Raw genomic sequence first — 230686 nt, forward strand, 5'->3', positions numbered from 1 at the left:
CGCGCTGAGCCATATCGGCGCCCGCCACGCCGACCACGGCCTCAGCGCCCCCGTCCCCGGGCGCGCTGAGCCGTACCCGGGGTTCGCGGGGACCGGCGAGGGCTCCGGGGCGGGCCGGCGCGGTGATCGCGGACGGACAAGATATATCTCGCCCGGAACCCGGGGGGCGGGCCCGCTCGTTGGACGGGCGACGCAGAATGGACCAAAGGCGGGGCGCCGGCTCCGCGTTCGGAGGATGTTGAGGATGTCGCCCGTCCAGAAGTACGCCATCGGGGCCGCCGCGGTGATCGTGCTCGCCCTGATCCTGCCCCTGCCGAGCGTGGTCACCTGGTTGATCATCCTGGGCGTCGTCGCCGCCCCGGTGGTCGGCTACCTCATGCTCGACCCGTCCCAGCGCGCGCGGCTCCGCCGCGCCCGCAGGCGCGGCATCGGCCGCTGACGGCCCCCGAGCGGCCGTCTGGGCCCCGGGGACCGGGTGCTCAGGCGGCTGTGGGGGCCGCGGCGAGTTCGGTCTCCACGCGGCGGGTGACCCGGCGCTCGAACACGAACGACAGGAACGGGACCGTGCCCGCGAGCATCACGCCCAGGACGTACGGCCACGACCAGCGGGCCTTCATCCCGAGGTTCATCGCGGCGACGAGGTAGAGCATGTAGAGGAAGCCGTGGATCGGCGAGACGACCTTCGACGGCCCCGCGACGTCGAACCCGTACCGCAGCACGATGCATGTGCACAGGACGAGCAGCATGATCCCGACGATGTAGGCCAGGACGCGAAAGGGCTTGAGGGCGGATTCCACGGTCATCTACCTCGGTCTGTGAGTTTTCGGCACTGCAACGATATGCGGCTCAGGCGGTGGCCGGTTCGGCGCCGGAGTCCCGGTCCCCAGAACGGCTGCGGACCATGTCGCGCAGGAAGTGCCACCACATGAAGACGGCGAACAACCCGAAGATCCACCACTGGGCGGCGTAGGCGAGGTTGCGCCAGGTGAGCCCGCCCGGTTCGGTCGGCGGGGGCACGTTCACCGGCTTGGCCGCGACGGCCGGGGCGGGCGACTGGGCGGCGGCGACCACGAACCCGTCGCGCAGGCCGGTGCCCGGCCACAGGTTGATCAGCTCGGGCGACGACACGGTCAGCACCTGCCCCGCAGGAAGCGCCCGCGCCCTGCGCGGCACGCTGTCGGTGGGCTCCGAGGGCTGCAGCCTCCCGGTCACGGTCACCGTCCCCTCCGGCACCGCGGCGACGGCCGGGTCGTCGGCCCGGGGCACCCACCCGCGCACGACGGGGATCACGGTGCCGTCCCCGAGGTCGAGCGGGGCGAGCAGCCACAGGCCGCCGTCGCGCTCGGCCACCAGGAGCTGCCTGGACCGCTCGAACGTCCCCTGCGCCGTCACCCGGCGGCTGACCGCGTCGCTCGTCAGGTGGCTTCCCTGCCGGGCGAGGGTCTGCACGGCCACCGGGGCGGGGTCACGCGCCGCGCGGGGCTTCCCGGAGTCCTCGAAGACGCCGAGCTGCCACCGGCCGAGCAGCGCGCACGCGATGAGGGCCCCGACCGCGAGCAGGTGGAGCACCAGCGCGCGGGGCGAGAACAGGATGCGGAGCATGACACCACGCTATCCGCCCGGATCGGCGGTCCCGTCCCCAGCGTCGCGACTCACCGGTGTCCCAGGCCACCCGGGTCCCCCGGGTCACTCCGGGAACCCCGGGCGCCGGCCACGCCGGGCACCGCCGGGAACACCGAAGCGACATCGGAGAAGCATTGGGGAAGCGTCCGTGCTCTTCGCGAAAATGGCATGAGCGGTGGTGGAAGAACCCGCGATATCGCTAAAGTCATCCCATGTCTGATCCGCAGATTGACCCGGCCGGCAACACCCAGCAGTTCCGCGCGTTCGCCCAAGGGGCGGAGCCGGAGGCGGCCCCCCAGAAGAAGTCGCCGGCCGTGCCGATCGCGATAGCGGTCGCGGTGCTGGTCATCATCGCCGTGGTCGCCTACCTCATGCTCTGAAGACACCCTGTTCGCGGGCCGGGCGGCCCGCGACTCGGACGAGACACGCTAACGAAGCAGCGGCGCCGGTGGGGTTCCCCGGCGCTTTTCCGTGGCCTGTGGGCGTGCTTTGATAAGCGCGCTCTCAGGCAGCTTCCGGCTTGCGCCGGAGCGTTCCCCGTTTCCGGGGTTCCCGTTTCGCCGGTGCGCGCCCGGCGCGGACGCCGGGTCTTACCGCTCCTCCACGGGCGTTTAGCGTCTCCCCGCGACTCTGGGCGACGTCGGCCGCGAGCGCGGCCAGGTTGAGCGCGGCGTTGTGGTCGCGGTCGGCGACCAGGCCACACTCGGTGCATGCGTAGGTGCGTTCGGACAGGGCGAGCTTGGCTTTCACCGCGCCGCAACCCGAACAAGTCTTGCTGGAGGGAAACCACCGGTCGGCGACGATGAGCCTGCCGCCACTCCAGGTGGTCTTGTAGGTGAGCTGGCGCCGCGCTTCGGCCATGCCGACATCGGCGACCGCCCGGGCCAGACGCCGGTTGGCGAGCATCCCGGACACCGGTTGGCGAGCATCCCGGACACGTTGAGGTCTTCGACCACGACCGTGCCCCAGGTGGCCGCCAAGCGGCTGGTGAGCTTGTGCAGGCCGTCGCGCCGCTGGTTGGCCACGCGGGCGTGCGCCTTGCCCAGGGCGGCTCTGGTCTTGGCCCAGCGGGCCGACGGCTGACGCCTGGCGCCGTCGGGGGAGCGCGGCCCGATACGGCGGTCGAGTTGCTTGTTCAACCGGCGCAGCCGCCTGAGCGCCGCCCGGTGGTGTTTGGGGCTGGCGATGACCTCGCCGGTGGACAGCACCGCGAGGTCCTTGACACCGAGATCCACCCCGACCACGGCATCCGGTCTGGCCGGGACGCGGTCGGCATGGTCGATCTCGCAGGTGAACGCGACGAACCAGCGGCCCCCTTCAAAGCGGACGGTGGCCGACAGGATTCGGCCGGTGCCGCGCTGCAGGTGCCGGGCCAGTTTCCGCGTCGACTCGGCGGTGCGGATCGTTCCCAGCCGGGGCAGCGTCACGTGATGGCGGTCGGCCTCGACGCGGATGGCGCCGGTGGTGAACCGGCACGACGATGCGGCGCGGTGTTTGGACCTGAACCGGGGAAAGCCCATCGCGCGGCCTTTGCGGGTGCCTTTGCGCGAGGAGTTCCAGTTCTTCAGCGCCCGCGCGAGGTTGTCCAGGCCGCTGTTGTAGGCCTCCTTGGAGTTGTCGGCCCACCACGGCGCGAGGCGGTCCTTGGCGGCGTTCCACGCCCGGCGCAGGCTGTACAGCGACCACGGCGCCTGAGTCAGGTGCTCCCCGGGAACGCCGTAGGACTCCTCGGCCTCGCGCTGCGACAGGGCGGCCTTGACCAGCGCCAGACCCCAGTTGAACGCGAACCGGGCCGCGCCGCAGTGCGAGGCGAGCGCGGCGGCCTGCCCGGGAGTGGGGTCGAGGGCGTAGCGATACGCCTGCGTCACCTTCACCGGGCGGCCTCGTCTTCAGTGGCGGCGGCCACCGCGCGGCGGGCCCGGTTCGCCGCCGCGCGGCGGCCGTACAAGCGGGTGCACAGCGAGGTGAGGATCTCCGTGACGTCCCACACCAGGTCGTCGTCGACCCCGGCAGGGTCAGCGACCAGCAGGCGGCGGCCTTGGGCCGACAACGCGGCCTCGACGTATTCGGCGCCGAACCGGGCGAAGCGGTCGCGGTGCTCCACCACGACCGTGGCCACCCCGGGGTCGGCCAGCAGCGCGAGGAACTTCTTGCGGCGTCCGTTGAGAGCGGAGCCGACCTCGGTCACGACGCGGTCCACGCTCATGCCGCGCCCGGTCGCCCACGCCGTCACCCGCGCGACCTGGCCATCCAGGTCGGTTTTCTGGTCGGCGGAAGAGACGCAGGCGTACACCACCGTGATTCCGTCGCCCGGAGCGGCGGGATCGATGTCTCCGACCAGGATCAGCCGTCCGACCTTGCGAGCCGGTACGGGCAAAGTGCCCTCCCGATACCAGCGGTAAGCGGTGATCGGGTGGACGCCTTGCGCCTTCGCCCACTCTTTCAAGTTCACTCATGCATAGTAAAAAATACTCAAGTACGAACAGCTACTAACCCTGTCCGCGAGCGGTCGCGCCGATACGCGCCGCCCGCCGTACCGGTGCCCGGGACGGAGGCGGTCCGGCCGTGGAAGCGGCGGCGCCGCGCGGAACCACCCCTGTCCCGTGGGTCCCCGTCGCGGCGGGGACCCACGGGACAGGACTCGAACGACCCGCTAGCGGCGCTCGCGCAGCACCAGGGCGCTGCCGCCGCCTCGCCGTACGGGCTCGGCGACCGCCTGGAGCCTGCCGTCACGCAGGAACTCCACGGCCGTGGCCGCGCCGATCTCGGGGGTCGGCGCGAAAACGTGCCCCCTGGCCGTCAGCTCGGCACCGTGGCGCTCGATGAACGCGGGCTCGGCCTGGGTCTGGGCGGTGTTGCGCTGGCTGGCGCGCGGCGCGGCCAGCGCCTCCGGCATCGTCATGCCGAGTTCCCAGCGGTTGACGAGGATCTGCAGGACGGTGGTGATGATCGTCGCGCCGCCCGGTGAGCCCACGGCGAGCAGCGGCCTGCCGTTCTTCAGGACGATGGTCGGCGCCATCGACGAGCGCGGGCGCTTGCCGGGGCCGGGGAGGTTGGGGTCGCCGGCCGCGGGGCCGAAGGTGAAGTCGGTCAGCTCGTTGTTGAGCAGGAAGCCCCGGCCCGGGACGACGATGCCGTTGCCCCCGGTGGACTCGATGGTGATGTTGTAGGCGACCACGCCGCCCCACCTGTCGGTGATGACCATGTGGGTCGTCTCCGGCCCCTGCGGAGCCTCCTCGGCGGCCTCGCCGGCCGGGGCGGCGGGACGGCACGGCTCGTAGGAGCCGTCGGGGCTGCCGGCGGGGGCCGGGTTGCCCATCGCCCGGTCGCCGACCAGGCAGGCGCGCTCCTTTGCGAAACCGTCCGACAGCAGCTGCTCCAGCGGCACGCCCGGGACGTCGCCGACGTACTTGTTGCGGTCGGCGAAGGCGAGCCGGGACGTCTCCAGGTACTCGTGCAGGCCCACGCCCGGCAGGGCCTCCAGGATGTTGAGCGCCTCGCCCACCGTCGAGCCGCCCGAGGACGGCGGCGCCATGCCGTACACGTCCATGCCGCGGTAGGTGACCTTCGTGGGCGGCCGTTCGAGCGCCCGGTAGGCCGCCAGGTCGGACGGCTCCATCAGGCCGGGCCGCACGTTCCGGGTGGACCCGGGGGTGACCGGGGGTTTCTTCACGGTGGCCACGATCTCCGCGCCGAGCCGCCCGCGGTACAGCCAGTCGCCGCCCTCCCTGCCGAGGGTGCGGTAGGTGGCGGCCAGCTCGGGGTTGCGGAAGGTGGTGCCGACCCGCGGCGGCGCGCCGCCCGGGAGGTACAGCCGGGCGGTGGAGGTGAAGTCCGCGAAGCGGGCGGCGTTGGCGGCGACCTGGTCGTGGAAGGTCTGGTCGACGGTGAAGCCCCGGGAGGCGACCTCGATCGCGGGCTGGAGCGCCTGCCGGAACGAGAGGGTGCCGAAGCGGCGCAGGGCCAGCTCCCACTGGGCCACGCTGCCCGGCACCCCGGCCGACAGCCCGCTGGTGACGGCCTCGTCGAACGGGATGCCCTCCAGGGAGGAGGCGGTCATCGCCTTCGGCGCGGTCTCCCGGCCGTCGATCGTGTGGACCTTCCCGTTCCGGGCGTCGTAGTAGACGATGAACCCGCCCCCGGCCAGGCCCGCCGAGAACGGCTCGGTCACCCCCAGCGTGGCGGCCGCCGCGACCGCCGCGTCCACGGCGTTGCCGCCGCGGCGCAGCACGTCCAGCGCGGCCTGGCTGGCGTCCAGGTCGACGGTCGCGACCGCTCCGCCGTATCCCTCCGCGACGGGTTTCTTCTCCACCCGGTGGCCGGACGCCGCCGGGTGGCCGGGTGACATCGGGTGGCCCGCCGGCGAGGCGAGCGCGGGCTGGGTGAAAAGAACGGATCCCCCGGCCAGCACCACGGCGAGGGGCAGGGCGAGACGGCGATCGATCATCTTTGTCCTCCCACAGTCAGCTCGACCCAGCCTTTCGCGGTTCGCTCGTTCTGTCAGCCCTTCGCATGAGCTCGGTCGAATTCCCGCCCGCCGCCGGTCGAACCCGGGCGGCCTTCGTCGATTCCCCGTCCGCCGCCGGCCGGGTTCTCCCCGCCCGGCCGCCCGGAGCCCGGCCTCCCGCAGCCCGGCCTCCCGGAACTCGGCATCCCGGGGGCCGGCGGCTACCGCGGACGGCGTAGCCGGCCCTGCCCCGCCGGGCGGACGAACCGGACGGCGGGCGGGCGTAAAGTTCGGGCGTGCGCGCCGGAACCCGATGGATAGACCCGCTGCTCCCCCTGCTCATGGCGGCCCTCCAGGTCCTGACGACCCAGGGCGCGCAGTGGAACCAGCCCGACCGCCTTCCGGTCGACCTCCTCGGCAACGCGCTGCTGATCGCCGGGCCGGCGGCCCTGGCCGTACGGCGCCGCCACCCGGCCTTCGCGCTGGCCGTCAACATCGTCGCCACCTGGGTCTTCATCCTCCGCGGCCACGCCTACGGGCCCATCTTCTTCAGCCCGGCCATAGCCCTGTACATCGCCGTCACCCTGGGCCACCGGCGCGCCGCCTGGATCTCCTCGACGGTGACCTACGTGTTCTTCGTCGTCTACACCACCTGGCTGGCCCCCGTCCCCAGCCCGGGCCTGTGGCACGTCCTGGCCATCGCCGCCGCCATGGGGACGGTCCTCGCGACGGGCGAGTTCGTCCGCGCCCGGCGGGAGCGGCTCGCCGAGCAGCGGCGGGTGGCGCGGGAGGAGGCCCGGCGGCAGGCCAGCGAGGAGCGGCTGACCATGGCCCAGGAGCTGCACGACGTGCTCGCGCACAACATCTCCCTCATCCACGTGCAGGCGTCCACCGCGCTGCACCTCATCGACGACCACCCCGAGCAGGCCCGCACCGCGCTCACCACGATCAAACACGCCTCCAAGGACGTGCTGACCGAGATGCGCTCGGTCCTCGGCGTGCTGCGCGACGGCGCCCCCCGCTCCCCCACCGCCGGGCTGGACCGGCTGGAGGAGCTGGCCGGGCGCAGCGGCCTGCCGGTCGTCACCGAGGTCACCGGCGCGGTGAGGGACCTGCCGCCGGGCGTCGACCGGGCCGGCTACCGCATCGTCCAGGAGGCCCTCACCAACGTCACCCGGCACGCCCCCGGCGCCTCCGTCGCCGTCCGCCTGGAGTACGGCCCGCGGGAGCTGGTGGTGCTGGTGACCGACACCGGCGGTGACGCCCCCGCGGACGGGCCGGGCAGCGGCCTGGGCGGCGGCAACGGCATTCCCGGCATGCGGGAGCGGGCCGCGGCCCTCGGCGGCGCGCTGACCGCCGGGCCGTACGGACGGGGCTTCCGCGTCGAGGCGCGGCTGCCGATCCCCGAGGAGAGCACGCCGTCCCCCGGGGAGACCGCATGATCCACCAGGAGACCGCATGATAAAGATCGTCATCGCCGACGACCAGGCGCTGGTCCGGGCCGGGTTCCGCGCCCTGCTCGACGCCCAGCCAGGGATGACCGTGGTGGCCGAGGCCGCCGACGGGGCGCAGGCCCTGCGGCTGGCCGCCGAGCACGACCCCGACGTGGTGCTGATGGACATCCGCATGCCGGGCATGGACGGCCTGACCGCCACCCGCCGGATGCCACCCGGCCCGAAGATCATCATCTTGACGACCTTCGAGCTGGACGAGTACGTCTTCGAGGCCCTGCGGGGCGGCGCCAGCGGCTTCCTGGTCAAGGACACCGAGCCGGCCGAGCTGATCCAGGCGGTCCGCGTCGTGGCCGCCGGCGACGCGCTGCTCTCCCCCGGCGTGACCCGCCGCCTGATCGCCGAGTACGCCAGCCGCGCCAAGCAGCCCCACCCGGCCCGCGAACTCACCCTGCTCACCGACCGTGAGCGCGAGGTGCTCGCCCTCGTCGGCACCGGCATGACCAACGACGAGATCGCGGCCAAGCTGTTCATGAGCCCCGCCACCGCCAAGACCCACGTCAGCCGGGCCATGGTCAAACTGCACGCTCGTGATCGCGCCCAGCTCGTCGTCATCGCCTACGAGACCGGCCTGGTCAGGCCCGGCTGGACCTGACCAGGCCGAACCGCGTTCGACTACTCTCCGTGTTCGTCAGATGACCCGGAACGGGCGGCCCGGGAGGCGAAAGGCGCGACGGCGCACCGGCCGCCCCCGTGAAGGGAGGTCATCTTTCGGCCTGCCCGGGGAAAATTTCAATTACACTCCGTGCCCACTCGGTCACATGGCAATCTGTCGGATGTCCTGACGAGGAGGGTGGCATGGGGTGGTGGCCCGATGGTCCGGAGACGGTTTCGACCCAGGCGGCCCCCCGGAGTACGGCGGTGCCGCCTCCCCGCGGCGCCCGGCACGGCACCGGCCCCGGTCCGGGTCTCGATCCGGGCCTCGATCCGGGTCCCGGCCCGGCTCTCGATCCGGCTCTCGATCCGGCTCTCGATCCGGACGAGGAGGCGGCGCTGCGGTCGGCCGCGCACGGCGGCGACACGCGGGCCGCGCACCTGCTGGGCCGGCACTGCGCCCGGCGCGGCGACCGGGCGGCGGCGCGCCACTGGTGGGAGCGGGCGGCCACCGGGGGGAACATGGACAGCGCCTACAACCTGGGCCTCTGGCACGAGACGCACGGCAGTCCCGACGACGCCGCGCGGTGGTACGAGCTGGCGGCGGACGCCGGTGACGCGGAGGCGGCGGCCGGCCTGGCGAGGCTCCTGCTGGAGCAGCGCGGCGACGTGCCCGGCGCGCGACGCTGGTTCGAGGCGGCGGCGCGCGGCGGGTGCCGGTCGGCGGCCCGGCGCCTGGCGCTGATCTGCGAGGACGCCGGGGAGACGAGGGCCGCCGGGGAGTGGCACCGCAGGGCGGCGGTGGCGGGCGACCTGGCCTCGGCCCACGACCTGGGGTTCATCGCCTACACCCGCAGCGAGGACGACGAGACGCTGCGCTGGTGGGAGCTGGCGGCCCGGGGCGGCCACGCCGACGCCGCCTACCACCTGGGGCTGTTCCTGCGGGCCGACCGCGACCCCGAGGGGGCCGAGGCGTTCTACCGGCTCGCGGCCAAGAGCGAGCATCCCGGGGCCGCGTCCCAGCTCGGCGGGATCGCGCTGTCCCGCGGCGACCTGCGCACCGCCCGCGCCTGGTTCGAGCGGGCCGCCCGCGCCGGGCGGATCGACGACCAGCGGATGGCCGGGTTCGTGTGCGTGGAGCTGGGCGATCCGCGGGCGGCCGGCCACTGGCTGGGCCGGGCCGCGGCCGGGGGCGACCCGGAGGCGGCCTTCACCTTCGGCCTGCTGCTGATCGCCGAGCGCGGCGACGTGCGGGGCGGGCGGCGCTGGTTCCGGGAGGCGGCGCGGGCCGGGCACCGCGGCGCCGCCGCCGAGCTGGCCTCACCGACGGCGGAGGCCGGACGTCACGGCGAGGGCATCGCGTCCCGGGCGGGACGTCAGGACGAGGGCGGACGCCACGCGGCGAAGGATCCCGGGGCGGGCCCGCGGCGGCCGGCGGTCGTGCTCCCGCCGTTCTGGGACCGTCCCGCCTCGCCGGAGCTGGTGGCCCGCGCCGAGCTGACGGCCGCCGCCGTGGCGCGGCGGGGCGGCACCCCGCTGAAGGTGGCCGACCTGACCGAGATCCTGGGCACCTGGGATCTCGTGACCCGGCCGCCGCGCGACCGCGCCGGCGCGCTGGCCTGGCTGGCCGGGCGGAGCGACGTCCCGCGGGACGCGCTCGCGTATCTGGCCTCGGTGCGGGACACACTGCTGCGCCCGGGCGGCGCTCCGTGGCCGACCCCCGCGGAGGTCGAGCGGGTCCTGGCGGTCGCCCGCGACCTGCGGTCGGCCTGGCCGCCCTGACGCCGCCCCGCGTGGCCGTACGGCCCGCCCCCGTACAGCCGTACGGCCCGCCCCGCGCGGCAGGAGCGCGGGAAGCGGGCCGTACGGGATCTGGATCGGGCGGCGACGGCCTCGGAGACCCGCGTGTACGGCAGGCCGGGGGCGAGCGCCACCCGATTGCGGTTCCCTTCGGTTCCGGCGGGACGCCGGAGGAACGGGGGACGAAGGGGCGGGGCGGCGCCGCGCGCCGGTGCGGGGACGTACGGCGCGCGGCACGCGGCGCGGCTAGAGCAGGCTCCACGCCTCCGTCAGCACGGAGCGCAGAATCGACTCGATCTCGTCGAACTCCTTGGGGCCGCAGATGAGCGGCGGGGCGAGCTGGATGACCGGGTCGCCCCGGTCGTCGGCGCGGCAGTACAGCCCGGCGTCGAAGAGGGCCTTGGACAGGAAGCCGCGGAGCAGGCGCTCGGACTCGTCGGCGTCGAAGGTCTGCTTGGTGGTCCTGTCCTTGACGAGCTCGATGCCCCAGAAGTATCCGGAGCCGCGGACGTCCCCGACGATGGGCAGGTCGAGCAGGCGCTCCAGGGTGGCGCGGAAGACCGGCTCGTTGCGGGTGACGTGGCCCAGGAGGTCCTCCCGCTCGAACAGGTCGAGGTTGGCCAGGGCGACGGCGGAGGAGACGGGGTGGCCGCCGAAGGTGTAGCCGTGGGCGAACATCTCGGTGCCGCTCTTGAACGGCTCGAACAGGCGCTCAGAGGCGATCATGGCGCCGATCGGGGAGTAACCGCTGGTCATGCCCTTGGCGCAGGTGATGATGTCGGGGACGTAGTCGAACTTCTGCCCGCCGAACATGGTGCCGAGACGGCCGAAGGCGCAGATGACCTCGTCGGAGACCAGCAGGACGTCGTACTCGTCGCAGATCTCGCGCAGGCGCTGGAAGTATCCGGGGGGCGGCGGGAAGCAGCCGCCGGCGTTCTGCACCGGCTCGACGAAGACGGCGGCCACGGTGTCGGGGCCCTCCATCTCGATGGCGCGGGCCACGCGCTCGGCGGCCCAGTAGCCGTACTGCTCGGGGGTCATGCCGGGCACGCCGGTGATCTCGTCGGCGCGGTAGTGGTTGGTGTTCGGCACCCGCACCGAGCCCGGGACCAGCGGCTCGAACATCTGCTTGAAGGCGGGGATGCCGGTGATCGACAGGGCGCCCTGCGGGGTGCCGTGGTAGGCGATCTGGCGGCTGATGACCTTGTGCTTGAGGGGACGGCCGGTCATCTTGAAGTACTGCTTGGCGAGCTTCCAGGCGGTCTCGACGGCCTCACCGCCGCCGGTGGTGAAGAAGACCCGGTTGAGGTCGCCGGGGGCCTGCTCGGCCAGGCGCTGGGCGAGCTCGGCCGCCTTGGGGTGGGCGTAGGACCACAGGGGGAAGAACGCCAGCTCCTGGGCCTGCTTGGCGGCGGCCTCGGCCAGCTCGCTGCGGCCGTGCCCGGCCTGGACCACGAACAGCCCGGCGAGACCGTCGAGGTAGCGCTTGCCGTGGACGTCGTAGATGTACGAGCCCTCACCACGGACGATCATCGGCACCTCGGAGTCCTGATAGGCGCCGTGCCGGGTGAAGTGCATCCAGAGGTTGTCCTGGGCGGCCTGCATGATCGAAGCCACGTCGGTGTTTTCGGGGTGCGTCATTACCATCTTCCCTCGCTGTGCTGGGCTACCAACCAGTGTGCCCGGCAAATACGGACATTGACAAGTGAAAACGTGGCGTCGCCGTAGGATCGCGTCGAAATCCGTTGTCACATCAGGCCCAAGCAACGGAATCCGCGAGTCGATAATGGGGCGGAACGGGCGGCGCGCGACCCTCGGGCCGCAGGTCGGAGGTGGGATGTGCTGGAATCGGTCGTTGGAGCGGCCCACCCCACCGGCCGCGCCGCAACGGAAACGATCAGATATTGAGATGCGGGGTAAAGTTCGTGACTCCTGACGAGATCGAGGGCGCCGTCGCCGCCGGCCTGCCCCAGGCGGTCGAAGACCTCAAGCGGCTCGTCGCCATCCCCTCGGTGGCCTTCCCCGGCCACCCGGAGGAGCCGGTGCACGCGGCGGCCGCCGCCACCGAGGAGCTGCTGCGCAGCGCGGGGCTGCCGCACGTACGCCAGATCCCGGTGGACGGCAGCTTCCCCGCCGTCTACGCCGAGGCCCCGGCGCCTCCCGGCGCGCCGACCGTCCTGCTCTACGCCCACTACGACGTCCAGCCCGCCGGGGACCCGCTGCTGTGGCGCACCCCGGCCTTCGAGCCGACGGAGATCGACGGCGCCCTCTATGGCCGCGGCGCCGCCGACGACAAGTCGGGTGTCATCTCCCACGTCGCCGCCCTCCGCGTCTTCCAGGGCCGCTTCCCGGTCGGCGTCAAGGTCATCATCGAGGGCCAGGAGGAGTACGCCGGGGAGCGCCTGGAGGCGTTCGTCGAGCGCAACCCCGAGCTGCTCCGCGCCGACGCGATCATCGTCGCCGACACCGGCAACCCGCACGTCGACGACCCGGCGGTGACCACCTCCCTGCGCGGGATGGGCGCGTTCACCGTCGAGGTGCGCACCCTCAGCGAGTCGCTGCACAGCGGCACGTTCGGCGGCGCCGCCCCGGACGCCCTCGCCGCGCTGATCCGCATGCTCGCCGCCCTGCACGACGACAACGGCGACATCCGCGTCCCCGGCCTGCCGCGCGGCGTCTTCCTGGGGGCGGGCCCCTCGGAGGAGGAGTTCCGCAAGGGCGCGGGCGTGCTCGACGGCGTCTCGCTGGTCGGCTCGGGGTCGCTGGCCGACCGGCTGTGGGCCTCCTACGCCATCACGGTCACCGGCCTGGACGTGCCGACCGTCTCCGGGGCCATCAACGCGGTCCAGCCGGTCGCGCGCGCCCGGGTGACCGTGCGGGTCCCCCCGGCCGCCGACCCGAGGACGGCCGTCGAGTCCGTGGTCGACTTCCTCAACCAGGTCGCCCCCTGGGGCGTCAAGGTGGGCTTCAGCGACTACGTCGCCGGTTCCGGCTTCCTCGCCGACTCCGGCGGCGCGGCCCGCACCGCGCTGAACGAGGCGATGGAGCGCGCCTACGGCCGCCCGCCGCGCGACGTCGGCACGGGCGGCTCGATCCCGCTGGTCTCCACGCTGGCCAAGCAGTTCCCGGCGGCCTCGATCCTGCTGTTCGGCGCCGAGGACGACGACGCCTCGATCCACGCGCCCAACGAGCGCGTGGACCTCGCCGAGCTCCGCCGCAACATCCTGGCCGAGGCGCTCTTCCTGCAGCGGTACGGCGCCGCGACGGCCTGAGGCCCGCCCGGGACCGGAACGGGTCCGCCGGGGACCGGAACCGTCCGGCATCCCGGCGGGTCCGGGGCCGCCCCGCGGAGGACCGGCCGGTAAGAGCCCTGCCCGCCGTCGGGCAGGGCTCTTTTGCGTGATAGTTTTTATACTGACTGGTCAGTTTAAAGAATGGGGGTACGCGGTGTTCCGAGGAGCCGAGGTGCGCGCGGCGGACCTGTCGCTGAAGGGCGACCACGGCTGGGCCTACCGCGACGTCACCCTCCACGCCGAACCGGGCTGCGTCACGGCGATCACCGGCCAGGCCGGCAGCGGGCGGACGAGCCTTCTCCTCACCCTGGCCGGGCGGATGAAACCCACCGGGGGCACGATTTCGGTCGCCGGGCACACCTCGCCGAAGGCGATCCGGCGGATCGCGGCGCTCGGCCTGGTGGACGGGGTGAACGACCTGGAGAAGGCGCTATCGGTCGGCGAGCACCTGCACGAGCGGTCCCCCGGCCTCCTCCGGCGCGGCCGGCAGGAGGCGCGTGCCGCGCGGGCCCTGGAGCTGGCCGGGCTGGACCTTCCGCCCGACGACCGGACCCTCGTCCGCGACCTGGGCCGGGAGCAGCGGATCCGCCTCGGCATCGCCCTCGCGCTGCTCGACGAACCCGGGCTGCTGGTGGCCGACAACATCGACATCGGCGTCACCGCGGACCAGGAGGAGGCGATCTGGGGGACGCTGTCGGACCTGGCCGGCCTGGGCCTGACCATCGTCGCCTCCTGCGTCGAGGACGCCCCGGCGCCGTCGGTGCACCTGCCCTCCGGGGCCGCGGCCCGGGAGGCCGCCGCTCGCGGAGCGGAAGCCGTACCGGACGGGGACGGCGAGAACGACGGACAAGAGACACGTAAGGGACACGAGGGAGAGGACCGATGAGGGCGCTGGGACCGGGACGGCTGGAACTGCGGCGGTTCACCCGCTCGCGGCTGACCCGCTCGGCGCTGGCCGGCGTGGTGATGCTGCCGCTGCTGTACGCGGGGCTGTACCTGTGGTCGTTCTGGGACCCGCAGGGCCACCTGGAGAACATCCCGGTCGCCCTCGTCATGGAGGACCGGCCCGCCAAGGCCGACGGCAAGACGATCGACGCGGGCCGCGAGCTGGCCGACGAACTGCGCGACCGGAAGGTCTTCGAGTGGCACCGGGTCAGCGCCCGCGAGGCCGCCGACGGCGTCAACGACGGCAGCTTCTACCTGTCGCTGACCATCCCCGCCGATTTCAGCTCCCACCTCGCCTCGCCGTCCGAGAAGAACGGCACGCCCACCCCCGCCGAGCTGGGCGTGCGGGTGGACACCGGCCGCAGCTACATCATGGGCACCATCTCCGACGCGGTGTTCGCCGAGGTCAGGGAGGCGGCGAGCCGTACCGCGCTCAAGGACTACTGGAACAACGTCTTCGTCTCCTTCGGGGAGCTGCACGACGCCACCGCCAAGGCCGCGAACGGCGCGGACAAGCTACGCGACGGCTCGGCGAAGGCGGGCGAGGGCGCGTCCTCCCTGAACGACGGTCTCGGCCAGGCCAAGAACGGCACGCACCAGCTCGCCGTGGGCCTGAACAGCGCCGACACCGCCACCGGCAAGCTGGCCGCCGGGGCCGGCGAGCTGGCCACCGGCCTGGGCCAGGCGGAGAGCGGCTCGCGCAAGCTGGGCCAGGGCCTGACCAAGCTCGCAGGCGGCGCCAAGCAGGTCGCCGACGGCAACGCGAAGGTCTACCGGCAGGTCCACGCCCAGGTGTCGAAGGTCAACGCGGTGGCCGACGAGGTCATCCCGGTGCTGGAGGAGAACGGCTCGCGGCTGCGCACGCTGGCGCAGGCCGTCGAGGAGGGCGCCGACCGGGTCGCCGGCGGCGCGGACTCACTGAACTCACTGCCCGGCGGCCTCACCCAGGGCGCCGAGCAGGCCCGCCGGCAGGCCCAGCAGCTGCAGAGCTGGGTGGAGTCCAACCCCGACGCCGACCCGCGGCTGCGGGCCATCGCCGACCGGCTGACCGAGGCCGTCCAGCAGGTGTCCGGCGGGCTGGAGGGGTCCTCCGGCGGCGGCGACACGAGCGGCGTGGCGGACCGGCTCCGGCAGAACGCCCAGCGGATCTCCGAGATCGCGGCCCGTACGGCGGAGGTCGCGCCGACCGCGGGGCAGCGGATCGGACAGCTCCGCGACCAGCTCAACGAGCTGGACACGGGCCTCGGCAAGCTGGCCGACGGCTCCCAGCAGGTCTCCAAGGGCCTCGGTGACGCGACGGCCGCGAACGGCAAGCTCACCGCGGGGCTGACCAAGCTCGGCAACGGCGCGGAAAAGCTGTCCGACGGGCTCAACCAGCTCGGCGGCGGGATCGTCAAGCTGAGCGACGGCGCGACCCAGGTGGACCGGGGCGTCGGCCGCCTGCACCGGGGCGCCGGGGAGCTCACCACCGGCCTCGGCGAGCTCACCGACGGCTCCGCCGAGCTGAGCGACAAGCTCGGCGACGGGGCCAAGGAGATCCCCGACTACGGCAAGGGCGAGCGCGCCGACCGCAGCGACATGATGAGCGAGCCGGTCAGGGTGGCCAAGCAGGTCCTCAACGAGGTGCCCAACTACGGCACCGGCTTCGCGCCGTTCTTCGTCCCGCTCGCCCTGTGGGTGGGCGCGATGGTCAGCTACATGGTGCTGCGTCCGCTCAACCCCCGCCTCCTCGCCGGCACGGCCGCCGCGTGGCGGATCGCGGTGGGCGGCTGGCTGCCGGCCCTGGTGCTGGGCGCGGCCCAGGTGGGCGTGCTGCTGGCGGTGCTGCGCTTCGGGCTCGGCATGGAGGCCGCGCACTGGGCCGGGGTGGCCGGGATCCTGCTGCTCACCGCGGCGGCGTTCCTCGCGGTCGTGCAGGCGGTCAACGCGCTGCTCGGCCCGCCGGGCCGGGTCGTGGTGCTGGCCCTGCTGATGCTGCAGCTCACCTCCTCGGCCGGCACGTACCCGATCGAGACCTCACCGGGCTTCTTCCAGACGATCTCGCCGTGGCTGCCGATGAGCTGGGTGGTCAGCGCGCTGCGGCGGCTGATCAGCGGCGGCGACCTCACCGTGGTCTGGCAGGCGTGCGGGGTGCTCGGCCTGACCACCGCGCTGGGCCTCGCCCTGACGATCCACGCGGTGCACAGGAGCCGCACCTGGTCGCTGCGCCGCCTCCACCCGGAGCTGTCGCTGTGACCGCCGGCGCGACGGTTTCGTCCCGGGCCGGCGGCGCGGCGGCCCGGCCGTCCCGCGACGCCGTCCGCGCGACGGTTCCGTCCGGGGGCGCTCCTGTGGCTACGGTTGGCCCATGACGGAGATCAGCCGGTCCGGAGCCGCCCCCCGGCGGGGCGCGCCGCCCCCGGCCCCGGCCCCGCCGAGGGCCGCGGCGAAGGCGGGCGGGCGCCGGGCCGAGACCCGCCTGAAGCTGTTCACCGCGGCCGTGGAGGTGATCGCCGAACAGGGCTACACCGCCGCCACGGTGGAGGCGATCGCCGAGCGCGCCGGGGTGGCCAAGGGCACCGTGTTCTACAACTTCGGCAGCAAGGAGGCGCTCTTCGCGGCGATGCTCGACCACGGCATCGAGCACCTGGCCGGCGTGCTGGCCGACGCCGCGTCGGGCGGGCCGGGCCCCGCCGTCCCGGACCGCGACGCCGGCCGTACCGGGCGGGACGGCGCCGGCGGCCCCGCCGCGCCGGGCGGAGGCACGGCGCTGGACGCCCTGGACGCGGTGGTCATGGCGCAGTTGCGGTTCTTCGAGGAGTACGGCGCGTTCGCCCGGGTGCTGCTCGCCGAGATGTGGCGCACCGCCTGGCAGAGCGCGGTGGCCAGGCTGCGCGACCAGGTGCTGGGCGTCTACGCCGGCGTGCTGCGCCGGGCGGTGGCCGAGGGCCTGGTGCGGGAGGGCCTGGACGTCGAGACCGCGGCGACCGCCGTGTTCGGCATGGTGGTGACCGTCTCCATCGAGCGCCGGGCGCTGCACCCGGACCGCCCGCTGGAGGAGCTGCACGCCACGCTCGCCGATCTGCTGCACCGGAGGGTCACCGGCTGATCGGCTCCCGCTCCGGCTCGGGTCCGGAGCGGGGGCCGTCCCCGACACCCGTTCCGGCGACGGTGTGGTCCGAAACCTGCCGGTGCCCGCCGCCTCGTCCCTGCTTGGCTGGACGCCCGCAGTCCACACGCCCTCCCCTGGACGGGAACCATGCCAACGACCACGCTCACCCGGCCTCGCCCGCCCCTCATCGACTGGTTCGCGATCATCTCGCTCATGCTGGGGATCTTCGCCATCGTCACCAGCGAGATCCTGCCCATCGGCCTGCTGACCGCCATCGGCGCCGACTTCGGCGTCTCCGACGGCATCACGGGGCTCACCATGGCGCTGCCCGGCATCGTCGCCGCGGTCGCCGCGCCCGCCGTCACGCTGACCACCGCCCGACTGGACCGCCGCGTGATGCTGTGCGTCCTCATGGCGGTGCTCGCCGTCGCCGACGTCCTGGCGGCCGGGGCGACCTCCTACTGGGTCATGCTGGTCTCCAGGGTGCTCGTCGGCCTCACCATCGGCGGCTTCTGGTCGATCGGGGCCGGGCTGGCCGGCCGCCTGGTGGCGCCGCCGTCCGTCGGCACCGCCACCGCCGTCATCTTCTCCGCCGTGCCGCTGGGCTCCGTGCTCGGCGTACCGGCCGGAACCCTCCTCGGCCAGCTCGCCGGCTGGCGGGTCTCGTTCCTCGCCCTGGCCGCGCTGGCCGTCCTCGTCCTGGTCGCCCTGCTGGTGCTGCTGCCGCCGCTGCCCGGTGACCAGGCCACCGGCCTCCGTGTCCTGCTCGGCCTGCTGCGCGCCCGGGGCACCGTCGTCGCCCTGCTTGCCACCTTCCTCGTCGTCCTGGCCCACTTCGGCACCTACACCTACGTCACGCCCTTCCTCCAGGACGTCACCGGCCTGCGTCCCGCGGCCGTCAGCGCCGTCCTGCTGGCGTACGGCGCGGCCGGGATCGCCGGCAACTTCCTGGCGGGCAGGGCCGTCGCCACGCGTCCCCGGGGCGCCTTCGTGGCCTGCGGCTGCCTGATCGCGGCCGTCACCCTGCTGCTGCCCTGGGCCGGCGCCACGGCCGCCGGCGCCGCGGTGTCGCTCGTGCTCTGGGGCCTCGCCTACGGCGGTGTGCCCGTCTGCTCGCAGGCGTCGTTCATCGGCGCCGCCCCGCACGCGCCCGAAGCCGCCATGGTCCTCTTCACCTCCTCGTTCCAGGCGACCTTCGCCCTCGGCGCGTTCTTCGGCGGCCGCCTCGTCGACGCCTTCCCGATCTCCATCGTGATGATCTGCGGCGGGTTGACCGCCCTCCTCATGGCGGTGTCCCTGTGGTCGCTCGCCGGGTCCCGCTGAACCCGCGGGTCACCGGCCGACGTCCCGGACCGCCGCCGGTTCCGGACGGGCCGCCTTAGATCGCCGCGGCGGCGAACTTCGGCGGGGGCTCGTTCGTCGGACATATACCGACACCCCCCGGGAGGCAGGGTTGTACCAGCAGCCGCCACGACGGCGCAGGAACTTCGCCCCGTTCATCATCGCGGTCATCCTCGCCGGAGCGATGATCGTCGGCCTGCGGCTCTACGTCGGGAGCAGGGGGCCGGGCGACGCGGCCGGGGACACCGGGCACAGCGCCGGGCCCGCCGGGCGATGCGACGGCGAGAAGACCACGCTGACCGTGGCGGCCTCACCGGAGAAGGCCGGGCTGCTGCGGGAGATGGCGGACCGCTACAGCGGCCGGAAGGTCGGCGGGCGCTGCGCCGACGTGGTCGTCGAGAACGTGGCCAGCGGCGGCGCGATGCTGGCGCTGGCCCGCGGCTGGGACGAGCGCCGGGACGGCCCCCGCCCCGACGTCTGGTCCCCGGCGAGCAGCGGCTGGGTCACGCTGCTCCGGCAGCGCGCCACCGCGTCCGACGCCGGCGCTCCGGTCGCCCTGGAGAATCCCTCGATCGCCAAGACGCCGCTGGTCGTCGCGATGCCCAAGCCGATGGCCGAGGCGCTGGGCTGGCCGGGCAAGAAGCTCGGCTGGTCCGACCTGCTCGACCTGTCCACCGGCTCCTGGGCCGGTCACGGCCACCCGGAGTGGGGGGCCTTCCGCCTGGGCAAGACCAACCCGAACTTCTCCACCAGCGGCCTGAACGCCACCATCGGCGCCTACTTCGCCGCCACCGGCCTGTCCGGCGACCTGACGGAGAAGAACGTCGCCGACCGGCGGACCAGGGAGTTCGTGCGGGGGGTGGAGCGCTCGATCGTCCACTACGGCGACACCACGCTGACCTTCCTGTCGAACCTGCAGCGGGCCGACGACGCCGGGGCGGGGCTCGGCTACATCTCCGCGGTGGCCGTGGAGGAGAAGTCGGTCTGGGACTACAACCAGGGCAACCCGACCGGCGACCCCGCGACGCTGGGCCGGCACGCCAGGCCGAAGGTCCCGCTGGTCGCGATCTACCCCAAGGAGGGCACGCTCTACTCCGACAACCCCTACGCCGTGCTGACCGCGCCGTGGGTGGACGACGCCAGGCGCGCGGTGGCGGCCGATTTCCTGGCGTACCTGCGGGCACCGGAACAGCAGGAGCGGTTCGCCGCCGCCGCCTTCCGGTCGCACGACGGCAGGCCCGGAAAGCTGATCACCGAGGCGAACGGGCTGCTGCCCGCCGAGCCGAAGGCGACGCTGAACCCGCCCGCCCCCAACGTGCTGGACCGGGTGCTCGCCGGCTGGGCCGACCTGCGCAGGCCCGCGAACGTGCTCATGGTGATCGACGTCTCGGGCTCGATGGGCGCCACGGTGGCCGGCACCGGCGGGACCAAGCTGGACCTGGCCAGGCAGGCGGCGTCCGCCGCGCTGTCGCAGTTCGGCCCGCACGACCGGGTCGGGCTGTGGATGTTCTCCACCGGGCGGGACGGCCCCCGGGACCACCTGGAGCTGGCCCCGATCCGCGCCGCGGACGCCGGGCGGCTCAAGGAACTGCGGGAACGGCTGGCCGGCCTGACCCCCGACGGCGGGACCGGCCTCTACGACACCGCGCTCGCCGCCTACCGGGACGTGCTCGGCCGGCACGACGACGACGCGATCAACGCGGTGGTCTTCCTGACCGACGGCAAGAACGAGGACGTCGACGGCGTCTCCCTGGAGAACCTGCTGCCCGCCCTGCGCGCCGAGACCGGCCGGGAGTCGGTGCGGATGTTCACCATCGCCTACGGCCAGGACGCCGACCTCGACGTGCTCAGGAAGATCTCCGAGGCGACCGACGCGGCCGCGTACGACTCCCGCGAGGCGGGGAGTATCGACCAGGTGTTCACTGCGGTGATATCCAACTTCTGATGTCCCCGACGTCCCGCCTCATCGAGGAACTCCGCGATCCCTGGGGGCTGCTGCTCGGCGCGACCGCCGGCGGAGCCGCCTGGGCCGTCGACGTGCACCCGGCCGCCGCCGCCTTCGTCGGGGTGACCGTCTGGCTGGTCAAGGCGGGCGTCGCCGCGGCGCAGGGGCGGGGAGCGGGCCGTACGGCGCCGGCCGTCGCCGAGGGCAGCGGGGAGGCGTACTGGCTGGACCGGGCCGCCGCGGCGGCCCGGGACTTCGGCGAGCTGAGCGCCTCGCTGGAGACCGGCCCGCTGGCCGGGCGGATCACGCTGATGCGGCCCCGGGTCGAGGACTCGCTGGCCACGCTGGAACGCCTGGCCGAGCACGCCTCCCGCACCGGGGCGGCGCTCGCGCGGTTCGACCGCGGCCGGCTCGACCGCGAGCACGCGCGCCTGACGGAGGAGCTGCGGCGGGCCCGCGGGGACGTGGTCGACGACATCGGCCGCGCCCTCGGCTCGCTGGCCGCCCAGCGGGCGGTGGCCGACCGGCTGACCGAGACCAGGAACCAGGTGCTCACCCGGATGGAGTCGAGCGCGATCGGCATCGAGGGGCTCGTCGCCCGGGTGGTGGAGCTGGCGGCGATGCCCGCGACCGGTTCCCTGGGGCCGGCACGGGTCCTCGACGAGCTGGCCGACGGTCTCGAAGGGGTCCGGCGGGGCCTGCACGAGACCGAACGGATCACCCGCGACGCGCTGGGCCCGCGGGACGCGCCGGACCCATGAGCGACGCACCGGGCGCACCGGGTCCCCGAGCCGCAACGAACCCGCCGGACGCGCCGATCCACAGGACACACCGAGCCCATCGAACCCACCGAACCCACCGGACACGCCGATCCCCGAGACGCGCCGGACCGCCGCGGCCCGGTGAGGATCGTTAAGGAGCCCCCCATGATCACAGTCATCCGCCGGGCGTGGCGCTACCTGGTCTTCGCCCTGTCCGGCCGGCTGAGCGAGCTGTCCGATCCGCGGGTCCAGATCGAGCAGGCCGTCGAGGAGGCCAAGGAGCAGCACCGGTTGCTGTCCCAGCAGGCCGCCGCGGTCATCGGCAACGAGCACGAGCTGCAGATGAGGCTCACCCGCGCGCTGGAGGAGACCGAGCGGCTCCAGGCCAACGCCCGCCAGGCGGTGCTGCTGGCCGAGCAGGCCAGGGCCGCGGGCGACGAGCGCAAGGCCGCCTCCTACGAGGACTCCGCCCGCGCCTTCGCCACCCGGCTGGTGGCGGCGGAGACGGCTCTGCAGGAGGCCCGTCTCCTGCACGAGCGGGCCCGGCAGTCCTCCGCCCAGGCACGGGCGGCGGTCGAGACCAACGCCATGGCCCTGCAGCGGAAGATCGCCGAACGGATGCGGCTGCTGTCGCAGCTCGACCAGGCGAAGATGCAGGAGCGGCTCAACCGGGCCATGGCCGACCTGTCCGGTCTCGCCCCGGCCGGTGACGTCCCCACCATGGACGAGGTCCGCGAGAAGATCGAGAAGCGCTACGCCCGCGCCCTCGGCGAGGCCGAGCTGACCGCCGGCTCCGTCGAGGCCAGGATGATCGAGGTCGAGCGCGCCGCCATCGACGTGGAGGGCGCGGCCCGGCTGGAAGCCATCAGGGAGAGCCTGGCCCTGGAGCGGAAGCCCGGCCGGAACGAGCCCCCCGACCCCGCTCCCTGACCCGCGCCGTACGGCCGGCCGGTCCCGGCGGACCCGTCCGGCCCGGAGCCGCGGCCGATGCCGTGCCGCGCGGGCGGGCGCGGCGGGGTCAGCGGACCGGCAGGTCGTAGACGCGGCGGACGCTGGTCGGGGTGTCGCCGAGGTCCGCGCCGTAGATGTGGAGCGAGATGGCGGTGCCGTCCCCGATGTTGCGGACCCGGTGGATGTCGCCGGGCGGGGCGAAGCCGCTGACCTCGCCGGTCCGGTTCGCCGTACGGCCGATCTCGGTGAGGTGGTCGCCGTCGAGGCGGTAGAGCGTCTCGTACTCCACGCCCTGCAGCACGCCGAACACGCACCAGGCGACGTGGTCGTGGATCACGGTCTCCTGACCGGGCCGCCAGACGATGGCGACGACCGAGAGGTCCGCCTCGGTGTGCAGGACGTGGGTGACGTAGCGGTCCGGGTCTCCCGCCCGCTCCTCCTCGGTGAGGATCCCGGGCGCCGGCAGCCGCTCGCGCAGCAGGTCCGCGACGGCGAAGGCGGTCTCGCGCGGGCTCATGGACTTCGCGACCAGCCCGCGGGTCCCCTCGACGAGTTCCGCGAGGCCGGGCCGGGTGATGACGGTGGTCTCCATGCCCTTCAGCGTGCGGGGCGGAAACTCATCCGTCTAATGCCTTATTTCCCGGTAATTCATAGATATTGTTGATAAATGCTGGATATCGTGCGGCTTCGTGTGCTCGCCGCGGTCGCCAGACACGGCTCCGTCACCGCCGCGGCGCGGGAGCTGCACTACTCCCAGCCCTCGGTCAGCCACCACCTGGCCCGGCTGGAGGCCGAGACGGGCGCCAAGCTCGTCCAGCGGGTGGGCCGGGGCGTCCGGCTCACCGAGACCGGCCGGCTGCTGGCCGAACGGGCCGTCGAGATCGTCGGCCGCGTCGACTCGGCGGCCGCCGAACTGTCGGCGCACGTGGGGCTGCGGGCGGGCCGGGTCAGGCTGGCGGCCTTCCCCTCGGCGCTCGGCACGTTCGTGCCGGCGGCCGTCTCCCTGCTGGCCCGGCGGCACCCCGGCCTGGAGCTGCGCCTGACCGAGACCGAGCCGCCGGAGGCTCTGCGCATGCTGCGCGGGGGCCACGTGGACGCGGCGGTGGTCTTCCACTACGACTGCACCGCCCCCGAGGAGGACGGCGTCCGGCTGCTGCACCTGCTGGACGACCCGAGCTACCTGGTCACCGCGGCCTCCGCCCCGATCGGTTCCGGCGCCGCCGCGTCCGGGAACGCCGCGCCCGGAACCGGCGCGCCCACGGACGTCGCTCCCCCGCCCGCCGGCGGCCTGGCCGCGCACCGAGGCGCCCGGTGGATCGGCGGCTGCGAGCGCTGCCGCGTCCACCTGGTGGACCTGTGCGCCCGGGCGGGCTTCGAGCCGGAGATCGCCTTCACCACCGACGACGTCGTGGCCGTCCAGGCGCTGGTCGTCGCCGGGATGGGGGTGACGGTGCTGCCGGGTCTCGCCCTGAGGGCGCACCGCCACCCCGCCGTCGGCGTGGCCGAACTGCCCGGCTCGGTCCGTCACATCCACGTCGCCACGTACGGCGAGCCGCCCCTCCCCCCGGCCACCGCCGCGCTGCTGGAGGCGCTCACCGCCTCGGTCTGACGCGCTCCCCCCGGTCCTGGGCCGGGAAAACCGGCGGCGGCGGCGTGACCCGCCGTTCTACGATCCGGGTATGCCGGACCCGACCACTCTCGCCCTCTTCGTCGCCGCGACGCTCGCCCTGCTGCTCGTGCCGGGCCCCGCGGTCCTCTACATCGTGACCCGCAGCGTCACCCAGGGCCGGAGCGCCGGGATGGTGTCGGTGCTCGGCGTCCACCTGGGATCGGTGGTGCACGTGGCCGCCGCGGCGCTGGGGGTCAGCGCCCTGCTCGCCGCCTCGGCGACCGCGTTCGCGGTGGTCAAGTATCTCGGCGCGGCCTACCTGGTCTGGCTGGGGGTGCGCAGGCTCATGACCCGCTCCGGCGGCCTCGACGCCGCCGCGCCGCCGGTCGCCTCCCGCTCCCGGCTGTTCTGGGAGGGTTTCGTGGTCAACGTGCTCAACCCGAAGACCGCCATCTTCTTCCTGGCGTTCCTGCCGCAGTTCACCGACCCCGCGCGGGGGGCGGTCGCTCCGCAGATCATGCTGCTGGGCGTGATCTGGATCCTCCTCGGCGTCGCCAGCGACGGCGCCTACGCCCTGCTGGCCTCGGCCATGGCGGGCCGGCTGCGCGGCTCGGCCCGCGCCCGCCGCCGGCTGGACACCGGCAGCGGCGTCGTCTACCTGGGTCTCGGGGCCACCGCCGCGCTCACCGGCCAGGCCCACGCCGTCTGACGGGTCCGGCTCCACGCTCGCCGTCCGAAGCCGAAGCCGTACCCCCGCCGCCCGGAGTCAGAGGTCCACCTCGCGGGAGGCGACGACGTTGAGCGCGGCAGGCTCCCGGCCGGCCGGGGTGACGAGGACGTGCCGGTTCGGCTCCTCGTACCCGTTCTCCGACAGCCACGTCAGCGTGAAGGGGTCGAGCTGGCTGAAGTGGACCGGGCAGCCGGCCGAGAAGAGCTCCGTGCCGACCGCGTCCCGGCCGGCCTCCCCCTCGATGATCGACAGGGTGTAGACGGTCATGGCGGCCCCCCGAGAAAGACGAGCGGCCGGCGGAGTCCCCGCGGGCCGCGTTCCCGCCGGGATTCATACCCCGGACCGCCGCGCCGTACGGGCCCGGTGGCCGGGCCGGGTCGGGTCGGGTCGGTCAGCGGAAGCGGTAGACGGTGGTGGAGGCGAACTCCTCGCCGGGCCGCAGCACCGTCGAGGGGAAGTGCTCCTGGTTCGGCGAGTCGGGGAAGTGCTGGGTCTCCAGGCAGAGCCCGGCGTGCCTGCCGTACGGCGTGGCGACGCCGTCGAGGAGGTTGGCGGTGTAGAACTGCACGCCGGGCTCGGTGGTGGTGACCTCCATGGTCAGGCCGCTCGCCGGGTCGGTGACCTCGATGCCGCCGTCCAGGACGTAGCAGTGGTCGTAGCCGCCGCCCAGCAGCGGGTCGCCGACGCGGTCCCCGATCCGGTGCGGGACGGTGAAGTCGAACGGCGTGCCGGCCACCGGGGCGAGCTCGCCGGTCGGGATCTGCGTGGCGTCGACCGGCAGGTAGCGGGCGGCGTCGATGCGGACCACGTGGTCCAGGACGTCGCCGCCGCCGGCGAGGTTGAAGTAGGAGTGGTTGGTCAGGTTCAGCACGGTCGGCGCGTCGGTCGTCGCGCGGTAGTCGAGCCGGAGCGCGTCCCCGGTCAGCGTGTAGGTGAGCGAGACGGTCAGCGTGCCCGGGTAGCCCTCCTGTCCGTCGGGGCTGACGTAGGTGAGCGTCACCGCCGCCGGGGAGACCTCGGCCACCCGCCACACGCGCTGGGAGAAGCCGCCGGGCCCGCCGTGCAGGCTGTTGGGGCCGTTGTTGAGCGGCAGCCGGTGGGTGACGCCGTCGAGGGTGAACCGGCCGCCCGCGATGCGGTTGCCGTACCGGCCGACGACGGCGCCGAAGTAGCGGCTGCGCGTCAGGTAGTCGTCCAGGGTGTCGCAGCCGAGCACGACGCCGACCCCGGAGACCTCCAGCGACTGCAGGACGGCGCCGTAGGTGAGCACCGACGCGCGCATCCGGCCGTTCTCCAGCGTGTGCCGCTCGACCTCCTCCCCGTCCGGCGTGATCCCGAACACCCGGCGCGGCCCGGCCTCGTTCCCGGCCGCCGCGGTCTCCCCGTCCCGTCTGGCTTCGACGTTCACGATCGCGCCTCTCCTGTGGATTCCCGGACGACCAGTCGGGTCTCCAGGGTGGTCAGGGTGGAAGTCCCGCCGTCGCCGACGGACTGCAGCAGCAGGTCGACCGCGATCCGCCCGGCGGCGGACGTCGGCATGGCGACGGTGGTCAGCTTCGGCCGGTTCAGCCGCCCGGAGAGGGTGTCGTCGACGCCGACCACGCTGACGTCGTCGGGGACCCGCACGCCCCTCTCGTACAGGCCCTCGATGAGCCCGATGGCGACCAGGTCGTTGTAGGTGAGCACGCCGGTCGCGCCGGAGGCGACCACTTCGGCGGCGACGGCGAGGCCGCCCTGCTCGGTGGGCGCGTTCGGGCCGAGGATCACCAGTTCGGCGCCGGAGGCGGCGGCCGCGGCGGCGGCGGCCTCGCGCATCTGCCCGCTGGTCCACGAGCCGCTCGGCCCGGCGGCCAGGGCCAGCCTGCGGTGGCCCAGCCCGGTCAGGTGCTCGATCGCGAGCCGGGCGCCCTGGGCGACGTCCATCAGTATGGTCGGCATCCCCTTGATCCGCCGGTTCACCACGACGAACGGCACGTCGGCGTGCAGGCGCTCGATGACCCGGTTGGACAGGCGGGGGCTGCACAGCAGCACCCCGTCCACCTGCTTGGTGAGGGTCTGGATCAGCTCCTCCTCCACCTGCGGGTCCTCGTCGGTGTCGGCCACGAACACGTGGTAGTCGCGGGTCCTGGCGTGCGCCTGGGCGGCCTTGATCAGCGGGGGGAAGAACGGGTTGGAGATGTCGGCCACGATCAGGCCGATGTTGTGGGTGCGGCCCGTGGTGAGGGCGCGGGCGGCCCTGTTGGGCCGGTAGCCGAGGTCCTCGGCGACGGCCAGCACCCGGTTGCGCGTCTCGGCGTTGACCAGGTGGGGTGCCGAGAAGGTGCGGGAGACCGTGGAGACATGGACTCCCGATGCCCGCGCCACGTCCCTGATCGTCGCTGTCACTGTGCTCCTTCATCGCGCTCTCGTGCACATTAGTGCAAACGGTTGCAGAGCTGTCAACGGCACCGGATTGGGCCCTCCGCGGCGGCATGGCACCGGTTGCATCGACCCCTCTTCGGAAAATACGGGAAAAGTCGCTGGTGGAGATCGGTTTACCAAATTGAGCCCTTGACGTTGCGAACAGATGTCCGCCATGTTTCATGCAACCGGTTGCAGCTCGCGACGCCGAATCCCCCCGTCGAACACGAAGGAGTCGCCGGTCATGGCAATCTCCACGGCCTCCACGGCGAACCATCGGATGCGCCGGCCGCGCGGCGCGGCGCGGACCCCCTACCTGCTGATCGCCCCCGCGGTGATCGCGATGGTCGGTTTCCTGGTCTACCCGATGGCCAGCGTCATCTACTACAGCCTGCAGAACTACAACGTCACCAAACCGTGGGACAACGGCTTCGCCGGCCTGGACAACTTCCGGCGGCTGCTGTTCGAGGACCCGCTGTTCTGGCAGAGCCTCGGCTTCAGCGCCCGGTGGGTCGGCGTCGAGGTGGGGCTGCAGCTGGTGTTCGGCCTCATCCTGGCGCTGATCGTGAACGAGACCTTCGTCGGCCGGGGACTGTCGCGGGCGCTGGTGTTCTCCCCCTGGGCCGTGTCCGGGGTGCTGACCACCGGGATCTGGGTGCTGCTCTACAACCCCACCACCGGTGTGTCCCGCTACCTCGCCGACCTGGGGCTCATCGAGTACGGCGCCGCCCCGCTGGCCCACCCCGGCACCGTGTTCTGGGCGGCGGTCCTGGCCGAGCTGTGGCGCGGGGTGCCGTTCTTCGCGATCCTGCTCCTGGCCGACCTGCAGAGCATCCCCAGGGAGCTGTACGAGGCGGCCTCGGTGGACGGCGCCTCACGCGGCAGGCGCTTCCTGCACGTCACGCTGCCGCACCTCAAGGACGCGATCATCCTGTCCACGCTGCTGCGCTGCGTGTGGGAGTTCAACAACGTCGACCTGCTGTACACGCTGACCGGCGGCGGCCCGGCGCACGCGACGACCACGCTGCCGCTGTACGTGGCGAGCAAGGCCGCGCAGTCCCACGACTTCGGGTACGGCTCGGCGCTGACCACCGCCGCCTTCCTCATCCTGACCTTCTTCTCGATCGCCTACCTGCGACTGAGCAAGTTCGGAGCCAAGTCATGACCGTCCAGACGGCCGCACGGCCACGTCTCCCCGGCCCCGTGACGGCGCCCGGGGGCACGAAGCGCCGGGAGAGGATGCGGGTCAGCCGCTGGCAGATCTGGGTCCCGCTCGGCCTCTACCTCCTGTTCACCCTGGTCCCCTTCTACTGGATGCTGGTCTTCGCCGTCCGGCCCCGGGGATCGACCTCGCTGCTGCCCTGGCCGATCACCTTCGACAACTTCGAGACCGTCTGGAACGAGCTCGGGTTCGCGGTCTTCTTCAGGAACAGCCTGATGGTCGGCGTCGCCTCGCTGGTCATGACCACGGTGATCGCGCTGGCCGGCGGCTACGCCCTGGCCCGGTACGACTTCCGCGGCAAGAAGGCGTTCATGCTCGGGATGCTCTGCACGCAGTTCATCCCCGGCGCGATGATGCTGATCCCGCTGTTCGAGATCTTCCGAACCCTCGGCCTGGTCAACTCGCTGTGGAGCCTGGTGATCGCCGAGACCGTCTTCCAGCTCCCGCTCTCGCTCATCCTGATCAGCGGTTTCATCCGGAACGTGCCGGTGGAGCTGGAGCAGGCCGCGTGGGTGGACGGCTGCGGCCGGCTGCGCGCCTTCTTCGCCGTGGTGCTGCCGCTGCTGCGCCCGGCGCTGGTGGCGGTCGGTTCCTTCGCCTTCATCCACAGCTGGAACAACTTCCTGTTCGCGCTGATGTTCGTCAACGAGCAGGAGAAGTTCACGGTGCCGGTCGGTCTCGCCTACTCGCTGGGCGAGTTCAGCGTCGACTTCGGCGCGCTGGCCGCGGGCGGCGTCGTCGCCGCCGTGCCCGTCGTCCTGGTCTTCGCCGTCATCCAGCGCTACCTCGTGCAGGGCATGTCCGCCGGCGCGGTGAAGGGATGACCTCTGTGGTTCGCACTCTTGTCACCGGAAGCGCCGGCCGGTTCGGCCGCAGCGTGGTCACCGCGCTCGCCGAGGCGGGTCACGAGGTGATCGGCGTGGACACCGTGCCCGGCACCCCCGCCGACGCCGCCGAGACGCTCCCGGCCGACCTGACCGACCTCGGCGAGGCGTTCGAGGTGATGACGCGCTTCCGCCCGGACGCCGTGGTCCACCTGGCGGCGATCGCCACCCCGTTCAGCCGGACCGACGCCTTCACCTTCCGGGTCAACACCCAGCTCGCGTTCAACGTGTGCGAGGCCGCCTGCGGCGTCGGCGCCGAGCGGGTCGTGGTGGCCAGCAGCCCCACGGTCATCGGGTACGGCGCGCCGGGCTGGAAGCCGTCCTACCTGCCGATCGACGAGGACCACCCGGTCGCCCCGGGGAACGCCTACAGCCTGTCGAAGCTGGTCGCCGAGCAGGTGATGACCTCCTTCGCGCGCCGGTCGCCCACGAGGTTCGCGGCCGTGCGGCCCTGCTTCGTCGTCGCCCCCGAGGAGTGGGCGGGCGCGCCCACCCAGTCCGGGCACACGATCGTCGAACGGCTGGACCGGTCCGAGCTGGCCGGGACGTCGCTGTTCAACTACGTCGACGCCCGCGACGCCTCGGACCTGGTGCTGACCCTGCTGGACCGCCTTCCGGAGCTGCCGTCGGGCGAGGTGTTCTTCGCGAGCGCGGCCGACGCGCTGGCCCGCGAGCCCCTGGCGGAACTGCTGCCCCGGCTCAACCCCGCCACGGCGGGGTTCGCCGCCGGGCTGACCGGCTCCTCCCCCGCCTTCTCCTCCGCCAAGGCCGGACGACTGCTCGGCTGGCAGGCCAAACACAGTTGGCGCACAGAGATCGGAGAGTCCCGATGAACCTCAGCGGAGTGCTGTTCTTCCCCGTCACGCCGTTCGGGCCGGACGACTCCCTGGCCGAGGACGTGCTGGCCGAGCACCTGCGGCGCGGCCTCGCGCACTCTCCGGGCGGGGTCTTCGTGGCCTGCGGGACCGGCGAGTTCTCCGCCCTGTCGGAGGCGGAGCACGCCCGCGCGGTGCGGGTCGCCGTCGAGACCGCGGGCGGGCGGGTACCGGTGCTGGCCGGGGCGGGCGGACCGATCGGCGCCGCGCTCGCCCAGGCGCGGGCGGCCCGGGAGGCCGGCGCCGACGGGCTGCTGCTCATGCCGCCCTACCTGACGAACGGCCCGCGCGAGGGCTACGCGGCCTACGTGACGGCGGTCGCCGAGGTGCTCCCGGTGATCGTCTACCAGCGCGGCTCGGTGGTGCTGACCCCGGAGCAGGCCGTCGAGCTGTCCCGGATCCCGGGCGTCGCCGGCATCAAGGACGGCCTCGGCGACATCGACCTCATGCAGCGCACGGTGCTGGCGGTGCGGGAGGAGCGGCCGGACTTCCTGTTCTTCAACGGGCTGCCCACGGCCGAGCTGACCATGCCCGCCTACCGGGCCATCGGCGTGGACCTCTACTCCAGCGCGGTGTTCTGCTTCGCCCCGGAGATCGCCACCGCCTACCTCAACGGCGACGAGCGGCTGATCAGGGAGTTCTACGCACCGCTGGTGCGGCTGCGGGGCAAGGTCCCGGGATACGCGGTGTCGCTGGTCAAGGCCGGGGTGCGGTACCGGGGGCTGGACGTCGGCACGGTCCGGCCGCCGCTGGTCGAGCCGTCCGCCGAGCACCTGGAGGAGCTCACCAAGCTGGTCACGACCGGGCTCGCCCTGGTGGAGGGCCGATGACCGGCGACGCGCCGTCCGGCTCCGGGACACGGACGGACGGGCCGGACGGGCCGGACGGCGGGGCGGGAACGGGCGCCCCGGCCGGTGGGACCCCGGCCGGCGGCGGGCGGCCGGTGGTCACCGGCCTGTCCACGACGCTGCGGACCGTGGCCCTGCCCCGCCCGTGGGGCCCCGACGTGCCCGCCAACCACGTGATCGTCGTGGAGCTGACCCTGTCGGACGGCCGGACCGGGCGGGGCTTCTCCTGGACGCCGCAGATCGGGGCGCACGCCGTACGGGCGCTGCTGGACCACGAGATCCGCGAGGCCGTCATCGGGTGCGAGCCGCACCCGGAGGTCGTGTGGGACCGGCTGTGGCGGCACCTGCGGGAGGCCGGCGGCGGCGGCCTGACCACGATCGCGCTGGCCGGGGTGGACCTGGCGCTGTGGGACCTGCGCTGCGGGCCCGGCGGACTGGTCGAGACGCTCGGCCGGCGGCGCGACAGCGTCCCGGTGTACGGCAGCGGCGTCAACCTGCACTACTCGCTGGAGGAGCTCGTCGCGCAGGCGAGGCGGTGGCGCGCGGCGGGCCACCCGGCGGTCAAGGTCAAGGTGGGCCGCGACGCGCTGCTGGAGGACGTGGCGCGGGTCGCGGCGGTGCGCGAGGTGATCGGCCCGGACACGCTCCTCATGGTCGACGCCAACCAGCGCTGGGACCTGCCGAGGGCGCGGCGGGCGATCGCGGCGCTGTCGCACTACGACCTGCACTGGGTGGAGGAGCCGCTGCCCGCCGACGACGTGACAGGCCAGGCCCGGCTGCGCTCGTGCGTGGACGTGCCGATCGCCGTCGGTGAGAGCGCCTACTCCATCCACGACTTCCGGGACCTGCTCGCCGCCGGGGCCTGCGACATCGTCCAGCCGAACGTGGTCCGGGTCGGCGGGATCACCCCGCTGCTGCGGATCGCCGAGCTGGCCAGGGCGTTCGGCGTGCCGGTCTACCCGCACCTGCTGCCGGAGATCTCCGGCCAGCTCGCCCTGGCCCTGCCGCTGCCGTGCATGGCCGAGGAGGTCGAGGACGCCTCCTTCGCCGCGCTCGGCCTGATCGACGAGCCGTACCCGGTCTCGGTGAAGGCGGGCGAGTTGCGCGCCGGGGACCACCGCGGCCTGGGACTGAACTGGAGGGCGCCGTGACGGAACCGGTCAGGGTCGTGCTGGCCGGCGCCCACGGGCACGGCTGGTGGCACATGGAGAACCTGAGGCGCCTGTCCGCCGCCGGGACGGTCGAGCTCGCCGGGGTGTGCGACGTGCGGCCGGTCGAGGGACTGCCCGACGGGGTCACGTTCTCCGGCGACCTGGTGGAGCTGATCGGGCGGACCGGCGCCGAGGCGGCGATCCTGTGCACGCCGATCCACACCCACGCCGACCTCGCGGTCAGGGCGCTGCGCGCCGGGGCGCACCTGCTGCTGGAGAAGCCGCCCGCCGCCGCCTACGACGGCTACGAGCGGATCGCCGCCGCCGTCCGGGAGACCGGGCTGGCCTGCCAGGTGGGCTTCCAGAGCCTCGGGTCCGAGGCGGTCCCGGCGGTGCGGAAGCTGGTCCGCGACGGGGCGATCGGCCGGGTCACCGGAATCGGCGCGGCGGGCGCGTGGGCGCGCCCCCACTCCTACTACTCGCGGGTGCCGTGGGCCGGGAAGCGGCGGGTCGATGGCGTCGACGTGGTGGACGGCGTGCTCACCAACCCGCTGGCGCACGCCGTGGCGACCGCGATCGCCGTCTCCGGCGCGGAGGTCGAGTCGGTCGAGGTGGAGCTCTACCGCGCCAACGCGATCGAGGCGGACGACACCTCGTCCGCGCGGCTGCGGATGGACGACGGGACGACGATCACGGTGGCCGTGTCGCTGTGCGCCGACCGGCGGCACGAGCCGTACCTGATCGTGCACGGTGAGACCGGGCGGATCAGGCTCACCTACACCGAGGACCGCGTCGAGTTCGGCGGCGCGTCGGCGACGCACCCCCGGGCCGACCTGCTGGAGAACCTGGTCGCGCACATCCGCGGCGGGGCTGACCTGCTGGTCCCGCTGGAGCGGACCGCCGGGTTCATGCGGGTCCTGGAGGCGGTACGGCTCGCGCCCGAGCCCCGGGTGATCCCCGACGCCTTCCAGGAGGTCGGCGCGGAGCAGCGCGTGCTTCCCGGGATCGCCGGGATCACGGCGGCGAGCGCGGAACGCATGGCGCTGTACTCGGAGCTGGGCGTGCCGTGGGCCCTGGACGCCGTCGCGCCGCCCGTGCCCGCGTCCGTGTCCGTGCCCGTACCCGTGTCCGCGCCCGCGTCTGGGCCCGTACCCGCGCCCGCCGCGATCGTGCCCGCCGGGGCCGCGGCCACCCCCGCGTCCGGCCCGGCCACCGGCTCGGCCGACACGGCCGGCTCCGCCGTGGGCCTCGACGTCGGCGGGGTGCGGGTGGCCGAGTACGTGATCCGGCCCCGGCTGCCGGTTACGTCGTCGCCCCGCCCCTACCTGCACCCCGTGCGGACGCTGAGCGGGACCGTCGTCACCGAGTTCGCCCCCGCCGACCACGTGCACCACCTGGGGGTGAGCGTCGCCGTGTCCGACCTGGGCGGCGGCAACTTCTGGGGCGGGCGCACCTACGTCCGCGACCGCGGACCGGCCTGGCTCGGCGACCACGGCTCCCAGCACCACCTGGCCTTCCTCCGGCACGACCCGGCGGGCTTCACCGAGACGCTGTCCTGGCGCGGGCCCGGCGGAACGGAGATCGCCAGGGAGGAACGCGAGGTCCGGGCGGTGGAGCTCGACGGCTGCTGGGCGCTCGACTTCTCCTTCACGCTGACGAACCTCACCGGCGCGCCGCTCGCGGTCCGCAGCTCGGCCACCAAGGGCAGGGCCGGGGCCGGCTACGGCGGCTTCTTCTGGCGGGCGCCGGGACGGACCGCCGACCGCGAGGTCTTCACCGAGGACGCCGAGGGCGAGGAGCGCGTGCACGGCTCCACCGCCCCCTGGCTCGCCCTGGCGTCCCCCGGCTGGACCCTGGTCTTCGCCCAGCGGTCGGACCCCTGGTTCGTCCGCACCGCCGAGTACCCGGGGGTGGGCCCCGCGCTCGCCTGGGAGAAACCGCTGGTCATCGAGGAAGTCCTGGCCCGCAGGGTCGTCACCGTCGTCGCGGACGGGCGGCTGGGCCGCGTCACCGCCGCGGCGCTGGCGGAGAAGGCCATGACATGACCTCCGGCCGCGACGGGCCCGGCCCCCGGGACCACCGCAGCCGGGAGAGACCCGCGCGGGCGGGTCTCCGACGCGCCTCCGGCGGGTCGTGCCCGGTCCGCCGGAACGACAGGGAGGATCTCACGCCGCCGGCCCTCCGGTGGCGCCAACGTCACAGCGATGTCGGGGGACAGACACTGAAAGGCAGGGAGCAATGACTGCACGCTCGAAGCGCCTGGCGATCGTCGCCACCGCGCTCATGCTCGGTTCCGGTCTGGCCGCGTGCGGCACGGACGACGCCACGTCCTCCGACGGCACCACCACGATCACCTTCTGGGACGACAACGGCGGCCCCGCCCGCACCCCGGTGTGGCAGCACATCATCGACGAATTCCAGAAGGCGAACCCGAAGATCAAGGTGAAGTACGTCGGCATCCCGATCGCCCAGGTGCAGCAGAAGTACGACACCGCCATCGCGGGCGGCGGCCTGCCCGACGTCGGCGGCGTCACCACGGCGATGCTGGCCAGCCTCGTGGCGCAGAAGGCGCTCGACCCGCTGGACACCCGGATCTCCGGCGGGGCGCTGAACGGCAGGCTGAACGAGCAGGTGGTGAACACCGTCAAGGCGACCGTGCCCGACGGCAAGACCTACATGATGCCGATGTCCACCAACATGGGCGTCTTCTGGTACCGGACCGACTGGTTCAAGGAGGCCGGGCTGGAGGAGCCCAAGTCCTGGGACGAGTTCTTCACCGCCGCCGAGAAGCTGACCGACAAGTCCAAGAACCGCTACGGCTTCACCATCCGCGGCGGCGCGGGCTCGATCGCGCAGATGATGGAGGTGATCTACGGCCAGTCGGGCATCACCGAGATCTTCGACTCCTCCGGCAAGGCGACGGTCAACGACCCGAGGAACGTGGCCGCCCTGGAGAAGCTGACCGGCCTCTACGACAAGGTCACCCCCCAGGCCGACATCAACAACGACTACGTGAAGATGGTCGCCCAGTTCGACGGCGGCACCGTCGCGGTCATGCAGCACAACCTCGGGTCGTACAACAACCACGTCAAGGCGCTCGGCAAGGACAAGGTGGCGGCCATGCCGGTGCCGATGTCCGACAGCGGCGTCCGGACGGTCGTGTCCAACCCGGTCGCCGGGATCGGCCTGTTCGCGAACGGCGAGAACAAGGACGCCGCCTACCGGTTCGCCGAGTTCGCCGCCTCCAAGGCGATGAACAGCCACTGGGCCGAGAAGACCGGCGTGCTGCCGGCCAACACCGAGGTCAACGACGAGCCGTGGATCCAGGGTCTGCAGCACGTCTCCGCGGCGGTCAAGGTGCTCAACGACCCGGGCACCAAGGTCGTGCAGATGCCCTACTACCTGCCCGAGTTCAACGCGATCACCAAGACCGACGCGGAGCCGGAGTTCCAGAAGGTCCTGCAGGGCAGCCTGACCGCCAAGGAGTTCCTGGACACCCTCGCGGCCAAGCTGACCGAGGCCCAGACCGCCTACAAGCAGCGCAACGGCGGCTGACCCGGCGCCGGGCCCTTCCTCCCCTTCCTTCCCCCTCACCTGACCTGCGGAGGAACTTCATGAAACGGACGGCCACCCTCACCGCCCTGTTGTCCCTGGCGGCCCTGGCCGCCCCGCCCGCGCTGGCGGCGGTCCCCGGCCCCGCCGCCCCGGCCACCGCGTCCGGCCACGGCCACGGCGCCGACCTCGGCCGGCAGACCCTTCCCGGAGGCGACGGCTGGGCCGCCGAGGGGACGGGCACCACCGGCGGCGCCGCCGCCCCCGTCGGGAACGTCCATACGGTCACCACCCGCGCCGGGCTGGCCGCCGCGCTCGCCTCTCCGGGACCGAGGATCATCTACGTCTCGGGGACCATCGAGCCGGACAGGACCTGCGCCGACTACGTGACCGGCGGCTACTCCCTGGAGGCCTACCTCTCGGCCTACGACCCCGCGGTGTGGGGCCGGGACACCGAGCCGTCCGGACCGCAGGAGGAGGCCCGCGCCGCCTCCGCGGCCCGGCAGACCGCGGACATCAAGCTCAAGGTCCCCTCCGACACCACCATCGTCGGCCTGGGCGGGAACGCCGTCATCCGCGGCGTCAACCTGCACGTCGACAAGGCCGACAACGTCATCATCCGCAACATCACCTTCGAGGACACCGCCGACTGCTTCCCGCAGTGGGACCCCACCGACGGCGACGAGGGCAACTGGAACTCCCTCTACGACAGCATCTCGGTGACCGGCTCCACGCACGTGTGGGCCGACCACAACACCTTCACCGACGGCGACAACCCCGACTCCGGCCAGCCGCTGTACTTCGGGCGGCCCTACCAGGTCCACGACGGGCAGCTCGACATCACTTCGGGCTCCAACTACGTGACGGCGTCGTGGAACCGGTTCACCGACCACGACAAGACGATGCTGATCGGCTCGACCAACAACCCGGCCACCGACTCGGGCAAGCTCAAGGTCACCGTCCACCACAACCACTTCAGGAACACGCTCCAGCGGCTGCCCCGGGTCCGCTTCGGGCAGGTGCACGTCTACAACAACCACTACGAGGTGCCGAGCGACTCGGGCTTCGAGTACGCGCTGGGCGTGGGCGTCGGATCGCAGATCTTCGCGGAGAACAACTTCTTCCGGCTCGGCCGCGCGGTGAACCCGGCGTCGCTGCTCCACGACTGGGGCGGCACCGCCCTCACCGCCCGCGGCAACGTGCTGCGGGTAGGCGGCAAGGTCTCCCCGATCGACCTCGTCGCGGTCTACAACGCCGCCCACGACCCCGACCTCGGCTCCGACGCGGGCTGGACCCCGACCCTGCACACCGGGATCGACCCGGCGGAGTCGGTCCGGCTGTCGGTGTCGCAGCGCGCGGGCGCGGGCCGCGTGCGCTGATCCGCTCAGGGAGCCGGGGCCCCGGTCCGCGTACGGCGGGCCGGGGCCCCGCGCGTGCCGGCCGTCAGGCGGACAGGACGCCGTCGACGCGGCGCGGGACGCCGAGGGGGTTGTCGTCGCGCAGCTCGGGCGGGAGCAGCTCGGCCGGCCAGTCCTGGTAGGAGGTGGGCGTCAGCCAGCGGCTGATCGCGGCGGCGCCGACCGAGGTGTGGGCGGGGGCGGTGCTGGCGGGCCAGGGGCCGCCGTGGTGCATCGCCCAGCTCACCGCGACCCCGGTGGGCCAGCCGTTCCAGATCAGCCGCCCGGCCTTCCCGAGCAGCACCTCGGCGACCTCGCGGGCCTCCGCCGGGTCGTCCGCGTGGACGGTGGCGGTGAGCGCCCCGTCCAGCCGCTCCAGTACGGCGGGCAGCTCGGCGGGGTCGGCGTAGGTGACCACGATCGCGGCCGGGCCGAAGCACTCCTCGGCGATGCCGGGCAGGGCCTCGGCGAATGTCGCCAGGTCGGTGGTGAACACCTGGGGCGTCACCGCGAACGCGCCCTCGCCGGGCCGTCCCTGGGCGAGCGGGGTCAGCGCGCCCAGCCGCTCCAGCCCGTGCAGGAACCCGCCCCGCATCCGCTCGGTCAGCATCGGCCCGCCGGCGGTGGCGGCGACCGCCTCGGCGACGGACTTCAGCAGCTCGGCGTCGTCGGGCACGAACATCAGGCCCGGGTTGGTGCAGAACTGGCCGACACCGAGGGTGAGCGAGGCGGCGAACCCCGCCGCGAGTCCCTTGCGGTGGTCAGGGGACAGGGCGGAGGGCAGGACGACCACCGGGTTGACGCTGCCCAGCTCGCCGTAGAACGGGATCGGGTCGGGCCGCTCGTCGATGAGCGCCTGGATGGCCTTGCCGCCGGGGATGGACCCGGTGAAACCGACCGCCACCACTTCGGGGTGCCGCGCCAGGGCCTTGCCGGCGTCCAGCCCCCGGACCAGGCCGAGGAGCGCGGGGTCGGGCAGGGCGCCCTGGATGATCCGGTGGGACAGCTCGGAGGTGCGGGGGTGCCCGTCGTGTGCCTTGACCACCACCGGGCAGCCGGCGGCCAGGGCCGAGGCGGTGTCGCCGCCGGCGACCGAGAACGCGAAGGGGAAGTTGCTCGCCGCGAACACGCCGACCACGCCGGGCAGCGGGTGGTTCATGCGGCGCAGGTCGGGGGTGGGCGGCTCGGTCCTGGCGTGGTCGATCACCGCCTCGACGTGGGCGCCGTCACGCAGGACCCGGGCGAAGAGCCGGAACTGCCCGGCGGCCCGGCCGACCTCGCCGCGCAGCCGTACCTCGCCGAGCGCGGTCTCCGCGTCGGCGGCCCGCCACAGCTCCTCGATGTTCGCCTCCAGCGCGTCGGCGACCGCTTCGAGCACCGCGGCCCGGTCGGCGGCCCGCCAGGCGGGGGCGGCGGCGTGCGCGGCGCGGACGGCGGCGTCCACCTCCTCGTCGGAGGTCAGGGGGAAGGGATCGCCGAAGGACTCGCCGGTCCGGGGGTCATATGAGTGGATCAACGCGGAGCAACCTTTCATCACCGTGAAGCGCCCCCGCGGGGGCACGCGAGAACCACTCTCTTACGGTAAGCGCTTTCCCCAACAGGGGGTAATATTTTACAGAGGGTTGTGCTCATGGCATGGAACGGTCTCTCAGATTCCGGCGTGGATGTGCGCGGCCCACAGGGCGGGACTGGCGGGATAGTCCTCGCGAAGCCGGCGGACGGCGTCGTGCAGCGCGTGAGCCGCCCGATCCGTGCGCGGTGCGCTCCTGCCGCCCTCGGTGAGCCGGGTGTAGACGTCATCGGCCATCCGGACGGCGACGGTGTCGTCGATGGGCCACAGCGTGCCGATGACCCCGCGGTATCCGGCGAGCTGGAAGGCCGAGGTGATGTGCACGGCCTCGTCGGCGAGACGCTGGTTGCTCCTGGTGGTGCTGCACGCCGACAGATAGGCCAGTTCGGCCGCGGGAAGTCTCAACCGTGAGATGTCAGGGACGGTGAGCGGTCTGGTGGCGTGGTCGTGCAGCAGCAGCCTGCTGGCGGCGGGGGTGTTCCGGTCGCTGACCCCGTGGCAGGAGAAGTGCGCGACGCGGTGCCGCGGCAGCGTCTCCAGGACCGCGTCGTAGGTGGCCTCCGAGCCGATGAGGACGCGACTGCCGGGCAGGAGCTCGCCCAGGCGGGCCGCCTCCGCGTCGGCACCCGGCAGCCTGTGGGCCTGCGGGGTCTCGGGCATCGCCACGACGAGTGCCCCCACCGGCTCGTCGCAGGCAGGCGAGAGGGGTGCCTGGTGTTCGCGGCGCGCATGGCGCAGAGCGCGGATCGTCGGGGTGTAGGAGGAGACGACACGGTCCAGGACCGTTCGCCGCGCCTTCGGTCGCAGGTCACCGTGGTGGCCGGCGGCGTGTAGGGGCAGGAAGGCCATGTCGCCGACGGGGCACCACCAAAGGCGCGGCAACGCCTCCTCCCGCCCGGAATCGCCGGTGAACCCGAGTTCCGACATGACGGGCTCGGCGACCGCGTCCCAGAGCCGGCCGAGAACGGCGAGGATCTCCCGCTGTCCTCGCAGCCGCTCCCTCATGGATCCGCCGCCGGAGGTCACGGCGTCCACGGCGTCGGTGAAACGAACGACCTGCTCGGTCACCAGGTCGCCGTTGAGACCCGGCAGTTCCACGGTCCGCACGGGTCGCTCCGCGTCGTCCGTGAGGATCAGAGCGTCGCATCGGTGCTCTCCCGCGCTCACCACCACCACCGGCCCGTCGGCGGCCTGCCGTCGCAGTTCGTCGACGGACGGCGCGAGCAGGAACCTTTCGAAGCCCGGCACTGCACGCACCCGCTCCAGCAGTCCGTCCCACTCCAGCGCGAGCCGTCCGCGTCGTTCGGCGAGCCGCCGGGCCGCCTCGTACGGGGGCGTCCCGGCGCCTGCCCGCGTGTCCCCGATCCCCGCTCCCGGCAGCCCCGTGTCCGGCCCGTCGGCGTCGACGTGGTCGACGACGTCCAGCTCGTCGCGGAGGCGGGTGAACTCGGCCGCGAGCTCCGGCTCCCGCACCCGTAGGTCGTTGAGGTCGCCACGGGCGTCCATCGCCTCGCCCAGCAGCACTCCGCGCACCTGTTCCAGCAGCTCCACCGCGCGGGCCGGCCTCCCCGCCAGGAGAGCGGCGGACGCCGCCTCCGCGGCCAGCCCGTTCACCCTGCCGAGGCCGTTCTCGCGGTCCATTCGCGCGAGCCGCCGCGGCGCCATCCGCGGCAGCAGAGCGATCGCCTCCTCGTACGCGGCGAGCGCGGCGGCGCCGTCACCCGCCGCGGTCTCCGCCGCCCCCAGCCCCCGGTTCGCCCGGATCCGCTGGACGACCGGGGCGATCGCGGACCGTGACGCCTCGGCGAGGACACGCCGGGCCTCGGCGAGCGCGGCCTCGTCGCCCTCGTTCTGGAACCGCGCTCGCAGCGCGTGTCCGAGGGTGATGAGATACATGGCGCGGTGGAGGTGGTCGGCGGGGGTGGCGCGGACCAAGCCACGTGCCGTCTCGATGGTCTCGGCCAGCACGGCCGGATCCCTGGACCGCAGATACGAGACCCACAGCGCGACGCTGAGATTGTTGAGCGCGGCGAGACGAAGCGGATGACCGTACGGAGCGGCCTCGGCGACCTGCCGGTGGATCCGTACCGCCTCCTCGGCCGCGGAGGCGTTCTCCGCCCGGAGGGACGACTGGTGCAGCGCGAGCCCGAGGTTGTTCAGATATACGACGCGGTCGGGGTGATCCGGCGGCGCGGCCGCGACGGCCTCCCCGGACGTCCGTATCGCCTCCTCCAGTGCGGCGAGGTCCTCGGTCCGCTCGAACATGTGCCGCAGCAGAAGTCCCAGGGTGTTCAACCAGACGGGACGGCCGGGCGCGTCGGGCGCCGAGGCCGCGAGGGCTTCCCGTACGGCCCACACCGCCTCGTCCAGCACCCCGGCGTCACCGGCCTGCCTGATCAGACGGTGCAGGGCCAGCCCGAGGGTGCCCAGGTAGAGGGGACGGTGGGGATCGCCGGGTGAGACGGACGCCACCGTCTCCCGGGCGGACCGCACCGCCTCCTCCAGCGCTCCCACGTCACCGGTCCGCTCGTACAGGCGCGACAGCCCGATCGCCAGGTTGTTCATGGCGATCGCGTATACGCCCGAGCCCGGGCCGGAGGCCGCGATGGCCTCCCGGAACGCCCGCACCGCCTCCTCCAGCGGGGCCGGCTCCTCCGCGCGCCCGGCCAGCAGGGCGCTTCCCAGGTTGTCGAGGTATCCGGCCCGCGCGGGATCATCGGGCGGGGTCAGCGCCACCACCCGGCGGGATGTCCGGACCGCCTCGGCCAGGGTTTCCGGGTCTCCGGTCCGCTCGGCCGAGAGGCGCAGGCCGGTGCCCAGGACGGCGAGTGCCATGACGTACCCGGCGGCATCGGGATCAGCGGTCGCCACCGTCTCCCGGGACAGCCGTACGGCCTCGGCGAGCGCGGCCGGGTCACCGGTCGCCATGAACGTCTCCTGCAGGATGGTGGAGAGGTTGACCCGGTGGACGGCGTAGTCCGGGTCGGAGCGCGGGGTGGCCGCCACGGCCGCGCGTCCCGGCCGCACCGCCTCGGTGAGTGCGCCGATGTCACCGGTCCGTTGGAAGAGGCGCGTCAGAACGCCCGCCAGACGGTCCCGGGCGCTCGGGCCGTCGGGGTCTTCGAGGGGAGTCGCCGCCACGACGTCCCGCGCCACCTTGACGGCCTCGGTCAGTACGGGGAGGTCCTCGGTCCTCTCGGCCAGTTCCCGCAGTACGACCCCGTGGCCCCGCAGGTACGGGGCATGGGCCGGATGCTCCGGCGGGGTGGCCGCCACCGCCTCCCGGATGAACCGCTCGGCTTCCGCCAGCGTGGCGATATCACCGCTCCGCCCGAACAGCCTCCACAGGGCGGCCCCCAGGTTGTGGGCGTACGCGCCCCGGTGGCGATGATCGGCGGGGACCGACTCCAGCGCGGCGCGGCCCACCCGCACCGCCTCGGTCAGCGTGTCCGCGTCGCCGGTGCGCACGGCCATCATCCGCAGGAACAGCCCGAGGTTGTTGAGATGGTCGGCGTGACGGGGGTCCCGGGGGCCACCCACCGCCACCGCCTCCCGGAGCACCCGGACCGCCTCCTCCAGGGCCTCCGGTTCCGTCGCCCTTCCGGAGGCCGATGTGCCGAGGGCCAGTCCGAGATTGGACAGCATCATGGCCCGATCGGGGTGGTCGAGCGGAGCGGTCGTGACGGCCTCGCGTCCCAGCCGCACCGCCTCGTCCAGCGTCTCCGCGTCGCCGGTGTGCTCGAACAGCATCCGCAGCGCGTAGCCGAGGTTGTTCAGGCGCGTCACGTGTTCGGGTTCCTGGGCGTCACCGAGGGCCATCGCCTCCCGGTTCACCCGCACCGACTCCTCCAGTGCTCCCGGCTCGTGGGTCCGCTCGAACAGCGTCATGAGGGTCAGCCCGAGGATGAACAGGATCCCGGCCCGGTTCGGATGACCGGGCGGGGCCGCCGCGACGGCCTCGCGTCCCGACCGCACCGCCTCGGCGAGCACCCGTGTGTCCCCGGTCCTGTCGGCCAGTGCCCGCAGGACGTTGCCGAGGGCGGCCACCCGGTCGGCGTGCTCCGGTTCGCGGGGGTCACCGGCCGCCACCGCTTCCTGACACACCCGTGCCACCGCGGCCAGCGTCGGCATGTCGCCGGTCCGGTCGAACAGGGCTCCCAGCAGATTCCCCAGGAAGGAGAGGGCCTCGGCGCGATGTGGATGACCGGGCGGAAGGCTCTCCACGACCTGGCGCGCCGAGCCGGCCGCCCGGCGCAGGGCGTCCAGATCTCCCGTACGCGTGTAGTCGTCCACCTCGGCGAGAGCCCGCCGGTACCAGGCGTCCGGCGCTCCGGATCCGGAAGAGGACTGGGCGCCCGGCCCGGCGTCCTCCTGTGCGGGGAAGTCCATGGCACCTCCGGCAGCGCGTCCCACGCCCACGACGACGCGGACGTCTCTCCGACCGGAGAACGGCGCCGGCCGTCAGTGGACCGACGACGGACCGTCTCATCCGGGTTCCACCGTTCCGGACTCACTCTGATCATGATTATCTGGTCAGGCAACCCCTTTGGGGAGGCACGGTGCCGGGCGCGGTGTGAGAGGTGCGGGGCTGTGGGCGATACGGCCGAGCGGATCAGGCGGTTGTGCACCGCGATGGAGGACGGCGAGTTCCACGCTCTGGCCGACGAGGCGGGGGCCGGTGACGTGGTGACGCGGCTCCTCACCGCGATCAGGGGGGCGGGCGGCGACCCCTCCGCTCTCGTGAAGGATCTGGACGCCTTGGACGAGGCCATGGCGACGCTCGGAGTCGGCCCGGTGACCCGGCCGGAACGCGCCTACCGGGCGTTGCCCGGAAGCGGCGGCGGACATCCGGTGGTGCACGCCTGGACCTGCCCGGCCGCCGTGCCGTGCGACCGTGTCGAGGTCGCCGCCCGGGACGCCGGGCCACCGCGCTGCGCGGCGACGGACCGGCCCCTCACATCGGTCCGGGTCCGGACGTGACCGGATTCCTCGATGAGCTGGGCAAGAAGCTCGCCGAACGCTGGTTCACCCTGCTCGTCCTCCCCGGCCTGATCTACCTGGTCTTCGTGGCCGGTGCCGTGACGCTCGGCCACGCGCACGCCTTCGACCCCGCCGTGCTCCGTGACGCGGCGGACCGGCTGGCGGCCCGGCCCGCCGCCTCCGCTCCGGGAACCGTCGCCCTCGGCGCGACCGCCGTTCTGGCCGCCGCCGCGGCGGCGGGGCTCGCCGCCGGCGTGCTGGGCCGGTTGGCCGAGCGCGCGTGGTCGTTCCCCGGCCACCGCCGGCCCGCCCGCCTCCTCGCCGAACGCCGACGCCGCCGCTGGCGCGAGGCCGACGCGCGTGTTCATCGGATGGTCGTCGCCGCCGTCCGCGCCCAGGCGTCCGGGCCGGCCGCCGCGGAACCCGCGAAAAAGGCCCGGGTCGCCACGGGACCCGCGAAAGAGGCACCGGCCGCCGTGGGACGACCCGCGGAGGAGGCCGCGGAGGGCCTCGCGGAGGCGATCTCCGCCCGGAACGACATCGCTCTGTGTCTCCCCCGGCACGCCACCTGGATCGGAGACCGGCTGTACGCCATGGACCGGCGCGTCCACGACGCCTACGACCTCGACCTCACCGGCGCATGGCCGCGCCTGTGGCTCGTCATCCCCGACACGGCCCGCGCGGAGCTCACCGCCGCCCGCGACGCCCACGCCGCCGCCGCCCGGCTGGCCGGCTGGACGATCCTCTATCTCTCCGTGACGGTGGTGTGGTGGCCCTCCGTCCTCGTCGCCATGGTCGTCGGCGCCACCGCCTGGGCCCGCGCCCGTGCCACCGCCGCCTCCCTCGCCGACCTCGTCGAGGCCTCCGTCGACCTCTACGGCCGCGACCTCGCCGTCCAGCTCGGCCTCCCCGGTGACGGCCCCATGTCCCGGGAGACCGGCCTGGCCATCACCTCCGCCCTCCGCAAGGACCCCGAGACGGCGATCAGCTGTGTTGATGGCGGCGCTGCGCGTCGCGGCTCGGGGGCTTAAGCCCGGCGCCTTCCCTCGCTGTGTTCATGGCGACGCGGCGGACCGGGCGGTCTCGCGGGCCCAGCGGTAGTCGGCCTTGCCTGCCGGGGAGCGGACCATCTTCTCGACGAAGGCGAAGGTGCGCGGCACCTTGTAGCCGGAGAGGCGGGTACGGCAGTGCGCGGTCAGCGCCTCGGCCGACGGGGCCGTGCCCGGCCGCGGCTCGACCACGGCGGCGACCCGCTCGCCCCACCGCTCGTCGGGGACCCCGGCGACCACCGCGTCGAAGACCTCCGGGTGGCCCTTGAGGACCGCCTCGACCTCCTCCGGGAAGACCTTCTCGCCGCCGGTGTTGATGCAGGCCGACCCCCGGCCGAAGATCGTCATGGTGCCGTCCTCCTCGACCGTGGCGATGTCGCCGGTGAGCAGCCAACGGGTGCCCGCCCGGTCGGTGACGAAGGTGCGGCGCGTCTTGTCCTCGTCGCGGTAGTAGCCGAACGCGATCCGGCCGCTCTTGGCGACCGTGCCGAGCCGGCCCGACCCGGGTTCGACCGGCTCCAGCTTCTCGTCGAGCACGGCCAGGCCGGAGCCGTCGTTGGCGCGGAACCGCTGCCCCGACTCCGGTGAGGAACCGGGTACGGCGGAGGCGGTGTAGCCGGACTCGCTGGAGCCGAAGCTTTCAATGATCATCCGGTCCGGCAGCAGCTCGGCCAGCCGGTCGCGGACGGCCCCGCTCAGGATGGCGCCGGTGGAGCTGACCCCGAACAGCGACGACAGGTCGTGACCGCCCCTGGCGATCTCCTCGGCCAGCGGACGGGCCATCGCGTCGCCGGTGATGTTGATCGACACGACGCGTTCCCGGTCGATGGCCCGCAGCACCTCGGCCGGGTCGAACCGGCGGACGTAGACCATGGTGCCGCCCAGCCACCAGGTGATGAAGGTGGCCATCTGGGCCGCGCCGTGCATCAGCGGGGCCGCCGTCATCATGCTGAACGGCTGGGACTCCACGGCCGCCTCGACGACCGCGCGCGGTGTGGCGCGCGGCTCGCCGTACGGATTGCCGCCGCCGAAGGCGAAGAACAGGTCCTCGCACCGCCACATCACGCCCTTGGGCATGCCGGTGGTGCCGCCGGTGTAGATGATGTAGACGTCGTCGCCCGACCGCTCGGGGAAGCCGCGGGTGGCCGGCCGCCCGGCCAGCGCCGCCTCGTACGGCACCGCCGCCCCGAGCGAGGACGGGCCGCCCACCACGATCAGGTGCCCGAGCCGCTCGGCCCGCGGCGCCACGGCCGACACCCGCCCGTCGAACTCCGCGTCGAACAGCAGGGCCACGATGTCGGAGTCGCGGTAGAGGTGCAGCAGCTCCTCCTCGACGTAGCGGTGGTTGACGTTGACCGGCACGGCCCGGATCTTCAGCGCGGCCAGCAGGCCCACGACGTACTCGATCCCGTTGCGGAGCTGGACGCCGACGTGCTGCCCGGCCCGCACGCCCGCCTCCCGGAGGTGGTGGGCCAGCCGGTTGGCCTCGGCGTCCAGCCCGGCGTAGGTCATCCGGTCGTCGCCGCAGACGACGGCGACCCGGTCCCCGATCGCGTCCGCGAGGCCCTCGAACAGATCCGCGTGGTTGAACTCCATTCGGTCCTCCCGGAGGGGTCAGGGTCTGTCGCTGCCGACCATCCACATCGCGAAGAACTGGGCGCCTCCGCCGTAGGCGTGCCCGAGGGCCCGGCGGGCGCCGTCCACCTGGTGCTCGCCCGCCATTCCCCTGACCTGGAGCGCCGCCTCGGCGAACCGGATCATCCCGGACGCGCCGATGGGGTTGCTCGACAGCACCCCGCCGGAGGCGTTCCACGGGATGTCACCGTCCAGGGCGGTGGCGCCGGACTCGGTGAGCTTCCACCCCTCCCCCTCGGGGGCGAACCCGAGGTTCTCCAGCCACATCGGCTCGTACCAGGAGAAGGGCACGTACACCTCGGCCACGTCGATCTCCCGGCGCGGGTCGGTGATGCCCGCCTGCCGGTACACGTCGGCGGCGCAGTCCCGGCCGCCCCGGGGGTTCACGGTGTCTCGGCCCGCCCGGAAGATCGGCTCGGACCGCATGGCCGCGCCCAGGACCCAGGCGGGGACGGAGCCGGTGAGCCGGTCCTCGGCGGCCAGCACCATCGCGCACGCACCGTCGGAGGACGGGCAGGTCTCCAGGTAGCGGATCGGCTCCCACAGCATCGGCGTCGCCTCGACCATCGCCCGGTCGATGCCGGGGATGCGCAGGTGGGCGTAGGGGTTCCGCAGCGCGTTGCGCCGGTCCTTGACCGCCACGAGCGTGCCGACGTGGTCCGGGGCGCCGGAGCGGCGGATGTACTCGCGGATGTGCGGGGCGAAGTAGCCGCCCGCGCCGACCACCAGCGAGGCGCTGAACGGCAGGTGCGTGGACAGCGCCCAAGTGGCGTTGGACTCCGACTGCTTCTCGAACGCCACCGTGAGCACCCGGCCGTGCACGCCGCCCTGGACGAGCGAGGCCCCGGCCAGCGCGGTGGACCCGCCGACCGATCCTGCGGTGTGCACCCGCATCATCGGCTTGCCCGCCGCGCCGAGCGCGTCGGCGAGGTACGCCTCCGGCATCATCACGCCCTCGAACAGGTCGGGCGCCTTGCCGATGACGACGGCGTCGATGTCCTTCCAGGTCAGCCCGGCGTCCTCCAGGGCGCGCAGCGCCGCCTCGCGGACCAGTCCGGCGAGGGACACGTCGCGCCGCCGCGTCGTGTACCGCGTCTGCCCGACTCCGATCACCGCGCAACGGTTCATCTTCCGCCCTCCAGCACGGCGACGAGGTTGTGCTGGAGGCAGGGGCCGCCGGCGGCGTGCGCGACGGCGCGACCGGCCCTTCCCTCCATGACGTGCCGGGCGGCCTCGCCGATACGGATGAGGCCGGTGGCCATGACGGGGTTGGCGGCCAGCGGCCCGCCGCTGGGGTTGACGGCCGTGGCGGCGGGGATGTCCAGGGCCCGGCGCAGCACGATCTCCTCGTGGCTGAACTGGGCGTGCAGCTCGGCCACGTCGGGCCGACCCTTGCCGGCCCCCGCCGCACGTGCGGCTTCGGCGGCGGAGGCCGACCGGGCGAGATCCCTCATGCCCGGGTAGTGCGGCTCTATGCGGTGCGCGACGCCTTTTATCCACGCGGGCCGCTCGCACAGCTCCCGGGCCAGGTCACCGGCGGCCAGCACCACCGCGGCGGCGCCGTCGGTGATCGGGGCGATGTCGTACGGCCGCAGCGGCGCGACCTCGAACTCCTCCCCCTCGGGGTCGGGCAGGTCGAGGGCGTGAGGGTTGGCCCGGCCGGCGGCGCGGCTGCGCCGTACGATCTCGTCCAGCTCGGCGCGGTCCGCGGCCACGGCCGACGCCTGGAGCGCGGCGAGGGAGACCTGGTCGAGGCCGAGCGGGGCCAGGTAGTAGGGGTCGAGCTGGAGCGTCATGATCTCCCGCAGGTCGCCCTGGGACGACTTGCCGAAGCCGTAGACGAGGGCCGAGTCGACGTCGCCGTGTTGCAGCCTGGCCCACGCCTCGTACAGCGCCCAGGCGGCGTCCATCTCCACGTGGCTCTCGGAGATCGGCGGCCAGGCGCCGAGCGCGTCCAGCGCGGAGACGAAGGAGAACGGCGCGCCCGCCAGGTAGTCGCACGAGCCGGAGCAGGTGAAGCCGAACCGGCGCAGTCCCGTCGCCCGGCGGACCTCCTCCAGCGGTCCGAGGATCATCTCCGGCTCGCTGCGTCCCTCGTCCACGGCGCTGTGCCGGGTCTGCGCGAACGCCACCACCGCGACCTCGCGCATCACGCCCCCTCCCGTACGGCGCCGCGCGCCGCGCTCCCCGGCGCCGCGTGTCCGCCGCCGCGCGCCGCGGACTCCGCGCCGTACCGCGTGTGGTCCCCGCGCATCACACCTCCTCGTCCGGCTCGCCGGTGGGGGCGAACCACCGCACGCTGTCCATGGACGGCCCGCGTCCGGACTCCGGCGCCCACACCGCCCGCACCCGCATGCCCTCCCGCACCTCATGGGCCGGGATCCCGCCGATCAGGACGATCATGGGGATGTCGGCGCCGTCGAGGAGGACGTAGGCCGACACGAACGGCACCTCGGGGGCGCGCGGGTCCGGGAGGTTGTTGATCGCGAAGGTGGTGACCGTGCCGGTGTCGGGCAGCTCGACCTCCTCGGTGACGGCGACGCCGCACTCGGGGCAGGACAGCCGGTAGGGCACGTACACCTTGCCGCAGGTGCCGCAGCGGCTGCCGAGGAAGACGCCCCGGGCGATCCCCGAAAGGAAGCGGGCGAGCGCCAGCCCCGGCGTGACGGTGTACTCCACCCGCACGGGGGCGGTCATCGCCGTGACCTCCGGGACGAAGCACTCGATGTCGGTGACGTGGCCGGTGCGCTCGGCCCGCCAGCGGGGCCGGACCCGCAGGCTGGGGCGCATGGCCCGGACGTCGCCCGCGTCCACCGCGTGCAGCAGGGAGGTGTCGGCGCCGTCCAGGCGGATCAGGGCCCAGGCGAACGGCCGGTCCAGCGGGTGACCGGCGCGCGGGGAGCCCGCCCACGACCAGCTCTCGACCGTCCCGGCCGGACCGACCTCGACGAACTCGCCGGTGACGGCGTCCCCGGTGTCCGGGTCGTACTCCAGCGGCGGCACCAGCGTCCGGCCCGTCGCGGTGCGGACCCCGACGAGGCGGCGGTCGCGCAGCTCGGTGAGGAACCGGCCGATCACCGGCCCGGTCGTCCGGGTGTAGCCGCCGGGGAACTCCAGCACGTGCCGCGTCCGCTGGATCACCGGCGCCTCCCCTTCCGGGGCCGCGCGGTTCGTCCGGGCCTCACGGTTCGCTCAGATCGCACGGTCGTGCCCCTCCCAGTACGGGTCCCGCAGCCTGCGTTTGAGGAGCTTGCCGTTGGGCTCGCGCGGCATCTCCGCGACGAAGTCCACCGACCTCGGCCACTTCATGGTGGACAGCCGGCCCCGGAGCGACTCGACGAGCTCGGCGGCCAGCTCGGGTGAGGGCTCGACGCCGGCCGCGGGCTCGACCACGGCCTTGATCTGCTCGCCCCACTCCTCGTCCGGGACGCCGAACACGGCCACGTCGGCGACCTTGGGGTGCACCATCAGCTCGTTCTCGATCTCGGCGGGGTAGATGTTGGCCCCGCCGGAGATGATCACATCCGCCTTCCGGTCGCAGAGGAACAGGAAGCCGTCCCCGTCGAGGTAGCCGATGTCGCCGACGGTGAAGAAGTCGTCGAGGCGGCCGGCCTCGGTCTTGGCCCGGTCGCCCTTGTACTCGAAGGTCGCGCCGGCCATCTTCATGTAGACCGTGCCGGGGGTGCCGGGCGGGACGGGCCGCAGCTCGTCGTCCACGATGAGCAGCTCGCTGATCGGCCAGGGCCGTCCGACGGTGCCGGGGTGCTTCTTCCAATCCTCCGGGGTCGCGACCGTGCCGCCGCCCTCGGTGGCCGCGTAGTACTCGTAGACGCAGTCGCCCCACCAGTCGAGCATCGCCCGCTTGACCGGCACCGGGCAGGGCGCGGCGGCGTGGATCATCCACCGCAGTGACGTCAGGTCGTAGGCGCCCCTGACCTCCTCCGGCAGCGCGAGCAGGCGCTTGAAGTGGGTGGGGACCATGTGCGAGCTGGTCACCCGGTGCCGTTCGCAGAGCCGGAGCATCTCCTCGGCGTCCCAGTGGTCCATGAAGACGAGCGTGTGGCCCATGTGCAGGGCCGACCCGCCGAACTGGGTGACCGCGGTGTGGTAGCCCGGCGAGGTGACCAGGTGGACGTTCCCGCCGGCCGGGGTCATGCCGAACATCGCGAGCAGGAACGTCATCAGCTCGGCCGCGTCGTCGGGGTCCAGGCCGCTCAGCGGCCGGCGGACGCCCTTGGGCCTGCCGGTGGTGCCGGAGGTGTAGTGCATGGTGGCGCCCGCCGTACGGCCGGCCGGGGCGGTGGCGGGATGCCCGGCGACCAGGTCGGCGACCGGGCGCGCCCCCGGCACGTCCCCCAGGGCGAAGACCCGGGACGGGTCGATCCCCGACGCGGCGGCCCCGCGCGTTCCCTCGGCGGCGAAGCGCTCGTGGACGAAGAACGCGCGGGCCTCGCTGTCGGCGACGATGTGGCCGATCTCCGGGCCGGTGAGGTGCCAGTTGACCGGCGTGTAGTACCACCCGGCCTGCAGCGCCGCGAGGTAGAGCACGAGCCCGTCGGAGCCGTTGGGCACCAGGCCGCACAGTCCGTCTCCGGTCTCCATCCCCAGGACCCGCAGCGCGTGCACGAGCCGGTCGGCGCGGGCGAGCAGGTCGCCGGCGCGGTGCGGGGTGCCGTCGGGGTCCACGGCCGCGATCCAGTCCGGATCGGCCTGCGCCAGCCTCCAGAAGCCGAGCGTGCCCATCGCAGATCCTTCCCGAGAATGAGAAAGGCCCGGACCGCCAAAGTGAATCACGTTCTCGTTATTGATGAAACCTCTGGTGATACGGGAAAGATGGAACGAGAATCTGTTCTCATATGCATGGGCAGGGTAACCCGCCCGGGAGGACCGAGCAAGCGCTTGACAGCAGACCGGAGGCCTCGTGGAACTTCTGCCGATCAGCACGCCGCACTGCCGGATCGAGCGCGACGGGCACGTCGTCGTGGTGACCATGGACCGGCCGGAGGCCCGCAACGCCCTGTCGACGGACATGCTGGTCGGCCTGGCCGACGCCTGGGCCTACGTCTCGGCCGAGCCGGACGTCCGCGTCGCCGTGCTGACCGGCGCGGGCGGGACGTTCTGCGCGGGCGCCGACCTCAAGGCCATGGGCGCCCCCTCGGAGGACCCCCGGGTGCGGGAGCGGGCCGCGCGGATCCCCGACGTCCACTGGAAGGGCCTGCTGCGCGACCCCGGCGCCCTGCCGTCGAAGCCGGTCGTCTGCGCGGTCGAGGGGTACGCCGTGGCCGGCGGCACCGAGCTGCTCGTCGGCACCGACCTGCGGGTGGCCGCCGAGTCGGCCGTCCTCGGCCTGTTCGAGGCCCGCCGGGCGCTGTTCCCGATGGGCGGCTCGGCCGTACGGCTGCCGCGCCAGATCCCCTACGCCTTCGCCATGGACCTGCTGCTGACCGGCCGGTCCGTCACCGCGCGGGAGGCCCTGGAGATGGGGCTGGTCAACCGGGTCGTCCCGGACGGCCGGGCGCTGGAGGAGGCCCTGGAGATCGCCGGCCGGATCGCCGAGTGCGGGCCGCTGGCCGTACAGGCCATCCTGCGCACCCACCGCGAGACCCTGGGCCTGCCCGAGGCCGAGGCGCTGGCGGTCGCCGACGCCATCGGCTGGCCGGTGATCGGCTCCGAGGACGCCAAGGAGGGGGCCCGCGCCTTCCGCCAGAAGCGCCCCGCCGTCTACCACGGCCGCTGAGCGCCGTCGCGTCCCGGCGCTCACCGGCGGCACGGCGTTCGCCGGTGATACCGGAATGGCTGGCCGACGGTATCACCCGTCGGTTAACGTGGGGACATGGCGATGACCATCCGGTTCGACGACGACGAGACCCGCCGCCTGCGAAGCATGGCCGAGGCGGAGGGCATCTCCATGCAGGCGGCCGTCAAACGGTCCGTGGACGAACGCGCCGCCCGGTTGACCGTCCTGGGCCGTCTCGCGGACGCCTGGGGTCCGTTGCCGCAGGCCGAGCTGGACCGGGCCGCCGATTCCCTCAAACTGAACCGGAATCGCGCCGCCTCCTGACACCATCTACCGGTGAGTTCGTTCCCACCGACCGGTTCGGGTCGCATTCTCGACACTTCCGCCCTGACGTCCGCGGCGACGGGAAAGCACGTCTACGCCCGTGCCCTCATCGCCACCGCGTTGCGCTCCGGCACCGTCACCCTCCTCATCCCGGTGAGCGCCTACGCGGAGGCCCTCGCCGCCGTTCCGCACGACCTGCGCTGGCAGCTCATGCTTCTCACCAGCTCTCCCACGGTGGACCTCGACTTTCTCGACGACCGCGAGAAGGCCCACGAGATCGGCGACTTCGACACCTCCGACGTCCCTCTCGCGCACGCCGCATGGTGCGGCATCCGATACGGCTGGCGCGTCGTCACCGACCGGGGCGACGAACTGCGCGCCGTCGCCCCGGCCGTGGAGATCGAACCGCTTCCCTGATGGCAGGGAAGCGGAACGGCTCCGCCGCCTCATCGCGCAACGCCCGCGGTATGGGCCCGCAGGCGGCCTCGTCCTCGCGGAGCGCCTCCTCTGGAAGATCCCGCTCGGTCCGGCGCTCGACCGCGGCATCGACATAGGCGGGGAACCCTCGCGTTCTGGCGCGCTCCCGTTCCGGCATGCCCATGAAACGAGTCTGTCGCGTGAGGTGGCAGATCGACGGGAAAACGGGGACCTCCACGTCACCCGAGCGATTCCGGAAGCCGGGACCGATGGCACGGGACGATTCAGGGGTGGTCCGGGTCCCGGACGGCTCGGTGAACATGTCAGGAAGAAACCGGGAAAATCGGATCTCTTCTTATATGATCCATTTCCGGTGATGTTGGCCGCATGGTTCATGAACAGTCGGTTGTCGGGCGGAGGCGGCACACGGAGGCGTCCTCCGGCGAAGGCGACGACGACGGCGAAGGGATCCGATCGTGGCGACGGACATCGAGTGGAGCCGCCAGGCGCTCCTCGAACTCGGCCGGCTGGCGTACCGGCGGGGACGCGAGCTGTCGGCCGCCCGCGAGGGCTTCCCCGCGGAGGTGGGCGCCTCGCTCTTCGGTCAGCTGTCCGGGGGCGCGGAGCTGGCCGCCCAGGCCGGCCGGGTGGAGAAGCACGTGGAGACCGACGTCCGCGCCGGGACGAGCCGCCTCGACGACGTGGAGCGCGCCCTGGACAACGTCGAGAGGAACATCCGGAAGACCGAGCCGGGCCATGAGAAGGGCACGCGCGCCGTATGACCGACATGGAGGCGGTGCGGCGCCTGGGCGGGGACCGGCTGATCGCACTGGCGAACAAGGCGAACGGGAACCCCGGGGAGATCCGCGCGGTCGCGAAGCGCTGGCGGGACGCCGCCACCAAGTGCGCCGAGCCGTTCGACGACCTGGACGGGGCGATCCGCCGGCAGGTGTACGGAGCCTGGCACGGCGACTCGGCCGACGCGTTCGTGCGGTACATGAGGGCCTACCCCAAGGCGGGCAACGCGCTGCGCGACGCGCTCCGCAACTGCGCCGACTCCCTCGACGACGCCGCCGACGCCGTGCAGTCGGCCAAGAGCGGCATCGACGAGGTCTGCTCCTCCCTCCTCGACTGGCACCGCGGCAACCCCCGCGCCACCGAGAACCAGATCAGCGGGGCGGTCGGCCAGTCCGTCACCCTCGCCCAGGGGCACGTGACCAGGGCCGAGACCGCGATCTCCACCGCCACCGGCAAGATCAAGGGGTATATCGACAACCTCTCCTCGACGTTCGGCCACATCCCCGTCCCCGCCGGCCAGGAGTTCGCGCCCAAGGACGGCAGCGTCGACGGGTGGATCCCGGCCGACCGTACCCCCGTCCGCACCACCTCGCTCAGCTCGGCGACCGGCGCCCCGCCCGGCACCACGGCCACCGGCGCGCCCTGGTCCCCAGGGGGGACCGGCGGCGGTGGCGGAGGCGGCGGGGGCGGGGTCGCCACCGCGCAGGCCCTGCCGTACGTGACGGGTTCGGGGACCGGGGCCGACATCGTGTCCGCCGCGCGGACCCACCTCGGCAAGCCGTACGTCTGGGGTGCCAACGGCCCCAGCGCCTTCGACTGCTCCGGGCTCGTGTACTACTCCCTGAACCAGGCCGGGGTGAAGATCGGCGACACCACGGCCGAGGGCTACCGGGTGAGCGGCAAGCCCGCCACGCTCCCGCTCCAGCCCGGGGACGTGATCACCTTCGGCAACCCGGCCACGCACTGCGGCATCTACATCGGCGACGGCAAGATGATCCACGCCCCGAACCCGAGCACGGTGGTGAAGGTCGGCGAGGTGGCGGGCCAGCAGCCCATCACCTACCGCCGCTTCACCTAGCCCGTTCGCCGGTCCGTTCCGCCGGTCCGTTCCGCCGGTCCGTTCCGCCGGTCCGTTCCGCCGGTCCGTTCCGCCGGTCCGTTCCGCCGGTCCGTTCCGCGGGCCCCCGCCCGGGCGGCCGGGGCGGGCGGGACGGCCCGCGGAACGGGGCCTGGTCACCCCGACAGGCGGCCCAGGCGCTCGACGGCCTCGATGTACTCCTCGACCATCGTGAAGACCACCTCCTTGGCGGACCGCACCTGGTTCATCGCCCCGATGATCTGCCCCGCCGGGAAGGTCGCCAGCTCCGCGGCGTCGGACCGGCCGATCCTGCGCAGGGCGTCGGAGACCAGCATGAACTGCAGCGGCATCGGCAGCGTGCCGGGCGAGTCCCCGGCCTCCCACGCCTCGGTCCACTCGTTGCGCAGCAGGCGCGCGGGCTTGCCCGTCCACGAGCGCGAGCGCACGGTGTCGCGGGAGGTCGCCGCGAGGATGCGCCGCCGGGCCGGCTCGGGGGTGTCGGCCTCCTCGACGGCCAGCCAGACGGAGCCGGTCCACACCCCCTCGGCGCCGAGCGCCATGCCCGCCGCCATCTGGCGGCCGTTCCCGATGCCCCCCGCGGCCAGCACGGGCACGTCCACGACGTCCACGACCTGCGGGATCAGCACCATGGTGGAGATGTCGCCGGTGTGCCCGCCGGCCTCGGTGCCCTGGGCGACGACGATGTCCACGCCCACCTCGACCTGCTTGACCGCGTGCCCGGGCGTGGAGGCCAGCGCCGCCACGCGCACTCCCCGCGCGTGCGCCGCCTCGACGACGTCGGCGGGCGGCGGCCCGAGGGCGTTGGCCAGCAGCGCGATCGGGTGCCGCAGCGCCACCTCCACCTGCGGCCGGGCGGTGGCGTCGGTCCAGCCGAGCAGGACCTTCCCGGCGCCCGCCTCGGAGTCGGGCAGCTCGGCCACGCCGTGCGCGGCGAGCAGGTCGTCGACGAAACGGCGGTGGCCCTCGGGGATCATCCCCTGCAGCCGCGCCACCAGATCCTCGGGCGAGTCGACGTCGAGGCCGGCCCCCTCGTAGGAGGCGGGCATGACGACGTCGACCCCGTACGGCCGGCCGCCGGCGTGCTCGTCGATCCAGGCGAGCTCGACTTCGAGCTCCTCCGGCGTGAAGTAGAGGGCGCCGAGCACGCCCATCCCGCCGGCGCGGCTGACCGCGGCGACGACGTCCCTGCAGTGGCTGAACGCGAAGATCGGGAATTCGATGCCGAGCATGTCCGTGACGCGTGTCCGCATGCGCTCACGGTACGACCGGCCCCGAATGACTGCAACGTGTTCTAGCTACGCAATTCCCTCTTTGGAAGGAACGCGAAATGAGAAAGGAACAGGTTTCATCGCGGCATTCTGCGCCAGATCGCCCGCGGCAGCAGGCGCGTCACCGCGAACACCCACCGCAGCCGCCCGGGGACCCACACCGTCTCGGCGCCCGAGCGCAGGCCCGCGATCACCGCGTCGGCCACCTCGCCCGGGGTGGACGACATCGGCGCCGGGGACATGCCCTCGGTCATCCGGCCGACGACGAACCCGGGCCGGACCACCATCACCCGGGCTCCGGAGCCGTGCAGGGCGTCGCCCAGGCCCTGCGCGAAGCCGTCCAGGCCCGCCTTGGCCGAGCCGTACACGAAGTTGGCCCGCCGCACCCGGACCCCCGCCACCGACGACAGGACCACCAGCGTGCCGTGCCCCTGCTCGCGCAGCCGCCGGGCCGCGGACAGCCCGGCCGAGACGTGTCCGCCGTAGTTGACCGCGACCGCCTCCGCGGCGGCCACCGGATCGGCGTCGTAGGCCGCCTGGCTGCCCAGGACGCCGAAGGCGGGGATCACCACGTCGAGGTCGCCGACCAGCTTCGCGGCGGTCTCGATCACCTCGCCGTGCGTCTCCGGGCGGGCGGCGTCGAAGTCGACCAGGTGCACCTCGGCGTCCCCGATGACCGGGGGCGTCCCCCCGGCGGCGCCGCGGGCGGCGAGCACGACCCGGCGGGCGCCGTCGCGGACCAGCCGCTCGACGATCGCCAGCCCGATCTCGCTGCGCCCGCCGAGCAGCAGCACGGTGTCCACCGACCCCAGCGCGTTCCTCACGGGATGAGCCTCCTTCTCTCGGGACCCGGGCACGCGGGACCCGGACTCACCGGACCCGGGCCCACCGGATCCGGGCGACCGGCGGCCCGTACGGCGCCGGTCCTCACAGCAGCAGCCTGCGGGCCAGGTCGGAGCGGAACACCCCGGCCGGGTCCACCTCGTCGCGGACCCTACGCCACTCGTCCAGCCGCGGGTACATCGCCGCCACCGTCGCGGCCGACGTCCGGGAGTCCTTGGCGAGGTAGATCCGGCCGCCGGCCTCGGCCACCTGGTCGTCGAACCCGCGCAGCAGCCGGGCCAGGCCCCGCCGCCCCGCCGGGATGTCCAGGGCGAGCGTCCAGCCGGGGATCGGGAACGACAGCATCCCCGGCGTGCCCGGACCGAACCGCTTGAGCACGGTCAGGAAGGAGACCACGCCCTCGGCGGACAGCCGGGCGACGATCCGCCGCAGTGTCGCCTCCTGCCCGAACGGCACCGCGAACTGGTACTGCACGAACCCGCGCGAGCCGTAGACCCGGTTCCAGCCGTCCACCCCGTCGAGCGGGTGGAAGAAGGGCGCGATGCCCTGGATGAGGCCGGTCGCCGGGCGCGATTTGGCGTACCACGCCTCGTTGAAGGCGCGCACGGTCACCGGGTTCAGCAGGCCGTTGGGCGCCCAGGGCGGGGCCTTGAGCACCGGGCCGGGGTTGAACGCCAGCGGGTCGGCGCCGCGCGGCAGCTCGTCGCGGGCGGCGTGGTCGCCGCGGGTCAGGACGCTGCGGCCCATCCGGCCGCCCCTGGCGAGCAGGTCGATCCAGGCGACCGTGTAGCGGTAGCGGTCGTCGGTGGCGGCCATCGTCTCCAGCGTCTGGTCCAGGTCGCGGGTCCGCTCGACGTCCACCCGGACGCGGGAGGTCTCGATCGGCACGCACCGGAACACCGCCTCGGTGATCACGCCGGTGAGCCCCATCCCGCCGACCGTGGCCCAGAACAGGTCGCCGCCGTCGCCGCCGTCATCCCCGCCGCTCCTGTCCGGGGTGACCGTCCGTGTCTCGCCCGAGGCCGTGACCAGGGTGAGGGAGCGCAAGTGGGCGCCGAAGGAGGAGTCGACGTGGTGGTTCTTGCCGTGCACGTCGGCCGCCACCGCGCCGCCGACGGTCACGTGCCGGGTCCCCGGGGTGACCGGCACGAACCAGCCCCGCGGCACCAGCGCGGCCATCAGGTCGTGCAGGCTCACCCCCGCGCCCGCGGTGACCAGGCCCGTGGTCTCGTCGATGGACCAGGTGTCCAGCCCGGTGCAGTCGCACACCAGCCCCCCGGCGTTCTGCGCGGCGTCGCCGTAGGAGCGGCCGAGGCCCCGGGCGGCGACGCCGCGGGCGGGGGCCCGCCGTACCAGCTCGGCGATCTCCTCGGCGGAGCGGGGGCGGGTCAGGCGTGCCGGGGTCGGCGCGGTACGGCCCCAGCCGGTGAGGAAGGTCATGAAAGGTAGATTCCCACGAGCAGGGGCACGAGCAGCAGGGCGGTGAAGAGCAGCAGGGGCCGGTCGCGCAGCACGAGCTCCTCGGGCTCCTCACCCACCCCCCGGTCCACCAGCAGGTTGTGCCGCAGGACGATGAGCACGAACGGCACGATGCTGATCGCGTGGAAGGGGCCGGGGTGCCGCTCGTTCAGCGCCCACAGGCAGTAGGTCACGATCATGGCGCCCGAGGACATCGACCGGACCCCGGCGAGGTAGCTCGGCGTGTAGGCGGACAGGGCCCGCCGGGCGGAGTCGCCGGAGGCGCGCAGCTCGGCCTCGCGCTTGCCCGTCACGAGCAGCAGCGAGCCGAGCGAGACGACCACCAGGAACCAGCTCGTCACCGGCACGTCCACGGCGACCGCGCCGGCGAGGGCGCGGACCACGTGGCAGCCGGCGACCGCGACCAGGTCCACCACGGCCTGGTGCTTGAGCCAGAAGGTGTAGGAGAAGGTCAGCGCCAGGTACCCGGCGACGACGGCGGGCAGCTTCCAGTCGCCGGACAGCGCGGCCAGCGCCGGGCCCAGCAGCAGCAGGACGACCCCGGTGATCCGGGCGAGCCGTACGGTGACCAGACCCGCCGCGACCGGGCGGCGGCGCTTGCGCGGGTGGCGGCGGTCGGCCTCGACGTCGGCGGCGTCGTTGAGCAGGTAGGCGCCGCTCGCGGCCAGGCAGAACGCACCGAAGGCGATGGCCGCGCCCAGCAGGCCACGGGGGGTGGTCAGCACTCCCGCCGCGGCGGGGGCCGCGAAGACGAGGGCGTTCTTCAGCCACTGGCGGGGCCGGCAGGCCCGCAGCAACGCCACGGGCGAGAACCCCGGGGAATCGGACGCGGCCGCCGGCGGGTCCGCCGACGGCCGCGCGACGGCCGTCTCCTCGTTCACCGGGTCCGGACTCGGCGCCCACGCCCGGCGACGACCATGATGATCCCGGCGACCAGCATGACGACGCCCACGATCAGCACGACCAGCGGGATGGTCACCTTGAGCAGGGTGATCTGGCCCCTGGCGTCCATGGCCTTCTTCACCAGGTTGTCGACCGTCTTGGGGGTCATCTTCGCCGTCGCGTCGAAGGCGGTGATGCTGTGGGCGCCGTCCTGGGTGGTGAAGACCTCGTGGCGCTCCTGCTCCTGCTTCACCGGCGAGCCGGTCGTGGGCTCGACCCAGAAGGTGTTCCGGCCGCTGTAGTACCGGTCGACCTGGACATCGCCGATCGTGTCCGTCACCCCTATGATCGAGGCGGGGAAGCCGCGGGTCTCGGTCTTCGTTCTGGGAACGTCCTGCTCGAACCGGTAGGTGCGCACCCCGTTGACGTCCTCCTCGCCGACGAAGCGGGCGTCGAACGCCTTGCCCGCGGTGGCGTTGAAGACGCGGTAGGTCTTCTTCTGCACGTCGAAGGGGAACAGGTAGACCTGCCCCTCCAGCTTCACCGGCTTCTTGTCGATGTTGGCGGCGCAGCAGTCGACGGCCGCGCCGGTGTACTTGTTGAAGGCGCTGCGGCGGGGGGTGAGCGCGATCAGCGGGTTGTCGTTGGTCACGTCGTTGGCCGCCAGGAGCTCATCCCAGACCACCCGGTCGCCCTGGGCCTGGGAGACGTCTCCCCGCACGGTCACGGTGATGTCGGCTTCACCGGTCATCACCTTGAGATCCTTGGCGCTGAAGTACCGCGCGCCCGGGGCGACCAAATTGTTGATCCCGTAGTAGTCGGCCGGGGCGGCGATCAGCTTGGGGCCGACCTGGAACCGCATGAGCGGCGCCAGCACGATGAGGAACGCCCCTAGTGCTATGAGGACTAGTCCAACGGTCCGGCGCATCTGGCCTCCTGGGGGTCCCGGCCTGGGAGATTTAGGGGGATATATCTGGATTAACGAGGCTACTGGCCAGTATGTTATTTGCCGAGAGTGACCGTCGTCACGTAGGGATGCGGAAAAGTGACCGAAACAGGTTCTAGTACGGAGGCCCTCTCCGATCCGGATCCCGCGGTCCCCCGTAAAACTACCCTCGAACCGCTCCCCCCGAGCCCCCGGGATGCCTCGGAGCCCGCCGCACCGGCCGCCGGGGACGGGCCCGCGACGCTCTCCGGCGACGGCCGGCTCGACACCCTCGACGGCGTGCGCGCCGTCGCCGCGTTCGCCGTGCTCGTCTTCCACGTGGCGACCGAGACCGGGGCCGCGCTCGCGCCCGGCTTCGGCGGCGCGCTGCTCTCCCGAGGCGACGTGGCCGTGCCGATCTTCTTCGCGCTCTCCGGGCTGCTGCTCTACCGGCCCTTCGCGGCGTCGCTGCTGGCCGGGGAGGCGCCCGTCCACGTGCGGTCCTACCTGTGGAAGCGCGCCCTGCGGATCCTGCCCGCCTACTGGCTGACGGTCGCCGTCGCCCTGCTGCTGTGGTCGCGCGACCACCTGTCGGACGGCTGGACCTGGCTGAAGCTGCTGACCCTCACCCAGAACTACGACACCCACCCCTGGTGGTTCGGCCTCGGGCCCAAGGGCCTCGCCCAGATGTGGAGCCTGTCGGTGGAGGCGGCCTTCTACGTCGCGCTCCCGCTGCTGGCGGCCGGGCTCGCGGCCTTCGCCCGGCGCGGCGGCCCGGACACCGGCACCCGGGCCCGGCGGCTGCTGGCCGGCCTGGCCGTACTGGGGGCGGTGTCACTGGTCTGGACGCTGCTGACCTACTACCCGGAGTACCGGCCCTACCTGAACTCCTGGGCGCCCCGGTCGGCGATCTTCTTCGCCGTCGGGATGGCGCTGGCCGTCGTACTGGCCTGGGACCGCGCCGACCCGGCGGGAGACTCCCCGGCGAGCCGGTTCCGGCGGGCGGCGTCCGCCTCCCCCGGCTCGTGGTGGCTGGTCGCCGCGCTGGCCTACGCGCTCGCGGCCTCCCCGGTGACCGGCACCCGCTTCCTCGGCATCGACGGCTTCTGGTCGGGCCTGTTCGAGATCGTCCTCTACGCGGTCGTCGCCACGTGCCTGCTCGTCCCCGCCACGCTGCCGCCCCCGGGCGACTCCCCGGTCCGGCTGCTGCTCGGCAACCGGGTCATGGCCTACCTCGGCCGGATCTCCTACGGGGTGTTCCTCTGGCAGTTCGTGGCCATCCACCTCTGGTACGGCTTCACCGGGCAGCGGTCGTTCACCGGCGGCTTCCTCGCCAACCTCGTCCCCATCACGGTCGTCACGCTGGCGATGGCCGCCCTGACCCACCGCTTCGTCGAACGCCCCGCCTACCGGCTGGCCCACCTCAGGCGTCGTAGGCGCTGATCTCGGTCAAGTCATCGCCGGGGTCGTACAGGTGATGGGTCAGGACGGGCCCTCGCCCTCGGGGGCCGGGGCGCCCAGGGCCACGGCGATCACGCAGACCGGAGCTTCCGGGTCGTTCATCTCGATCCGCATCCCCCGCCCGATCCCGTGCACCGGGAACTGGACCAGCCCCATGGCGGTCTTGCGCAGCGACAGGACGGTCCGCTCCCCGCCGACCTCCACGGTGACCGAGGCGGGACGGTCGGCCGAGTAGGACAGGCCGCCCACGGTGGCCCGGCCGCCGAAGGAGACCGCGTCGGGGAAGGACATCGCGCCCAGCAGCGTCCGCATGCACCGCTCGTCCGGACCCCGGGCGGCGAAGAAGCCGGGGGCGACGTTCATCCGCACCAGCCTGCCCTCCCGGTTGAAGACCCGGGCGTCCTCGGTGGGTTCGGGGTGGGCCATCCTGGCCCGCAGGACCGGCCGGGCCAGCGGGGCGAGCAGGCGGTCGGTGAGCCGCCGCTCGCCGTTCACCGGCAGCACGATGTCGGGCGGCACCGGGGCGGGGTAGATCACCGCGGTGTCCGGGGCGGCGGCCAGCTCCGCGGCGGCCGTGTCGAGGTAGGCCCGGACGCGCTGGCCGTTCAGGGTCGCCCGGTACGCCTCGACGGAGAACACCGACAACACCAGGTAGGCCCCGGCGGTGAGCCCCGCGACGAGGGCGAGCGAGGACCGCTCGGGCAGCGGGCGGCGGTAGGCGCCCGTCTCCCCCTCCACCGGTAGCAGCGCGCAGCCCAGGCAGACCGCGAGGACCAGCGCGGCGTCCGCGACGTAGCGGGTCTCGGCGCCCACCAGCCCCAGATAGCTGCCCCGGGCGATCACCGTCGGGATCGCGTCGGCGAACACCAGGTACCCGGTCAGCGTGAGCCACGCCCGGTGCGCCCGCCGCCGGTAGACGAGCGTGGCCACCACCGTGACCGCCAGCACCGCCCAGGAGAGCGCCACGACGAAGCCGGACGGCGCGGCCAGGCCGCCCGCGGGGGTCGGCGTCCACGACACCGGCCCGCCGACCGCCCCGCTGGGGAAGGTACGGCCCAGCAGCAGGGAGATCAGGTCGGCGGCCACGCCGGGCTTGGGGGCCGCGGCGCCCTCGCCCGGCGCGGTGTCCATCCGGTCGAGGTAGACGAGCGTGTAGGCGGCCAGCACCGCCGCGTGCGTCGCCCAGAGCCACCGGTTCGCCCGCAGCTCCCGCCACATCGAGCGGAGCCAGCCGGTCTCCCGGTCACGCAGGTACGCCGTGGTCAGCGCGAACAGCAGGAAGGCCGCGAAGACCCCCTTGGTGCTGAAGGCCATTCCGGCCACGCACCAGATCAGCGCGCGCCGGCCGTACCGGGCTCCCTCGCCGCGGGCGAAGCGCACCTGGGCGGTGAGCGCGAGCACCAGGGCGAGCTGGAGCGGGATCGCGTTGATCGCCGCGGCCCACCAGGCGAACGCCGGGAAGGTCAGCGGGCAGAACAGGAACAGCGCCAGCGGCAGCAGGATCGCCGGCCGACCGCCGAACAGGGTCCGCAGCAGCCGCAGCGCCAGCACGCCGAGCAGCGCCTGCGCGACGAGCGTGACGGCCGACACCAGCGCCCAGTCGTAGGGGGCGGCGCGCGACAGCACCCAGGTCAGCGCGATCGCGCCCGGCATGAAGTGGCCCTTGTGCACCCGGGTCAGGTAGTCGAGCGTGAAGTCCTCGCCGTAGGCGTTGCCGACGAACAACAGGTCGTCCTCGACGAAGTAGGAGTCGCGCAGGACCAGCACGCGCAGGACCAGCGACACCGCGATGAGGGCCGCCGCGCCCAGGGACACCGGGCCACGCAGCCGCGCCAGCCACCCGGGCAGCGTGAGACGCACCGCCGGCGCCTCCGGCCGGCCCGCCTCCGGCCGGCCCGCCTCCGCATCCGCCCCGTCCCGGGAACGGCCCGGTCCGGCGGCCTCGTCGGCGTGATCCGTGCCGGCCGGGTGCTCCGGGCCCGTGGCGGTTCTCGTGTCCTCAGTGGCGTCCACCAGGCGTCTCCCTACGATCCGGTGTTCCGGCGGAACACCGCGCGAGCTGTCAGGACCAGAAGTGATGCGGTGTTATGCTCCGGCCCACCTGGTTTGTCCAATTGCGGTGAGGAGCAGCATTGGAGACCCCGCAGGCACCGTTCCGGGCCACGTTGGGCCGGTCCGTCACACTCCTCCGCGCCTTCCGCAAGGAGCAGACCGACCCGGACTTCTTCTACGGCATGCTGGCCCGCGACACGGTCGCCCAGCTCGCCTCCTACACCGAACTGAACGGCGCGCTCGTCGCCGACGTCGGGGGCGGCCCGGGATACTTCACCGACGTGCTGCGCGCCGCGGGCGCCCGCCCGGTCTGCGTCGACTGCGACGCCGGGGAGATGATGGCCCGCCAGGGCGCCGCGCCCGAGGGGGCGGTGCTGGGCAGCGCGCTGGACCTGCCGCTGGCCACCGGGTCGGTGGACGTCTGCTTCTCCTCCAACGTGCTGGAGCACGTGCCCGACCCGTGGCGGATGGCCGCCGAGATGGTCCGGGTGACCAGACCCGGCGGCGTGGTGTACCTGTCGTTCACCAACTGGCTGTCGCCCTGGGGCGGCCACGAGACCTCCCCGTGGCACTACCTCGGCGGCCACCGCGCCGCCGCCCGCTACACCCGCCGGTACGGCAGGCGCCCCAAGAACGTCTACGGCGAGAGCCTCTACCCCGTCTCGGTCGGCGCCGCGCTGCGCTGGGCCCGGCGGCGGCCCGGCGTCACGGTCCTGGACGCCCTGCCCCGCTACCACCCTCGCTGGGCGACCCCGGTGATCCGCGTCCCGGGGCTGCGGGAGATCGTGAGCTGGAACCTGCTGCTCGTCCTGCGCCGCCACTGACCGCCGGGCACCGGCGGGAGACGCTCCGGGCGCCCCTGCCCGCCGCTCGTCCCCTGCCGGCCGCCGGGCACCGGGAGACGCTCCGGGAGTCCCCGCCCGCCGCTCAGCCCGTGCCGCCATCGACCGCCCCTTCCGGCCTCTCCGGCACGGCCGCGCCGACCACCACCGCGCGCAGGCAGACGCCGCTCTCCCGGCCGCCGTCCCGGCGTGATCCGTCCGGGAGCGAGCCGTCCGGGAGCGTGACGCGGACCGGCCCCGGGGCGGGTGCCGCCGAGAGGTGGACCCGCTCCCGGTCCGCCCGCAACGTGACCTCGGTCCGCCGCTCCCCCACGGTCACGATGACACGCGTGTCGCGGGGCACGTCGTAGTGCAGGCGGACGACGTTCCCCTCGTGGACGGCGAGATCGGCGGTGACCGCGCCGCCGCGCCACGGGAGGCAGCCGCGGTCCTCGCCGGCCACGAACCCGCCGAGGACCGCCGCGGGCACCAGGTGCCCCCGGTCGTCGAAGGTGACCGCGTCGTAGGCGACCCCGGGGTGGGCGACCCGCTCGCGCAGCGCGCCCCGGGCGAGCGGGGCGAGCGCCCGGGAGGTCAGCCGGTCCGGCAGCGACTGCCAGGGGAACAGCAGCCGCTCGGGCACCATCGCGGGGTACACGCCGGGCTCGGGGCCGAGCGCGGCGAGGTCCGCGCGGGCCGCGTCGAAGTAGGCGCGGCCGGTACGGCCGGGGAGCGTGGGGCCGAAGACCGACGCCGACACCAGGGCGAGCGCCACGTAGGCGCACGCGGCCGGTACGGCGTACACCGGGAGGGTCCGCGCGCCCCCGTCCGGGACCGTCGCCGGACCGGCCGCCTCCGGACCCTGGACCGCCGGGTCCGACGCGTCCCCTTCCGGGCTCGGAACCGCCGGGTTCGCCGTCGTGCTCCCCGCCGGAGACGCCGTGCCCCGCCGTACGGCCCGCGCCTTCGCGCCCCGCCACGTCATCAGGGCCAGCGCCAGGCAGACCGTGAGCAGGGGGAGGGCGTCGGCGATGTAGCGGCTCTCGAAGGCGCGCCACGGCCCGGAGCGGACGATCATGATCAGCAGGCCGTCCGCGACCAGGAGGTAGCCGCCCGCCAGCAGCCACGCCGGGACCGCCGCGCGCCGCGCCCGGCAGGTTCCCGCCACGACGGCGGCCAGGGCCAGCCAGGCCACGGCGATCTCGACGGGCCGGTGACCGGCCAGCGCGCCGGCCGACAGCACCGGCTCCCAGGTCAGCGGGCCCCCGACCAGCAGGGTCGGGACCGTGCCGCCGAAGAACGTCGCGGCGTAGTCCACGGCCGTGTAGAAGCCGGGGAACGTGATCCCCTGGCCGCCGGACCGCCCGGACGCCGCGAGGTACCCGGCGAGGTAGGCGCCGGCCACCGCCGCGTGGACGAGCCACAGGCCCAGGTGCCGGCGCGCGGCGCCGAGCACCCCGTGTTCCCCGGCGAGGAGCACGACGGTGAGCAGGAACAGCACCGGCGGGACGAGGACCGCCTTCTCGAAGAACAGCAGCCCGGCGCAGGTCCAGGCGAGCCCGGCGACCGCGTGCCGCACCCGGCCGGTGCGGACCAGCAGCACCTGCGAGCACATCGCCATGAGCATGGCGATGTGCAGGGGCAGGATGTTGATCGCCGCGGCGAACCAGGCGGTCGCCTGGAAGCTCGCGGGCGAGAACAGGAAGAAGGCGAGCGGGACGAGGACCATCGGCCGGGCCCCGAACAGCAGGCGCAGCAGCCGGTACAGCGCCAGGGCCGCCGCCGCGGACAGGGCGAGGACGACGACCGAGACCAGCCCCCAGTCGTAGGGGGAGATCGCGGTGAGGGCCCGGACCAGCGCGAGGGCGCCCGGCATCAGGTGGCCGATGTGCACCCGCAGCAGGTGCGCCCAGCCGAACGGCTCGGTCACGGCCCGGCCGACGAAGACGATGTCGTCCTCGACGAAGTAGGACCGGCTGAGCAGCCATCCCTTCAGTACGAGGCCCGCGGCCACCAGCAGCAGCGCCGCGGCCGTGAGGCCGTGCCGGAGCCGTGGGACGCCGCGCGCCCAGGCCGGCAGCCGCAGTTCCACCTCGACCGGGCCGCCGCCCGTTCCCGTCATCGCCTCACCCCGGCCGCCGCGCCGCTCACTTCCGCTCCCCGTCCGCCCCGGCCGCGGCCGGCTCGCCGCCCGCCTCCGCGCCCGGCCGTACCCCGGCCGGGTCCCCGTTCGTCTCCGCGTCCGGCCGTACGGCCGGCTCCCCGGCCGGGCCGGGCCGCCCGTCCCGCCTCCGCCGCCGGAGGGCCACCGGGACCAGCGCGAGCCCGGCCGCCAGGAACAGCCCCGGCAGCAGGTCGCGGACGAGGAGGACCCAGCGGGCGAAGGCCTCCGCGTCGGCCACCCGGTCCGCCACGTCCTCGGGCATCATGTCCAGGTCCGCCAGGAGGGCCACCTTGCGCTCGACCCCGTCGGGGGTGCGCAGGGTCTGGCGCTGGTGTTCGCGTACCTTGACCGTCAGGCCGCTCTCCGGCTCCACCCAGATCGTCCGGGTCACCTCGGCGTAGCGGGCGACGTTGACGGCCCGCCACTCCGGCAGGCCCAGCACCTTGCCCGGGAGCCGCCCGGGGACGTCCTCGATCCTGATCGGGCCCGCCGTGTAGGTGTAGCGGTAGGCCGGCCGGCCGAACACCCGTTCCTGCCGCTCGTAGCGGAGCGGGACCGCCGTCCGCAGCAGCACGTCGTACATCGGGTAGGTCCGCGGCTCGGCGCGGAACGGCAGGCGGAAGGCCAGCCCCTCCTGGCGGGCGCCGGGGTCGTCGTCGACGTACCCGTCGCAGCAGGCGACCGCGAGGCCCGTCCTGCGGTCGAAGGCGGTCCGGCGCTCGTGGTAGTCGATCCGGTCGCCGCCCTCGGTGGTGAGCGAGGTGAACTCCACCCACACCGCGGTGTCCGGGCCGCCCGCGCCGGCGTCCCCGCTCACCGTCGTGGTGGACAGCAGCGAGACCCCGGCGTGGGAGGTGAGCGTCGCGGTGTCGAAGTACTGGGCGCCGGACGCCGTCATGCGGTACGTCCTGGCCTGCTCCAGCGGCATCACCAGGGCGCTCGGGTAGACGTACAGGCGCAGCAGCGCCGCCAGCGTGACGAAGAAGGCGCTCGCCGCCGCGAACGCCGTCCAGGGGACCCGCGGGCCGGTCACCGGCGCACCGCCGTCGCGGCCGGCTCCGGGTGCCGCACCGGTTCCGGGGCGGCCGGGGCGGCGGGGACCGGCTCCGGGGCCGCGACCGGCAGCCAGGCGAGCGCCAGCAGGCAGAGCACCTGCGGCACGACGCCGGTCAGCGCCCCGGCGAGCGCGGTCCCGCCGTACGCGGTGCCGGCGGCGAGCGCGAGACCGGCCAGGAAGAGCGGGACCGCCGGCGCCCACCGCAGCAGCGTCGCGGACACGGATCCGCCGGGGCGGACGCCCCAGAGCCTGACCGGCCGGGCGTACAGCGCCGCCGCCGCGGTGACGACCACCGCGCCCGCCACGCCGCCGGTCCACAGGCCGACGGCCGGGGCGAGCGGCCAGAACCAGGCCGCGCGGACCGCTGCGGCCCCCGTCCCCGCCCGGCGGGCCGCGGTACGGCGCGGCCGGACGAACGCGAGCGCCGCCACCAGCGGCACCAGGCACCCGCCGCCGAGCAGCGCCGCGCGATAGGCGGAGTCGGGTTCGTAGCGCATGGTCACCACGCCCTGCCCGGCGGGCAGCTCCCACGCCTGCCGCCAGCCGTCCAGCCGGACCGGCGTCAGCCGCCCGCCGTCGAGGTACGCCTGCCAGCCCGCGTTGTGGTTCTCGTTGACCACCAGGTAGGAGGGGGCGGAGGCCGAGAAGCGGACCCGGCGCTCGGCCGGCCCCCACGCCTCCGCGGTCACGGGCGAGGCCGTCACGGCGTCGCCTTCCGAGCCGCCCCGGCCGGTTCCGGACGACGATCCGGGTTCCCGGTCCGCCGTCCCGCCGTCCGTCCCGCTTTCCGTCGCACCGCCCGTCTCACCGTCCGCGGCGCGCACCACGAGCGACTCGATCCGGAAGGCGTCGGCCGGGGCGACGCTCACCCTGGCCGTGCCCGGCTTCAGCTCGACCGGCCCGCAGGCGCGGTAGCCGACGGGACGGCCGCCGAGCACGTCGCCCATCGTGCCCCGGACGACCTCGGTGCGCACCGTTTTGCCGTTCACCGAGAGGGTGGGCCCGTATCCGCAGGGCAGCCGCAGCGGGGTCGTCTCCATCGAGCCGAGCGGCTTCACTCCGGGGACGGTGACCTCCGACACCTCGATCGGCCGGGACACCGGGGCGGTGAAGCCGATCTCCAGGGTGTCGGTGGTGATCTTGGGGAAGACCACCCGGCCGTCGGCGCGGATCCAGCCCCGCGTGGTCTGCCCGCCGCCGCTCACGCTGACCTGGACCGGCGGCTGCCCGAGGAAGGAGTCGGGGAACAGGACCATGATCTGGGAGATCGTCCGCTTCCTGCCCAGCCTGACCGTCAGGGTCGGGTGGCGGTCGGCGGGGTCGGCGTACCAGACGGTGCCGAGGTCGCCGTCCATGGCCGCGCGGCCGAGCACGGCCGGGTGGCCGGTCAGCGTGGAGGAGGCGGTCACCTGCGGGTGGACGCCGTGCAGGGTGGTGACGAGGCGGGAGGAGACGGGGTCGGTCAGCACGGCGTCGCCGCTGAGGGACCGCTTCCCTCCCTCGCGGACGGTGAAGGAGCGGTCGAAGCCGTCGCCGTCCTCCCCGGTGACCTGCAGCGTGGAGGGGTCGCAGGTCCAGGTGGACGACCCGCGCATGCAGGCGCTCGCCGTACCCCGGCGGGTCAGCAGCACCGTCCCGGGGTCGCGCGGGCCGTCGGGGGGCACGACGAGGGTGCGTCCGGGCCGCACGCCGGGGATCGCGACCTCGGTGACGCCGACGCGGGCGCCGGTCGGCGTCGCGAGTTCGGCGGCCAGCCGGGTCACCCGGATCCGCAGCCAGGAGGTCCGCCCGAGGGGCGGGCGCATCAGCTGCGGGTCGGCGGTCGGGTTCACCGCGACCCGGCGGGCGCCCGCCTCGGTCTCCAGGGACACCTCGGCCACCTGCGGCAGCAGCGGCGAGCGCTCGAAGGCGACGGTGATCTGCGGCATGTCGATCGGCTCGGTGAAGCGCACCCGGAGCCACTGCCCGACCGCGCCGTCCCAGCCGTCGGAGCGCCACCCGGTGCGCGGGTCGCCGTCGAACGCCGCGTACGGCTGGCGGCCCGGGTCGCGGCGCTCCCCCGCCCCGATGCCCGACTCGGCGGAGGAGGCCCGCACGTCCCGGACGCCGGTGTAGGCGGCCGTGACGGTCGCGCCGGACCAGGCGGGGTCGGTGAGGTCGGCGCCCCGGGGCCGCTCGGGCCGCTGGCCGGCGGTCATGGTGGGGGTGGCGATGCGACGCAGGTCGCCGAAGAGGATCTCGCGGCGGCGCAGCGTGTCGGTGGCCACCGTGTCGCGCGCGGACACGGCGGGCGCCCCGGGCTCGTCCCCGACCACGACGGGCCGGTCGTCGGCGAGCAGTCCCTCCTCGGCCATGTCCAGCACCGCCTCGGGCGCGCCGGTGACCCGGAGCGTCCCGTCGCGCGGCACGGTCGCGGCGAGCGGCGCGGGGTCGGGCACCGCGTAGACCTCCAGCGCCGAGTAGGGCTGCTCGAACCAGCCGGCGGCCGTGGGGCTGGACCGCAGGCCGATCTCCGGGCCGAAGCCGGCGACCCGCCGCAGGCCGGTGGACTCGGCGAGGGTCTCGTGGACCCGCGCGGGCCAGGCCGTGCCGAGGCTCTGCCGGGCGAGGTCGTTGCGGACCAGCAGGTACTTCACGCCGATCCGGCGCAGCGCGGCGGTGAGGCCCGGCGATCCGCGGCCGGTGGCGAAGCGCTCGTCCACCGCCTGGACCAGCCTCGCCAGTCCCGGCGAGCCCCAGGGGACGTTGGTGTGGGTCGCCCAGCGCACGGTCAGCAGCGACTGCATGGGCTCGTCCATCGGGCGGCCCCACAGGTAGTCGCCGCGGCGCGAGCCGGGAACGGCCAGGACCATGCCGTCGCCGGTGTTGCGGTTCAGCCAGGTCGCGGCGTCCCGCCAGTAGCCGGGCAGCGCCTCGAACCCCCCGGCGGGGGTCGCCCCGGCGGTGGCCACCGGCAGCGCGGCCAGGGCGGCCAGCACGGCGGTGCCGGCCAGGACGGGTCGGCGCAGCCGTACCGGGCCGGCCAGGGGCAGGGCCGCGAGGCCCAGGGCCAGCGGGAGCCGGATGAGGGCGTCGAACTTGTGCAGGTTGCGGAAGGGCGCCAGCGGCCCGTCGAGCAGCGCCCGCACCTGCTCGGTCCACGGGTGGGCGAGCGCGTCGGCGTGCCCGGCGGTGACCGCCACCACCCCGGCCAGCACGCTGAGCGCGAGGAAGGGCCGCTCCGGCGTGGCGCGGGCGGCGATCCCGGCGAGGCCGAGCGCGGCGACCGCCGCGGTCAGCGCGATCATCACCGGCGCGGTGGCCTGCTCGAACGACGCGGGCAGCCACGCCTGGCCGTCCACCGGCAGGAAGGACATCCAGCTCGACGTGCCGCGCAGGGTGTTGAGGAGCGAGGTGACGCCGGTGGTGGCGTCGGCGGTCTCGATGAAGGGCAGGAAGGAGAAGATGTAGCGGCCCATCACCAGCAGGGGCAGCAGCCACCACATCGACACCGCGGCCACGCAGGCGAGCCACCAGGCGAGCAGGCGCCGCCGGTGGGGGCCGCCGCGCCGGGTCAGCAGGTACAGCAGCGGCACGACGAGGACCGCCAGCTCGGCCACGGCGTTGATCCCGCCGGCGAAGACGAACGCCAGCGCCGACAGCGCGGCGGCCCGGCGCGGGCTCGCCCCGGGCCGGGTGCCGTGGACCAGGGGCAGCAGCACCCACGGCAGCACGGCGCTCGGCTGGAACTCCGAGGAGTTGGTCCCGATCAGCGCGACGGCGTGCGGGGCGAGGGCGTAGGCGAGCCCGGCCAGGACGCGGGTGGCGGGGGCGCCGATCCCCATCGCCCGCGCGACCCGCTCGACGCCGAGGAACGCCGCGCACAGCACCAGCGCCATCCACAGCCGCTGGACGTTCCAGGCGGGCATGCCGAGCTCGGTGAACAGCGCGTAGAACGGGCCCATCGGGAACAGGTAGCCGTACGCCTGGTTCTGCAGGTGGCCGAAGAACGCGCCGTCCCACAGGTGCGTCGCCCTGGCCAGGAAGGCGACCGGGTTGATCGCCATGTCGAGCTTGGTCTCGCCGATGACCTGGCCGGGGGCGGTGTTGAACGCCACGGCGGCGAGCAGCAGGCAGCCGGCCAGCAGGCGCAGGCCGTGCCGGAGCCGGCCGGGCTCGGAGGCGGGTTCCGTGTTCAAGCGGGGTCGGTCTCCCCGGAGGCGATGCGCAGGCCGGCGGTCGCGGCCCTGCGGAGCGGGCCTGCCGTACGGGCGGCGCGCAGTTCGGCGGTGACGAGGCCGGTGACGGCGGCGCCGGTCCGCCCCCAGGTGAACTCGCCCGCCCACGCCCGGCAGGCCGCCTGGATCTCCGCGCGCCGCGCCGGGTCCGACAGCTCCCCGATCGCCCGGTCCACCACGTCGGCGAGCGTCTCGCCCTCGCGGACCAGCCAGCCGGTCACCCCGTCCCGGACCGAGTCGCGCAGCCCGGCGACGTCGTAGGCGACGGTCGGCACGCCGAAGCCCGCGGCCTCGATCACCGTGAGGCCCCAGCCCTCGAACTCCGAGGCGGTCACGTTCAGCAGCGCCGCGCCGAGCACGGCGTTCTTGGCGGGCTCGGCGAGGAAGCCGTGCAGGTGCACCCGGCCGGCGACGCCCAGCTCGGCGGCCCGGCGGGCGAGCGACCCGCTCTCGGGCCCCCGGCCCACGACGTGGACGTGCAGCCCGGGGCGGGTCTCGCCCAGCTCGGCGGCCAGGCCGACGACCCGCTCGACCCTCTTGTGCCCGACCAGCCTGCCCAGGTAGACCACGAGCGGGTCGCCGGGCAGCTCCCGCATCGTCACCGGGCGGGCCGCCGGACTGCCGTTGGCCACGACGTGGATCGGCGCCTTCCAGCGCAGCCGCGCCCGCAGGTCCTCCCGGGACGACTCCGAGACGGTGATCGTGGTGCGGCGGCGGTAGAGCGACCGCGCCACCGGCCCCTCGACGAAGCAGCCGATCCTGGCGAGCCAGGGCGGGAAGAATGCGTGGAACTGCCGGTCGTGCACGTGGTGCACCAGGCAGATCACCGCGGTGCGGCGGCGTACCACCAGGGGGGAGAAGAAGGGGATGCCGTTCATCGAGTCGATGACGACGTCGAACCGGCGGCGGCGCAGCAGCAGCCAGAGCGGCACGAGCAGGTAGACGAGGTAGCGGTTGCCCATCCTGCGCAGCTCGACGCCGTCGCGCTGTTCCGCGGCGGACTGGCCGGGCTCGCGGGCCGTGGCGAACCACACCTTCGCGCCCTGGCCGGTCAGGTAGCGGCTGATCTGCCAGGCGTACTCCTCCGCGCCGCCCGCCACCGACTGCTGCGGCTCGCGGAAGTTCAGCACCGCCACCCGGACGCCGCGCAGCGGCTCCTCGGGCGTGCCCTCGGCCTCCACGCTGAGGGCGGGCCGCGACGGGGCGGACGGGCGCGGCCCCGCGCTCCGGCCGAAAAGGGCCACGCTGCCTCCTTGCTCTCCGGGCCGCGGTCCTCCGCGGTCTCTCCTGTCCCCCGCGTCCGGACGGGCGCCGCCGGTCCGGTCCGGGTACGGCGCCGCCGCCCGCCCGGCCCGGCGCGCCCGTTTCAGGGCATGGTGAAGCCGCGCTCCGTTCCGATGGACGATCTCCGCGGTCCGGCCGGGGACCGGTGCGATCACCGGCCGCCGCGCGGCCTCAGATCACCTGGTGCCGTAGTTGTACAGGGGGCGGTTCGGCGGCTCCGGGGTGGGCGAGCCGACGTTCACGACTGCCACGGAGGCACCGACCGCGAGGATCGCACCGATGGCCAGCGCCAAGAGCACTCGCATCCCTGGCTCCCTTCAGCGACGGACAGTGTGCCGAGACTAGAACGTGATTCGCGCATAAGCCATGGTTTTGGTTAAAACGTGACAAAGAAAGTTACCGTTGGGTACTCCTCCGAGCTGGGGATATGTCCCTCCAAGAACGCCGATCAAGCTGTTCAGAGGCCCTCGTCAAGCCGCAGGAGCCGGATCTCCGGGCCGGTGAACACGGTCGCCGCATCACGGAACGTGTCGTCACCGGCCCGGGTGAGGACATACCGGACGCCCAGCCGCGCCAGCGCCGCCTCCCGCGCTCCCGGGCGGGCGCGCAGCGCCGCGTCCACCCCCGCCGTCGCCGGGTCCTCGGGCGCCACCCGCAGCCGCCCGCCGCCGGGCAACCCCACCAGCAGCGCGTCGTTCCACAGCACCCTGCGCCGGAACATCTTGGTCGCCGGGTCGAGGATCACCCGGTGGCCGTTCCACCCGAACGCCCGGTGCGCGCCCCACGGCAGCGACAGCAGCGCCCCGGGCGCCGGGTCGGCGTTCACGATCGCCTGGACCCGCCGCCACTCGTCCGGGTAGTCCACCGCGGCCAGCCTGCCGAACGCCCCCAGCGCGAACGTGGGCAGCACCAGCACCGGAACCGCCGCCGCGACCGCGGCCACCGCGCGCGAGTTCCAGCGTTCCACCGCGCAGCCCAGGCCCACCGCCTGCAGCAGCGCGAACGGGGCGAGGTAGAGCTGGCCGTCCCGCAGCGGCCCGAACCCCGGCCACCAGGCGATCAGGCCGCCCAGCACCCCCGGCGCGAAGGCGCCCGCCAGGGCGACGCCCAGCCCGGCCACCGCCGCCGTCGCCAGCCCCGCCCGGTACGGCGCCGCCCGCCCGGCGCGCGTGCGCGCGAACCCCCAGACCGCGACCGCCGCCAGCGCCAGCCGCACGCCCGCCGACCACCAGGTGCCCTGTCCCGGCACCCCGGCGTCCGAGTTCCAGATCCCGCCGAGCGTGAGCAGGCTGCCGACCGTCCCGAAGGGGCCGTCGGCGCGGGCCGCGAACGCCCGCACCCCGGCGGGGTCGGTCACCGCCCGGCTGCCCAGGGCCGGCACCAGCCACGGCAGGCTGAGCAGGACGACGACCGCCGCGGCCCCGCCCGCCCGGCGGACCGCGGGACCGACCCGCCACCGGCCGCCGGCTTCACCGGGACGCCGGTCCGCCTCCGGTCCGCCGGACGGCTCCCCGGGGTCCGCACCCGGCGGGCCGGCGGGTGGCGGGTGACCGGCCGGACCCCGCGCGGTCGCCGCCACCGGGAGCACCGCCAGCGCCGAGACCAGCATCGCCTGGAACCCGCCCACCGCGGCCGGCAGCAGCGCGACCGCCAGCCGTACCGGCCAGGCGGCCCGCGCCCACCAGGTCTCCCGGGTCCCCGGGGTCGCCGGAGTCCGCCCGGCCCGCCGTACGGCTTCCGCTGAGGCACCCCTGAAGGAGTGGGCGGCGGCGCGCACCGCCCAGGGCAGCCCGGCCACCCCGAGCAGCAGCGCCCACTGGCCGAGCAGCAGCCGCTGCGCGAGGTAGGCGTTCCAGGCGTAGAAGGCCGCCGCCGCCAGCCGCGGGCCGAGACGCCGCGAGGGCACCAGTGCCGCCGCACCCGAGGCGGCCAGCACGAAGATGCCGAGCAGCGCGGCCTTCTGCACCGCCTGGACGGGCACGACCTGCGCGAGCAGCGCGACCACCAGGTCGCTGGGCACCGCCCGGGGGAAGCCCTCCCCCGGCCCGACCGGCGGCGGGTCGGGCACGAACACCATGTCGTACCGCAGCACGAACCCCGGGCCCAGCGCGGGCCCCAGCGCGAGCAGCCCGAGCGCCAGCCCGAGCAGGGCGGGCGCGAACCGCGCCGCCGCGGCCCGCGCGCCGGACGGCCCGCCCGCCTCCGGAAGGGTGCCTCCGTCCGCGGCCGGTCCCGGCGGGACGGCCGCGTCCGGCCCCGGAGGCACTCCCGCCACGGGTTACCGGCCCGGCTCCGGGTCGCGCGGCAGGCCGAGCATCCGCTCACCGATGATGTTGAGCTGCACCTCGGTGGTGCCGCCGTAGATCGTCATCGCCCGGGTGGCGAGCACGGCGCGGTTCCAGTAGCCGGCGTCGCCGAGCTTCATGTCCGCCGCGACCACCGCGGCCGTGCCGAGCAGGCCGACCGCGCACTCCGAGACGTGCTGGGCGTGCGAGGTGGACAGCAGCTTGCGCACCGAGGCGTCGGCGCCCGGCTCGGCGCCGGTGAGCTGCTTCAGCGTCACCCGCATGCCGAGGGCGCTGATCGAGTGGCCCTCGCAGACGACCCGGGCCACCTCCTGGCGCTCGGCGGAGGACAGCTCGCGGCCGAGCCGCCCGGCCAGGCCGAGCAGGTCGGGGACGGACGCTCCGGTGCCGCCGGACCCCGCCGACAGCGAGACCCGCTCGTTGGACAGCGTGTTGCGGGCGACCTTCCAGCCCTGGCCGACCTCGCCGACGACCAGCTCGTCCGGGACGAACACGTCGTCGAGGAAGACCTCGTTGAACAGGTTCTCGCCGGTCATCTCGGTCAGCGGACGGACGGTGACGCCCGGGGCCTTCATGTCGACGATGAAGTAGGTGATGCCCTCGTGCTTGGAGCCCTCGGAGGAGTTGCGGGCGATGCAGATGCCCCACTCGGCGACGTGGGCCACGGAGGTCCAGATCTTCTGGCCGTTGAGCCGCCAGCCGCCCTCGACCTTCTCGGCCTTCATCTGCAGCGAGGCGAGGTCGGAGCCGGCGCCCGGCTCGGAGAAGAGCTGGCACCAGATCATCTCGCCGCTCAGCGTGGGCGGCAGGAAGCGCTCCTGCTGCTCGGGCGTGCCGTACGCGACGATCGACGGCACCACCCAGGCGCCGATGATCATCTGGGGCGGCTTGACCCGGGCGGCCTTGAGTTCCTGGAGGATCAGCACCTGCTCAAGAGGCTTGGCGTCGCGGCCCCAGGGGCGGGGAAGGTGCGGCATGACGAACCCGGCCCCGGCCAGGGCCCGCTTCTGCTCCTTGCCCTCCAGCGCGGCGATCTGGGCGATCTCGGCGCGGATCTCCTCGCGCAGCGCCGCCGACTCCTCCGGCAGCTCGATCTCCATCTCCCGGCTCACGCCGGAGAGCGCGAGCCCGGCGACCCGCTCGGCCCACTCGGACGAGGGGCCGAGCAGCGCGCGCAGGGTCAGCGCGCGGCGGTAGTAGAGGTGGGCGTCGTGCTCGAAGGTGTAGCCGATGCCGCCGAAGATCTGGATGGCGTCCTTGGCGCACTGCACGGCGGCGTCGGGCGCGACGACCCCGGCGATCGCGGCCGTGTAGGCGGCCGCCGCGGCGCCGTTCCCCTCCCCGGCGGCGGCCTCGGCCGCGGCGCGGGTGGCGTCCCAGACCGTGGCGCGGGCCTGCTCCAGCGCGACGAGCATCCGGGCGGCCTTGTGCTTGACGCCCTGGAACTGGCCGATCGGGCGGCCGAACTGCACACGCACCTTGGCGTACTCGGCGGCGGCGCGCACGCACCATGCCGCGACGCCCGCGGCCTCCGCACCGAGGACGATCGCCGCGAGGTCGCGGACCGCGGCGCCGGTGAGGCCGTCCAGCACCCGCCCGGCCGGCACGGTCACCCCCGCCGGCTCGACCCTGGCCACCCCGCGGGTGAGGTCGAGGGAGGCGACCGGCGTCACGGTCACCGCGGAGGCGTCCAGCGCCACCCACTCCTCCTCGTCCCGGCCGGTGTCCACTGGGAGCACCAGGACGTCGGCGAGCGCGCCGCCCAGGACCGTCTCGGCGACGCCGGTGACGGTGAGCGTCCCGGCGTCGTCGCGGGTGCCGGTGAGGGCGGCGCCGAGCGCGACCGCGCCGGTCAGCGTGCCGTCGGCGAGGCCGGGCAGCAGCTCGGCGCGGGCCTTGCCGTCGGAGGCGAGGATCGTGGCGGCGGCGAGGACGGTGGGGACGTACGGGCCGGGGGCGGCCTTCTCGCCGAGGGCCTCGACCGCGACGGCGGCCTCCAGCAGGCCGTAGCCGCTGCCGCCGTACTCCTCCGGGAGGTGCAGGCCGAGCAGGCCCTGATCGGCGAGGGCGGACCAGAAGGCGGGGCGCTCCCCGTCCCCCGCCGCGACGGCGGCGCGCACGACCTCGGGGCGGATGTTCCGCTCGGCCCAGCCGGTCACCGACTCGCGGAGCGCCTCGTGCTCCTCACTCAACCCGATCGCCATGGCAGCCTCCAGACACGATTCACTGCCAGAACCATATTCTAGAAGTTGCTTCCATCACAACGGCCGGGCACTGGCCATCAGGGGTGCGATGTCCGCCCAGAGCTCCTTGCGCGAGTCGGGCACGGTCACGAAGAGCATCGCGGGCTTGCGGCGGCCGACGTCCAGTACGGTGACCGCCGCCTGGGAGGTGTGCTTCTTGCCGTTCAGCACGTAGGTCACGCGGTAGCCGAGCGTCCAGCCCTTGCCGCCGGCCGCCTTCTGCGAGGCCGTCCAGGCGATCTTCCCGCCCGGCGGGTGGTGGGTGGCGGCCGTCCACTTCACCGCCTGCATCGCCGCCGTCCGCAGGGCGGGGTAGGTCTTCGGGGCGGTGGCCGGGGTCGCGCCGGGGAGCATCCCGGAGCCGACGACCGTGCGCGGCAGCCGCGCCGCGCCGACCTGCTGGCCGACCGAGAAGGGCGGCACGACCGCGGCCTTCCAGGGCCTGCCGAGCTTGGCGTAGGTGATGTCCGCCGTGGCGTCGCTCACCGAGCCGACCACCCCGCTGGGCGTGCCGGGCAGCGCCGCCAGCGCCTTCATCTTGGGCCGGCCGGGCAGTGTGATCGTGGGGGCGGCCTTCGCGGGGGGCGCGGCGGCGCCCTCCGGCCGGGGCTGCGCGCTCCGCTCGGGGGGCTCGTCCCCGGAGAACAGGACGAAGACCAGCACGACCGCGACGGCGGTGAGGAGGGCGGCGACGATGCTGTAGACGGCCCGCAGCGACAGCCCGCCGCGCCGCGGCGGCCCGGCGGGCGAGGCCCCGGACGGCGGGGGCGGCGCCGGCGGCTCCGTCCGCCCGGCCGGCTCACCCGCGGGCGACGGCCGCTCCGGCGCGGGGAACGCTCCAGCCGGGTCGATCTTCGGGACCAGCAGGGTCTCCTCGCCGTCCCCGATGGGGAACCGGCGGGGCACCCGGGTGCCGATCATCGTGCCGTCCTCGGCCTGGACCGCGGGCATGGGCGCCGTGGGCGCCTCGTACGACGGGATGTATCTCTCGTGAGAACGCCCGGAGGAGTCACCGTCAACGTCCGCCATGGTCGTCAGGCTACGTCACGGGACCCGGAACGATGAACCCAGACCTGATCAAAACCTCGGCAGGGTACCGCCGCCGGTGTCCGGGAAGATATCCCTGCATGGGGGGATCGACATCGCGGGCCGCGCTGCTGATGGCCGTCGCCGTGGCGCTCGCGGGCTGCGGCGGGAACGGCGGGACGGGGCTGACCGGCTCCGTCTCCGACTCGGTCTCCGGCTCGGCCGGCGGCCCGCCCGCCGTCACGGCCGGCAGACTCCCCGGCTCCCCGACCGGCACGCCGCCCGGCCCCGGGGCGCCGGTCTCACCGCAGTCGCTCCAGGCGGCCTACGAGCAGGTCATCGCCAAGGTGCTGCCGTCGATCGTGCAGATCACCACGGGGGAGGGCCTCGGCTCCGGGGTCGTCTACGACGCCGCCGGGCACATCGTGACCAACGCCCACGTGGTCGGCCGGGCCAGGCGCTTCCAGGTGACGCTCGCCAGCGGTGGCCCGCCCCGGCCGGCCAGGCTGATCAGCACCTTCGAGCTGGGCGACCTGGCCGTGATCAAGGTGGACGACCCCAGGGGGCTGCGGCCGGCCGCGTTCGGCGCCTCCAGCCGCCTGCGGGTCGGCCAGTTCGTCCTGGCCATGGGCAACCCGCTGGGCCTGTCCGGCAGCGTCACCGACGGGATCGTCTCCGCGCTGGGCCGTACGGTCACCGAGCCCGCCGAGGGCGAGGGCCCCGCCGCGACGATCACCAACGCCATCCAGACGTCGGCCGCGATCAACCCGGGCAACAGCGGCGGAGCACTGGTCGACCTCGCGGGGAAGGTCATCGGCATCCCCACCCTCACCGCCGTCAACCCCGAACTGGGCGGCGGCCAGGCGGCCGGCATCGGCTTCGCGATCCCCTCCGACACCGCCGTGGACATCACCCGGCAGATCATCGAGAAGGGCCGGGTCGTCAACACCCGCCGGGCCGCCCTCGGCGTCACCGTGCAGACCGTGATCGGCTCCGACGGCCTGCCCGTGGGCACCGGCGTCGTACGGGTCACCCCCGGCGGCGGCGCGGCGCGGGCGGGGATCAAGGCGGGCGACCTGATCGTCTCCGTCAACGGCACCGCCACCCCGACGACGCAGGCCCTCTCGGAGGTCCTCGCCGACCTCGATCCCGGCGACCGGGCCCGGGTGGAGCTGCGCCGCTCGAACGGCTCCACCGCCACCGTCACGGTGACCCTGAGCGAACTCCCCAGCGGCGGCTGACCCGCGCGGGAAAGCGGCTGACCCGCGCGGGAAACACGAGAAGCCGCCCACGCCGGCACGGCGAAGGCGGCGAAGGCGGCGAAGGCGGCTCCACCCGAGGGCTCCGCCAGGGGGCGACGACCCGTCCGGGGATTTTCCCGGCCACGACGAAGAAGCCCGCCGGGGCGAGTGCTACTCGCCCCGGCGGGCTTCTTCATGGGGTGGTGGAGGTGGCGGGAATCGAACCCGCGTCCTTCAGCTCCAAGACAGGGCTTCTCCGGGTGCAGCCCGCTGTGCTTTTCTCAGCCCCGGCGATCACGCAGGCAAGTCGCCGACGGGCTCAGCCACTGTTAGATTTCCCGATCTCCCCCGTGGCCGGGTCGATCGGTTGAGCCTCCTAGCGATGCCGGATCCGGGCCGGAGGCGCTCCCGGGCCGGCAGAGGTCACTCGCTGCTTAGGCGGCGAGGGCCAGGTTGCCCTGGCTGACCTCGGAGTGCGTCTTATTGGCACTTGTTGGTCGCGGTCACAGTGTTAACGAGGTTATGTCCGCAGTCCTCGACCCGCTTCCCCTGACTTGCAAAGCCAAAGTCGAAACCAGTCACCCCCCTGTTGAGTTGTCAACCCGGCCTCGAAAGGCGGGCGATCCGAAGATACCCGTAACAACACCGTCCATGCCAACCTGATTCCCGCCCGGGAGCCCTTCCGGGCGGGAAAATCCGGAAATCCCGGGGGCGCGGGCGTCGCGCCGCGCGCCCCCGGGATCGACCGGCAGGGTCGAGCCGGTCCGGACGGCGGGGCCTCCCCGAGACGAGGACCCGGCGCCGTCACAGCGACCGGGCCCGCAACCCCCCAAGCGGTGCCCGGTCATCTGGAAGGACGCAGCGCGGGCACCCCATGGTTGCTCGGGGCGACGAGATTGTCACCGGGAGTGCGCACGAGGCCGGCGAGGCGCCCGGTTCCGTCTCCGCCCGGACGGGTCACGGCTCCGTCCGGCGGGGATCGGTCACAGGCCCGCGCGCAGCCCCCGGAAGAACCGGCCGGCGACGGTCGCCCCGGCGGCGGGGTCGGTGCTCTCCATCAGCACCGCCACGGCCGTGTCCCCCTGCCAGCCGACGAACCACGCCAGGGGCTTGCGGCCGCGGACGGCGGTGGCGGTGACGCCGTACACCGGGTCGCCCGGGGCCGCGGCGGCGGCGGCCGAACCCGAGGTCACCCCGGCCCGCATGAGCGTCCTGAGGGTGGCGACCGTCCTGTCGTCGAGCTTGATCTGCGCGGGCGGCGTCACCGGCTTGGTCTCGGCCGACGGGTCGGGCTCCTTGGGGTCGGTGACCAGGACGGGCGGGTGCCAGGTGCCCGTGGGAGAGGCGACCGCCCCCGCCACCAGGGCCATGGTCAGCGGGCTGACCAGCACGTTCTGGCCCGCGATGGCCCGCGCCGTGGCCGCGTCCCCCTTCAGGGGCCGCATCGAGCCGCTGAAGGTCGAAAGCGGCAGGTTCCAGTGCGTGCCCAGGCCGAACTTCGCCGCGCCGGCCGCCAGCTCGGCGCCGTCCACCTTGCGGGCCAGCGAGGTCAGCGCCGTCACGCAGCCGGTGGCGAAGGCGCCCTGGACGGTGGGCGTGCTCGGAGCGGGCGGCCCGGACTGGCGGAAGCGGGCGCCGCCGACGCTCCGCTCCGCGGGGCAGGCGAGCTTCTGCTTGAAGTTCGTCCCCGCCTTGATCAGCCCCTCGACTGCCATGAGCGAGAAGGCCGAGCCCGGGTGGAACCGCCCGGCCAGGGCGTCCTTCTCCTGGTGGTACTCCTTGGTGGCGCCGACGGCCCGCACCTCGCCGGTGGAGGCCTGCACCGCGACCAGCATGCCGGGCGTGACGCCGAGCAGCGCGTCGTCCGCCGCCTTCTGGACGCCGCGGTCGAGGGTGGTGCGCACCGGCGAGGTGGGGCGCCCCTCCCACTTGTGCAGCTCGGCCACCTTCTTCGTCGTCTTGACGTCCAGCGTGATCACGCTGGTCTCGGTCGAGCCGGTGAGGTACTCCTGGTACGCCTTCTGCAGCCCGGTGCGGCCGACCGTGTCGCCCGCCCGCTGGGGGCCGCCGAGCTGCTGCTGGAGGTCGGCGGTGACCGCGGAGACGATGCCCACGATCTGCTTGGGCGAGTCGGGCGCCAGAGGCTGCGGGTCCTTGGCGATGGTGATGCCGGGGATGGCCTTCAGCTGGGACTCCAGCTGCGCGTAGCGCCTGCCGCCGAAGGTGGCCAGCGGAACGGCCGCGTCCGGCCGGGCCGACCGGATCCGGCTCAGCAGACGGTCCTGCGGGAATCCGGTGACCTTGGCCAGCCGCTCGCAGACCTCGGACGGATTCTTCAGCTCGGCCGGTGTGACGTTCGCCACGTAGAGCGTGGTCTCCTGCTGGAGGGGCTCACCGGTGCGGTCCTGGATCGGGTTGCGCCCCTGGGGCTTGATGTCCACCGCGAACCGCTGGCCCTCGTGCAGCTCGGGGTGCAGGACGCTGGGCGACCAGTGCACCTTCCACTGGCCGTTCACCAGGCGCAGCGGCAGCTTCCCGTCGTACTCCCACAGGGGGTTGTTCTCCCCCAGGTCGACCTCTGCCGCGAAGTCGGCCTCGGCCTGCTCGTCCCGGTCGCCCTGCCCGCCGCGCAGGCCGGTCAGCCGGAAGCGGAACGAGGCCGCGTCGAGCTGGACCTTGGCGTCCTCCAGGGCCCTGCGGACCACCTTCTCGTCGCCGTCGGTGCGCCTGGCGGCGGCGGCGTAGTCACCCGTCTGCCAGCCGACCAGGAAGTCGCGGACCGCCTCGTGGGCCGACGGCTCCTCAAGGCACGCCGACAGCAGGGGTGCGGTCGCGACCAGCGTGAGCGCCGCGGCGACGGCGCGCCGAGCCTTCCCCGTCACAGTTACCTGTTCCTGTGCCTGAGCGCGCGGGCCATCTCCCGCTTGGCCTGCTGCTCGGCCAGCGTCTGCCGCTTGTCCCAGTCCTTCTTGCCCTTCGCGAGGCCAATCTCGATCTTGGCCTTGCCGTCCTTGAAGTACAGCGCGAGCGGCACCAGGGTGAGGCCGCCCTCCTTGGTCTTGGCGGCGAGCTTGTCGAGCTCCTTGCGGTGGAGCAGCAGCTTGCGGGTACGGCGCGCCGCGTGGTTGGTCCACGTCCCCATCGTGTACTCGGGGATGTGGACGTTGATCAGCCAGGCCTCGCCGTCCTTGATCGTGGCGTACCCGTCGACGAGGGACGCCCGCCCCAGGCGGAGCGACTTGACCTCGGTGCCCTGCAGCACGAGGCCGGCCTCGAAGGTCTCCTCGATGTGGTAGTCGTGCCAGGCACGCTTGTTCTGGGCGATGGCCTTCCGCCCGGTCTCACGTGGCATGCTTCGAGCCTACCGGTGCCCGGGACGGCCTACCGCGCCCGAGATCGCGCGCATGTCCGGCACGAGGGTCATCGAGGCGTCACACCCGCAGGTAGCGGCGGAGCGTGACGAACGACGCCAGGATACAGATCACCACACCGAAGATCAGCGTGATGAGGATGACCTTGGTCACGGTCTCCCAGGTGAGCACGGTGTTGGCGAGGTAGACCTGCACCTTGTCGAAGAGGAACACCTTGCTGACCATCAGCAGCACCCCGGACATCACACCGCCGATCAGGCCGGCGATGACGCCCTCCATGACGAACGGCAACTGGATGTAGATGTTGGACGCGCCCACCAGCCGCATGATCCCGGTCTCGCGCCTGCGGTTGTAGGCCGACAGCCGGACGGTGTTGCCGATCAGCAGCGTGGCCGCGAAGACCAGGATGATGGCGACCACCAAGGCGGCCCAGCGGAGGCTCTCCAGCAGGGCGAAGAACTTCTCCAGGATCTCCTTCTGGTTGACCACGTTGGAGACGCCGGGGGCTCCCTTGAGCTGCTCGATCACCGCGGTGTAGGTGTCCGGGTCCTTGAGCTTCACCCGGAACGACTCCGGCATGTCCTCGGCCCGGATCGCCGACAGCAGCACGGTGTTGCCGGAGTTCGTCGTCTTGAAGACCTCGTAGGCGTGCGCGGAGTCCTCAAAGGAGACCGACTCGACCTGCGGCATCGCCTTGATCTGCTGGGAGAGGGCGGCCTGCTCCTGGGCGTTCACCCCGCCGCTGCCCTTGCACGCCGGGAAGGGGTCGTTCTTCTTGCACAGGAAGACCGAGACCTCGACCTTGTCCGACCAGAAGTCCTTCATGGTGGAGATCTGGGAGTTGATCATCAGGCCGACGCCCAGCAGGGCCATGCCGATCGCCACTGTCACGATCACCGCGACGGTCATCGTGAGGTTACGCCGGAGGCCGATCCAGACCTCGGAGAAGATGAAGTTTGCCCGCATGCTCTTCCTGTCGCTGCTGCCGGTACTGGTGTGTCAGTACGCCTGGCCGTACACGCCACGCGACTGGTCTCGGACGATCTTGCCGTCCTCCAGTTCCACTACGCGTTTGCGCATGGAGTCGACGATGGCCGCGTCGTGCGTGGCCATGACGACGGTGGTGCCCGTCCGGTTGATCCGGTCGAGCACCTTCATGATGCCGATGCTCGTGGCCGGGTCGATGTTTCCGGTGGGCTCGTCGGCCAGGAGGATCATCGGCCGGTTGACGAACGCGCGGGCCATCGCGACCCGCTGCTGCTCACCGCCGGACAGCTCGTCGGGCATCCGGTGGGCCTTGCCCTCCAGGCCGACGAGCTCGACGACCTCGGGCACGACCTTACGGATGAACCGCCGCGGCTTGCCGATCACTTCGAGGGCGAACGCGACGTTCTCGTACACGTTCTTGTTCGGCAGGAGCCGGAAGTCCTGGAACACGCAGCCGATCCGGCGGCGCAGGTGCGGCACCTTGAAGTTGGACAACCGGGAGAGGTCCTTGCCGGCGACCTGGATCACCCCGGAGTCGGGGCGCTCCTCCTTGAGGACCAGGCGCAGGAAGGTGGACTTCCCCGACCCGGAGGGGCCGACGAGGAACACGAACTCACCCTTGTCGACATCGACGCTGACGTGGTCCAGCGCGGGCCGGTTCTGGTTCGCGTAGACCTTGGTGACATTATCAAAATGGATCACGGGCGCATCACGGCATGCCAGTCTAGGGGGTAGGACGGTCGAGGTAGTGGCGGAGCTTCGCCTTCGCCTCTCGCCGGCCGGGGGGCGCCGGTCTTTACCGAGGATCGACGTTCCGGTGGCCGGAGCCCAGTCTAGGGGGAAGACCGGCCTGGAAAGTCCATAACGGAAACAAAACGATTCGGCCGCCCGGTAACGACCGCATAAAGTGGTTCTGAAGGCTAGAAGGAGGACGTATGAGCTGTGAAGACTTGGTCTGCGCGCGGTGCGCGCACCCTGTCGCCGAGGGCCGCTGTCCTCAGTGCCGCGCCGCTCGCGAGCGGATGCACCACCACGGCCTGGACGGCATGGCGGCCACGATGGTGCTGCTGGCGCTGGTCGCCCTGCTCCTGCTGTCCCTGGCCCTGAACCACCTCACCGGGGCCTGAGAAGGCCCCTGGCGGGCGCCGGACGGCGCCCCGGCGCCCGGCCGCCGTACGACGGTCCGCCCGGACGCCCGGCGGCGTCATCCGGCCGTCACTCCGCGCCCGACTCCTGGCGGCGCGTCCAGCGGATCTCCGCCTCGATGAACTGGTCGAGGTCGCCGTCGAGCACCGCGGCCGGGTTGCCGGCCTCCGAGCCCGTGCGGAGGTCCTTGACGATCTGGTAGGGGTGCAGCACGTAGTTGCGGATCTGGGTGCCCCACGACGTCGTCGACTCGCCGCGCAGCTCGTTCAGCGCCGCGGCCTCCTCCTGCCGCTTGCGCTCCAGAAGCTTGGACTGCAGGACCGCCATGGCGGTGGCCTTGTTCTGCAGCTGCGAGCGCTCGTTCTGGCAGGAGACGACGATCCCGGTGGGCAGGTGGGTCAGGCGGACCGCCGAGTCGGTGGTGTTGACGCCCTGGCCGCCGGGCCCCGAGGAACGGTAGACGTCGACGCGCAGGTCGTCCTCGTTGATGTCGATGTGGTCGGTCGTCTCGACCACCGGCACCACGTCCACGCCCGCGAAGGAGGTCTGGCGGCGGCCCTGGTTGTCGAACGGGCTGATCCGCACCAGGCGGTGGGTGCCGTGCTCGCCGCGGAGCGTGCCGTACGCGTAGGGGGCCTTGACGGTGAAGGTGGCCGACTTTATACCGGCCTCCTCGGCGTAGGAGGTCTCGTAGACCTCCGTCGGGTAACCCTTGCGCTCGGCCCAGCGGAGGTACATCCGCAGGAGCATCTGCGCCCAGTCGGCGGCGTCGACGCCACCGGCCTGGGAGTTGATCGTGACGACGGCCTCGCGGGCGTCGTACTCGCCCGACAGGAGGGTGCGCACCTCCAGGGCGCCGATGTCGCTCTTGAGCGACTCCAGCTCGCGGTCGGCCTCGGCGCGGGTCTCCTCGTCGTCCTCGGCGGCGGCGAGCTCGTACAGGACCCCCAGGTCCTCCAGGCGGCGCCCCAGCGACTCGATCCTGTTGACCTCGCCCTGGAGGTAGGAGAGCCTGCTGGTGACCTGCTGGGCCCGCTCCTGGTCGTTCCACAGGTCGGGCGCGGCGGCCTGCTCCCCGAGCTCCTCGATCTGCTTGCGCATCACGCCGAGGTCGAGGACGTCCTGGATGCTGGCGAGCGTGCCGGTAAGCTCGTTGATCTCTTCGGCCGGATCGATGACTGCCACGTCTGTAAAGGGTACGCGACCACCGAACCCCGTTGGGTACGGCTCGCACCCCGCCGGTGGCTAGCATGGGCGCGCGAGGGGGGACCACGAGGAGGCGGGCAGTTGCGGGCACATCGGAGACGCGGGCCGCTCGCGCTCGCCCTCGCGCTGGTGACCTGCGCCGCGGCCTGCTCCGGCCCCGGGGACCAGACGCCGCTCAAGGGCGGGATGCCGCCCGGCTCGACCCCCACCTCCGCCTCCCTGGCCAAGCCCCCGGTCACCCTTGAGGAGGCGGACGACGCCCTGGAGGGTGTCCTGGACGCCGAGGGCGTGCTGAGCGGCGCCACGCCGCACCTGGCCGCCGACCGCAGGAACATGCTGGCGCAGACCTGCGAGGCGCAGCAGGCCCTCAGCTCCGCCGCGTTCAACGTCTCCCCCGACGCGCCGCCCCACCACACCTGGGGCCGGCCGAGGCTGCTGGTCCCCCGCGTCCAGCGGGCGCCGTACTGGTTCGCCGCGGTGGTGAGCCGCGAGGACTCCGCGGGCGGCTCCCGCACCGCCGTGCTGACCCTGACCGAGCGCGACGACAGGTGGTGCGTCAGCTCCACCGCGCTGCTGGAGCCGGGCGAGAAGATCCCGGAGATCGCCAGGGACGCCGAGGGTTACGCCACCGCGCTGGACCAGGACGACCGGTCCGTGGAGATCAGCCCGCGGCTGATGGCGCCGCTGCACGCGACCGCCGCGGAGCAGGGCAACCAGGGGATCGCGGCCGGGCTGATCGAGAAGGGCCGGCGCACCACCGGCTACGCCGAGGAGATCGCGACCGAGCGGAAGAAGTACAAGGCCGACGACTGCCAGGCCTACGACTCGATCTTCGGCGCGAGCGGCTACCCGGTGCGCGCGCTGCGCACCGCCGACGGCGGGGCCATGGTCGTGTACTCGCTGGTCAGGACCGACACCCTGACGAACAAGGTCCCGCCCTGCGCGATGATCAGGGTGCCGAGGCACCTGAAGCCGCTGGTCTCCGGCTCGGACCTGCCGGTCAAGGAGCTGCGGATCGTGGAGACGCAGCCCTACGTCAGCGTCGTCCCGCGCCGCAACGCCCACGTCCCGGCGCGGGTCATCGCCTACCTCGGCGCCGTCACCAAGGTCTTCGGCACCTGACCGGCCGCGGGGCCCTCGGTGACCGGCCGGTCACCGAGGGCCCCGCGGCTCGGGATCACACCTCGCGGAGCGGCAGGTTGACCGTGGCCACCAGCGCGCGGATCGCGCGCAGCGCCACCGACAGCGTCGCCAGGTCGAAGTTGTCGCTCTCCCAGATCTCCGACAGGGTCTGCCGTGCCCGGGCCACCGCCGCCGCGTTCGCCTCGGTCCAGTGGGCCAGGCGCTCCTCCGGCGACAGGCCCGGCGTGCTGTGGGCCAGGACGTCGCGGGTGAGGGAGGCGTGCGCGGCGTAGAGGTCGTCGCGCAGCGCGGCCCGCGCCATGGAGTTCCACCGGTTGTCCCGCGGCAGCGCGATGACGCGCTCGCGCAGTCCGGCCAGCTGGAGCCGGTCGGCCAGGTCGAAGTAGACCTCGGCCACCTCGCCGACCGGGCGGCCGAGTTGCGAGGCGACCTCCACCAGGTCGAACGTGGAGTAGGCCGGGACCATCGACGCGACCCGCTCGGCCAGCTCCTCGGGCACGCCCCGGGCGATGAAGGAGTCGCGGCGCTCCTCGAACGCCGACAGGTCCGAGCCGGTCAGCAGCTTGGGCAGGTGCGGCAGCAGGCCGTTCATGCCCTTGGCGAAGAAGTCGACCGTGGAGGCCAGGTCGAGCGGCGCCCGGCGGTTGCCGAGCAGCCAGCGGGTGCCGCGCTCGGCCAGCTTGCGCGCCTCCAGCTCCATGGCGATCTGCGTGGCGGTGTCCACCTTGTTGTCCAGCTCCTCGACCTGCCGCCAGAAGCTGGGCAGGTCGAAGACCTCGCGGGTGACGAGGTAGGCGCGGGCGATGTCGGGGGCGGACGCGCCGCTCTCCTCCCCCAGCCGGAACATGAAGGTGGTCCCGCTGGAGTTGATCATGTCGTTCACCACGCAGGTGGTGATGATCTCCCGGCGCAGCGGGTGGGCGTCCATGTGGGGGCGCATCCGCTCGCGCAGCGCCGACGGGAAGTAGGACACCAGCCAGGAGGCCAGGTAGGGATCGTCGGGCAGGTCGGAGGCGAGGATCTCGGCGTCCGTCACCAGCTTGGTGTAGGACAGCAGCACCGAGAACTCCGGCGCGCTGAGCCCGAGCCCGGCCTGTCGCCGCTCGGCGATCGTCTTGTCCGAGGGCAGGAACTCCAGCTCCCGGTTGAGCAGCCCGGCCCGCTCCAGCCTGCGGAGCTGGCGCGCGTGGATGTGCAGCATCTCCGGCGCCTGGGCGCGGGCGGCGGCCAGCACCACGTTCTGGTCGTAGTTGTCCCGCAGGACCAGCTCGGCGACCTCGTCGGTCATGTCGAGGAAGATCTGGTCGCGCTGCTTGTCGGTCAGCTCGCCGTCGCGGACCGCTCGGTCCAGCAGGATCTTGATGTTCACCTCGTGGTCGGAGGTGTCCACGCCGGCGGAGTTGTCGATGAAGTCGGTGTTGACCAGCCCGCCGTTGAGCGCGAACTCGATCCGGGCGAGCTGGGTGAAGCCCAGGTTGCCGCCCTCGCCGATCACCTTGCAGCGCAGCTCGGCGGCGTCGACCCGCAGCGCGTCGTTGGCCTTGTCGCCGACGTCGGCGTGGGACTCGCTCGACGCCTTGACGTAGGTGCCGATCCCGCCGTTCCACAGCAGGTCCACCGGGGCCCGCAGGATGGCGCTGATCAGGTCGTTGGGCGCCAGCGAGGTCACCTCGTCGGCCAGGTCGAGCGCGGCGCGCATCTGCGGGGAGACCGGGATCGACTTGGCCGTACGGGGCCAGACGCCGCCGCCCTTGGAGATGAGCGAGGCGTCGTAGTCGGCCCAGGAGCTGCGGGGCAGCGCGAACAGCCGGGCGCGCTCGGCGTAGCCGCGGGCCGCGTCCGGGTCGGGGTCGACGAAGACGTGCCGGTGGTCGAAGGCGGCGACCAGCCGGATGTGCTGGGACAGCAGCATGCCGTTGCCGAACACGTCGCCGGACATGTCGCCGATGCCGGCCACGGTGAAGTCGGTGCTCTGCACGTCCACGCCGATGGTGCGGAAGTGGTACTTGACCGACTCCCAGGCGCCCCGGGCGGTGATGCCCATGCCCTTGTGGTCGTAGCCGATCGAGCCGCCGGAGGCGAAGGCGTCGCCCAGCCAGAAGCCGTAGTCCTTGGCGACCTCGTTGGCGATGTCGGAGAACTTCGCGGTGCCCTTGTCGGCGGCGACCACCAGGTAGGTGTCGTCCTCGTCGTGCCGGACCACGTCGGCGGGCGGGACGACCCGGCCGTCGACGAGGTTGTCGGTGATGTCCAGCAGGCCGGAGATGAACATCCGGTAGCAGGCGATGCCCTCGGCCAGGACCTCCTCCCGGCCGCCCGACTTCGGCGGGTTCTTCACGACGAAGCCGCCCTTGGAGCCGGTGGGGACGATGACGGTGTTCTTCACCATCTGCGCCTTGACCAGGCCCAGCACCTCGGTGCGGAAGTCCTCCATCCGGTCCGACCAGCGCAGGCCGCCTCGCGCGACCTTGCCGAAGCGCAGGTGCACGCCCTCCACCCGCGGCGAGTAGACGAACACCTCGAACTTCGGCCGGGGCAGCGGCAGCACGCTGATCGACGGCGAGTCCAGCTTGAGGCTGATGTACGGCTTGCGCTGGCCGTCCACGGTCTGGAAGCAGTTGGTCCGCAGGGTGGCGCCGATCATCTCCAGGTAGGCGCGCAGGATGCGGTCCTCGTCCAGGGAGGCGACGTCCTCCAGGGCTCCGAGGATCTCCTCGTGCAGCGCGGCCTGCAGCTCGTCGCGGACGTCCTCGGCGCGGCGGGGGTCGAGCCTCGCCTCGAAGTAGCGCACCAGCAGCCGGGCCACGCGGACGTTGCCGAGCAGGACCTGCTCGATGTAGTGCTGGCTGAAGGTGGTGCCGGCCTGGCGGAGGTACTTGGCGTAGACCCGCAGGATCTCGGCCTGCCGCCAGGTGAGGCCGGCGGCCAGGACCAGCGCGTTGAAGCCGTCGCTCTCCACCCGGCCGTGCCACAGCGCCTCGAACGCGTCCTGGAACAGCCGCTTGAACTCGTCGCGGTCCACCTCCTGCGAGGGGGTGTAGCGCAGGCCGAAGTCGTAGATCCAGGCGTCCTTGGTGTCGGGGTCGTTGTCGCGGTCGATCTCGTACGGCCGCTCGTCGACCACCTCGACGCCCATGCGCTGCAGCAGCGGCAGCACCTGCGACAGGGAGACGGGGGCGCCGATCCGGTAGATCTTGAACCGGCGCTCGCCCTCGGCGGCGTCGTAGGGCTCGTAGAGGTTCATCCCCAGCTCGTCGGACGACTCCGCGAGCTCCTCCAGGCGGCGCAGGTCGGCGACGGCCATCCGCGGCGGGAAGTCGGCCTTGTACCCCTCGGGGAACGCCGTGGCGTAGCGGCGCACGAGGCCGGGGGCCTCCTCCTCGGAACTCAGCTCGACGATCGCGGCGGCGAGGTCGTCGTCCCAGGAGCGGGTGGCCGCGGCGAGCTTGGCCTCCAGCTCCTCGACGTTCACCGTGTCGGCGCTCAGCGGCCGGCCGCGCTCACCGCGGACCACCACGTGCAGCCGGGCGAGGGCCGACTCGCCGATCATGGCGCTGTAGTCGAGCGAGGTGCCACCGATCGCCTTGAGCAGGAGGTTCTGCAGCTTGACGCGGATCTTGGTGGTGTAGCGGTCGCGCGGCAGGTAGATCAGACAGGAGATGTAGCGGCCGTAGTCGTCGGGGCGCAGGAAGAGCCTGACCTGCTTGCGCTCGCGGAGCCTGAGCACGCCGAGCGCGATGGGCAGCAGCTGCTCCACCGAGGTCTGGAAGAGCTCGTCGCGGGGGAAGGTCTCCAGGATCTCGATGAGGTCCTTGCCGTCGTGGCTGTCGGCGGTGAACCCGGCCAGGTCGAGGACCTCGGCCAGCTTGCGCCGGAGCACCGGGATGCGGGAGATCGACTCGCTGTAGGCCACGTGGGTGAACAGGCCGAGGAAGCGCCGCTCGCCGACGACCTCCCCGGCGGCGTCGAACATCTTGACGCCGACGTAGTCAAGGTAGGCCGGGCGGTGCACGGTGGCGCGGGTGTTGGCCTTGGTGATGATCATCATCTGCTGCCGGTCGCGGGCCTTCGCGCGCAGCTCGGGGGTGAGGGCGGCGAAGCTCTCCGAGCCCGACTTGTCGTGGCGCAGGATGCCGAGACCGGTGCCGGGGACCTGGCGCAGGCTGTCGCCGTCCTCGCCCTCCTCCAGGCGGTACTCGCGGTAGCCGAGGAACGTGAAGTGGCCGTCGGCCAGCCAGCGCATCAGCTCCAGGCTGTCCTCGGCCTCGGCCGGTTCCAGCGGCGGCGGGTTGAGCGAGACGTCCTCGGCGGTCTGCACGGCCAGGGCCCGCATCTTGACGAAGTCCTCGACGGCGAAGCGCACGTCGGACAGGATCCGCTGCAGGTCGTCCTCAAGCGCCTTGAGGGCCGCGGCGTCGGCCTGGCGGTCGACCTCGAAGTGCATCCAGGACTCGACGAGCATCTGCCCCGTCGTGTCGTCCTCGCCGCGGCCGAGCAGCCTGCCGGTCATGTCCCTGCGCACCCGCATCTGGGGGTGGACGACCAGGTGGACGCCGATCTCGTGGCGGTCGAGCTCCATCGTCACCGAGTCGACCAGGAAGGGCATGTCGTCGGTGACCACCTCGATGACCGAGCATCCGGGGTCCCAGCCGTGCTCCTCCAGCGTGGGGTTGTAGGCCCGCACCAGCGCGCGGCCCTGGGGGCGCTGCTCGGCGAGCTGCCGCTGGGCCATCGCCGGGCCGTAGACGTCGACCGGGTCGCGGCTCAGCAGGTCCTCGGGGGCGACATGCCGGTAGTACAGCCGCAGATAGGCGAGGGCCTCCTCGGCGCCCACGTGCTCGCTACCCGGCGTGTGCGCGCACATCTCGGCGGCACTCCTGAGTAGCTCGTCCTTGGCCTCGTTGAGCGGCATGTCGCTCTCACTCCTTTGTGAGGGGTTTTCCATAGTTGGAGGGATCTACGGCTTAATCCGTAGTTCCCCGGGTCGGAGGAAGTAATACGAAAGCCGCGGTTCTCCCGGCGGCGGGTCTCCCGCCGCTCGGCCCGCATCCGGGCACGCCGTACCCGCCCGGCCCGCACCCGGGCATCCCGCGCCCGTACGGCCGGCGCCCGGCGCGGACGGGAGCGGAAGCGGAGTGCGGCGCGGTGTCCCCGCGGTGGAGCGGGCGGCCGGGCCATCGTGGCCGTCGTGATCGGCGTGGCCGTCGTGGTCGGCTCGGCCGGCGACCGGTCGCCGCGGATCGTCGGAGCCTGGCGCGTCGTGGGCCCCGCGGCTCCCCGCCGTCGTCGGCGTGGAAGCCGCCGTCGCCGGGGCGGGACCGGCGGTCCCGTGGTGCGGGAGGGACGGTCCCCGCCGAATGGGGGCGGTGAGGAAAGCATCGCACAGGGTGGCCTGGATGAGGCGGCGACACCGCGCCCCCCGCCCACCGAAACTCCGCCCACCGGGCATGGCCCGCGGCACAACACCTCCAGCGGCCACGTGTTCCGGTCCCCGTTGACCAGAACATGCCGCCGCCCTGCATATCACCCGAAAAGCCAGGAAACGTCAACGTGGCGTCGATGCTCCGGCGGGCCGCCGCAGCGGTCCGGCCGGACGCCGGGGGGTGCCTCGTGCGGTCCGGGCGGCGGGGAAGCCCCCGCTCTCTCCCCATGGTAGGGCCCCGGGCGGGTGTCTTCGCGAGGTTCGCGCATCACCGGCGACCCGGGCCGGCCCTCACCGCTCCGGCAGGCCGTCCCGCCGGCCGTACGGCGTGGCGGAACCCCCGGGGCGGCCCGCCCGCGACAGGCCGTACGGCGTGGCAGGGCGGATCGCGAGGGCCGGGGGTCCGCCGAAAACGGGTGGATCGCCACCCGTCCGGGTTGGCACCATCGGGAAATGCGCAACTGGCCCCTTTTCGGACTGCGGGTGACCACCCCTCGCCTGGAGCTGCGGTTCCCGTCCCTCGACGACCTGGACGCCCTGGCCGGCCTCGCCGCCGAAGGCGTCCACGACCCCGGGGTCATGCCGTTCCTCTTCGCGTGGACCGACGCCGAGCCCGGCGAGCGGGCGCGGAGCACCGTCGCCTTCCACTTCCGGCAGTGGGGCGCGTGGACTCCGGAGAAGTGGAGCTGCTCCTTCGTCACCGTCGTGGACGGGGAGGTCGTCGGCACCCAGGAGATCGGCGCCACCGACTTCGCCGTCACCCGGCAGGTCGACACCGGCTCCTGGATCGGCCGCCGGTTCCAGGGGCGGGGCATCGGCACCGAGATGCGCGCCGCCGTGCTGCACCTGGCCTTCGCGGGCCTCGGCGCCGGCCACGCCCTCTCGGGCGCGTTCGCCGACAACCTCGCCTCGCTCGGGGTCTCCCGCAAGCTCGGCTACGTCCCCGACGGCGTGGAGATCCGCAGCCGCAGAGGCGAGGCCGCCGAACTCCGCCGGCTGCGCCTGGCCCGCGACGCCTGGACCGCCCGGGACGACATCGCCATCCACGGCCTGGAGCCCTGCCTGCCGCTGTTCGGTGCCGACCGTACGGCGGAGAGCCGCTGACCGCCCCGAACGTGGTCTCGGCCCGCCGTCCCCTCCGGCGAAGAAGGCCAGGCCGTCCGGCTCCGGATCGCGGCCGGGAAGACGGCCCGGAGTCATCGCCTTCCGTGGCGGGCGGACCACTGAGGCACGGCTCGCCGAGCCGTGCCTCAGTGATCCGCGTCAGTCCTCGTTCGGCGTGAAGTGCGAGAGCACCTCCGGGTTGGCCATGGCGTCGAGGTTGGCGGCCTTCTCGGCGGGGACGCCGAGAAGGATCTTGCGCACCGGCACCTCCAGCTTCTTGCCGCTGAGCGTGCGCGGGATGCCCGGGACCTCGATGACCTCGTTCGGCACGTGCCGCGGGGACAGCTCCTCACGCAGCGCCGTGCGCAGCCTGGCCAGCAGGTCGCCGGACAGCTCGGCCCCCTCGGCCATGGTGACGTACAGCAGCAGCCGGCCGTCCTGGCCGAGCTGGCCGGTGTCGATCACCAGGCTGTCGGCGATCTCGGTGAAGCGCTCCACCACCCGGTAGAACTCGCTGGTGCCCATCCGCACGCCGCCCCGGTTGAGGGTGGAGTCGGAGCGGCCGTAGATCACGCAGCCGCCATCCGGCAGGATCTTGATCCAGTCGCCGTGCCGCCAGACGCCGGGGTAGTCGGCGAAGTAGCTCTCCCGGTAGCGGGCGCCGTCCGGGTCGTTCCAGAACATGACCGGCATCGAGGGCATCGGCGCGGTCAGCACCAGCTCGCCCACCTCGCCGATCACCGGCCGGCCCGACGGGTCGAACGCCTCCACCTTCGCGCCCAGGCAGCGGCACGGGATGACGCCCGCGCGGACCGGCAGCAGCGGGACCGCGCCGACGAAGCCGGTGCAGACGTCGGTGCCCCCGGAGAACGAGCCGAGCTGGACCGCGGGCAGCGCCTCGGCGATCCAGGCGAACCCCTCCGGCGGCAGCGGCGAACCGGTGGAGCCCACGCCGCGCAGCGCCTCCAGCCCCTCCGGCCGCACCCCCTCCTTCATCGAGGTCACGATGTACGGCGCGCCGACGCCGAAGTACGTCACCCCCTCCTCGGCGGCCAGCCGCCACAGCGCGTCGGTGCCCGGGTGGGCGGCCGACCCGTCGTAGAGCACCACCGTCGCGCCGACCAGCAGGCCGCCGACGAGGTAGTTCCACATCATCCAGCCGGTGGTGGTGTACCAGAAGAAGACGTCGCCCTCGCCCAGGTCCTGGTGGAAGGAGAGCGCCTTGAGGTGCTCCAGCACCACGCCGCCGTGGCCGTGCACGATCGGCTTGGGCAGGCCGGTCGTACCGGAGGAGTAGACGATCCACAGCGGGTGGCCGAACGGCACCGGCTCGAAGTCGAGCGGCCCCTCGGCGGCCCGCAGCTCCGCCCAGTCGATCACCCGCCCGCCGTCCCCGGCGGCGCCGGCCGTCCCCTCACCGGACGCTTCGGTCGAGGGCGTCCCGGCTCCGGCGGGCGCGCCCGGGGAGGGGACGCGCACCCGGGCGACCAGGGTCGGCAGCTTGGCCGCGATGTCCCGCACGACCTGGGAGCGGTCGAACCGCCTGCCGTTGTAGTGGTAGCCGTCCACCGCGATGAGCACCTTCGGCTCGATCTGGGTGAACCGGTCGATCACGCTGGAGGCCCCGAAGTCCGGGGAGCACGACGACCAGACGGCCCCCAGCGAGGCCGTGGCGAGGAAGGCGATCAGCGTCTCCGGCACGTTCGGCGCGTAGGCGGCGACCCGGTCGCCCCGGCCGACGCCCAGCGCGGCCAGGCCCGCGCGGACCCGCGCGACCTCACCGGCCAGCTCCCCCAGCGTGAGGGTCCGGCGCTCACCGGTCTCGTCGCGCGCCACCACCGCGAGGCGGCCGGGGTCGGACGCGGCGCGGCGCAGCGCGTTGGCCGCGTAGTTCAGCGTCGAGCCGGCGAACCACTCCGCGCCGGGCATCGTCCCGGACAGCACGGGCCCGTCGCCGCGCTCGCCGGCCACCCCGAAGTAGTCCCAGACCGACGTCCAGAACCCGGCGGGGTCGTCCACCGACCACCGCCACAGGGAGTCGTAGTCGCCCGGCCGGCCGAGCCACTCCATGTAGCGGGTCACCTTGGCGTCTCTCACGACCTCCGGGGAGGGTTCCCAGAGCAGCGCACCTTCCTCAACCATGGTCCCCATCCTGTCGGCGGCCCGCCCGAATGTCATCCCCCGGGCGCACACACCGGCCGGGCACGGGGTGTGTTCCGGCCACGTGGCTCAGCCGCGCAGCCGCTCCACGGCGGCCCGCGCCGCGGCGCCGATCACCGCGTCGGCGCGGGGCTGGTTGTGGGCGGTGCCGTACGAGCGGGTGAAGACGGCGACGGCGTAACGCCCGCCGTCGGGATACTCCACCACGCCGGCCTCGTTGCGGATCGTGGGCAGCGTCCCGGTCTTGCCGCTGACCGCGACGTCGTCGTAGGGGAAGCCGGCCGCCAGGCGGTGCGGCCACACCTGCAGGCCGAGCAGCCTGCGCATCGCGGCGCACGACCGCGGCGAGGCCGCCTCGTCACGCCAGATCATGCCGAACAGCCGCGTCGTCTCGCGCGGGGTGCTGCGGTTGGTGCGCGCGGGGTCGAGCGCCCGCAGCCGTGCCAGCACGGCGGGGTCGGTGGGCATCTCCTCCTGCCCGGAGTCCTCGACGATGCTCGCGAACAGCCCGCGGCAGTCGTGCTCGACCCGTGTGCCGGTCAGCCCCAGACCGGCGAGCATGGTGTTGACCGCCGACAGCCCGACCCGGTCCATCAGCGTGTCGGCGGCGGTGTTGTCGCTGACCGCCATCATCAGGTAGGCCAGGTCGCGCAGGGACATCGTCACGTCGTCGGACATCGCCGACACTCCGGTGGCCCCGGGGGTGTGGCGGTCCGCCATGACCGTGACCCGCTCGGCCGGGTCCAGCAGCCCCCGGTCCGCCTGCCGGAAGAACTCCACCAGCAGCGCCACCTTGAACATCGAGGCGGTGACCACGGCGTCGTCGGCGTCGTGGGCGACCTCGGCGCCGGTGTCGACGTCCACGGCGTGCAGGAAGCCCGTCACCCCGGCGGAGCGGAAGAGGGTGCCGAGGCCGGTCATCGAATCTCCTTGGGCGAGGGAAGCCCGGTCGCCGGGGCCGGGACGGGCGGAGGTCAAGCGAGGAACCCGGAGGCGGGGCGGGCCCGCACCCGCCGGGCCGGCGCCACTCCGTCGTCCGTCATCCCGGCGTTCTCCTTCAGCACTCGTACCGCCACCGCACCGAAGGCTACGGCAGCCTCCCCGGGCTCTCCGCGCCAGGCGGTGGAGACCTGCCAGGTCAGCGGGGTGCCCAGCAGCGGCCTCCAGCGCAGCCCGGGAAGGGCGACCTGCGGCCCGAAGGCGACGGCCGTGCCCGCCATGACCAGGCCGAGGGTCTGCGCCTCGTGGACCTCCTCGGGGACGAACCCGTGGCGGCGGCACTCGGTGAGCGTCTCCTCGTGCAGTCCGGGCTCGTGAGGGTAGAGCACGAGCCGCCGCCCCGCCAGGTCGGCCAGGTGCACCGACGCCGACGCCGTCAGCGGGTCGGACTCGGCCAGCACCACGCCGGGACGCTGGACGAGCACCGGGCCGAAGCGGAGGCCCGGCACGGCCACCGGGTGCCGGACCACGCCCACGTCGAGGGTGCCGTCGAGCAGCGCCGCGACCTGGTCGGCGCTCCACATCTCCGCCGGCGCCGGCCGTACGTCGGGGGCCCGCTCCCGGAACCCGGCGATGAGCGCCGCGATCACCGCCGACCCCAGGTCGGGCAGGACCCCCACCCGCAGCACCGCGCCCTCGCCGCGCCCGGCCAGCTCGCGCAGCCGCTCCACCCGCGACACGATCTCGCGTGCCTCGGGCAGCAGCATCCGCCCCTGCTCGGTCAGCCGCACCTGGCGGGCGGAGCGGTCGAACAGCCGCACGCCGAGCTCGTCCTCCAGTCGCCGGATGCGCTGGCTGAGCGGCGGCTGGGCCATGCCGAGCCTGATCGCCGCGTTGCCGAAGTGGAGTTCCTCGGCGACGACGGTGAAGTAGCGCAGATGGCGGACGATGTCCATGAGCAGGGATCATATCGGTTTCGCTATAGATCAGCAGCGGATATCAATATTGGACATCGCTGGGACGCCTCTGGTCTCCTCGACCTGCGAGACAGGGGGACGAACCATGAGGAACAAATACAGGTACGGCGCGGCCGCGGTCGCGCTGGCCGCCGCCGCGGCGGGCGCGGGCGTGTGGCTGCTGCGCACGCCGGGGTCGCCCGAGGACACCGCCCGGGACTTCCTCGCCGCCTGGACCCGGCAGGACTACCGGGCGATGCGGGCGCTGACCGTCGACCCGCCGGGTGACTTCGACCGCTGGTACACCCGCTTCCGGTCGGACCTGAAGATGTCGGGGGCCGCCTTCCGGGTCACCGGTGGCGACGACGCCGACGGCTCCGACGGCTCCGACGGCTCCGACGGCTCCACGGTCCGGTTCCGGGCGACGCTGGACGGCCCGGTGCGCTGGTCCTACGACGGGTCACTGCGGGTGGTCGAGCACGAGCGGGCCTGGCGGGTGCGGTGGACCCCGGCGGCGATCCACCCCCGCCTCGGCCCGGACCTGCGGATCAAGGCCGTGCCGTCCCGGCCCGAGCGGGCGCCGATCCTGGCCGCCGACGGCACCAGGATCGACACCCCCTCCGCGCCCGGCTCGGTGCAGCAGCTCGTCGAGGGGCTCGCCGGCAGGTACGCCGCCCGCCTCACCGGCTCCTCCGGCGGCCGGGTCGACCTGGTGCGGGACGCCGAACGGGTCACCACGCTCGCCACCGCGGGCGCGCGGCCGGGCCGGAAGCTGACCACCACGATCGACCTGCGGGTGCACCGCGCCGCCGCCGACGCCATGGACGGCGTGACCAAGCCCGCCTCGCTCGTCGCGCTGCGCCCCTCGACGGGGGAGGTCCTCGCGGTGGCCAACCAGCCCGGCGGGTTCAACCGGGCGCTGCTCGGCCACTACCCGCCCGGCTCCACCTTCAAGGTGGTCACCGCCTCGGCCCTGGTCGCGGGCGGCATGACGGCCGATCAGCCGGTCGGCTGCCCCGCCGAGCGGAACATCGGCGGCTACGCCTTCCACAACGCCGGCTTCGAGGACTTCGGCACGGTGCCGCTGCGGGCGGCGTTCGCGCACTCGTGCAACACCACGTTCGGGTCGCTGAGCGTGGAACGGCTCGGCGCCGAGCGCCTGTCCTCGGTCGCGGCGAGCTTCGGTTTCGGCGGGCCGGTGGACCCGGGGGTGCCCGCCGTACGGGCGCAGTTCCCGGCCCCGAAGGACGACACCGACCTCGCCTCGGCCGCGATCGGGCAGGGCCGCGTCCTGACCAGCCCGCTGAACATGGCCACCGTCGCCGCCGCCATCGCCGACGGCTCCTGGCGCCCGCCCCGCCTCGTGGACGCCGCCCTGCTGCCGGCCGCCCAGCCGAGGAGGCTGGAGCCCGCGGTGGTGCGGGCGCTGCGCACGCTGATGCCCGCGGTGGTGACGGACGGCACCGCCAAGGGGGTCTCCTTCCCGTCCGGTACGGCGGGCAAGACCGGGACCGCGGAGTTCGGCTCGGGGAAGGAGCCGCCCACCCACTCCTGGTTCATCGGCTACCGCGGCGACCTGGCGTTCTCGGTGATCGTGGAGGGTGCCGGCGAGGGAGCGGCGGTGGCCGCCCCGATCGCCGCCCGGTTCCTCAACGGCCTCGCCTCGCCCTGAGCCGGGCCGCCGGGCCGGGGTTCCGGGTGGCGGGCCGCCGACCGGCTCCGATCACGGATCCGGCGTTCCGGGCCGCCGGGTCACGGGATCGCCGGGTCCGGCCGGGCCGCGTCCCGTGCCGGTTTCCGGCCCGTCCCGGGGGCCGGGCCGGAAACCGGCGGGCGCAGGGCGGCCAGGGCTGCGGCGGGGTCGTCGGCGAAGAACCGGATCACCCGGACCTCCGCGCGGCGGCCGAACGGGCGGACCGCGACGACGGGCTCGGCCAGCTCGACGACCACGTTCGTCTGGGAGGAGACCGCCACGCCGAGCCGCCCGTCCTTCACGGTCACCATGCCGGACTCGCCGTAGCCGGACGCCCGCCGTACCGAGGAGATCAGCTCGCGGGGGACGCGCAGGTCGAGGAAGACCCCGTACCGGACGCGCAGCTCACGATCGGAGACGACGTGGGGCCGGGTGGCGCAGGCGGCGCCGAACGCCAGGAGGAAGACGACCGAGTAGACGTGCAGCGCGAGCATCACCAGGTGCACCGCCCACGGCACGCTCCCGCCCTGCAGCATCAGCTCCACGGCCGTCCCCTCCACCACCGTCGCGAACAGCAGGAGCAGGACCGTGGAGAACTGCCCCCGGGCGTACGGCACCGCGACCGCGCCCGGCGGGACGCCGTCGCGGCGGCGCGCCGCCCACAGCGCGAGGGAGGCCATGCTGCGGGCCTCGAACCCCATGAGCCTGCGCACCGGCTCCGGCACCAGCCGGCGCGCGACCCCCCGGACGGCGGCCCGGCGGCCCGCGCCGCGGCGGCGCTCGTCCCGGAACAGCCGGACGAAGGTCACCGCCTCCAGCGCGAACACCGCCGCGACGAGCCCCTCCGCCGCCATGACCACCGGGACCGGCAGCGGCGCCCCGGACAGCAGCAGCACCACGAGCACCAGCTCGGCGACCGGTACGGCGAGCAGCGCGGCACGCGCGATCCGGAGCGTCATCGTCCCTCCACGGGCTTCTCCTCGGATCCCCGGGCGATCATGCCGATGGCCCGCCGGAACACCTCGGCCTGGGCGGGCGACACCTCGGCGTACAGCGTCCGCAGCCACCGTTCCGCCTCCGTGGAGGCGAGGTCGCCCATGGCCGCGGCCATCGCCGCCGCCTCGCCCGGAATGCAGGCCGCCACGTCGGCGGCGACCTCGGCGACGCGGGGATCGCCGAGGTCGGCCTCGGTCAGCTCGTCGAGCCGCTCGTAGACGGCCCTCCACCGGGCGGCGGCGGCCGGCTCGGTGAGCGGGCGCATCAGGCCGAGCAGCCGCTCGTGGCCCTCCGGGGTGACCGCGGTGTCCAGCAGCGCCAGCAGCTCGCGGTCGAGGTCGGCGAGCGCCGACTCCCCGGCCGGGAAGCCGCTCAGCACCTCCGCCACGCCGGGGGACACCGTCGCGTCGGGGTGCAGGCCGGCGGGGTCGGCCAGCAGGGCCGCCAGCCGGGCGCGCCGGGCGGCGATCGCCTGCTGCTGCCGGGCGAGGTCGGCGTCCAGCTCGGCCAGCACCTCCTCCAGGTCCCGGCCCCGGTCGTCGGCCAGCACGTCGCGGATCTCGTCCAGGGACAGCCCCAGCTCGGCCAGCCTCCGCACCCGGGCCAGGGCGATCGCGTCACGCAGGCGGTAGTCCCGGTAGCCGTTGGTCAGCCTCTCCGGCTCGGGGAGGAGACCGATCCGGTGGTAGTGGCGCACCGTCCGGGTGGAGACCCCGGCCAGCGCGGCGAGTTCGCCGATCTTCATACCGCCATTAGAAACGTTGACGTCGCGACAAGGTCAACGCGGAGCCTCCGTCCCGGGCGGGACGGAGGACCCCGGAGAACGCCCCGGGGCACCCGGGGACGGCGGTTCGCGGCCCGGCGCGACGTGGCCCGGAACGCCCCGTGGCTCAGCCGGCCTTACGGGACGGGGAGGTGAGGCCGGCCACGGCGGCGACGACCTCTGAGGGGTCGGCCAGGTCGGGCAGCACCACGTCGGCGCCCGCCTCGTGCAGCGCGGCCGGCAGGGAGCGGCCGGTGGCGACGCCGATCATCGCGGCCCCGGCGATCCGGGCGGCCTGGACGTCGCGGGCCGAGTCGCCGATCAGCACGGTGTTGCCGCCGTCGAAGGCCGTGCCGTACTTGGCCCTGGCCCGGCCCTGGGCGACCTGGAGCAGGGTGGCCTTGGGGTAGACCTCCTCGCCGTAGCCGCCGACCTCGAAGTCGACGTGCCGGTCCAGGCCGAAGGCGGTCAGTTTGTGCACGGCGTTGCTCTTGATCGTGCCGGTGAGCACCGACTGGACGGTGCCGTCGAGCCTGGCCACGGCCCTGAGCGCGTCGGCCGCGCCGGGCATCGTCCGGCCGTCCCGGGTCAGCAGGCCGCGTCGGGCCGCGAAGGCGACGGCCAGCGCGTCGAGGAACGCCGGCAGGTGGTCGTCGGTGGCGACGACCCCGTTCAGGGCGAGCATCTCGAAGACGATCTCGGAGTCCGGGCGGCCGTTGTGCTGGGTCAGCTTGACCAGCGGACGGCCGGTGACCCGGCGGAACGCCTCGGCGTACGCGTCGCGGGTCACGATGGACACGTCGACCAGCGTGAGGTCGATGTTCCAGAGAACCAGGCGGTTGATCGTGGCCTCCCGGGGGTGGGGGTCGCGGACGCCGCCGGGGCGGGGGCTCGCGGACGCCGGTGGTGAGGATGCCAAGGGTACGGCCGCCGCCGGGCCCGCGCCCCACCCGATGCCGAGGATGTACGGCCCGGTGGGGCGTCGGGTGTGACCGGGGGCGTCCGGTCCGGCGCACGCCGGATGTGCCCGAGGGCGTACGGCCCGGCGCGCGTCAGGCGTGGTCGAGGGCGTCGGCGAGGGTGTCGACGACCGGGACGCCGCAGGTCGCCAGGGCCGCCCTGCCGGTCACGCCCCCGCTGTAGAGCACCGCCCGCGCCCCGACGTGCTGCGCCGCGTGCGCGTCGTCGAGGCTGTCGCCGATCACCAGCACGTCGGCGGGATCGACGCCGAGCGCCGCGAGGTGCGCCACCATCGACTCCGCCTTGCGGCTGCCGAAGCCGGCGAGCAGGCCGTCGATCCGCAGGAAGCGCCGGGCGATCCCCAGCTCGGTCACCTTGGGCACCAGCCGGTCGTGCGCCCACATGGACAGCAGCGACTGCCCGCCGCCCGACTCCTCCCAGCTCCGCAGGGTGGACAGCGCGTCGGCCGCGAGACCGCACTCCGGCATCAGCCGGTGGTAGTGCTCGTGGAACTCGAAGTCGAGCCTCTCCCACTCTCCGTCGAGGAGGGAACGGCCGAGCATGCGCTCGTAGGCCGCCCAGATGGGGCGGGAGTACACCGCCCGGAAGCCCTCGACGTCGTAGGGGGCCAGACCGTGGGGTTCGAAGACCGCGTTCGTCGCCTCCACCACGGCGTGGATGTCGTGGAAGAGCGTGCCGTTCCAGTCCCAGACAATGTGTTTCGTCATAGCCGCACAAGCGTAGCCCTCCACGACGGCATGGCCGCGCCGGGTGGGGCCCGCGTGACCTGCGTGACCTGCGTGACTCGCGTGCCACGGCGACGCCGGGCATGCGCCGCCCGGCCCCGGGGCCGCCGCGCCGCGCGGGGTCAGCCGAGCAGGTCGGGCATCTCCTGGGTGGCGTACCACAGCAGCTCGTGGGCCTCGGCGCCGTCCACCGTGAACCGCGCGTCCTCGTCCCCGCGGTCGGCCTCGGGCAGCGCGGCGACCGCGGCCTCGACGTCCGCCGCCGCGGCCTCCTCGTCCACGTGGACCGCGGCGATCCGCGTCATCGGGACCGCGGCGGCGAGCCGTACCCGGGCGCGCTCCTCCGGCTCCGCGCCCATGCTCACCTCGTCGTCCGGCACCTCGGCGGCGACGACGACCCGGCGCGCGGCCGCCTTGACCCCGTCGGCGCGGTCGGCGGCCAGCATCCGCAGGGACGCCCGGGCGGCGTCGGTCAGGGCGATGTACTCCAGCTCCTCGGTGTCACCCGAGGCGTACCACTCGACCAGCGCGGGCGTGACCGCGTAGCCGGTCAGCGGGGCCGGGCCGAGCTCGCCCTCGGCGAGCACGCGGGCCAGCGCCGGAAGCGTGCAGGGCAGGTAGACGCGCATCCATGCCTCGATCTGTTCATCCCACACCGGCGCCGGTGCGGCGCCGATCACCCATCGAGTGTGCCAGCCCGGACGGCCGGGCCGCACGCGGCGCGAGGCGAGGACACCGTGGGGGCACTGCGGGGGCGCCGTGAGGACGCTGTGGGGGCGCCGTGAGGACGCTGTGGGGACGCTGTGGGGATCTCAGCGCAGCGGCACGCCGAGGATCGTCTCCAGCTCCGCGATGGTCTCCTCCGCCTCCCGGTGGTGCACGCCGACGATGCCCAGCGCGCGGGCGGCGACGATGTTGGCCTCGATGTCGTCGACGAACACGCACTCCTCACCGGTGAGGCGCACCCGGCCCAGGGCGTGCTCGAAGATCCTCGGCTCCGGCTTGCGCATGCCGACCTCGCCGGAGATGACGACCTCGTCGAAGAACTCCTCCCAGCCGTCACGGGGGTACTCGTTGGCCCAGGAGTTGGAGACCAGGCAGGTCCGCAGGCCCGCGGCGCGCGCCGCGCGGAGCATGTCGTACATCGGCTCGATCCGGAGGAACCCGGCGAACATCCTCTCCAGCAGCCCCTCGGCGGCCGGCGGCACGCCATCCGTCGTGATCAGCATGGCCGCCAGGGAGCGTTCGAAGTCGGGCCCGGAGATCTCCCCGCGTTCCAGGGCGTGCACGACGTTCTCGGCCGGCCCCGACCCCTCGTAGGCGTGCTGCACCAGCTCACGCATCACGCCGTGGTAGTGATCGGCGTCGATCCGGTCGGCGACGATCCAGTCGGTGATCGCCTCGGACAGGTTCGTCGTCAGCACCCCGCCCCAGTCGATGAGCACACCTTTGAGCATCCCGCCTCCTTCTCGGCATCGGCTCCAGATTAGGACGTATCCGGACGAAGCCAACGGGGGTCCTATCCTCCCCCTGATCACCGGAGGGCGAAACACCCCCTCCGTCGCCTCTTCCTTATATTTCCGGAAAGAGCGTGGAATGCCGATGGCTTTGCGTGGCGAACACCCATCTGACCAGGCATAAAGCGTTTCGGAAGCGCCGCGGGAGGAACGCTATGGGAATGGCGGCATGCCCATGAAACAGCACGTAGATGGCCTGATGAGGCTTCTGCGGGTTTTGTTTTGACCGTTTCCTCAGAACTCCGTCCAGGAGGGGCCATGACAGTGAGTCAGACGTCGAGCCGGACGTCGAGCCGGACGTCCCGGCCGTCACGCGGCCGCGCGACGGCAGGTTCCGCCGCGACGGCGCCGGAGCCCGCGGCGACCGGCCGGACGACGGAACAGCGCGGGACCGCGGAGCAGAGCACGGACGGCCACGCGCTGACGCTGAACCTGCCCATGCTGACCGTGCAGCTGCGTCCCCCGCACATGCACCTGCCGCACATCAACCGGCAGGAGGCGGGCCACGCCGTCGACACGGCCCGGTCCCTCCTCCCGCCGCCGGAACGGCTCGTCTACTACGGCGGGCTCGGCGCGCTCGCGGTCGCGGGACTGATCGAGTGGCCGGTGGCGGCGGCCATCGGGGTCGGAACGGTGATCGCCCAGCGTGCCCGCAGGGAGCGGGCCGCCGCGCCGCCCGTCCCGGCCTCCGGGCCGGGCTCCGTGAGCACCCCCGCCGAGGGCGCCGGGACGACCGGTACGGCGGGCACCACGCGCACCCGGGCCACCCGCGCCACCGGCGGCACGGCGCGGGCCACCGGAGGCACCGCCCGGACCACCCGGGCCACCCGGGCCACCTCGGCCGCCGGCGGCACGGCGCGGGCCACCCGGTCCACCGCCGCGGCCGCCAAGGCGGCCTCCCCGGCCGCCGGGGCCGCCAGAGCCGCCTCGCCCGCCACCCGGTCCGCGTCGCGGACCGCCCGCGCCGCGGGCGCGGAGGGCGCCTCCGGGTGACGGCGGCGGGCACGCCGGCACGGGAGGACGCCGGGAATCCCGGCGGTGCCCGCCGGAAGGGCACCGCCGGGGCATCCGGAGGACACCGGAGGGACGTCCGGGGGGCGGCGGCGCGGGACGCGACGCCAGGGTGACAGGGCCGATCGGGCCATGATCCACGAGGCCGGGTCGGCCCGGTTTCCTTTTCACTGGAGAGAGCCGAATGTTCGTGCCGCGCGCGCTCAGATCGCCGATCGAGGCGCTCTGGGGAATCGTGCCCGATCCGATCCGCGCCGCCCTGCCGGGCTCTCGCGAGGTGCGGGCCTGTCCCGGCGGGGTCCGCATCGACCTGCGGAGGATCGGCGGTCCGGGCACCGGGCGGATGGCGCGGCGGCTGGAGGAGCGGCTGCTGTCGATGAAGGGCATCGGCCGGGCGGAGGTCAACGGCGTCCTGGGCTGGGTCTTCGTCGGCTGCGACAGCGCCTCGGCCGACCTGGGCAGGCTGCTGTCCATCGTCGACCAGTTGGAGGGCGAGGCGGGGGAGGAGGAGTTCGAACCGGGCCCCGTGGAGGAGGCCGGGGACACGACCGACCACAGCCCGCGGTCCCCGTCGTCCCGGCTGGCGGAGAACCACATGCGGGCCGGTATCCGGCTCGGCGCGAGCCTGCTCGGGGCCGGCCTGGCGGTCGCCGGGCGCGCGCTGCGGACGCCACTGCTCCCCCCGTCCGTCCCCACCGTCCTCAACCTGGTCGACTCCACCCCGTTCATCCGCGCGGGGCTGGAACGTCGCCTCGGGCGCGCGGTCACCGACACGCTGTTCACCACCGCCGGGATCGTCGGCCAGACGCTCGCGATGCGCCCGTTCGGGATGGCGGTCCAGTCGGTGACCGCGGCCGCCCGTTACGCGGAGGCGCGCGGCGCCCTGCGGGCCTGGCGGGAGCACGAGAAGGAGCTGGCCACCAGGGAGGGGGGCTACCGCCACATCCGGGCGGCGCGGACGCCCCGCACGGCCCCGATGTCCCACAGCCCGGTGGACCGGTTCGAGCGCGTGGCGAGCCCGCTGGCGGTGGGCGTGTCCGGCCTGACGCGCCTGCTCAGCGGCAGCCGCGAGCAGGGCTTGGCCATGCTGGTCAGCGCGACGCCCAGGGCCGCGAAGCTGGGCCGCGAGGCGTTCGCGGGCGCGGTCGGCCGGGCCGCGGCGCGACGCGGCGCGATCGTGCTGAGGGGCAACGCCCTGCGCCGGATGGACGGCGTGGACACGGTCGTCCTCGACGCCGGCCTCCTCGCCACGGGTTCCTGGACGATCGACCGCGTCGTCCCGCTGACCGACGACGTGATCGGCGGCGCGGCCGGTCACACGGACAGCGGCACGGACGGCGGCGCGGCCGGGGACTCGGCCGGGAACACGGACGGGGACGAGCTGCGGGCCCGGCTGTACGGGCTGATCGACCTCTCCGACCCCGGCGCGCGGCGCGAGCACGACGGATGGACGGCCGAGCCGCTCACCGACCCCGCCGGTTTCCTCCCCCCGGGCGGTCCTCCCCCGCCGGACGACCTCGGCGAGTGGGAGAGCCGGGGGCTGCGGGCCGTCGGCGTGCGGCGGGAGGGCGTGCCGGTCGCGCTGGTGGGCGTGGCGCCGGATGTCGATCCCCTGGCGGACGCCCTCGTCGCCGCGGCCCGGGACGCGGGCACCGTACTGCTCGCCGGCGGCCACCCGGAGCTCCCGGCGTTCGCGGAACTCGGTCCGCGGCTGGGCGTCGGCGAGAGCGTGCCGGGCGGCTCCGGGCTCGTCGCGAGGGTCCGCGCGCTCCAGGCGGACGGGCACGGCGTGGCCGTGGTGTCGAATCGCTCCCTCGCCGCGCTGGCCCAGGCCGACCTGGGCGTCGGCGTGCTGCGGCCGTCCGGTCCGGTGCCGTGGGACGCGGACGTGATCTGCGAGCCCGGCGAGGCCCACCTGCTGCTGAGCTCCCTGGGCCCGGCGCACCGGACGAGCGAGCGGTGCGTGTGGATCGGCGTCGCGACGGCGCTGCTCGGGACCGGCCTGACGGTCCTCGTGCCGAGGGCGGCGGTGGTGCGCTGGGCGCAGCTCGTCAGCGACGGCACGGCGCTGCTGGCCATCGCCGTCGGCGAGTGGTCGGGCCGCGACGTCGGGCGCGTGGCGGCGCCGGTCCGCGCCGACCCGACCCCCTGGCACGCGATGCGGGCCGAGGACGTCCTGACCCGGCTCGGCTCCTCGCCCCGGGGCATCAGCGAGGCCGAGGCGCTGCGGCGCCGTACCGCCGCCGGGACCGAGCGCCCCGAGACCCCCGCCTCGCTGCTGCGCGCCTCCGCCGAGGAGCTGGCCAACCCGCTGACGCCGGTCCTGACCGCGGGCGCGGGCCTGTCGGCCCTGGTCGGCTCGGTCTCCGACGCGGTGCTGATCGCCGCGGTCATGGTCATCGACGCGCTCATCGGAGGTGGCCAGCGGTTCGCCGCCGACCGGTCCCTGCGCCGCCTGACCGAGACGGTCGCGTTCCGCGTACGGCTGCGCCGCCCCGGCGGCCAGGAGAGCACGACCGTGGAGAAGCTCGTGCCGGGCGACGTCGTCGAGCTGCGGGCGGGCGACGCCGTACCGGCCGACTGCCGGGTGGTCAGGGCGGTGGGCCTGGAGGTCGACGAGGCGAGCCTGACCGGCGAGTCGCAGCTCGTCACCAAGTCGCCGGCGCCGGTCGGCGCGTCCGCCCTGGCCGAGCGGACCTCGATGGTCTACGAGGGCACGACGGTGGCGGCCGGGCACGGCCTCGCCGTGGTCGTCGCGGCGGGCCGGACGACCGAGGCGGCCCGCACCGCGGGGATCACCGCGGAGCGGCCCCCGCCGACCGGGGTGCAGCTGCGGCTACGGCGGCTGAGCCGGGAGATCCTCCCCGCCGCGATCGGCTCCGGCCTGCTGCTCCTGGTCACCGACCTGGCGCGGGGCAGGCCGATGGCGCAGGCGCTGGCGCCCGCGGTGAGCCTCGCCGTCGCCGCCGTGCCCGAGGGGCTGCCCTTCGTCGCCTCGGTCGCCGAGCTCGCCGCCGCCCGGCGGCTGTCCAGGCGCAACACCCTGGTGCCGAACCCCTCGACCATCGAGGCCCTGGGCCGGGTGAACGTGCTCTGCTTCGACAAGACGGGCACGCTGACCGAGGGGCGCATCAGCCTGCGGCGTGTCTCCGACGGGCGGTCCGACCGGCCGGTGGAGGCGCTGACCCCGGAGCTGCGGCGGATCGTGGCCGCGGGGATGCGGGCCGGGCCGCGGCACGACGCCGAACGGCCCGTCGCCCATCCCACCGACCGCGCCGTCCTGGAGGGGGCCCGGCGGCTGGAGGTGACGCCCGGGGACGGCGCCGAGGGGTGGCTCCGGATCGACGAGCTGCCCTTCGAACCCGGCCGCGGCTACCACGCCGTGCTCGGCGCGGGCCGGGCCGGGGCGCTGCTGAGCGTCAAGGGCGCCCCGGAGATCGTGATCACCTGCTGTACGGCGGTGCTGCGCGACGGCCGCGAGACCCCGCTGACCGGTGCGGTGCGCGCGGAGCTGGAGAAGGAGGTGAACCGGCTGGCCCTTCAGGGGTACCGGGTGCTCGCGGTGGCCGAGCGTCCGGCCTCCGGCCGCCGGGACCTGGACGAGGAGCGCATCCGCGAGCTGCGCTTCCTCGGGTTCCTCTGCCTGGCCGACCCGGTCAGGCCCACGGCGGCCGACAGCGTCCGCCGCCTGATGGGAGCGGGCGTCCGGATCGTCATGGTCACCGGTGACCATCCCAGCACCGCCGAGGCGATCGCCGCCGAGCTGGACGCGCTGAACGGGGGGCGGGTCATGACCGGCCCGGAGATCGACGCCCTGGACGACGAGGAGCTGGCCGAGGCGCTGTCGGACGCGGCGGTCCTCGCCCGGACCACCCCGGCGCACAAGGCCAGGATCGTCCGCTGCCTGCGCCGGTCCGGCAAGGTCGTGGCGGTCACCGGCGACGGCGCCAACGACGCGCCCGCGATCCGCGTCGCCGACGTGGGCATCGCCCTGGGCTCCCGCGCCACCCCCGCGGCCCGGGCCGCCGCCGACGTCGTGGTGACCGACGACCGGATCGAGACGATCGTCGACGCGATCACCGAGGGCCGGGCCATGTGGAGTTCGGTGCGCGACGCCCTGAGCGTCCTGCTCGGCGGCAACATCGGCGAGATCGTCTTCGCGGTCGGCTCCAGCCTGCTGTCCGGCCGGAATGTGCTGAACGCCCGCCAGCTGCTGCTGGTCAACCTCCTCACCGACATGCTGCCCGCGCTGGCGGTGGCCGTCCGGCCGCCGGCGTCGACGAGCCCGGAGAAGCTGCTGGCCGAGGGGCCGGAGGCGTCGCTGGGAGCCTCCCTGACCCGGGACATCTACCTGCGCGCGGTCACCACGGCGAGCGCGGCCGGGGCCGCGTGGTGGATCGGCCGGATGACCGGCACGACGGGCCGGGCGAACACGATGGGGCTGGTGGCGCTGGTGTCGGCGCAGCTCTTCCAGACCCTGGTGCTCGGCCGCCGGGACCGGATGGTCCTGCTGGCCTCGGCCGTCTCGCTGGCCGTACTGGGCCTTACGGTGTCGGTGCCCGGGGTGTGCCGGTTCTTCGGCTGCCGCCCGCTCGGGCCGGTGGGGTGGACCGTCGCCCTGGGCAGCGCCGCCGCCGCGACGGTCGTGGAGGCGGCGCTGCAGGTGCCGGCCCGCAAGGTGTCACCGCCTGTTCATCCCCCGGTAACCTGATCTGGGCGTTTAGTCCATATTTGTCATGAATTATCGCTTATAAGAAGTTTTCTCCCCTGTGAGGTCGCCATGCCCGCCATCCTGACGTCGCTGCTGGCCAAACTGGCCGTCATCGCGCTCGAAGCCATCGCCGCCTACGCCATCCGGGCGATCGTCGCCTCCGTCCTGGAGCGCCGGGGCCTCCAGCCGGCCTAGACACGGCCTGGACACGGCCTTCCCGTCAGCGGGCCCGGGACTCGATGAGCCGGGCCACCTTACGGTGCTCCGCCGAGCGCAGCACCTTCTCGGCCTTCGCCGGATCGGCGACCGGCGCGCGCTCCAGCAGCCCCCGCGCCTCCTTCAGCGTCAGCAGCCGCCGCACGGACTGGTCGAGCCGCGCCCGGGAGATCTTTCCCGACTTCACCGCGGCCAGCACCGCGTCGTACGCCTTGGTGAAGTTCGGGGGCATCAGCAGCAGGTCGACCCCGGCCAGGATGGCCCGGACCGGCACCTGCGCGTCGCCGTACTTCTTCCGCACGCCCGCCATGTCGAGGGCGTCGGTCGAGACGACCCCGTCGAAGCCGAGCCTGTCGCGGAGCAGCCCGGTCAGGATCGGCTTGGACAGCGTGGACGGGTCGCCGGACGGGTCGAGCTTCGGCATGACCACGTGGGCGCTCATGACCACGTCGGTCTTCGCGCCGATGGCGGCGGCGAACGGCGGCGCGTCCAGCTTCCGCCACTGCGACAGGGAGTGCCGGATCACCGGCAGCCCGCTGTGGCTGTCGACGTCGGTGTCGCCGTGGCCGGGGAAGTGCTTGGCGGCCGTGGCCGTCCCCGAGTCGTGGAACCCCTTGACCGCCGCGGCGACCATCCGGGAGACCTTGGCGGGGTCGGAGCCGTAGGCGCGCGGGCCGATCACCGGGTTGCGCGGGTTGATGTTCACGTCGGCGACCGGGGCGAAGTCGAGGTTGATCCCCAGGGCGCGCAGCTCGCTCCCGGTGACCTCGGCGGCCTTACGGGCCAGCGAGGGGTCGCCGGTCGCACCGATGACCGACGCGCCCGGCATGGCCGTGACCAGCGGCGCGAGGCGGGAGACCCGGCCGTTCTCCTGGTCGGCGCCGATCAGCAGCGGGATCTTCGGCGAGGCCTTCTGCAGCCCGTTGGTCAGGGCCACCACCTGCCGGACGCTCTTGACGTTGCCGGCCCAGGGGAACAGGATCACCCCGCCCGGCCGGTACTTCGCCACGGCCTTGGCGGGGGTGTCCGCCCCGAACCGCGCGCTGTTCTCCCCCGACACGGTGCCGGGGTCCGCGCCGTACACCACCGGCATGAAGAGCTGCCCGACCTTCTCCTCCAGGCTCATCCGGGCGAGCACGGCCTCCACCTTCGAGGAGGCGGACGCCCGGGACGCCGGGGGCGCCTGCGAGCCGTCCGGGGTCGCGGACGGGGCGGCGGGCGCGGTGGTGGCGGCCGTGGCGGTGGCGCTCGCGACGGCGCCGTTCTCCCGGCTCGCGGCGGACCCGGCGGGCGAGGCCGCTCCCGAGGCGGCGCAGCCGGCCACCATAGTCGCCATCACTGCCAGACCAGTCGTACGAATGCACCGAACCATGCGTCCCACGCTATCCGTGCCCACCGACGGACGCGCCGCACCGCCTCATCTCCGGGCCGGAAACATCCCATCCGCCGGTCAAAGGCCCAGCTCCGCCAGGCCCGGCAGATTCGCCCGGGCCGCGGCGCGCGCCTCGTACGGCGAGCCCGCGGTCACGGCGGCGGCCGCGGCGAGCACGCACTCCTCCCGGGAGTGCCGCGCCAGGGCCGCCCGTACGGCGGGCAGCGCGGGCGCGGCCATCGACAGCGAGGTGACGCCGATCCCGACGAGCACGCAGGCCAGCGCCGGGTCACCCGCCGCCTCCCCGCACACCCCGCACGGCCTGCCGCGCTCGGCCGCGCCGGCCACGGCCAGGCCGACCAGGTCGAGCAGGACGGGCTGCCAGGGGTCCTGCAGCCCGGTCAGCGCCCCCACCTGGCGGTCGGCGGCCAGGGTGTACTGGGCCAGGTCGTTGGTGCCGACGGAGAAGAAGTCCGCCTCAGCGGCCAGGTCGGCGGCGCGCACCGCGGCCGACGGGACCTCGATCATCACGCCCGCGGACGGCAGCCCGGCCTCCCGGCAGGCGGCGGCGAACCAGGCGGCCTCCTCCGCGGTGGCGACCATCGGGGCCATCACCTGGAGATCGGCCCGCGAGCGCGCCGCGGCCCGGGCCAGGGCGCGCAGCTGCGTCTCCAGGATCCCCGGGTGGGCCCGCAGCAGCCGCAGGCCCCGCTCGCCCAGCGCGGGGTTGGGCTCCGGGCGCGGCGGCGGCAGGAACGCCAGCGGCTTGTCCGCCCCCGCGTCGAGCGCCCGCACGATCACCCGGCCGCCCGGGAAGGCGTCCAGCACCGCGAGGTAGGCCTCCTCCTGCTCCCGCTCGCCGGGCGCCGCCGACCGGCCCAGGAAGAGGAACTCGGTCCGGAAGAGCCCGACGCCCTCGGCGCCGTGCGCGAGGGCCGCCTCGACGTCGTCCGGGCCGCCGATGTTGGCCAGCAGCGGCACCGGGTGGCCGTCGGCGGTGGCGCCGGGGCCGGTGACCGCGGCCAGGGCGGCCTCCCTGCCGGCCGCGATCCCGAGGGCGGCGGCCACGTCGGCGTCCGGCGGGGCGGGCCGTACGGTCCCGGCGGCGCCGTCCACCAGCAGCGGCGTGCCCGCCGCGATGGAGGCCGCCCCCGGGCAGGCCACCACGGCCGGCACGCCCAGCGCGCGGGCGAGGATCGCGGTGTGGCTGGTCGGCCCGCCCTCCTCGGTGACGAAGGCGGCGACCACGTCCGGCGACAGGGCGGCGGTGTCGGCGGGCGCCAGGTCGCGGGCGACGAGGACGTACGGTCCCGGCGGGCCGTCGAGGGCGTCCCGGGAGGCCGGCGGTCCGGGCGGCGGCCGGCCGTCGAGCACCGCGATGGCCCGGTCCCGGACGTCGTCCAGGTCGGCGACGCGCGCGCCCAGGTATCCCCCGGCGCCGGCCAGCATCGCGCGGTAGGCGCCGAACGCCTCGTAGACGGCGCGGGCGGCGGACGCGCCGGCGTCGATCAGCCCGGCCACCCCGGTGGCCAGGCCGGGGTCGCGCGCCATCAGCGCCTGGGCGTTCAGGATCTCCCGGGCCTCGCCGCCCACCCTGGCCCCGCGCGCCTCCAGGTCGGCGGCGACGTCGGCGAGGGCCCGCTCGGCCCGCGCCCGCTCCGCCTCGGCGTCACCGCCGTGCCCGGCCCCCGGCTCGGGGACGGGGGGCTCCCAGTTGAGCACGAAGGCCGGGCCGAAGCCGACGCCGGGGCTGACGCCCGTCCCCGTCAGCTCGTTCACGGAGCCGATGCGATCTCGGCCAGCCGGTCCAAAATCTCGTCGGCGCCGTCACCCTCGGCGGCGATCACCACGATGTCGCCCTTGCGCACGTCGAGCGACAGGACCGACAGGATGCTCTTGGCGTTCACCGGCTTGCCGCTCCCCTTGGCGATGGTGATGTCCAGGGGCGCCTTGGCGGCGGTCTGCACGAACGTCGCCGCCGGACGGGCGTGCAGGCCGACCTCGGCCTCGACGGTGACTTGACGCTGGGTCACGAACTCCTCCTGCGAGTGTCTGCCGGGCGGTCCGGACCACCCGGTGTCCTGTCGCCCGGTGGAACCCGGGCGGCCTCCACGGTACGGCGGCCGGTGATCGGCCGCCGCGGATCCCGTGCCCCTGCGGGGCCCGGCCATGCGGCGCACACCGTACCGGGGCCCGGTCACGCCCGGACACGTCATACCCCCTCAAGGAGCCCACGCCCACCGGAAGAGCCCGTCCCCGGCGCGCACGGGGCCCCGGGCGAGGGTGGTGACGGCCTCGGCGGGGGCGTCGAGCGCCACCACCGCGCAGACCGGTGAGCGCCCGCCCGCCGCCACCCGCGCCGGGTCCCAGGCCACCACGGGCTGCCCCGCGCCGACCCGGTCCCCCTCCGCGGCCAGCGTCTCGAAGCCCTCCCCCCTGAGCTGCACGGTGTCGATGCCCAGGTGCACGAGGACCCCGCGGCCGTCGTCGCCGACGACGACGAAGGCGTGCGGGTGCAGCTTGACGATGGTGCCGGTGATCGGCGAGACCGCCCGGCCGGCCGTCCGCTCGGGCTCGACGGCCATCCCGGGGCCGACCAGGCCCTTGGAGAACACCGGGTCGGGCACCGCGTCCAGGTCCACGGCCGTCCCCGTGACGGGGGCCATAACCGTCATCATCGCAAATCCCCCTCGGTCTTCCCCCCGTGCGCCGGGGCGGGGACGGACCGGCGCGTCAGCCGATGATGTCCTCGATGTCACCGGCGATCGTGTCGGCCTCTGGCCCCACGACCACCTGGACGACGTTGCCTGTGGCCATCACCCCGTGCGCGCCGGCCGCCCGCAGGGCCGCCTGGTCGACCTTGGAGACGTCGCGCACCTCGGTGCGGAGCCGGGTGATGCACGGTTCGATCTCGATGATGTTGCTCGCGCCCCCGAGGCCCGCGATGATCGCGTCGGCGTCAGCCGCCATGTCGCCCTCCCTTGCCTGCGCTCTGTGACCAGGCTAAACGACACTCGGTGATCAGTCGGTCTGCGTGACCTTGTTCAGGCCGCGCGGGGCGTCGGGGTCGATCCCGAGCCGGCGGGCCAGGGCCTCGGTCAGCAGCTGCCCCGGGACGATCAGCCCGAGCGGGGCGACCCATTCGGGCAGGTCCGGGCCGTTCAGCGCGGCGCTGGAGGCGGCGGCGAGCTCGGTGCCGCCGCCGACGGTGAACGCCTGGGCGCCGGCCTCGGTGACCCGCCGGGCCAGGGCCACCGTACCGGCCAGGGTGGGGCCCTGGCCCGCGGCGACGAGGACGGCGGGGGTGTCGGCGTCCACCACCGCGATCGGGCCGTGCAGCAGGTCGGCGTACGACAGGCCCATGGCGTGCAGGTAGCACGCCTCCTTGAGCTTGAGGGCCAGTTCGAGGGCGGTGGAGAAGGCCAGGCCCCGGCCGGAGATCACCGCGCCCGGCTTGTCGGCCAGGCCCTCGACGATCGCCTCCAGGTCTCCCGGCTCGGCGATGAGCTTCTCCACGGCGTCCGGCACGCGCCGCAGGTCGCCCGGGTCGACGTCGGCGCCCAGGCCGAGGCCCAGGACGGCCAGGGCGGCGAGCTGGGTGGTGTAGGTCTTGGTGGCCGGGACGGCCTTCTCCTCGCCCGCGAGCGTGCACAGGGCGAGGTCGGCGGCCTGGGCGAGCGGGCTGTCCTCGCCGCCGTTGGTGACGGCCACGGTCACCGCGCCGCAGTCCTTGGCCCAGGCGAGGGTCTCGACGATCTCCTCGGTCCGGCCCGACTGGGAGAGCGCCACGGCCAGGACGCCGTCGAGGTCCAGCCTGCGGCGGTATGTGGTGGCGATCGACGGCGCGGCGAGGGTGGACAGGCGGCCTGTGTGCGCCTCGGCGAGGTAACGGCCGTAGACTGCGGCGTTGTCGGAGGTGCCGCGGGCGATGAACAGCAGCTGGCGGGTCTGCCGGGCGAGCCGTTCCACCTCCCCGACCCGGGGGAGGAGCGCGTCCAGGGTGGCGCGCAGCGCGGCGGGCTGCTCGGCGATCTCGCTGCGCATCTTGGTCGTCATCTCGTTCATCCTTCGGCTCGGACGGACGAGATCGGGCCGTTATCGATCCGTCTCCGGTCCGTACGTTGACACCCTTTTCCGGCACGTGGTCTAGTCCGGACTAGACCAGTACGAACCATAGCTCATCACCACATCCCAGATCGAGTGGCTGGATACCTGTCAGAGAGGGGGACGCCGTGGCCCGGATCGATCCGGACAGCCCGGTGCCGAAGTACTTCCAGCTCCGGGAGATCCTGCTCGACATGATCGAGAGGGACGAGCTGGTCATCGGCACGGCGATCCCGTCCGAGCGCGAGCTCTGCCAGCGCTTCGGCCTGTCCCGCATGACAGTACGGCAGGCGGTCGACCACCTGGTCTCCGAGGGCAGGCTGCAGCGCGTCCCGGGCAAGGGCACCTTCGTGGCCCGCCCGAAGATCGAGATGGCGCTCCGGCTGACCTCGTTCAGCGACGAGATGCGCTCCCGGGGCATGGAACCCGGCTCCCGCGACCTCGACCGCCGCGTGGTCCGGGCCAGCGCCTACCTCGCCAGGGAGCTCGGTATCCGCCCCGGCGAGGAGGTGCACTTCATCGAGCGGCTGCGGACCGCCGACGCCGAGCCCATGTGCATCGAGCGGGCCCACATCCCGGTCTCCATCGCACCCGACCTCGGTGACCACGACCTGACGGGCCGCTCGCTGTACGCCCTGCTGGAGACCCGCTACGGGCTGGTGCTCGACGCGGGCGAGCTGACCATCGACGGCGGCATCGCCGACCCCGGCGACGCCGACCTGCTGAAACTGCCGCGCGGCGGGGCCGTGCTGCTGCTACAGCGGCGCTCCTTCGCCGGAGGCGTCTGCGCCGAGCTGGGGGTGTCCACCTACCGCGCGGACCGCTACCAGCTCCGCACCGTCCTGGAGACGCCGCGGCGCGTCTGACGCGCCCCGCCCGTCCCGAACGGAGGGACCACGCCAGTGAAGCGACCTTCTTTCCCTGCGGTCTTCGCGGTGCTCCAGCGGGTCGGGCGCTCGCTGATGATGCCGATCGCGGTGCTGCCCGCCGCCGGGATCCTGTTCCGCATCGGCCAGGACGACCTGCTCGGCCGTACCGACAATCCCATCCTCGACCAGGTGGCGGGGGTGTTCGCGGCGGCGGGCGGCGCGCTGTTCGACAACCTGCCGCTGCTGTTCGCGATCGGCGTGGCGATCGGGTTCGCCCGCAAGGCCGACGGCTCGACCGCCCTGGCCGCGCTCGTCGGCTACCTCGTCTTCGACCGGGTGTCCCGGACGCTGTTCTTCGCCGCCCCGCAGGACTCGGCGGTCTACCGGAAGGTCGCGCTGAGCGTCGTGGGGCCCGACGGACGGCCCGCGCCCGCGCTCGACCTGGGCGCGGAGAACCCCACCGGCGTCCTGGGCGGCATCGTCATCGGCATCGTCGCCGCCCTGCTCTGGCAGCGCTACTACCGCACCAAGCTCCCCGCCTGGCTCGCCTTCTTCGGTGGCAGACGGTTCGTCCCGATCGTCACCGCCGTCGCCGCGCTGCTCCTCGGCGTGGTCTTCGGCCTGCTGTGGCGGCCGGTCGGCGACTGGCTGGCGAACGCGGGCGACTGGCTCGCGCTGCACGGCCCGGTGGGCGCCGGCGTGTACGGCGTGGCGAACCGGCTGCTCATCCCCGTCGGCCTGCACCACTTCCTGAACACGATCGTCTGGTTCACCCTCCCGGAGTGCCAGGCGGGCGTCGACGGCGCGACCAGGAGCGCCGCCGGCGACCTGAACTGCTACTTCGCCGGCCAGGACGGCGCCGGCATCTTCATGACCGGGTTCTTCCCGATGATGATGTTCGGCCTGCTCGGCGCGGCCATCGCGATGTGGCGGGCGGCGCCGCCCGGCAGGCGCGCGACCGTCGGCGGGATCATGCTGTCGGCCGGCCTCACCGCCTTCGTCACCGGCATCACCGAGCCGCTGGAGTTCGCCTTCATCTTCGTCGCGCCCGTGCTGTTCGTGGTGCACGCGCTGCTCACCGGCCTGTCGATGGCCCTGATGGCCGAGCTGGACGCCCGCCTGGGGTTCACCTTCTCCGCGGGCGCCATCGACATGCTGCTGAACGCGGGCAAGTCCAACACCCACCGGCTCGCCCTGATCATCGGCTTCGGCCTGGTCTACTTCGCCGTCTACTACCTGCTGTTCACCGTGCTGATCAGGAGGATGAACCTCGCCACCCCGGGCCGGGAACCGGACGAGGGCGACGCCCTCGCGCCCGCCGCGCCGCCCACGGCCCCCTCCGGAGAACGGCCGCCCGGAGCGCCCGGGGAGCCGTCCGCCGGACCGGAGGCGGGCGCCGCCGCGGAACGGCCGCCCAGGGAGACGTCCGCCCGGCCGGAGGCCGGCCCGGCCCGCGACCCCGGCGAGAAGGCTCCCCCGGCGGGGTCCGCCTCCTGAGGGGCGTTCCGGACGTCCTCCGGACGCCGCGATCCGCGCCGGAACCCGTCCCGCCCGGCCGGAGACCGCGCCAGGTCGGCCCGGCCTTCCTCACCTACCGGGGCGAACCGGCACGGCCGGACGGGAAGTTGGCGGCGGCGGTATCTGGACGGGCGGCCGGAAACTCCTGAACGCGTCAGGTCAGCCGACGACGATCGGAGCCCCCCATGTCGTGCCCTCCGCACCCGCCGCGCCCGCCACGGTCCCTCCGCCATCCGCGCCCGCCGCGCCTTTCCCGTCCGCCGCGTCCCGTGCCGCTCCCCCGGCTCGCACCGCATCCCCCGGCGGAGCCGCCCTACGACGACGAGCGCCCGCCGCCGTCCGGCCCGGCAGCCCCGCCGTACACCCAGGGAACTCCGCCCTACGTCCAGGGCGCCCTCGCGCCGGCCGGCGAGCCCGAACCGGCCAGCGCGCGCGAGCCCGAGGCGGGCAGCGCCCGAGGGCCCGAGCCGGACGGTGTCCGCGAGCCCGAGCCGGCCGGGGCCCGCGACCGCCGGACGCCGGTGTGGGGGCCGGCGGGCGCGGTCCCCGACGAGCGCCGGCTGCGTGCCCTGGGCCAGGCCGTCGCCGAGGCCCTGTCCGGACGCCGGCCGCCGGCGAGCCTGTCCGCCCACATGACCGTCCGGGCCCACGCCGAGCTGGTCCGGACCGGCAAGGTCATCGGCGGCGCCCGGCCGCCGCTGGTCGGCGTCCCGCACGTGTCCCGGCCCGGGGACGGGGTGGTGGAGATGTGCGTCCTGGTGCACTGCGGCGACCGGCCGCGCGTCCTGGCGCTGCGCCTGGAACGGCGGGGGGCGCGGTGGCTGTGCACCGACGTGGAGACCACCCCCTGAAAGCCGGAGAGGGGCCCGCACGTCGGCCGTGCGGGCCCCTCTCCGGGTGGTGACCTGTCAGGCCTGGACGTTCCGCGGGTCGCCGTGGCAGCGCTTGTACTTCTTGCCCGAGCCACAGGGGCAGGGGGCGTTGCGCTCCACGTCGCCGTAGGCGTCGCGCTCGGCCTTCGTGCTCACGCGGGTGTGCTCGATCTCGCCGCTCTCACCCGGCGCGGAGTATTCGAGCTCGGAGGGGCGCTCCGGGCCGCGCAGCCCGCGGGCGATGATCGAGCGGGTCTCGGCGAGCGCCGCGTCCTCGTGCTCGTGGTCGTGCTCCTCGACGATCGGGTTGGTCTGCACCTCGACCTCGAGGTTGAACAGGTACCCGACCGACTCCTCCTTGATGCCCTCCAGCATCGCGGAGAACATCTCGAAGCCCTCGCGCTGGTACTCGATCAGCGGGTCGCGCTGCGCCATCGCGCGCAGGCCGATGCCCTCCTGGAGGTAGTCCATCTCGTAGAGGTGCTCGCGCCACTTGCGGTCGAGGACCGACAGGATGACCCGGCGCTCCAGCTCCCGCATCGCCTCGGAGCCCAGCTCCTCCTCGCGGCGGTCGTAGGCGGCCAGCGCGTCGGCCTTGATCTTCTCGGACAGCAGCTCGGCGGTGATCTCCTCGCGGCTGCCGGCCTCCTCGGCGACGTCGTCGGCGGTGAGGGTGATCGGGTAGAGCTGGCCCAGCGCCTTCCACAGCTTGTCGAGGTCCCACTCCTCGGCGAAGCCCTCGGCGGTGGCGCCCGTGACGTAGCCGTCGACGACGTCGCCGACGAAGCCGCGGATCTGCTCGTGCAGGTCGGCGCCCTCCAGCACCCGGCGACGCTCGGCGTAGATCACCTTGCGCTGCCGGTTCATGACCTCGTCGTACTTCAGGACGTTCTTGCGGATCTCGAAGTTCTGCTGCTCGACCTGGTGCTGGGCGGAGGCGATGGCCTTCGACACCATGCCGGACTCGATCGGCACGTCGTCCGGGATGTTGAGCCGCGTCATGATCATCTCGACCCGGGCCGAGTTGAACAGGCGCATGAGGTCGTCCTCGAGGGAGAGGTAGAACCGCGACTCGCCCGGGTCTCCCTGGCGGCCGGACCGGCCGCGGAGCTGGTTGTCGATACGCCGCGACTCGTGGCGCTCGGTGCCCAGGACGTAGAGGCCGCCGAGCTCGGTGACCTCCTCGTGCTCGGCCGCCACGGCGGACTTGGCCTTCTCCAGCGCCTCGGGCCAGGCCTTCTCGTACTCCTCCGGGGTCTCGACCGGGTCGAGGCCGCGGCTGCGCAGCTCCTGGTCGGCGCGGAAGTCGGGGTTGCCGCCGAGCATGATGTCGGTGCCTCGACCGGCCATGTTGGTGGCGACGGTGACGGCGTGCTTGCGGCCGGCCTCGGCGACGATCGCCGCCTCACGCGCGTGGTTCTTGGCGTTGAGGACCTCGTGCTGGACGCCCCGGCGCTTGAGCTCCTTCGACAGCCGCTCGGACTTCTCCACGCTGGTGGTGCCGACCAGGACCGGCTGGCCCCGGTCGTAGCGCTCCTTGATGTCCTCGACGCAGGCGAGGAACTTGGCGTCCTCGGTCTTGTAGACCACGTCGGCCTGGTCCTTGCGGATCATCGGCCGGTTGGTCGGGATCGGGACGACGCCGAGCTTGTAGGTCTGGTGGAACTCGTTGGCCTCGGTCGCCGCGGTGCCGGTCATGCCGGACAGCGTGGTGTAGAGGCGGAAGTAGTTCTGCAGCGTGATCGTGGCGAGAGTCTGGTTCTCGTCCTTGATCTTGACGCCTTCCTTCGCCTCGATGGCCTGGTGCATGCCCTCGTTGTAGCGGCGGCCGTGCAGGACGCGACCGGTGAACTCATCGACGATCAGGACCTCGCCGTCGACGACGATGTAGTCCTTGTCCTTCTTGTAGAGCTCCTTGGCCTTCAGCGCGTTGTTGAGGAAGCCGACCAGGTGGGTGTGCTCGGGCTTGTAGAGGTTGTCGATGCCGAGCCAGTCCTCGACCTTCTCCACGCCGGACTCGAAGATGCCGACGGTGCGCTTCTTCTCGTCGACGGCGTAGTCGCCGGTGCTCTCCTCGCCGTCCTTGCCCTCGGTGCCGCGGCGGAGCCGGGGGGCGATCTTGGCGAACTCGGCGTACCACTTGCCGGACTGCTCGCCGGGGCCGGAGATGATCAGCGGCGTCCGGGCCTCGTCGATGAGGATCGAGTCCACCTCGTCGACGATGCCGAAGTTGTGGCCGCGCTGGACGCACTCCTCCAGCGACCAGGCCATGTTGTCGCGCAGGTAGTCGAAGCCGAACTCGTTGTTCGTGCCGTAGGTGATGTCCGCGTTGTACTGCTTGCGGCGCTCCTCCGGCGGCATGTTCGCCAGGATCACGCCGACCTCCAGGCCGAGGAAGCGGTGGATCCGGCCCATCTCGTCGGCGTCGCGCTTGGCGAGGTAGTCGTTGACCGTGATGACGTGCACGCCCTTGCCGGAGATGGCGTTGAGGTAGGCGGGCAGCGTACAGGTCAGGGTCTTGCCCTCACCGGTGCGCATCTCGGAGATGTTGCCCATGTGCAGGTTGGCCCCGCCCATGATCTGCACGTCGAAGTGGCGCTTGCCCAGCACACGCCGGGAGGCCTCGCGGACGGTGGCGAAGGCTTCGGGAAGCAGATCGTCGAGGGACTCGCCGTCGGCGTGGCGCTGCTTGTACTCGTCGGTGAGCGCGCGCAGCTCGGCGTCGGTCAGGCTCGTGAAGTCGTCCTCGATGGAGTTGACCTGGTCGGCGATCCGCTTGAGCTTACGCAGAAGCTTGCCTTCGCCTGCGCGAAGAATCTTGTCGAGAAAGGCTGGCACTTTAGGTAAGGCTCCTCGCAGGTCTTCCGGACCGGACGGGCCCGGATGAGGACGAGACATGGTTCTCCGCAGCCATCGTAGGCGGTTCCGCCACCCGGCACAGCCATCCTCGGCGACGCCTTCCACGACCGCGGAGTCCCTCGTGTCCTTGCATCAGGACTACTTCCCAGACTAAAGGGTATGCCGATCGGCCCACGCGCACGATGACGGCCGTCGCCGCACGGGCGCGTCGTCCCCCTCGGGTCATCCCCGGAAGGAGACGCCGCCATGCCGGACGGCGCACCTCATTCGGACCACGGCGCGGGCCACGCCGGCAGGGCGTCGTCCTGGCTCGCCGTGACCGTGCTCATCCTTGGTTTCGCCGTCGGCGGGATCGGTCTGTGCCGCGGCCCCGACTGGTTCCTGTTCTGGGCGGGCACGGCCGTCTGCGTCCTCGGCGGCGTCCTCGTCGTGGCGTTCGGGGTGTTCCGGGACGTCTCGGTCGAGCTCCCCCGCGAGTTCCCGGGCGTCCGGGGCCGCTAACCGGCATACCGGTTTCGTCGGTGTGAGACGCTAGTCTCGGCGTCATGCTGACGCGATGCCTGCCCCGGGGCCGCTCATGACGGTCGCACTCTCCGCCGACGAGGCCCGCCGGATCATCCTGCGCGCCCAGGGTTTCCTGGGCGCCGACGCCCGCCGCGGCGGTGTCCCCGCCGTGCTGCGCCGGCTGGGCGCCGTCCAGCTCGACACGATCTCCGTTCTGGCCCGCTCGCACGAGCTCGTCGCCTACGCCCGCCTCGGCGCCGTCGGCCGGGCGAAGGTCGAGCGCGCCTACTGGGACGACCCGGCCCGCGCGTTCGAGTACTGGTGCCACGCCGCGTGCGTGCTGCCGATCGACGACTGGCCCCTTTACGCCTTCCGCCGCCGGTACTACGCGGTCAGGAAGTACCGCTGGCACGAGGTGCCGCCGACCGTCGAGAAGGTGCTGCACCAGGTGCGCGAGAGCGGCCCGGTCACCACCGCCGACCTCGGCGGCGCCAAGAACGGCGGCCCCTGGTGGGACTGGTCGGACGCGAAGATCGCCATCGAGTGGCTGCTCGACACCGGGCAGGTCGTCTGCACCCGCCGCGTCGGCTGGCGGCGGGTGTACGACCTGACCGAGCGGGCCGTCCCGGCGCACCTGCTGGCCGAGGAGCTCTCCGACACCGAGTGCGTCACCCGCCTCACCCGGACCGCCGGGCGCGCCCTGGGCGTCGCCACCCGGGCCGACCTGGTCGACTTCCTCCGCCTCAAGGCGCCCGAGGCCGCGCTCCTGGACGGGGCCCTCGCCTCCGGCGCCACCGGGCTGGTCCCGGTGCGGGTCTCCGGCTGGCCCGAGCGCGCGGCGGACGCCTGGGCCGACCCGGCGGCGCTGGAGGGCGAGCCCCGGGGACGGCACCGCACCACCCTGCTGTCGCCGTTCGACTCCCTCGTCTGGGACCGCCCCCGCACCTCGCGCGTCTTCGGCTTCGACCACCGGCTGGAGGCGTACGTCCCGAAGGACAAGCGGGTCCACGGCTACTTCACGATGCCGGTCCTGTCCGGCGGCCGCCTGATCGGCCGGGTGGACCCGGCGCGGGAGGGCACCACGCTGGTCGCCCGGCAGGTCGGCCTCGAACCCCGCGCGGGCCGCGGAGCCGTCGAGGCGATGGCGGAGGCCCTCGCGGAGGCGGCGGCCTGGGTGGGCTGCGACGCCGTACGCGTCGAGCGGGCCGATCCGGCCGTGACCGTCGCGCTGTCCGCGGCGCTCGCCGAGGCGCTCTGACCCGGGGCGCCCGCCGGGTCTCCGTGACCGGGCCCCCGAGGACGGGGTCCCGCGGCGGACGGCCTCACCGCACGGCGCCCGCGGCCGGTCACGACCGGCCGCGGGCGCCGTGCCCGCCGATCAGGTGATCTCGAGCATCCGCTCGCGGACCGCGTAGACCACCGCTTCCATCCGGGAGTGGAGCTGGAGCTTGTCCAGGATGTTGCGGACGTGGTTCTTCACGGTGTTCTCGGCGATGAACAGCTGCTTGGCGATCTCGCGGTTGTTCATCCCCTTCGCGACCAGGCGCAGCACCTCCATCTCGCGGTCCGTCAGGCGCGGGACCGGGAGCTGGGGAGGCCGCTCGGCCTCCTTGCGGCTCATGTTCGCGAACTCGGTGATGAGCTTGGCGGCCATCGCCGGGTTGATCAGCGACTGCCCTTCGTGAACGCCGCGGACGGCCTCGGGCACCTCGTCGAGCTGCACGTTCTTCAGCAGGTAGCCGGTGGCCCCCGCCTTGATCGCCTCGAAGAGGTCCTCCTCCTCGTCGCTCACCGTCAACATGATGATCCGCGTGCTCGGCACCGAGGCCTTGATCTCGCGCGTGGCCTCGATGCCGCTCCTGCGGGGCATCCGGACGTCCATGAGCACGACGTCCGGGGTGAGGCGGTCTGCCAGCTCGACCGCCTCCTGTCCGTCACTCGCCTCGCCGACCACCTCGATGTCCGTCTCCGCGGCCAGCGCCATCTCCAGGCTGCGGCGGATCAACGCGTGATCGTCGACGATCAGCACGCGGATCGGGTCACCGCTCCTGGCAGCGCGGGTCGTCTCATCGGATTCCGTCACGCCTCCTCCTCGGGGGGCCAGAGCCGTTGGACCGCCATGATTACACGGTTTCAGGTCCTCGGGGTGGTCGGAGAGGATCTTCGTACGGGTTCGTCAGGGTTCGACGAGCCGCAACACTCCGTAGTTGTAACCTCGCCGCCGGTAGACGACGCTCGGCAGGCCGCTCTCCTTGTCCCGGAAGAGATAGAAGTCGTGGCCGACCAGCTCCATCTCCAGCAGCGCCTGGTCGATGGTCATCGGATCGGCCTTGTGGGTCTTCTCCCGGACGACGAGCGGTCCGTCGCCGTCCATCTGGATCGGGACGATCGCGCTGTCCTCGGAGAGGTCGCCGGCCTCCGCCGCGGGCTCGGGCTCGAAGCGGTACTCGTCGCCGGAACCGCCGACGGTCGCGGGCTCGACACGGACCCCGGCGGGGTCGATCTCGAAGGACTCGGCGAGCGCGGCGGCGGTCAACTCGGCCACCGAAGGGGGGCAATGGTTGCCGTAGTGGACCTTGCGCCGGTCGGCGAGGCGCCGGAGCCTGCCTTCGAGCTTCCCGAGCGCGATGTCGAGGGCGGAGAAACGGTCGTCGGCCGAGGCCTCGGCGCGGATGGCGGGTCCCCGGGAGTGGATGGTGAGCTCGACCCGCTCCCGCGGGCCGTTGATGCGCGGGTTCGTCTCCTTGGAGACCTCCACATCGATGCGGATGAGTTTGTTGTCCAGACGCTCGATCTTGGCCAGCTTGGCGGTCACGTGGTCTCGGAACCGGTCACTCACTCCCGTGTGCCGGCCCTTGACGATGATGTCCATGCACAGCCCCCCTTCGAAACCTCGACGGTGTTGAGCGGCGGCACCCACCCGGCCGACCTGGTCTTCGTCCCCACATCCGCCTGCTGAGGGTCTCGCAGCTCTTTGCCACTACTGCCCTTCTCTTCTGGCGAGGAACATCTGGCTCCTCGGGAAGGCAGGACTTACCTCTAAGCCGCACCGTGATCGATCGACGAAAAGTCGTCTTACGTGGACCGTTTAGCCTGCGGCTGGCATCGGCTAGCCGGGCCGGTCTCCTCGCGGGAGCCGGTCCGGCGCAACCACGGACCCGGGCGGGTGCCATGTTCAGACGCTATCCGCATCGCGGCCGAATGTCAGCTTGGCCCCGCCTTTGCCGGTCACTTTGCGTGATCTTAAACGCGCCCGCGCGGGTCGGGGGCGGCCGTTTCACTGAGCGGCTCCGGCACGTGCCCGCTTCTCAGCGCCCCCGGGGGGCCGCGCGGAGCCGATCCGGACAGGCGGGCACCACCACCGGACGGGACCGTTTTCCGGCCGTTACATTACTTACGGTGATGGTTTCGAAATCCGCCCTCTCGGCGTGTCGCGGCGACCGTGGCGGCCAGCGGGACCTCCGTGCCCGCCTCGCGCAACGCCCGGGCCGCCTCGGCGAGCGTCGCGCCGGTGGTGAGGACGTCGTCCACCAGCACGACGGCCCCTCTCCCGGCCCAGAAGCCGAGCCGGGCGCGGTTGTGGCCCGCGACGACCCGGAAGGCCCCGGCGAGGTTCTCGGCGCGCCGGGGGGCGCTCAGGCCCGCCTGGTCGGCGACCCTGCGGCGCTGGGTGAGGACCCGGGCGACGGTCGCCGGCCATCCCGCCGCGCGGAGGTATCCGGCTGCCAGCTCGGCGAGCCCGGTCACCGGGTCGTGCCCGCGCCGCCGCAGCGCGGGACGGGCGCTGGGCACCGGGACGAGGATGACGGGCCGCTCACCCGCCGCCGCGGCCACCGTCAGCGCCAGGGCGCCGGCCAGCGGGTGGGCGAGCGCCGTACGGCCGTGTTCCTTGTAGGCGAGGATCGCCCGCCGCGGGCCGCCGGCGTACTCGGCGGCCGACCAGCACTCGGGCAGGCCGGGCGGGCAGGGGGAGGGCATCCGGCGCGCGGGCTCGCCGTGCAGCTCCGCCGTACAGCGGGGGCAGACGAGGGCGCCTGGGGCGTCACACCCGGCGCAGCGCGGCGGCAGGACCAGATCGAGCAGAACGGTCGACACGTGCCCACGGTTTCACGCGCCACCGACAGAAACGCCCGTGAGCACGCGCCATCGGCTCAGCCCAGCGGGTAGGCGGGATAGGAGGGACCGTCCTTGGTGAAGGAGGTGGAGCCGTTCTCGTTCTTGACCACGGCCTCCCACTGGGCCGAGTTGCGGTTCCAGGACAGCAGCTGCCAGTTGCCGTCGTCGTCCTTCGCCCCGGCCAGCAGGGATCCGTTCAGCGCGGTGATGCTCTGGATCTGCGGGTTGGACGGCAACTGCTTGGGCTCGGCGACGACGGACGCCTCCAGCAGCTCGGACTTGCCGGTGAGCACGTAGAGGGTCGTGCCGTCCTTCCAGGCGATGTCCTTGACGGTCTGGTTCGGCTCGACGTTCACCACCGGGTGCAGATTGGTGATCTTGGTGGCGGCCCCCTGGCCGGTGACCGTGCCGATCTTCACCTCCTCCTCGGTGCCGCTCCGCACCACCGCCGCGACGTGCACCCCGTCGCGGGCGATCCGGAGCGCCTCGACGCGGACCGTCTCCAGGTCGGGGGCGGAGACGTCGTACTGCTTCCTGCCGTCGTGCCGCAGCACCTTCGAGGTGTGGTCGTCGAGCCGGTCGACGGTCCACAGGGTGTGGTAGCGGTCCCAGGAGGGCGGGGTCAGGGAGGTGCCGGCGATCCAGGGCCGCCACTGGCCGCCGGGGGTCATCTGGGTGACCGCGATCTCCCGCTCGCCGGCCGACAGCGCCGCCACCTGCCACTGGTCGCTGATCGCCGGACGGGTGCGGGCGCCGTCATTCTCCCCCGCCTGGCCCGGCACCGGCTGGCCGACGTTGTCCCGGCCCAGCGTGCGCAGCGCGCCGTCGGCGAGGAAGTAGGGGTGGACGTCGCCGGGGGTCATCCAGGTGTCGAAGTCGATGTGCTCCTGGGCGTCGATCGGCAGCAGGCTGTCGGAGTAGTACGGCTCGCCCTTCACCCGCACCTCGAAGTCCCAGCCGCCCCTGGTCAGCTCGGCGAGCGTCCCGGCGATCTGGGCCGACATCGGGCCGATCAGGTCGGAGTCGACCGGCTTGGACAGGTTGATGACCACGCGGTCGTCCTGGGTGTCGACGCCGAGGAGCTGCGTGCCGGGCTTGAAGGCGGTGTTCACCGCGCCCTTGAGCAGGCTGCTCGGCCCCTTCAGCAGCCGCTGGACGATCGTCTTGGCGAAGTTGGCGGTGGGGTCGATCGGCACGCGGACCTGGTCGACCACCAGCCCCTTCCACGCCGAGTCCAGGAAATACAGGTTCGCCTTGAGGTAGGCGCGCTCGACGTCGGCCTCCGACAGCAGCAGCCCGTCGGGCGCCGCGTTGATCCGCCACCCGCTCGGCCCCTTGACCAGGCTGAACGGCTCGTTCAGCGGGCCGCCGGTCGGCCGGTAGCGGCCGTCCTGGTCGATGATCGCGGTGAGGGTCCCCTTCAGGACGACCCGGGCGGTGCCGTCGCCCTGCTCGGGCGGGGGCTGGACCTCGCCCTGCTTGTAGACCGTCACCCCGCTCTGCGGGTCCCACTTGCGGGCGAAGTCGTCGGTGAGGTACCTGCGCGCGATGCCGCGGTCGCGGTCGTCGACGCTGGCCATCGCGGCGCGGAACCCGGCGACGACCTGCTCGGGCGTCCAGCCGGCCTCCGGAGGCACGGCGATGACCCGCGCGTACGGGTCGCCCAGCGGGTTGCCCTTGCGCACGTCGTCCACGACGGCCGACCGGCCCCCGACCGGGATGACCGAGCAGGCGGCGGAGACACAGCTCAGCGCCATGACCAGGCTCACCGCGCCCACGCGCCGCCCGGTGCGGGTCAGCCGCCGGGCCCTGGCCGTCCGCCCGGAGGGGGCGGGCCGTTCCGTTCCGTGGACCACGGTCTCAGTCCGCATCGCGTCCCCCGTCGGCCGTCGCCGGCGACAGCACCGGCGTCATGTGCGCCCGCCACGTCCGGCGCATCTCCACCTCCGGCGGGACCAGCGGCAGCGGCGACCCGCGCAGCGGCGACCCGGCCGTCCTGGGCAGCGACAGCCGGAACTGCGATCCCTCGCCCGGCGCGCCCCACGCCTGGAGCCAGCCGCCGTGCAGCATCGCGTCCTCGCGGGAGATCGCCAGCCCCAGGCCGGTGCCGCCGATCGTGCGCGCCCGCGAGGGGTCGGCCCGCCAGAAGCGGTCGAAGACCATGTTCTCCTCGCCCGGCTTCAGGCCCACGCCGTGGTCGCGCACGGCCACCGCCACCGCGTCGCGGTCGGCGCCGACCGTGACGATGATGTCGCGGCCCTCACCGTGCTCGATCGCGTTGAACAGCAGGTTGCGCAGGACGCGCTCGACCCGCCGGCGGTCCATCTCCGCCATGCAGGGCTCTCCGGGCAGCCGCAGGTCGAAGCGGGTGGAGTGGCGCTCGGCCAGTGCCTCGGAGTCGGCGACGGCGCTCAGCACCACGTCTCTGACGTCGACCGGCTCGATGTCCAGCTCGGCCGCGCCCGCGTCGTAGCGGCTGATCTCCAGCAGGTCGGCGAGCATCGTCTCGAACCGGTTGAGCTGGTTCTGCATCAGCTCGGCCGACCGGGCGACCATCGGGTCGAAGTCCTCCCGGGCGTCGTAGAGCAGGTCGGCGGCCATCCGCACGGTGGTCAGCGGGGTGCGCAGCTCGTGTGAGACGTCGGAGACGAACTGCCGCTGCACCTGCGACAGCTCCTCCAGCTGGTGGATCTTCAGCGCCAGGTTGGCGGCCATCTCGTTGAAGGAGGCGGCCAGCCGGGCCAGGTCGTCCTCGCCGCGGACCTTGAGCCGCTCGTCCAGGCGGCCGGCGGCCAGCCGTTCGGCGGCCTGGCGGGCCAGCCGTACCGGGATGACCACCTGGCGGGTGACCAGGGAGGCGATGGCGGCCAGCAGGAGCACCAGGGCGACCCCGACCAGGATGAGCATCCGCAGGACCGAGGTGAGGGTCTTCTCCTCCTGGTCCAGCGGGACGAGGTGGTAGATCTCGTAGCCGCTGTCCAGGGGCGTGCCGGAGGTGTCGAGGCGGGTGCCGAGGATCATGCCGGGCCGCGAGTCGCCGCCCTCGTAGTACAGCCTGCCGTAGTAGGTGGTGACCTCCTCGGGCTGCTTCTTCAGCACGTCGGCGCGGAGCCTCTCGGGGATGCTCACCGGGTCGATGTTGGTGGTGACGTAGAACTCGCCGGGCCGGTTGTCGTTGCGGATGACCACCGAGTAGCGGGGTACGGCGCCGGCCCGGCCCGCCAGCGCCACGATCGCCTGGCCGAGCGGGCTGTCCCCGCCCGCCTGGAGCGCCCCCACCATGTCGGCCTGCTGCTTGGACGTCTCGCCGCCGGGCTGGTTCTTCAGGTAGCCCAGCACGGCCTTCCGGTCGGCCTGCGCCTCGCTCCTGGCCGCGCGCTCCCGGGACTCCAGCGTGGTCGCGACGATCTGCTGCATGAGGAAGACCCCCAGTACGGCGACCACCGCGATGGAGATCACCATCGTGCTGGTGACCACGCGGAGCTGGAGGGAACGCCAGAAGACACGGCGCACCCAGCCGGCCAGCCATCGGGCCCGGCGGCGGAGTCCCCGCGCCACCCGGCGCGGGGTTCGGAGGCGCTTACTGGAGGGCATGTCGGGATCCCGGGGAGACCGCGACGGGTCTTCAGGCAGGGCCGGCCTTGTAGCCCACCCCGCGGACCGTCACCACGATCTCCGGGTGCTCGGGGTCCTTCTCGATCTTCGCCCGGAGCCGCTGGACGTGCACGTTGACCAGGCGGGTGTCGGCCGCGTGGCGGTAGCCCCACACCTGCTCCAGCAGGACCTCGCGGGTGAAGACCTGGCGCGGCTTGCGGGCCAGCGCGACGAGCAGGTCGAACTCCAGCGGCGTGAGGTTTATCGTCTCCTCGCCGCGCTTGACCGAGTGGCCCGCCACGTCGATGGTGATGTCACCGATCTGCAGGATCTCCGGCGTCGGCTCGTCGGTGCGGCGCAGCCGGGCGCGGACCCGGGCCACCAGCTCCTTGGGCTTGAACGGCTTGACGATGTAGTCGTCGGCCCCGGACTCCAGGCCGAGCACCACGTCGATGGTGTCGCTCTTGGCCGTCAGCATGACGATCGGCACGCCGGACTCGGCGCGGATGCGGCGGCAGACGTCGATGCCGTCGGCCCCCGGCAGCATCAGATCGAGCAGGACGAGATCCGGCCGGGTGTCACGGAACGCGTCGAGCGCCTTGTCGCCGTCGGAAACGAAGGAGGGCTCGAAGCCCTCTCCCCGTAGGACGATGCCGAGCATCTCGGCGAGAGCGGCGTCGTCGTCGACGACCAGCACGCGTCCTTTCATGGCCCCTCATTCGTTACGCCGTCTGGGAGTTTTGGGGTGAATGCACGGTTACCGAAGATTACCCTTGCCTGACCAGTGGGTGGCACAGGCGCTGACGTCAAGCATTCGGAAGGCGAATTTTAGGCCCACGCACGGCAAAGCCATGGCCCAGCCCCCGTGTCACCCCCTCCGTTCCCGGCCACCCCGGACGCCAAGCGGAGGTGGCGACATTCCCAGTCTGGAGTAAAGAACCCGGTCTCGGCCATCCCTGCGGCGTCCCGGTTGCCCGCGATCCGGCCGATCCGGCCGCCGGAAACCGGGATCCGTCGTCCCGCCCATCACAATCGGCACCCACGACATGCCAGGATTGGGATATGTCAGACGGTCACGGTCCCGCTCCCGACACGCCCTCCGGCTGGGCGGCCCACCAGCCCCCGCCCTACCAGGGAGCCCCGGGATCGCCGTGGACCGCGCCCGGGCCGCCGCCCGCCCCCCACCCCGGACCCGGCCAGAACGGCTCCGCGCCGTACGGCGGGCCGCCCCACCCCGGCGGGCCGTACGTCCCCGGCCCGGGACCCCAGGCGCCGTACGGCCCGGGACCGCAGCCGCCGTACGGCCACCGCCCGCCGCCGCCCGCGCTGCGGCCCGGGATCATCCCGCTGCGCCCACTCGGCCTCGGCGACATCCTCGACGGCGCGATCAGGCTGATCCGCTCCAACCCCAAGACCGTCCTGGGCCTTTCGGCGATCGCCGCGGTGCTCGGCGCGATCCCCACCGCGATCGGCCAGGCGGTCATCTTCGGCCAGGTCGGCGCGGCCGTGAACGACCCCTCCGCGCTGGACGGCGTCGGGGAGACCGGCTTCCTCGGCCAGTACGGCGACGTACTGGTCTCCTCCGCCGTGGAGTTCGTCGTGGTGACGCTGCTCACCGGCGTGCTGACCCGGATCCTGGGCCGGGCCGTCTTCGGCGGCCGGACGACCGCGGGCGAGGCGTGGCGGATGTCCCGCGGCCGCATGCCCGCGCTGTTCGGGCTGGTGGCGCTCAACGCGCTGCTCCTGCTCGTGCCGGTGGTCGCGATCGCGGTGGTGGTCGTGGCGCTGGCGGGCGCCGGGGCCGGCCCCGGGACGGCGGTCGCGGCGGGGGCGCTGGCGGTGCTCGGCTACATCGCCTACGCCGCGTTCGTCTCCACCCGCCTGGCGCTCGCCGCGCCCGCCGCGGTGCTGGAGCGGCGCGGGGTCCTCGACTCCATGCGCAGGTCCTGGCGGCTGGTGAACGGCGGCTTCTGGCGGACCCTCGGCATCCTGATCCTCACCAGGATCATCACCTTCCTGATCACCTTCGTGGTCGCCGTCCCCTTCACCTTCGCCGCCGCCCTCATCAGCGTCGGAGGCCAGGGTTCGACCGGCGCGCAGATCGCCACGGCGGTCCTGATCGCGGTCGGCGGCACCGTCGGCGCGATGATCACCTATCCGTTCCTGGCCGGGGTCAACGGCCTGCTCTACGCCGACCGGCGGATGCGTTCGGAGGCGTTCGACCTCGTGCTGCAGACCGCCGCGATCGAACAGCGGCGCCAGGGCTGGGTGCACGCGTCGGCCGACGACCTGTGGCTGCCGTCCGCCACGCCCGGCGCGCCGGGCCCGTACCCGCAGGCCGGGCGGGGAGCTTCGTGGCCCCACTCCTGACCTTCCTGACCCTCGCGGGCCTCGGCGCACCGGTCGACGTCGGCCGTGACGAGGCCCGCCGCGAGGCGGCCCGCGAGCTGCTCCGGGCCGGGTACGCCAGGGAGTCGGTGTTCGACCGCGCCGTCCGGGCGGTGAACCAGTTCATCGGCGACCTCACCGACCAGGACTCCCTCGGGACCGTGGGGAGCGTGACCGTCCGGGTGGTGCTCGTCGCCCTCGTGGTCGCCGCGGTCGTCGCGCTGACCGTGGTCGCGCGGCGGACGGCCGGGGGCCGCGCCGCCCGCCGCGAGGAGGTCTTCGGCGACGGCCGGCGCACCGCGGCCGAGCACCGCGCCGCCGCCGAGCGACTGGCCGCCGAGGGCGCCTGGGCCGAGGCGGTCCGCGAGCGGCTGCGGGCCGTCGCCCGCGACCTGGAGGACCGCGCGATCGTCGATCCCGTCCCGGGCCGCACCGCCGCCGAACTGGCCGCCGAGGCCGGCCGCGCGCTGCCCGGCCTGGCCGCCGGGCTCGCCGCCGCGGCCCGGATCTTCGACGACGTGACGTACGGCGAGGCCCCGGGCACCGCCGGGGCGTACGAGACGCTGCGCGACCTCGACGAGCGGCTCCGCGCGGCGCGCCCGGCGGACGTGGCCCCCGCCCCGGCGCACCCGGCCGGCGGCGCGGGCGCGTGGGGAGGACCCCGATGAACCCCGCAGGCACCGCTGACACCGCGGACACCGCAGGCGCCGGGCACGCGGGGACGAGCCCGGCGGGCCCCGTGGACTCCGTGGGCACCGTGGACACCGCGGGTCTCGCCGCCGCCCCCGGAACCGGCTCGACGTCCGTCTCCCCCACCGCCGCGAGCCTGTGGCGCGGCGGCCGGGGCGTGCTGCTGGTCGCCCTCATCGTGGTGGCCGCAGCCGTCGCCGGCGTGCTCCTCGGCGGCACCGGCGGCCAGGACCGGCGGCTCGACCCCGACGACACCTCCCTGTCCGGCGCCGGGGCGCTCGCCCGGCTGCTGGAGGGCCGCGGCGTTCGGATCACACGGGTCACCTCGGCCGCCGAGGCGCGGGCCGCCGCGACCGCCGACAGCACGCTGCTGGTCACCGACGTCTTCCCGCTCACCGCCGGGGACGCCTCGCGACTGGCCGGGGCGCCGGGTGACCTGCTGCTCGTCGGCGGCGACCGGCGGCTGAGGACGCTCGCCCCCGGCCTGCGCGCCACCGGGGAGGCCCGGACACGCTCGCGCGAGCCCCGCTGCGCGCTGCCGGCCGCGGCCGCCGCGGGCAGCGTCCACCTGGGCGGGACGACCTTCGCCGTCCCCCGGGGCGGGACGGGCTGCTACCCCGCCGGGGACGCCCCGACGATGGTCGGCTACCGCGACGGCGACCGGACGATCACCGCGGTGGGCGACGGCGACTTCATGACCAACCTGCGCCTGGCCGAGGACGGCAACGCCGCGCTGGCGATGAACCTCGCCGGCGCCAGGCCCACGCTCGTCTGGCTGGTCCCGCCTCCTCCCGGGGAGGCGGTGACGGAAACCGGCGAGCAGGGCATCTACGATCTCGTCCCGCCGGGGGTCAAATGGGCCGTGGCGCAGCTCGCGCTTGCGGTCGTGCTGCTGGCGCTCTGGCGGGGCCGCCGGCTCGGCCCGGTGGTGGCCGAACGCCTGCCCGTGGTGGTGCGGGCCGCCGAGACCGCCGAGGGCAGGGCCAGGCTGTACCGGGCCAGGCGGGCTCGCGACCGCGCCGCCGCCGCCCTGCGCGAGGGCTTCGCCGACCGGGTCGTCCCCCGGCTCGGGCTGCCGTCGGCGGCCGGGCCGGACGCCAGGGTGAGCGCGCTCGCCGAGCGGACCGGGCAGGCCGCGCCGCAGGTGGCGTCCGCCCTGTACGGCCCGCCGCCGGCCGACGACGCCGGGCTGGTCGCCCTGGCCGCATATCTGGACATGTTGGAGAGGCAGGTCAGAGATTCGTGAACGTGTGTGACCAGCGAGCCGCCGGGCGCGGCGCCGCGCGCCCGGCCGCGACGGCCGTACCGGCAGTGCCGACCGGGGAGGCCGCGTGACCACGCCACCGCACAACGGCACGCCGGCCGGGCCCGCGCCCGGCACGAACGGCGGCGCGACCCTCGGCACGCCCTCCGGAGCGCCCACCGGCCCGGCCACCGGCGCGCCCACCGGTGCGAACGGCGGCGCGGACGCCGCCCGGGAGGCGCTGGGGGCGCTGCGCACCGAGGTCGCCAAGGGCGTCGTCGGCCAGGACGCCGTGGTCACCGGGCTGGTGATCGCCCTGCTGTGCCGGGGACACGTGCTACTCGAAGGCGTACCCGGGGTCGCCAAGACCCTGCTCGTACGGACCCTCTCGGCGGCGCTGTCGCTGGATTTCAAGCGGGTGCAGTTCACCCCCGACCTGATGCCCGGCGACGTCACCGGCTCCCTGGTCTACGACGCGAAGACCTCGGAGTTCGAGTTCCGGCCCGGACCGGTCTTCACCAACCTGCTGCTCGCCGACGAGATCAACCGCACCCCGCCCAAGACGCAGGCGGCGCTGCTGGAGGCGATGGAGGAACGGCAGGTCAGCGTGGACGGCGTGCCGCGACGGCTGCCCGATCCGTTCATCGTGGCCGCCACCCAGAACCCGGTGGAGTACGAGGGCACCTACCAGCTCCCCGAGGCGCAGCTCGACCGGTTCATGCTCAAGCTGACCGTGCCGCTGCCCTCCCGCGAGCAGGAGGTCGCGGTGCTGGAGCGGCACGCGCTCGGCTTCGACCCGCGTGACCTGTCCCACATCAGGCCGGTGGCGACCGCCGCCGACCTGGAGGCCGGGCGCGCCGCGGTCCGCCAGGTGCACGCCGGGCCCGAGGTGCTCGGCTACATCGTGGACATCGCCCGGGCCACCCGGCAGTCGCCGTCGCTACAGCTCGGCGTCTCGCCACGCGGCGCCACCGCGCTGCTGGCCGGCGCCCGCGCCTGGGCCTGGCTGTCCGGCCGCGCCTACGTGACCCCGGACGACGTCAAGGCGCTGGCCCGGCCGGCGCTGCGGCACCGCGTCCAGCTCCGCCCCGAGGCCGAACTGGAGGGCGCGTCCGCCGACGGCCTGATCGACGCCGTCCTCGCCGCCGTCCCCGTCCCCCGCTGAGCGATCCGATGGCACTGACGGGACGGGCCGCCCTGCTGGCCCTGCTGGGCACGCTGGTCGTGCTGTTCGCGCCGCGGCCGGGACCGGCCGTGGCCGGGGTGGCGCTGCTGCTGGCCGCGCTGGTCGCGGTGGACCTGCTGCTGGCCGGGGGCGTGCGCCCGCTGCGGTTCACCCGCTCCGGCGACCGCCTGGTACGGCTCGGCGAGACCGCCACGGTCGACCTGATCGTGGAGAACCCCGGCCGCCGGCGGGTCCGGGGCCTGCTGCGGGACGCCTGGCCGCCCTCGGCCGGAGCCGCCCCCCGGCGCTTCGCGCTGGACGTCCCGGCCGGGGAGCGCCGCCGCCTCACGCTGACGCTCACCCCGGTGCGCCGGGGCGACCGGGAGGCCGCCGCCGTCACGGTGCGGTCGCTGGGCCCGCTGGGCATCGCGGCCCGCCAGGGCTCGCACCGGGTGCCGTGGTCGGTGCGGGTGCTGCCGCCGTTCCTCAGCCGCAAGCACCTGCCCGCCAAGCTGACCAGGCTCAGGGAGCTGGAGGGCGCGCACCCGTCGATGGTCAGGGGCCAGGGCACCGAGTTCGACTCGCTGCGCGAGTACGTGCCCGGCGACGACGTGCGATCGATCGACTGGCGGGCCACCGCCCGCCGCTCCGACGTCGTGGTCCGCACCTGGCGGCCCGAACGCGACCGGCGGGTGCTGATCGTCCTGGACACCGGGCGCACCTCGGCCGGCCGGGTCGGCACCGCCCCGGTCCCGCTCGCCGGCCGGGAGGACCGCTCCTCCGCGGGCCGGGGGGCCGGGCTCGGCGGGCCTTCGGGTGTGCTTCCCGGCGGCCTTTCGGGCGGGCTTCCCGGCGGGCGGGGCGGCGCGGAGACCGCGCCGGGCTGGCCCCGGCTCGACTGGTCGATGGACGCGGCGCTGCTGCTGGCCGCGCTGGCCGCCCGGGCCGGCGACCGGGTGGACTTCATGGCCCACGACCGGTCGGTGCGCGCCTGGGTGTCCGGGGCAGGCCGTACCGAGCTGTTGTCGTCGCTGGTCAACGCGATGGCGCCGATCGAAGCCGAACTGGTCGAGGCCGACGCGGCCGACATGGTCGCGGCCGTCCTGGCCCGCGCCAGGCGGCGCTGCCTGGTCGTCTTGCTGACCGATCTCAACGCCGCGTCGCTGGAGGAGGGGTTGCTGCCCGTACTCCCTCAGCTGTCCTCCCGGCACCTGGTGCTGCTGGCGGCCGCGTCCGACCCGCAGGTGGCGGCGATGGCCGCCGGGCGCGGCACCCCCGAGCTGGTGTACGACGCGGCGGCGGCGGAGCGCCAGGGCGCCGACCGGCGCCGGATCACCGCCCGGCTGCGCCGCCAGGGCGTCGAGGTCGTCGACGCCGCCCCCGAGCAACTCGCCCCCGCCCTCGCCGACGCCTACCTCGCCCTCAAGGCCGCCGGCCGCCTCTGACCCCCGCCCCGCCGGAACAGGTGACGCGAAACTCAAGGAGTTCCCAGGCCATCACGGATGACTTTTCCCATGCCCACCGACGATGGGCGGGAGATACCGGCTGAGCGCGGGACCGACACGTAGGTGCACACCATCACACCGCCCGATCCGCTCGCCGAAGAACAGGCGGTCCTTCGTACTCCGGTTCGGTGTCAGCCGGAGGTGGGGGTGACGTCGGGGGCGCGTTCCAGGTCGCCGGTCTCGCCCGCGCGGAGGGCACGGCGGCCGAAATAGATCACGTAGGTGAGGAAGGCCGCCTCGGCGACGACCCCGATGCCGATCCGCGCCCAGGTGGGCAGGGGCGAGGGGGTGACGAGCCCCTCGATGAGCCCGGAGACCAGCAGCACCGCGACCAGCGCGAGGGCCACGCTCATGACGGCCCTGCCCTGCTCGGCGAGGGCCTCGCCGCGTCTGCGGGGGCCGGGGTCGATGACCGTCCAGCCCAGGCGCATGCCGACGGCCGCGGCGAGGAACACCGCGGTCAGCTCCAGCAGGCCGTGCGGGGTGATCAGGCCGAAGAAGATGTCGAGCTTGCCGCGGGAGGCCATCAGCCCGGCGGAGACCGCGACGTTCAGCGCGTTCTGCCACAGCACGTACGGGATCGGCAGGCCGAGCAGCACGGCCATGATGATGACCTGCATCGAGACCCAGGCGTTGTTGACCCAGACCTGCCCGGCGAAGGAGGCCGCGGGGTGCTCGGAGTAGTAGTCGGCGAAGTCGTGGTCGACGAGCCGGGTGATCTCCTCCGGGGTGCCGATCGCGGCCTGCACGGCCGGGTCCCCCGCCACCCAGACCGCGACGACCGCCGAGACCAGGAGGAACGCGGCGGTGGTGCCGAGCCACCACCACCGGGCGCGGTAGGCGACCACCGGGAACGAGACGGTGAAGAACCGGACGAACTCCCGCCAGGCGGGGGCGTGCGCGCCGGTCACCGCCGAGCGGGCCCGGGCGACCAGCGACGACAGGTGGCTCACCAGGATCGGGTCGGTGGGGCCGGAACGCACGATGGACAGGTGGGTGGCGGTCCGCTGGTAGAGCTCCACGAGTTCGTCGATCTCGGCGCCGTCCAGTGACCTGCGCCTCCGGACCAGGTGTTCCAGGCGGTCCCAGGAGGGGCGGTGCGCGGTGACGAACGCGTCGATGTCCACCCGGAAAGCGTATCCACCTTCCGCGTGGCCGGGACTTCCGTACGGCCCGCCCGAGTCCGGCTCGTGACGGGCCACACGGACCGCACAGACCGCACAGACCGCACGGGCCGCCGGCTCCGCGGTTCAGCCGCTCAGCGCTTCAGCCGCCCGGTCGCCCGGTCGCTCAGTGGTTCAAGCGGCTCAGAACGCGACGCCGCAGCGCAGGATCACATTGGCGTACGGCCGTGCCTCGCCGGTCCGCACCACCAGCCGGGCGGAGCGGGACAGCTCCTTGAGCCGCTCGTGCGGGACGTGGGCCAGGGCGGGCAGCCGTTCGCCGAGCAACGCGTGGCATGCGGGGTTGGCCGCCCGGACCTCCTCGGCCGCGACGGCGCCCTCCACGACCAGCTCGGCGAGGAGGCCGTCCAGCACGTCGGCGAAGGCCGGGACCCCCGGCAGGAAGGCGAGGTCGACGACCTCCACCCCGGGCGGCAGCGGCATCCCGGCGTCGCAGACGAGCACCTCGTCGGTGTGGCCGAGGCGGGCGAGCGCGCCGGACAAGGCCGCGTTGAGGATTCCCGCGCGCTTCACGGCGACCCCACCCTCACGGCGACTCCATCCTCACGGCGGCTCCGGACCCGCGACGATTCCGGGCTCACGGCGGCTCCACCCTCACGGCCGTTCCGGGCCCGCGGTGTCTCCGGGCTCACAGCGACTCCAGGTCCCCGATCCGGGGGTAGGAGCTCTGCGCGCCGTGCCGGCGCACGGACGCGGCACCCACCCGGACCGCGAACGAGGTGGCGGCGACCAGGTGGTCACCCTGCGACAGGCGCCAGGCCAGTGCCCCGGTGAACGCGTCGCCGGCGCCGGTGGTGTCCACGGGCTCCACCCTCGGGCTCGGCACCGCGGTGACGTCCTCGCCCTCGGCGACGATCGCGCCGTCGGCACCGAGGGTGAGGACCACCGAGCGGGGACCGAGCGACAGCAGTTCCCGTGCCTGCCGTCCGGGGGTGTCGTGGCTGCCGAGGAGCAGCGCGGCCTCGTGCTGGTTGACGATGAGCGGGTCGCACGCCTCCAGCAGCTCGTCCGGCACCACCGCCGGCGGCGAGAGATTGAAGACCACCCGGCCCGCGACCCGCGCCGCCGCCACCACCGTGGCCAGCGGGCTCTCCAGCTGCAGGCAGACGACCGGCGCCGCGGACAGCAGGCTTTCGGCGGCGGCGATGTCGTCCTCGGTCAGCCGCCCGTTGGCGCCGGGCGAGACGATGATGCTGTTGTCGCCGTCGGAGCCCACGGAGATCAGCGCGACCCCGCTCGGGCCGGGCGTCTCGATGAGGTGGCCGAGGTCCACACCGTCGATGCGCAGCGCCTCGCGCAGGAACTCACCGTGGCCGTCGGAGCCGATCCGGCCGAGGATGGCGACCCGGGCGCCGAGCCGGGCCGCGGCGACGGCCTGGTTGGCGCCCTTGCCACCGGGGTGGGTGGCGAGTTCCGAGCCGATCACGGTCTCGCCCGGCGCGGGCCGCCGGGCGACGCGGACCACCAGGTCGGCGTTGACCGACCCCACGACCACCACGTCGTACGGCGACGCCGGCCGGCCGGGGCCCGCCCCCGGCCGGGGAGATCCGGTGGTGTGGTCGCTCATCACGAGCCCGCGAACTCTGCGACGTTGTCCTTGTTCACGATCTTCACGGGCACGGCGACCGTGGCCTCCACCTTCTCGCCCTTGGCGGCCTTGACGGCGCCCTGGACGGCCTGCTGGCCGAGGAGGGCCGGCTGCTGGGCGACGGTGGCGCTCAGCGTGCCGTCCTGGACGGCCTTGAGGCCGTCGGGGGTGCCGTCGAAGCCGATGACCTTGACCTCCTTGCCCGCCTTGGCGCCCAGCGCCTTGACGGCGCCGAGGGCCATCTCGTCGTTCTGGGCGAACACGCCGGTGATGCCGGGGTTGGACTGCAGGAGGTTGGTCATGACGTCCAGGCCCTTGGTCCGGTCGAAGTCGGCCGGCTGCTGGGCGATCACCTGGATGTTCGGGAACGCCTTGATGCCCTCGGTGAAGCCCTGGCCCCGGTCACGGGCCGCGGAGGTGCCGGGCACGCCCTGCAGGACGACGACCTTGCCCTTCTCGCCCATCTCCTTGGCCAGTTCCTGCGCGGCGAGCCGGCCGCCCTCGACGTTGTCGGAGGCCACGGTCTGCGCGACGGTGCCGCCGTTGACGCCGCGGTCGGCGGCGATCACGGGGATCTTGGAACGTTCCGCGGCCTTGACCGCGGGCCCGGCGGCGTCGGAGTCGACCGGGTTGATGACGATCGCCTTCATGTTCTGACCGGCGAAGTTCTGGATCTGGTTGACCTGCTGGGAGGCGTCGTTCTGGGCGTCGGTGACGGTCAGCGCGACGCCCTCCTTCTTCGCCTCCTCCTCGGCGCCCTTGCGGAGCTGGACGAAGTAGGGGTTGTTGAGGGTGGAGACCGACATGCCGATCTTGATGTCCCCGCCCGACGCCCCCGAGCCGCCGGCGGAGGAGCCGTCCGAGCCACCCGAGCCGCAGGCCGTGAGACCCAGGGCGAGCGCGGCTCCGGCCGCGGCGATGCTGATGGTGCGCTTGATCATGATGTTTCTTTCCCCTCAGGGTGGTTCTCAGGTGGTGGCCTTGCGGCGCAGGGTGTCGGAGAGGACCGCGAGCGCGATCACCACTCCGATGACGACCTGCTGCCAGAAGGCGGAGACGGAGAGCAGATTGAGGCCGTTGCGCAGCACCGCGAGGATGAGCGCGCCGACGAAGGTGCCGAAGGCCCGGCCCTTGCCGCCCGACAGGCTCGCCCCGCCGATGACGACGGCGGCGATGGCGTCGAGCTCGTAGCCGGAGGCCGCCTGAGGCTGCGCCGAGGCGAGCCGGCTGGCCAGGACGATGCCGGCGATGGCGGCGAAGAGACCCGACAGGCCGTAGGTGATGAGCTTCTGCCGGTCGACCTTGATGCCGGAGAGCCGGGCGGCCTCCTCGTTGCCGCCGATGGCGTAGATCGCCCGTCCGGAGTAGGTCCGGCTCAGGACCAGGGCGGTGATCAGCCCCATGGCGATCATGACGAGGACCGGGATCGGCAGGTAGTCGCCGATGGTGTCGCCCAGGTGGGTGACGGCGTCGGGCAGGGCGATCGGGCTGCCCTGGGAGATGACCAGGGCCAGGCCGCGGGCGATGCCCAGCATGGCCAGGGTGGCGATGAACGGCGGCAGCTTGCCGTACGCGATCAGGGCCGCGTTGGCGAGCCCGCACACCAGGCCGACGGCCAGGGCGACGAGGACGGCCAGCGGCCACGGCAGGCCCGAGTCGGTCGCCAGCCAGGCCAGCACGATCGCCGACAGCGCGGCGACGGAGCCGACCGACAGGTCGATGCCGCCGGTGATGATGACGAAGGTGACGCCGAAGGCGAGGATCGCGGTGACCGCCGCCTGGACGCCCACGTTGAGCAGGTTCGTCACCGTCAGGAAGTCACCCGACAGCAGCGACAGGCCGACCACGAGCACGACCAGGGCGACCAGCGCGCCGTTCTCGGCCAGCCAGGCGGCGGCCGGGTGCCGGCGCCGCGTCGCCTTGGCGGTCCCGTTGAGCACATCAGTGGACACGTGCATCCTCCACCTCGCTGACGGCCAGGGCCATCACCGAGTCCTGGGTCGCTTCACGCGCGGCGAGCTCTCCGGCGAGCCTGCCGCGTGCCATCACCAGCACGCGGTCGCTCATCCCGAGGATCTCGGGGAGATCGCTGGAGATCATGAGCACCGCGTGCCCGGAGGCGGTGAGCGAGTTGATCAACTGGTAGATCTCGACCTTGGCCCCCACGTCGATGCCGCGGGTGGGCTCGTCGAGGATGAGCACGCTCGCGTCGGCGAGCAGCCATTTCCCGATTACGATCTTCTGCTGGTTGCCGCCGGAGAGCGTGCGGACCTCCTGGCCGAGGCCGCTCATCCGCACGCCGAGCCGTCCGGCGACGTCGGCGGCGGCCCGGCGCTGCCCGGCCCGGTCGACGAATCCGCCGCGGCTGGCCCGGCGGAGCGTGACCAGCCCGAGGTTCTCGGCGATGTCGGCGCCGAGGACCAGCCCCTGGCCCTTGCGGTCCTCCGGGACCAGGCCGAGACCGGCCTCCATGGCCGCGTGGACGTCGCCGCGCGGCAGCGGGCGGCCGTTCACCAGGACCTCTCCGGTGTCGTAGGAGTCGGCGCCGAAGACCGCCCGTGCGACCTCCGTACGGCCCGCGCCCACCAGCCCGGCCAGGCCGACGACCTCGCCGGCGCGGACCTCGAAGGAGACGTCCTCGAACGCGCCGCGCCGGCCCAGACCCCGGACCCGCAGCAGCGGCTCGCCGGGCGCCGCGGGCTCCCGGGGGTACTGCTGGTCGATCGGCCGGCCCACCATGAGCCTGACCAGCTCGTTCTCCGGCGTGCTCGCCGGCACCTGCGTGACCGAGCGGCCGTCCCGCAGCACGGTGACCCGGTCGCCGACCTGCGGGATCTCCTCCAGGTGGTGGGTGATGAACACGATCGCCACGCCCTGGTCGCGGAGCTGGCGGACGATGGCGAACAGCCGCTCGACCTCGCTGGTCGTCAGCACGGCGGTGGGCTCGTCCATGATGAGCACCCGGGCGTTCAGGGCGAGCGCCTTGGCGATCTCGACCATCTGCATGCGGGCGATGCCGAGGCGGCCGACCGGGGTGCGCGGGTCGACGTCCACGCCGACCCGGGCCAGCAGCTCGCGCGCCCGCTCGTGCATCTTCTTCGTGTCGACGAGCCCGAAACGGCGGGGCGGGCGGCCCAGCGCGAGGTTCTCGCCGACGGACAGCTCGGGGACCAGGTTGAACTCCTGGTAGATGGTGGCGATGCCGAGCCGCTGGGCGTCTCCGGCGCCGCGGATCTCGACGGGCTCGCCGTCGACGACGATCCGCCCGGCGTCGGGGCGGTAGGCCCCGGAGAGCATCTTGATCAGCGTGCTCTTGCCCGCGCCGTTCTCGCCGAGCAGGACGTGGACCTCACCGGCCCGCAGGTCGAAGTCGACCCCGTCCAGGGCCACCACGCCGGGGAACTCCTTGCGCAGTCCCTCGACGCGGAGGATCTCGCCTCCGGCCGCCCCGCCCCGGGGGCTGTCGTCGTTCGTCACGAGACGTTCCTTCCTTCCCCGCACGACTGCCTGGGCACCAGTACGGCGGGCAGGACCACCGACCCGGCGGGCCGCCCGTGGAGCCGGTCGAGGATGACCCGCACGGCGCGTGCGCCCAGTTCGGCGACGGGCTGGCTGATGGCTGTTATCGGGGGGTTCATGTGGGGGAACCACGGCACGTCGTCGAAGGACGCCAGTGCCACGTCCTCGGGGATGCGCAGACCGCGCGCCCGGATCTCGTCCAGCGCGCCCAGGGTCATCAGGTTGTCGCCCCCGAAGATCACCTCGGGCGGCTCCGGCAGGTCCAGGAGCCTGGCGCTGAGTGCCCGGCCGCTGGCCAGCTGGAAGTCCCCCGACTGAATGTACTCCGGGCGCAGCTCCATCCCGTGTTCGGCCACCGCCTTCACGAAGGCGTCGGTGCGCTCCCGGCCGGTGGAGAGCCGGAGCGGGCCGGAGATGAGGGCCACCCGCCGGTGCCCCAGCCTCTTCAGGTGGCCGACGAGCTCGCCGATCGCGGCGGTCCCGTCGACCCGGACCGACGGCACGTCCATGCCGGGGAGCACGCGGTCGATGAACACCAGCGGGTCGCCCGTCGCGGCCGCCTGCTCCACCAGCGGGGTGACCTCGGCGGTGGGGCAGATCAGCAGCCCGTCCACCCGCTGCTCGATGAGGGTGCGCACGTAGTGGTCCTGCTCCTCGGCCCGCTCGTCGGCGTTGCCGATGACGACGGTGTAGCCGGCCTTGCGCGCCGTGTCCTCGACCGCACGGGCCAGCTCGGCGAAGAACGGGTTGAGGATGTCACCGATGATCAGGCCGAGTGTCCGGGTCGCCTCGGTGCGCAGCGAGCGCGCCACCGCGTTGGGGACGTAGTTCAGCTCCGTCATCGCGGCGTAGACCCGGTTCCGGGTCTCCTCGGACACCGAGGGATTGGCGTTGAGGACCCGGGAGACCGTGGCGACGGACACACCCGCGCGAACGGCCACATCCTTGATACGTGCCACCGGCCCTCCCGTGTAATCGATTACATGAGGGTATGTAATCGATTACATGAACACCATCCCCGCCGGTGGTGGCCTGCGTCACAGATCACCTTCCGCTTCCGGGCCGCCGGACCCCGTGCTTCCGGGGCAGGCGCCCGGGACCCGGCCGCCGGTAGGGTGCTGGTGTGTCCGAGGTCGTAACCGGCGAGGCGGTCGTCGTCGAAGTCCGGATCGCCCAGCTTCCGAGCCGGGTGGCCGCGCTGCTCATCGACATCCTGGTCCAGCTCGTGACGCTGGCCGGGGCGTCCTTCGTGGCCGGCAGCCTGCTGCTCGTCGCCGACCCGGCGCTGACCGCCATGGTGTACATCGCGCTGTCCGTACTGGTCCTGGTCGGCTACCCGGTGATCTTCGAGACGCTCTCGCGCGGGCGCAGCCTCGGCAAGCTGGCCCTGGGCCTGCGGGTGGTCAGCGACGACGGCGGCCCCGAGCGGTTCCGCCAGGCCCTGTTCCGCGGCCTGGCCGGGGTCCTGGAGATCTGGACGCTCAGCGGCGCCCCCGCCCTGATCAGCTCGCTGGTCTCGGAGAAGGGCAAGCGCCTCGGCGATGTCTTCGCCGGGACCATCGTGATCGCCGAGCGCGCCCCCCGCCGGTACGGCCCGCCGCTGGAGATGCCGCCGCCGCTGGCCGCGTGGGCGGCGACGCTGGAGCTGTCCCGGCTGCCCGAGGAGGTCGCGGCGACCGCCGCCCGGTACCTCACCCGCCGGAACGACCTGTCGCCCGCCGTCCAGCACGAGATGGGCGCGCGCATCGCCGCCGAGATGTCGGCCTTCGTCTCCCCGCCTCCGCCGCCGGGCGTCCCGCCGTTCGCCTACCTGACCGCCGTCCTGGCCGAGCGCCGCCGCCGCGACCAGGCACGGCTGTCCGGGCGCGGCGGCGCGCCCGGGTACCCGCCGTACGCCGCGCCCTTCCCCGCCGCCCATCGGCCCGCCGCCGCTCATCCGCCCGCCGCGCCGTACGGCCCGCCGCCGGCCGCGCCGTACGGTCCTCCGCCCACGGCGCCGTACGGCCCGCCGCCCGTGATGCGGGACCGGCCTCCGGCGCCGCCCCCGGGGCCCCCGGCTCCCGGGGCGACCCCCGGCGGGTTCGTCCCCCCGGCCTGACCCCGCCCGGCACGCCGTACGGCACGCGAAGGGGGCGGCGGGATCTTCTCCCACCGCCCCCTCGGCGACGCTCAGGAAGAGCCGATCGGTGCGCGATCAGCCGCCGTGGTTGGCGCCGTGACCGTAGGAAGGCTGGGTCTGGGCGTTGAAGATGTCCATCTTGACGCTCTTGGCCTGGTTCGTCAGCGGGTCGTTGATCCGCAGGACGTCGAAGCCGAGGTTGAAGTCACTGCCGTAGATGTAGCCGTTGTAGTAGTAGGCCGACCAGAAGCCGCCGCTCAGCGCGGGAGCGGTGTTGTCGGGGCCGCGCTCGAAGAACGCGATCTCGCGCGGGTTGGCCGAGTCGGTGAAGTCGACGACCGAGATGCCGCCCTGGTACCAGGCCTGGACCATGATGTCCTTGCCCTTGACCGGGATCAGCGAGCCGTTGTGCGCGACACAGTTCTCGGTGTCGGCCTGGTGGCGCGGGATCTTGAAGTAGCTCCGGAACGTCAGCGTGGTGCCGGAGAGGTCGTAGTAGGCGTTGGCGCCGCGGTTCGGGCCGATCGCCTCGTTGCAGGTGGCCGCGCCGCCGCCGCCGAGCTCGTCGGTGAAGATGACCTTGGTGCCCTCGTTGTTGAAGGTCGCCGAGTGCCAGAACGCGAAGTTCTCGTCGTCACGGACGGTCGAGGTGACCTTGGGGTTCACCGGGTCGGAGATGTCCATCAGGATGCCCTCGCCCATGCAGGCGCCGGCCGCGATGTCCTTCTCCGGGTAGGAGGTGATGTCGTGGCAGCCGGTGGTCGCCGACGTGCGGTAGGGGTACTGCTTGTCCGGCTCGCCGGGGTTGCCGCCGTCCGGGAAGAGCACCGGGGTGCTGACGACCGCCGCGTCCGCCGGCTTCGCCAGCGGCACCTTGATGATGGAGATCTTGTCGTGCGGCGTCCTGCAGTCGGGGAAGGAGTCGTTCGGGCCGTAGGAGGAGACGTAGACGTAGACGTTGCTCCGGTCAGCCCCCTTGCCGGGCACCAGGGTCAGGGTGTGCGAGCCGCAGTTGGTCTCGACCGCCTTGACGTACTTGGGGTTCTTCTTGTCGCTGACGTCGAAGATCCGGACGCCCTCCCACGAGTTCTTGTTCGCCGCACTCTGGGACGTGCTGCTGCAGGAGTCGTTGTTGCGGGAGGAGTCGACGGCGCCGAAGAGGAGGTTCCCGTAGACGGCCATGTCCATCTGGCCACCGGGGCAGACCACCGAGCTGACCACCGAGGTCCGCTTGGGGTGCTTGATGTCGTAGATGGAGAAGCCGCTGTAGTTGCCCACGTAGGCGTAGTCGCCCTGGAAGGCGATGTCGGTGTTGATGTCCGCCAGCGCCGCGGGCTTCGCGACGTTGGTGACGTGCTCGATGTTCTGGCTCATGACGATCTCGCCGGGGGCGGGGATGTCAGCGGCTTGGGCGGGCATGGTGGACAGCGACAGCGCCGCCGCCACCCCCGCCACGATGAGGAAGCGGCCGGTCAGACCCTTCCCTCGGGGGGTGAACACTGATGAACCTCCTTGCCATATGCGCCATAAAAGTCGCATAAATGTCTGAATCGTTCATCCTGAACCGAGGGTCGTACAAGCCTTCACAGTGTCAGTAAGTTTTTCCGTTTTGCTCTATTTACCTACCCCTTATGGGCATATTAGGGTGTTCCGACGTTGTTACCGGGATACGTTCGAGGAGGTCGGGTGCGCGGAGCGCTCGTCGCCGTGGCCGCCGTCCTGTGCCTGAGCGCGTGCAGCGCCGGCGCCGACCGCCCCCCTGCCCAGGCACTGCAGACGGCGCCGATCATCGCGCCCGGCCGCCCCGGTGAGCCCGCCAGGACGCTCAGTCCCGGTGAGGCCGCCACCGCCGTGCCCTCCCCCACCGCCAACGCCGCCGACGTCAAGTACGTGCAGGACATGATCGTCCACCACCGGCAGGCGCTCGACATGGCGTCCCTGGCCCCCACCCGGGCCCGGAACACCAAGGTCAAGGGGCTGGCCGCGCGCATCAAGGACGCCCAGGGCCCGGAGATCCAGTACATGATCACCTGGCTGCGGCAGCAGGGTCAGCGGGTCCCCGACCAGCACGGCGACCACGCCGCCATGCCCGCCATGCCCGGGATGGCCACCCCCGAGCAGATGGCGGCCCTCAAGGCCGCCTCCGGCGAGGACTTCGACCGGCTCTTCCTGGAGCTCATGACCGCCCACCACCGGGGCGCGCTGACGATGTCGGGGCAGGTCCTGGTCGACGGCTCGCACATCAAGATCGAAGAGCTGGCCAACGAGATCTCCGTCGGCCAGACCGCCGAGATCAACAGGATGCGGGAGATCCTCGCCGGCCTCTGACCCGCCGCCCGCGGTGGTCCCGCGCCGCGCGACCACCGCACGCGCCGCGGACGTCGGGCCGCCGCGGCGGCGGCGAGGGCGTCAGGAGCCGAGCCGCCAGGAGTGGAGATACCTCTCCTGCTCGCCGGTGAGGACGTCCACCTCGATCCCGGCGGCGGCCAGCCGCAGCCGTGCCACCTCCACGTCCACCTCCTCCGGCACGTCGTAGACCCCCGGCGCGAGCTCCGCCCCCTCCCGGGCCAGCCACGCGACCGCGAGCGCCTGCGCGGAGAAGGACATGTCCATGACCGCGGCCGGGTGCCCCTCGGCGGCGGTGAGGTTGACCAGGCGGCCCTCCGCCAGCAGCAGGAGCCGCCGGCCGTCGGCGAGGACGTACTCGTCGGTGCTGGGCCGTACGCCGTGGTGCACGTCCACGGCCAGGTCGTCCAGTGCCCGCACGTCGATCTCCACGTCGAAGTGCCCGGCGTTGGCGAGGATCGCGCCGTCCTTCATCACCGCCAGGTGCTCGCCCCTGATCACGTCGCGGTTGCCGGTGACCGTGACGAACACGTCCCCGGCCGGGGCCGCCTCGCGCATCAGCCGCACGTCGTAACCCTGCAGCGAGGCGTCCAGTGCCTTGACCGGGTCGATCTCGGTGACCACCACCCGGGCGCCCAGCCCCCTGGCCCGCTCGGCCACGCCCCGGCCGCAGTAGCCGAACCCGGCGACCACCACGGTCTTGCCGGCCAGCAGGGTGTTGGTGGCGCGCATGATGCCGTCGATCGTGGACTGGCCGGTGCCGTAGCGGTTGTCGAACATCCGCTTGGTCCGGGTGTCGTTGACCGCGACGACGGGGAACCGCAGCGCCCCCTCGGCCGCCATCTGCCGCAGCCGGATGATCCCGGTGGTGGTCTCCTCGCAGCCCGCGGTGACCCCGTCGAGCAGTTCCGTCCGCTCGGTGTGCAGGATGTTGACCAGGTCGCAGCCGTCGTCGAGGACGATGTCCGGGCCGATGTCGAGTGCCCGGTGGATGTGCCGGTAGTACGTCGCCCGGTCCACCCCGGCCAGCGCGTGCACGGCCACGTCGTATCCGGCCAGGGCGGCGGCGACGTCGTCCTGGGTGGACAGCGGGTTGGAGGCGGCCAGCGCGACCTCGGCCCCGCCCGCCCGCAGCGCGCCCATTAGCACCGCGGTCTCGGCGGTCACGTGCAGGCACGCGGCGATCCGCAGGCCGTCGAGGGGCCGCTCGGCGGCGAACCGCTCCCCGAGGGCGGTGAGCACCGGCATCGCCCGCGCCGCCCAGCCGATCCGCCGCTCTCCGGCGGCCACGAGCTCGCTGTCCACGTCTCTCCCCATGTGCCCGAAACCCCGCGTTCCCGAAGCCCCGCGTGCCCGGAGGCCCGTATGCCCGAAGCCTCGCGTGCCCGGAGGCCCGTATGCCCGAAGCCTCGCGTGCCCGGAGGCCCGTATGCCCGGAGCCCTGCATGCCTGAAGCCCCGTGTACCCGACGCCCCATATGCCCGAAGGCCCCCGCGGTTCGCCGCGGGGGCCGGAAGACCTGTTCCCGGATCTCCGCCGCCCGGCCCGGGGCCGGGCGGCGGAGCCTTCGGAGGCCTTTAGTAGCGGTAGTGGTCGGGCTTGTAGGGGCCCTCGACGTCCACGCCGATGTAGTCGGCCTGGGCCTTGGTGAGCTTGGTCAGCTTGACGCCGAGCGCGTCGAGGTGCAGCCGGGCGACCTTCTCGTCGAGGTGCTTGGGCAGCACGTAGACGCCGATCGGGTACTGCTCGGTCTTGGTGAACAGCTCGATCTGGGCGATCACCTGGTTGGTGAAGGAGTTCGACATCACGAACGAGGGGTGGCCGGTGGCGCAGCCGAGGTTCATCAGGCGGCCCTCGGCGAGCACGATGATGGCGTTGCCCTCGGGGAAGGTCCAGGTGTGGACCTGCGGCTTGACCTCGGTCTTGACGATGCCCGGGATCCTCGCCAGCCCGGCCATGTCGATCTCGTTGTCGAAGTGGCCGATGTTGGACACGATCGCGTTGTGCTTCATCTTCGCCATGTGGTCGGCGGTGATGATGTTGAAGTTGCCCGTCGTGGTGACGAAGATGTCGGCGATCCCGACGACGTCGTCCAGGGTGGTGACCTGGAAGCCGTCCATGGCCGCCTGCAGGGCGCAGATCGGGTCGATCTCGGTGACGATGACGCGGGCGCCCTGGCCGCGGAGGGCGTCGGCGCAGCCCTTGCCGACGTCGCCGTAGCCGCACACGACCGCGACCTTGCCGCCGATGAGCACGTCGGTGGCGCGGTTGAGGCCGTCGATGACGGAGTGGCGGCAGCCGTACTTGTTGTCGAACTTCGACTTGGTGACCGAGTCGTTGACGTTGATCGCCGGGAAGAGCAGCGTGCCGGCCTTGAACATCTCGTACAGGCGGTGGACGCCGGTCGTCGTCTCCTCGGTGACGCCCTTGATCTGCGAGGCGATCTTCGTCCACCTCTTCTCCTCGGAGACCGTACGGCGGAGCAGGTCGAGGATGACCTTCCACTCCTCCGGGTCGTCCTCGGCGGCGCTGGGGACGGCACCGGCCTTCTCGTACTCGGCGCCCTTGTGGACGAGCAGGGTGGCGTCGCCGCCGTCGTCGAGGATCATGTTGGGGCCGTCACCGCCGGGCCAGTTCAGCGCCTGCTCGGTGCACCACCAGTACTCCTCCAGGGTCTCGCCCTTCCAGGCGAAGACCGGGACGCCCTTGGGGTCGTCGACGGTGCCCTCGGGGCCCACGACGACGGCCGCGGCGGCGTGGTCCTGGGTGGAGAAGATGTTGCAGCTGACCCAGCGGACCTCGGCGCCGAGCGCGACCAGGGTCTCGATGAGCACGGCGGTCTGGATCGTCATGTGCAGCGAGCCCATGATCTTCGCACCGGCCAGGGGCCTGGCCTCGGCGTACTCCTTGCGGATGGCCATCAGGCCCGGCATCTCGTGCTCGGCGAGCTGGATCTCCCTGCGCCCGAAGGCGGCAAGGGAAAGGTCGGCGACCTTGAAGTCCATGTGTTACCCCTTTGATCAGTGGTCGCGTTCGTCCCGGGCCCCGCCGCTCTCGGCGGCCCCGCTTCGCTCGGGGACCCGGCTCGCCACTCGGTCGGAAAGTCGTCGGTACGAGTTTAGGCGGCCGATCCGGCCGGACGCATCTTCCAAACGGGTAACCTGACAGAAGAATGTCAGAATCAGCGGGAGGCCGGGATGCGGATCACGGAAGCTGCCCGGCGGCTCGGAATGTCCCCCCGGATGCTCCGCTACCGCGAGGCCCTCGGGTTGCTGCCCCCGGTCAGGAGCCGCGGCTCACACCGGCGGTTCGGCCCCGAGGAGCTGTCCGCGGTGGCCCAGGGGGTGGAGTTGGAGAGGCGGTTCGACGTCTCCCCCGCCGAGCTGGCCTTCGGGCTGCGGGTGCTGAGCGACCCGGCGGTGGCGCAGGCCGTCCGCGACCTCGGCCTGCGGATCGGCAGGCTGCAGGCCCCGCGCCGGGCGCTGGACTTCGAGAAGGAGAAGGCGCTGCGCCTGCTGCAGGGCCGCCCCCCGGGCACGGCGGAAGCCCCGCCGCAGGGCCGCCCCACGGGCGCCGGAGACCCCCGGAAGGCCGCCGGCAACGCCGAAGGGGCCCGGCACGACGGCCGGGCCCCTTCGGAGAAGAGCGTTACGGACGGCTCAGCGACGGGTCACCGGCCGGGGCAGACGAGCCACCGGCCGCGGCCCGGTCGAGGTCCGGCTCCAGGTAGATGACGCGGGCCTGCGGCACGGCGGCGCGGATGCGCTGCTCGGCCTCGTCGATGCCGCGCGCCACCATCGCGGCCGTGTCGTCGTGGTCCACCGCGATCTTGGCGGCGACGAGGATCTCCTCGGGGCCCAGGTGCAGGGTCCGCATGTGGATGACCCGGCTGACCTCCGGCGTCTCCTCCAGGGCCGCGCAGATCCGCCGCTCGACCTCCGGGCCGGCGCTCTCGCCGATCAGCAGCGACTTGGTCTCGGCCGCGAGGATCGCCGCGATGATGGCGAGCAGCACGCCGATCCCCATCGTGCCGATGCCGTCCCACACGCCGTTGCCGGTGATCACGGCCATCGTCACGCCGGCCAGCGCCAGCACCAGGCCGACCAGCGCGCCGAAGTCCTCCAGCACGATGACCGGCAGCTCCGGCGACTTGGAGCGGCGGATGAACTGCATCCAGGACTGCTTGCCCCGCAGCGGGTTCGACTCCTTGATGGCGGTGCGGAAGGAGAAGCCCTCCGCCACGATCGCGAAGATCAGCACACCGAACGCCACGATCGGGGTCTCCACCGGGTGCGGGTCGGAGATCTTGTGCCAGCCCTCGTAGAGGGAGAACAGCGCGCCGACCGTGAACAGCACCACCGCCACGACGAAGGCGTAGAAGTAACGCTCGCGGCCGTAGCCGAACGGGTGCTCCCGGGTGCGCCTGCGCTCGGCCTTCTTGCCGCCCACCAGCAGCAGCAGCTGGTTGCCCGAGTCGGCCACGGAGTGGATGGACTCCGCGAGCATCGACGACGACGTCGTGATCAGGAAGGCCACGAACTTCGCCACCGCGATCGACAGGTTGGCGGCCAGCGCCGCGATGATCGCCTTGTTACCGCCGCCCGCGCTCACGCCGGCCTCCCTGCTGCTTCCACAATCGATCCCATCGGTCCGTCCCCGCCTACTGCGGGATTCTCGCCTTCAGCTCCGTGATCGCCCCCACCGGGGTCGGGTCGATCCCGTACCCGAGAGCGAGGTACGTACTCGCGTAGTCGCCCAGTCCGATCAGGGAGGCGAGCCGCTCCAGCGGGTGCGTCCCCTCGGCGGAGACCTGGGTGACGTGCACCCCGCGGTCCTCGGCCAGCCGTACCGAGACCTCGCGGCGCCGCGCCACCTGGGGGTGCTCCTCGGTGTCGCGCAGCACGACCAGCCGCAGCGACCGCGCCGACTCGTCGGCGAAGATGTCCCGGGTGGCCAGCGGCCCGTCGAGCGCCATCACCTGGTTGTGGCCGGCCTCGGGGATCTCGCCCCAGACCGCCGGGTACTTGGCGTTCTCGTTGAGCTGGCAGGCCCACCGGTAGGCGGCGACCGCGGCGAGCGGCGACGACCCCCAGATCATCGGGACCGTCTCGGCCAGCTCCATGGCCAGGGACTTGCCGGGGTTGATGAACGACTCGCTGGCCGGGCGGCACCGGTGGGCGATGTCCTCCAGCCGTACGGCCACGCCCTCGAACAGCTCGTCCGACGCCTCGGTCAGCCGCATCCGGGCGGCGGCGACGACGAGCGGCACCGACAGCGCCCATACGGCGGCGCGCGGCTGCCCTCCGACGGTGACGGGCACGAACGGCGCGCCCGCCTGCCGGGCGACCGACTCCAGCTGCGAGCCGGGCGCGCCCACGGCGAGCAGGCGGCATCCGCGGCGGACGGCTTCCATCGCCACCGCGAGCGTCTCCTCGGTCCCGCCGGAGCAGGACACCGCGATCACGAGGTCGGTCGCGCCGACCCACCCGGGCAGCCGCAGGGACCGCACCGTCGTGACGGGCAGCGGGGCGCCGGGGCCGCACACCGCGCCCAGGATGTCACCGGCGATGCCCGAGCCGCCCATGCCCGCGACCACGACCGCCCGGGGCCTGCCGTCGTCGGCGAGCGACGACAGGTCGGTCTCGGCCGCGGCCCGGTGGTAGGCGCGGACCTGGGCGGCCGAGGAGGCCACCGCGGGCAGCATCCCCGAGGGGTCGCCCGCGGTCAGCCACTCCTGGTCGTCGAGCCGGTCCGGCTCCCAGCTCACGACTTCCGGGCCTCGTCGACGAGCAGCACCGGGATGTCGTCGCGGACCGGGTACACCAGGCCGCAGGACGGCGAGGTGCAGGAGAGCTCATCGGTCTCCCGCTCGGCGCGCAGCGGTGACTTGCAGTTGGGGCAGGCCAGGATCTCAAGCAGCCAGTCGTCGATCTTCACTCGCTCAGCTCCTCACGACAGCGAGGACTTCGTCCCTGATCGCTGCCATCTGAATCTCGTCGGCCGCCTCGGCGTTCAGCCTGAGCAGCGGCTCGGTGTTGGACGGACGGAGATTGAACCACCATCCGGGGCCGGACACGGTCAGGCCGTCCAGCTCGTCGAAGGTGACACCGTCGCGGGCGGCGAACCGCTCGCGGACCCGCTCGACGGCCGCCGCCTGGTCGGCGACCGTGCTGTTGATCTCGCCGGAGGCGGCGTAGCGGGTGTAGGCGGCGAGCAGGTCCGACAGCGGCCGGTCCTGCTCGCCCAGCGCGGCCAGCACGTGCAGCGCGGCCAGCATCCCGGTGTCGGCGGACCAGAAGTCCCTGAAGTAGTAGTGCGCGGAGTGCTCGCCGCCGAAGACCGCGCCGGTCCCGGCCATCTCGGCCTTGATGAACGAGTGGCCCACCCGGGTGCGGACCGGCTCACCGCCGTGCTCGGCGACGATCTCCGGCACGCTCCGCGAGGTGATCAGGTTGTGGATGATCCGGGCGCCGGGCCGCTTGGCCAGCTCGCGCACCGCGACCAGCGCGGTGATCGCCGAGGGCGAGACCGACTCGCCGCGCTCGTCGACCACCCAGCAGCGGTCGGCGTCGCCGTCGAAGGCCAGGCCGATGTCGGCGCCGGTGTCGAGGACGGCCTTCTGCAGGTCGCGGAGGTTCTCCGGCTCCAGGGGGTTGGCCTCGTGGTTGGGGAAGCCGCCGTCCAGCTCGAAGTACAGGGCGGTCAGCTCCAGCGGCAGCCCGTCGAACACCGTGGGGACGGTGTGGCCGCCCATTCCGTTGCCGGCGTCCACCACGACCCGCAGCGGCCGGATGCCGGACAGGTCGACCAGCGTGCGCAGGTGGTCGGCGTACCCCCGCAGCAGGTCGCGCCGGGACACGCTCCCGCCGCCGGGCCCGCCGATCCCCGCGGCCAGCAGCTCGGCCGCCCGGTCGCGGATCTCGGTGAGGCCGGTGTCGCCGCCGATCGGCACGGCCCCGGCCCGGCACATCTTCATGCCGTTGTAGCGGGCCGGGTTGTGGCTGGCGGTGAACATCACACCGGGCAGACCGAGACTGCCGCTGGCGTAGTACAGCATGTCGGTGGAGGCGAGGCCGATGTCGATCACGTCGACCCCCCGCGAGGCGGCCCCGCGGGCGAACGCCGCGGCCAGCGGCTCGGAGGAGGCGCGCATGTCGCGGCCGACCACGGCGGTGCGGGCCCCGGTCACCTCCGCGAACGCCGCCCCGACCGCCTCGGCGGTCTCCTCGTCGAACTCGTCCGGCACGACGCCGCGAACGTCGTACGCCTTGAAGATCCTGGCGAGGTCGCCCACTCCAGCTCCGCCCCTTTATGTCGTGTCTGCTGACCCCAGCCTAGTAGGGTCAGCGGTCACGCTGGGGCTGAGCCGAGCGGAGCACCCTGAGGTGACCGCGCCGCCCGACCTCGACCCCCTGGCCGACCGGCTCGGTGCCGCCGCCCGGGGCGGGCCTGGCGGCCTCGCGCACCGCGTTGGCCAGGGCCTCCAGGTCGTCCGTGCTCGGCGGCGCGCCCTCGCTGGGCAGGCGGACGACCTCCCAGCCGCGAGGCGCTGTCAGCCGCTCGGCATGCTCGGCGCACAGGTCGTAACAGTGCGGCTCGGCGTACGTCGCCAAGGGCCCGAGAACGGCGGTCGAATCGGCGTAGACGTACGTGAGCGTGAATACGGCAGGCTGACTGCACGCGGTGCGGGAACAGCGGCGGACGGGGCTCACGGTGGGACCGTATCCGGTAAGCGTCCGAGGCGCCACTACCTGAGCGCTCTTAACGAGCGTGTCGCCACAATTCGGACACGTGTCCCGGCTTTCACCCGCCTGTACGGCTTGCGACCGCCACGGCGGGACCGGTGCCCGGCCGCGTGCCCCCGCGCCGGGGGCGCCGTTCCCGGGCGCACCCGCGGCGCCGCGCGGCCGTTTCCGGGTCCGCCCGCCACACCGCGCGACCGGAAGGGCCGGAGCGGACATCGGGGGAACACCGGGGGAACGCCGGAGGAACACGGCCTAAGCTTGGCCCGTGAGCTCGGCACCCGGTAGACCCCGCCCTCCCCGCCGCCGCGACCGGCACGGACGCGGTATGCGCGGCCCGCTGGCGCCCTCTCACGTGCCGATCGCCAAGTCCCGCGGCGAGCGCTTCGACGATCTCGTCCTGGACGCCGTGGACCGGCTCAAGCCCCGCTGGGGCAAGCAGCTCGCCACCGTGGAGTTCGCGGTCGAGGAGGTGCCCCCGGCGGCCGACCTGGGCGACGGCCCCGGGCTGCTCGGCGGCGAGCCGATCCCGTTCGGCCGGTCCGAGCCCGCGGCGGGCAAGAGGCCGGCCGTCGTCGTCATCTACCGGCGCCCCCTGGAGGCCCGGGCCCGCGACCGCGAGCAGCTCGGCGCGCTGGTGCACGACACGGTGGTCGAGCAGGTCGCCGGGCTGCTGGGGCTGTCGCCGGAGACGGTGGACCCGGGTTACGAGGACGAGGACTGAAAAGAGCCCTTCCGCGGAGCCGGCGCCCGCCGTACCCGTGACCGCCCGCCGGGCGGCCCTCAGGGCAGCACGGTCGCCGCGGACCCGGTCACCGGCGGCACCACCGCCCAGACCCGGGCCGCGGCCAGCGGCTGGACGGTCAGCACCCGCCCGTCCTTGAGGCGCTCGTCCATCACCCGCGCGCCGTACACCGGCCCCGAGCCGGGCAGCGGCTCCGCGACCACCGCGAAGGCGCCGTCCACGTCGGGCAGCTCGACCTCCTTGGTGCGCGCGGCGAGGATCTCCACCTCGATCGGCTCCGGCGCCTTCCCCTTGCGCGGCAGCATCGTGACGCTCACCCTCCCGGCCGTCTCCGGCGCGCTGAACACCAGCCGGGAGCTCTTCTTGCCGCCCGTGCGGTTGTCGGCGACCACGCTGCCCAGGTCGATCGGGGCGGCCCCGGCGGTGAAGCCCACATCCACCCGGTCGCCGGTCCCGGTGGCCGTCACCGCGGCCACGATCGGCACCGGGGAGGTGAGCAGGACCGCGGCGGGCCTGCCGTCCAGGCCGGCGGACAGGTCCATGGCGGCGACCGACCCGGCGGGCACCTCGATCGCGTCGTGGCCGTCCAGGGCGTAGGTGCCGTCGGGCGTGACGACCCGGACCTCGACGATCGTGTCGGTCTCGGCGGGTGAGGCGACCAGCAGGTCGCGCCGGCCCCCGCCGCCGGGGACGCCGGGCACCACGACCCGGGTGGCCGGATCCGCGGAGAGCGGCAGCCAGTCGACGCCCCGCCCACCGCTCATGACCGCGTGGGCCGCCGCGGTGACCCGGCCGAAGGCGGTGCTCACCTCGACGGCCATGACCAGCGGCGAGGGGGCGATGTCACGCAACCTGATCGCGCGGCTCTCGCCCGGTTCGACCACGATCGTGTCGCCGGAGCCGCCGGCCACCGGGCCCTCGCCGGAGTAGACGGTGATCTCCACGCCCGCCGGGGCCAGGTCGGCGTTGGCGAGGTGGAGCGTGACGTCGGCCGCGGCCGGGCCCGGCCCGACCAGCCAGGCGCTCGCGCCCGGCTCCACGCACCGTGTTCCGGCCAGCCCCCGCTGCTCGCCCGAGGTCTCCCGGCGGGTCTGCGCCGCCTCCAGCCCCGCCGCCATGCTCCCGTTGGCCGTCACGACGAGCGGCGGCGAGCCGGCCTTCAGCTTCTCCTGCCAGAGACTGCCGGGGACGGTCAGGGTGGCCAGCGTCCTCTCCCCGGCGACCAGCGCGGCGGCGCCCCGCCCGCCGCCGCCCGGCGGGGTGACGACGCCGACGTCGGAGCCGCCGGGGTCGGGGCAGACGGCCGTCACGGAGGCCACCGGCACCTTCCGCGGCGCGGGAGCGGGCGCGACCGCGGTCTCCGGACGGGTCGCGGCGGCGAGGCCGTACAGGACGGCCAGGCCCGCGAGGACGGCCAGGACGAGCCGGGGCGAGCCGGGACGGCGTTCGACGAGGGCTCTCAACGGGCCACCGCCTCCCCGCCCGCCCGGGAGCCGCCCCGAAAGTCACCCCGGGAGTCGCCCCGGGAGCCACCCGGGGCGGGCTCGTCACGCGACCCGGGAGCGGCCATGACCGCGACGGCCGCCGCCATCACCGCCTGGGCCCAGAGCCAGGGGCCGTGCCACGGGTCGTCCGGGGCCGCCGGAAGGGGGGTGACCGGGAGCGTCACCCGCCACACGCCCACCCTGCGCGACAGGCTCATCCTGGCCAGCTCGGGCTGGGAGTCCAGCGCGCGGCTGACCCGCGGGTCCACCGGCGAGGCCACCGCGACGAACCGCACCCCGTGGGCGGCCAGCACCCGGACGTCGTCGCCGCCCCGGCCCGAGACCAGCCCGGCCGCCGCGACGGCGACCCGGTCGCGCGGCTCCGCGGGCACGGGGACGTCGGCCTCGCCGACCAGCGGGGTACGGCGGTGCAGCACGGTGAAGGTGAAGCCACCGCCCCGGGCGCGCAGCAGCAGGGTCAGGTCGCGGTCGCCCGAGTTGACCGCGGCCAGCGCCGGCATCGCGTCCGGAACGTTCCCGCTGATCGGGCCGTCCGCGCCCCGGGCGACCCAGGCGACCGCGGCGAGCAGGGGCGTTGAGCAGGCGGCCGCCACGACGGCGAGCGCGGCGGCCCGGCGCGCCCGGCGCGCCCGGCCCACCGCACTCGCCGTGCCTCCTCCCGCCATGGCTCTTGTGCCCGCCGTGCCCGCCGTACCTGCTGTGCTCGCCGTACCTGCTGTGCTCGCCGTCAGGAACCCCGCGGCCCGGCGCGCGGCGAGGACCGCCACCGTCAGCATTCCGGTGGCGGCGAAGGCGAGCGGCACGCCGGGCCAGGCGGGGCCGGCGTCGCCGTCCGGGGAGGCGACGGTGGTGCGGCTGACCAGGATCGCGACCAGCAGGCCGAACAGCGCGACCCCCCAGCCGGTCGCGGCGACCGGGCGGTCGCGCCGCATGGCCGTCACGGCGACGCAGGCGGCGACGAGGCCGCAGGTCACCCAGGCCGGCGGCACGCCCGGCCCGCCGGGGCCGAGTGCCAGCAGCGTCCCGGCGGGCAGCGCGGGATCGGCGAGACCGGGCCGGTGCAGGCCGGCCTCCAGCAGCAGCCGGCCCGGGTTCGCGGCGATCCCGGCCAGCCAGGGAAGCAGCAGCGCCACCGGGACACCGGACACGATCGCGACCGAGGCGGCGATGCCCCGGCGCGGGAAGGCCAGCGCGGCGAGCGCGCCGAGGACCAGCGCGAGCGGGTAGAGCAGCGGCGCGAAGGCCGTGCCGACGGCCAGCATGAGGCCGAGCGCCCACGCGGCCCGGCGGGCGCGGCGGCGCTCGCCCGTGAGCACGGTGACGGCCAGCGCCGCGCAGGCGGGCAGCAGCGTGAAGACCACGGCGGTGCCGAGCCGCCCCGCGGCGATCGCGCCGGTGGCCACCGGCAGGAGCGCGTAGCAGGCGGCCGGCAGGGCCCGCGCCCACCGGCCCGGGACGAACGGGCGGGCCGCCGCGTAGGCGCACACCCCGGCCAGCGGCACGCACCCGAGCAGCAGCAGCCACACCGCGAGCCAGGTCTTGCCCAGCAGCACCGTGGAGACCGCGGCCAGCACCGCGACGTACGGCGGGGCCCACGCGTCGCCGCCCAGCGCCGCCGGGCGGGGCCCGCCGGTGTAGAGGTCCCACAGGTCGGACGCCCCGCCGATCACCGGGACGAGCGCGCCCCCGCCCAGCCGGGAGCCGCCGAGCAGGGAGCGCTCCGCGACCAGCGTGACCGCGGTCAGCGCCAGGAAGAGCAGCACGCCGGGGTTACCGAGGAACCGCTGCATCCCCCCGGCGTCGGCGAGCAGCTCGTCGCCGTCCTCCCCGGGCGCGGTCACCGCGTGGCGGCCCGCGGACTCCGGGATCCCGGCGCCCGACAGGCGGCCCTCCAGCCACTCGGCCACCCGCCGATAGCCCGCCCCCGGCGGGGTGAGCAGCCTGGCGACCGCCCGGTGGGACCGCCGCCGTCCCGCGGCGCGGGCCCGCCGGGCCTCGGCCAGCCGGGCGGGACGGGCGAGCACCGAGCCGAGCGCGGCGATCTCGTCCAGCGCGGCGGCGGGCCGCTTGCCCAGCAGGAGCAGCAGGGCGCGGCAGGCCGAGCCGGCGATGTTGCGGGTCAGCGCCCACGGCAACGACCGGGGCGGCAGGTTCGCCATGACCACGAACACGGCGTTGCGCCGGTCCAGGCGGCGGAGACGGCCGCCGTCGCCGCCACGGCCGATACCGGCGCCGAAGCCTCCGCGGACGCCTTCACGGACGCCGCCGTCGTCGGCCCCTCCGCCGGCACCGACGCGGCGGAGGCGCCGGGCGGCGGCCTCGGCGTGCCAGGCGAGGGCGCCCGCGACGTTGCGCACCCGGTAGCCGGCGGCCCAGACCCGCCAGCACAGGTCGAGGTCGTCGCGGAACAGCGGCAGGAAGGGGTCGAGCCCGCCGACCTCCTCCCAGACGTCCCGGCGGACGAGCATCCCTGCCGTGGAGACCGACAGCACGTCGCGGTCGGCGTCGTGCTGGCCCTGGTCGTACTCGCGGGGATCCAGCCCGGTGTCCCTGCGTCCCGCCAGGTCCACGGTGACGCCGATCTCCAGCAGGACCCTCCGGTCCACCCGGTCGAGGAGCTTGGGGCCGAGCACCCCGATCTCCGGATCGTCGCCGGCCGCCCGCAGCAGGGCCCGCAGCGCACCGGGGTCCGGCGCGCAGTCGTCGTGCAGCAGCCAGAGCCATTCCCGCCCGTCCGCCGGGCCGAGCCGGTCGAGCACCGCGGCGACGGCCTCGCCGAAACCGGTCCGGCGGGGCAGGGAGAGCACGGCGTTCGGGCCGAGAACCCTTCTCATCAGCTCGGCGCCGCCGTCTCGGCTGCCGGTGTCCACCCCGACGACGCGGTCCACCGGGCGGGTCTGCCCGAGCAGCGCGTCGAGGGTCTCCCCCAGCCATCGGGCGCCGTCGTGGCTGACGATGATCGCGGTCACGGTGTCGGGGGGCGAGGGGGCGTCGGTGACGGACATGCGTCTCGCGTCCATGAGGGGGTGATGATCGGCGACAACGATACGACACGGCTGTCAGGCCATGTCAGGGGCGGAAGAAAGGTCATGTCCGCCGGGGAAGGATCATGTGCCCGGGGAGGGACACCGGCCTCGCGTGGCGGCGGGCCGTACGGCGGGCGGTCAGGGGGCGCGCGGGCGGCGGAGCACCGCGCGGGCCGGCAGGGCGTCCCGGGGCGCGGGCGCGCGGTACACGCGAGCGCGGACGGGCAGGGCGCGGGCGTGAAAAAAGGGCCACGCGCCCCCCACGGTCACGTGACCCCTCGTCATGTCACCGGACGCCCTCTCCGGACGCCCTCATCGTCTGCCGGAACCCTCAGACCGCCTCGCGCTTGATCCGGCGACGCTCTCGCTCCGAGAGCCCTCCCCAGATGCCGAACCGCTCGTCGTGCTCCAGCGCGTACTCCAGGCACTCGGCACGCACCTCACACGAGCGGCAGACCTTCTTGGCCTCCCGGGTGGAGCCCCCCTTCTCCGGGAAGAACGCCTCCGGGTCGGTCTGCGCGCACAGCGCGCGTTCCTGCCAGCCGAGCTGCTCCTCAGCGATGCCGTCTTGTGCGATGACCAGGTCGGCCACTGCACACCTCCCTGCCACCCGCCCGCAAATCGAGCCCCCCTATGAACGCCCCCCTCCTACCCAGCAGGAGGAAGGCGTAACAACACGTGTGTAATTACACGCGCGTGGCCTGTGTGACGTCAAGCGGCATGCCGATGTCCGGGGAAAGACCTGCTCTCCCCGGTCGGCGTGTCGTGGCTCCTCGCCACGAGGGCGATCGGCAGGCGATCATGACGATCGCCTGGGCGTTCAGTGCTCTCGGCGGTCGGAACCGTACCAGGACATGTTCTGCTCCTGACCGGGGCCCACCCTTTCTCTATCCGTGCTTTCCTCTCCCGTGACCTGCGCCGAGCGCTCCGGCTTGTAGATCGCGGTCGGGTCGATGGTCGGGCGTGAGTCCCACGGCCGGAGCCCGGGGTCGGGGTCGTTCAGCGGGTCTCCCTGATAGGCGCCGGGGGTGAGCCGCATCGTCGACTCCTCATGCGCGTCCCACTGCCCGCCGCCCTGCTGCCCGCCCTGCTGCTGGTACGGCTGCGCCGCGGGCGGCCCCTGGGGGGCCTGCGGATGCCCGAAGGGGTCGTCGTAGCCGCCGGTCTGCGGGCCCGGGGAGCCGGGGGAGGACATGTACTCCGGGACGCGCAGCTGCGGCTCGGTCCCCTGCGCCTGCTGGGCGTAGCTCTCCGCCTGCTGGTAGGCCTGGGCGATCTGCTGGGAGCGGGGGTCCACCGGGGCGGGCGCCTGGTAGGGCGTGCCCTGCTCGGTCTGCCAGGCGAACTCGCCGCCGGAGTAGCCGGTGAGCGGCTGGCCGTAGTTCTCCGGCGGCTGCGGGAAGGACTGCTGCGGCCGGCCGTCGAAGGCGGTGTGCGCCCCGGCCTCGGCCGGCGGGGAGTAGCCCTCCTGCGGCGAGTAGGTCTCCTGCGGGGGCGTGTAGAACGGCGTCTGCTGCTCGGCCTGCGGAGCGTAACCGCCCATTCCGCTCTCGGCCGGCTGCCGGTCGTAGCCGGGAGGCTGCGGCTCGCCGTAGGCCGGGGGCCGGGTCTGGTCGGCCTGGGCGGCGTAGGGGGCGTGCGGCTCGTACGGCGCGGCCGGCCGCTCGTACGGCGCGGCCGGCCGCTCGTACGGCGTGGCCGCGGGCTGCTCGTACGGCGTGGCCGCGGGCTGCTCGTACGGCGTGGCCGCGGGCTGGACGTCGGCCGCCACGTACGGGCCGGGCGTGTACGGCTGCTCGGCCGGGGCCGCGGGGGTCTGCGGGGGCAGGGAGGGCTGTGCCGGAGCCGGGTTGTAGGCCGGAGGCTGCGCGCCGTACCCCTGGTCGCCGGCCTGCGGCGCGTAGGCGGCCGGGGCGTGGCCCTCACCGGCCTGCGGATAGGTCGGCCCGTGCCCCTCGCCGGCCTGCGGATAGGCGGGCGCGTGCCCCTCGCCGGCCGGCGGCGCGTAGGCAGGCACGTGGCCCTCGCTCGGCTGGGCCGGGTAGGCGGTGGTCGCGGCGGACTGGAGGTGGTTCTCGGACGGGTAGCCGCCGCCGTGCCCCTCGGGGACCATCGGGGCCGCGGGGCCCTGCGGAACCGCCGGACCCTGCGTGCCGCTCTGCGCGGGCGGGAGGGCCGGAAGGCCCCGGGAGTGCTGGGGCTGGCCGTGGGCGCCGGACGGGGCCTCCTGCGGCCGGAGACCCGGCTGCGCGCCCTGGTCCGGGAACCCGTGCTGGGCGGCGGGCGCCTGCTCCGCGGGGCCCTGCGGGATCCCCGGCCCCTGGAAGCCCTGCTGGCCCTGGTGGCTCTGGTGGCCAGGCTGACCCTGCTGGAAGGCGGCCTCCTGCTGCTGGAAACCCTGCTGTGGGGCCTGCTGGGGGGCCTGCGGGGCGCCGTACTGGGGGGCATGCGGCGAATCGGGCTGCTGGGCCGGGTTCTGCGGGAAGCCCTGCTGGAACGGCTGGTCCTGCCGGCCCCCGGCGGGTCCGGCCTGCGGGGGCGCCGGGACGGGCTGCTCCTGCGCCGGGGCGTACTGCCGCTCCTGCGGGCGCTGCTCCTGCGCGCCGCCCAGGCCGCCGACGGCGCCGAGGCCGCTTCCCTCGGCGAACCCGGCGGGCCGGGCCTTGGGAGCGGCCGCGGACATCCGGGGCAGCAGGTGGAGCAGCCCGACGGCGGCGAGCGCCAGCGCCGGAACGTTGAGGAGAAGGAACTCCAGCAGGCCCATGACGTCGTCACCGGCGAACAGCCCGCCGATCAGGCCGATCGCGCCGAACAGCGTCATCAGGCCGAGGGCGGCCACGGCCACCTGGGTCATGAGCCTCAGCCGCGCGACCGGCGGGCCGAAGTGGCTTCCGAGCAGGACGCCGCCGACGAGGAGCGCGACGAAAACCGGGGAGGCGAGGCCGCCGAGGATCGCCTGGGCGCGGACGGCGAAGGACACCTCGCCGTAGCCGGACAGCCCGAACAGCAGCCGCGTGATGCCGAAAAGGACGTTCATGGCCGCCGTGGCGACCATGAGCCACGCGGCCGGTCCGCGGAGCCGGTCAGCCTCGACGTTGTTCACAACTACCCCCACCGGGTCGTCAGGTAAATCCGAGCCAGTTTTGCACATGGCCGACTTACACGTCGGAACTCTCTGCAACCTCACCAGACCCACAAGACAACCATTAAGGACACTGCCGTATATTTCGGACGACCGTATCGGTGCTCCCGCCTGCGCGGACGGCTCCCGTAACGATCAAGACAAGGCGGCCGCCGCCTCACGCCGGGCTTCCGGACCGGCCGCCACGAGGCAGTGGAAGACTGGACGTCATGCGCATCGTGTCCCTCGCCGGCGGTATCGGCGGCGCCCGCTTCCTGCGCGGCCTGCGCGCCGCGGCCCCCGACTCGGAGATAACGGTCATCGGCAACACCGGTGACGACATCGTCCTGTACGGCCTGCAGGTCTGCCCCGACCTCGACACCGTGATGTACACCCTGGGCGGCGGCATCGACGAGGAGCAGGGCTGGGGCCGGCGCGACGAGTCCCACGTCGTCAAGGAGGAGCTGGCCGCCTACGGCGTCGAACCGCAGTGGTTCGGCCTGGGAGACCGCGACTTCGCCACCCACATCGTGCGCACCCAGATGCTGCGGGCCGGATACCCGCTGTCCGCGGTCACCGAGGCCCTGTGCGCCCGCTGGGAGCCGGGTGTGCGGCTGATCCCGATGACCGACGACCGCGTCGAGACCCACGTGGTCGTCTCCGACGAGCTGGGCCGCCGGGCGATCCACTTCCAGGAGTGGTGGGTGCGGATGCGCGCGTCCGTCCCGGCCGAGCGGATCGTCCTGGTCGGCGCCGACGAGGCCCGGCCCGCCCCCGGCGTGCTGGAGGCCGTCGCCGAGGCCGACGCGGTGATCCTGCCGCCGTCCAACCCGGTGGTCAGCATCGGCACGATCCTGCAGATCAAGGGCATCCGGGAGGCCCTTGAGGGCAAGACGGTCGTCGGGGTCTCCCCCATCGTCGGCGGCGCCCCGGTCCGCGGCATGGCCGACGCCTGCCTCGCCGCGATCGGTGTGGAGACCACCGCCCAGGCCGTCCTGGAGCTGTACGGCTCGCCGCTGCTGGACGGCTGGCTGGTCGCCGAGGAGGACGCCGGGGTCGGCCTCGACGGCGTCCGCGTCGAGGCCCGCCCCCTGATCATGCACGACGTCGAGGCGGCGACCGCGATCGCCCGCGCCGCGCTCGACATGGCCACCGACCTCGCGGCCTCGCGCGGCCGGGCCACCGGGACCGGGAGCGAAGCCACCGGAGCGCGGAACGAAGCCGCCGGGGCACAAGACGAAGAGGAAAGATGAGCAGGACCCGCCGCAAGCAGGACGAGCAGCCCGCCGAGACCAGACTGGAGATCTTCCCCGTCCCCGGGCTGCCCGAGGTACGGGAGGGGGACGACGTCGGCGCGCTGATCGCCGCGGCCATGCCCGACCTCCGCGACGGCGACATCCTCGTGGTCACCTCCAAGATCTCCAGCAAGGCCGAGGGCCGGGTCCGCCGCGGCGTAGGCCGCTCGGAGGCCGTCGCCGACGAGACCCGGCGGGTCGTCGCCCGGCGGGGCGAGACCGTCATCGCCGAGACCTCGCACGGGTTCGTGATGGCCGCCGCCGGGGTGGACGCCTCCAACTCCGAGCCCGGCACCGTCGTGCTGCTCCCGGCCGACCCCGACGCCTCCGCCGTGGCCGTCCGCAGGAGCATCCGGGAGCGGCTCGGCGTGTCGGTCGCGGTGATCGTCTCCGACACCTTCGGCCGTCCCTGGCGCAACGGCCAGACCGACATGGCCGTGGGCGTGGCCGGGATGACCGCCATGCTCGACTACCGGGGCCTGTCCGACGACTACGGCAACCCGCTCGAGGTGACCCTCACCGCGATCGCCGACGAGTTCGCCGCCGCCGGAGACCTGGTCAAGGGCAAGATCGCACAGACCCCGGTGGCGGTGATCCGCGGCATGGCGGAGTACACCACCGAGGAGGACGGGCCGGGCGTGCGGGAGCTGGTCCGCCAGTCCGAGGACGACATGTTCCGGTACGGCTCGCGCGACGTGGTCTTCGCCCGCCGCACCATCCGTGAGTTCGCCGCCGAGCCGGTGGACGGCGCCAAGGTCCGCCGGGCGGTGGACGCGGCGATCGCCGCCCCGGCGCCGCACCACACGACCCCCTGGCGGTTCGTGCTGCTGGAGTCGGCCGAGGCCCGTCTGCGGCTGCTCGACGCCATGCGGGAGGCGTGGATCTCCGATCTGCGGGGCGACGGCTTCTCCGAGGCGTCGATCGAGCGGCGGGTCAGGCGCGGGGAGGTGCTGCGGGCGGCGCCGTACCTCGCCGTGCCCTGCCTGGTCATGGACGGCTCCCACACCTACCCCGACCGGCGCCGCGCGGCGGCCGAGCGGGAGATGTTCGTGGTCGCGGCGGGCGCCGGGGTGCAGAACTTCCTGGTCCAGCTCGCGGTGGAGGGTCTGGGGTCGGCCTGGGTGTCGTCCACCATGTTCTGCCGCGACGTGGTCCGCGAGGTACTGGACCTGCCCGCGACGTGGGACCCGATGGGCGCCGTCGCGATCGGCCGCCCGGCCGCGCCGCCGCGCGAGCGGGCCCCGAGGAAGGCGGACGACTTCATCGCGGTCCGGTAGGCCGGATCCCGCCCTTCCGACAAGAAAGATTGTCGGATACAGTGGTGGCATGCTGGATGTGGCGGTGATCGACGACCCGGCCGCGGCCGAGGTCTCACTGGACCCGATCCGGGCCCGGTTGCTGGCCGAGCTGGCCGAGCCGGCCTCGGCCACCATGCTGGCCGCCAAGGTCGGCCTGCCCCGTCAGAAGGTCAACTACCACCTGAAGACCCTGGAGCAGCACGGCCTGGTGGAGCTGGTCGAGGAGCGCAGGAAGGGCAACGTCACCGAGCGGGTGATGCGCGCCACCGCCTCCTCCTACGTCATCTCCCCGGTCGCGCTGGCCCCGGTGGCGCCCGACCCGTCGCGCGCGCCCGACCGGCTGTCGGCCCGCTGGCTGCTGGCCGTCGCCTCCCGGCTGGTGCGCGACGTGGGCGAGCTGATCAGCGGCGCGACCCGGGCGCAGAAGCGGGTGGCGACGTTCGCCATCGACGGCGAGGTGCGCTTCGCCTCGGCGGCCGACCGCGCCGCCTTCGCCGAGGAGCTGTCCGGCGCGGTCACCGCGCTGGTCGCCAAGTACCACGACGAGACGGCCGAGGGTGGGCGGCCCCACCGCCTCGTCATCGCGATTCATCCGCGCGTCACTCCCGAATCGGTGCAGACTCGGACCACCGGGTCCGACGGCACCGAGGAGAGCTGAATGCTGCACGAGTTCGATCTGCGCAAGGAGATCACCCTTCCGGCCACCCCCGAGGAGGTGTGGGAGGCCATCGCGACCGGTCCGGGCATCGACTCGTGGTTCATGGGGCGCAACGAGGTCCTCGGCGGCGAGGGCGGCAGCACGCGGATGACCCTCGGCGGCATGGCGGAGGGCTCCACCATCACCGCCTGGGAGCCGGGCAAGCGGTTCGCCCACCGCGGCGAGGAGGCCCCCGACGGCAGGTTCATGGCCTTCGAGTACCTCATCGAGGGACGCGACGGCGGCAGCACCGTGCTGCGCCTGGCGCAGCACGGCTTCCTCGGCGACGACTGGGAGGCCGAGTACGAGGCCATGCAGGAGGGCTGGGACATGTACCTCCACACCCTGGCCGCCTACCTGCTCCATTTCCCCGGCCGCACCGCCACGGCGGTCGTCTCCGCCTTCCGCCCTGGGTCCGCCGACCAGGACCGCGCCTGGTCGCTGCTCACCGGCGCGCTCGGCCTGCCCGGCGACCCCGCCGCGGGCGACCCGGCCCGCGTCACGGTGGACGGGCTCGCCCCGGTCGAGGGCGTGGTCGACTACGCCGCCGGACGGTCCCTGCTGGGCGTCCGCACCGCCGACGGCCTCTACCGGTTCATCCACTCCGGCCCGGAACGGGGCGACGTGATGGTCCTGGGCCACCACCTGTTCGCCCCCGACGCCGACGCCGCGAAGGCCGAACGGGCCTGGCAGGACTGGCTCACCGCCCTGTTCTCCTGATCATCGGGCGGGGACGTCGCGGGCCGCCCCTCCTTTCGGAGGGAACGCCCCCGCGATGCCCGTCCGGCAGGCTCAGCGCGCCTCCAGCGGGAGCGGGGCCCGTACGCTGCGGCAGACGCCGTCGCTCGCCGCGGCGGCGGCCAGCCGCTCGGCGTCCGGCACACCGTAGGAGGTGGTGCGCTGCCGGACCGGCCGGCCGGTGGGGGCGACCATCGCCGCGATCTCGGTGATCGTCTTGAAGGAGCCGTTCTCGGATCCGGCCATGCGGCTGATCGTCTCCTCCATCAGCGTGCCGCCGAGGTCGTTGACGCCGCCCTGGAGCACCTGGCGGCACAGGTCGTCGCGGAGCTTGACCCAGGAGCACTGGATGTTGCCGATCGCGCCGTGCAGCAGGACGCGGGCCAGCGCGTGCACGGCCCGGTTCTCCCGTGCCGTCGGTCCGGGCCGGGCGATCCCGGCGAGGTAGATGGGGGCGCTGGTGTGGACGAACGGCAGCGGCACGAACTCGGTGAAGCCGCCGGTCTCCTCCTGGATACGGCGGATCAGCCGGATGTGCCGCACCCAGTGGGCGTGGGTGTCCACGTGGCCGTACATCATCGTGGCCGTCGTCGGGATGCCGAGCCGGTGGGCGGTGGTGATCACCTCGACCCACTCGGCGGCGGGCAGCTTGCCCTTGGTCAGCACCCACCGCACGTCGTCGTCGAGGATCTCGGCCGCGGTCCCCGGCAGGGAGTCCACGCCCGCCTCCCTGGCCCCGGCGAGCCACTCCTCGACGGACACGTTGAGCCGGCTGGCGCCGTTGACGACCTCCATCGGCGAGAAGGCGTGCAGGTGCATGTCCGGCACCCGGGCCTTGACCGCGCGGGCGAGGTCGAAGTAGGCGTCACCCGGCATGTCGGGGTGGATGCCGCCCTGCATGCACACCTCGGTCGCCCCGGCCTGCCACCCCTCCCAGGCGCGGTCGGCGACCTGCTCCAGGCTGAGCGTGTAGGCGTCGGCGTCGGTACGGCGCTGCGCGAAGGCGCAGAACCGGCAGCCGGTGTAGCAGACGTTGGTGAAGTTGATGTTCCGGTTGACGACGTAGGTCACGTCGTCCCCGGCCGCCTGGCGGCGCAGGTCGTCGGCGATCCGGCACAGCTCGTCCAGCGCGGCGTCGTCCGCGCCCGCGCCGTCGGCGTCGCCGGCGGTGTCGAGGAGGATGAGCGCCTGCTCCTCGGTCAGCCCGGCCGGGTCGGACGCGGCCCGCCGCAGCGCCTCCGACACCTCCCCCAGCAGCGCCGCGGGCGCCCGCCCGGCACGGTCCCCGGACGGCGGGCCCGCGGGCAGGCGGTCCCTCAGGGCGTCCCAGTCGCCGTAGACGTGGTCGAAGTCGTCGCGGCGGTCGCGGCTGCGTCCCTCGGTGTCCACGGCCGTGTGCAGATCGGTCCGGCCCGCGGCGGCGAACCCGCCGTCCGGCTCCTGCCAGGGGCGGCCCACCGGCGTCGCGCCCTCGCGGGCCAGGCCGGTCTCCGGGTCGGCGAGTGCGGCCACGTGCCCGCGCAGCCGGGGGTCGAGCCACGGCTCGCCGGCCAGCACGTACTCGGGGTAGATCGTCAGCCGCTCACGCAGGGTGAACCCGGCGGCGGCGGTGCGGGCGGCGAGGTCGTCGATCTGCGGCCAGGGCCGCTCGGGGTTGACGTGGTCGGGCGTCAGCGGAGAGACGCCGCCCCAGTCGTCGATGCCGGCCCGGATCATCAGGGCGTGCTCGCCGTCCACCAGGTTGGGCGGGGCCTGCAACCGCACGCGCGGTCCGAGCACCAGCCGGGCCACCGCGATCGTGGCGGCCAGCTCCCGCAGGTCGGCGTCGGGCATGCCGCGCATCGCCGTGTCGGGCTTGGCGCGGAAGTTCTGGACGATGACCTCCTGGAGCCCGCCGTACTCGCGGGCCACCGCGCGCAGCGCGAACAGCGACTCGGCGCGCTCGGCGACGGTCTCGCCGATGCCGATGAGGATGCCGCTGGTGAACGGCACGTTCGTGCGCCCGGCGTCCTCCAGGACGCGCAGCCGTACCGCCGGGTCCTTGTCGGGCGAGCCGTAGTGCGGGCCGCCCTTCTCCTCGAACAGCCGCCGCGAGGTGGTCTCCAGCATCATGCCCATCGACGGCGCGACCGGCTTGAGCCGCTGCAGGTCGCGCCAGGACAGCACGCCCGGGTTCAGGTGCGGCAGCAGCCCGGTCTCCTCCAGGACCCGGATCGCCATGGCGCGGACGTAGGAGAGGGTGTCGTCGTAGCCGTGGGCGTGCAGCCACTCGCGGGCCTGGGGCCAGCGGTCCTCGGGCCGGTCGCCGAGGGTGAACAGCGCCTCCTTGCAGCCCAGTTCCGCGCCCCGCCGGGCGATGTCCAGCACCTCGTCGGGGCCGAGGTACATGCTCTCCAGCCGGTGCGGGGCGACGGCGAACGTGCAGTAGCCGCACCGGTCGCGGCAGAGCCGGGTCAGCGGGATGAAGACCTTGCGGCTGTAGGTGACGACCCCCGGCCGCCCGGCGGCGGCGAGGCCCGCGTCCCGGACCCGCCCGGCGTGTTCCAGCAGGGCTTCGAGGTGCTCTCCGGTCGCGTGCAGCAGGACGGTGGCCTCGGTGACGTCGAGGGTCTTGCCGTCCCGGGCACGGGCCAGGGCTCGCCGCGTCGCGGTGTCGGTGGGGTTCACGCTCATGGGGGCACATTACGGCCCGCTCCCCGGCCGGCTCGCCGCGGGTCCGGATCGCCGTCCAGACATTTCAGCAGATCTGAACTGTCAGGTAAAGAAAGTCTCGATAGACGTAAATGCATGCGTAAACATATATTTGAGGAGTCCCAAGGAGATCCCTGACAGGAGCCGATGATGATCTGGTTTCTTCTCGCCCTCGGCCTCGTCGCCGCCCTCGGCCCGCTGGCCGGTGCCGACTCACGCGACAGCCGCGACTGGCAGCCCGCCACGGCCTTCGCGGACCGCTTCCCGGTCAGAAAGAGCGGAAGTCGCGCGCGGCGAGCCGCGGCCCGCGAGCGGGCGGCCGCTCACCGCACAGCGCCAACAGCCGGCTGACCCGGTGCCGGTGGCCCCGGTAGGGGGCCAGCAGCCGCAACATCCCCGCGTCGTCGGTCCGCTCCCGCGCCAGCGACCAGCCGACCAGCGACGGAAGGTGGAAGTCGCCCACCGACACCGCGTCCGCGTCGCCGTGCGAGCGCTGCCGCACCTCCGCGGACGTCCACACCCCCACCCCGGGCAGCGCCCGCAGCAGCCGGTCGGCCTCGGCACTGCCCGAGACCGCCTCCAGTTTGGCGGCGTGCCACGCGGCGTTCGCGATCGTCCGCGCCCGTACGGCCTCGGCCCCCGCCCGGTGCCAGTCCCACGAGGGGATCGACCGCCACACCTCGGGGGCGGGGAAGACCCGCATCCCCTCGGGCGCGGGGCCCGGGGCGGGCTCGCCGTACCGGCGCAGCAGCCACCGCCACGCCCGCCACGCCTCGGCCGTCACAACCTTCTGTTCGAGAACGGCGGGGACCAGCGCCTCCAGCACCCGGAAGGTGCGCCCGATCCGCAGGCCCGCGTGCCGTCCGGCGGCGAGGCGGACCACGTCGTGCGCCGGGACGAGCCCCTCGGGGTCGTCGTCGGCGCCGAGCAGCGCAGGCAGGGTCTCCAGCAGCCAGCCGGCCCCCGGTCCCCACGCGGCGCCGCTGACCCGGCCGTGCCGCAGCGAGACCCGTAGCGTGCCGGGACCGTCGGGGGTCCGTGACGTCCGCCATACCGCCCCGTCGGGGGTCATCCGCCAGGCGGGGTCACCGCCGCCCCGCCGGTGCGGCGCCAGGACGAGCTCCAGGTCGAGCGGCCGGTCCTGCGGCCACTCACGCCGCTTCGGCCCGCCGCCCGCCGGGCCGGTGAGGACCGGCGACGCCCCGGTCCCGGCTTCGGACGGCCGGAGCGCCTCGCCGGGCGTCCCGACCGGCCCGCGCGGCCCGACCGTCCAGGAGCCGCCCGCGCCGCGCGGCGGCCAGGCCGCGCCGGGGCCCCTGCGGAAACGCCCTCCCATGCCGCTCCCCTTGCCCCCGGGCCGTACCCGCGAACCGCGGTCAGACGTCGCTGGAGAAGCGGACGGCGCACTCCGGCAGCACGACACCCGGCCAGAGACGGCTGCCCGCGAGCAACTCGTTGCCGGAGCCGACCACCGCGCCGTCGCCGATCACCGCCCCCCGCAGGACCGCGCCCGGGAAGATCTCGGCGCCGATCCCGATCACCGAGTCGACCACCGTCGCCCCCTCGTGGACCACGCACTCGTCGCTCAGCACGCTGCCGGAGACCTGCGCGCCGGACTCCACGACCGCGCGGGCGCCCACCGTCGAGCCGCCCTCGACCTTCGCCTCGGGCGAGACCACCGCGCCGGGCAGGGCGAGGAACTCGCCGGTGGGGCCGGGCAGGGCCGGCGAGTGGAGGCGGCCGAGGACCAGGTCGCGGGAGCCCTTGACGAACGCGGCGGGCGTCCCCACGTCGAGCCAGTAGGAGGCGTCGGCGTACCCGAGCACCGGGACGCCCGCCTCGATCAACGAGGGGAAGGTCTCCCGCTCGACCGAGACGACCTCGCCGGCCGGGATCGTGTCGATCACCGAGCGGGTGAAGACGTAGCAGCCGGCGTTGATCCGGTTGGTGACCGGGTTGGGGGTCTTCTCCAGGAAGGCCGTCACCCGGCCCTCGTCGTCGGTCGGCACGCACCCGAAGCGCGTCGGGTCGTCCACCTCGGTCAGATGCAGGGTGACGGCGGCCCGCCGCTCGACGTGCATGGCGACCTGCGCGCCGATGTCGTGGCCGGACAGGATGTCGCCGTTGAGCACCAGCACCGGCGCGTCGGGGCCGCAGGTCAGCGCCTCGGCGGCGTTGCGGATGGCGCCGCCGGTGCCGAGCGGCGTCTCCTCGGTCATGTACTCCAGCGAGAGGCCGAACGCCGAGCCGTCCCCGAACGCCTCGGAGAACATCTCCGCCCGGTAGGAGGTGGCGAACACGATGCGCCGCACGCCGAACGAGCGGGCCCGCGAGAGCTGGTGCGCGAGAAAGGGAACCCCCGCCGTGGGCAGCAGCGGCTTGGGCGTGCCGAGGGTCAACGGACGAAGGCGCGTGCCCTGTCCACCGACAAGGAGGATCGCCTCAAGATCCGGCAAAGGGGTTTCCATCATCCCGCGAGGTTAGCTCACTATTCGACCGCGCGCCGATACGACACGACGTGCGCCTCCGCGGAAGCCTCCCAGGTGAACTCCCTGGCACGGGCCGGACCGGCCGCCGAGAGCGCCCGGCGGCGCTCCCCGGAGGCCAGCAGCGCGCGCAGCGCCTCGCCGATGCTGACGTCGTCGGGTTCGGTGTAGGCGACCGCGTCGCCGCCCACCTCCGGCAGCGAGGCGCGGTGCGTGGTGAGCACCGGGGCGCCGCAGGCCATCGCCTCCAGAACCGGCAGCCCGAAGCCCTCTCCCAGGGAGGGGAAGGCCGCCACCGTCGCCCCGCCGAAGAAGCCGCACAGGTCGGTGAAGGCGAGGTATCCCGGCATCAGCACCCGCAGGCGCGACGGCGCCTCGCGCACCGCGTCCTCCACGCCGGCGTCGCGGGCGCCGGCCGTACCCCCGGCCAGCACCAGCGCGGGAGGCGCGGGCAGGTCGCCGACGGCGCGGACGAAGCCGCGGACGAGGTTGGGGACGTTCTTGCGCGGCTCCAGCGGGCCGAGGAAGGCCACGTAGGGGGCGCCGTGCAGGCCGAGCCGGTCGGCGGCGTGCCTGACCTCCCGCGCGGACGGCGGATGGAAGAGCGCCGGGTCCACGCCGTGGTAGGCGACGTCGATCCGGGTCGGGTCGGCCGCGAGCACCCGGACCAGCTCGTCCCGCGTCGCCTTGGAGGGCACGATCACCCGCGCGGCGTGCCGTACGGCCGTGCGGGTCGCCGAGCGGAAGAACGCCGCCTTGAGCGGGTCGTGCCGGGCGGGCTCGGTGAAGCAGGTGACGTCGTGGACGGTCACCACGGTCGGCAGGCCCGAGCGCAGCGGCATCGAGTAATAGGGGGCGTGGATCACCGTGGCGCCGGCCTGCCGGGCGAGGACCGGCAGGCCGGTCTGCTCCCACGCCAGCCTGGCCGCGCGGTTGGCGATCCGCAGCGGGCCGGTGAGGATCCGCGCCGACGGCGCGAGCGCGGCGTACCGCTCGCCGTCGGCCCGCTGGCAGACGATCGCGAGGTCGGTGCCGGCCCGGTCGAGCGCCGCGACGAGCCCGTCGACGTATCTGATCAGTGCGCCGCGGTCCGCGGGGACCGCGGCCGCGTCCACAAGCACCCGGAACGTCACCGAGGATCACTCCCCCCAACGGGTTCGGTGTGATGCGCGCGGAAGGGCCGCCCCTCTCCGGTCCCTCACTCTATTGCCAGAGCCTCGGGAAATGTGCGACGAATCACACAGGTTCTCCCCGTGCCGCCCACCCGGACTCTCCCGGGCGACGTCATGCCGGGGAGGGCACCTCACGCCGTACCGCTCACCCGGGTTCCCCGCGCGGCATCATGCGGGGGCACCTCACACCGTGCCGCTCACCCGGATTCCTCCCGGGCGGCGTCGTGCGGGGAGGGCACCTCGCGCCGCGCGGCCAGGCCGGCCGCGCCCGCGCAGACGAGGTCGCCGATGACGATCACGACCCGGGAGCAGAGCGCCACCGCGATGGCCGACCCCCGGTCGAGGACCGGCGCCATGACGGCCACCATCGCCACCTCGCGCACCCCCGCGCCGGCCGGGACCACGAACGTCATGATGCCCAGGCACCACGACAGCGCGAACGCCCCGATGGAGAACAGCACCGCCGACGCCCCGGAGGGGCCGAGCTGCGTCACGAGCGCCGCCAGGTGCAGGCCGTAGGCGATCCAGCCGAGCGTCGCCCAGCCCAGCGCGGTGAGCATGCCCCGGCGGGTGAGCGGGCGCTCCAGCGGGCCGCGGCCCAGCTTGCGCAGCCCGAACCCGAGGACGGCGTTGATCACCCGCGGCTCGAACGCCACCGCCAGCACCGGCACCAGCAGGAACACCCAGGCGTACGGCACCGCCGTCCCCGGCAGGGCCACCAGCAGCGTCACCGCCGAGACGACCAGCCCGCTGGCGAGCTGCACCGGCAGCGTCAGGAAGAACGCCGCGGCGCTGCGTGGCCGGGGCACGCCCAGCTCCCGGCCCATCTCCATCTGCGCGAGCACCGGCCACAGCGAGCCGGGGATGTACTTGCCGAGCTGCCCGACGAAGAAGACCTTCGCCCCGGCGCGCACCGGCAGCGGCGAGCCGAGGTCCGCCAGCAGCGACCGCCACGTCATCATGCCGCCGCCCAGCGCCGCGACCACCGCGACCAGCGACAGCACGAGCGACGGCCACGACAGACGGGCGAAACCGGCGCTGATCTCCGTCCACTGGCGCGCCACCGCCCATGCCCCGAACCCCAGGGCGACGAGCAGGAACGCGACGCGGACCAGCCTGCGCAGCGGCTTCGCCGGCCTGGCGGGCCGCACGGCTCCCTCTTCCTCTTCCCGACGGTCCTCGGGCCTCTCCACGGGCATGCGGCCTCCCCGGGACCTCATCGTCCGGCCACCGGACTCACCGCGTGGCCACCGGGTCGGGCGGCTGGGGCAGCGACGGCCCGGCCGGGCGGCGGCCGCCCTTGGTCGCCACCCACAGGTAGGTCGGCACCACCGGCAGCAGCGCCCGCAGGACGGGGCGGGGCAGCCGGGACAGCACGGCGGTGGCCGCGCGGCCCGCCGCGCCAGGGAACAGCTCCGACCCGGCGAAGGCCGCCGGGGTGGCGAGCACCGGGAAGGTGTAGTCCCACACCCGGAACCCCCGGGCCATCCGCCGCAGGCCGCTGCGGGTGCGGTATCGCTCGTAGTAGCTGTCGGCCCGGCCGAAGAGTCGCACGTAGCGGTCGGCCAGGGCGGGCGGCAGGTAGGACAGGAACGGCAGCTTGTAGTGCGGCTCCATCACCCCGAGCCGGTTGCCCAGCCCGAGGTACAGGACGCCGCCGTCGGCCAGCACCCGGTGCATCTCGGCCATGATCGCGTCGGGGTCGACGACGTGCTCGTAGATGTGGTTGAACACCAGCACGTCGATCGAGGAGTCGGGAAACGGCAGCGCGGTGCCGTCGGCGCACACGAACCGGACCCGGTCGCCGAACCGCTGGGCCGCCCGGCGCAGGCCGGGCACGTCGATGTCGACGCCGAAGGTGCGGCGCGCGCCCGCCGAGGCCAGCTCGTCGGCGATGAACCCGGCCGAGCAGCCGATGTCGGCGACGGTCAGCCCTTCCAGGACGTCCTTGTCGCGGCCGAGGAAGTGACCCAGCACCGCCACGATCTTCGCGGCCTTGCGGCGGCGCTTCTCCTCGTCCAGCATCGCCGCCTGGAACTCGGAGTACTCCAGCTGGGCCTGGCGCTCCCCGCCCGCCCCGCCTCCCGGCCTCCCGGTCGCCTTACCGCTCGCCTTTCCGCTCACCGAGTCGTCCACCGCTCCCCGCTCGCCCGCGCCGTCACCCGGCGCGTCCGGCCCGTCGTCCGTCGTCCGCCGGCTCCGGTCGCCCGGCGGCGCCTCCGGCTCCTCGTCCGTCGGCGTCCGTCGGCGTCCGTCGTCGTCGGCCGCCCGGCGGCGCGTTCTCACCGGCGCCGCCATGCCGCCCAAGCGTACCGGCGCGCCCGCTCCCTACCGCCCGGTACGGTCCCGGCCGTACTGTGGGCGCATGCTGCGCCGACTCCGGACAAGCCGCCTGCTGCGGGTTCTCCTCGCCCTCGTCGCCATCGGCTTCCTCGGCTACGGCCTGACCCGGAACTGGGACGACACCCGCCGCGCGCTGGCGGAGCTGTCGTGGTGGTCGGTGGCCGGGGCCTGGGCGTCGGTGATGGCCGGGGCGGGCTGCATGCTCGTCGCCTGGCAGCGGGTGGTCGCCGGGCTCGGCTCGCCGCTGCCGCTGCGCGTGGCCGCGCGCGTGCTGTTCGTCGGGCAGCTCGGCAAGTACGTCCCGGGGTCGGTCTGGGCCTACGCGGCGATGATGGAACTGGGCCGCGACCACGGCTGCCCGCCCCGGCGCACCTTCAGCGCCACCTCGCTGGCCCTGCTGGTCTCGCTGGGCTGCGCGGTCGGCCTCGCCGCCGCCACGCTGCCGTTCACCGCCCGGTCGATGGCCGGGCGGACGTGGTATCTCGTCCTGGTCATCCCGGTGATCGCGGTGTGCCTGCACCCGAGGGTCCTCACCTGGGGGCTGAACCTCGCGCTGCGGATCGCCCGCCGGGAGCCGGTCGAGCGGGTGCTGCCCGGCCGCGCCCTGCTCGCGGCCCTCGGCTGGACGCTCCTCGGCTGGCTGGTGTACGGCCTGCACGCCTGGCTCGTCCTGGGCGACCTGACCGGCGACTTCTCCCTCTACGCGCTCGGCGCCGGAGCCTACGCCGCCGCCTGGGCCACCGGCCTGCTGATCGCGGTCGTCCCGGCGGGGGTCGGCGTGCGCGAGGCCGCGATGGCCGCGGCTCTCATGTCGGGACTGAGCCAGGACGCGGGCGGCCTCGGGACCGTGGAGACGGTGGCCGTCGTCTCCGTCGTCGCCCTCGTCTCCCGGCTGGCGTTCACCCTCACCGACCTGGCCTGGGCCGGGATCGGCTGGCTGCTCGGCCGCCGGGCTCAGGCCCCGGCGGAGACCAGCGCGTCGGCGTACGCCGCCCAGTAGGGGTCGGGGTCGACGGCCTTGACCCCGGCGCGCAGCCGCTCGGGCTCGCCCGGCCGGTAGAACCTCTCCAGCGTCGCGCGCAGCTCCTCCACCGACCCCGGCTCGACGAGCAGGCCGTCCACGCCGTCAGTGACGTGGTCGGCGAGCGTGCCGACCCGGGTGGCGATCACCGGCACCCCCAGCTCGTGGCCGAGCCACACCTGCTGGCTGGCCGTACCACCGCGGTAGGGCAGGACCAGCGCGTCCACGTCGGCGAACAGCGCCGGGAGGTCCTCGTCGGCGACGTAGCCCGGCCGCAGCTCCACCCGGGTGGTCAGCCCCAGCTCGCTGACGAGCGCCTCGATCTTCTCGCGGACCCCCCAGAACTCCCCGGCCACCCGCAGCGAAACGCCCTCGGGCAGCGCGCGGATCAGCAGGTCGAGCCCCTTGTACGGCCGGACCAGGCCGAAGAACAGCAGCCGGTTCGTCACGCCCTCGACGTGGTCGTTCCCACGCAGTCCCCGCGGCAGGTGCGGCGCCATCTCGGCCACCCTCACCGGGGCGGACGTCAGCCCGCGGGCCAGCCCGGCCTGCTTCTCGGAGTGCGTCAGCACGCCGTCCACCCGGCGCAGCAGCGCCCGCACCAGCGGCTCGTCGTACGGCTTGCGCTCGTGCGGCAGCACGTTGTGGCACAGCGCCACCACCCGGGTGCGCCGCCGCAGGCCGGACAGGATGCCGAGGTAGGGCGGCACCTGCACGGAGCTGAGCAGTACCAGGATCACCAGGTCGGCGCTCGCGAGGCGGCGTCCGGCGCGGAACCAGCCGTCGGGCCGCCGCCAGTCGAGGTCGCGGCGGACGTTCGGGAAGGGCCGCTCGTCCGGGGTGTCCACGGTCTGCTGCCCGGGGTACAGGAACGACGGGTACTGCGCCCGCCACGACTCGACCACCACGTCGTGGCCGGCGTCGCGCAGCCGGTGCGCCAGCTCGGCGGTGTGCGCGGCCCCGCCGCCCTTGTACGGGTGGACCGGCCCGACGATCGCGATGCGCATCTACTCGCTCCTGGACCGCACGATGAGGTCCGCCAGCAACGCCAGCGAACCGATGAGCAACCCGGAGATGAAGATCACGATGGTGTTGCTGGCGAGGTAGAAGGGGTGGATGACGTTGTCGTAGATCCCCTTGACGATACCGATGCAGACCAGCCAGATGGCCGGGGGCATCAGGACCTTCAGCGGGTTGAAGTACATCACCATCCGCAGCACCTGCAGGATGTAGCGGTAGGCGTCGGAGATGAAGCTGAACTTCGACTTGCCGGCCCGCTTGCTGTACTCGATCGGCAGGTAGTAGACGTCGTGCTGGTTCGACAGGAACGACAGCGTGATCGTGGTGACGCAGGAGAACCCGGGCGGCAGCAGCCGCAGGTAGGGCCTGGCGACGGACTTGCGGAACGCCCGCAGCCCGGAGTTGAGGTCGGGGATCTTCTGCCCGGCCAGCCGCTCGGCCACCTTGCGGATGAACCACTTGGCCGGCACCCGCAGGATCTTGTGCGAGCCCTCCTCGGTGGTCCGCGCGCCCACGACCTGGTCGATCGTGGGGTCCTTCTCCAGGAGCTGGACCAGCTCGGGGATCCGCTCGTTGGGGTAGGTCATGTCGGCGTCGGTCCACACGACGATCTCGCCGCGGGCCTCCTGGGTGCCGATCCGGCGGACGGTGCCCGACCCGCCGTTGCGGTGGAACGCCCTGATCCGCATGTTCGGGAACCGCGGCGCGGCCTCCTGCAGCCTGGCCAGGGTCTGGTCGGTGGAGCAGTCGTCGACGGCCACGAGCTCGTAGGTGTACCCGCTGGCGTCCATGGCCGCGCAGATGCGCTCGACCTCGTCGATGACGTGGTCCTGCTCGTTGTAACAGGGCAGAACGATCGTCACGTACGGCGTTGCGTCCACGGCTGGTCCACTCTCGGAGGTCGTCTCGGTCGTACTCACGTCCGGCGAGGATACTCAGCCTATCCGAGCCCCGTGGCCACATGCCCCGGTCCGGGATCCCCGCAGGGGCCGCCCCTGAGCCTTCGGGAGGAGGTCACGCGGCCGGCGGCGGGGTGAGCGCGGCTCCGCCGAGCGGGCCGCCGGCCGGCCTTCCGGCTCCCCGTCCGCCTCCTCCGGTCACAGAACGTCCTCGGTGGTGAGGGCCGTCAGGACCCGGAGGGAGGGTTCTCGGCGGGGACGGTCATCCAGGCGTCGATGGCGGTGGACCAGGTGCCGTCCGGGGGGCTGACGAGGGAGCGTTCGTCCTGGCGGGTGCGCAGCGCCATCACCTGGACCGGCTCGCCGTACCGGGTGAGCTGGCTCCCCTTGACGGCGAGCAGGACGGGGACGCGGCCGGCGGCGCGGATCCGGGAGGCCAGGCGCAGCACGTCGGTCTTACCGGCGACGTCGGAGCCCCACAGCAGGGCGACCCGCGCGGCGGGGACGCCGCAGGCGCCCCGGACCACCTGGGTCAGCCGGTCGCCGGTGACCCGCTCGACGATCAGCACCGAGGCCCGTTCGGGCAGGGCCGCGCACATCGCCTCGACGGCCGCGCGCTCGCCCCGCTCGACCGGGGTGAAGGCCGTGCCGATCGAGGTCACGGCGGCGGGGACGACGAGCAGCGCCGCGCCCACGACGGTCAGACTCCGCTGCGCGGCCGGACCGTAGCCCATCCGGCGGATCTTGTCGCGCGCCCAGCGCAGGCCCCACACGGCGAGCACGATCAGGCCGGGCAGGACGACCGGGACCAGCCGCCGGGCGGCCCAGGGGTGGTCGGGGGTGATGGCCGGGCGGTAGAGGGTCGTGACGGTGGTCCAGCCGATCACGGCCAGCGGCAGCAGCCAGCCGAACCCGGTGCCGCGGGCGAGCCTGCGGGCCAGGACGGCCGCGGCCAGCGTGGCGAGCACCACGGCGGGCACGCCGATGTACCACATCACCCAGTGCAGGGAGTCCTCGTAGTACAGGCGGGTGCCGTCCACCGGCAGGCCGTTGGCCCGCTGGGTGTTGGTGATGAACAGGGCGTTCAGCCGGTCGGCCCGCGTGGTCGGCACCCTCGTGACCTGGTGCAGCCACGGCCGGGCGGCGAAGACGGCCATCACCGCGACCACCAGGCCGGCGACGGTCTCCGGCAGCCACCGCAGCGCCGCGACCCGGCGCAGCGCGGCGGCGAGCGGCCGGGCCAGCAGCGCGGCGACCACGGTGAGGGCCACGACCGCGCCGCAGATGAGCAGCAGCGGCGTGAGCGAGCTGGACAGATATTTCAGGTACGGCCGCGACAGGAGGTAGCCGGCGGCGACCCCCAGCCCGGTGCCCACGACGAGCCCGCCGAGCAGCGGGAGGCCGAGCCGTCCCTCCTCCCGCAGGCCGGTCCGGCCCATGGCGATGAGCAGACCGGCGTAGACGAGCACCGGAAGCACGTCGCGCAGCCCGTCGATCCTGACCAGGACCGCCAGCCCGAACACCAGACCGGCCAGTGCGGCTCCGGCCAGCGCGGCGCGCGGCTGGGCCTCGCGGACCTCCCCGGGCAGCTCGGCGGAGGGCGTGGTGGGCAGGTAGCCGAGGCCGGTGACGCCGGCGCGGAGCCTGGCCCGGGCGTCGTGCAGCAGGATCAACCCGCCGAAGATCAGGATGAGGGACGGGATCTCGCTGAACGTCGTGCGGGCGGTGTAGAGGAACGGGAGGCTGACCGCGAGCAGCAGGGCGGCGACCGGCGCCCAGCGCCCGCCCGCCAGCCGGGCGGTCAGCCCGGCGACGACCAGCACCGCCAGCGCCCCCAGCACGGGCGGCGCCAGGAGGAGCCCGGTCAGGCCGCCCAGCCAGTGGCCGAACGCGTACAGCAGCGGCGGGCCGGGCATGAACTGCGGCACGACCGCGCCGCCGGAGTCGTAGAAGCCGGCGCTGTAGAACTGCAGCGCCGGGTCGGGTCCGCCGAGGGCCGCGATGTCCCGCGGGATCGGCAGCGAGCCGTGCCGGGCCAGCCAGATCGTGGTCTGCGCGTAGGTCGCGGGGTCGCGGCGGACGACGAGCTGCTCGCTGTGGAAGACGGCGTTGAAGACCGCCGAGCCCAGCGCCACCGCGACGACCGCGCCGGTCTGCCGGGCCGTCGCCTCGACCGTCTCGGGCAGGCGGCGCAGGCCGTACCGGCACAGGGCGGCCGCCGCGAGCAGGCCCAGCGGCACCGCGACGAGCGGCCGGAACCAGCCGAGCAGCAGCAGCGGCAGCCCGGCCAGCAGCCAGCCCACCAGCACGAGCGCGGGCGCGGCCGACAGCACGGCGAGCACGGTGCCCGCCGAGGGCCCGCGCTCGCGGTCTCGTGAGCCGGCCTCGGCGGCCGGCGTCGAGGGTGGTGACGGCCTCATAGCTGGACCCGAGCGTAGCGGCGGCCGGAACCGGCGGCGACGGGCGGCCGGAACGGGCACCGCGTCCGGAGCCGGAACGGGCGCAAGACCGGGTGCGGCGTCCGGCGCGGTGCCGGGTGCTGCGTCCGGCGCGGGGCCCGGGCCGGAGCCGGTAGCGTACGCAGCGCGCGAAGGGGGCTGGACGTGGGCGGGCGGGTGCGGCGATACCGGCGGTTCCTGCGGGACACGGGCGCGTGGGCGCGTGGACGGCTCCCGCGCGGCGTGGCCGGAGGGGTGCGGCGTCACCGGTGGTTTCTGGGGGTGCTGGGCCTCGGGGCCGCCCTGCGGGTGGTCACCGTGCTGGGATACCGGCCCGCGCTGTGGTTCCCCGACTCCTACACCTACGTCGTCACCGCCATCAAGCCCCGGCCCGACCTGGTCCGGCCGGCCGGGTACTCCATGTTCCTGCGGTTGTTCGAGCCCTTCCACAGCTTCGCCCTCGTCGCGTCGGTCCAGCACCTGCTGGGTCTCCTGGTCGGTGTGCTCGTCTACCTCACCGCCCGGCGGCTGGGCGCCCCCGGCTGGGCGGCGGTGCTCGCGTCGGTCCCTCCGCTGCTGGACGCCTACCAGATCGAGCTGGAGCACCTGCTTGTCTCAGACACATTGTTCGCCACTCTGGTCATGTCGGCCGTATGCCTCGCCGTGTCCCGGGCGACTGGACCGGTTTCTCCAGGTTCGTCCGCTCCGAGCCGGACCGTAGGGCTGGTGGCGGCGGGCGGGATCGGCCTGCTGGCGGCGGCGGCGACGCTGACCAGGACGGTCGGCCTGCCGCTGGTCGCGCTCTTCGCGGCCTGGCTGGTCTACCGGGCGCGGGGCCGGGTGCTCGCAGCCGGGGTGATGATCGCGGCGGCGCTGGTGCCGATCGCCGGGTACGCCCTCTGGTTCCACACCTCCCACCAGCGGTTCGGCCTGGTGGGCGCGAACGGCGTCTTCCTGTACGGCAAGACGATGACCTTCGCCGACTGCGCGGTGATGAGGCCGCCGCCCGACCTGGCCGTGCTGTGCGACCCGCGCCCTCCGGCGGCGCGGCCCCCGGCCCAGGAGTACGTCTGGAGCAAGGACTCGCCGCTGGTCAGACTGCCCGGCATCACCTTCACCGAGGAGAACGACGCGCTGGCCGGGCGGTTCGCGTCGCTGGCCATCACCCGCCAGCCGCTCGACTACCTCGGCTCGGTGCTGTCGGAGCTGGCCCGGTCCTTCACCCCGGACCGCCCGGTCTACCCCGACGCGGAGGTCTACGGCTACTACGAGTTCCCCGCGACGCCGCCCCCGCCCCCGGGCCGCTACCCGGCCACGGTGGGCGCCGAGTTCGCCCGGCGTTACGAGCGGGGGCCGATCGACGTCCGGATCGCCGAGCCGTACGCGGGCTGGATGCGCGCCTACCAGAGCGTCGCCAGGCTGCCCGGCACGGTGGTGCTGGTGATCGTCCTCGTCCCGCCGGTGACGGCGGCGGTACGGCGGCTCCGGCGGGGTCCGGCGGGGCGGTCGTGGCGGTTCCGGCGGGGGCCCGCGGGGGTGAGCGGCGGACCGGCCGGGGCCGGGCCGGCGGCCTGGCCGCTGCCGTGGGCGACCGCGGTGTTGCTGCTGGTCATGCCCCCCGCGGTGGCGGAGTTCGATTACCGCTACGTGCTGCCCGCCGTACCGGCGGCCTGTCTTGCTGCCGCTTTTATGGCGTCTAAACCTTCGTTACATAACATTCCAAGAAATGTCCGTATCTGAGTATGCTGGCCGCCGGATCATTCACGGGGGCTGTCAGGGCTGTCATGACCAAGTTCGCATCATCATGTCGTCCGGCACTCGTCTCGTGACCTACTCTTTGGGCGCAATGAGCGAGCTGAGACAGCACCGGACGTTGCCGCCAGGCGAGGAGATCGCATGAGCGACCATCGGCAAGTCGCTGTGAAGGACCGACGGGCCGAGCCCACCGGGCCCGGCCGCAGGGCCGCGCGGCGCGCGGGCGGCGACGACCGGCCCCCGCCCGAGGAGCCCCCGGTGTCCCGCCGCTCATCCAGGTCACCGCGACGCGGTGGGCTGGGCCTGAGCCGCTGGATCGGCATCGGGGTGACCGGCCTGCTGGTCCTCGGCACGCTGGGCGGCTACAAGGTCTACCACGACATCGAGGGCGAGTTTAAGAAACTCAACATCGATGACGAGCTCGGCAAGAACCGCCCGCCGGAGACCGGCGCGCTCAACGTACTCATCGTGGGCTCCGACACCCGCGAAGGCGCCGGCAACAAGAGGTACGGCCAGCACATGCAGGGCCTGGGCGAGCGGACCGACACGATCATGCTGCTCCACATCTCCCCGGACCGCGACAAGGCGACCCTGATCAGCTTCCCCCGGGACTCCGTGGTCCAGGTGCCCGAATGCCGTAGCCCCCAGACCAAGGCGGTCATTCCCCCCGGCCCCAGAATGATCAACGCGACGTTCAACGAGGGCGGCATCGCCTGCACCTGGAAGACGATCGAGTCGCTGACCCAGATCCACATCGACCACTTCGTCAAGGTCGACTTCTCCGGGTTCAAGAACATCGTGGACGCGCTGGGCGGTGTCCCGATCTGCGTCTCCAAGGACGTGGTGGACAAGAAGGCCAAGCTGGAGCTCAAGGCGGGCAACCACGTCGTGAAGGGCGAGACGGCCCTCGCCTACGTCCGGGCCCGATACTCGATGGGCGACGGCAGCGACCTCAGCCGGATCAAACGGCAGCAGGTCTTCCTCAACCAGGTGATGAAGAAGGCCACCAGCTCCGACCTGCTGACCGACCCGATCAAGCTGAACTCCTTCCTGAAGGCCGCGGCCGGCTCGCTCACCATGGACAGCCACCTCAACGTCAACCGCATGCTGGAGATCGCCCAGAGCGCGAAGAAGCTCACCGCCAAGGGCCTGCAGGCCATCACCGTCCCGTGGATGCCCGACCCGGCCGACAAGAACCGGGTCGTCTGGCGGCCCGAGGCCGCCAACCTGTTCGAGGCGATCCGCGCCGACACCGAGGTGACCCAGCCGGACAAGGCGTCCACCAAGCCGGCCGTCAAGAACGAGCAGGTCCGGATCCAGGTGCTGAACGGCACCGGCAGGCCCGGCGTGGCCGGCGAGGCGGCCGCCAAACTGGCCGACCAGGGCTTCGTGGTGGTCCAGACCGGCAACGCCGGCCCGGCCACCGGCGTGCCCACCACCTCGGTCCGCTACGCCAAGGCCGAGACCGAGGGCGCCGCGTACGGCGACGCGCTGGCCCTGCGGCTCTCGGGTGACAAGCTCACCCCCGTCGCGGGCAAGATGCGGCCCACCAACGTGCAGAACTACGCGCCGACCATCCCGGTCACCACGCCTCCCAAGGGCCCGATCATCCAGCTGGTCATCGGCAACGACTGGAAGGGCGTCCGCGTCCCCACCAAGATCCCCGACTCCCTCAAGGGCAACGTCGTCGACAGCAAGACCGACCCCTGCCAGTGATCCGCGAAGCCCGCGGCCCGCGCCCGGCGCGCGGGGCGGCGTCCGCGACGGACGCCGCCCCGGACGCCGGGCGCCGGGTCACGGCGGGCTGGGCACCAGGTCACGTTTTCCGGGGAACCCGGCGTCCGCCGGAGCCGTTGTGCGACATCGGCCGCGTTCCCGGTCTAGGGTTGTCGGGTCGGCGAGGCGGACCTCACTCTGCCGCATCCCTCGGCGATCCCCGGGCGTCCCGCCGGCGCGACCCACCGGTCCCGTTTCAGAGAGATGATCGAGCCCACCTTCCGCCTTCCGAGAGATAGCCGAGCGTTTGCCCCGTGAGTGATCCCCGATTCCCCTTCCAGGTACCGGCTCCCCGAGACGACGGCCCCGGCGGGTCCGGAGGCGGGCAGGACCGGACGCCCGACCGGTGGCCGGCGTCCGAGGCGCCCCAGCCCTCCTGGCCGGAGCCGCCGGGCGAGAGCGGCCGGGGCCGTCGTGGCGGCGACCGGGGTCACCGCGGAGACGACCGGGACCACCGCGGGGACGACCGGACCCGGGACGAGGGGGCCGGCGAGGTCACCGCGTGGGGCTACCCGCCCTACCGTGAGCCCGCCCGGGAATCGCCCGCCTCCCCCTGGGACTCCCCCGCGCCCGGCTCGCACGAGGCCCCTGGCCGGCACGCCCACGGGTCGCACGAGTCCCCGCTCCGGGAGACTCACGGCTTCCACGAGGCCCCGGGCCGGCACGCTCCGGCGTCCGGCCGCGGCGAGACCCCCGGCTGGGGGGCCGAGTCGCCCACCCCCCGGGACGGCTGGGCGCAGTCCCGGGCCGAGGAGCCCTGGGCGCCGGCCGGGGTCGAGGAGCCGTGGACGCCGGCCGGGGTCGAGGAGCCGTGGGACCCGCCGCGGGCGCGGGCGCCGTACCACGACCGGACGGCCCAGGACCCCTGGGCGCCGGGCGCCCCCGCCCCCGGGGGCGGTGTCCCGGACCCCCGGGGCGGCCGGATCGCACGAAGCGCCCCGGCCGGGGGGACGCCGGACCCGCTGGACCCGGCGTGGACGCCGGCGCCCACGGGCGCGCACATCCCGGCGTGGGCGTCGGCCGCCTCCGCCCCGGCCCGGCCGGAGACCGGAGCCGGCGAGCGGCCGTTCTCCTACTGGGACAAGCCCCAGACCGAGTCGTCGCGCTGGGGCCGCTACCCCGAGGCGGACGAGGAGCCGCGGCCCGAGGAGGAGCCGCCCGCCCCTCCGGCCAAGAAGAAGCGCGAGCCGTACCTCGACAACGTCAAGTTCGTCCTGATCGCCCTGGTGGTGACCGGCCACTCGCTGGTCCCGACCCTGGCGGCGCATTCGTCCAAGGCCGCGTACCTCTTCATCTACACGTTCCACATGCCCGCGTTCGTGCTGGTCAGCGGTTATCTCGGGCGCAACTTCTGGAACTCCAACGCCAAGATCAACAAGCTGGTCGACACCATGCTGGTGCCGTACGCGGTCGTGGAGCTGGGGTACGCGCTGCTGCGCTACGCGGTCGGCCAGAAGTGGTCCCTGACGATCATCGACCCGGCGTGGCTGAACTGGTACCTGCTCGCCCTGGTGCTGTGGCGGATCTCCACGCCCATCTGGAACCGCATGCGGCAGCCGGTGCTCGTCGCGCTCGTCATCTCCATGGTCGCCGGCTTCTCGGAGATCTCCGGCGACTTCAGCATCGACCGCTTCTTCGGCCTGCTCCCCTTCTACGTGATCGGCCTGGTGCTCAAGCCGGAGCACTTCGACCTGCTCAAGCCGCTGTGGGTGCGGATCACCGGCGGGGTCGTCCTGGCCGCGGGCGCCGCGGTGGCGATCTTCATCGCCCCGCACGTCAGCCTCAAGCCGGTCTACTACCGCTACAGCTTCAAGTCCATGGACATGAGCTGGTGGCTCGGCCTCGGCGTGCGCGGCGCGATGCTGCTGGCCGGGCTGGTGCTCTCGGTGGCACTGCTGGCCGTGGTGCCGCGGCGCCAGACGTGGTTCTCCGACCTCGGCACCCGCACCCTCTACGCCTACCTGCTGCACGGTGTCGTCGTGCTCGTCGCCAAGGACCAGAAGTGGCTGAGCTTCCCCTGGCTGTACGGCCCGCTGGGCGTGATCGCGATCACCTGCAGCGCGCTGGTGCTGGCGATCATCCTCTGCCTGCCGGTGACCCGCACGGCCTTCAAGTGGCTGCTGGAGCCGCGCCTGGTGTGGCTCTACCGGCGCCCGGCCGGGGAGGCGGCGCGCCCGTCCTCGACGGTGCCCGCCGCGGACATGCCCGCCGCCGCGACGCCCGTGGACCCGGCCGCCGGGCCCGCCCGCAGGGAGAGTTCAGCCCCGCTTCCCCGGTGATTAACCCGGCACACCCGGTGAGGACGGAACCTCCGCCCAACATCGGCGTATGAGGGTATGTGTCGGGACGATCGTCCACCATCCCGAGGACGCCCGGATCATGCACAGGCAGATCCGGGCCCTCCTCGACGCGGGGCACGAGGTCACCTATGTCGCCCCCTTCACCGACTGCAACGTCACCCCGGCCCCCGGTATCCGCGCGATCGACGTCCCGCGCGCGCTCGGCGCCCACCGCGGCCGGGCACTGCGGGCCGTGCGCGGGGCGCTGCGGCGCGGGACCGAGGACGCCGACCTGCTCCTCGTCTGCGACCTCGCGTCACTGCTCCGGCTGCCCCGCCGCCGCCCCGTCACCGTCTGGGACGTCCGCGACGACGCCTCCGGGCCGTGGGCGGCCGGTTCGTTCCCCGGGCCCCGCCTCCCGCGGCCCCTGCTCCGCCTCGCCGAGTCCCGCGCCGAGCACCGCGTCCACCTGATCCTGGCCGACGCCTCCCACCGGGAGCGGTTCCAACTGTCCCATCCCGTGGTCCCCCGCGCCGCCCGGGTGCCCGAGCGGCCGCCGCGGCCGCCCGCCGGTGGGCGGGTCGTCCACCTGGGCAGGCTCCGCGCGGACGGCGGCGTGGCCGAGCTGGTCGAGCTGGCCCGGCGGCTGGCGCCGTACGGGATCAGGACGGACCTGATCGGCGAGGCCGACCCGGCGGTCCGCCCGGCGGTCCGCGACGCGCAGCGGGCGGGCCTGCTCGACTGGTACGGCCACGTGCCCGACCGGCACGCGACGCGGATGGCCGAGGGCGCCCTGGCCGGGCTCGCGCTCCCGCACGACCTGCCCGGCGCCGGGCGGGCCGTACCGGCCAAGGTCGTCGAGTACATGGCCAGGGGACTCCCGGTCATCACCACCCCGGCCCCGGCCGCCGCCGCGGTGGTCGAGCGGACCGGCTGCGGCGTGGTGGTGCCCTTCGGCGACGTGGACGCCGCGCTGCGCGCCGTACTGGCGCTGCGGGACGACCCCGTCCGGGCGGCGGACCTGGGCGCGCGCGGCCACCGGGAGGCGCTGCGCCACCACAACTGGGCCGACCACGCGGGCGGGTTCGTCGAGCTGCTGGAGGGCTGGGCCGCGACGGGCGCCGCCCCGGCACCCGCCCGTCCCCGCCCCCTGCCCGCCTGACGGACCGCCCCGGCACCCGCCCGTCCCCGCCCCCTGCCCGCCTGACGGACCGCCCCGGCCCGCGTGCCGGCCCGGTCCGGGCGGGCCCCCGGCCGCCGCCTGAGCGTCCTCCCGCCCGCCACCGGAACCCGTGAGGTTCGCGGAGCCCGCCGGGTTCCCCTCCCGGCACGTGAATGCCGGGTTCTTCGGGGGTATGCCAAACCACAGTGACGGGAGAGCCGAAGATTGGTCTAGAGGAGCCATGGCACGCCATCTGATCCAGGGCCGCGAGGTCGCCACGCCGGTCCGCATCCGGGACGCCATGGCCTGCACGGCCTCCTATCTGGTCCGTGCCGACGCGGCCCGCGCCGTGATCGCCTACTCGGGGCTCGACGTCGTCGAGGTTCTTCCCGGCAAGGCGCTGTGCACGCTGGCGTTCCTGGACTACACCGAGGGAGACCTGGGCGCCTACCACGAGTTCGGGGTGACCTTCCTGGTCCGGCCGCCGGAGGCGGGTCCGGCGCCCCGCCGCGGTCTGCGCCGCGGCCTTTCCGAGCTGCTGCGGGACGGGGCGGGGGTGTTCGTCCACTGGCTCCCCGTCGACCAGGGGTTCACCCTGGAGGCCGGCCGTACGATCTGGGGTTTCCCCAAGGAGCTGGCCGACATCGACCTGCGCCTGTCGTCCCCCTACAAGCGGTGTGTCGTCCGCCAGGACGGCCGCCTGGTGCTGGACCTCCTGCTGCGGCCCGGCCTGCCGGTGCCCGCGCCCGGCCTGACCGCCCGCACCGACGCCTACACCCATCTGGACGGCGTCACCCGCCGCGTTCCCTGGTCGGTGGCGCCGCGCGGCGGGCGGGTGCGTCCGGCGGGCGCCCTGATCCGCCTGGGCAACCACCCCGTCGCCAGGGAGCTGAGCGAGCTGGGCCTGCCCGGCGGCGCCTTCCTGACCGCCACCGCCTCGCACGTGACCATGCGCTTCGAGGAGGCCAAGACCCTCTAGGGCCCGGGGCGGCGGTGGCGCGGGAGAGCTCAGCGGCGGCCGGGACGGGTGCGCCACAGGCTCGCCGCGCCCAGGGCGGCGGCGGCGCACGCCACCGGGATCGCGGGCAGCATTTGACGTGCTCCCCGACATGAATGCCGGAGATTCAGCCCGTGCCACATGGCGCGGCACCTCTGTGGCTTCCTGTTTCGCTGGGTCCTGCCCTCCGCTAGGCGGCGGGTCTTACGGTCCCTCCGCAGGCGTTTCGCCTCTCCGCCCGTCCGGCGGCGAGGACGATCCGGGAGGCGTTGACGTCCTGGTCGTGGGTGGTCTGGCACGCCCCGCACGTCCATTCCCGGACGCTCAAGGGCTTGGGACCGTCGATCACGAAGCAGACCGAGCAAGTCTGCGACGACGGTAGGAAGCGGCCCACCTTGGCGAAGGTCCGCCCATACCGGGCCGCCTTGTACTCCAGCATGTCCACGAACGCCGACCATCCGACGTCGTGCACGCTCTTGGCCAGCCGTGTGCACGCAAGACCGTTCACCGCCAGGTCCTCGACGTACACCGTTTGGTCATCGCGGATGATCGCCGTGGACAGCTTGTGGTGGTGGTCCCGCCGCGCGTCCGCCACCCCGGCATGCGCCTTGGCGACCTTCACGACGGCTTTCCTGCGGTTGGCCGAGCCCTTCGCTTTTCTGCTGAGCGCCTTTTGCGCCTTCTTCAACCGGCGTTCGGCACGGCGCAGAAAACGCGGGTTATCGATCTTCCGGCCGTCCGACAGGACCGCGAAGTGAGTCAGACCCAGGTCCACCCCGATCTGGGACGTCGCCTCCGGCAACGGCTCGTCGCCCGTCTCGACCACGAACGAGGCGAAGTATCGGCCTGAGGCGTCCTTGGTCACCGTCACCGACGACGGCTCGGACGGCAGATCCCGGGACCAGCGAAGCGTCACCTCCCCGATTTTCGGCAGGCGCAGCTTCCCGCCCGTCGTGATGGCGAATCGGGCGTTGCGGGTGAAGCGAACCGTCTGCCGGGTGTCCTTGCGGGACCGGAACCGAGGCGGGGCCATCTTCGGCCCCTTCCGCTTCCCTGAGACCGAGGCGAAGAAGTTGCGGAACGCGGTGTTCAAGTCGGCGAGCGCCTGTTGAAGAACCACCGCGGACACCTCGCCCAGCCAGGCCCGTTCCGGTGTCTTCTTCGCCTGCGTGATCATCCGCTTGAACAGGTCCCCATCGGAGAGGTACGGCAGACCTTGTTCGTGGGCTTGCTGTCTCAGGCGCAGCCCGTCATTGAACACCACTCGCGCGCATCCGAATGCCTTGGCCAGCGCTAGACGCTGGCCAGCGGTCGGGTAGAGGCGGAAGTTGTACCGGAGCTGCACACCACGATCCTACCTTTGGTTTATGACCGACGATGGAGACATCAGAACTGGAAGGCACTGCGTTTTCGTCCTGCACGCGCATTTGGTCTTCGTGACCAAGTTCCGGCACCCGGTGTTCACCGGTGCCCACCTGGAACGCCTGGGGCAGATCATGCGGGATGTGTGCGCCGACTTCGAGTGCGAGCTGGCTGAGTTCAACGGCGAGAGCAACCACGTCCACCTGCTGGTGAACTTCCCGCCCAAGGTCGCCCTGTCCCGGCTGGTCAACTCTCTCAAGGGTGTGTCCTCGCGCCGCATGCGCCAGGAGTTCCCCGAACTGGCTCGCCACTACTACCGGGCGAACAAGCTGTGGTCGGGTTCCTACTTCGCCGGAAACGTGGGCGACGCGCCGATCAGCGTCCTGCGCCAGTACATCGAGCAGCAGAACCGGCCAGTCTGACCGGCGCGGACGACTACCTGCCCAAGCCGTTCGCGTTCGAGGAGCTGGTGGCGGCGGTGCTGGTCGAGCGGCTCGTCCAGAACCTGGTGGAGAACGCGATCCGGCACAACCACGCGGGCGGGCAGCTGTGGGTGTCCACCCGGCGGCGGACCGACCAGGTCGAGCCGGTCGTGTCCAACACCGGGCTGCCCGTGCCGCCGTACGAGGTCGAGACGATCTTCGAGCCGTTCCGGCGGCTGCACGGGGACCGGCTACGCTCCGACCGGGGCAGCGGTCTGGGGCTGTCCATCGTCCGGGTGGTCGCCGAGGCGCACGGCGGCACCGTGAGCGCCGAGCCCCGCGAGGAGGGCGGGCTCACGGTGGCCGTCGAGCTGCCGCAGGTGAACGTCTGATCCCGGGGCCGGCGCGGGGTCAGGCGGGGCCGAGCAGGTCCCACCGGTTGCCGGCGATGTCGCGGAACACCGCGACGCGCCCGTACGGCTCGGCGCGCGGCGGCGTGACGAACTCGACCCCGGCGGCGGTCATCCGCTCGTAGGCGGCGTCGAAGTCGTCCGTCCGCAGGAAGAACCCGACGCGCCCGGCCACCTGGTCGCCGACGGCGGCGCGCTGCCGTTCCCCGTCGGCCCGGGCGAGCAGGACGCCGGTCCGGGCGCCGGGCGGCCGCACAACGACCCACCGCTTGGGGCGCCCGTCGTTCGTCAGCGACGGCGAGTCCTCCACCAGGTCGAATCCCAGGACCCCGGTGAAGAACTCGATGGCCGGGTCGTACTCCTCGACGATGATCGTGAAAAGTTCCATGTGCACCCCGCGAGCCTAGGGGGATCATGTGTGCCATGATTAAGTAACGATCAGTCCAAAATTTGGGCGCACGGCGTGACCGTCGCGTCCGGGACATCCGGTAGAGGTGTGGAAGAGATGAGATTCACCGACAGGGTCGTGCTGGTCACCGGCGGAGGCTCCGGCATCGGGCGGGCCGTCGCCCTGGGATTCGCGCGGGAGGGGGCGACCGTGGCGGTGGCCGGCCGCCGCCGGGAGGCCCTGGAGCGCACCGTCGAGCTCGCCGAGGCCGAGGGCGCCAGGGCCGCCGCGTTCACCGCCGACCTGACCGACCCGGCGGACGTGGCCGCGCTCGTCGACGGGATCACCGGCCGGTTCGGCGGCCTGGACGTCGCGGTCAACAGCGCCGGGACCTTCACCGCCGCCCCGGTCGCGGAGACCTCGGAGGAGGAGTGGACCCGGGTCCTCACCGTGAACACGACCGGCGTCTTCCTCGCCATGAAGCACGAGATCAGGGCGATGCGCGCCCGGGGCGGCGGCGCGATCGTCAACATCGCCTCCAACATCGGCGCGCACCGCAGGCTCCCCGGGCTCGGCGCCTACGCGGCGTCCAAGGCCGCGGTCAGCGCGCTGACCCGGACCGCGGCCCTGGAGTGCGTCGGCGAGGGCATCCGCGTCAACGCGGTCAGCCCCGGCCCGTTCGACACCCCGATGTCGATGCGGCCCGGCGAGACCGAGGCCGACCGGGCCGCCCGGATGAAGGAGCAGTCGCCGATCGGCAGGGTCGGCTCCCTGGAGGAGATCACCGGCACCGTGCTCTGGCTCGCCTCCGACGAGGCCGGCTACGCCGTGGGGCTCGACCTCGTCCTCGACGGCGGCGCCACCGCCTGAACCCCGGATGGAGCCCGCCCGCCCCACCCGTCACAACGGGTGGCTCCGAGAGGCTCGATCACCGCGTTCCGGAGGGCACCGCGCCGACGCACGGTTCGTGACTCTCCGTGACTAAAGAACTACGTTCTTTCTCGTCGAACGTCACGCCCGATCGAGGAGGACCATGCATACCCTCATCCGCAGCACCGGAGCGGCCCTGACCGGGGCACTGCTCGCCGGCGGCCTGCTCGCCTCGCTGCCCACGGCCGCCCACGCGGCCTCGGCCCCGCTCGTGGCACGGGTGGCGCAGGCCGCGCCCGCCGTCGCCTGCACCGCCGACGCCACCGCGAGCGGCTGGATCTGCTTCCTGCGCTACTGCGACGCCTACTACTGCTACTACGACTGCTACCCGACCCTGCAGGCCCGCACCAGCAACCAGCGGCCCGGCAAGACCATCCGGGTGCCCAAGCCCACGACGGGCTCACCGGCCCCCACGATGACCAGCGACTGATACGCCGGCCCGGAACCGGGAACGCGGACGTCGTGCGGCGCACGCCGCCGGTCCCCGGTTCCGCGTGCGCCGTGCGGCCCCGGGCGAGCGGTCAGACGATCGGCGGGCGGCCCAGGCGGAGCATCCGCCAGGCCGTCTTCCAGCCCATGGGACGGCGCTCCCCGGCCGGTTCGCGCAGGCCCTCGGTGAACCCCCTGAACCACGCGCGCAGCGCCGTGCCGGAACGCTCGCGGACCAGGGTCAGCACGATCCAGTTGACGAGGTACGGCACGGCCAGCGCCCAGGGCAGGTTGCGCCGGGCCAGCCAGACGCGGTTGCGCGCGTTGAGGCGGTAGAAGTCGGCGTGCCGGGTCGGCGGAACCTGCGGGTGGTACATGACGGTCTGCGCGTCGTACTCGATCCGGTAGCCCTCACCCAGCAGCCGCCAGGCCAGGTCGGTCTCCTCGTGGGCGTAGAAGAACCGCTCGGGGAGACCGCCGACCTGCAGGAAGGCCGACCGCCGGATGGCGCAGGCGCCGCCCAGGAACGTGGTGACCGGGGAGGACCGCTCGGGGTCGCCCGCGCGCAGCCGCGGGACGTGCCGGCGCTGACCGGCGCCGCCGTCGGGGTCCTTCACCCGGAACGAGACGACCGCGAGGTCGTGCTCGGTGGAGAAGCGCTCGCGCAGGTGGGAGACGAGGCTCGTGTCGCCGTACCAGCCGTCGTCGTCGAGGAAGAGCACGACGTCGCCCGAGCACTCCTCGACGCCGCGGTTGCGGCCGGCCGGGATGCCGGTGTTGTGGCTGAGCCGTATCGTCTTGATCGACGCCGACGAGCCCGGCGGCACGGTCACCGCCAGCTCGGGGACGTCCGCGCCGTTGCCGACGATGACCACCTCGACGTCGCCGTCGACCTGGTTCAGCGCGGACTCGACCGCGCGGCCCAGCTCGGGGACCCGGGTGCCCATGGTGAGGATGACGCACGAAATCTTCAACGGGTCATCGTCCTGACGCGTCGAGAGCACGTGCGGAACATACTTTCATGATCACCAGTCTGCTGGGTCGGGCGGCTGTGGCATTGCTGGAGCCCTCTGGTACGGAGGACAAGCGTATCGGAACCGTCGGCGAACACCCGCCAAACGACGCGGGATCTCCGCACCTACGACGCACCGCGACGCCGTCCGGTTCCGCGCCGTTCACTTCCCCGGCATCCGCCCTTCGGTCGCCCGGTGCTCACGAGAGCCGCCGGGAGGCCAGGATGCTGACCAGGTGCAGCGCCATCTGCAGCACGGCCACCACGACGCAGGCCACCGTCAGCACCCTGGTCGCGGCCAGGCCGCCGGCGATCTGGTCCCAGATCGCGGCGACCACCACGAGGAGGGACAGCTCGACCGCCTGGACGATCCGGTGGAACCTCAGCGCGGCGGCGGCCCGGCGGGCCATTCCCAGGCCGCGTGAGCGGAAGTGCTCCGCCGACGCCTCGGTGGCCGCGACCAGGCCGGACCGGGCGCGCGCCACGTCCACCAGGTCGGTCTCCGCCTTGATCAGGATCGCGCCGAGCGCCGCGGCGAAGCCCAGCACGGTGTACCAGTCGGGACGGACCTCCGACGCCCGGAAGCCCAGCCCGATGAGCATGGCCGCCTCGGCGAAGTAGTGGCCGACCCGGTCGAGGTAGACGCCGGTGATGGAGGTCCGCCCGGTCCACCGCGCCAGCTCGCCGTCGGAGCAGTCGAGCAGCAGGTAGAGCTGGACCAGCAGGGCGGCCAGCACGGCGGCCCACAGGGTGGGCACCGCCAGGACCGCGCCCGCCAGCAGCCCGGTGAGGATCATCAGCCAGGTGGTCTGGTTGGGGGTGATCGGCGTCTTGGCCAGCACCCAGGTGACGTAGATCGACAGCTTGCGCATGTACAGCGCGCCGGCCCAGTGCTCACCGCTGTTGCGGTCCATGGTCGAGTGCGGCTGGGCGACCGCGCGGAACTCAGCGACCGATGGTCCGGACATAATCTTCCACCCGATCGCGGATCTCGGCCTCGGACAGGCGCAGGTGCTCAAGGATCGTGTAGCGGCCCGGGCGGGTCGCCGGGGCCAGCACGACCGCCTCGGTGAACTGCTCCACGCTCAGCCCGATGTCGGCGGGGCTGACCGGGAGGTCGTGCGCGCGCAGGCACTCGGCGACCTGGCCGAGTCTCCGTTCGTCCTCGCGCAGGAAGAAGCAGAAGGCGGCACCGATCCCGGCGAGCTCGCCGTGGTTGGAGGTGCCGGGGAAGAGCTGGTCCACGGCATGAAGGATCTCATGATCTCCGCCGCTCGAAGGACGGGAGGACCCGGCGATCACCATCGACATCCCCGAGAGGATGAGCGCCTCGGCCAGCACGGTCAGGAACGCGTCGGACTCGACCGAGTCGGACCGCCCCATCACCGCCTCCGCCGCGGTGCGGGCCATCGCGCAGGCCACGCCGTCGATCGGCTCGCCGCGCTCGGCGTTGCCGAGCTGCCAGTCCTCGATCGCCGACAGGTTGCTCACCACGTCGCCGACGCCGGAGCGGACCAGCGACGACGGAGCGTCGTGGACGAAGTCGAGGTCGACCATGATGGCCAGCGGCATCGGCACGCCGAAGGACCCCTTGCCGCCGTCGTGGGTCAGCGACGCCACCGGCGAGCAGATCCCGTCGTGCGACAGGTTGGTGGCCACCGCCACCATCGGGATGCCCGCGAGCGACGCGGCGTACTTCGTGGCGTCGATGGTCTTGCCGCCGCCGATGCCGACGACCGCCTCGTAGGCGCCCTTGCGCAGGTCGGCGCCGAGCGTGACCGCGGCGTCCACCGAGCCGTCGGGCACCCGGAAGACCCGGGCCTCGTCGAGGGAGGGGGCGATGATCGAGGTGATCTTGTCACCCTGACCGGCGCCCACCGCCACCGCCACCCGCCCGGAGGTCGCCACCCGGCTGTCGGCCAGCAGCGAGCCGAGCTGGGCGATCGCCCCCCGCCGCACCTCCATGGTCAGGGGGGCGGGGAGCATCCTGGCTAGTATCGGCACGCGATCTCCCGCGCCTTGGCCAGGTCGTCGTGGTTGTCCACCTCGACCCAGGAGACCTCGCCGATCGGGGCGATCGCGATCTTCTCCCCGCGGTCGACCATCTCCTGGTAGCCGTCCTCGTAGTACAGCTGCGGGTCGCGCTCGAAGGTGGCCCGCAGGGCGTCGGCCAGCCGCTCGGCGGCGCCGGGACGGATCAGCGTCGCGCCGATGTACTCGCCGGCCGCGGTGGCCGGGTCCATCAGCTTGGTGATCCGCGCGAGGTGGCCGTCACCGTCGAGGGTGACCTTCATCTCCTCGTCGGCGAGCTTCTTGACGTCGTCGACCGCGAGCAGGATGTCACTCGTCTCCGGCGCCGACAGCAGGGTGTGCTCCACGGAGACCGGGTGCACGGTGTCGCCGTTGACCAGCAGCACGCCCTGCTCGAAGTAGTCGCGGGCGCACCACAGGGAGTAGGCGTTGTTCCACTCCTCGGCCTTGTCGTTGTGCACGAGGGTGAGCTTCACGCCGTGCCGCCGCTCCAGCTCGGCCTTGCGCTCGTGTACGGCCTGCGCCTGGTAGCCGACGACGACCACGACGTCACGGAGATCGGCCGCCGCGAGGTTCCGCAGCGAGATGTCCATGATCGTGGTGTCGCCGTCGACCGGCACGAGCGCCTTGGGCAGCGTGTCGGTGTACGGCCGCAGGCGTCGTCCGGCCCCGGCGGCCAGCACCATTCCCAGCAACGTGCACTCCTCATCCGAATGAGCCCCTCCTCGGGCGCTCCTGGCCCCAAAGGTTAGTTGCCTTTACGCCCCGATGGTGTATTCGGAGGTTCACCGGAGGTTCCTCATCCGGCGTCGGCGGGCTCACCGGGCTCGGCGGCGTCCGCCCCGGGGCCCGGCGCGGCCAGCCAGCAGGTGACGCTCTCCCACCCGAAGAGCCCCCACAGGTAAAGGGAGAGCAACACGAACAGGAGCGTGACCTGCCCGGCGAGGCCGCCCAGCGCGATCAGCAGCATCCGGCCGTCCCAGCCGAAGCCGACGGTGGCCAGCCAGGCCGGCGGGTAGACCCGCTGCCGCAGCCGGTAGACGAGGTCGTAGTGGTGGAAGGCCATCGCGCCGAGCAGCAGGAAGATCAGCCAGTACGGCACGCCGTGCGCGAACCCCACCGCGGCCGCGAAGCCGTACTCGGTGAGGCGCAGGATCGGCGGCACCAGCCAGTCGAGCCGGCCGTCGTGCGGGTGGGAGCTGCCGGGACCGGCCAGCAGCAGCGCCACCGCCGGGGCGAACACCGCCAGGCCGTCGGCGCCGGCCACCCCGACCAGCAGCAGCACCGCGGCCACGAACGTGCCGGCGAGCACGGGCGGCAGCGGCGGGAGCTGCCCGGCCACCAGCGCGCCCATCGCCCGCGACAGCACCCCGTCGTCGCGGTAGGCGACGAGGGTGCCGCGCGGCGCCGTCGTCATCTGCACGGTCGTCACGATCGCATCCGCCTCACCGCCCGCATCGCGGCCCGTCCCCCGCCCGGCGGCCGGGCGGCGCCCCCGCGGGACCCGTCGCTCGTGGTCATGGTCATTTGCTCAGCGACCTGCCGATCCGGCCGGTGAGCGTGTAGAGGGCGGCGACGCCGCCCCAGGTCAGCAGCGCGAGGAAGGTGACGCGCGCGTTGAACAGCGCGGCGGTCACCGCGATCAGCGCCATCCGCTCCCCGATGGGGAGCACGATGATCTTCTTGAGCCAGCGGGTGGTCGAGCTCCGCTCCAGAAGCCGCGACAGCCGCACGACCGGGTTCCCCGGCGGCGGGCTCTCCTGCGGTACGGCCCGCGTCCCTTCCCCCGGCTCCGGCCCGGCCGTGCTCCCGGCGGCCGTGCTCCCCGTGTCCGTGCTCCCCGTATCCGTACCCCCCGCGTCCGTGCTCCCGGCGGAGGCCCCGGACGGCGGGGCGGGACGGGACGGCGCCAGCCGCGCGGCGGCGTCGGCCGGGACGCCCGAGGGCCCGCCGGTCGCGGCGGACGGCCCGGCGGAGCGGGCCCGCGCGGCGCCCGCGTCGGCGCGCGACCCGGCGTAGGAGAAGTCGATCATGTGGCGGAGCGCCTGGAGGATCATCGCCGCCACCGCCAGCGCCCAGATGCCCTCCGGGCCGCCGCCCACGGCGCCGTGCCCCGCCGCGTAGCCGACGGCCAGCCCCACGTAGACGACGTACTCCTTGGCCCGGTCGAAGGTGGCGTCCAGCCACGCGCCGACCGGGGAGAACATCCGGGTGTAGCGGGCGAGCTGGCCGTCGACGCAGTCGAGCACGAACGACAGGTAGACCAGGACGGCCCCGGCGACCAGCGCGGGGCGGGTGCCCGCGGAGAACCAGGCGGCGGCCAGGAGGGCCAGCCCCGCCGAGAACCAGGTGACCGCGTTCGGCGTCAGCCCGAGCGCGGCGGCCGGCCGTACCAGGTGCCCCGACCAGGAGCTCACGCCGTAGGTGGCGAAGAAGCCGTCGTCGGCCTTGACCGCGGCGTCCAGCCGGGCGTGGGCCACGTCCACCTCGTTCAGCCGCCGCACGGCCGCGTCGGCGTCCTCCTGCCCGGCGACCCGCTCACAACGCAGCCGCCCGAGCCCTCGGGCGCGGACGTGGACGCCGTAGCGGACCAGCCCGGCCAGCAGCAGGTCACCGGCCTCCGCGCCGCCCATCGCGCCGAACACGCCGGTCTCGGCGAGGCCGGCGAGCGTCTCGGCGGTCTCGGCCAGCCGCCCGAGGTCGGCCTCGCCCACCCGCAGCGCCCCCCGGAAGGTGCCGTCGGCCCCGGCGACCTCGTGCAGCGAGGTGCCCGCGGCGGCGACCCTGCCGCCCTCGACCCGGACCGGCGGGCGCAGCGGCCCCGGCTCGTCACCGTCCGTGACGACCAGCGCGGTCGTGCCGCCGCCCGGGGCGGACAGGAGTACGGCCAGCGCCTCGGTGTGCGCCACCAGGTCCCCGGCGAGCACGGCCACCGGGCCGGTCGCGGCGCGGGCCACCCGGGCGACCCGGCGCAGGTCGTCGGCCAGGCCGTGCGACCCCTCCGCCCCGATCAGGTAGGCCCCGTCCGTGGCGCGGGTGATGTCGCCCGAGCGGGCCACCACGTGGACCTCGCCGACGGAGAGCGCGACGAGCTGGTCGGTCAGCCGGTCGAGCAGCGTGCCGCCGCCGCAGCGCAGCGCGGCGCCGGCGGTGGTGGCGAGCACGACGGCGGCGGCCGTGCCGGGGGCGGACCGCCCGGAGGCCCCCGCGCGGCCGGCCGGCGGGCCGCCGGGCGCGTGGGGACCGCCAGGCGGCGCGGCCGGGAGGTCGTCGAACGGCAGGTCACCGAACTCGGGCGGCCCGCCGTACGGCTCACGGAGACCGCCGGGGGGCGGGAGGTCGTCGGACGCGCGAGGGCCGGACGGCGCGGGCGCGTGGGAGTCGTGCAAGACCGGGCTCCTTCGTATCCGACGGGATGACCGTGCGAATCGGGAGTGCGCACTTAGCGTAGCGAGATCTTGACCGGATAGCACGGGAGCGCGGCCTGCGATCGGGTACGCACCCATTACGCTCGCGGTAACCGCACCGTCGAAGGAAGCTGACCTTGGCCGCTCTGGAACCACGCCTCCGCACCGTCGCCGTCGTTCTCGCCGGAGGCGTCGGCCAGCGGGTCGGGCTGAACACCCCCAAGCAGCTCATCAAGGTCGCCGGCCGGACGATCATGGAGCACACGCTGTCGGTGTTCGACGCGGCGCCGGAGATCGACGAGATCGTGGTTCTGATGACGCCGGGCTTCACCGTCGACGTGGAGCGGCTCGTCGCCCGCAACGGCTTCCGCAAGGTCAGCAAGGTCCTGGAGGGCGGCGCGACCCGCCCGGAGACCACGTGGCGGGCGCTGCAGGCGCTGGGCACGCGGGAGTGCGACGTGCTGCTGCACGACGCCGTGCGGCCGCTGCTGGAGCCGCGGATCATCACCGAGTGCGTCGAGGCGCTGAAGGTGTACTCGGCCGTCGACGTGGCGATTCCCAGCTCCGACACGATCGTGGTGGCCGCCCCCGGCCCGCGCGGGGAGATCGTCCGCGACGTCCCCGACCGGTCCCGGCTGCGGCGCGGCCAGACGCCGCAGTGCTTCCGGCTCTCGGTGGTCCGCGAGGCGTACGAGCGGGCCTTCGCCGACCCCGACTTCGACCGGCAGCCGCCCACCGACGACTGCGGCGTGGTGCTGCGCTACCTGCCCGACGTGCCGATCTACATCGTGCCGGGCAGCGAGCACAACATGAAGGTCACCCACCCGGTGGACGTGTTCATCGCCGACAAGCTCTTCCAGCTCGCCGCCGGCGCCGCCCCGCACCACTCCGCCTTCGCCCACCGGCAGGCGCTGCAGGGCAGGACCGTGGTGGTCTTCGGCGGCAGCTACGGCATCGGCGCCGAGGTCGTGGAGCTGGCCGGGCGGCACGGCGCCCAGGTGTTCCCCTTCTCCCGCTCGCTGAACGGGGTGCGGGTGGAGGACCCGCAGGCGGTGAGCGACGCGCTCGACCTCGCGGCCAAGGAGACCGGCCGGATCGACTACGTCGTCAACACCGCCGGGGTGCTGCACATGGGCGACCTCGGCGAGGCGAACGACGCCACGGTCGCCGAGACCGTCGGGGTGAACTACATCGGCCCGGTCAACATCGCCCGGGCCGCCCTGCCCCACCTGCGCGAGACCCGGGGCCACCTGCTGCTGTACACCTCGTCCTCCTACACCCGGGGCCGGGCCGGCTACAGCCTCTACTCCTCCACCAAGGCCGCCGTGGTCAACCTGACCCAGGCGCTGGCCGACGAGTGGGCCGAGGACGGCGTGCGGGTCAACTGCGTCAACCCCGAGCGGACCAGCACCCCGATGCGGGTGCGCGCGTTCGGCGAGGAGCCCGCGCACACCCTGCTGTCGCCGCGCGCCGTCGCCGAGACCTCGCTGGACGTGCTGATCTCCGACATCACCGGGCACGTGATCGACGTCCGCGTCGACGCGGGCTGACCCGGCGTCCCATCGGCCCTCCCGCGTCCCGGCGTCCTCCCGGGGCCTCCGCCGTACCCCGGCGGAACGCGGCACAGCGCGCCTACCAGGGCAAACAGCCTGGTCAAAGTTACCTTCTAAGGATGAAGCGTGACCTTCGCGCACTGGTGGCGGCCGCCGCCGTGCTCGGCTCGTACCCGGCGCTCCTCGTGACCGCGCTGTGGCCCCGGCCACGCCTGTTCCTGGCCCTGTGCGCGGTGTCCTACGCGGCCGAGGTCGTCGCGCGGTACCGGGCGCGCCCCCTGGTCGACCTGATGGCCAGGGCGCACCTGGGCGTCACGCTCCGGTTCGTGACGCGGGAGACGGCGGTGATCGTCCTGGTCGCCCGTACGGCGGGCACCGCGTCGCCCTGGTTCGCGGGCCTGGTCCTGGGGATCTTCGCGGTGCACGGCGCGCGGGGCCTGCTGGCCGGGCTGGCGCTCCTCCACCAGCGCACCCTCAACCGGATGCCGGTGCTGACCCGCAACCTCGACGCGGTGCGGGTCCCGCCCCCGCCGTGGCGCGTCCTGACCGACCACCGGGGCATGCGGCCGCTGTACCTGGACGTGTTCCCGGTGGGCGGCGCGGCCCTGGGCGCGCTGTCCGGCACCGCCCTGCCGGGCGCCGCGGGGGCGGCCGGGGCGCTGGCCGTCGCGGGCGCGGGCGCGCTGTGCCTGCTGCCGCACCTGCGCCGGGTCCGGCCGCTCGGCGACGGCGCCGCGGTGCTGCGGGCCGCCGGGGAGCGCCTGGCGGCCCACCGGCCGGAGGTCGCCCTCTACTTCTCCGGTCCCCCCGACTCGGCCTACCAGGCCCGGATGTGGCTGCGCCCGCTGGAGCGGATCGACCGCCGGGCCGTGGTGGTGCTGCGGGAGCGGGAGATGCTGCGGCTGCTGGGAGAGACCTCGCTGCCCGTGGTGTGCATCCCCTCGGCGGCCGACCTGATGGGGTTCGAGGCCCTCGCCGGTGTGCGGGTGTGCCTGTATCCGGCCAACGTCGGCAAGAACATCCACATGCTCCGCATCCGGGGGATGCGCAGCGTCTTCGTGGGGCACGGCGACAGCGACAAGGAGGCGTCGTTCAACCCGTTCACCAAGGTCTACGACGAGGTGTGGGTGGCCGGGCAGGCCGGGCGCGACCGCTACCTCCGTGCCCGGGTGGGCGTGCGCGACGAGGACGTCCACGAGGTGGGCCGCCCCCAGCTCAGCGGGGTCGGCACCGGCGGGCCGGGCCTGCCGTACCGCACGGTGCTGTACGCGCCGACCTGGGAGGGGTGGACCGACGACCTGTTCCACACCTCGATCATGACGATGGGCCCGGCGATCGTCCGGGCCCTGCTGGCCCACTCCCCGGCGGTCCGGGTGATCTACAAGCCGCACCCGCTGACGGGCTACCGCAACCCGGCCGCGCACCGCGCCCACCAGCAGGTCCGCGCGCTGCTGGACCGGGCGGAGCTGCACCGGTCGATGGCCCGCCACCCCTCGGGCGGGGGACGTCGCCCGGGCGCCGGGGCGGTCAGGCACCTGGTCGTCACCGGTCCCGAGCCGGCCCTCTACGACTGCTTCAACCAGTCGGACCTGCTGGTCACCGACATCTCCAGCGTGGTGGCGGACTTCGTCGCCAGCGGCAAGCCGTACGCGGTGACCAACGTGGCGGGGCTGCCGGAGCAGGCGTTCCGCGAGCGCTACCCGAGCACCGAGGGCGGCTACCTGCTCTCCGCGGACCTGCGGGAGCTGCCCGCCGTGCTGCGGGCCATGGAGGAGGACGGGGAGGACGCCCTGGCGGCCACGCGGCGCAAGCTGCGGACCTACCTGCTCGGCCCGGACCACCCGGACGCCATGACCCGCTTCAACGACGCGGTGAACGGCGCCTGCGAGCGGGCCGTGCGCGCGCACGGATGAACCGCGCGGCGGCCCGGCCCGCGGGCGGACAGGACGGACCGGGCGGACCGATCACCGATCAGTCCGGCCGTACACCGGCGCCGGGTCGTTCGGCCCGCCGCGCCGCTCAACCGGACGCCGCGCCGGGCCTGCTCAGCCGCCGGGGGCTCGTCAGGAACCCCCAGCCCCACGACATGTGCATGGTGGCGTAGACGAGGGGCAGCCGCAGGCGCGCGCCCGTCGGCAGGCCGCTGCCGGTCACGGCCGAGCCGGCCAGGATCGCCAGCGCGTAGCCCCCGGGGATCAGCAGGCCGGGCCAGAAGAACGGGGACACGACGAAACCCGCGATGATGGCCGCCACCGCCACCGGGGGTGCGAGGTAGCGCAGGTTGATGGTGCCCTCGTGGGTCCTGGCCACCACCCTGCGCCAGCGGCCGTAGTGGAAGTACTGCTTGGCGAGGGCCTTGACCGAGGGCCTGGGCCGGTAGGAGACCCGCATCCGGGGCTGGAACCACACCAGGCCGCCCGTCTCGCGGATGCGGTGGTTCATCTCCCAGTCCTGGGCGCGCTGGAAGTGCTCGTCGTAGCCGCCGACCCGCTCCAGGGCCTCGCGGCGGAAGACCCCGAGGTATACCGTGTCGGCCGGGCCCGCCGTACCGCCGGTGTGGAACCGGGCGCCGCCGACGCCGATCTTGGACGTCATGGCGCGGGCCACGGCCTGCTCGAACGGCGTGACGCCCTCGGCGGCCATGACGCCGCCGACGTTGTCGGCGCCGGTCTCCTCCAGGGTCTCCACGGCCACCCTGAGGTAGTCGTCGGGGAGCATGGCGTGCCCGTCCACCCGCGCCACGATGCCGTGGCGGGAGGCGGCGATGGCGGCGTTGAGGGCGTTGGGAGTGCGGCCGGTCGGGTTCGGCACCACGACGACCCGGGGGTCCTCGGCGGCGATCGCGTCGGCGACCTCCTGCGTGCGGTCCCTGGACGGGCCGATGGCGAGCACGACCTCGATCGGGCCTGCGTACCGCTGCGACAGGACCTGCCGCACGGCCTCCCGAAGGTGGCGCTCCTCGTTCAGCACCGGGATGACGACGGAGATGGGGGGCCAGACACGTGTCTCGGGGGACGACGCCGGCGCGGGCGAGTCGGGAAACTGCTTCATGGCGTGGCTCACGCTACTGTACGAACCGGTACCTCATCGACCCAGCCGAGCCGGAGCCTAGGGGGCCATGGATGCGCGACCCGGAAGACGACGACTCGGGTGTGCAGATCGGCGGCGACGCCTACGGCAAGGTACGGCTGGCCCCCCGGCATGAGCGCAGGCCGGCCGGGAGGGCGCGGTCCCGGCGGCGCGGACTGCTCGTCGCGGGCGCGCTGTCGTCCCTGGTGCTGGGCGGCTCGGGGGTGATGTGGGCGCTGCCGAACTACGCGGCCGGCAAGATCCAGGCGGTCGACGCGGGGGTGGCGGGGTCGCGGCCCACCGGCGCGATGAACATCCTCGTCGTCGGCGTGGACCGGCGCGACGACCTCTCCAGGCAGCAGCAGAACGCGCTGAAGCTGGGCCGCGAGTCCGGGCAGCGCACCGACACCATGATGGTGGTCCACCTGTCGGAGGACCACGGCAGGGCGACCGTGGTCAGCCTTCCCCGCGACACCTGGACGACGATCCCCGGCAAGGGCGACCACAAGATCAACGCGGCGTACCAGCTCGGCGGCCCGAAGCTCGCCGTACGCGCGGTGCAGGCCGTGACCGGGCTGACGATCAACCATTACGTCGAGGTCAACGTGCTCGGCTTCATCGACGTGGTGGACGCGCTCGGCGGCGTCTCGGTCTGCACGCCGGTTCCGATCAACGATCCCAAGACCGGGCTGAACCTCCAGCCGGGGACGTACCCGCTGAACGGCGTCAAGGCCCTCTCCTACGCCCGCACCCGGGCCACGGCCCGCTCCGACCTCGACCGGATCGACCGTCAGCAGCAGGTGATCTCGGCCCTGCTGCACCAGGCGCTCAGCGGCGGCACGCTGACCAACCCGGCCAGGCTCGTCTCGTTCGTCGACAGCACCCTCGGCACGCTCCGGGTGGACGACGCGCTCCGCAAGGATCTGCTCGGCCTGGCCCGGCAGATCAAGGACGTCTCCACCGACGACGTCGCCTTCGCCACCGTCCCGCTCGCCGACGTCGACTACAAGACCCCGACGGGCGAGTCGGCCGTGCTGTGGGACAAGGACGCGGCCAGGGAGCTGTTCCGCCGGATCGCCGCCGACGAGCCGCTCGTCAAACCCTCGAAACCCGCCTCCCCCGCCGCGTCCGCCCCGGCGACGGCCTCCCCTTCGCCCGCCCCCTCGTCCACGGCCGGCGCGCTGACCGTGCCGCCCTCGCGGATCTCCGTCAAGGTGCTCAACGGCACCACGACCCCCGGTCTCGGCGCGCGGGTCAGGGGCGAGTTGCAGGGGGCCGGCTTCATGGTCCCCGAGGCCGCCGGCAACACCCCTGAGAAGGACCACGACGGGACGGTGGTCCGATACGGTCCCGGCCGCGAGGACTCGGCCCGGACCGTGGCCGCCGCCCTGCACGGGGCCGAGACGCGCCAGGTGGACGACCTCGGCGACCGGATCGAGGTCGTCGTCGGCCGGCGGTACCCGGGGGTCCGGAAGGTCACCGTCGACGAGGCCGCGGCGCCGTCGGCCACCTCGTCCGCCGCGCCGTCCGCGGGACCGTCCGCGCCCAGCGCCACCCCGGCGGCCAGGACGGCGACGGAGAACATCTGTAAAAAGTAATTTTTCCACATGAAAACCACCGCCCCGGGCAGAAACCACGCACGGAGGTGATGACCGTGGTTTTTTCAAATCCGACGTTCGAGGTGGAGAGCTGGCGCCAGGGCCCGTGCGCGGTGGTACGGGCGGCGGGCGAACTGGACATGGCGGTCGCACCCCGGCTGCGAGCCGAGGTGGACCGCGTCCTGGACGCCCCTGGCCGTCCCTGCCTGGTGATGGATCTGACGCAGGTGCCGTTCTGTGACTCCGTGGGCCTGGGCGTCCTGGTGAGCGCGCTCGCCCGGGTCAGGGACGCCCAGGGTCGTCTGATCCTGGTGGTGGGCCCAGGGATGATCACACATCTTCTGACGATCACCAATCTGGATCGTTACTTCGAGACCCGTTCCTCCCTGCGGGAGGCCTACGAGGCCGCCGCCTGACCGTTCCGGCCGGACCGGTCGCCCGGGTGGCGGGTCGCCGGCCCGGCCGGTCAGGCGGCGCTCGTGGGGGCTTGGCGGTTCAGCGGCCGGAGCCGTGGCGGGCCGGACCGCCGCGCAGCAGGGCCTCCCCGAGCGGGGTCAGCGTGTGCAGCACGGCGCTGCCCGTCCGGATCGTGGAGACGAGCCCGGCGTTGCGCAGGACCGCGGCGTGCTGGCTGGCGGAGGCGGGTGAGACGCCGGTCCGCTCGGCCAGCGCCGTGGTGGTGGCGGGCCTGCGCAGGGCGGCGAGCACGGCGGCCCGGGTACGGCCGAGCAGCGGCCCCAGGACGGCCGAGGCGCCGTCCGGCCGCTCCTCCGGGGCCATGGGGTACACCAGGGCGACGGTCCCGCCGGGCCGGTAGCCCACCACGGGAGCGGACGCGAAGTACGACGGGACCAGCGTCAGCCCGCGCCCGCACAGCGGGATGTCGTGGGTGCCGGCCGTACCGACGTGCAGGGTCGGCGGCTCCCACCGGCAGGCGACGCCGAGGGTGGCGAGGAGGGCGTCGACGCCGCCCCGCATCAGCGTCTCGGCGCGGAGCGCGCGGTCGGCCGTGGCGGCCGACCGGATCCGCGGCCACAGCGGCTCCATCGACGCGGTGAAGTAGTCGTCCAGCTCGCTGACGAGGGTCCGCTGCGCCGCCGCGCCGCCGTCGGCGAGCTCCCGGTACCACCCGGAGACCTCCCGGGAGGGGGTCAGATGGCTCAGATCGACGGCGAGCTCGGCGCCGGGCGTCCGCCTGACCCGCTCGATGCCCGCGGCGAAGTCACCGGCGTCCGGCTGGCACAGGAAGGCCGGCATCGCCGCGTCGCAGGAGACGAGGTCGAGGAGTCTGCCGACGCGGGCCCCCCGACCGGTGGCCATCTCCCTGTTCCATTCGAGGACGGCGGGCCGTGACCAGCCCGTGCCGCCCGGAGCGCCGCGGAGCCGGCGCAGGCTCAGGCCGATCTCCAGCAGCGCGTCCGGGGCCGGGGCGAGCGTGACCCTTCGCAGGTCCGTCTCGGTGAAGTGCAGGCGGATCATGCCGGTTACCTCCCGTCCGGAACCCCTTTTCAACCAGAGCTGAAAGGCGTTGCCTCCCGTGGCCGTCCGAATGATGCTCTGGAGGCGTGCCCGGAGCACGTGCCAGGCCGGGGCCCGGGGCACACACCGGAACACCGCGGCGACCGGCGGGAGAAGATCATGCGCCTCGACGATACCGCCTGTTCCGCCGATTTCGGCGGCTCCGGCGGCTTCACGGCCCCGCCGCGGGCGTGCCCCGTCCCCGAACCGGCCGATGGCCTGGTCCCGCGGTTCCCCCACGGGGCGCCGCCGCTTCCCCGCGCGGAGGTCGAGCGCCTCCTGGCGCGGAGGCCGCCCGGTCACGAGGACGTCGGCGCGCTCCTCGCCGGCCTCCTGCGGGACCTCTCCGCGCAGCGCGCCTCCCATGTCCCCGGCGTGGACGCACGGGCCGCCACCGCCGTCCTCGACCTGCTCGCGGCTCTCCTGACCCGGGAGCCGGGCGCGGGCCCGTCTCCCGTGGAGACCTCCCGCGCGAGCACGGTCGCGCGCGCCCAGGCGTTCATCGAGCGCAGGCTGGCCGACCCCGATCTCTCCCCCGCGCTCGTCGCCGCCGAGCACCACGTCTCCGTCCGCCACCTGCAGAAGCTCTTCGAGGAGCAGGGGCTCAGCGTGGCCGGCTGGATCCGGCGGCGGCGGCTCGAACGCTGCCGCCGCGACCTCTCCGACCCCGCGCGGAACGACCTGCCGGTCCGCGCCGTCGCCTTCCGGTGGGGCTTCACCAGCGAGTCGCACTTCAACCGGGCGTTCCGCGCGGCGTACGGCGCACCGCCCGCGACCTACCGCCGCCGCCTGCGGGAGTCGAGAGACCCTCGAACCACCTCCTGACGAAACGATCGCCGGGCGGCGAAATAGCACCGTTCCAAATCGGGATTTATCCGTAAAACGGTGATCAAGGAGGCGGCTCGGCTCCACTCTTGATCATGAGTGGGCGTCCCGGACCCGGTGGGCGCCCACGTCTCGAACCAAGGAAGCCTCATGATCAACCGTTATCGGACGGCGCTGGCGGCGCTGGTGACGCTCGCCGTCCTGGGCGCCGCGCCGACCGCCCCGGCGTCCGCGCTCACCCCGGCGCCCGCGCCCGCCTCGGCTCCCGTTCCGGCATCCGCGGCCACGCCCGTCAGCGCGACCTTCGCCGCCACGGACGACGTGTTCGTCAGCCAGGCCGAACCCGCCAAGAACTTCGCCACCGCGACCTGGCTGTCGATCTGCGGCGGCACCTGCAGCAGCAGCTCGGCCACCGGTCAGCGCATCGCCCTCACCAGGTTCAAGGTCACCGGCATCCCCGACGACGCCGAGAACGTCAAGGCCACCCTGGAGGTCGCCTCGACGCGGACGACCGACACCACCGTGACGGCCCGGGCGGTGACGGGCGGCTGGACGGAGGCGGCCACCTGGAACACCCGCCCGGCCCTCGGCGACGCGGCCGGCTCGCACACCGGATTCACCTCCGGCCAGACGGCCAAGCTGGACGTCTCCTCGGCCGTCACCGGCGACGGGACCTACTCCTTCGCCCTCACCCAGACCGATGACACCCCGACCGTGCTGTCCTCCTCGCGCGAGAGCGGCGACCGCGGCCCCAGGCTGACCGTCAGCTACACCGAGGGCTCCGGGGACGAGGCGAACGCCGGTCCGCTGCCGTTCGCCATGCCCGGCACGGCGCAGCTGCGGACCTCCGCCCGGAAGGTGTTCGCCCACTACTTCCCGCCCTACCCGGTCTCGCTGGACGACCAGGACCCGGCGAGCGACTACTACGCGCGGAACTACCTCAAGCCGGACGGCGAGAGCGGCAAGCACTCCGCGTACGGCGGGCTGCTGCGCGACCGGCCGCTGGGCCGCGCCCCGCTCAGCGGCGACTGGGCGTCGGCCGACTACAAGACCGAGGTGCGGCAGGCCGTCGCCGCGGGCCTGGACGGCTTCACCGTCGACATCCTGTCGGTGACGAGCAGCCAGTGGACGAGGGTGCGGAAGCTCGTCGCGGCCGCCGAGGCCGTCGACCCGGGTTTCAAGATCGTCCTCATGCCGGACATGAACGGCCTGGCCTCGGTCGACGCCGCCACCCTCGCCACCGCGCTGGCGGATCTCGCCGCCTCGAAGTCGGTCTACCGGCTCGGTGACGGGCGGCTCGTCGTCGCCCCGTTCAAGGCCGAGGGCCGCACCGCCGCCTGGTGGTCCGACTGGATGAAGACCATGGAGACCGAGCACGGGATCAAGGTGGCCCTCGTGCCCTGCCTCCTCGACTTCAACAAGTACCGCGACGCCTTCGGCCCGATCAGCTACGGCTTCGCGAACTGGGGCAACCGCAACCCCGCGGCCAACTCCTCCCTGACCACGAACATCGACACCGCGCACGGCATGGGCAGGATCTGGATGCAGCCGGTCTCCGTCCAGGACGAGCGCCCCAACCAGGGGATCTACGACGAGGCGGCCAACACCGAGAACCTCCGGGCCACCTGGAAGGGCGCGATCGACGGCAAGGCCGAGTGGGTGCAGCTCACGACCTGGAACGACTACTCGGAGAACACCCAGTTCGCCCCGTCGCGGAACGCGGGCTGGACCTACCTCGACATCAGCGCGTACTACCTGACCTGTTACAAGCTCGGCTGCCCGAAGATCACCAAGGACGTGGCGTACCTGACCCACCGGGTGCAGCCGTACGCCGCCCAGCCGTCCTACCCGGAGACCAAGCTCATGAAGCCGCGCGCGGGCGGCACGCCGTCCCGCGACACGGTCGAGGTGCTCACCATGCTGACGGCGGCGGGCAAGGTGTCGGTCACGGTCGGCGGCACCACGCAGACCTATGACGCGCCCGCCGGGGTCTCCGCCCGGACGTTCGCGCTGAAGGCGGGGACCGTCTCGGCGTCGGTCGCCCGGAACGGCGCCGCCGTGACCGCGGTGACCTCGCCGTACAAGGTCACGGCGACTCCGTACGTGCAGGACCTGCACTATCGCGCGGTGTCCAGCGGCCGGTCCTGACGGACCGGCGGGCACCGCGCCGCGCCCGTCCCCCCGCCCGCGAGGCTCGCGAGGCCCATGAGATCAATGAGGCCCTGAGACTCACAGGATCGCTCCGGGAGGGCGGGCGCTGCCCTTTTCCGCGTTCGCCGCGCGGGCCCCACACCCCCCCATTCGGATGTTCATATAATCTGGATTCAGTGAGCATCCTGATGACGTGATGACGGGTGGGGATTGGTGATGGCGCGATTGACCCGGGCGCAGCAGCAGGAGCGCACCCGCGCGGCCGTGCTGGCCGCGGCGAGGCGGGAGTTCGCCGAGCACGGATACGCCGTGACGAAGATCGACCGGATCGCCGAGCGGGCCGAGATGACCCGCGGCGCGGTGTACTCGAACTTCCCGACCAAGCGCGCGCTGTACCTGGCGGTGCTGGCCGACCTGGTCGAACGCTCCGCCGGCGAGGCCGGCCAGGCCGACGGGTCCGACGGGATCACCGGAGCCGCCGGGCAGGCACCGCGGCCGTCACCCGACTCGGTGGCCGGGTCGCTGGGCGCCTTCGCCCGGGTCTGGCTCGAACGGCTGCCGCTGACCGGCGACTCACCGGCCGACGGTCACCTGCGGTTGCGCTCGCTGTCCGGCGTGCTCGACGACGAACCGGCCCGGACCGCGCTGGCCCAGACCGCCCGGCTGGAGGCGTTGCTGCTCGCCCTCGCGCTTGAGTCGTACCCGCCGCCGGGCGTCCGGCGGGTACGGCTGGCCGAGCTGGCGCTGACACTGCTGAACGGCTCGGCGGGCCTGGCCGAGACCGCTCCCGGGTTCGGCGACCCGTTCGACGTGGTGCGCGCCTGCGACCATCTGGCCGGGATCGACCTGGCGGACGCCTGGGACCCGCCGCACCTGCCCTACGTCTCCCCGGCGCGCCCCTGCGACGACCCCTGGACGCCGCCGGCCGAGGTGTCCGACCGGATCACCGGCCGTCCGACCGGCCTCGGCGACGACGGCGTGATCGCGGTCCTGGGGGCCGGGCGGCTGGCCGCGGCGGAGGAGGCCGTCCGCGGCGCCCTCCCGGGCGACCGGGTGACCGTGGTCGTCGTGACGGGCGACCCGGCCGAGATCGGCCGTCTGGTACGGCTCAGGATCGACGACCTCACCGCGTGCCTGCGGCGCGTGTTCGCCCCCGGCGGGTGGCCGTCCCTCCGCCTGGTGCTCGACGATCGCGCCCTGGCCGCCGCGGCCCTCGGCCTGCCGGGCGTCGGCGACGCGACCGAGGCCGCCGTCCGGGTCAGGGACGGCAGGATCGTCGCCCGGGCCGAGGGCCGGGGCGCGGCCCACGCCGCGGCGGCCGCCGGTGCTCCGGGCGCCGGTGCTCCGGGCGCCGGTGCTCCGGGCGCCGGTGCTCCGGGCGCCGGTGCTCCGGGCGCCACGCGACACGGCGGGGGCGAAGCATGACGGCCTCCACGGCCGGCGACGACCTGCTGGTGCTCCACGCCCTCCGCTGCGCCGGGTTCACCGACCTGGCCAGGGTGGCCGCGGTGACGGGACTCGGCGAGTCCGACGTCGAGTCCGAACTCATCGACCTCGCCACCGCGGGCCACGTCACGTACACGGCGGGCTTCTTCGGCGGATGGGGCCTCACCGAGGCCGGCCGGGCCGCCGACGCCCGGTGGATCACCGAGGAGCTGGAGGCGGCCGGCGCCCGGACCGCCGTGGCCGGCGCGTACGACCGCTTCCTCGTCCTCAACCCGGAGCTCCTCGACATCTGCGGGGCCTGGCAGCTGCGCCCCGTCGGCGGGACGACGACGATGAACGACCACACCGACCCCGCCTACGACGCCCGGGTCCTCGGCCGGCTCACCGACCTCGACCGGCGGGCCCAGGCGGTCTGCGCGGACCTGTCCGCGGCGCTGCCGCGATTCGGGCGCTACCGCGTCCGCCTCGCCGACGCGCTCGCGCGGGCGACCGCGGGCGCGCTCGACTACGTGACAGACGACATGGCGTCGTACCACACGGTGTGGTTCCAGCTCCACGAGGACCTGCTCGCCACCCTGGGCATCCCCCGATGAGGTGGATCCACCCGCTCTCGCCGGACACCGGGGAGACGGCCGGCGCCATCGGCGGCAAGGCGTACGGCCTCGTCCTGCTGCGGCGGCTCGGGCTGCCCGTGCCGCCGGGGTTCGTCATCGGCACCGACGCGTGCCGCGCCTTCCTCCGTGACGGGCGGCTGCCCGACGGTCTCGACGGCGAACTCGCGGTCGCCGTCGCCGCCCTTGAGGACACGACGCGCCGCAGGCTCGGCGGGTCCGGGAGGCCGCTGGCGGTGTCCGTCCGCTCCGGCGGGCGCGAGTCGATGCCCGGCATGATGACCACGGTCCTCAACCTCGGCCTCACCGCCGCGGCCACGGCGGCGCTGGCGGCGGAGACGGGCGACACCCGGTTCGCGCTCGACGCGCGGCTGAGGTTCCTGTACGGCTTCGCCACCGCGACCACGGACCTGACCGCGGAGACCCTCGACGCCGTCGTGAGCGAGGCGACCGGGCGCGGACCCGATGCCACCGCCGTGGACGAGGCGACCGGCCACGGACCCGGCGGCGCCGCCGCGGGCGAGGCGGCCCGGCACGGGTCCGGCGACGCCGGGCGCCTGTCCCGCGCGATCCACGAGGTCGAGGCCGTCATCGGGCGGCGCGCCGGCCGGCCCGTCCCGGACGACGCGGCCGAGCAGCTCAGGCTGGCCGTCGCGGCGGTCTTCTCCTCGTGGGACACGCCGCGCGCGACGACCTACCGCGAGCTGCACGCCATCCCGCACGACCTCGGCACGGCCGTGATCGTGCAGGCGATGGTGTTCGGGAACCGCGACGACCGCAGCGGCACCGGTGTCGCGTTCAGCCGCGACCCCAACACCGGCGAACGCGTCCCGTTCGGCGAGGTCCTCTTCGGCCGCCAGGGCGAGGACGTCGTCTCGGGCAGATCGTCGACCCTTCCCCTGCGCGACCTGGCCGACCGGGAGCCGGGGGTGTGGGCCGCCCTTCTGGACGCCCTGGACCGCGTGGAGGCGCACCACCGCGACACGTGCTACCTGGAGTTCACCTTCGAGGCCGGTGAGCTGTGGCTCCTGCAGGCCCGGCCGGGCCGGTTCACCGGTGCCGCCGCCGTCCGTCTCGCGACGGATCTCGCCGACGAGGGCGTGATCGGACGCCACGAGGCGCTGCTCAGGGTCTCCCCCCACGATCTCCGGCACGCCCGCGCCCGCCGCCTGGCCGTGGCCGGCGGGGCCGGCGTCCTCGCCCGCGGGCTGGGCGCCTGTCCGGGCGTCGTGGCCGGCCGCGTGGCGACCACCGCGGACGGCGCGGTCCGGATGGCCGCGGAGGGCCCCGTCATCCTGGTGCGGCCGGAGACCTCACCGCTCGACATGCGCGGCATCGCCGTCGCCGCCGGAATCGTCACCGCCCGCGGCGGCCCGGCCAGCCACGCCGCGATCGTCGCGCGGACGATGGGCAAACCGGCCGTCGTGGGCGTCCCGGACCTCACCGTCACCGGCGCCTCCGTGCGGGCCGGCGGGCAGGTGCTCCCCGAGGGGACGCTCATCTCCATCGACGGGACCGGCGGCGAGGTCGTCCTCGGCAGCCCGTCCGTCACCACGGCCGCGACCGGCCCCCATCTGCTCCGCCTGCTCGAATGGGCCGACGAGGTGTCGGGCGACGCCTCCGGCCGCCCCGCCGACCAGCGCCTCCACGCGGCCCACGCCGCCCTCCGGCGGCGCCCCTGACGCCGCCGTCAGGGGCGCCGGCCGGCGCCGTCACGCGGACGTGCCGGGTGGACGGCGCGTGCCGCTCCGGCGCGGGCGACCGGTCGAGACGTGAGAACCCCGCCGCCCGGACCGCGGCGGCGGGGCTCTCACATGCCGGCGGCTACTTCAGCAGCTGCCGGGCCATCACCATGCGCTGGATCTGGTTGGTGCCCTCGTAGATCTGGGTGATCTTGGCGTCGCGCATCATGCGCTCCACCGGGTAGTCGCTGGTGTAGCCGTACCCGCCGAGGAGCTGCACGGCGTCGGTGGTGATCTCCATGGCCGCGTCGGAGGCGGCGCACTTGGCGGCGCTGGAGAAGAACGTCAGATCGGCCTGCGGCTCGCCGTGCATGGCCAGCTCGGACTTGGCGGCGGCGGCGTAGGTGAGCTGCCGGGCGGCCTCCAGCTTCATCGCCATGTCGGCGAGCATGAACTGCACGCCCTGGAAGTCGGCGATGGCCTTGCCGAACTGCTTGCGCTCCTTGACGTAGCCGACCGCGTAGTCGAGGGCGCCCTGGGCGATGCCCAGCGCCTGGGCGGCGATCGTGACGCGGGTGTGGTCGAGCGTGGCCAGGGCGGTCTTGAAACCGGTGCCCGGAGCGCCGATCATGCGGGACGCCGGGATGCGGACGTCCTCCAGGATGACCTGGCGGGTCGGGGAGCCCTTGATGCCGAGCTTCTTCTCCTTGGGCCCGAAGCCGACGCCCTCGTCGCTCTTCTCCACCACGAACGCGGAGATGCCGCGAGCCCCCGCGCCCGGCTCGGTCACGGCCATCACCGTGTAGTACTCCGACACCCCGGCGTTGGTGATCCACATCTTGGCGCCGTTGAGCACGTAGTGGTCGCCGTCGGCCACCGCACGGGTCTTCATCGAGGCGGCGTCGCTGCCCGCCTCGGCCTCCGACAGGGCGTAGGAGAACATCGCCTCACCACGCGCGACCGGCGCGAGGTAGCGCTGCTTGAGCTCCTCCGACGCCGACAGCAGCAGCGGTACGGTGCCCAGCTTGTTGACCGCGGGGATCAGCGAGGACGACGCGCAGGCCCGCGCCACCTCCTCGATGACGATCACGGCCGCCAGGGCGTCGCCCCCCGCTCCGCCGTACTCCTCGGGAACGTGGATGGCCTGCAGGTCCGCGGCGACCAGCGCCTTGTAGACGTCCCAGGGGAACTCCCCCGTCTCGTCGGCCTCGGCCGCACGGGGGGCGATCTTCTCGTCGGCGAGGGCGCGGACGGTCTCCCTGAGCATCTGGTGCTCTTCGGGCAGGGCGTAGAGAGGGAAGCTCATGGGCAAATAGTAGGACGTCCAACAATGCGTGGACCGATCCATCCCGTGTGAGATGTATCGCTGCCTGTTTATGCAGGTGGCAAAGTTGTCTCCTAGGATGCCGATACTCTGACGGCACAGAATCGGGCAGAACCGAAAGGAACGCCAGTGGCCTACCGCCTCACGATGGTGGGAACCGGATACCTGGGTGCGACGACGTCCGCGTGCATGGCGGAACTGGGCTTCGAAGTCCTCGGCGTCGACGTCGACGCCGAGAAGATCGCTCGGCTGCAGGCCGGGGATCTGCCCATCCACGAGCCCGGCCTGGAGGAGATCCTGCGGCGCAACCTCGCCGCGGGCAGGCTGCGCTTCACCACCTCCTTCGAGGAGGCCGCCGCCTTCGGTGACGTGCACTTCCTGTGCGTCGGCACCCCCCAGAAAGCCGGCGAGTACGGAGCCGACGTCTCCTACCTCGACGCCGCGATCGAGGCCCTGGCCCCGCACCTGCAACGCGAGTGCCTGGTCGTCGGCAAGTCCACCGTCCCGGTGGGCACCGCCCAGCGCCTGGCCGACAAGCTGGTCCGGCTGGCGCCCATCGGCGCCGGGGCCGAGCTGGCGTGGAACCCGGAGTTCCTGCGCGAGGGCTACGCCGTCCAGGACACCCTGCAGCCCGACCGGATCGTGCTGGGCGTGGCCTCCGACAAGGCCGAGAAGGTCATGCGGGAGGTGTACGCCTCGATGCTGGAGGCCGGCACCCCGATGGTGATCACCGACTACCCGACCGCCGAGCTGGTCAAGGTGGCCGCCAACGCCTTCCTCGCCACCAAGATCTCCTTCATCAACGCGATGGCGGAGGTCTGCGAGGCCGCGCACGCCGACGTCAAGCAGCTCTCGCAGGCCCTGTCCTACGACGACCGCATCGGCGGCAAGTTCCTCAACGCCGGCCTGGGCTTCGGCGGCGGCTGCCTGCCCAAGGACATCCGCGCCTTCATGGCCCGCGCGGGCGAGCTCGGCGCCGACCAGGCGCTGACCTTCCTGCGCGAGGTGGACGCGATCAACATGCGCCGCCGGGCCCGCATGGTCGACCTCGCCCGCGAGCTGGCCGGCGGCTCCTTCCGGGGCTGCTCGCTGACCGTGCTGGGCGCCGCGTTCAAGCCCAACTCCGACGACATCCGCGACTCGCCCGCGCTCGACGTCGCCGTCAAGATCAGTGAGCAGGGCGGCCGGGTCACCGTCTACGACCCCGTCGCGCAGGAGAACGCCCGCCGGGCCCACCCGCACCTGTCGTACGGCGAGTCGGCGCTGGAGGCCGCCCGCGGCGCCCACGTCGTGCTGCTGCTCACCGAGTGGCGGGAGTTCATCGAGCTCGACCCCGAGGCGCTGGGCGCCGTCGTGGCCGCCCGCAAGATGGTGGACGGCCGCAACGCCCTCGACGCCGAGGTCTGGCGCAACGCGGGCTGGCACTACCGCGCACTCGGCCGCCCGTAGCGGCGCCCCGCCGGGCGGGACGCCGTGGCCCCCATCAGCGCGATCACGGCCGCCGTCACGGCGTATCAGCACGGCTGCACGTCCTGACCGCCCGGGGTGAGGTTCCGCGGACGGGACCTCACCCCGGGCGGTCCGGCGGCGTCAGCCTCCCTGGACGCGCCCCTCGGGGCCCGCGTCGTTCCGGCCGCCCTGGGGACTGGCCTCGGGACCGGCGTCCCCACGGGGATCCACGGGTTCCGTGCCGCCCCGGGGATCGGCCTCGGGGCCCGCGTCACCGCCGCCGTAGCGTCGCTGGACGGCGTCGACGCCCTTGCCGATCTGCTCGTCGTACTTGTGTCCGGTCCGCTCGCCGGCGAACCGCTCCCCCTGGTCGAGCACCTGGTCGGCCTGATCCGGATGCTCCCTGGCGAGGTCCTCGGCCTTCTTCGCCCAGTCTCCGATACCGCTCATGACGACCCCTCCCTCTCGTCCTGTACGGCCGTGCTCAAGCCGGGCCCTACCCGCCTCCGGCGACGAAACACCCCGCCCCCGGCACGGCCCGCCTCGCGTACCGGGGTGTCCCGCGAGTCTCGCGTACGACACCGGCCGGCTCCGCGCATCCGCCGGAGCCGCAGGAGGTCACGGCGACTCCACGCCCACCGTCGCGGGCCGGTGCCGCCGCGCGCCGAGGAAGCGGACGACGACGAAGCCGGCGGCAGCGGCAGCCGCCGTCCACACGATCGCCTGTCCCATGACCTCGATCCGCTCGTTCCTGCCAGGTGGGAGCACGACCATCTGTACGGCCGCGCCGACCGGAACGGTCAGCCTCGCCAGCAGGCCGACCGTTCCCGGCCTCCTGGCGCAGGCGCCCACAACCCCCAGGGGCGCCCCGAAGAGGACGCTGGTGATCCACCACACGAGGGGTTCGGACTCGTACCAGGAGGACAGCGGCCCGCCGCCTCGGACGGTGTCCACGAAGCTGTAGGCCGCCGTGGCCGCGAGAAGGGCCAGGGCGCCGGCGGCGGCCGGGACCGTCATCCCGGAACGACCGTCGTCGGCGCGCGCGACCAGCCAGCCCACGAGGACCGCGAACCCCGCCCACGCCCAGCCGGAGTCCACCAACACGCTCACGATCTCCAGCGCCGACATCCCACCGGTGGTGGCGGCCCGGCTTTCGAGATCCGCGTAGTGATCGGAGACGGCGTTGGTCAGGGAGGTCGCCGCGCCGAAGCCCGCTCCGGCCGTCAGGGCGCCCGCCAGGATCTTCGCGAGGCGTGCCGTACCCGGTCGGTTCCGCCGTCGAGGGCTGTTTCGGTGGTCTTCAGTCACGGGTGCCTTTCTACCGCACCCGTCACAGGCCAGGAGAGGGCCGGACCGACGACCCCGCGAGTCGCGGGGTCGTCGACTCTCCGTCAGTCGTCGAGCCGACTGAAGGGCGGCGGGGGAATTGCCGATGGGCGACTGATTCGGCGGGATACCGGTCTTCCGTAATGTTCCGAGCCACGGGGACGAGCACCGCACCTCCGGGAGTGTTCCGGACGGCGGCGACGAGCGCGCCCCCGGAGTGTTCCGACGGCGGGACGAGCGCGTCCCCCGAGACCCCGGCCAGTGAGGAGACCGACATGCCGTACTTCGAGACCGCCGACGGCACCCGCCTGTCGTACGAGGACTACGGCGCCGGCGCGCCGATCGTGTTCGTCTCCAGTTGGGCGCTGAGCAGCGACATGTGGGAGTACCAGGTGCCGTTCTTCGCCGAGCGGGGGTACCGCTGCGTGCTTTTCGACCGGCGGGGCCACGGCCGCTCCGACCGCCCCTCGACCGGGTACGACACCGACACCCGGGCCGACGACCTCGCCGCCCTGATCGAGCACCTCGACCTGCGGGAGGTCACTCTGGTGGGGCACTCGGCCGGCGGCGGTGAGGTCGCCCGCTACCTGGCCCGGCACGGCGAGGACCGCGTCGCGCGCGTGGCGTTCGTCGCGGCGGTCCTGCCGTTCCTGAAGCTGACCGACGACAACCCCGGCGGCGTCCCCGAGGCGCTGAGCGAGGCCACGGTGGCCCGGTTCCAGAAGGACCGGCCCAAGTGGTTCGCCGACCGGGCGCAGGGCTTCTTCGCCACCCACCTGGGCAACGACGTCTCCCCCGCCCTGATCGACCTCACGATGCGGCAGTGCCTGGAGGCGTCCCCCTGGGCCACGACCGCCGTCTGGCGGGAGATGTTCTCCGCCGACCACCGGGACGCGCTGCGCGCGATGACCGTCCCGACGCTGATCGTCCACGGCGCCGCCGACCAGTCGGCCCGCGTCGAGCTGACCGGCCGGCGTACGGCGGAGCTCATGCCGAACGCCGTCTACAAGGAGTACCCGACCGCGGGTCACGGCCTGTACGTGACGCACAGGGATCAGCTCAACGCCGACATCCTGGAGCTGATCAAGGGCTGACCGGGCCGCGTGCCGTACGAAAGGTCACCCGTACTCGCGAAGAGCAGGAGGGTCCCACCTCGGTGGGGCCCTCCTTCGGTGTTCCGGACGGGTCAGTCGTCGAACTCGCCGAGCTTCACGCCGCCCACGAAGGCGTCCCACTCCGCCCGGGTGAAGAACAGCTTCGGCCCGTCAGGGTCCCTGGAGTCGCGCAGCACGTAAAGGGGGCCGAGATCGGCCTTGTGGCCGGTTGCCGGGGCGTCCACCACAGCCACCTCGACGCATTCGCCGCCGTCGTCCCCGGAGGCCGCCCTCCGCCAGACGGCGCCGCTCAGATCCGCCTCCATCTCACACCGCCTTCGCCGTGGGCCCGGCGCCCGCCCGGGACGCTCCTCGGTATCCCGGTCAGTATCCGGGCCGTCTCCCTCGCCCGCAACGGCCTGCCGTGAATCTTCCGTACGCCGGGGACGGGGTGGAACGACCAGCCCCGGGATGGCCCGTCGGGACCACGCCCGAACGCTTTGCGGCCAATCTCTCACGCAAAGTAATCAACTCGTGCCACGCTGTGAAGCGCAGTTCGACGAGCGACCGGAAGGACGGCGAGCATGCCCGAAATGGCTGACCGAGCCTTCCGATCATGAACCGCCCGCGCCGCCGGGTTCCGGGTGATGGCGGCGGCGCGGGTCACGGCCCGGGAGGGCACGGCGCGGACGACCGTCGGCCATCCCTTCCGGAAAAGCGGGTGGCTCCGCTCCCTCACCGGAGGAGGGAGGGAGCGGGGTCACCACCACGCGTCCTGCCGGGTGCCCTCCACCACCGCCCGGCCGGACCGTCCCCGATGGAGTCCCCCACCCAGCGGAGACCCACCCGGCGACGTGCCCCGTCCACGCGCCCCCGAGACGGGCGGCGGCACGCGAACCCGACGCCCATCCCTTTCCGCACGGAGAAGATCATGACCATCATCACCGACGACGCCCCGGCCGCGACGGCCGCGGCGCCCCGTCCCGGAGCCGCGGTCCATCGGGGGGACGCTCCGGATTCGCACGTCCATGACGCTCCGGAGACCACGCCGGCCTCCGGCCTCCCCGCAACGGCGCTCGCGCCCGGCGGCCCGGAGGCGACGCCCGCCCCGGGCGACCTGGGAACGGCGGGCGCCCCGAGGACCGGGCCCGACCTCGACCCCACGGGCGACCTGGAGGCGCTGGCCGAGTCCCTGGAGCGGCGGGGCCTGCTCGGACGGGTCCGTGTGGCCTACCGCCGTCCTCCCCAGCCGGTGAGGACCGATCCCGAACTGCGCGCCCTCACCGAAGAGGTCCGCGCCGCATCCCGTGAAGAAAGCTGGTGGCAGCAATGGTCCTGGACAGAACCGATCGCGCCGGCGGGCGAGGCGAGCACCGCCGCCGAGCCGACCTCCGCCGAGGCGATCCGCCCCCTCCTGCCCGCGCAGCGGCGGGACGAGGACAGCTCCTCGACGCCGCGGTCGCGGTAGGCGGCCCCCGCCCGGACCGGGCGGCCAGCCCCGGCCCGCCCGGCGCTCCCGGGACTCCGGTGGTCCCCATGACCTCAGAGGCTCCGAGGAGCACCGACCCGGACGATCTGGCCCGCGCCCTGCAGGCCAGCCGCCCCGGATGGGTGGTCCTCTGGCGTCCCTGGGCCCGCTCCTTCTGGGCGTTCCCCTGCTGGATCACCGATGACCCCCGGCCCGTCGAAGCGAGGCGGGCCGGTGACCTGCTTTCCTTGATGGCGGAGACCGAGGCGGCCGACGCCGCTCACCGGCGGGAACCCGTCGGCTAGGAACATGTGAGGGACGGCCGGCCAAGGGAAGCGGCCGGAACCGTCCGTCTCGGGTGCCCCGCCGCCTGGACCCCGCACCGGCGTCGCGGGACGGCCGTCGCCGTCCCCTCCGGACGTCCTCCCGTGCTTTCCGGACGATCCTCCGGCTCCGCGGACGGCCGGGCGCCTTCCCGAAACGGGCGGGTCAGCGGGTGGACACGGACCGCTTCTCCGCACCGTTGTTCTGGGAGTGGTCCCCCGCTCCCAGGCTTCCGAAGACCGCCGTCACCGCCACGGTGAGCCCGAGGACGGCGCGTACCGCGTTCCGCATGATTCTCACCTCCATAGCATGGAGGTCTGTTTCTTCCCTGGATGCGATCGGCTATCCCCGGTGCCACCGAGATATCACTGCATCTGCACCATATTGCGCCTTTTTGCGGTCTTCCGATCTTGACGCCGGCCGATTCTCCCGCCTCGAAGCCCGTCGGCTCGGCGCACCCCGGGAACTCATGAGCCGCCCGGCTCGGCACGCCCCGGCACCCCTGAGCCACCCGTCCCGCGCGCGCTCAGGCCCCGCTCGCCGGGGCCGCCGGACCACCCGGGGTGAACCGCCCGCCCGGCGCGCTCAGGCCCCGAGGTCGGCGGCCTCCGCGCGGAGCCTGGCGCCCTTGGCGTGGGCCTGCTCCTTCAGCGTCACCTGGAACGCCTCCATCCTGGCCCGCAGCTCCTCGTCGGCGGCGGCGAGGATCCGTACGGCCAGCAGCCCCGCGTTGCGGGCGCCACCGATGGCGACGGTCGCCACCGGCACCCCGGCGGGCATCTGGACGATCGACAGCAGGGAGTCCATGCCGTCGAGGTACTTCAGCGGGACGGGCACGCCGATCACCGGCAGGGGGGTGACCGAGGCGAGCATCCCGGGCAGGTGGGCGGCTCCCCCGGCGCCCGCGATGATCACCTTCAGGCCGCGCCCGGCGGCCTCCGCCCCGTAGGCGATCATCTCGTCGGGCATGCGGTGCGCGGAGACCACGTCGGCCTCGAACGCCACCCCGAACTCGGCCAGCGCCTCGGCGGCGGCCTTCATCACCGGCCAGTCGGAGTCGCTGCCCATGACGATGCCGACGTCGGTCATGCCTTCTCCTCGCGATCTCATGCTCTCGTGGTCTCGTGGTCTCGTGACCTCAACGGTCTCGCCGTCTCGCGGACCGCGCCGTGGGGCTCTCGGTGCCGTGGACGCTCAGGTGTAGACGCCCTCGGAGAGGTAGACGGCGGCGTGCCTGGCCCGGGCCCGGACCTCGTCGAGGTCGGTGCCGAGGGCCGTGACGTGGCCGATCTTGCGGCCGGGCCGTACCTCTTTACCGTAGAAGTGGACCTTGATCCCCGGGTCGTGGGCCATCACGTGCTCGTAGCGGGAGAAGACGTCCGGGTCGTCGCCGCCCAGGAGGTTGGCCATCACCACGACGGGGGCCGACATCGAGGGCGAGCCGAGGGGAAGGTCGAGCACGGCGCGCAGGTGCTGCTCGAACTGGGAGGTGCGGGCGCCGTCGATGGTCCAGTGGCCGCTGTTGTGCGGGCGCATGGCCAGCTCGTTCACCACGAGCCCGGAGGGGGTGGCGAACATCTCGACGGCCAGCAACCCGGTCACGCCCAGCTCGTGGGCGATGTTCAGGGCGATCCGCTGGGCCACCGCGGCCTGCTCGGGGTCGAGGCCGGGAGCGGGGGCGAGCACCTCCACGCAGATGCCGTCGCGCTGGACGGTCTCCACCACCGGGTAGCTGACGCCCTGGCCGTGCGGGGACCGGGCGACGAGGACGGCCAGCTCGCGCTCGAACGGCACGAACGCCTCCGCCATCAGCGGCACCCCGGAGGCCAGCACCTCGGCGGCCTCCTCGGCGGACCGGCAGACCCAGACGCCGCGGCCGTCGTAGCCGCCGCGGACCGCCTTCAGCACGACCGGCCAGCCGTGCTCGGCGCCGAACGCCTCGACGTCGGCGGCGGTCTCGATCCGCCGCCAGGGTGGGCAGGGGGCGCCGATCGCGGTCAGCCGCTCGCGCATCACGGCCTTGTCCTGGGCGTGAACCAGCGCGTCGGCGCCGGGGTGCACGGCGAGGCCGTCGGCGGCCAGCGCGCGGACGTGCTCGGTGGGGACGTGCTCGTGGTCGAAGGTGACGGCGTCGCACCCCTTGGCGAAGTCGCGCAGGTCGGCCAGCTCGCGGTAGTCGCCCAGGCGTACGTCGGAGATCACCCGGGCGGCGCTCTCGCCGGGGGCGCCGGCCAGCACCCGCAGCTCCACTCCGAGGGCGATCGCCGCCTGCTGGGTCATCCGGGCCAGCTGACCGGCTCCGATCATGCCGACGACCGGGCCGATGGAAGGTGCGGAGGAAGGGCTGCTCACGTCGGTCGAGTTTACCGGCCCGGTACGGCCGGTCGCCGCGAGCCCCGGAGCGGCCTGCCACGTGACGTCCCCGGACCGGTTCCGTCCGTGTCGGCCGTGGAAAACGGTGATCATGCATGTCCGGCGGCCTTCGGTCGGAGTAACGCGATGTTGACCGATTTATCCGACTCATCCTGATATTTCGTGGAATGTGTTACCCGACCGCTGACATCCCCACCGATCCACCGGGACGCGGAACGGGCAGGTATCCCGGTACCCTGACAGCGCAAGTGTCCGGGGTCCCCGAGCGGCGGGTCCTCAGCCGACCGAAAGGACCAGGCAAAGACGTGGAGTTTCTGCGACGCGCCTACCTGCGGTTCGCCGACCTGGCGAAGGAACTGGCGAAGTTCGGGACCATCGGGGGGATCGCCTTCCTCATCGACACCGGCGGCTTCAACCTCGTCCAGTACGGCCTGCACCAGGGCCCGCTGACCTCCAAGGTGGCCTCCACGGTCGTGGCGACCACCTTCGCCTACTTCGGCAACCGCTACTGGACCTACCGCCACCACGAGCAGAGCGGCCTGGCCCGGGAGTACTTCCTGTTCTTCCTGCTCAACGCCGTCGCCCTGCTGATCGGCCTGCTCTGCCTCGGCTTCACCCACTACACGCTGAAGCTGACCGACCCGCTGAGCATGAACCTCGCCAACCTCGTCGGCATCGGCCTGGGCACGCTGTTCCGCTTCTGGTCCTACAAGAAGTGGGTCTTCCTGGCTGCCACGGAAGAGGTGCCGAAGGAACTGCCCGACGACATCACGCGGGCCCGCTGACCACCCGGTTCCTCGGCGTCTCGGCCTTGCGCAGGAACAGCGCGAACACCGCGGGGCGGGGCCGTACGAGCTCCAGGCGGCCGCCGTCGGCGGCGGCCAGCGCGCGGGCCAGGGTCAGCCCCAGGCCGGTGCCGCCCTTGCCGCTGACGTTCCGCTCGAACACCCGGCCGGCGAGGTCGTCGGCGATGCCCTCCCCCTCGTCGGCCACCTCGACCACGACGGAGGTGTCCTTCTCGCTGGTGGTCACCGTCACCGTGCCGTCGCCGTGCCGCAGCGAGTTCTCCAGCAGCGTGGAGATCACCTGACTGATGCCGCCGCTGGTGGCCAGCGGGCGCAGGCCGCGCGTGCCCTCCAGCCGGATGTCCCGCCCCATCCGGCGGAACGCCGGACCCCACTCGGTGAGCTGCTGCTCCAGTATCCGGTCGAGCTTGACGGCCTCGGCCTGGGCGTGCCGCTGCCGCCGGGCCGCGGCGAGCAGCTCGTCGATCACGGCGGTGAGCCGCTCGGCCTGCACGATCGCGGCCTCGCCCTCCTCCTTGACGACCGACGGGTCGTGCGCGGCGGCGACGATCTCCTCCAGCCGCATGGTCAGGCCGGTGAGCGGGGTGCGGAGCTGGTGGGAGGCGTCGGTGGCGAACTCGCGTTCCCTGGCCAGCAGGTCGGAGATGCGGGTGGCGCTGCGGTCGAGCACCTCGGCCACCCGGTCGAGCTCCTGGATCCCGTAGCGGTGCTTGCTCGGCCGGGCGTCCCCCGAGCCGAGCCGCTCAGCGATCATCGCCAGGTCGCTGAGCGGAAGCGTCAGGCGGCGCGACTGCACGATGGCGAGCCCGACCGCCACCGCGAGCGCGGCCGTGGCCAGCCCGAGGATGAGCAGCAGCCACGCCCGGACCTCCCGCGCCACCGCGGTGCGGTCCCGGGTGACCGCGACGTACACCCCGTTCTCCGACTGGGCGTCCTCGGTCATCTTGCGATTGTCCGAGGGCTCGGTTCCCACCGTCGTCACCTGCGGCGGCGTGCCCTTGACGTAGATCTGGATGTACCGGTCGGGATACTTGCGCGCCAGCTGCACGGGATCGATGGGCTGGTCCTGCAGCCGGGCGTACTCGACCTCGTTCAGCAGGCTCTTGGCCTGCGAGACGAGACCCTGGGTCGCCTCTTCCTCGATCAGCCGGTTCACGGCCACGCCGAGCGGGATGCCGAGCAGCAGCACCGCGATGACCGCGACGAGCAGGGTGGAGGAGAGGAGCCGGCGGCGCATCCCCTACTCTCGCTCGAAGCGGAAGCCGACCCCCCGGACGGTCGTGATGTACCGCGGCTTGGCGGCGTCGTCGCCGAGCTTGCGGCGCAGCCACGATATGTGCATGTCCAGGGTCTTGGTGGAGCCCCACCAGTTGGTGTCCCACACCTCGCGCATGATCTGCTCGCGGGTGACCACCTTTCCGGCGTCCCGGACGAGGACCCGGAGCAGGTCGAACTCCTTGGTCGTGAGGTGGAGCTCCTTGTCGCCCATCCACGCGCGACGGGAGTCGGCGTCGATGCGGACGCCCTGCACGACGGGCGTCTCGGACGTGCCACGCCGCAGCAGGGCGCGCACCCGGGCGAGGAGCTCGGCGAGGCGGAAGGGTTTGGTGACGTAGTCGTCGGCTCCGGCGTCGAGGCCGACGACGGTGTCGACCTCGTCGACGCGGGCCGTGAGGATGAGCACGGGTGTGCCGTGCCCCTCCGCGCGAATGCGCCTGGCGACTTCGAGGCCGTCCATCTCGGGCAGGCCGAGGTCAAGAACTATCAAGTCGATGCCACCCGACAGCGCCCGCTCCAGGGCCTGCGGGCCGTCGGGGCTCACCTCGACTTGGTAACCCTCGCGGCGCAGCGCACGCGCGAGCGGTTCGGAGATCGAGGTGTCATCCTCGGCGAGAAGTACACAGGTCATAACGCGATCGTAGGACCTTAGAGGATCGTTTCCCCGGTACAGCGCGCGGTTTGACTCGTCATTGACCTATCCATTGACCTGGGCAAACACTGATAAATCCCGGATAGTCACGCCGCAACGCCCCGCGGTCGCGTGGTACGGCTCCCGCATCGGAAGAACCTCGAAAGGGCAGTCTTCCCAATGACCCGGATAACAGAACCCGTAAATCCCCCTGTAAGGGATTTGACGGGCGCGTCCCGGCGATCATCCCGAAAAGGCCCGCGGCGTCCGACGCGCCGCGGGCCGGCCGGGCCGGGTGGGCTCAGTGCCCCCGGGCCAGCCACTCCTCCAGGTGCGGGGCCTCCTCGCCGATCGTGGTGGAGTCGCCGTGCCCGGTGCGCACGACCGTCTCCGGCGGCAGCGTCAGCAGCCGCCCGCGGATCGACTCGACGATCGTCTCGAACGACGAGAACGACCGGCCCGTCGCGCCCGGCCCGCCCCGGAACAGCGTGTCGCCGGTGAAGACCGTCCCGAGCGCGGGGGCGTACAGGCAGACCGCGCCGGGCGCGTGACCCGGCGTGTGCATGACGGTCAGCTCGACCCCGCCCGCCGAGATCACCTGCCCGTCCGCCAGCGGCGTGTACGGCGTGCCGGGGTGGACCATGTCCCACAGGACCTGGTCGGCCGGGTGGAGCATGACCGGGGCGCCGGTCCGCGCGGCGAGGGCCGGGGCGGCGCCGACGTGGTCGTCGTGCCCGTGGGTGCAGACGATCGCCCGGACCGTGCGGTCGCCGACCGCCGCGGCGATGGCCTCGGCGTCGTGCGCCGCGTCGATCACGACGACCTCGTCGCCCGAGCCGACCAGCCAGACGTTGTTGTCGACCTCCCAGGTGCCGCCGTCCAGCGAGAACGTCCCCGAGGTGACGACCCTGCCGATCGCCGCGCCCTCTCCGGCGGTCACAGGACCACCACCGAGCGCAGGACCTCGCCGCGGTGCATCTTGGCGAACGCCTCCTCGACGTCGCCGAGGCCGATCGTCTCGGAGACGAACCGGTCGAGGTCGAGCCGGCCCTGGAGGTAGAGGTCGATGAGCATCGGGAAGTCGCGGCTGGGCAGGCAGTCGCCGTACCACGACGACTTCAGCGCGCCGCCGCGCCCGAAGACGTCCAGCAGCGGCAGCTCGACCGTCATCTCCGGGGTGGGCACGCCGACCAGCACGACGGTCCCGGCCAGGTCGCGGGCGTAGAACGCCTGCCGGTAGGTCTCCGGGCGGCCGACCGCCTCGATCACCACGTCGGCGCCGTTGCCGCCGGTGAGCTCGCGGATGGCCTCCACCGGGTCGGCGTCGCGGGAGTTGATCGTGTGGGTGGCGCCGAACTCCTTCGCCCAGCCGAGCTTGCGGTCGTCGACGTCCACCGCGATGATCTTCGTCGCGCCCGCCAGCCGGGCGCCGTGGACGGCGGCGTCGCCCACGCCGCCGCAGCCGATGACGGCCACGCTGTCGCCGCGGGTCACCGCGCCGGTGTTGATCGCGGCGCCGATGCCCGCCATCACGCCGCAGCCCAGCAGGCCGGCCGCGGTCGCGGGCGCCTGCCGGTCCACCTTGGTGCACTGGCCCGCCGCGACCAGGGTCTTCTCGATGAACGCGCCGATGCCGAGGGCCGGGGTGAGGGGCGTGCCGTCCTCCAGCGTCATCCTCTGGGTGGCGTTGTGGGTGTTGAAGCAGTACCACGGGCGGCCCCTCCGGCAGGCGCGGCACTCACCGCAGACCGCCCGCCAGTTGAGGATCACGTAGTCGCCGGGGGCCACCTCGGTGACGCCCTCGCCGACCGCCTCGACCACCCCGGCGGCCTCGTGGCCGAGCAGGAACGGGAACTCGTCGTTGATCCCGCCCTCGCGGTAGTGGAGGTCGGTGTGGCAGACGCCGCACGCCTGGATGTTCACCACCGCCTCGCCGGGGCCGGGGTCGGGGACGTGGATCGTCTCCAGCGAGACGGGCTCACCCTTCGCCCGCGCGACCACGCCTTGAACGGTGTACGGCATGTCATGCACCTCAGATCTTCGAGCTCGTACCGGTCGGTCGGCGCCCACGAAGCGGTCCCCCGGGACGCCCACGCCTCAATCCTTATCAGTCCCCGCGAAACGTGCACGACTCCGCACGGACCGTGGCCCCGTCCGGGCGGCTCGGCTCCCCCGCTGCACGTACGGCCGGTCTCCCCTGGCACGTACGGTCCTTCCCCGCGACACGTACGGGCTAGCTCCCCCGCAGCACGTACGGCTGGACCATGCCGAGACCGCGGACCGGCCGGCGGCGCATGCGGACCACCTCCACGCCCGGCGCGCCCTCGACGGCGGCGGCCACCCCCTCGTCCGCGAGGATCGTGCCGGGACGGGCGATGGCGGTCAGCCGGGCCGCCAGGTTGACGGTGGTCCCGAAGACGTCGCCCATGACCGGCAGCACCGGGCCGTGGGCCAGGCCGATCCGCACGCCGGGGCCGTCCCGGTCCGTCGTCTCGGCGAGCTCCAGCGCGATCGCGGCGGCCCGGCGCGGGTCGGCGGCGGTGAACAGCACCTCGTCGCCGAGCGTCTTGACCAGGCGACCGCCGTTCGCGGCGACGATGTCGGAGGCGCGGGACTCGAACCCCTCGACCAGCCCGGCCAGGGCCCGCTCGTCCATCGAGCGGGACAGGCGGGTGAAGGAGACCAGGTCGGCGAAGCCCACCGCGAGGGTCCGCCGGGCCGGCGAGATCTCCTCGGCCATGTCGGCGACGGCCAGCAGGCGGGTCCCGGCGGCGGCGAGCTGGGCGCGCCACGCGTGCACCAGCATCCGCTCCAGGTCCGGCAGCAGGCGGCGCGAGGTGTCGAGGACCGCGGCGAGGTCGTCGTCGGTGGGTGTCCGCCCCGGGTCGAGCATGGTGCCGATCAGGATGTCGGCCTGCCACTGGGCGAGCCTGGCCGTCGTCTGGCCGAGCGCCCTGGCCATCCGGACGGTGGTCTCGTCGTCCATGGACCCGTCGTCCATCATCGACCTGACCCGGCGGAGGGATTCCACGTCGGCGTCGGTGAAGGCCACCGCGTCGTCGGGCAGCGTGGCGAACCCCAGGGCCCGCCAGATGCGCTCGGTGAGGCTCTGC

Annotated in this window: 192 protein-coding genes, 1 other RNA gene and 1 pseudogene (2 of these 194 cut by a window edge); 83 read left to right on the plus strand and 111 right to left on the minus strand. The window is 73.5% G+C overall.

Annotated elements, in window-relative coordinates:
* Nucleotides 1-8, plus strand: the 3' portion of a protein-coding gene (locus HDA43_RS09315) for a serine/threonine-protein kinase (protein ID WP_179819332.1). The gene continues 1327 nt to the left of window position 1, outside the view; the window shows 8 of its 1335 coding nt (coding positions 1328-1335); its start codon lies beyond the left edge, outside the window; the stop codon is at nt 6-8.
* 236 nt (nt 9-244) lie between these two features.
* Nucleotides 245-439, plus strand: coding sequence for a tail-anchor membrane protein (locus HDA43_RS09320; protein WP_179819333.1), 195 nt, complete (start codon nt 245-247; stop codon nt 437-439).
* Between the two features lie 40 nt (nt 440-479).
* Here the strand turns inward: HDA43_RS09320 and HDA43_RS09325 are convergent, their stop codons facing one another.
* Both HDA43_RS09325 and HDA43_RS09330 read right to left on the minus strand, forming a co-directional pair.
* Nucleotides 480-803 (minus strand): DUF3817 domain-containing protein, encoded by a 324-nt coding sequence (locus HDA43_RS09325; RefSeq protein ID WP_179819334.1) that lies wholly within the window; start codon nt 801-803, stop codon nt 480-482.
* 43 nt (nt 804-846) lie between these two features.
* On the minus strand, nt 847-1602 hold the full coding sequence (locus HDA43_RS09330) for an SURF1 family protein (RefSeq protein WP_179819335.1): 756 nt from the start codon (nt 1600-1602) through the stop codon (nt 847-849).
* A gap of 233 nt (nt 1603-1835) precedes the next feature.
* Here HDA43_RS09330 and HDA43_RS09335 point away from each other — a divergent pair, with 233 nt between their 5' ends.
* A complete protein-coding gene (locus HDA43_RS09335) occupies nt 1836-2003 on the plus strand; it encodes a hypothetical protein (RefSeq protein ID WP_179819336.1) in 168 nt (55 codons plus the stop codon).
* 124 nt (nt 2004-2127) lie between these two features.
* On the opposite strand, the gene HDA43_RS36655 is transcribed toward HDA43_RS09335, so the two are convergent.
* The 4 genes from HDA43_RS36655 to HDA43_RS09350 all read right to left on the minus strand — a co-directional run bounded on the left by HDA43_RS36655 (nt 2128) and on the right by HDA43_RS09350 (nt 6070).
* Entirely contained in the window at nt 2128-2484 is a 357-nt protein-coding gene (locus HDA43_RS36655; RefSeq protein WP_218911662.1) for a zinc ribbon domain-containing protein, read from the minus strand.
* The gene (gene tnpB, locus HDA43_RS09340; protein WP_218911663.1) at nt 2370-3497 is read right to left on the minus strand and encodes an IS607 family element RNA-guided endonuclease TnpB; all 1128 of its coding nucleotides are present in this window, start codon (nt 3495-3497) and stop codon (nt 2370-2372) included. Before tnpB ends, HDA43_RS36655 begins: the two co-directional genes overlap by 115 nt.
* The gene (locus tag HDA43_RS09345) at nt 3494-4075 is read right to left on the minus strand and encodes an IS607 family transposase (RefSeq protein WP_179819337.1); all 582 of its coding nucleotides are present in this window, start codon (nt 4073-4075) and stop codon (nt 3494-3496) included. Before HDA43_RS09345 ends, tnpB begins: the two co-directional genes overlap by 4 nt.
* 201 nt (nt 4076-4276) lie before the next feature.
* Nucleotides 4277-6070, minus strand: a complete 1794-nt coding sequence (locus HDA43_RS09350; RefSeq protein ID WP_179819338.1) for a gamma-glutamyltransferase family protein — start codon at nt 6068-6070, stop codon at nt 4277-4279.
* 296 nt (nt 6071-6366) lie between these two features.
* Here HDA43_RS09350 and HDA43_RS09355 point away from each other — a divergent pair, with 296 nt between their 5' ends.
* The 3 genes from HDA43_RS09355 to HDA43_RS09365 all read left to right on the plus strand — a co-directional run bounded on the left by HDA43_RS09355 (nt 6367) and on the right by HDA43_RS09365 (nt 9957).
* Entirely contained in the window at nt 6367-7512 is a 1146-nt protein-coding gene (locus HDA43_RS09355; protein WP_179819339.1) for a sensor histidine kinase, read from the plus strand.
* Nucleotides 7513-7528: 16 nt separating this feature from the next.
* Nucleotides 7529-8176, plus strand: coding sequence for a response regulator transcription factor (locus tag HDA43_RS09360; RefSeq protein WP_179819340.1), 648 nt, complete (start codon nt 7529-7531; stop codon nt 8174-8176).
* A gap of 203 nt (nt 8177-8379) precedes the next feature.
* A complete protein-coding gene (locus HDA43_RS09365; protein WP_179819341.1) occupies nt 8380-9957 on the plus strand; it encodes a tetratricopeptide repeat protein in 1578 nt (525 codons plus the stop codon).
* Between the two features lie 264 nt (nt 9958-10221).
* On the opposite strand, the gene HDA43_RS09370 is transcribed toward HDA43_RS09365, so the two are convergent.
* A complete protein-coding gene (locus HDA43_RS09370) occupies nt 10222-11616 on the minus strand; it encodes an aspartate aminotransferase family protein (RefSeq protein WP_179819342.1) in 1395 nt (464 codons plus the stop codon).
* A gap of 284 nt (nt 11617-11900) precedes the next feature.
* Between HDA43_RS09370 and HDA43_RS09375 the strand changes: the two genes are divergently transcribed.
* The 8 genes from HDA43_RS09375 to HDA43_RS09410 all read left to right on the plus strand — a co-directional run bounded on the left by HDA43_RS09375 (nt 11901) and on the right by HDA43_RS09410 (nt 22281).
* Complete coding sequence (locus tag HDA43_RS09375) at nt 11901-13247, plus strand: M20/M25/M40 family metallo-hydrolase (protein ID WP_179819343.1); 1347 nt, start codon at nt 11901-11903, stop codon at nt 13245-13247.
* 193 nt (nt 13248-13440) lie between these two features.
* Nucleotides 13441-14154, plus strand: a complete 714-nt coding sequence (locus HDA43_RS09380; protein ID WP_179819344.1) for an ATP-binding cassette domain-containing protein — start codon at nt 13441-13443, stop codon at nt 14152-14154.
* Nucleotides 14151-16448, plus strand: a complete 2298-nt coding sequence (locus HDA43_RS09385; RefSeq protein ID WP_179819345.1) for a YhgE/Pip domain-containing protein — start codon at nt 14151-14153, stop codon at nt 16446-16448. Before HDA43_RS09380 ends, HDA43_RS09385 begins: the two co-directional genes overlap by 4 nt.
* A 112-nt stretch (nt 16449-16560) precedes the next feature.
* Nucleotides 16561-17301, plus strand: coding sequence for a TetR/AcrR family transcriptional regulator (locus tag HDA43_RS09390; protein ID WP_179819346.1), 741 nt, complete (start codon nt 16561-16563; stop codon nt 17299-17301).
* A 150-nt stretch (nt 17302-17451) separates the two neighbouring features.
* Nucleotides 17452-18627, plus strand: a complete 1176-nt coding sequence (locus HDA43_RS09395) for an MFS transporter (protein ID WP_179819347.1) — start codon at nt 17452-17454, stop codon at nt 18625-18627.
* 130 nt (nt 18628-18757) lie between these two features.
* Nucleotides 18758-20590 (plus strand): substrate-binding and VWA domain-containing protein, encoded by a 1833-nt coding sequence (locus HDA43_RS09400; RefSeq protein ID WP_246423932.1) that lies wholly within the window; start codon nt 18758-18760, stop codon nt 20588-20590.
* Nucleotides 20590-21351 carry a hypothetical protein gene (locus tag HDA43_RS09405; protein WP_179819348.1) on the plus strand — a complete coding sequence of 254 codons (762 nt, stop codon included), beginning with the start codon at nt 20590-20592 and terminating at the stop codon, nt 21349-21351. Before HDA43_RS09400 ends, HDA43_RS09405 begins: the two co-directional genes overlap by 1 nt.
* A 165-nt stretch (nt 21352-21516) precedes the next feature.
* The gene (locus HDA43_RS09410; protein WP_179819349.1) at nt 21517-22281 is read left to right on the plus strand and encodes a PspA/IM30 family protein; all 765 of its coding nucleotides are present in this window, start codon (nt 21517-21519) and stop codon (nt 22279-22281) included.
* Between the two features lie 88 nt (nt 22282-22369).
* Here HDA43_RS09410 and HDA43_RS09415 read toward each other — a convergent pair whose 3' ends face one another.
* The gene (locus HDA43_RS09415) at nt 22370-22894 is read right to left on the minus strand and encodes a cysteine dioxygenase family protein (protein WP_179819350.1); all 525 of its coding nucleotides are present in this window, start codon (nt 22892-22894) and stop codon (nt 22370-22372) included.
* Between the two features lie 75 nt (nt 22895-22969).
* Here HDA43_RS09415 and HDA43_RS09420 point away from each other — a divergent pair, with 75 nt between their 5' ends.
* Nucleotides 22970-23911: a LysR family transcriptional regulator gene (locus HDA43_RS09420; RefSeq protein WP_179819351.1), complete on the plus strand. Its 942-nt coding sequence runs from the start codon at nt 22970-22972 to the stop codon at nt 23909-23911.
* Between the two features lie 70 nt (nt 23912-23981).
* Complete coding sequence (locus HDA43_RS09425; protein WP_179819352.1) at nt 23982-24620, plus strand: LysE family translocator; 639 nt, start codon at nt 23982-23984, stop codon at nt 24618-24620.
* A 57-nt stretch (nt 24621-24677) separates the two neighbouring features.
* Here HDA43_RS09425 and HDA43_RS09430 read toward each other — a convergent pair whose 3' ends face one another.
* The 3 genes from HDA43_RS09430 to HDA43_RS09440 form a co-directional block, all read right to left on the minus strand.
* Nucleotides 24678-24908, minus strand: a complete 231-nt coding sequence (locus HDA43_RS09430) for a hypothetical protein (protein ID WP_179819353.1) — start codon at nt 24906-24908, stop codon at nt 24678-24680.
* A 124-nt stretch (nt 24909-25032) separates the two neighbouring features.
* Nucleotides 25033-26049: an aldose epimerase family protein gene (locus HDA43_RS09435; protein ID WP_312873140.1), complete on the minus strand. Its 1017-nt coding sequence runs from the start codon at nt 26047-26049 to the stop codon at nt 25033-25035.
* Complete coding sequence (locus HDA43_RS09440; protein ID WP_179819354.1) at nt 26046-27026, minus strand: LacI family DNA-binding transcriptional regulator; 981 nt, start codon at nt 27024-27026, stop codon at nt 26046-26048. Before HDA43_RS09440 ends, HDA43_RS09435 begins: the two co-directional genes overlap by 4 nt.
* A 259-nt stretch (nt 27027-27285) precedes the next feature.
* On the opposite strand from HDA43_RS09440, the gene HDA43_RS09445 reads away from it, so the two are divergent.
* The 8 genes from HDA43_RS09445 (at nt 27286) to HDA43_RS09480 (ending at nt 36952) form a co-directional block, all read left to right on the plus strand.
* Nucleotides 27286-28206: a carbohydrate ABC transporter permease gene (locus HDA43_RS09445; protein ID WP_179819355.1), complete on the plus strand. Its 921-nt coding sequence runs from the start codon at nt 27286-27288 to the stop codon at nt 28204-28206.
* Complete coding sequence (locus tag HDA43_RS09450; protein WP_179819356.1) at nt 28203-29087, plus strand: carbohydrate ABC transporter permease; 885 nt, start codon at nt 28203-28205, stop codon at nt 29085-29087. Before HDA43_RS09445 ends, HDA43_RS09450 begins: the two co-directional genes overlap by 4 nt.
* Before the next feature lie 5 nt (nt 29088-29092).
* On the plus strand, nt 29093-29980 hold the full coding sequence (locus HDA43_RS09455) for an NAD-dependent epimerase/dehydratase family protein (RefSeq protein WP_179819357.1): 888 nt from the start codon (nt 29093-29095) through the stop codon (nt 29978-29980).
* Nucleotides 29977-30852, plus strand: a complete 876-nt coding sequence (locus tag HDA43_RS09460; RefSeq protein WP_179819358.1) for a 5-dehydro-4-deoxyglucarate dehydratase — start codon at nt 29977-29979, stop codon at nt 30850-30852. Before HDA43_RS09455 ends, HDA43_RS09460 begins: the two co-directional genes overlap by 4 nt.
* A 113-nt stretch (nt 30853-30965) precedes the next feature.
* On the plus strand, nt 30966-32021 hold the full coding sequence (locus HDA43_RS09465; protein WP_376770497.1) for a mandelate racemase/muconate lactonizing enzyme family protein: 1056 nt from the start codon (nt 30966-30968) through the stop codon (nt 32019-32021).
* Nucleotides 32018-34066: a DUF6807 family protein gene (locus tag HDA43_RS36360; RefSeq protein ID WP_312873141.1), complete on the plus strand. Its 2049-nt coding sequence runs from the start codon at nt 32018-32020 to the stop codon at nt 34064-34066. Before HDA43_RS09465 ends, HDA43_RS36360 begins: the two co-directional genes overlap by 4 nt.
* Nucleotides 34067-34259: 193 nt before the next feature.
* The gene (locus HDA43_RS09475) at nt 34260-35576 is read left to right on the plus strand and encodes an ABC transporter substrate-binding protein (RefSeq protein ID WP_179819360.1); all 1317 of its coding nucleotides are present in this window, start codon (nt 34260-34262) and stop codon (nt 35574-35576) included.
* Nucleotides 35577-35635: 59 nt separating this feature from the next.
* Nucleotides 35636-36952 carry a pectate lyase family protein gene (locus HDA43_RS09480; RefSeq protein ID WP_179819361.1) on the plus strand — a complete coding sequence of 439 codons (1317 nt, stop codon included), beginning with the start codon at nt 35636-35638 and terminating at the stop codon, nt 36950-36952.
* 64 nt (nt 36953-37016) lie between these two features.
* Here the strand turns inward: HDA43_RS09480 and HDA43_RS09485 are convergent, their stop codons facing one another.
* Together HDA43_RS09485 and HDA43_RS09490 are read right to left on the minus strand one after the other, a co-directional pair.
* Entirely contained in the window at nt 37017-38486 is a 1470-nt protein-coding gene (locus tag HDA43_RS09485) for an aldehyde dehydrogenase (NADP(+)) (RefSeq protein ID WP_218911666.1), read from the minus strand.
* 132 nt (nt 38487-38618) lie between these two features.
* Nucleotides 38619-42929, minus strand: coding sequence for a CHAT domain-containing protein (locus tag HDA43_RS09490; RefSeq protein WP_179819363.1), 4311 nt, complete (start codon nt 42927-42929; stop codon nt 38619-38621).
* A 201-nt stretch (nt 42930-43130) separates the two neighbouring features.
* On the opposite strand from HDA43_RS09490, the gene HDA43_RS09495 reads away from it, so the two are divergent.
* Both HDA43_RS09495 and HDA43_RS09500 read left to right on the plus strand, forming a co-directional pair.
* Entirely contained in the window at nt 43131-43520 is a 390-nt protein-coding gene (locus HDA43_RS09495) for a hypothetical protein (protein ID WP_179819364.1), read from the plus strand.
* Nucleotides 43517-44551 (plus strand): hypothetical protein, encoded by a 1035-nt coding sequence (locus HDA43_RS09500; RefSeq protein ID WP_179819365.1) that lies wholly within the window; start codon nt 43517-43519, stop codon nt 44549-44551. The genes HDA43_RS09495 and HDA43_RS09500 overlap by 4 nt, the downstream gene beginning before the upstream one ends.
* Nucleotides 44552-44575: 24 nt before the next feature.
* On the opposite strand, the gene HDA43_RS09505 is transcribed toward HDA43_RS09500, so the two are convergent.
* The 5 genes from HDA43_RS09505 to HDA43_RS09525 all read right to left on the minus strand — a co-directional run bounded on the left by HDA43_RS09505 (nt 44576) and on the right by HDA43_RS09525 (nt 50947).
* Nucleotides 44576-46165 (minus strand): acyl-CoA synthetase, encoded by a 1590-nt coding sequence (locus HDA43_RS09505; RefSeq protein WP_179819366.1) that lies wholly within the window; start codon nt 46163-46165, stop codon nt 44576-44578.
* A gap of 18 nt (nt 46166-46183) precedes the next feature.
* A complete protein-coding gene (locus tag HDA43_RS09510) occupies nt 46184-47332 on the minus strand; it encodes a thiolase family protein (RefSeq protein WP_179819367.1) in 1149 nt (382 codons plus the stop codon).
* Nucleotides 47329-48354, minus strand: coding sequence for a thiolase family protein (locus HDA43_RS09515; RefSeq protein ID WP_179819368.1), 1026 nt, complete (start codon nt 48352-48354; stop codon nt 47329-47331). Before HDA43_RS09515 ends, HDA43_RS09510 begins: the two co-directional genes overlap by 4 nt.
* A 103-nt stretch (nt 48355-48457) precedes the next feature.
* A complete protein-coding gene (locus HDA43_RS09520; RefSeq protein ID WP_312873142.1) occupies nt 48458-49345 on the minus strand; it encodes a Zn-ribbon domain-containing OB-fold protein in 888 nt (295 codons plus the stop codon).
* 51 nt (nt 49346-49396) lie between these two features.
* Entirely contained in the window at nt 49397-50947 is a 1551-nt protein-coding gene (locus tag HDA43_RS09525) for an acyl-CoA synthetase (RefSeq protein WP_179819369.1), read from the minus strand.
* A 178-nt stretch (nt 50948-51125) separates the two neighbouring features.
* Between HDA43_RS09525 and HDA43_RS09530 the strand changes: the two genes are divergently transcribed.
* The 5 genes from HDA43_RS09530 (at nt 51126) to HDA43_RS09550 (ending at nt 54558) form a co-directional block, all read left to right on the plus strand.
* Nucleotides 51126-51941 carry a crotonase/enoyl-CoA hydratase family protein gene (locus HDA43_RS09530; protein ID WP_179819370.1) on the plus strand — a complete coding sequence of 272 codons (816 nt, stop codon included), beginning with the start codon at nt 51126-51128 and terminating at the stop codon, nt 51939-51941.
* A 96-nt stretch (nt 51942-52037) separates the two neighbouring features.
* Complete coding sequence (locus HDA43_RS09535; RefSeq protein ID WP_179819371.1) at nt 52038-52265, plus strand: YlcI/YnfO family protein; 228 nt, start codon at nt 52038-52040, stop codon at nt 52263-52265.
* A 12-nt stretch (nt 52266-52277) separates the two neighbouring features.
* Nucleotides 52278-52682, plus strand: coding sequence for a hypothetical protein (locus tag HDA43_RS09540; RefSeq protein WP_179819372.1), 405 nt, complete (start codon nt 52278-52280; stop codon nt 52680-52682).
* Nucleotides 52683-53158: 476 nt separating this feature from the next.
* Nucleotides 53159-53464 carry a hypothetical protein gene (locus HDA43_RS09545; protein ID WP_179819373.1) on the plus strand — a complete coding sequence of 102 codons (306 nt, stop codon included), beginning with the start codon at nt 53159-53161 and terminating at the stop codon, nt 53462-53464.
* Nucleotides 53461-54558 carry a bifunctional WXG100 family type VII secretion target/C40 family peptidase gene (locus tag HDA43_RS09550; RefSeq protein WP_179819374.1) on the plus strand — a complete coding sequence of 366 codons (1098 nt, stop codon included), beginning with the start codon at nt 53461-53463 and terminating at the stop codon, nt 54556-54558. The genes HDA43_RS09545 and HDA43_RS09550 overlap by 4 nt, the downstream gene beginning before the upstream one ends.
* A 155-nt stretch (nt 54559-54713) precedes the next feature.
* Here the strand turns inward: HDA43_RS09550 and HDA43_RS09555 are convergent, their stop codons facing one another.
* The 5 genes from HDA43_RS09555 to pgfA (HDA43_RS09575) form a co-directional block, all read right to left on the minus strand.
* The gene (locus HDA43_RS09555) at nt 54714-55829 is read right to left on the minus strand and encodes an NAD(P)H-dependent flavin oxidoreductase (protein ID WP_179819375.1); all 1116 of its coding nucleotides are present in this window, start codon (nt 55827-55829) and stop codon (nt 54714-54716) included.
* A gap of 95 nt (nt 55830-55924) precedes the next feature.
* Nucleotides 55925-56671 carry a decaprenylphospho-beta-D-erythro-pentofuranosid-2-ulose 2-reductase gene (gene dprE2, locus HDA43_RS09560; protein WP_179819376.1) on the minus strand — a complete coding sequence of 249 codons (747 nt, stop codon included), beginning with the start codon at nt 56669-56671 and terminating at the stop codon, nt 55925-55927.
* A 103-nt stretch (nt 56672-56774) separates the two neighbouring features.
* Nucleotides 56775-58130: a decaprenylphosphoryl-beta-D-ribose oxidase gene (gene dprE1, locus HDA43_RS09565; protein ID WP_179819377.1), complete on the minus strand. Its 1356-nt coding sequence runs from the start codon at nt 58128-58130 to the stop codon at nt 56775-56777.
* Nucleotides 58127-58972: a decaprenyl-phosphate phosphoribosyltransferase gene (locus tag HDA43_RS09570; protein WP_312873143.1), complete on the minus strand. Its 846-nt coding sequence runs from the start codon at nt 58970-58972 to the stop codon at nt 58127-58129. Before HDA43_RS09570 ends, dprE1 begins: the two co-directional genes overlap by 4 nt.
* Before the next feature lie 74 nt (nt 58973-59046).
* Entirely contained in the window at nt 59047-59979 is a 933-nt protein-coding gene (pgfA, locus tag HDA43_RS09575; protein WP_179819379.1) for a cell envelope lipid trafficking protein PgfA, read from the minus strand.
* A 117-nt stretch (nt 59980-60096) separates the two neighbouring features.
* Between pgfA (HDA43_RS09575) and HDA43_RS09580 the strand changes: the two genes are divergently transcribed.
* The gene (locus tag HDA43_RS09580) at nt 60097-61419 is read left to right on the plus strand and encodes an acyltransferase family protein (protein ID WP_179819380.1); all 1323 of its coding nucleotides are present in this window, start codon (nt 60097-60099) and stop codon (nt 61417-61419) included.
* A gap of 39 nt (nt 61420-61458) precedes the next feature.
* Here the strand turns inward: HDA43_RS09580 and HDA43_RS09585 are convergent, their stop codons facing one another.
* A complete protein-coding gene (locus HDA43_RS09585; RefSeq protein ID WP_179819381.1) occupies nt 61459-63450 on the minus strand; it encodes a hypothetical protein in 1992 nt (663 codons plus the stop codon).
* A gap of 119 nt (nt 63451-63569) precedes the next feature.
* Between HDA43_RS09585 and HDA43_RS09590 the strand changes: the two genes are divergently transcribed.
* On the plus strand, nt 63570-64313 hold the full coding sequence (locus tag HDA43_RS09590) for a class I SAM-dependent methyltransferase (protein ID WP_246423933.1): 744 nt from the start codon (nt 63570-63572) through the stop codon (nt 64311-64313).
* Between the two features lie 103 nt (nt 64314-64416).
* Here HDA43_RS09590 and HDA43_RS09595 read toward each other — a convergent pair whose 3' ends face one another.
* The 8 genes from HDA43_RS09595 to HDA43_RS09625 all read right to left on the minus strand — a co-directional run bounded on the left by HDA43_RS09595 (nt 64417) and on the right by HDA43_RS09625 (nt 78610).
* Nucleotides 64417-66432 (minus strand): hypothetical protein, encoded by a 2016-nt coding sequence (locus HDA43_RS09595; protein WP_179819382.1) that lies wholly within the window; start codon nt 66430-66432, stop codon nt 64417-64419.
* Nucleotides 66433-66457: 25 nt separating this feature from the next.
* Nucleotides 66458-67507, minus strand: a complete 1050-nt coding sequence (pgfA, locus tag HDA43_RS09600; RefSeq protein WP_179819383.1) for a cell envelope lipid trafficking protein PgfA — start codon at nt 67505-67507, stop codon at nt 66458-66460.
* The gene (locus tag HDA43_RS09605) at nt 67504-71709 is read right to left on the minus strand and encodes an alpha-(1->3)-arabinofuranosyltransferase domain-containing protein (protein WP_218911667.1); all 4206 of its coding nucleotides are present in this window, start codon (nt 71707-71709) and stop codon (nt 67504-67506) included. Before HDA43_RS09605 ends, pgfA (HDA43_RS09600) begins: the two co-directional genes overlap by 4 nt.
* Nucleotides 71706-72992 (minus strand): glycosyltransferase family 4 protein, encoded by a 1287-nt coding sequence (locus tag HDA43_RS09610; RefSeq protein ID WP_179819384.1) that lies wholly within the window; start codon nt 72990-72992, stop codon nt 71706-71708. The genes HDA43_RS09605 and HDA43_RS09610 overlap by 4 nt, the downstream gene beginning before the upstream one ends.
* A gap of 216 nt (nt 72993-73208) precedes the next feature.
* Nucleotides 73209-73337 carry a hypothetical protein gene (locus tag HDA43_RS35850; RefSeq protein ID WP_268246289.1) on the minus strand — a complete coding sequence of 43 codons (129 nt, stop codon included), beginning with the start codon at nt 73335-73337 and terminating at the stop codon, nt 73209-73211.
* Between the two features lie 152 nt (nt 73338-73489).
* On the minus strand, nt 73490-75298 hold the full coding sequence (locus tag HDA43_RS09615; protein ID WP_312873144.1) for an MmpA family trehalose lipid delivery protein: 1809 nt from the start codon (nt 75296-75298) through the stop codon (nt 73490-73492).
* 12 nt (nt 75299-75310) lie between these two features.
* Nucleotides 75311-77542 carry an acyl-CoA dehydrogenase family protein gene (locus HDA43_RS09620; protein WP_179819385.1) on the minus strand — a complete coding sequence of 744 codons (2232 nt, stop codon included), beginning with the start codon at nt 77540-77542 and terminating at the stop codon, nt 75311-75313.
* Between the two features lie 54 nt (nt 77543-77596).
* Entirely contained in the window at nt 77597-78610 is a 1014-nt protein-coding gene (locus HDA43_RS09625) for a hypothetical protein (protein ID WP_179819386.1), read from the minus strand.
* 98 nt (nt 78611-78708) lie between these two features.
* Between HDA43_RS09625 and HDA43_RS09630 the strand changes: the two genes are divergently transcribed.
* On the plus strand, nt 78709-79848 hold the full coding sequence (locus HDA43_RS09630) for a S1C family serine protease (protein ID WP_179819387.1): 1140 nt from the start codon (nt 78709-78711) through the stop codon (nt 79846-79848).
* Nucleotides 79849-80049: 201 nt separating this feature from the next.
* Here HDA43_RS09630 and ssrA read toward each other — a convergent pair.
* The 5 genes from ssrA to ftsE form a co-directional block, all read right to left on the minus strand.
* Nucleotides 80050-80434: a transfer-messenger RNA gene (gene ssrA / locus HDA43_RS09635) on the minus strand.
* Nucleotides 80435-80831: 397 nt separating this feature from the next.
* A complete protein-coding gene (locus HDA43_RS09640) occupies nt 80832-82730 on the minus strand; it encodes a penicillin-binding transpeptidase domain-containing protein (protein ID WP_179819388.1) in 1899 nt (632 codons plus the stop codon).
* A 2-nt stretch (nt 82731-82732) separates the two neighbouring features.
* Nucleotides 82733-83200 carry an SsrA-binding protein SmpB gene (gene smpB / locus HDA43_RS09645; RefSeq protein ID WP_179819389.1) on the minus strand — a complete coding sequence of 156 codons (468 nt, stop codon included), beginning with the start codon at nt 83198-83200 and terminating at the stop codon, nt 82733-82735.
* Between the two features lie 79 nt (nt 83201-83279).
* On the minus strand, nt 83280-84185 hold the full coding sequence (ftsX, locus tag HDA43_RS09650; RefSeq protein WP_179819390.1) for a permease-like cell division protein FtsX: 906 nt from the start codon (nt 84183-84185) through the stop codon (nt 83280-83282).
* A 33-nt stretch (nt 84186-84218) separates the two neighbouring features.
* Nucleotides 84219-84908, minus strand: coding sequence for a cell division ATP-binding protein FtsE (ftsE, locus tag HDA43_RS09655; RefSeq protein ID WP_179819391.1), 690 nt, complete (start codon nt 84906-84908; stop codon nt 84219-84221).
* Nucleotides 84909-85141: 233 nt separating this feature from the next.
* Between ftsE and HDA43_RS09660 the strand changes: the two genes are divergently transcribed.
* Nucleotides 85142-85333, plus strand: coding sequence for a hypothetical protein (locus HDA43_RS09660; RefSeq protein WP_179819392.1), 192 nt, complete (start codon nt 85142-85144; stop codon nt 85331-85333).
* Between the two features lie 88 nt (nt 85334-85421).
* Here the strand turns inward: HDA43_RS09660 and prfB are convergent, their stop codons facing one another.
* Complete coding sequence (prfB, locus tag HDA43_RS09665) at nt 85422-86537, minus strand: peptide chain release factor 2 (RefSeq protein WP_179819393.1); 1116 nt, start codon at nt 86535-86537, stop codon at nt 85422-85424.
* 102 nt (nt 86538-86639) lie between these two features.
* Here prfB and HDA43_RS09670 point away from each other — a divergent pair, with 102 nt between their 5' ends.
* Nucleotides 86640-87680 (plus strand): DUF8094 domain-containing protein, encoded by a 1041-nt coding sequence (locus HDA43_RS09670; RefSeq protein ID WP_179819394.1) that lies wholly within the window; start codon nt 86640-86642, stop codon nt 87678-87680.
* A 55-nt stretch (nt 87681-87735) separates the two neighbouring features.
* Here HDA43_RS09670 and HDA43_RS09675 read toward each other — a convergent pair whose 3' ends face one another.
* A complete protein-coding gene (locus tag HDA43_RS09675; protein ID WP_179819395.1) occupies nt 87736-92613 on the minus strand; it encodes an NAD-glutamate dehydrogenase in 4878 nt (1625 codons plus the stop codon).
* A gap of 963 nt (nt 92614-93576) precedes the next feature.
* Between HDA43_RS09675 and HDA43_RS09680 the strand changes: the two genes are divergently transcribed.
* The gene (locus tag HDA43_RS09680) at nt 93577-94227 is read left to right on the plus strand and encodes a GNAT family N-acetyltransferase (RefSeq protein WP_179819396.1); all 651 of its coding nucleotides are present in this window, start codon (nt 93577-93579) and stop codon (nt 94225-94227) included.
* Between the two features lie 159 nt (nt 94228-94386).
* Here the strand turns inward: HDA43_RS09680 and HDA43_RS09685 are convergent, their stop codons facing one another.
* From HDA43_RS09685 to HDA43_RS09695, 3 genes are all read right to left on the minus strand, one after another.
* Nucleotides 94387-96369, minus strand: coding sequence for an acetoacetate--CoA ligase (locus HDA43_RS09685; protein WP_179819397.1), 1983 nt, complete (start codon nt 96367-96369; stop codon nt 94387-94389).
* An 87-nt stretch (nt 96370-96456) separates the two neighbouring features.
* Nucleotides 96457-97308: a serine hydrolase gene (locus HDA43_RS09690; RefSeq protein WP_179819398.1), complete on the minus strand. Its 852-nt coding sequence runs from the start codon at nt 97306-97308 to the stop codon at nt 96457-96459.
* Between the two features lie 53 nt (nt 97309-97361).
* Nucleotides 97362-98282 carry a LysR family transcriptional regulator gene (locus HDA43_RS09695; protein ID WP_179819399.1) on the minus strand — a complete coding sequence of 307 codons (921 nt, stop codon included), beginning with the start codon at nt 98280-98282 and terminating at the stop codon, nt 97362-97364.
* Nucleotides 98283-98388: 106 nt separating this feature from the next.
* On the opposite strand from HDA43_RS09695, the gene HDA43_RS09700 reads away from it, so the two are divergent.
* Nucleotides 98389-99954, plus strand: a complete 1566-nt coding sequence (locus HDA43_RS09700) for a penicillin-binding transpeptidase domain-containing protein (RefSeq protein WP_179819400.1) — start codon at nt 98389-98391, stop codon at nt 99952-99954.
* An 80-nt stretch (nt 99955-100034) separates the two neighbouring features.
* On the opposite strand, the gene HDA43_RS09705 is transcribed toward HDA43_RS09700, so the two are convergent.
* The 6 genes from HDA43_RS09705 to HDA43_RS09730 form a co-directional block, all read right to left on the minus strand.
* On the minus strand, nt 100035-100934 hold the full coding sequence (locus HDA43_RS09705; RefSeq protein ID WP_179819401.1) for a hypothetical protein: 900 nt from the start codon (nt 100932-100934) through the stop codon (nt 100035-100037).
* Nucleotides 100931-101716, minus strand: coding sequence for a MerR family transcriptional regulator (locus HDA43_RS09710; RefSeq protein WP_179819402.1), 786 nt, complete (start codon nt 101714-101716; stop codon nt 100931-100933). The genes HDA43_RS09705 and HDA43_RS09710 overlap by 4 nt, the downstream gene beginning before the upstream one ends.
* 145 nt (nt 101717-101861) lie before the next feature.
* Complete coding sequence (locus HDA43_RS09715; protein ID WP_179823022.1) at nt 101862-102578, minus strand: HAD family hydrolase; 717 nt, start codon at nt 102576-102578, stop codon at nt 101862-101864.
* Between the two features lie 208 nt (nt 102579-102786).
* Nucleotides 102787-103422, minus strand: a complete 636-nt coding sequence (locus HDA43_RS09720) for an HAD family hydrolase (RefSeq protein WP_179819403.1) — start codon at nt 103420-103422, stop codon at nt 102787-102789.
* 140 nt (nt 103423-103562) lie between these two features.
* The gene (locus HDA43_RS09725; RefSeq protein WP_179823025.1) at nt 103563-104069 is read right to left on the minus strand and encodes a DUF6912 family protein; all 507 of its coding nucleotides are present in this window, start codon (nt 104067-104069) and stop codon (nt 103563-103565) included.
* 183 nt (nt 104070-104252) lie between these two features.
* Complete coding sequence (locus tag HDA43_RS09730) at nt 104253-104897, minus strand: HAD family hydrolase (RefSeq protein ID WP_179819404.1); 645 nt, start codon at nt 104895-104897, stop codon at nt 104253-104255.
* 318 nt (nt 104898-105215) lie between these two features.
* Here HDA43_RS09730 and HDA43_RS09735 point away from each other — a divergent pair, with 318 nt between their 5' ends.
* The 3 genes from HDA43_RS09735 to HDA43_RS35855 all read left to right on the plus strand — a co-directional run bounded on the left by HDA43_RS09735 (nt 105216) and on the right by HDA43_RS35855 (nt 110874).
* Complete coding sequence (locus tag HDA43_RS09735; RefSeq protein WP_179819405.1) at nt 105216-105950, plus strand: hypothetical protein; 735 nt, start codon at nt 105216-105218, stop codon at nt 105948-105950.
* Between the two features lie 202 nt (nt 105951-106152).
* On the plus strand, nt 106153-110679 hold the full coding sequence (locus tag HDA43_RS09740; protein WP_179819406.1) for a cation-translocating P-type ATPase: 4527 nt from the start codon (nt 106153-106155) through the stop codon (nt 110677-110679).
* A gap of 69 nt (nt 110680-110748) precedes the next feature.
* Nucleotides 110749-110874, plus strand: coding sequence for a hypothetical protein (locus HDA43_RS35855; RefSeq protein ID WP_268246288.1), 126 nt, complete (start codon nt 110749-110751; stop codon nt 110872-110874).
* 25 nt (nt 110875-110899) lie between these two features.
* Here HDA43_RS35855 and HDA43_RS09745 read toward each other — a convergent pair whose 3' ends face one another.
* The 6 genes and pseudogenes from HDA43_RS09745 to HDA43_RS09770 all read right to left on the minus strand — a co-directional run bounded on the left by HDA43_RS09745 (nt 110900) and on the right by HDA43_RS09770 (nt 116323).
* Nucleotides 110900-112231, minus strand: coding sequence for a glycoside hydrolase family 3 protein (locus HDA43_RS09745; RefSeq protein ID WP_246423934.1), 1332 nt, complete (start codon nt 112229-112231; stop codon nt 110900-110902).
* A gap of 114 nt (nt 112232-112345) precedes the next feature.
* The gene (ptsP, locus tag HDA43_RS09750) at nt 112346-114046 is read right to left on the minus strand and encodes a phosphoenolpyruvate--protein phosphotransferase (RefSeq protein WP_312873147.1); all 1701 of its coding nucleotides are present in this window, start codon (nt 114044-114046) and stop codon (nt 112346-112348) included.
* The gene (locus HDA43_RS34875; RefSeq protein WP_179819407.1) at nt 114043-114300 is read right to left on the minus strand and encodes an HPr family phosphocarrier protein; all 258 of its coding nucleotides are present in this window, start codon (nt 114298-114300) and stop codon (nt 114043-114045) included. Before HDA43_RS34875 ends, ptsP begins: the two co-directional genes overlap by 4 nt.
* Before the next feature lie 189 nt (nt 114301-114489).
* Nucleotides 114490-114945 carry a PTS sugar transporter subunit IIA gene (locus tag HDA43_RS09760; RefSeq protein WP_179819408.1) on the minus strand — a complete coding sequence of 152 codons (456 nt, stop codon included), beginning with the start codon at nt 114943-114945 and terminating at the stop codon, nt 114490-114492.
* Between the two features lie 55 nt (nt 114946-115000).
* A pseudogene (locus HDA43_RS09765) lies at nt 115001-115243 on the minus strand (PTS sugar transporter subunit IIB); the annotation flags it as partial.
* Nucleotides 115244-115288: 45 nt separating this feature from the next.
* Entirely contained in the window at nt 115289-116323 is a 1035-nt protein-coding gene (locus tag HDA43_RS09770; RefSeq protein ID WP_376770467.1) for an SIS domain-containing protein, read from the minus strand.
* A gap of 176 nt (nt 116324-116499) precedes the next feature.
* On the opposite strand from HDA43_RS09770, the gene HDA43_RS09775 reads away from it, so the two are divergent.
* From HDA43_RS09775 to HDA43_RS35860, 3 genes are all read left to right on the plus strand, one after another.
* Entirely contained in the window at nt 116500-117237 is a 738-nt protein-coding gene (locus tag HDA43_RS09775; protein WP_179819411.1) for a GntR family transcriptional regulator, read from the plus strand.
* A 96-nt stretch (nt 117238-117333) separates the two neighbouring features.
* Entirely contained in the window at nt 117334-118737 is a 1404-nt protein-coding gene (locus HDA43_RS09780) for a PTS transporter subunit EIIC (protein ID WP_179823031.1), read from the plus strand.
* Nucleotides 118738-119027: 290 nt separating this feature from the next.
* The gene (locus HDA43_RS35860; protein WP_179819412.1) at nt 119028-119609 is read left to right on the plus strand and encodes an Rv3235 family protein; all 582 of its coding nucleotides are present in this window, start codon (nt 119028-119030) and stop codon (nt 119607-119609) included.
* A gap of 57 nt (nt 119610-119666) precedes the next feature.
* Here HDA43_RS35860 and secA read toward each other — a convergent pair whose 3' ends face one another.
* Nucleotides 119667-122468, minus strand: coding sequence for a preprotein translocase subunit SecA (gene secA / locus HDA43_RS09790; protein WP_179819413.1), 2802 nt, complete (start codon nt 122466-122468; stop codon nt 119667-119669).
* A gap of 267 nt (nt 122469-122735) precedes the next feature.
* Here secA and HDA43_RS09795 point away from each other — a divergent pair, with 267 nt between their 5' ends.
* Nucleotides 122736-122990, plus strand: coding sequence for an HGxxPAAW family protein (locus HDA43_RS09795; protein WP_179819414.1), 255 nt, complete (start codon nt 122736-122738; stop codon nt 122988-122990).
* Between the two features lie 76 nt (nt 122991-123066).
* Nucleotides 123067-124251: a winged helix-turn-helix domain-containing protein gene (locus HDA43_RS09800; RefSeq protein ID WP_179819415.1), complete on the plus strand. Its 1185-nt coding sequence runs from the start codon at nt 123067-123069 to the stop codon at nt 124249-124251.
* Between the two features lie 120 nt (nt 124252-124371).
* Here the strand turns inward: HDA43_RS09800 and HDA43_RS09805 are convergent, their stop codons facing one another.
* The 6 genes from HDA43_RS09805 to mtrA all read right to left on the minus strand — a co-directional run bounded on the left by HDA43_RS09805 (nt 124372) and on the right by mtrA (nt 131412).
* A complete protein-coding gene (locus HDA43_RS09805; RefSeq protein ID WP_179819416.1) occupies nt 124372-125076 on the minus strand; it encodes a response regulator in 705 nt (234 codons plus the stop codon).
* Nucleotides 125077-125169: 93 nt separating this feature from the next.
* The gene (gene hpf, locus HDA43_RS09810; RefSeq protein ID WP_179819417.1) at nt 125170-125865 is read right to left on the minus strand and encodes a ribosome hibernation-promoting factor, HPF/YfiA family; all 696 of its coding nucleotides are present in this window, start codon (nt 125863-125865) and stop codon (nt 125170-125172) included.
* 518 nt (nt 125866-126383) lie between these two features.
* Nucleotides 126384-127088, minus strand: coding sequence for a ComF family protein (locus HDA43_RS09815; protein ID WP_179819418.1), 705 nt, complete (start codon nt 127086-127088; stop codon nt 126384-126386).
* 56 nt (nt 127089-127144) lie between these two features.
* Entirely contained in the window at nt 127145-128980 is a 1836-nt protein-coding gene (locus tag HDA43_RS09820; protein WP_179819419.1) for an LpqB family beta-propeller domain-containing protein, read from the minus strand.
* Nucleotides 128970-130703 (minus strand): MtrAB system histidine kinase MtrB, encoded by a 1734-nt coding sequence (gene mtrB / locus HDA43_RS09825; protein WP_179819420.1) that lies wholly within the window; start codon nt 130701-130703, stop codon nt 128970-128972. The genes HDA43_RS09820 and mtrB overlap by 11 nt, the downstream gene beginning before the upstream one ends.
* Nucleotides 130704-130734: 31 nt before the next feature.
* Nucleotides 130735-131412 carry an MtrAB system response regulator MtrA gene (mtrA, locus tag HDA43_RS09830; RefSeq protein ID WP_030509347.1) on the minus strand — a complete coding sequence of 226 codons (678 nt, stop codon included), beginning with the start codon at nt 131410-131412 and terminating at the stop codon, nt 130735-130737.
* Nucleotides 131413-131765: 353 nt separating this feature from the next.
* Between mtrA and HDA43_RS35865 the strand changes: the two genes are divergently transcribed.
* The 5 genes from HDA43_RS35865 (at nt 131766) to HDA43_RS09855 (ending at nt 137634) form a co-directional block, all read left to right on the plus strand.
* On the plus strand, nt 131766-133073 hold the full coding sequence (locus HDA43_RS35865; protein ID WP_179819421.1) for a glycerophosphoryl diester phosphodiesterase membrane domain-containing protein: 1308 nt from the start codon (nt 131766-131768) through the stop codon (nt 133071-133073).
* A complete protein-coding gene (locus HDA43_RS09840; protein ID WP_179819422.1) occupies nt 133058-133759 on the plus strand; it encodes a DUF4129 domain-containing protein in 702 nt (233 codons plus the stop codon). Before HDA43_RS35865 ends, HDA43_RS09840 begins: the two co-directional genes overlap by 16 nt.
* Nucleotides 133756-135027, plus strand: coding sequence for a DUF4350 domain-containing protein (locus HDA43_RS09845; protein WP_246423935.1), 1272 nt, complete (start codon nt 133756-133758; stop codon nt 135025-135027). Before HDA43_RS09840 ends, HDA43_RS09845 begins: the two co-directional genes overlap by 4 nt.
* Nucleotides 135028-135265: 238 nt before the next feature.
* Complete coding sequence (locus tag HDA43_RS09850; RefSeq protein WP_179823035.1) at nt 135266-136189, plus strand: AAA family ATPase; 924 nt, start codon at nt 135266-135268, stop codon at nt 136187-136189.
* An 8-nt stretch (nt 136190-136197) separates the two neighbouring features.
* Nucleotides 136198-137634 (plus strand): DUF58 domain-containing protein, encoded by a 1437-nt coding sequence (locus HDA43_RS09855; RefSeq protein WP_179819423.1) that lies wholly within the window; start codon nt 136198-136200, stop codon nt 137632-137634.
* A 191-nt stretch (nt 137635-137825) separates the two neighbouring features.
* Here the strand turns inward: HDA43_RS09855 and HDA43_RS09860 are convergent, their stop codons facing one another.
* The 7 genes from HDA43_RS09860 to HDA43_RS09885 all read right to left on the minus strand — a co-directional run bounded on the left by HDA43_RS09860 (nt 137826) and on the right by HDA43_RS09885 (nt 144944).
* Nucleotides 137826-138821 (minus strand): stage II sporulation protein M, encoded by a 996-nt coding sequence (locus HDA43_RS09860; RefSeq protein WP_179819424.1) that lies wholly within the window; start codon nt 138819-138821, stop codon nt 137826-137828.
* A 180-nt stretch (nt 138822-139001) separates the two neighbouring features.
* The gene (gene rbsD / locus HDA43_RS09865; RefSeq protein ID WP_179819425.1) at nt 139002-139391 is read right to left on the minus strand and encodes a D-ribose pyranase; all 390 of its coding nucleotides are present in this window, start codon (nt 139389-139391) and stop codon (nt 139002-139004) included.
* A 115-nt stretch (nt 139392-139506) separates the two neighbouring features.
* Complete coding sequence (locus HDA43_RS09870; protein ID WP_179819426.1) at nt 139507-140445, minus strand: ribokinase; 939 nt, start codon at nt 140443-140445, stop codon at nt 139507-139509.
* Complete coding sequence (locus HDA43_RS35870) at nt 140445-141407, minus strand: D-ribose ABC transporter substrate-binding protein (RefSeq protein ID WP_281395031.1); 963 nt, start codon at nt 141405-141407, stop codon at nt 140445-140447. The genes HDA43_RS09870 and HDA43_RS35870 overlap by 1 nt, the downstream gene beginning before the upstream one ends.
* A 27-nt stretch (nt 141408-141434) precedes the next feature.
* Nucleotides 141435-142424 (minus strand): ABC transporter permease, encoded by a 990-nt coding sequence (locus tag HDA43_RS35875; protein WP_281395032.1) that lies wholly within the window; start codon nt 142422-142424, stop codon nt 141435-141437.
* Nucleotides 142408-143943, minus strand: a complete 1536-nt coding sequence (locus HDA43_RS09880) for a sugar ABC transporter ATP-binding protein (RefSeq protein WP_179819427.1) — start codon at nt 143941-143943, stop codon at nt 142408-142410. The genes HDA43_RS35875 and HDA43_RS09880 overlap by 17 nt, the downstream gene beginning before the upstream one ends.
* Nucleotides 143940-144944, minus strand: a complete 1005-nt coding sequence (locus tag HDA43_RS09885) for a LacI family DNA-binding transcriptional regulator (RefSeq protein ID WP_179819428.1) — start codon at nt 144942-144944, stop codon at nt 143940-143942. Before HDA43_RS09885 ends, HDA43_RS09880 begins: the two co-directional genes overlap by 4 nt.
* A gap of 164 nt (nt 144945-145108) precedes the next feature.
* Here HDA43_RS09885 and HDA43_RS09890 point away from each other — a divergent pair, with 164 nt between their 5' ends.
* A complete protein-coding gene (locus HDA43_RS09890; RefSeq protein WP_179819429.1) occupies nt 145109-146083 on the plus strand; it encodes an RDD family protein in 975 nt (324 codons plus the stop codon).
* Between the two features lie 96 nt (nt 146084-146179).
* Here HDA43_RS09890 and HDA43_RS09895 read toward each other — a convergent pair whose 3' ends face one another.
* Nucleotides 146180-147604: an LVIVD repeat-containing protein gene (locus HDA43_RS09895; protein ID WP_179819430.1), complete on the minus strand. Its 1425-nt coding sequence runs from the start codon at nt 147602-147604 to the stop codon at nt 146180-146182.
* 186 nt (nt 147605-147790) lie between these two features.
* Here HDA43_RS09895 and HDA43_RS09900 point away from each other — a divergent pair, with 186 nt between their 5' ends.
* Nucleotides 147791-148432: a DUF305 domain-containing protein gene (locus HDA43_RS09900; RefSeq protein WP_179819431.1), complete on the plus strand. Its 642-nt coding sequence runs from the start codon at nt 147791-147793 to the stop codon at nt 148430-148432.
* A gap of 81 nt (nt 148433-148513) precedes the next feature.
* Here the strand turns inward: HDA43_RS09900 and HDA43_RS09905 are convergent, their stop codons facing one another.
* Complete coding sequence (locus HDA43_RS09905) at nt 148514-149755, minus strand: adenosylhomocysteinase (protein WP_376770469.1); 1242 nt, start codon at nt 149753-149755, stop codon at nt 148514-148516.
* A gap of 272 nt (nt 149756-150027) precedes the next feature.
* Nucleotides 150028-151455 carry an adenosylhomocysteinase gene (gene ahcY / locus HDA43_RS09910; protein ID WP_179819433.1) on the minus strand — a complete coding sequence of 476 codons (1428 nt, stop codon included), beginning with the start codon at nt 151453-151455 and terminating at the stop codon, nt 150028-150030.
* Nucleotides 151456-151647: 192 nt separating this feature from the next.
* On the opposite strand from ahcY, the gene HDA43_RS36660 reads away from it, so the two are divergent.
* Entirely contained in the window at nt 151648-152184 is a 537-nt protein-coding gene (locus HDA43_RS36660) for a MerR family DNA-binding transcriptional regulator (protein WP_179819434.1), read from the plus strand.
* Here the strand turns inward: HDA43_RS36660 and HDA43_RS09920 are convergent.
* The 5 genes from HDA43_RS09920 to HDA43_RS09940 are packed head-to-tail and all read right to left on the minus strand — an operon-like array spanning nt 152099 to nt 156162.
* Entirely contained in the window at nt 152099-153061 is a 963-nt protein-coding gene (locus tag HDA43_RS09920) for a cation diffusion facilitator family transporter (RefSeq protein WP_179819435.1), read from the minus strand. The genes HDA43_RS36660 and HDA43_RS09920 overlap by 86 nt on opposite strands.
* A 49-nt stretch (nt 153062-153110) precedes the next feature.
* Nucleotides 153111-154217, minus strand: coding sequence for a bifunctional phosphoglucose/phosphomannose isomerase (locus tag HDA43_RS09925; protein WP_179819436.1), 1107 nt, complete (start codon nt 154215-154217; stop codon nt 153111-153113).
* Nucleotides 154214-154387, minus strand: a complete 174-nt coding sequence (locus tag HDA43_RS09930) for a Trm112 family protein (protein ID WP_179819437.1) — start codon at nt 154385-154387, stop codon at nt 154214-154216. The genes HDA43_RS09925 and HDA43_RS09930 overlap by 4 nt, the downstream gene beginning before the upstream one ends.
* Before the next feature lie 4 nt (nt 154388-154391).
* Nucleotides 154392-155744, minus strand: coding sequence for a phosphomannomutase/phosphoglucomutase (locus HDA43_RS09935; RefSeq protein ID WP_179819438.1), 1353 nt, complete (start codon nt 155742-155744; stop codon nt 154392-154394).
* Between the two features lie 49 nt (nt 155745-155793).
* Entirely contained in the window at nt 155794-156162 is a 369-nt protein-coding gene (locus HDA43_RS09940; protein WP_179819439.1) for a DUF3499 domain-containing protein, read from the minus strand.
* 358 nt (nt 156163-156520) lie between these two features.
* Between HDA43_RS09940 and HDA43_RS09945 the strand changes: the two genes are divergently transcribed.
* Nucleotides 156521-156916, plus strand: coding sequence for a metallopeptidase family protein (locus HDA43_RS09945; protein ID WP_179819440.1), 396 nt, complete (start codon nt 156521-156523; stop codon nt 156914-156916).
* A 59-nt stretch (nt 156917-156975) separates the two neighbouring features.
* Here the strand turns inward: HDA43_RS09945 and HDA43_RS09950 are convergent, their stop codons facing one another.
* The 4 genes from HDA43_RS09950 to HDA43_RS09965 all read right to left on the minus strand — a co-directional run bounded on the left by HDA43_RS09950 (nt 156976) and on the right by HDA43_RS09965 (nt 164583).
* Nucleotides 156976-158400 (minus strand): DUF5719 family protein, encoded by a 1425-nt coding sequence (locus HDA43_RS09950; RefSeq protein ID WP_179819441.1) that lies wholly within the window; start codon nt 158398-158400, stop codon nt 156976-156978.
* Nucleotides 158397-161462, minus strand: a complete 3066-nt coding sequence (locus HDA43_RS09955; protein WP_246423936.1) for a glycosyltransferase family 2 protein — start codon at nt 161460-161462, stop codon at nt 158397-158399. Before HDA43_RS09955 ends, HDA43_RS09950 begins: the two co-directional genes overlap by 4 nt.
* A gap of 337 nt (nt 161463-161799) precedes the next feature.
* The gene (locus HDA43_RS09960; RefSeq protein WP_179819442.1) at nt 161800-162060 is read right to left on the minus strand and encodes a WhiB family transcriptional regulator; all 261 of its coding nucleotides are present in this window, start codon (nt 162058-162060) and stop codon (nt 161800-161802) included.
* 228 nt (nt 162061-162288) lie between these two features.
* Nucleotides 162289-164583, minus strand: a complete 2295-nt coding sequence (locus HDA43_RS09965) for a hypothetical protein (RefSeq protein WP_179819443.1) — start codon at nt 164581-164583, stop codon at nt 162289-162291.
* A gap of 236 nt (nt 164584-164819) precedes the next feature.
* Here HDA43_RS09965 and cofD point away from each other — a divergent pair, with 236 nt between their 5' ends.
* From cofD to HDA43_RS09985, 4 genes are read left to right on the plus strand one after another with little or no spacing between them, the layout of a single operon-like run.
* Nucleotides 164820-165842 (plus strand): 2-phospho-L-lactate transferase, encoded by a 1023-nt coding sequence (gene cofD / locus HDA43_RS09970; RefSeq protein ID WP_246423937.1) that lies wholly within the window; start codon nt 164820-164822, stop codon nt 165840-165842.
* Nucleotides 165839-167161, plus strand: coding sequence for a coenzyme F420-0:L-glutamate ligase (locus HDA43_RS09975; protein ID WP_179819444.1), 1323 nt, complete (start codon nt 165839-165841; stop codon nt 167159-167161). The genes cofD and HDA43_RS09975 overlap by 4 nt, the downstream gene beginning before the upstream one ends.
* A gap of 49 nt (nt 167162-167210) precedes the next feature.
* Complete coding sequence (locus tag HDA43_RS09980) at nt 167211-167840, plus strand: ArsR/SmtB family transcription factor (RefSeq protein WP_179819445.1); 630 nt, start codon at nt 167211-167213, stop codon at nt 167838-167840.
* Nucleotides 167841-168599 (plus strand): SRPBCC family protein, encoded by a 759-nt coding sequence (locus HDA43_RS09985; protein WP_179819446.1) that lies wholly within the window; start codon nt 167841-167843, stop codon nt 168597-168599.
* A 72-nt stretch (nt 168600-168671) separates the two neighbouring features.
* Here the strand turns inward: HDA43_RS09985 and HDA43_RS09990 are convergent, their stop codons facing one another.
* The 6 genes from HDA43_RS09990 to HDA43_RS10015 all read right to left on the minus strand — a co-directional run bounded on the left by HDA43_RS09990 (nt 168672) and on the right by HDA43_RS10015 (nt 177264).
* Nucleotides 168672-171290, minus strand: coding sequence for a bifunctional FO biosynthesis protein CofGH (locus HDA43_RS09990; protein WP_179819447.1), 2619 nt, complete (start codon nt 171288-171290; stop codon nt 168672-168674).
* A 286-nt stretch (nt 171291-171576) separates the two neighbouring features.
* Entirely contained in the window at nt 171577-172644 is a 1068-nt protein-coding gene (locus tag HDA43_RS09995) for a DNA-3-methyladenine glycosylase family protein (protein ID WP_246423938.1), read from the minus strand.
* A 40-nt stretch (nt 172645-172684) separates the two neighbouring features.
* On the minus strand, nt 172685-173779 hold the full coding sequence (gene manB, locus HDA43_RS10000; protein WP_179819448.1) for a mannose-1-phosphate guanylyltransferase: 1095 nt from the start codon (nt 173777-173779) through the stop codon (nt 172685-172687).
* 17 nt (nt 173780-173796) lie between these two features.
* Nucleotides 173797-174927, minus strand: coding sequence for a glycosyltransferase family 4 protein (locus HDA43_RS10005; RefSeq protein WP_179819449.1), 1131 nt, complete (start codon nt 174925-174927; stop codon nt 173797-173799).
* A 236-nt stretch (nt 174928-175163) separates the two neighbouring features.
* Nucleotides 175164-176165 carry a lysylphosphatidylglycerol synthase transmembrane domain-containing protein gene (locus tag HDA43_RS10010; protein ID WP_246423940.1) on the minus strand — a complete coding sequence of 334 codons (1002 nt, stop codon included), beginning with the start codon at nt 176163-176165 and terminating at the stop codon, nt 175164-175166.
* Nucleotides 176166-176202: 37 nt separating this feature from the next.
* Nucleotides 176203-177264, minus strand: a complete 1062-nt coding sequence (locus HDA43_RS10015) for a class I SAM-dependent methyltransferase (RefSeq protein WP_246423941.1) — start codon at nt 177262-177264, stop codon at nt 176203-176205.
* 67 nt (nt 177265-177331) lie between these two features.
* Here HDA43_RS10015 and HDA43_RS10020 point away from each other — a divergent pair, with 67 nt between their 5' ends.
* Nucleotides 177332-178309 carry a lysylphosphatidylglycerol synthase transmembrane domain-containing protein gene (locus HDA43_RS10020; protein ID WP_179819450.1) on the plus strand — a complete coding sequence of 326 codons (978 nt, stop codon included), beginning with the start codon at nt 177332-177334 and terminating at the stop codon, nt 178307-178309.
* On the opposite strand, the gene HDA43_RS10025 is transcribed toward HDA43_RS10020, so the two are convergent.
* From HDA43_RS10025 to HDA43_RS10035, 3 genes are all read right to left on the minus strand, one after another.
* Nucleotides 178264-179337: a glycosyltransferase family 4 protein gene (locus HDA43_RS10025; RefSeq protein WP_179819451.1), complete on the minus strand. Its 1074-nt coding sequence runs from the start codon at nt 179335-179337 to the stop codon at nt 178264-178266. The two genes, HDA43_RS10020 and HDA43_RS10025, sit on opposite strands and share 46 nt — an antisense overlap.
* Nucleotides 179338-180231, minus strand: a complete 894-nt coding sequence (locus HDA43_RS10030; RefSeq protein WP_179819452.1) for a glycosyltransferase family 2 protein — start codon at nt 180229-180231, stop codon at nt 179338-179340.
* 245 nt (nt 180232-180476) lie between these two features.
* Complete coding sequence (locus tag HDA43_RS10035) at nt 180477-182669, minus strand: hypothetical protein (protein WP_246423942.1); 2193 nt, start codon at nt 182667-182669, stop codon at nt 180477-180479.
* A gap of 183 nt (nt 182670-182852) precedes the next feature.
* Here HDA43_RS10035 and HDA43_RS10040 point away from each other — a divergent pair, with 183 nt between their 5' ends.
* The 5 genes from HDA43_RS10040 to HDA43_RS10060 all read left to right on the plus strand — a co-directional run bounded on the left by HDA43_RS10040 (nt 182853) and on the right by HDA43_RS10060 (nt 190638).
* Nucleotides 182853-184427, plus strand: coding sequence for a hypothetical protein (locus HDA43_RS10040; RefSeq protein WP_312873151.1), 1575 nt, complete (start codon nt 182853-182855; stop codon nt 184425-184427).
* A gap of 156 nt (nt 184428-184583) precedes the next feature.
* Complete coding sequence (locus HDA43_RS10045; protein WP_179819453.1) at nt 184584-186158, plus strand: LCP family protein; 1575 nt, start codon at nt 184584-184586, stop codon at nt 186156-186158.
* A 314-nt stretch (nt 186159-186472) separates the two neighbouring features.
* On the plus strand, nt 186473-188497 hold the full coding sequence (locus HDA43_RS34895) for an acyltransferase family protein (RefSeq protein WP_179819454.1): 2025 nt from the start codon (nt 186473-186475) through the stop codon (nt 188495-188497).
* Nucleotides 188498-188546: 49 nt separating this feature from the next.
* Nucleotides 188547-189659 carry a glycosyltransferase gene (locus HDA43_RS10055; protein ID WP_179819455.1) on the plus strand — a complete coding sequence of 371 codons (1113 nt, stop codon included), beginning with the start codon at nt 188547-188549 and terminating at the stop codon, nt 189657-189659.
* Between the two features lie 241 nt (nt 189660-189900).
* Nucleotides 189901-190638, plus strand: a complete 738-nt coding sequence (locus HDA43_RS10060; RefSeq protein WP_179819456.1) for an acetoacetate decarboxylase family protein — start codon at nt 189901-189903, stop codon at nt 190636-190638.
* A 208-nt stretch (nt 190639-190846) separates the two neighbouring features.
* Here the strand turns inward: HDA43_RS10060 and HDA43_RS10065 are convergent, their stop codons facing one another.
* Nucleotides 190847-192001 (minus strand): RNA-guided endonuclease InsQ/TnpB family protein, encoded by a 1155-nt coding sequence (locus tag HDA43_RS10065; RefSeq protein ID WP_179819457.1) that lies wholly within the window; start codon nt 191999-192001, stop codon nt 190847-190849.
* Between the two features lie 22 nt (nt 192002-192023).
* Between HDA43_RS10065 and tnpA the strand changes: the two genes are divergently transcribed.
* Nucleotides 192024-192440, plus strand: a complete 417-nt coding sequence (gene tnpA, locus HDA43_RS10070; protein WP_179819458.1) for an IS200/IS605 family transposase — start codon at nt 192024-192026, stop codon at nt 192438-192440.
* 47 nt (nt 192441-192487) lie between these two features.
* Nucleotides 192488-192832: a sensor histidine kinase gene (locus HDA43_RS10075; RefSeq protein WP_312873152.1), complete on the plus strand. Its 345-nt coding sequence runs from the start codon at nt 192488-192490 to the stop codon at nt 192830-192832.
* Nucleotides 192833-192851: 19 nt separating this feature from the next.
* Here HDA43_RS10075 and HDA43_RS10080 read toward each other — a convergent pair whose 3' ends face one another.
* Complete coding sequence (locus HDA43_RS10080; protein ID WP_179823051.1) at nt 192852-193238, minus strand: VOC family protein; 387 nt, start codon at nt 193236-193238, stop codon at nt 192852-192854.
* A gap of 117 nt (nt 193239-193355) precedes the next feature.
* Here HDA43_RS10080 and HDA43_RS10085 point away from each other — a divergent pair, with 117 nt between their 5' ends.
* Nucleotides 193356-194108 (plus strand): SDR family NAD(P)-dependent oxidoreductase, encoded by a 753-nt coding sequence (locus tag HDA43_RS10085; protein ID WP_179819460.1) that lies wholly within the window; start codon nt 193356-193358, stop codon nt 194106-194108.
* 163 nt (nt 194109-194271) lie between these two features.
* Nucleotides 194272-194598 carry a hypothetical protein gene (locus HDA43_RS10090; RefSeq protein ID WP_179819461.1) on the plus strand — a complete coding sequence of 109 codons (327 nt, stop codon included), beginning with the start codon at nt 194272-194274 and terminating at the stop codon, nt 194596-194598.
* 91 nt (nt 194599-194689) lie between these two features.
* Here HDA43_RS10090 and HDA43_RS10095 read toward each other — a convergent pair whose 3' ends face one another.
* The 6 genes from HDA43_RS10095 to HDA43_RS35885 form a co-directional block, all read right to left on the minus strand.
* Entirely contained in the window at nt 194690-195571 is an 882-nt protein-coding gene (locus tag HDA43_RS10095) for a glycosyltransferase family 2 protein (RefSeq protein ID WP_179819462.1), read from the minus strand.
* 238 nt (nt 195572-195809) lie between these two features.
* Complete coding sequence (locus HDA43_RS10100) at nt 195810-196577, minus strand: CDP-alcohol phosphatidyltransferase family protein (protein ID WP_179819463.1); 768 nt, start codon at nt 196575-196577, stop codon at nt 195810-195812.
* The gene (locus tag HDA43_RS10105) at nt 196555-197595 is read right to left on the minus strand and encodes an iron-containing alcohol dehydrogenase family protein (RefSeq protein WP_179819464.1); all 1041 of its coding nucleotides are present in this window, start codon (nt 197593-197595) and stop codon (nt 196555-196557) included. Before HDA43_RS10105 ends, HDA43_RS10100 begins: the two co-directional genes overlap by 23 nt.
* Nucleotides 197596-197600: 5 nt before the next feature.
* A complete protein-coding gene (locus HDA43_RS10110; protein ID WP_179819465.1) occupies nt 197601-198335 on the minus strand; it encodes a phosphocholine cytidylyltransferase family protein in 735 nt (244 codons plus the stop codon).
* A 104-nt stretch (nt 198336-198439) separates the two neighbouring features.
* Nucleotides 198440-199072 (minus strand): DUF5941 domain-containing protein, encoded by a 633-nt coding sequence (locus HDA43_RS35880; protein WP_312873153.1) that lies wholly within the window; start codon nt 199070-199072, stop codon nt 198440-198442.
* 91 nt (nt 199073-199163) lie between these two features.
* Nucleotides 199164-201029 (minus strand): CDP-alcohol phosphatidyltransferase family protein, encoded by a 1866-nt coding sequence (locus HDA43_RS35885; protein ID WP_281395033.1) that lies wholly within the window; start codon nt 201027-201029, stop codon nt 199164-199166.
* 155 nt (nt 201030-201184) lie between these two features.
* On the opposite strand from HDA43_RS35885, the gene HDA43_RS10125 reads away from it, so the two are divergent.
* Both HDA43_RS10125 and HDA43_RS10130 read left to right on the plus strand, forming a co-directional pair.
* Entirely contained in the window at nt 201185-202597 is a 1413-nt protein-coding gene (locus HDA43_RS10125; protein WP_179819466.1) for a bifunctional cytidylyltransferase/SDR family oxidoreductase, read from the plus strand.
* 122 nt (nt 202598-202719) lie between these two features.
* Entirely contained in the window at nt 202720-204513 is a 1794-nt protein-coding gene (locus HDA43_RS10130) for a CDP-glycerol glycerophosphotransferase family protein (RefSeq protein WP_179819467.1), read from the plus strand.
* 106 nt (nt 204514-204619) lie between these two features.
* On the opposite strand, the gene HDA43_RS10135 is transcribed toward HDA43_RS10130, so the two are convergent.
* Nucleotides 204620-205651, minus strand: coding sequence for a glycosyltransferase family 2 protein (locus HDA43_RS10135; RefSeq protein ID WP_179819468.1), 1032 nt, complete (start codon nt 205649-205651; stop codon nt 204620-204622).
* 71 nt (nt 205652-205722) lie between these two features.
* Here HDA43_RS10135 and HDA43_RS10140 point away from each other — a divergent pair, with 71 nt between their 5' ends.
* Nucleotides 205723-207267 carry an LCP family protein gene (locus tag HDA43_RS10140; protein ID WP_179819469.1) on the plus strand — a complete coding sequence of 515 codons (1545 nt, stop codon included), beginning with the start codon at nt 205723-205725 and terminating at the stop codon, nt 207265-207267.
* 56 nt (nt 207268-207323) lie between these two features.
* Nucleotides 207324-207683, plus strand: coding sequence for an STAS domain-containing protein (locus HDA43_RS10145; protein WP_312873154.1), 360 nt, complete (start codon nt 207324-207326; stop codon nt 207681-207683).
* Nucleotides 207684-207762: 79 nt separating this feature from the next.
* On the opposite strand, the gene HDA43_RS10150 is transcribed toward HDA43_RS10145, so the two are convergent.
* Complete coding sequence (locus HDA43_RS10150; RefSeq protein WP_179819470.1) at nt 207763-208746, minus strand: ArsR/SmtB family transcription factor; 984 nt, start codon at nt 208744-208746, stop codon at nt 207763-207765.
* Nucleotides 208747-208905: 159 nt separating this feature from the next.
* Between HDA43_RS10150 and HDA43_RS10155 the strand changes: the two genes are divergently transcribed.
* The 5 genes from HDA43_RS10155 to HDA43_RS10175 all read left to right on the plus strand — a co-directional run bounded on the left by HDA43_RS10155 (nt 208906) and on the right by HDA43_RS10175 (nt 215500).
* Nucleotides 208906-209610 (plus strand): helix-turn-helix domain-containing protein, encoded by a 705-nt coding sequence (locus tag HDA43_RS10155; protein ID WP_179819471.1) that lies wholly within the window; start codon nt 208906-208908, stop codon nt 209608-209610.
* A 150-nt stretch (nt 209611-209760) separates the two neighbouring features.
* Entirely contained in the window at nt 209761-211758 is a 1998-nt protein-coding gene (locus HDA43_RS10160) for a glycoside hydrolase family 71 protein (RefSeq protein WP_179819472.1), read from the plus strand.
* Nucleotides 211759-211977: 219 nt separating this feature from the next.
* On the plus strand, nt 211978-213186 hold the full coding sequence (locus HDA43_RS10165; RefSeq protein ID WP_179819473.1) for a helix-turn-helix domain-containing protein: 1209 nt from the start codon (nt 211978-211980) through the stop codon (nt 213184-213186).
* Nucleotides 213183-213800 (plus strand): transcriptional regulator, encoded by a 618-nt coding sequence (locus HDA43_RS10170; RefSeq protein WP_179819474.1) that lies wholly within the window; start codon nt 213183-213185, stop codon nt 213798-213800. Before HDA43_RS10165 ends, HDA43_RS10170 begins: the two co-directional genes overlap by 4 nt.
* On the plus strand, nt 213797-215500 hold the full coding sequence (locus HDA43_RS10175) for a pyruvate, phosphate dikinase (protein WP_179819475.1): 1704 nt from the start codon (nt 213797-213799) through the stop codon (nt 215498-215500). The genes HDA43_RS10170 and HDA43_RS10175 overlap by 4 nt, the downstream gene beginning before the upstream one ends.
* 142 nt (nt 215501-215642) lie before the next feature.
* Here HDA43_RS10175 and HDA43_RS10180 read toward each other — a convergent pair whose 3' ends face one another.
* Nucleotides 215643-216806: an acyl-CoA dehydrogenase family protein gene (locus HDA43_RS10180; RefSeq protein WP_179819476.1), complete on the minus strand. Its 1164-nt coding sequence runs from the start codon at nt 216804-216806 to the stop codon at nt 215643-215645.
* A gap of 147 nt (nt 216807-216953) precedes the next feature.
* Between HDA43_RS10180 and HDA43_RS10185 the strand changes: the two genes are divergently transcribed.
* Complete coding sequence (locus HDA43_RS10185; RefSeq protein ID WP_179819477.1) at nt 216954-218273, plus strand: UDP-glucose dehydrogenase family protein; 1320 nt, start codon at nt 216954-216956, stop codon at nt 218271-218273.
* A gap of 141 nt (nt 218274-218414) precedes the next feature.
* On the opposite strand, the gene HDA43_RS10190 is transcribed toward HDA43_RS10185, so the two are convergent.
* Nucleotides 218415-218723 (minus strand): antitoxin, encoded by a 309-nt coding sequence (locus HDA43_RS10190; RefSeq protein ID WP_179819478.1) that lies wholly within the window; start codon nt 218721-218723, stop codon nt 218415-218417.
* Nucleotides 218724-218891: 168 nt separating this feature from the next.
* Nucleotides 218892-219581: a hypothetical protein gene (locus tag HDA43_RS10195; protein ID WP_179819479.1), complete on the minus strand. Its 690-nt coding sequence runs from the start codon at nt 219579-219581 to the stop codon at nt 218892-218894.
* A gap of 293 nt (nt 219582-219874) precedes the next feature.
* Between HDA43_RS10195 and HDA43_RS10200 the strand changes: the two genes are divergently transcribed.
* Complete coding sequence (locus HDA43_RS10200; protein ID WP_179819480.1) at nt 219875-220693, plus strand: alpha/beta fold hydrolase; 819 nt, start codon at nt 219875-219877, stop codon at nt 220691-220693.
* Nucleotides 220694-220785: 92 nt separating this feature from the next.
* Here HDA43_RS10200 and HDA43_RS10205 read toward each other — a convergent pair whose 3' ends face one another.
* Nucleotides 220786-221019, minus strand: coding sequence for a DUF397 domain-containing protein (locus tag HDA43_RS10205; RefSeq protein WP_179819481.1), 234 nt, complete (start codon nt 221017-221019; stop codon nt 220786-220788).
* A gap of 605 nt (nt 221020-221624) precedes the next feature.
* Here HDA43_RS10205 and HDA43_RS10210 point away from each other — a divergent pair.
* Entirely contained in the window at nt 221625-222161 is a 537-nt protein-coding gene (locus tag HDA43_RS10210) for a hypothetical protein (protein ID WP_179819482.1), read from the plus strand.
* Between the two features lie 68 nt (nt 222162-222229).
* A complete protein-coding gene (locus HDA43_RS10215) occupies nt 222230-222466 on the plus strand; it encodes a hypothetical protein (protein ID WP_179819483.1) in 237 nt (78 codons plus the stop codon).
* Nucleotides 222467-222650: 184 nt separating this feature from the next.
* On the opposite strand, the gene HDA43_RS35890 is transcribed toward HDA43_RS10215, so the two are convergent.
* The 3 genes from HDA43_RS35890 to HDA43_RS10225 all read right to left on the minus strand — a co-directional run bounded on the left by HDA43_RS35890 (nt 222651) and on the right by HDA43_RS10225 (nt 224837).
* Nucleotides 222651-222776, minus strand: a complete 126-nt coding sequence (locus HDA43_RS35890; RefSeq protein WP_281395034.1) for a hypothetical protein — start codon at nt 222774-222776, stop codon at nt 222651-222653.
* A gap of 294 nt (nt 222777-223070) precedes the next feature.
* Entirely contained in the window at nt 223071-223574 is a 504-nt protein-coding gene (purE, locus tag HDA43_RS10220; protein WP_179819484.1) for a 5-(carboxyamino)imidazole ribonucleotide mutase, read from the minus strand.
* A 105-nt stretch (nt 223575-223679) separates the two neighbouring features.
* Nucleotides 223680-224837, minus strand: a complete 1158-nt coding sequence (locus HDA43_RS10225) for a 5-(carboxyamino)imidazole ribonucleotide synthase (protein ID WP_312873157.1) — start codon at nt 224835-224837, stop codon at nt 223680-223682.
* Between the two features lie 326 nt (nt 224838-225163).
* On the opposite strand from HDA43_RS10225, the gene HDA43_RS10230 reads away from it, so the two are divergent.
* The gene (locus HDA43_RS10230; protein WP_189246635.1) at nt 225164-225643 is read left to right on the plus strand and encodes a GtrA family protein; all 480 of its coding nucleotides are present in this window, start codon (nt 225164-225166) and stop codon (nt 225641-225643) included.
* Here the strand turns inward: HDA43_RS10230 and HDA43_RS10235 are convergent.
* From HDA43_RS10235 to HDA43_RS10255, 5 genes are all read right to left on the minus strand, one after another.
* Nucleotides 225627-226901, minus strand: a complete 1275-nt coding sequence (locus HDA43_RS10235) for an ATP-binding protein (RefSeq protein ID WP_179819486.1) — start codon at nt 226899-226901, stop codon at nt 225627-225629. The two genes, HDA43_RS10230 and HDA43_RS10235, sit on opposite strands and share 17 nt — an antisense overlap.
* A 3-nt stretch (nt 226902-226904) precedes the next feature.
* Complete coding sequence (locus HDA43_RS10240; protein WP_012888073.1) at nt 226905-227573, minus strand: response regulator transcription factor; 669 nt, start codon at nt 227571-227573, stop codon at nt 226905-226907.
* A 301-nt stretch (nt 227574-227874) separates the two neighbouring features.
* Nucleotides 227875-228513, minus strand: a complete 639-nt coding sequence (locus tag HDA43_RS10245) for an MBL fold metallo-hydrolase (protein WP_312873158.1) — start codon at nt 228511-228513, stop codon at nt 227875-227877.
* The gene (locus HDA43_RS10250) at nt 228510-229595 is read right to left on the minus strand and encodes an S-(hydroxymethyl)mycothiol dehydrogenase (RefSeq protein ID WP_179819487.1); all 1086 of its coding nucleotides are present in this window, start codon (nt 229593-229595) and stop codon (nt 228510-228512) included. Before HDA43_RS10250 ends, HDA43_RS10245 begins: the two co-directional genes overlap by 4 nt.
* A 211-nt stretch (nt 229596-229806) precedes the next feature.
* A protein-coding gene (locus HDA43_RS10255) for an adenylate/guanylate cyclase domain-containing protein (protein WP_179819488.1) crosses the window boundary here: on the minus strand, nt 229807-230686 show its 3' portion. The gene runs 98 nt beyond the window's last position; the window shows 880 of its 978 coding nt (coding positions 99-978); its start codon lies off the right edge, out of view — the gene reads right to left on this strand; its stop codon occupies nt 229807-229809.

The sequence above is a fragment of the Streptosporangium sandarakinum genome (genome assembly GCF_013409935.1).
In the GTDB taxonomy this organism is placed as follows: Bacteria; Actinomycetota; Actinomycetes; order Streptosporangiales; family Streptosporangiaceae; genus Streptosporangium; species Streptosporangium nondiastaticum.

Excerpts from the sequence above, each read along its gene's own strand:
- HDA43_RS09320 (WP_179819333.1), top strand. The coding sequence starts at position 245 with ATGTCGCCCGTCCAGAAGTACGCCATCGGGGCCGCCGCGGTGATCGTG.
- HDA43_RS09325 (WP_179819334.1), bottom strand. The coding sequence starts at position 803 with ATGACCGTGGAATCCGCCCTCAAGCCCTTTCGCGTCCTGGCCTACATC.
- HDA43_RS09330 (WP_179819335.1), bottom strand. The coding sequence starts at position 1,602 with ATGCTCCGCATCCTGTTCTCGCCCCGCGCGCTGGTGCTCCACCTGCTC.
- HDA43_RS09335 (WP_179819336.1), top strand. The coding sequence starts at position 1,836 with ATGTCTGATCCGCAGATTGACCCGGCCGGCAACACCCAGCAGTTCCGC.
- HDA43_RS36655 (WP_218911662.1), bottom strand. The coding sequence starts at position 2,484 with ATGGCCGAAGCGCGGCGCCAGCTCACCTACAAGACCACCTGGAGTGGC.
- HDA43_RS09350 (WP_179819338.1), bottom strand. The coding sequence starts at position 6,070 with ATGATCGATCGCCGTCTCGCCCTGCCCCTCGCCGTGGTGCTGGCCGGG.
- HDA43_RS09360 (WP_179819340.1), top strand. The coding sequence starts at position 7,529 with ATGATAAAGATCGTCATCGCCGACGACCAGGCGCTGGTCCGGGCCGGG.
- HDA43_RS09365 (WP_179819341.1), top strand. The coding sequence starts at position 8,380 with ATGGGGTGGTGGCCCGATGGTCCGGAGACGGTTTCGACCCAGGCGGCC.
- HDA43_RS09370 (WP_179819342.1), bottom strand. The coding sequence starts at position 11,616 with ATGACGCACCCCGAAAACACCGACGTGGCTTCGATCATGCAGGCCGCC.
- HDA43_RS09385 (WP_179819345.1), top strand. The coding sequence starts at position 14,151 with ATGAGGGCGCTGGGACCGGGACGGCTGGAACTGCGGCGGTTCACCCGC.
- HDA43_RS09390 (WP_179819346.1), top strand. The coding sequence starts at position 16,561 with ATGACGGAGATCAGCCGGTCCGGAGCCGCCCCCCGGCGGGGCGCGCCG.
- HDA43_RS09395 (WP_179819347.1), top strand. The coding sequence starts at position 17,452 with ATGCCAACGACCACGCTCACCCGGCCTCGCCCGCCCCTCATCGACTGG.
- HDA43_RS09405 (WP_179819348.1), top strand. The coding sequence starts at position 20,590 with ATGTCCCCGACGTCCCGCCTCATCGAGGAACTCCGCGATCCCTGGGGG.
- HDA43_RS09410 (WP_179819349.1), top strand. The coding sequence starts at position 21,517 with ATGATCACAGTCATCCGCCGGGCGTGGCGCTACCTGGTCTTCGCCCTG.
- HDA43_RS09415 (WP_179819350.1), bottom strand. The coding sequence starts at position 22,894 with ATGGAGACCACCGTCATCACCCGGCCCGGCCTCGCGGAACTCGTCGAG.
- HDA43_RS09420 (WP_179819351.1), top strand. The coding sequence starts at position 22,970 with ATGCTGGATATCGTGCGGCTTCGTGTGCTCGCCGCGGTCGCCAGACAC.
- HDA43_RS09425 (WP_179819352.1), top strand. The coding sequence starts at position 23,982 with ATGCCGGACCCGACCACTCTCGCCCTCTTCGTCGCCGCGACGCTCGCC.
- HDA43_RS09430 (WP_179819353.1), bottom strand. The coding sequence starts at position 24,908 with ATGACCGTCTACACCCTGTCGATCATCGAGGGGGAGGCCGGCCGGGAC.
- HDA43_RS09445 (WP_179819355.1), top strand. The coding sequence starts at position 27,286 with ATGGCAATCTCCACGGCCTCCACGGCGAACCATCGGATGCGCCGGCCG.
- HDA43_RS09450 (WP_179819356.1), top strand. The coding sequence starts at position 28,203 with ATGACCGTCCAGACGGCCGCACGGCCACGTCTCCCCGGCCCCGTGACG.
- HDA43_RS09460 (WP_179819358.1), top strand. The coding sequence starts at position 29,977 with ATGAACCTCAGCGGAGTGCTGTTCTTCCCCGTCACGCCGTTCGGGCCG.
- HDA43_RS09475 (WP_179819360.1), top strand. The coding sequence starts at position 34,260 with ATGACTGCACGCTCGAAGCGCCTGGCGATCGTCGCCACCGCGCTCATG.
- HDA43_RS09480 (WP_179819361.1), top strand. The coding sequence starts at position 35,636 with ATGAAACGGACGGCCACCCTCACCGCCCTGTTGTCCCTGGCGGCCCTG.
- HDA43_RS09490 (WP_179819363.1), bottom strand. The coding sequence starts at position 42,929 with ATGGACTTCCCCGCACAGGAGGACGCCGGGCCGGGCGCCCAGTCCTCT.
- HDA43_RS09505 (WP_179819366.1), bottom strand. The coding sequence starts at position 46,165 with ATGGAGTTCAACCACGCGGATCTGTTCGAGGGCCTCGCGGACGCGATC.
- HDA43_RS09510 (WP_179819367.1), bottom strand. The coding sequence starts at position 47,332 with ATGAACCGTTGCGCGGTGATCGGAGTCGGGCAGACGCGGTACACGACG.
- HDA43_RS09515 (WP_179819368.1), bottom strand. The coding sequence starts at position 48,354 with ATGCGCGAGGTCGCGGTGGTGGCGTTCGCGCAGACCCGGCACAGCGCC.
- HDA43_RS09525 (WP_179819369.1), bottom strand. The coding sequence starts at position 50,947 with ATGGGCACGCTCGGCTTCTGGAGGCTGGCGCAGGCCGATCCGGACTGG.
- HDA43_RS09535 (WP_179819371.1), top strand. The coding sequence starts at position 52,038 with ATGGCGATGACCATCCGGTTCGACGACGACGAGACCCGCCGCCTGCGA.
- HDA43_RS09550 (WP_179819374.1), top strand. The coding sequence starts at position 53,461 with ATGACCGACATGGAGGCGGTGCGGCGCCTGGGCGGGGACCGGCTGATC.
- HDA43_RS09555 (WP_179819375.1), bottom strand. The coding sequence starts at position 55,829 with ATGCGGACACGCGTCACGGACATGCTCGGCATCGAATTCCCGATCTTC.
- dprE1 (WP_179819377.1), bottom strand. The coding sequence starts at position 58,130 with ATGACCTTCCTCACCGGCTGGGGCCGTACCGCGCCGACCCCGGCACGC.
- pgfA (WP_179819379.1), bottom strand. The coding sequence starts at position 59,979 with ATGCGCCGGACCGTTGGACTAGTCCTCATAGCACTAGGGGCGTTCCTC.
- HDA43_RS09595 (WP_179819382.1), bottom strand. The coding sequence starts at position 66,432 with ATGACGGGAACGGGCGGCGGCCCGGTCGAGGTGGAACTGCGGCTGCCG.
- HDA43_RS35850 (WP_268246289.1), bottom strand. The coding sequence starts at position 73,337 with ATGCGAGTGCTCTTGGCGCTGGCCATCGGTGCGATCCTCGCGGTCGGT.
- HDA43_RS09620 (WP_179819385.1), bottom strand. The coding sequence starts at position 77,542 with ATGGCGATCGGGTTGAGTGAGGAGCACGAGGCGCTCCGCGAGTCGGTG.
- HDA43_RS09625 (WP_179819386.1), bottom strand. The coding sequence starts at position 78,610 with ATGGCGGACGTTGACGGTGACTCCTCCGGGCGTTCTCACGAGAGATAC.
- HDA43_RS09630 (WP_179819387.1), top strand. The coding sequence starts at position 78,709 with ATGGGGGGATCGACATCGCGGGCCGCGCTGCTGATGGCCGTCGCCGTG.
- smpB (WP_179819389.1), bottom strand. The coding sequence starts at position 83,200 with ATGCCACGTGAGACCGGGCGGAAGGCCATCGCCCAGAACAAGCGTGCC.
- ftsX (WP_179819390.1), bottom strand. The coding sequence starts at position 84,185 with ATGCGGGCAAACTTCATCTTCTCCGAGGTCTGGATCGGCCTCCGGCGT.
- HDA43_RS09660 (WP_179819392.1), top strand. The coding sequence starts at position 85,142 with ATGAGCTGTGAAGACTTGGTCTGCGCGCGGTGCGCGCACCCTGTCGCC.
- HDA43_RS09675 (WP_179819395.1), bottom strand. The coding sequence starts at position 92,613 with ATGCCGCTCAACGAGGCCAAGGACGAGCTACTCAGGAGTGCCGCCGAG.
- HDA43_RS09680 (WP_179819396.1), top strand. The coding sequence starts at position 93,577 with ATGCGCAACTGGCCCCTTTTCGGACTGCGGGTGACCACCCCTCGCCTG.
- HDA43_RS09685 (WP_179819397.1), bottom strand. The coding sequence starts at position 96,369 with ATGGTTGAGGAAGGTGCGCTGCTCTGGGAACCCTCCCCGGAGGTCGTG.
- HDA43_RS09690 (WP_179819398.1), bottom strand. The coding sequence starts at position 97,308 with ATGACCGGCCTCGGCACCCTCTTCCGCTCCGCCGGGGTGACGGGCTTC.
- HDA43_RS09695 (WP_179819399.1), bottom strand. The coding sequence starts at position 98,282 with ATGGACATCGTCCGCCATCTGCGCTACTTCACCGTCGTCGCCGAGGAA.
- HDA43_RS09700 (WP_179819400.1), top strand. The coding sequence starts at position 98,389 with ATGAGGAACAAATACAGGTACGGCGCGGCCGCGGTCGCGCTGGCCGCC.
- HDA43_RS09705 (WP_179819401.1), bottom strand. The coding sequence starts at position 100,934 with ATGACGCTCCGGATCGCGCGTGCCGCGCTGCTCGCCGTACCGGTCGCC.
- HDA43_RS09710 (WP_179819402.1), bottom strand. The coding sequence starts at position 101,716 with ATGAAGATCGGCGAACTCGCCGCGCTGGCCGGGGTCTCCACCCGGACG.
- HDA43_RS09720 (WP_179819403.1), bottom strand. The coding sequence starts at position 103,422 with ATGACGAAACACATTGTCTGGGACTGGAACGGCACGCTCTTCCACGAC.
- HDA43_RS09725 (WP_179823025.1), bottom strand. The coding sequence starts at position 104,069 with ATGCGCGTCTACCTGCCCTGCACGCTTCCGGCGCTGGCCCGCGTGCTC.
- HDA43_RS09730 (WP_179819404.1), bottom strand. The coding sequence starts at position 104,897 with ATGCTCAAAGGTGTGCTCATCGACTGGGGCGGGGTGCTGACGACGAAC.
- HDA43_RS09735 (WP_179819405.1), top strand. The coding sequence starts at position 105,216 with ATGACAGTGAGTCAGACGTCGAGCCGGACGTCGAGCCGGACGTCCCGG.
- HDA43_RS09740 (WP_179819406.1), top strand. The coding sequence starts at position 106,153 with ATGTTCGTGCCGCGCGCGCTCAGATCGCCGATCGAGGCGCTCTGGGGA.
- HDA43_RS35855 (WP_268246288.1), top strand. The coding sequence starts at position 110,749 with ATGCCCGCCATCCTGACGTCGCTGCTGGCCAAACTGGCCGTCATCGCG.
- HDA43_RS09745 (WP_246423934.1), bottom strand. The coding sequence starts at position 112,231 with ATGGCGACTATGGTGGCCGGCTGCGCCGCCTCGGGAGCGGCCTCGCCC.
- HDA43_RS09760 (WP_179819408.1), bottom strand. The coding sequence starts at position 114,945 with ATGATGACGGTTATGGCCCCCGTCACGGGGACGGCCGTGGACCTGGAC.
- HDA43_RS09770 (WP_376770467.1), bottom strand. The coding sequence starts at position 116,323 with ATGACGACCAAGATGCGCAGCGAGATCGCCGAGCAGCCCGCCGCGCTG.
- HDA43_RS09780 (WP_179823031.1), top strand. The coding sequence starts at position 117,334 with ATGATGCCGATCGCGGTGCTGCCCGCCGCCGGGATCCTGTTCCGCATC.
- HDA43_RS09795 (WP_179819414.1), top strand. The coding sequence starts at position 122,736 with ATGCCGGACGGCGCACCTCATTCGGACCACGGCGCGGGCCACGCCGGC.
- HDA43_RS09800 (WP_179819415.1), top strand. The coding sequence starts at position 123,067 with ATGACGGTCGCACTCTCCGCCGACGAGGCCCGCCGGATCATCCTGCGC.
- hpf (WP_179819417.1), bottom strand. The coding sequence starts at position 125,865 with ATGGACATCATCGTCAAGGGCCGGCACACGGGAGTGAGTGACCGGTTC.
- HDA43_RS09820 (WP_179819419.1), bottom strand. The coding sequence starts at position 128,980 with ATGCGGACTGAGACCGTGGTCCACGGAACGGAACGGCCCGCCCCCTCC.
- mtrB (WP_179819420.1), bottom strand. The coding sequence starts at position 130,703 with ATGCCCTCCAGTAAGCGCCTCCGAACCCCGCGCCGGGTGGCGCGGGGA.
- mtrA (WP_030509347.1), bottom strand. The coding sequence starts at position 131,412 with ATGAAAGGACGCGTGCTGGTCGTCGACGACGACGCCGCTCTCGCCGAG.
- HDA43_RS35865 (WP_179819421.1), top strand. The coding sequence starts at position 131,766 with ATGTCAGACGGTCACGGTCCCGCTCCCGACACGCCCTCCGGCTGGGCG.
- HDA43_RS09845 (WP_246423935.1), top strand. The coding sequence starts at position 133,756 with ATGAACCCCGCAGGCACCGCTGACACCGCGGACACCGCAGGCGCCGGG.
- HDA43_RS09855 (WP_179819423.1), top strand. The coding sequence starts at position 136,198 with ATGGCACTGACGGGACGGGCCGCCCTGCTGGCCCTGCTGGGCACGCTG.
- HDA43_RS09870 (WP_179819426.1), bottom strand. The coding sequence starts at position 140,445 with ATGAGCGACCACACCACCGGATCTCCCCGGCCGGGGGCGGGCCCCGGC.
- HDA43_RS35870 (WP_281395031.1), bottom strand. The coding sequence starts at position 141,407 with ATGATCAAGCGCACCATCAGCATCGCCGCGGCCGGAGCCGCGCTCGCC.
- HDA43_RS35875 (WP_281395032.1), bottom strand. The coding sequence starts at position 142,424 with ATGCACGTGTCCACTGATGTGCTCAACGGGACCGCCAAGGCGACGCGG.
- ahcY (WP_179819433.1), bottom strand. The coding sequence starts at position 151,455 with ATGGACTTCAAGGTCGCCGACCTTTCCCTTGCCGCCTTCGGGCGCAGG.
- HDA43_RS36660 (WP_179819434.1), top strand. The coding sequence starts at position 151,648 with ATGCGGATCACGGAAGCTGCCCGGCGGCTCGGAATGTCCCCCCGGATG.
- HDA43_RS09945 (WP_179819440.1), top strand. The coding sequence starts at position 156,521 with ATGCGCGGCCCGCTGGCGCCCTCTCACGTGCCGATCGCCAAGTCCCGC.
- HDA43_RS09955 (WP_246423936.1), bottom strand. The coding sequence starts at position 161,462 with ATGGACGCGAGACGCATGTCCGTCACCGACGCCCCCTCGCCCCCCGAC.
- cofD (WP_246423937.1), top strand. The coding sequence starts at position 164,820 with ATGCGCATCGTGTCCCTCGCCGGCGGTATCGGCGGCGCCCGCTTCCTG.
- HDA43_RS09975 (WP_179819444.1), top strand. The coding sequence starts at position 165,839 with ATGAGCAGGACCCGCCGCAAGCAGGACGAGCAGCCCGCCGAGACCAGA.
- HDA43_RS09980 (WP_179819445.1), top strand. The coding sequence starts at position 167,211 with ATGCTGGATGTGGCGGTGATCGACGACCCGGCCGCGGCCGAGGTCTCA.
- HDA43_RS09985 (WP_179819446.1), top strand. The coding sequence starts at position 167,841 with ATGCTGCACGAGTTCGATCTGCGCAAGGAGATCACCCTTCCGGCCACC.
- HDA43_RS09990 (WP_179819447.1), bottom strand. The coding sequence starts at position 171,290 with ATGAGCGTGAACCCCACCGACACCGCGACGCGGCGAGCCCTGGCCCGT.
- HDA43_RS09995 (WP_246423938.1), bottom strand. The coding sequence starts at position 172,644 with ATGGGAGGGCGTTTCCGCAGGGGCCCCGGCGCGGCCTGGCCGCCGCGC.
- manB (WP_179819448.1), bottom strand. The coding sequence starts at position 173,779 with ATGATGGAAACCCCTTTGCCGGATCTTGAGGCGATCCTCCTTGTCGGT.
- HDA43_RS10010 (WP_246423940.1), bottom strand. The coding sequence starts at position 176,165 with ATGCCCGTGGAGAGGCCCGAGGACCGTCGGGAAGAGGAAGAGGGAGCC.
- HDA43_RS10015 (WP_246423941.1), bottom strand. The coding sequence starts at position 177,264 with ATGGCGGCGCCGGTGAGAACGCGCCGCCGGGCGGCCGACGACGACGGA.
- HDA43_RS10020 (WP_179819450.1), top strand. The coding sequence starts at position 177,332 with ATGCTGCGCCGACTCCGGACAAGCCGCCTGCTGCGGGTTCTCCTCGCC.
- HDA43_RS10025 (WP_179819451.1), bottom strand. The coding sequence starts at position 179,337 with ATGCGCATCGCGATCGTCGGGCCGGTCCACCCGTACAAGGGCGGCGGG.
- HDA43_RS10035 (WP_246423942.1), bottom strand. The coding sequence starts at position 182,669 with ATGAGGCCGTCACCACCCTCGACGCCGGCCGCCGAGGCCGGCTCACGA.
- HDA43_RS10045 (WP_179819453.1), top strand. The coding sequence starts at position 184,584 with ATGAGCGACCATCGGCAAGTCGCTGTGAAGGACCGACGGGCCGAGCCC.
- HDA43_RS10055 (WP_179819455.1), top strand. The coding sequence starts at position 188,547 with ATGAGGGTATGTGTCGGGACGATCGTCCACCATCCCGAGGACGCCCGG.
- HDA43_RS10060 (WP_179819456.1), top strand. The coding sequence starts at position 189,901 with ATGGCACGCCATCTGATCCAGGGCCGCGAGGTCGCCACGCCGGTCCGC.
- tnpA (WP_179819458.1), top strand. The coding sequence starts at position 192,024 with ATGACCGACGATGGAGACATCAGAACTGGAAGGCACTGCGTTTTCGTC.
- HDA43_RS10080 (WP_179823051.1), bottom strand. The coding sequence starts at position 193,238 with ATGGAACTTTTCACGATCATCGTCGAGGAGTACGACCCGGCCATCGAG.
- HDA43_RS10085 (WP_179819460.1), top strand. The coding sequence starts at position 193,356 with ATGAGATTCACCGACAGGGTCGTGCTGGTCACCGGCGGAGGCTCCGGC.
- HDA43_RS10090 (WP_179819461.1), top strand. The coding sequence starts at position 194,272 with ATGCATACCCTCATCCGCAGCACCGGAGCGGCCCTGACCGGGGCACTG.
- HDA43_RS10100 (WP_179819463.1), bottom strand. The coding sequence starts at position 196,577 with ATGTCCGGACCATCGGTCGCTGAGTTCCGCGCGGTCGCCCAGCCGCAC.
- HDA43_RS10105 (WP_179819464.1), bottom strand. The coding sequence starts at position 197,595 with ATGCTCCCCGCCCCCCTGACCATGGAGGTGCGGCGGGGGGCGATCGCC.
- HDA43_RS10130 (WP_179819467.1), top strand. The coding sequence starts at position 202,720 with ATGAAGCGTGACCTTCGCGCACTGGTGGCGGCCGCCGCCGTGCTCGGC.
- HDA43_RS10135 (WP_179819468.1), bottom strand. The coding sequence starts at position 205,651 with ATGAAGCAGTTTCCCGACTCGCCCGCGCCGGCGTCGTCCCCCGAGACA.
- HDA43_RS10140 (WP_179819469.1), top strand. The coding sequence starts at position 205,723 with ATGCGCGACCCGGAAGACGACGACTCGGGTGTGCAGATCGGCGGCGAC.
- HDA43_RS10150 (WP_179819470.1), bottom strand. The coding sequence starts at position 208,746 with ATGATCCGCCTGCACTTCACCGAGACGGACCTGCGAAGGGTCACGCTC.
- HDA43_RS10155 (WP_179819471.1), top strand. The coding sequence starts at position 208,906 with ATGCGCCTCGACGATACCGCCTGTTCCGCCGATTTCGGCGGCTCCGGC.
- HDA43_RS10160 (WP_179819472.1), top strand. The coding sequence starts at position 209,761 with ATGATCAACCGTTATCGGACGGCGCTGGCGGCGCTGGTGACGCTCGCC.
- HDA43_RS10165 (WP_179819473.1), top strand. The coding sequence starts at position 211,978 with ATGGCGCGATTGACCCGGGCGCAGCAGCAGGAGCGCACCCGCGCGGCC.
- HDA43_RS10170 (WP_179819474.1), top strand. The coding sequence starts at position 213,183 with ATGACGGCCTCCACGGCCGGCGACGACCTGCTGGTGCTCCACGCCCTC.
- HDA43_RS10175 (WP_179819475.1), top strand. The coding sequence starts at position 213,797 with ATGAGGTGGATCCACCCGCTCTCGCCGGACACCGGGGAGACGGCCGGC.
- HDA43_RS10180 (WP_179819476.1), bottom strand. The coding sequence starts at position 216,806 with ATGAGCTTCCCTCTCTACGCCCTGCCCGAAGAGCACCAGATGCTCAGG.
- HDA43_RS10190 (WP_179819478.1), bottom strand. The coding sequence starts at position 218,723 with ATGAGCGGTATCGGAGACTGGGCGAAGAAGGCCGAGGACCTCGCCAGG.
- HDA43_RS10200 (WP_179819480.1), top strand. The coding sequence starts at position 219,875 with ATGCCGTACTTCGAGACCGCCGACGGCACCCGCCTGTCGTACGAGGAC.
- HDA43_RS10205 (WP_179819481.1), bottom strand. The coding sequence starts at position 221,019 with ATGGAGGCGGATCTGAGCGGCGCCGTCTGGCGGAGGGCGGCCTCCGGG.
- HDA43_RS10210 (WP_179819482.1), top strand. The coding sequence starts at position 221,625 with ATGACCATCATCACCGACGACGCCCCGGCCGCGACGGCCGCGGCGCCC.
- HDA43_RS10215 (WP_179819483.1), top strand. The coding sequence starts at position 222,230 with ATGACCTCAGAGGCTCCGAGGAGCACCGACCCGGACGATCTGGCCCGC.
- HDA43_RS35890 (WP_281395034.1), bottom strand. The coding sequence starts at position 222,776 with ATGCGGAACGCGGTACGCGCCGTCCTCGGGCTCACCGTGGCGGTGACG.
- purE (WP_179819484.1), bottom strand. The coding sequence starts at position 223,574 with ATGACCGACGTCGGCATCGTCATGGGCAGCGACTCCGACTGGCCGGTG.
- HDA43_RS10235 (WP_179819486.1), bottom strand. The coding sequence starts at position 226,901 with ATGCGCCGCCGGCTCCTCTCCTCCACCCTGCTCGTCGCGGTCATCGCG.
- HDA43_RS10240 (WP_012888073.1), bottom strand. The coding sequence starts at position 227,573 with ATGACCTGTGTACTTCTCGCCGAGGATGACACCTCGATCTCCGAACCG.
- HDA43_RS10250 (WP_179819487.1), bottom strand. The coding sequence starts at position 229,595 with ATGCCGTACACCGTTCAAGGCGTGGTCGCGCGGGCGAAGGGTGAGCCC.